This is a genomic window from Lentzea waywayandensis (genome assembly GCF_900115955.1).
GTDB classification, from domain to species: Bacteria; Actinomycetota; Actinomycetes; order Mycobacteriales; family Pseudonocardiaceae; genus Lentzea; species Lentzea waywayandensis.
On sequence record NZ_FOYL01000004.1, the window covers coordinates 1 to 227734 of the forward strand.

224 protein-coding genes, 2 tRNA genes, 1 pseudogene and 2 riboswitches (1 of these 229 cut by a window edge) are annotated in these 227734 nt (G+C 68.3%); of the genes and pseudogenes, 105 read left to right on the forward strand and 122 right to left on the reverse strand.

The window, feature by feature from the left end; translation table 11 throughout:
• From BM417_RS15590 to BM417_RS15600, 3 genes are all read right to left on the reverse strand, one after another.
• On the reverse strand, positions 1 to 701 hold a 701-nt coding region (locus BM417_RS15590), incomplete at its 3' end, for an XdhC family protein (RefSeq protein ID WP_281251322.1).
• The gene (locus BM417_RS15595) at positions 694 to 1668 is read right to left on the reverse strand and encodes a vWA domain-containing protein (RefSeq protein ID WP_093593844.1); all 975 of its coding nucleotides are present in this window, start codon (positions 1666 to 1668) and stop codon (positions 694 to 696) included. The genes BM417_RS15590 and BM417_RS15595, both read right to left, overlap by 8 nt.
• Positions 1665 to 2495, reverse strand: coding sequence for an AAA family ATPase (locus tag BM417_RS15600; RefSeq protein ID WP_093593847.1), 831 nt, complete (start codon positions 2493 to 2495; stop codon positions 1665 to 1667). The genes BM417_RS15595 and BM417_RS15600 overlap by 4 nt, the downstream gene beginning before the upstream one ends.
• Before the next feature lie 29 nt (positions 2496 to 2524).
• Between BM417_RS15600 and BM417_RS15605 the strand changes: the two genes are divergently transcribed.
• On the forward strand, positions 2525 to 2908 hold the full coding sequence (locus BM417_RS15605; protein WP_093593850.1) for a VOC family protein: 384 nt from the start codon (positions 2525 to 2527) through the stop codon (positions 2906 to 2908).
• Between the two features lie 84 nt (positions 2909 to 2992).
• On the forward strand, positions 2993 to 3223 hold the full coding sequence (locus BM417_RS15610; protein ID WP_093593853.1) for a PspC domain-containing protein: 231 nt from the start codon (positions 2993 to 2995) through the stop codon (positions 3221 to 3223).
• Positions 3224 to 3229: 6 nt separating this feature from the next.
• Here BM417_RS15610 and BM417_RS15615 read toward each other — a convergent pair whose 3' ends face one another.
• From BM417_RS15615 to BM417_RS15635, 5 genes are all read right to left on the reverse strand, one after another.
• Positions 3230 to 4597, reverse strand: a complete 1368-nt coding sequence (locus BM417_RS15615) for a beta-N-acetylhexosaminidase (protein ID WP_093593856.1) — start codon at positions 4595 to 4597, stop codon at positions 3230 to 3232.
• The gene (locus BM417_RS15620; protein ID WP_245821940.1) at positions 4594 to 5427 is read right to left on the reverse strand and encodes a carbohydrate ABC transporter permease; all 834 of its coding nucleotides are present in this window, start codon (positions 5425 to 5427) and stop codon (positions 4594 to 4596) included. The genes BM417_RS15615 and BM417_RS15620 overlap by 4 nt, the downstream gene beginning before the upstream one ends.
• A complete protein-coding gene (locus BM417_RS15625; RefSeq protein WP_093593859.1) occupies positions 5424 to 6308 on the reverse strand; it encodes a carbohydrate ABC transporter permease in 885 nt (294 codons plus the stop codon). The genes BM417_RS15620 and BM417_RS15625 overlap by 4 nt, the downstream gene beginning before the upstream one ends.
• 2 nt (positions 6309 to 6310) lie before the next feature.
• Entirely contained in the window at positions 6311 to 7588 is a 1278-nt protein-coding gene (locus tag BM417_RS15630) for an extracellular solute-binding protein (protein ID WP_093593862.1), read from the reverse strand.
• A 79-nt stretch (positions 7589 to 7667) separates the two neighbouring features.
• On the reverse strand, positions 7668 to 8327 hold the full coding sequence (locus tag BM417_RS15635) for a copper homeostasis protein CutC (RefSeq protein WP_093593865.1): 660 nt from the start codon (positions 8325 to 8327) through the stop codon (positions 7668 to 7670).
• A 356-nt stretch (positions 8328 to 8683) separates the two neighbouring features.
• On the opposite strand from BM417_RS15635, the gene BM417_RS15640 reads away from it, so the two are divergent.
• Both BM417_RS15640 and BM417_RS15645 read left to right on the forward strand, forming a co-directional pair.
• A complete protein-coding gene (locus tag BM417_RS15640) occupies positions 8684 to 9289 on the forward strand; it encodes an RNA polymerase sigma factor (RefSeq protein ID WP_093593868.1) in 606 nt (201 codons plus the stop codon).
• Between the two features lie 5 nt (positions 9290 to 9294).
• Complete coding sequence (locus tag BM417_RS15645; protein ID WP_169746023.1) at positions 9295 to 9771, forward strand: carboxypeptidase regulatory-like domain-containing protein; 477 nt, start codon at positions 9295 to 9297, stop codon at positions 9769 to 9771.
• A 687-nt stretch (positions 9772 to 10458) separates the two neighbouring features.
• On the opposite strand, the gene groL is transcribed toward BM417_RS15645, so the two are convergent.
• From groL to BM417_RS15665, 4 genes are all read right to left on the reverse strand, one after another.
• The gene (gene groL, locus BM417_RS15650; protein ID WP_093593871.1) at positions 10459 to 12078 is read right to left on the reverse strand and encodes a chaperonin GroEL; all 1620 of its coding nucleotides are present in this window, start codon (positions 12076 to 12078) and stop codon (positions 10459 to 10461) included.
• 215 nt (positions 12079 to 12293) lie between these two features.
• Complete coding sequence (locus tag BM417_RS15655) at positions 12294 to 13517, reverse strand: serine/threonine-protein kinase (RefSeq protein WP_093593874.1); 1224 nt, start codon at positions 13515 to 13517, stop codon at positions 12294 to 12296.
• Between the two features lie 78 nt (positions 13518 to 13595).
• The gene (locus tag BM417_RS15660) at positions 13596 to 13802 is read right to left on the reverse strand and encodes a cold-shock protein (RefSeq protein WP_030470913.1); all 207 of its coding nucleotides are present in this window, start codon (positions 13800 to 13802) and stop codon (positions 13596 to 13598) included.
• Between the two features lie 88 nt (positions 13803 to 13890).
• The gene (locus tag BM417_RS15665) at positions 13891 to 14532 is read right to left on the reverse strand and encodes an AIM24 family protein (protein WP_093595985.1); all 642 of its coding nucleotides are present in this window, start codon (positions 14530 to 14532) and stop codon (positions 13891 to 13893) included.
• A gap of 72 nt (positions 14533 to 14604) precedes the next feature.
• On the opposite strand from BM417_RS15665, the gene moeA reads away from it, so the two are divergent.
• The 5 genes from moeA (at position 14605) to BM417_RS15690 (ending at position 21353) form a co-directional block, all read left to right on the forward strand.
• On the forward strand, positions 14605 to 15801 hold the full coding sequence (gene moeA / locus BM417_RS15670; protein WP_281251323.1) for a molybdopterin molybdotransferase MoeA: 1197 nt from the start codon (positions 14605 to 14607) through the stop codon (positions 15799 to 15801).
• Between the two features lie 27 nt (positions 15802 to 15828).
• Entirely contained in the window at positions 15829 to 17253 is a 1425-nt protein-coding gene (locus BM417_RS15675) for a M48 family metalloprotease (protein WP_093593877.1), read from the forward strand.
• Positions 17254 to 17456: 203 nt separating this feature from the next.
• Complete coding sequence (locus tag BM417_RS15680; protein ID WP_093593880.1) at positions 17457 to 18152, forward strand: phosphatidylserine decarboxylase; 696 nt, start codon at positions 17457 to 17459, stop codon at positions 18150 to 18152.
• Positions 18152 to 19120: a CDP-diacylglycerol--serine O-phosphatidyltransferase gene (gene pssA, locus BM417_RS15685; RefSeq protein WP_093593883.1), complete on the forward strand. Its 969-nt coding sequence runs from the start codon at positions 18152 to 18154 to the stop codon at positions 19118 to 19120. Before BM417_RS15680 ends, pssA begins: the two co-directional genes overlap by 1 nt.
• Before the next feature lie 79 nt (positions 19121 to 19199).
• Positions 19200 to 21353 (forward strand): AAA family ATPase, encoded by a 2154-nt coding sequence (locus BM417_RS15690; protein WP_093593886.1) that lies wholly within the window; start codon positions 19200 to 19202, stop codon positions 21351 to 21353.
• Between the two features lie 403 nt (positions 21354 to 21756).
• Here the strand turns inward: BM417_RS15690 and BM417_RS15695 are convergent, their stop codons facing one another.
• Complete coding sequence (locus BM417_RS15695; protein ID WP_093593889.1) at positions 21757 to 22353, reverse strand: LytR C-terminal domain-containing protein; 597 nt, start codon at positions 22351 to 22353, stop codon at positions 21757 to 21759.
• The gene (locus BM417_RS15700; protein WP_089910320.1) at positions 22353 to 22631 is read right to left on the reverse strand and encodes a DUF3263 domain-containing protein; all 279 of its coding nucleotides are present in this window, start codon (positions 22629 to 22631) and stop codon (positions 22353 to 22355) included. The genes BM417_RS15695 and BM417_RS15700 overlap by 1 nt, the downstream gene beginning before the upstream one ends.
• A gap of 108 nt (positions 22632 to 22739) precedes the next feature.
• Between BM417_RS15700 and BM417_RS15705 the strand changes: the two genes are divergently transcribed.
• Positions 22740 to 23321 (forward strand): peptide deformylase, encoded by a 582-nt coding sequence (locus tag BM417_RS15705; RefSeq protein WP_093593892.1) that lies wholly within the window; start codon positions 22740 to 22742, stop codon positions 23319 to 23321.
• 33 nt (positions 23322 to 23354) lie between these two features.
• Here the strand turns inward: BM417_RS15705 and BM417_RS15710 are convergent, their stop codons facing one another.
• Positions 23355 to 24293 carry an aldo/keto reductase gene (locus tag BM417_RS15710; protein WP_218164486.1) on the reverse strand — a complete coding sequence of 313 codons (939 nt, stop codon included), beginning with the start codon at positions 24291 to 24293 and terminating at the stop codon, positions 23355 to 23357.
• A 71-nt stretch (positions 24294 to 24364) separates the two neighbouring features.
• Between BM417_RS15710 and BM417_RS15715 the strand changes: the two genes are divergently transcribed.
• The 3 genes from BM417_RS15715 to thiD all read left to right on the forward strand — a co-directional run bounded on the left by BM417_RS15715 (position 24365) and on the right by thiD (position 28258).
• Complete coding sequence (locus tag BM417_RS15715) at positions 24365 to 24967, forward strand: LysE family translocator (RefSeq protein WP_093593897.1); 603 nt, start codon at positions 24365 to 24367, stop codon at positions 24965 to 24967.
• A gap of 709 nt (positions 24968 to 25676) precedes the next feature.
• Positions 25677 to 25801: riboswitch (TPP riboswitch) on the forward strand.
• On the forward strand, positions 25791 to 27446 hold the full coding sequence (gene thiC / locus BM417_RS15725) for a phosphomethylpyrimidine synthase ThiC (RefSeq protein WP_093593903.1): 1656 nt from the start codon (positions 25791 to 25793) through the stop codon (positions 27444 to 27446). Its footprint overlaps the riboswitch before it by 11 nt.
• A complete protein-coding gene (thiD, locus tag BM417_RS15730) occupies positions 27443 to 28258 on the forward strand; it encodes a bifunctional hydroxymethylpyrimidine kinase/phosphomethylpyrimidine kinase (protein ID WP_093593906.1) in 816 nt (271 codons plus the stop codon). Before thiC ends, thiD begins: the two co-directional genes overlap by 4 nt.
• On the opposite strand, the gene BM417_RS49860 is transcribed toward thiD, so the two are convergent.
• Positions 28201 to 28791, reverse strand: a complete 591-nt coding sequence (locus BM417_RS49860; RefSeq protein ID WP_177320456.1) for a TetR/AcrR family transcriptional regulator — start codon at positions 28789 to 28791, stop codon at positions 28201 to 28203. The two genes, thiD and BM417_RS49860, sit on opposite strands and share 58 nt — an antisense overlap.
• A gap of 14 nt (positions 28792 to 28805) precedes the next feature.
• Here BM417_RS49860 and BM417_RS15740 point away from each other — a divergent pair, with 14 nt between their 5' ends.
• Positions 28806 to 29225 carry an SRPBCC domain-containing protein gene (locus BM417_RS15740; RefSeq protein ID WP_093593909.1) on the forward strand — a complete coding sequence of 140 codons (420 nt, stop codon included), beginning with the start codon at positions 28806 to 28808 and terminating at the stop codon, positions 29223 to 29225.
• A 76-nt stretch (positions 29226 to 29301) separates the two neighbouring features.
• Here the strand turns inward: BM417_RS15740 and BM417_RS15745 are convergent, their stop codons facing one another.
• The 4 genes from BM417_RS15745 to BM417_RS15760 form a co-directional block, all read right to left on the reverse strand.
• Complete coding sequence (locus BM417_RS15745; protein ID WP_245821941.1) at positions 29302 to 29745, reverse strand: MarR family winged helix-turn-helix transcriptional regulator; 444 nt, start codon at positions 29743 to 29745, stop codon at positions 29302 to 29304.
• 76 nt (positions 29746 to 29821) lie between these two features.
• The gene (gene thiG, locus BM417_RS15750) at positions 29822 to 30577 is read right to left on the reverse strand and encodes a thiazole synthase (protein ID WP_093593912.1); all 756 of its coding nucleotides are present in this window, start codon (positions 30575 to 30577) and stop codon (positions 29822 to 29824) included.
• Position 30578: 1 nt separating this feature from the next.
• Positions 30579 to 30779, reverse strand: a complete 201-nt coding sequence (gene thiS, locus BM417_RS15755; RefSeq protein WP_093593915.1) for a sulfur carrier protein ThiS — start codon at positions 30777 to 30779, stop codon at positions 30579 to 30581.
• The gene (locus BM417_RS15760; RefSeq protein ID WP_093595995.1) at positions 30776 to 31729 is read right to left on the reverse strand and encodes an FAD-dependent oxidoreductase; all 954 of its coding nucleotides are present in this window, start codon (positions 31727 to 31729) and stop codon (positions 30776 to 30778) included. The genes thiS and BM417_RS15760 overlap by 4 nt, the downstream gene beginning before the upstream one ends.
• A riboswitch (TPP riboswitch) is annotated at positions 31724 to 31835 on the reverse strand. Its footprint overlaps the gene before it by 6 nt.
• Before the next feature lie 26 nt (positions 31836 to 31861).
• Here BM417_RS15760 and thiE point away from each other — a divergent pair.
• Together thiE and BM417_RS15770 are read left to right on the forward strand one after the other, a co-directional pair.
• The gene (gene thiE, locus BM417_RS15765) at positions 31862 to 32500 is read left to right on the forward strand and encodes a thiamine phosphate synthase (RefSeq protein ID WP_093593918.1); all 639 of its coding nucleotides are present in this window, start codon (positions 31862 to 31864) and stop codon (positions 32498 to 32500) included.
• Between the two features lie 31 nt (positions 32501 to 32531).
• The gene (locus BM417_RS15770) at positions 32532 to 33293 is read left to right on the forward strand and encodes a dioxygenase family protein (protein WP_093593921.1); all 762 of its coding nucleotides are present in this window, start codon (positions 32532 to 32534) and stop codon (positions 33291 to 33293) included.
• Here the strand turns inward: BM417_RS15770 and BM417_RS15775 are convergent.
• A complete protein-coding gene (locus tag BM417_RS15775) occupies positions 33286 to 33843 on the reverse strand; it encodes a TetR/AcrR family transcriptional regulator (RefSeq protein ID WP_245821942.1) in 558 nt (185 codons plus the stop codon). The genes BM417_RS15770 and BM417_RS15775 overlap by 8 nt on opposite strands.
• 49 nt (positions 33844 to 33892) lie before the next feature.
• Here BM417_RS15775 and BM417_RS15780 point away from each other — a divergent pair, with 49 nt between their 5' ends.
• On the forward strand, positions 33893 to 34795 hold the full coding sequence (locus BM417_RS15780; RefSeq protein ID WP_093593927.1) for an NADP-dependent oxidoreductase: 903 nt from the start codon (positions 33893 to 33895) through the stop codon (positions 34793 to 34795).
• Between the two features lie 53 nt (positions 34796 to 34848).
• Here the strand turns inward: BM417_RS15780 and BM417_RS15785 are convergent, their stop codons facing one another.
• Positions 34849 to 35685, reverse strand: coding sequence for a S1 family peptidase (locus tag BM417_RS15785; protein WP_322788963.1), 837 nt, complete (start codon positions 35683 to 35685; stop codon positions 34849 to 34851).
• A gap of 693 nt (positions 35686 to 36378) precedes the next feature.
• Positions 36379 to 36867 (reverse strand): hypothetical protein, encoded by a 489-nt coding sequence (locus BM417_RS15790; protein ID WP_093593932.1) that lies wholly within the window; start codon positions 36865 to 36867, stop codon positions 36379 to 36381.
• 63 nt (positions 36868 to 36930) lie between these two features.
• Here BM417_RS15790 and BM417_RS15795 point away from each other — a divergent pair, with 63 nt between their 5' ends.
• Together BM417_RS15795 and BM417_RS15800 are read left to right on the forward strand one after the other, a co-directional pair.
• The gene (locus BM417_RS15795) at positions 36931 to 37860 is read left to right on the forward strand and encodes a threonine ammonia-lyase (RefSeq protein WP_093593935.1); all 930 of its coding nucleotides are present in this window, start codon (positions 36931 to 36933) and stop codon (positions 37858 to 37860) included.
• Positions 37857 to 38765 carry a threonine ammonia-lyase gene (locus BM417_RS15800; protein ID WP_093593937.1) on the forward strand — a complete coding sequence of 303 codons (909 nt, stop codon included), beginning with the start codon at positions 37857 to 37859 and terminating at the stop codon, positions 38763 to 38765. Before BM417_RS15795 ends, BM417_RS15800 begins: the two co-directional genes overlap by 4 nt.
• Positions 38766 to 38768: 3 nt before the next feature.
• On the opposite strand, the gene BM417_RS15805 is transcribed toward BM417_RS15800, so the two are convergent.
• Both BM417_RS15805 and BM417_RS15810 read right to left on the reverse strand, forming a co-directional pair.
• The gene (locus BM417_RS15805) at positions 38769 to 40196 is read right to left on the reverse strand and encodes an MFS transporter (protein WP_281251324.1); all 1428 of its coding nucleotides are present in this window, start codon (positions 40194 to 40196) and stop codon (positions 38769 to 38771) included.
• 29 nt (positions 40197 to 40225) lie between these two features.
• Entirely contained in the window at positions 40226 to 40981 is a 756-nt protein-coding gene (locus tag BM417_RS15810) for a GntR family transcriptional regulator (RefSeq protein ID WP_030480591.1), read from the reverse strand.
• Between the two features lie 223 nt (positions 40982 to 41204).
• Between BM417_RS15810 and BM417_RS15815 the strand changes: the two genes are divergently transcribed.
• From BM417_RS15815 to BM417_RS15835, 5 genes are read left to right on the forward strand one after another with little or no spacing between them, the layout of a single operon-like run.
• Entirely contained in the window at positions 41205 to 42479 is a 1275-nt protein-coding gene (locus tag BM417_RS15815; RefSeq protein WP_093593940.1) for an extracellular solute-binding protein, read from the forward strand.
• Between the two features lie 10 nt (positions 42480 to 42489).
• Positions 42490 to 43488 (forward strand): carbohydrate ABC transporter permease, encoded by a 999-nt coding sequence (locus BM417_RS15820; protein WP_093593943.1) that lies wholly within the window; start codon positions 42490 to 42492, stop codon positions 43486 to 43488.
• Positions 43488 to 44306, forward strand: coding sequence for a carbohydrate ABC transporter permease (locus BM417_RS15825; RefSeq protein ID WP_093593946.1), 819 nt, complete (start codon positions 43488 to 43490; stop codon positions 44304 to 44306). The genes BM417_RS15820 and BM417_RS15825 overlap by 1 nt, the downstream gene beginning before the upstream one ends.
• Positions 44307 to 44309: 3 nt before the next feature.
• Complete coding sequence (locus BM417_RS15830) at positions 44310 to 45728, forward strand: glycoside hydrolase family 3 protein (RefSeq protein ID WP_093593949.1); 1419 nt, start codon at positions 44310 to 44312, stop codon at positions 45726 to 45728.
• Positions 45725 to 46768 (forward strand): SIS domain-containing protein, encoded by a 1044-nt coding sequence (locus BM417_RS15835; protein ID WP_093593951.1) that lies wholly within the window; start codon positions 45725 to 45727, stop codon positions 46766 to 46768. Before BM417_RS15830 ends, BM417_RS15835 begins: the two co-directional genes overlap by 4 nt.
• 55 nt (positions 46769 to 46823) lie before the next feature.
• On the opposite strand, the gene nagA is transcribed toward BM417_RS15835, so the two are convergent.
• On the reverse strand, positions 46824 to 48023 hold the full coding sequence (nagA, locus tag BM417_RS15840) for an N-acetylglucosamine-6-phosphate deacetylase (RefSeq protein ID WP_093596001.1): 1200 nt from the start codon (positions 48021 to 48023) through the stop codon (positions 46824 to 46826).
• 189 nt (positions 48024 to 48212) lie between these two features.
• Between nagA and BM417_RS15845 the strand changes: the two genes are divergently transcribed.
• Entirely contained in the window at positions 48213 to 48887 is a 675-nt protein-coding gene (locus BM417_RS15845; RefSeq protein WP_093593954.1) for a FadR/GntR family transcriptional regulator, read from the forward strand.
• Here the strand turns inward: BM417_RS15845 and BM417_RS15850 are convergent.
• Complete coding sequence (locus BM417_RS15850; RefSeq protein WP_093593957.1) at positions 48873 to 49751, reverse strand: LysR family transcriptional regulator; 879 nt, start codon at positions 49749 to 49751, stop codon at positions 48873 to 48875. The two genes, BM417_RS15845 and BM417_RS15850, sit on opposite strands and share 15 nt — an antisense overlap.
• A 71-nt stretch (positions 49752 to 49822) precedes the next feature.
• On the opposite strand from BM417_RS15850, the gene dapA reads away from it, so the two are divergent.
• Complete coding sequence (gene dapA / locus BM417_RS15855; RefSeq protein WP_093593960.1) at positions 49823 to 50680, forward strand: 4-hydroxy-tetrahydrodipicolinate synthase; 858 nt, start codon at positions 49823 to 49825, stop codon at positions 50678 to 50680.
• Here the strand turns inward: dapA and BM417_RS15860 are convergent.
• Genes BM417_RS15860 through BM417_RS15900 form a run of 9 tightly spaced genes read right to left on the reverse strand, consistent with a single transcriptional unit; the run spans position 50677 to position 59218 of the window.
• On the reverse strand, positions 50677 to 51507 hold the full coding sequence (locus BM417_RS15860; RefSeq protein ID WP_093593963.1) for an amidohydrolase family protein: 831 nt from the start codon (positions 51505 to 51507) through the stop codon (positions 50677 to 50679). The two genes, dapA and BM417_RS15860, sit on opposite strands and share 4 nt — an antisense overlap.
• Positions 51504 to 52460 (reverse strand): aldo/keto reductase, encoded by a 957-nt coding sequence (locus tag BM417_RS15865; protein WP_218164487.1) that lies wholly within the window; start codon positions 52458 to 52460, stop codon positions 51504 to 51506. The genes BM417_RS15860 and BM417_RS15865 overlap by 4 nt, the downstream gene beginning before the upstream one ends.
• Positions 52457 to 52768 carry an L-rhamnose mutarotase gene (locus BM417_RS15870; protein ID WP_093593969.1) on the reverse strand — a complete coding sequence of 104 codons (312 nt, stop codon included), beginning with the start codon at positions 52766 to 52768 and terminating at the stop codon, positions 52457 to 52459. The genes BM417_RS15865 and BM417_RS15870 overlap by 4 nt, the downstream gene beginning before the upstream one ends.
• A 3-nt stretch (positions 52769 to 52771) precedes the next feature.
• Positions 52772 to 53788, reverse strand: coding sequence for an ABC transporter permease (locus tag BM417_RS15875; protein ID WP_093593972.1), 1017 nt, complete (start codon positions 53786 to 53788; stop codon positions 52772 to 52774).
• Positions 53785 to 55260 carry a sugar ABC transporter ATP-binding protein gene (locus tag BM417_RS15880; protein WP_093593975.1) on the reverse strand — a complete coding sequence of 492 codons (1476 nt, stop codon included), beginning with the start codon at positions 55258 to 55260 and terminating at the stop codon, positions 53785 to 53787. Before BM417_RS15880 ends, BM417_RS15875 begins: the two co-directional genes overlap by 4 nt.
• Positions 55260 to 56294 carry a sugar ABC transporter substrate-binding protein gene (locus BM417_RS15885; protein WP_093593978.1) on the reverse strand — a complete coding sequence of 345 codons (1035 nt, stop codon included), beginning with the start codon at positions 56292 to 56294 and terminating at the stop codon, positions 55260 to 55262. The genes BM417_RS15880 and BM417_RS15885 overlap by 1 nt, the downstream gene beginning before the upstream one ends.
• Before the next feature lie 14 nt (positions 56295 to 56308).
• The gene (locus BM417_RS15890) at positions 56309 to 57061 is read right to left on the reverse strand and encodes an SDR family NAD(P)-dependent oxidoreductase (protein WP_093593981.1); all 753 of its coding nucleotides are present in this window, start codon (positions 57059 to 57061) and stop codon (positions 56309 to 56311) included.
• Positions 57054 to 58364: an enolase C-terminal domain-like protein gene (locus BM417_RS15895; protein ID WP_093596004.1), complete on the reverse strand. Its 1311-nt coding sequence runs from the start codon at positions 58362 to 58364 to the stop codon at positions 57054 to 57056. The genes BM417_RS15890 and BM417_RS15895 overlap by 8 nt, the downstream gene beginning before the upstream one ends.
• Complete coding sequence (locus tag BM417_RS15900; protein WP_093593984.1) at positions 58364 to 59218, reverse strand: fumarylacetoacetate hydrolase family protein; 855 nt, start codon at positions 59216 to 59218, stop codon at positions 58364 to 58366. Before BM417_RS15900 ends, BM417_RS15895 begins: the two co-directional genes overlap by 1 nt.
• A 114-nt stretch (positions 59219 to 59332) precedes the next feature.
• Here BM417_RS15900 and BM417_RS15905 point away from each other — a divergent pair, with 114 nt between their 5' ends.
• The 3 genes from BM417_RS15905 to BM417_RS15915 are packed head-to-tail and all read left to right on the forward strand — an operon-like array spanning position 59333 to position 63447.
• Entirely contained in the window at positions 59333 to 62149 is a 2817-nt protein-coding gene (locus BM417_RS15905) for a S8 family peptidase (RefSeq protein WP_143138662.1), read from the forward strand.
• A 51-nt stretch (positions 62150 to 62200) separates the two neighbouring features.
• On the forward strand, positions 62201 to 63118 hold the full coding sequence (locus BM417_RS15910; protein ID WP_093593989.1) for an N-acetylglucosamine kinase: 918 nt from the start codon (positions 62201 to 62203) through the stop codon (positions 63116 to 63118).
• A gap of 20 nt (positions 63119 to 63138) precedes the next feature.
• Entirely contained in the window at positions 63139 to 63447 is a 309-nt protein-coding gene (locus BM417_RS15915) for a hypothetical protein (RefSeq protein WP_177320458.1), read from the forward strand.
• Here the strand turns inward: BM417_RS15915 and BM417_RS15920 are convergent.
• Positions 63442 to 64356, reverse strand: coding sequence for a LysR family transcriptional regulator (locus BM417_RS15920; protein ID WP_093593995.1), 915 nt, complete (start codon positions 64354 to 64356; stop codon positions 63442 to 63444). The two genes, BM417_RS15915 and BM417_RS15920, sit on opposite strands and share 6 nt — an antisense overlap.
• Before the next feature lie 200 nt (positions 64357 to 64556).
• Here BM417_RS15920 and BM417_RS15925 point away from each other — a divergent pair, with 200 nt between their 5' ends.
• Genes BM417_RS15925 through BM417_RS15945 form a run of 5 tightly spaced genes read left to right on the forward strand, consistent with a single transcriptional unit; the run spans position 64557 to position 68815 of the window.
• A complete protein-coding gene (locus tag BM417_RS15925) occupies positions 64557 to 65345 on the forward strand; it encodes a 2-amino-3,7-dideoxy-D-threo-hept-6-ulosonate synthase (RefSeq protein WP_093593998.1) in 789 nt (262 codons plus the stop codon).
• Complete coding sequence (locus BM417_RS15930; protein ID WP_093594001.1) at positions 65342 to 66415, forward strand: 3-dehydroquinate synthase II family protein; 1074 nt, start codon at positions 65342 to 65344, stop codon at positions 66413 to 66415. The genes BM417_RS15925 and BM417_RS15930 overlap by 4 nt, the downstream gene beginning before the upstream one ends.
• A complete protein-coding gene (locus BM417_RS15935) occupies positions 66412 to 67806 on the forward strand; it encodes a class I adenylate-forming enzyme family protein (protein WP_245821943.1) in 1395 nt (464 codons plus the stop codon). Before BM417_RS15930 ends, BM417_RS15935 begins: the two co-directional genes overlap by 4 nt.
• A gap of 23 nt (positions 67807 to 67829) precedes the next feature.
• The gene (locus BM417_RS15940) at positions 67830 to 68663 is read left to right on the forward strand and encodes a helix-turn-helix domain-containing protein (protein ID WP_143138664.1); all 834 of its coding nucleotides are present in this window, start codon (positions 67830 to 67832) and stop codon (positions 68661 to 68663) included.
• Positions 68663 to 68815, forward strand: coding sequence for a DUF397 domain-containing protein (locus BM417_RS15945; RefSeq protein WP_093594010.1), 153 nt, complete (start codon positions 68663 to 68665; stop codon positions 68813 to 68815). The genes BM417_RS15940 and BM417_RS15945 overlap by 1 nt, the downstream gene beginning before the upstream one ends.
• On the opposite strand, the gene BM417_RS15950 is transcribed toward BM417_RS15945, so the two are convergent.
• Positions 68761 to 69438: a DUF3159 domain-containing protein gene (locus BM417_RS15950; protein ID WP_093594013.1), complete on the reverse strand. Its 678-nt coding sequence runs from the start codon at positions 69436 to 69438 to the stop codon at positions 68761 to 68763. The genes BM417_RS15945 and BM417_RS15950 overlap by 55 nt on opposite strands.
• Before the next feature lie 126 nt (positions 69439 to 69564).
• Between BM417_RS15950 and BM417_RS15955 the strand changes: the two genes are divergently transcribed.
• The 7 genes from BM417_RS15955 to BM417_RS15985 all read left to right on the forward strand — a co-directional run bounded on the left by BM417_RS15955 (position 69565) and on the right by BM417_RS15985 (position 77747).
• On the forward strand, positions 69565 to 70776 hold the full coding sequence (locus BM417_RS15955; RefSeq protein ID WP_093594016.1) for an ROK family transcriptional regulator: 1212 nt from the start codon (positions 69565 to 69567) through the stop codon (positions 70774 to 70776).
• A gap of 16 nt (positions 70777 to 70792) precedes the next feature.
• Positions 70793 to 72118 (forward strand): ABC transporter substrate-binding protein, encoded by a 1326-nt coding sequence (locus BM417_RS15960; protein ID WP_093594019.1) that lies wholly within the window; start codon positions 70793 to 70795, stop codon positions 72116 to 72118.
• Between the two features lie 12 nt (positions 72119 to 72130).
• Positions 72131 to 73105, forward strand: coding sequence for a carbohydrate ABC transporter permease (locus BM417_RS15965; protein ID WP_093594022.1), 975 nt, complete (start codon positions 72131 to 72133; stop codon positions 73103 to 73105).
• Positions 73102 to 73995, forward strand: a complete 894-nt coding sequence (locus BM417_RS15970) for a carbohydrate ABC transporter permease (RefSeq protein WP_093594025.1) — start codon at positions 73102 to 73104, stop codon at positions 73993 to 73995. Before BM417_RS15965 ends, BM417_RS15970 begins: the two co-directional genes overlap by 4 nt.
• Positions 73992 to 75260, forward strand: coding sequence for a 6-phospho-beta-glucosidase (locus tag BM417_RS15975; RefSeq protein ID WP_093594028.1), 1269 nt, complete (start codon positions 73992 to 73994; stop codon positions 75258 to 75260). The genes BM417_RS15970 and BM417_RS15975 overlap by 4 nt, the downstream gene beginning before the upstream one ends.
• Positions 75261 to 75265: 5 nt before the next feature.
• Positions 75266 to 76279, forward strand: a complete 1014-nt coding sequence (locus BM417_RS15980; RefSeq protein ID WP_093594031.1) for an N-acetylglucosamine kinase — start codon at positions 75266 to 75268, stop codon at positions 76277 to 76279.
• A gap of 679 nt (positions 76280 to 76958) precedes the next feature.
• On the forward strand, positions 76959 to 77747 hold the full coding sequence (locus BM417_RS15985) for an SGNH/GDSL hydrolase family protein (protein WP_322788964.1): 789 nt from the start codon (positions 76959 to 76961) through the stop codon (positions 77745 to 77747).
• Between the two features lie 142 nt (positions 77748 to 77889).
• Here BM417_RS15985 and BM417_RS15990 read toward each other — a convergent pair whose 3' ends face one another.
• Positions 77890 to 80655, reverse strand: coding sequence for an AfsR/SARP family transcriptional regulator (locus tag BM417_RS15990; protein ID WP_093594037.1), 2766 nt, complete (start codon positions 80653 to 80655; stop codon positions 77890 to 77892).
• 122 nt (positions 80656 to 80777) lie between these two features.
• On the opposite strand from BM417_RS15990, the gene BM417_RS15995 reads away from it, so the two are divergent.
• Together BM417_RS15995 and BM417_RS16000 are read left to right on the forward strand one after the other, a co-directional pair.
• Positions 80778 to 81791, forward strand: coding sequence for an ADP-ribosylglycohydrolase family protein (locus BM417_RS15995; RefSeq protein ID WP_245821944.1), 1014 nt, complete (start codon positions 80778 to 80780; stop codon positions 81789 to 81791).
• 247 nt (positions 81792 to 82038) lie between these two features.
• Complete coding sequence (locus BM417_RS16000; RefSeq protein ID WP_093594042.1) at positions 82039 to 83598, forward strand: purine-cytosine permease family protein; 1560 nt, start codon at positions 82039 to 82041, stop codon at positions 83596 to 83598.
• 102 nt (positions 83599 to 83700) lie between these two features.
• Here BM417_RS16000 and BM417_RS16005 read toward each other — a convergent pair whose 3' ends face one another.
• From BM417_RS16005 to BM417_RS16015, 3 genes are read right to left on the reverse strand one after another with little or no spacing between them, the layout of a single operon-like run.
• On the reverse strand, positions 83701 to 84441 hold the full coding sequence (locus tag BM417_RS16005) for an FAD:protein FMN transferase (RefSeq protein WP_245821945.1): 741 nt from the start codon (positions 84439 to 84441) through the stop codon (positions 83701 to 83703).
• A 2-nt stretch (positions 84442 to 84443) separates the two neighbouring features.
• A complete protein-coding gene (locus BM417_RS16010) occupies positions 84444 to 84947 on the reverse strand; it encodes an FMN-binding protein (RefSeq protein WP_093594045.1) in 504 nt (167 codons plus the stop codon).
• Positions 84948 to 84961: 14 nt separating this feature from the next.
• Positions 84962 to 86320: a ferredoxin reductase family protein gene (locus tag BM417_RS16015; protein WP_245821946.1), complete on the reverse strand. Its 1359-nt coding sequence runs from the start codon at positions 86318 to 86320 to the stop codon at positions 84962 to 84964.
• 146 nt (positions 86321 to 86466) lie between these two features.
• Between BM417_RS16015 and BM417_RS16020 the strand changes: the two genes are divergently transcribed.
• Entirely contained in the window at positions 86467 to 87165 is a 699-nt protein-coding gene (locus BM417_RS16020) for a response regulator transcription factor (RefSeq protein ID WP_211335635.1), read from the forward strand.
• 8 nt (positions 87166 to 87173) lie between these two features.
• A complete protein-coding gene (locus BM417_RS16025; RefSeq protein ID WP_093594048.1) occupies positions 87174 to 88580 on the forward strand; it encodes a sensor histidine kinase in 1407 nt (468 codons plus the stop codon).
• A gap of 1 nt (position 88581) precedes the next feature.
• Here BM417_RS16025 and mgrA read toward each other — a convergent pair whose 3' ends face one another.
• From mgrA to BM417_RS16040, 3 genes are all read right to left on the reverse strand, one after another.
• Positions 88582 to 89610: an L-glyceraldehyde 3-phosphate reductase gene (gene mgrA, locus BM417_RS16030; protein WP_093594051.1), complete on the reverse strand. Its 1029-nt coding sequence runs from the start codon at positions 89608 to 89610 to the stop codon at positions 88582 to 88584.
• 131 nt (positions 89611 to 89741) lie between these two features.
• The gene (locus BM417_RS16035; RefSeq protein WP_177320459.1) at positions 89742 to 90119 is read right to left on the reverse strand and encodes an RICIN domain-containing protein; all 378 of its coding nucleotides are present in this window, start codon (positions 90117 to 90119) and stop codon (positions 89742 to 89744) included.
• Between the two features lie 508 nt (positions 90120 to 90627).
• Positions 90628 to 90700: transfer RNA gene (locus tag BM417_RS16040), tRNA-Thr, on the reverse strand.
• A 259-nt stretch (positions 90701 to 90959) separates the two neighbouring features.
• Between BM417_RS16040 and BM417_RS16045 the strand changes: the two genes are divergently transcribed.
• The 3 genes from BM417_RS16045 to otsB all read left to right on the forward strand — a co-directional run bounded on the left by BM417_RS16045 (position 90960) and on the right by otsB (position 96386).
• The gene (locus BM417_RS16045; RefSeq protein ID WP_245821947.1) at positions 90960 to 92303 is read left to right on the forward strand and encodes a threonine/serine exporter family protein; all 1344 of its coding nucleotides are present in this window, start codon (positions 90960 to 90962) and stop codon (positions 92301 to 92303) included.
• Between the two features lie 69 nt (positions 92304 to 92372).
• Entirely contained in the window at positions 92373 to 93806 is a 1434-nt protein-coding gene (locus BM417_RS16050; protein WP_093594057.1) for an alpha,alpha-trehalose-phosphate synthase (UDP-forming), read from the forward strand.
• Positions 93807 to 93854: 48 nt separating this feature from the next.
• A complete protein-coding gene (otsB, locus tag BM417_RS16055) occupies positions 93855 to 96386 on the forward strand; it encodes a trehalose-phosphatase (RefSeq protein WP_093594060.1) in 2532 nt (843 codons plus the stop codon).
• Positions 96387 to 96766: 380 nt separating this feature from the next.
• On the opposite strand, the gene BM417_RS16060 is transcribed toward otsB, so the two are convergent.
• From BM417_RS16060 to radA, 3 genes are read right to left on the reverse strand one after another with little or no spacing between them, the layout of a single operon-like run.
• Positions 96767 to 97231, reverse strand: a complete 465-nt coding sequence (locus BM417_RS16060) for a hypothetical protein (protein ID WP_177320460.1) — start codon at positions 97229 to 97231, stop codon at positions 96767 to 96769.
• Positions 97232 to 97268: 37 nt separating this feature from the next.
• On the reverse strand, positions 97269 to 97817 hold the full coding sequence (locus BM417_RS16065) for a hypothetical protein (protein WP_093594066.1): 549 nt from the start codon (positions 97815 to 97817) through the stop codon (positions 97269 to 97271).
• The gene (gene radA / locus BM417_RS16070) at positions 97810 to 99204 is read right to left on the reverse strand and encodes a DNA repair protein RadA (protein WP_093594069.1); all 1395 of its coding nucleotides are present in this window, start codon (positions 99202 to 99204) and stop codon (positions 97810 to 97812) included. The genes BM417_RS16065 and radA overlap by 8 nt, the downstream gene beginning before the upstream one ends.
• Before the next feature lie 154 nt (positions 99205 to 99358).
• Here radA and BM417_RS16075 point away from each other — a divergent pair, with 154 nt between their 5' ends.
• A complete protein-coding gene (locus BM417_RS16075) occupies positions 99359 to 99793 on the forward strand; it encodes a hypothetical protein (RefSeq protein WP_093596016.1) in 435 nt (144 codons plus the stop codon).
• A gap of 58 nt (positions 99794 to 99851) precedes the next feature.
• Here BM417_RS16075 and BM417_RS16080 read toward each other — a convergent pair whose 3' ends face one another.
• The gene (locus tag BM417_RS16080; protein ID WP_093594071.1) at positions 99852 to 100604 is read right to left on the reverse strand and encodes a copper chaperone PCu(A)C; all 753 of its coding nucleotides are present in this window, start codon (positions 100602 to 100604) and stop codon (positions 99852 to 99854) included.
• Positions 100605 to 100858: 254 nt separating this feature from the next.
• Here BM417_RS16080 and BM417_RS16085 point away from each other — a divergent pair, with 254 nt between their 5' ends.
• Genes BM417_RS16085 through BM417_RS16100 form a run of 4 tightly spaced genes read left to right on the forward strand, consistent with a single transcriptional unit; the run spans position 100859 to position 102947 of the window.
• The gene (locus tag BM417_RS16085) at positions 100859 to 101347 is read left to right on the forward strand and encodes a CarD family transcriptional regulator (protein ID WP_012782996.1); all 489 of its coding nucleotides are present in this window, start codon (positions 100859 to 100861) and stop codon (positions 101345 to 101347) included.
• Between the two features lie 45 nt (positions 101348 to 101392).
• Positions 101393 to 102085, forward strand: coding sequence for a 2-C-methyl-D-erythritol 4-phosphate cytidylyltransferase (gene ispD / locus BM417_RS16090; RefSeq protein ID WP_093594073.1), 693 nt, complete (start codon positions 101393 to 101395; stop codon positions 102083 to 102085).
• The gene (gene ispF / locus BM417_RS16095; protein WP_093594076.1) at positions 102082 to 102549 is read left to right on the forward strand and encodes a 2-C-methyl-D-erythritol 2,4-cyclodiphosphate synthase; all 468 of its coding nucleotides are present in this window, start codon (positions 102082 to 102084) and stop codon (positions 102547 to 102549) included. The genes ispD and ispF overlap by 4 nt, the downstream gene beginning before the upstream one ends.
• Positions 102550 to 102554: 5 nt before the next feature.
• Positions 102555 to 102947 carry a PPOX class F420-dependent oxidoreductase gene (locus tag BM417_RS16100; protein ID WP_093594079.1) on the forward strand — a complete coding sequence of 131 codons (393 nt, stop codon included), beginning with the start codon at positions 102555 to 102557 and terminating at the stop codon, positions 102945 to 102947.
• Here BM417_RS16100 and BM417_RS16105 read toward each other — a convergent pair.
• Positions 102944 to 103240 carry a DUF6191 domain-containing protein gene (locus BM417_RS16105; protein WP_093594082.1) on the reverse strand — a complete coding sequence of 99 codons (297 nt, stop codon included), beginning with the start codon at positions 103238 to 103240 and terminating at the stop codon, positions 102944 to 102946. The two genes, BM417_RS16100 and BM417_RS16105, sit on opposite strands and share 4 nt — an antisense overlap.
• Before the next feature lie 53 nt (positions 103241 to 103293).
• On the opposite strand from BM417_RS16105, the gene BM417_RS16110 reads away from it, so the two are divergent.
• The 6 genes from BM417_RS16110 to BM417_RS16135 all read left to right on the forward strand — a co-directional run bounded on the left by BM417_RS16110 (position 103294) and on the right by BM417_RS16135 (position 110753).
• Positions 103294 to 104241, forward strand: coding sequence for a toll/interleukin-1 receptor domain-containing protein (locus BM417_RS16110; protein ID WP_177320461.1), 948 nt, complete (start codon positions 103294 to 103296; stop codon positions 104239 to 104241).
• 25 nt (positions 104242 to 104266) lie between these two features.
• Positions 104267 to 104890 carry an HAD family hydrolase gene (locus tag BM417_RS16115; RefSeq protein ID WP_093594088.1) on the forward strand — a complete coding sequence of 208 codons (624 nt, stop codon included), beginning with the start codon at positions 104267 to 104269 and terminating at the stop codon, positions 104888 to 104890.
• The gene (gene cysS / locus BM417_RS16120) at positions 104887 to 106281 is read left to right on the forward strand and encodes a cysteine--tRNA ligase (RefSeq protein ID WP_093594090.1); all 1395 of its coding nucleotides are present in this window, start codon (positions 104887 to 104889) and stop codon (positions 106279 to 106281) included. The genes BM417_RS16115 and cysS overlap by 4 nt, the downstream gene beginning before the upstream one ends.
• A 5-nt stretch (positions 106282 to 106286) precedes the next feature.
• Entirely contained in the window at positions 106287 to 107258 is a 972-nt protein-coding gene (gene rlmB / locus BM417_RS16125; protein ID WP_093594093.1) for a 23S rRNA (guanosine(2251)-2'-O)-methyltransferase RlmB, read from the forward strand.
• A gap of 591 nt (positions 107259 to 107849) precedes the next feature.
• On the forward strand, positions 107850 to 109076 hold the full coding sequence (locus tag BM417_RS16130) for an MFS transporter (protein ID WP_093594095.1): 1227 nt from the start codon (positions 107850 to 107852) through the stop codon (positions 109074 to 109076).
• Between the two features lie 318 nt (positions 109077 to 109394).
• Positions 109395 to 110753, forward strand: a complete 1359-nt coding sequence (locus BM417_RS16135) for a GGDEF domain-containing protein (protein ID WP_245821948.1) — start codon at positions 109395 to 109397, stop codon at positions 110751 to 110753.
• Positions 110754 to 111295: 542 nt separating this feature from the next.
• On the opposite strand, the gene BM417_RS16140 is transcribed toward BM417_RS16135, so the two are convergent.
• The 4 genes from BM417_RS16140 to BM417_RS16155 form a co-directional block, all read right to left on the reverse strand.
• Entirely contained in the window at positions 111296 to 112111 is an 816-nt protein-coding gene (locus BM417_RS16140; RefSeq protein WP_093594098.1) for a metal ABC transporter permease, read from the reverse strand.
• A complete protein-coding gene (locus tag BM417_RS16145) occupies positions 112108 to 112899 on the reverse strand; it encodes a metal ABC transporter ATP-binding protein (protein WP_093594101.1) in 792 nt (263 codons plus the stop codon). Before BM417_RS16145 ends, BM417_RS16140 begins: the two co-directional genes overlap by 4 nt.
• Positions 112896 to 113807 carry a metal ABC transporter solute-binding protein, Zn/Mn family gene (locus BM417_RS16150; RefSeq protein ID WP_093594103.1) on the reverse strand — a complete coding sequence of 304 codons (912 nt, stop codon included), beginning with the start codon at positions 113805 to 113807 and terminating at the stop codon, positions 112896 to 112898. The genes BM417_RS16145 and BM417_RS16150 overlap by 4 nt, the downstream gene beginning before the upstream one ends.
• A gap of 100 nt (positions 113808 to 113907) precedes the next feature.
• Complete coding sequence (locus tag BM417_RS16155) at positions 113908 to 115002, reverse strand: ABC transporter ATP-binding protein (RefSeq protein ID WP_093594106.1); 1095 nt, start codon at positions 115000 to 115002, stop codon at positions 113908 to 113910.
• A gap of 118 nt (positions 115003 to 115120) precedes the next feature.
• On the opposite strand from BM417_RS16155, the gene BM417_RS16160 reads away from it, so the two are divergent.
• Complete coding sequence (locus tag BM417_RS16160) at positions 115121 to 115813, forward strand: phosphotransferase (RefSeq protein WP_093594109.1); 693 nt, start codon at positions 115121 to 115123, stop codon at positions 115811 to 115813.
• An 18-nt stretch (positions 115814 to 115831) separates the two neighbouring features.
• Here the strand turns inward: BM417_RS16160 and BM417_RS16165 are convergent, their stop codons facing one another.
• Genes BM417_RS16165 through BM417_RS16175 form a run of 3 tightly spaced genes read right to left on the reverse strand, consistent with a single transcriptional unit; the run spans position 115832 to position 118961 of the window.
• Positions 115832 to 116725, reverse strand: coding sequence for a sugar ABC transporter permease (locus tag BM417_RS16165; protein WP_093596025.1), 894 nt, complete (start codon positions 116723 to 116725; stop codon positions 115832 to 115834).
• Complete coding sequence (locus BM417_RS16170) at positions 116725 to 117642, reverse strand: carbohydrate ABC transporter permease (protein WP_407656151.1); 918 nt, start codon at positions 117640 to 117642, stop codon at positions 116725 to 116727. The genes BM417_RS16165 and BM417_RS16170 overlap by 1 nt, the downstream gene beginning before the upstream one ends.
• Before the next feature lie 59 nt (positions 117643 to 117701).
• A complete protein-coding gene (locus BM417_RS16175) occupies positions 117702 to 118961 on the reverse strand; it encodes an extracellular solute-binding protein (RefSeq protein ID WP_093594112.1) in 1260 nt (419 codons plus the stop codon).
• A 222-nt stretch (positions 118962 to 119183) separates the two neighbouring features.
• On the opposite strand from BM417_RS16175, the gene BM417_RS16180 reads away from it, so the two are divergent.
• Positions 119184 to 120221: a LacI family DNA-binding transcriptional regulator gene (locus tag BM417_RS16180; protein WP_093594115.1), complete on the forward strand. Its 1038-nt coding sequence runs from the start codon at positions 119184 to 119186 to the stop codon at positions 120219 to 120221.
• 134 nt (positions 120222 to 120355) lie between these two features.
• On the forward strand, positions 120356 to 121459 hold the full coding sequence (locus BM417_RS16185) for a LacI family DNA-binding transcriptional regulator (protein WP_093596028.1): 1104 nt from the start codon (positions 120356 to 120358) through the stop codon (positions 121457 to 121459).
• A 3-nt stretch (positions 121460 to 121462) separates the two neighbouring features.
• Here BM417_RS16185 and BM417_RS46805 read toward each other — a convergent pair whose 3' ends face one another.
• Positions 121463 to 122134, reverse strand: coding sequence for a hypothetical protein (locus BM417_RS46805; protein ID WP_143138666.1), 672 nt, complete (start codon positions 122132 to 122134; stop codon positions 121463 to 121465).
• A 154-nt stretch (positions 122135 to 122288) separates the two neighbouring features.
• On the opposite strand from BM417_RS46805, the gene BM417_RS16200 reads away from it, so the two are divergent.
• From BM417_RS16200 to BM417_RS16210, 3 genes are read left to right on the forward strand one after another with little or no spacing between them, the layout of a single operon-like run.
• Positions 122289 to 122801, forward strand: a complete 513-nt coding sequence (locus BM417_RS16200; protein WP_093594123.1) for a beta-class carbonic anhydrase — start codon at positions 122289 to 122291, stop codon at positions 122799 to 122801.
• Between the two features lie 58 nt (positions 122802 to 122859).
• Positions 122860 to 123783 (forward strand): HhH-GPD family protein, encoded by a 924-nt coding sequence (locus BM417_RS16205; RefSeq protein WP_093594126.1) that lies wholly within the window; start codon positions 122860 to 122862, stop codon positions 123781 to 123783.
• Positions 123783 to 124292 (forward strand): 2'-5' RNA ligase family protein, encoded by a 510-nt coding sequence (locus BM417_RS16210; protein ID WP_093594128.1) that lies wholly within the window; start codon positions 123783 to 123785, stop codon positions 124290 to 124292. Before BM417_RS16205 ends, BM417_RS16210 begins: the two co-directional genes overlap by 1 nt.
• Here the strand turns inward: BM417_RS16210 and BM417_RS16215 are convergent.
• Positions 124241 to 124987, reverse strand: a complete 747-nt coding sequence (locus BM417_RS16215) for an alpha/beta fold hydrolase (RefSeq protein ID WP_407656152.1) — start codon at positions 124985 to 124987, stop codon at positions 124241 to 124243. The genes BM417_RS16210 and BM417_RS16215 overlap by 52 nt on opposite strands.
• 16 nt (positions 124988 to 125003) lie before the next feature.
• Between BM417_RS16215 and BM417_RS16220 the strand changes: the two genes are divergently transcribed.
• Genes BM417_RS16220 through BM417_RS16230 form a run of 3 tightly spaced genes read left to right on the forward strand, consistent with a single transcriptional unit; the run spans position 125004 to position 127568 of the window.
• Positions 125004 to 126452 carry a M1 family metallopeptidase gene (locus tag BM417_RS16220; RefSeq protein ID WP_093594134.1) on the forward strand — a complete coding sequence of 483 codons (1449 nt, stop codon included), beginning with the start codon at positions 125004 to 125006 and terminating at the stop codon, positions 126450 to 126452.
• Positions 126453 to 126462: 10 nt separating this feature from the next.
• Entirely contained in the window at positions 126463 to 126774 is a 312-nt protein-coding gene (locus BM417_RS16225; RefSeq protein WP_030480510.1) for an antibiotic biosynthesis monooxygenase family protein, read from the forward strand.
• Positions 126774 to 127568: an SIR2 family NAD-dependent protein deacylase gene (locus tag BM417_RS16230; protein ID WP_245822018.1), complete on the forward strand. Its 795-nt coding sequence runs from the start codon at positions 126774 to 126776 to the stop codon at positions 127566 to 127568. Before BM417_RS16225 ends, BM417_RS16230 begins: the two co-directional genes overlap by 1 nt.
• Here the strand turns inward: BM417_RS16230 and BM417_RS16235 are convergent.
• The gene (locus BM417_RS16235; RefSeq protein ID WP_245821949.1) at positions 127540 to 128562 is read right to left on the reverse strand and encodes an endonuclease/exonuclease/phosphatase family protein; all 1023 of its coding nucleotides are present in this window, start codon (positions 128560 to 128562) and stop codon (positions 127540 to 127542) included. The genes BM417_RS16230 and BM417_RS16235 overlap by 29 nt on opposite strands.
• A 95-nt stretch (positions 128563 to 128657) precedes the next feature.
• On the opposite strand from BM417_RS16235, the gene BM417_RS16240 reads away from it, so the two are divergent.
• Complete coding sequence (locus BM417_RS16240) at positions 128658 to 129290, forward strand: DUF6928 family protein (protein ID WP_093594137.1); 633 nt, start codon at positions 128658 to 128660, stop codon at positions 129288 to 129290.
• Here BM417_RS16240 and BM417_RS16245 read toward each other — a convergent pair.
• The 7 genes from BM417_RS16245 to BM417_RS16275 all read right to left on the reverse strand — a co-directional run bounded on the left by BM417_RS16245 (position 129269) and on the right by BM417_RS16275 (position 135873).
• Positions 129269 to 129565 (reverse strand): hypothetical protein, encoded by a 297-nt coding sequence (locus tag BM417_RS16245; protein ID WP_093594140.1) that lies wholly within the window; start codon positions 129563 to 129565, stop codon positions 129269 to 129271. The genes BM417_RS16240 and BM417_RS16245 overlap by 22 nt on opposite strands.
• 2 nt (positions 129566 to 129567) lie before the next feature.
• Entirely contained in the window at positions 129568 to 130407 is an 840-nt protein-coding gene (locus tag BM417_RS16250) for a hypothetical protein (protein WP_093594143.1), read from the reverse strand.
• Between the two features lie 2 nt (positions 130408 to 130409).
• Complete coding sequence (locus tag BM417_RS16255) at positions 130410 to 131537, reverse strand: WXG100 family type VII secretion target (RefSeq protein ID WP_093594146.1); 1128 nt, start codon at positions 131535 to 131537, stop codon at positions 130410 to 130412.
• 7 nt (positions 131538 to 131544) lie between these two features.
• On the reverse strand, positions 131545 to 131859 hold the full coding sequence (locus BM417_RS16260; protein WP_093594149.1) for a WXG100 family type VII secretion target: 315 nt from the start codon (positions 131857 to 131859) through the stop codon (positions 131545 to 131547).
• Positions 131856 to 132521, reverse strand: a complete 666-nt coding sequence (locus BM417_RS16265) for a YbaB/EbfC family nucleoid-associated protein (protein ID WP_322788967.1) — start codon at positions 132519 to 132521, stop codon at positions 131856 to 131858. The genes BM417_RS16260 and BM417_RS16265 overlap by 4 nt, the downstream gene beginning before the upstream one ends.
• Before the next feature lie 128 nt (positions 132522 to 132649).
• Positions 132650 to 133183: a hypothetical protein gene (locus BM417_RS16270; protein ID WP_093594152.1), complete on the reverse strand. Its 534-nt coding sequence runs from the start codon at positions 133181 to 133183 to the stop codon at positions 132650 to 132652.
• A 125-nt stretch (positions 133184 to 133308) separates the two neighbouring features.
• The gene (locus BM417_RS16275; protein WP_093594155.1) at positions 133309 to 135873 is read right to left on the reverse strand and encodes an ATP-dependent Clp protease ATP-binding subunit; all 2565 of its coding nucleotides are present in this window, start codon (positions 135871 to 135873) and stop codon (positions 133309 to 133311) included.
• A gap of 318 nt (positions 135874 to 136191) precedes the next feature.
• Between BM417_RS16275 and BM417_RS16280 the strand changes: the two genes are divergently transcribed.
• Positions 136192 to 137001 carry a (2Fe-2S)-binding protein gene (locus BM417_RS16280; protein WP_093594158.1) on the forward strand — a complete coding sequence of 270 codons (810 nt, stop codon included), beginning with the start codon at positions 136192 to 136194 and terminating at the stop codon, positions 136999 to 137001.
• A gap of 364 nt (positions 137002 to 137365) precedes the next feature.
• Here the strand turns inward: BM417_RS16280 and BM417_RS16285 are convergent, their stop codons facing one another.
• The 5 genes from BM417_RS16285 to lysS all read right to left on the reverse strand — a co-directional run bounded on the left by BM417_RS16285 (position 137366) and on the right by lysS (position 142465).
• Entirely contained in the window at positions 137366 to 138163 is a 798-nt protein-coding gene (locus tag BM417_RS16285) for an ABC transporter ATP-binding protein (RefSeq protein ID WP_093594161.1), read from the reverse strand.
• Positions 138160 to 139227 carry a FecCD family ABC transporter permease gene (locus BM417_RS16290; RefSeq protein WP_218164488.1) on the reverse strand — a complete coding sequence of 356 codons (1068 nt, stop codon included), beginning with the start codon at positions 139225 to 139227 and terminating at the stop codon, positions 138160 to 138162. The genes BM417_RS16285 and BM417_RS16290 overlap by 4 nt, the downstream gene beginning before the upstream one ends.
• Before the next feature lie 11 nt (positions 139228 to 139238).
• A complete protein-coding gene (locus BM417_RS16295; RefSeq protein WP_093594167.1) occupies positions 139239 to 140231 on the reverse strand; it encodes a FecCD family ABC transporter permease in 993 nt (330 codons plus the stop codon).
• A 314-nt stretch (positions 140232 to 140545) separates the two neighbouring features.
• Complete coding sequence (locus BM417_RS16300) at positions 140546 to 140896, reverse strand: histone-like nucleoid-structuring protein Lsr2 (RefSeq protein ID WP_030477509.1); 351 nt, start codon at positions 140894 to 140896, stop codon at positions 140546 to 140548.
• 114 nt (positions 140897 to 141010) lie between these two features.
• Entirely contained in the window at positions 141011 to 142465 is a 1455-nt protein-coding gene (gene lysS / locus BM417_RS16305) for a lysine--tRNA ligase (RefSeq protein WP_093596040.1), read from the reverse strand.
• 136 nt (positions 142466 to 142601) lie between these two features.
• Here lysS and BM417_RS16310 point away from each other — a divergent pair, with 136 nt between their 5' ends.
• The gene (locus BM417_RS16310) at positions 142602 to 143357 is read left to right on the forward strand and encodes a class I SAM-dependent methyltransferase (protein ID WP_093594169.1); all 756 of its coding nucleotides are present in this window, start codon (positions 142602 to 142604) and stop codon (positions 143355 to 143357) included.
• Here BM417_RS16310 and BM417_RS16315 read toward each other — a convergent pair.
• The 5 genes from BM417_RS16315 to BM417_RS16335 all read right to left on the reverse strand — a co-directional run bounded on the left by BM417_RS16315 (position 143347) and on the right by BM417_RS16335 (position 147668).
• Positions 143347 to 144141, reverse strand: a complete 795-nt coding sequence (locus BM417_RS16315) for a type III pantothenate kinase (RefSeq protein ID WP_093594172.1) — start codon at positions 144139 to 144141, stop codon at positions 143347 to 143349. The two genes, BM417_RS16310 and BM417_RS16315, sit on opposite strands and share 11 nt — an antisense overlap.
• A gap of 14 nt (positions 144142 to 144155) precedes the next feature.
• Positions 144156 to 144626, reverse strand: coding sequence for an aspartate 1-decarboxylase (panD, locus tag BM417_RS16320; RefSeq protein WP_093594175.1), 471 nt, complete (start codon positions 144624 to 144626; stop codon positions 144156 to 144158).
• A gap of 1 nt (position 144627) precedes the next feature.
• Positions 144628 to 145527: a pantoate--beta-alanine ligase gene (gene panC / locus BM417_RS16325; protein WP_093594178.1), complete on the reverse strand. Its 900-nt coding sequence runs from the start codon at positions 145525 to 145527 to the stop codon at positions 144628 to 144630.
• A 1-nt stretch (position 145528) separates the two neighbouring features.
• Positions 145529 to 146419, reverse strand: coding sequence for a Rossmann-like and DUF2520 domain-containing protein (locus BM417_RS16330; protein ID WP_093594181.1), 891 nt, complete (start codon positions 146417 to 146419; stop codon positions 145529 to 145531).
• A gap of 103 nt (positions 146420 to 146522) precedes the next feature.
• Positions 146523 to 147668: a PrsW family intramembrane metalloprotease gene (locus tag BM417_RS16335; protein WP_093594184.1), complete on the reverse strand. Its 1146-nt coding sequence runs from the start codon at positions 147666 to 147668 to the stop codon at positions 146523 to 146525.
• Between the two features lie 30 nt (positions 147669 to 147698).
• On the opposite strand from BM417_RS16335, the gene BM417_RS16340 reads away from it, so the two are divergent.
• From BM417_RS16340 to BM417_RS16350, 3 genes are read left to right on the forward strand one after another with little or no spacing between them, the layout of a single operon-like run.
• Positions 147699 to 148613, forward strand: a complete 915-nt coding sequence (locus BM417_RS16340) for an SAM-dependent methyltransferase (RefSeq protein ID WP_093594187.1) — start codon at positions 147699 to 147701, stop codon at positions 148611 to 148613.
• A 17-nt stretch (positions 148614 to 148630) separates the two neighbouring features.
• Complete coding sequence (locus tag BM417_RS16345; protein ID WP_093594190.1) at positions 148631 to 149053, forward strand: DUF1203 domain-containing protein; 423 nt, start codon at positions 148631 to 148633, stop codon at positions 149051 to 149053.
• A 43-nt stretch (positions 149054 to 149096) separates the two neighbouring features.
• A complete protein-coding gene (locus tag BM417_RS16350) occupies positions 149097 to 150182 on the forward strand; it encodes an NADH-quinone oxidoreductase subunit D (RefSeq protein ID WP_093594193.1) in 1086 nt (361 codons plus the stop codon).
• A 145-nt stretch (positions 150183 to 150327) separates the two neighbouring features.
• Here the strand turns inward: BM417_RS16350 and BM417_RS16355 are convergent, their stop codons facing one another.
• The 7 genes from BM417_RS16355 to ftsH are packed head-to-tail and all read right to left on the reverse strand — an operon-like array spanning position 150328 to position 156884.
• Positions 150328 to 151848 carry a DUF6779 domain-containing protein gene (locus BM417_RS16355; protein WP_143138667.1) on the reverse strand — a complete coding sequence of 507 codons (1521 nt, stop codon included), beginning with the start codon at positions 151846 to 151848 and terminating at the stop codon, positions 150328 to 150330.
• A 50-nt stretch (positions 151849 to 151898) separates the two neighbouring features.
• Positions 151899 to 152351 carry a DUF3180 domain-containing protein gene (locus tag BM417_RS16360; RefSeq protein ID WP_093594199.1) on the reverse strand — a complete coding sequence of 151 codons (453 nt, stop codon included), beginning with the start codon at positions 152349 to 152351 and terminating at the stop codon, positions 151899 to 151901.
• Complete coding sequence (gene folK / locus BM417_RS16365; RefSeq protein WP_093594202.1) at positions 152348 to 152842, reverse strand: 2-amino-4-hydroxy-6-hydroxymethyldihydropteridine diphosphokinase; 495 nt, start codon at positions 152840 to 152842, stop codon at positions 152348 to 152350. The genes BM417_RS16360 and folK overlap by 4 nt, the downstream gene beginning before the upstream one ends.
• Positions 152839 to 153234, reverse strand: coding sequence for a dihydroneopterin aldolase (folB, locus tag BM417_RS16370; RefSeq protein ID WP_093594205.1), 396 nt, complete (start codon positions 153232 to 153234; stop codon positions 152839 to 152841). Before folB ends, folK begins: the two co-directional genes overlap by 4 nt.
• Positions 153227 to 154012: a dihydropteroate synthase gene (gene folP, locus BM417_RS16375; RefSeq protein ID WP_093596042.1), complete on the reverse strand. Its 786-nt coding sequence runs from the start codon at positions 154010 to 154012 to the stop codon at positions 153227 to 153229. The genes folB and folP overlap by 8 nt, the downstream gene beginning before the upstream one ends.
• Before the next feature lie 32 nt (positions 154013 to 154044).
• Positions 154045 to 154692, reverse strand: coding sequence for a GTP cyclohydrolase I FolE (gene folE / locus BM417_RS16380; RefSeq protein ID WP_093594208.1), 648 nt, complete (start codon positions 154690 to 154692; stop codon positions 154045 to 154047).
• A complete protein-coding gene (ftsH, locus tag BM417_RS16385) occupies positions 154689 to 156884 on the reverse strand; it encodes an ATP-dependent zinc metalloprotease FtsH (RefSeq protein WP_093594211.1) in 2196 nt (731 codons plus the stop codon). The genes folE and ftsH overlap by 4 nt, the downstream gene beginning before the upstream one ends.
• 365 nt (positions 156885 to 157249) lie before the next feature.
• On the opposite strand from ftsH, the gene BM417_RS16390 reads away from it, so the two are divergent.
• Positions 157250 to 158908 (forward strand): substrate-binding domain-containing protein, encoded by a 1659-nt coding sequence (locus tag BM417_RS16390; protein WP_245821950.1) that lies wholly within the window; start codon positions 157250 to 157252, stop codon positions 158906 to 158908.
• A 500-nt stretch (positions 158909 to 159408) separates the two neighbouring features.
• Here BM417_RS16390 and hpt read toward each other — a convergent pair whose 3' ends face one another.
• Genes hpt through dacB form a run of 4 tightly spaced genes read right to left on the reverse strand, consistent with a single transcriptional unit; the run spans position 159409 to position 164021 of the window.
• Complete coding sequence (gene hpt, locus BM417_RS16395) at positions 159409 to 159957, reverse strand: hypoxanthine phosphoribosyltransferase (RefSeq protein WP_093594218.1); 549 nt, start codon at positions 159955 to 159957, stop codon at positions 159409 to 159411.
• Positions 159958 to 159974: 17 nt separating this feature from the next.
• The gene (tilS, locus tag BM417_RS16400; RefSeq protein ID WP_093594221.1) at positions 159975 to 160886 is read right to left on the reverse strand and encodes a tRNA lysidine(34) synthetase TilS; all 912 of its coding nucleotides are present in this window, start codon (positions 160884 to 160886) and stop codon (positions 159975 to 159977) included.
• On the reverse strand, positions 160883 to 161926 hold the full coding sequence (locus BM417_RS16405; RefSeq protein ID WP_093594224.1) for a zinc-dependent metalloprotease: 1044 nt from the start codon (positions 161924 to 161926) through the stop codon (positions 160883 to 160885). Before BM417_RS16405 ends, tilS begins: the two co-directional genes overlap by 4 nt.
• A gap of 28 nt (positions 161927 to 161954) precedes the next feature.
• Positions 161955 to 164021: a D-alanyl-D-alanine carboxypeptidase/D-alanyl-D-alanine endopeptidase gene (gene dacB, locus BM417_RS46810; RefSeq protein ID WP_143138668.1), complete on the reverse strand. Its 2067-nt coding sequence runs from the start codon at positions 164019 to 164021 to the stop codon at positions 161955 to 161957.
• A 124-nt stretch (positions 164022 to 164145) separates the two neighbouring features.
• On the opposite strand from dacB, the gene BM417_RS16420 reads away from it, so the two are divergent.
• The gene (locus BM417_RS16420) at positions 164146 to 164652 is read left to right on the forward strand and encodes an inorganic diphosphatase (protein WP_090070060.1); all 507 of its coding nucleotides are present in this window, start codon (positions 164146 to 164148) and stop codon (positions 164650 to 164652) included.
• 69 nt (positions 164653 to 164721) lie between these two features.
• Here BM417_RS16420 and BM417_RS16425 read toward each other — a convergent pair whose 3' ends face one another.
• On the reverse strand, positions 164722 to 166362 hold the full coding sequence (locus BM417_RS16425; RefSeq protein ID WP_093594233.1) for an MDR family MFS transporter: 1641 nt from the start codon (positions 166360 to 166362) through the stop codon (positions 164722 to 164724).
• Positions 166363 to 166364: 2 nt separating this feature from the next.
• Positions 166365 to 166886 (reverse strand): MarR family winged helix-turn-helix transcriptional regulator, encoded by a 522-nt coding sequence (locus BM417_RS16430; protein WP_093594236.1) that lies wholly within the window; start codon positions 166884 to 166886, stop codon positions 166365 to 166367.
• A gap of 174 nt (positions 166887 to 167060) precedes the next feature.
• On the opposite strand from BM417_RS16430, the gene BM417_RS16435 reads away from it, so the two are divergent.
• The 3 genes from BM417_RS16435 (at position 167061) to BM417_RS16445 (ending at position 169335) form a co-directional block, all read left to right on the forward strand.
• Positions 167061 to 167513, forward strand: a complete 453-nt coding sequence (locus tag BM417_RS16435) for a DUF4442 domain-containing protein (protein ID WP_093594239.1) — start codon at positions 167061 to 167063, stop codon at positions 167511 to 167513.
• A 118-nt stretch (positions 167514 to 167631) separates the two neighbouring features.
• Positions 167632 to 168339 carry an excalibur calcium-binding domain-containing protein gene (locus BM417_RS16440; RefSeq protein ID WP_218164489.1) on the forward strand — a complete coding sequence of 236 codons (708 nt, stop codon included), beginning with the start codon at positions 167632 to 167634 and terminating at the stop codon, positions 168337 to 168339.
• Between the two features lie 18 nt (positions 168340 to 168357).
• On the forward strand, positions 168358 to 169335 hold the full coding sequence (locus BM417_RS16445; protein ID WP_093594242.1) for a TIGR03617 family F420-dependent LLM class oxidoreductase: 978 nt from the start codon (positions 168358 to 168360) through the stop codon (positions 169333 to 169335).
• On the opposite strand, the gene BM417_RS47785 is transcribed toward BM417_RS16445, so the two are convergent.
• Positions 169317 to 169490, reverse strand: a complete 174-nt coding sequence (locus BM417_RS47785; protein WP_177320462.1) for a hypothetical protein — start codon at positions 169488 to 169490, stop codon at positions 169317 to 169319. The genes BM417_RS16445 and BM417_RS47785 overlap by 19 nt on opposite strands.
• 144 nt (positions 169491 to 169634) lie before the next feature.
• On the opposite strand from BM417_RS47785, the gene BM417_RS16450 reads away from it, so the two are divergent.
• Entirely contained in the window at positions 169635 to 170240 is a 606-nt protein-coding gene (locus BM417_RS16450; protein WP_177320463.1) for an ArsR/SmtB family transcription factor, read from the forward strand.
• Positions 170237 to 170977, forward strand: coding sequence for an SRPBCC family protein (locus tag BM417_RS16455; RefSeq protein WP_093594245.1), 741 nt, complete (start codon positions 170237 to 170239; stop codon positions 170975 to 170977). Before BM417_RS16450 ends, BM417_RS16455 begins: the two co-directional genes overlap by 4 nt.
• Here the strand turns inward: BM417_RS16455 and BM417_RS16460 are convergent.
• Entirely contained in the window at positions 170950 to 171768 is an 819-nt protein-coding gene (locus BM417_RS16460; protein ID WP_093594248.1) for an endo alpha-1,4 polygalactosaminidase, read from the reverse strand. The genes BM417_RS16455 and BM417_RS16460 overlap by 28 nt on opposite strands.
• A gap of 85 nt (positions 171769 to 171853) precedes the next feature.
• On the opposite strand from BM417_RS16460, the gene dctA reads away from it, so the two are divergent.
• The 4 genes from dctA (at position 171854) to BM417_RS47790 (ending at position 174544) form a co-directional block, all read left to right on the forward strand.
• Positions 171854 to 173131 (forward strand): C4-dicarboxylate transporter DctA, encoded by a 1278-nt coding sequence (dctA, locus tag BM417_RS16465; RefSeq protein ID WP_281251329.1) that lies wholly within the window; start codon positions 171854 to 171856, stop codon positions 173129 to 173131.
• Between the two features lie 50 nt (positions 173132 to 173181).
• The gene (locus BM417_RS16470; RefSeq protein WP_093594254.1) at positions 173182 to 173838 is read left to right on the forward strand and encodes an HNH endonuclease family protein; all 657 of its coding nucleotides are present in this window, start codon (positions 173182 to 173184) and stop codon (positions 173836 to 173838) included.
• Between the two features lie 21 nt (positions 173839 to 173859).
• On the forward strand, positions 173860 to 174141 hold the full coding sequence (locus BM417_RS16475; RefSeq protein ID WP_093594257.1) for an NUDIX domain-containing protein: 282 nt from the start codon (positions 173860 to 173862) through the stop codon (positions 174139 to 174141).
• Positions 174142 to 174376: 235 nt separating this feature from the next.
• A complete protein-coding gene (locus tag BM417_RS47790; protein ID WP_177320464.1) occupies positions 174377 to 174544 on the forward strand; it encodes a hypothetical protein in 168 nt (55 codons plus the stop codon).
• Between the two features lie 206 nt (positions 174545 to 174750).
• Here BM417_RS47790 and BM417_RS16480 read toward each other — a convergent pair whose 3' ends face one another.
• From BM417_RS16480 to BM417_RS16485, 3 genes are all read right to left on the reverse strand, one after another.
• Entirely contained in the window at positions 174751 to 175524 is a 774-nt protein-coding gene (locus BM417_RS16480; RefSeq protein ID WP_093594260.1) for a Ppx/GppA phosphatase family protein, read from the reverse strand.
• 122 nt (positions 175525 to 175646) lie between these two features.
• Positions 175647 to 176690: a hypothetical protein gene (locus BM417_RS46815; protein WP_143138671.1), complete on the reverse strand. Its 1044-nt coding sequence runs from the start codon at positions 176688 to 176690 to the stop codon at positions 175647 to 175649.
• Positions 176687 to 178786 (reverse strand): AAA family ATPase, encoded by a 2100-nt coding sequence (locus BM417_RS16485; RefSeq protein WP_093594263.1) that lies wholly within the window; start codon positions 178784 to 178786, stop codon positions 176687 to 176689. The genes BM417_RS46815 and BM417_RS16485 overlap by 4 nt, the downstream gene beginning before the upstream one ends.
• A gap of 846 nt (positions 178787 to 179632) precedes the next feature.
• Between BM417_RS16485 and BM417_RS16495 the strand changes: the two are divergent.
• Positions 179633 to 180811, forward strand: a pseudogene (locus BM417_RS16495) (IS3 family transposase).
• A gap of 84 nt (positions 180812 to 180895) precedes the next feature.
• Here BM417_RS16495 and BM417_RS16500 read toward each other — a convergent pair.
• Together BM417_RS16500 and BM417_RS16505 are read right to left on the reverse strand one after the other, a co-directional pair.
• On the reverse strand, positions 180896 to 181375 hold the full coding sequence (locus tag BM417_RS16500) for a helix-turn-helix domain-containing protein (RefSeq protein ID WP_093594269.1): 480 nt from the start codon (positions 181373 to 181375) through the stop codon (positions 180896 to 180898).
• A gap of 239 nt (positions 181376 to 181614) precedes the next feature.
• Positions 181615 to 181688 (reverse strand) — tRNA-Thr (locus tag BM417_RS16505).
• A gap of 112 nt (positions 181689 to 181800) precedes the next feature.
• On the opposite strand from BM417_RS16505, the gene BM417_RS16510 reads away from it, so the two are divergent.
• The 4 genes from BM417_RS16510 to BM417_RS16525 all read left to right on the forward strand — a co-directional run bounded on the left by BM417_RS16510 (position 181801) and on the right by BM417_RS16525 (position 185076).
• Positions 181801 to 183147 (forward strand): hypothetical protein, encoded by a 1347-nt coding sequence (locus BM417_RS16510; RefSeq protein ID WP_093594272.1) that lies wholly within the window; start codon positions 181801 to 181803, stop codon positions 183145 to 183147.
• 314 nt (positions 183148 to 183461) lie between these two features.
• Positions 183462 to 183620, forward strand: a complete 159-nt coding sequence (locus BM417_RS16515) for a 5-deoxy-glucuronate isomerase (protein WP_218164490.1) — start codon at positions 183462 to 183464, stop codon at positions 183618 to 183620.
• Positions 183617 to 184342 (forward strand): SDR family oxidoreductase, encoded by a 726-nt coding sequence (locus BM417_RS16520; RefSeq protein WP_093594275.1) that lies wholly within the window; start codon positions 183617 to 183619, stop codon positions 184340 to 184342. Before BM417_RS16515 ends, BM417_RS16520 begins: the two co-directional genes overlap by 4 nt.
• A complete protein-coding gene (locus BM417_RS16525; RefSeq protein WP_093594278.1) occupies positions 184339 to 185076 on the forward strand; it encodes an IclR family transcriptional regulator in 738 nt (245 codons plus the stop codon). Before BM417_RS16520 ends, BM417_RS16525 begins: the two co-directional genes overlap by 4 nt.
• Here the strand turns inward: BM417_RS16525 and BM417_RS16530 are convergent.
• The 12 genes from BM417_RS16530 to BM417_RS16585 form a co-directional block, all read right to left on the reverse strand.
• Positions 185053 to 185454 carry a hypothetical protein gene (locus BM417_RS16530; RefSeq protein ID WP_143138672.1) on the reverse strand — a complete coding sequence of 134 codons (402 nt, stop codon included), beginning with the start codon at positions 185452 to 185454 and terminating at the stop codon, positions 185053 to 185055. The two genes, BM417_RS16525 and BM417_RS16530, sit on opposite strands and share 24 nt — an antisense overlap.
• A 4-nt stretch (positions 185455 to 185458) precedes the next feature.
• On the reverse strand, positions 185459 to 186655 hold the full coding sequence (locus tag BM417_RS16535; RefSeq protein WP_093594284.1) for a DNA polymerase III subunit delta': 1197 nt from the start codon (positions 186653 to 186655) through the stop codon (positions 185459 to 185461).
• Between the two features lie 23 nt (positions 186656 to 186678).
• The gene (locus BM417_RS16540) at positions 186679 to 188715 is read right to left on the reverse strand and encodes a bifunctional MFS transporter/dTMP kinase (RefSeq protein ID WP_093594287.1); all 2037 of its coding nucleotides are present in this window, start codon (positions 188713 to 188715) and stop codon (positions 186679 to 186681) included.
• A 72-nt stretch (positions 188716 to 188787) separates the two neighbouring features.
• Positions 188788 to 189222, reverse strand: coding sequence for a hypothetical protein (locus tag BM417_RS16545; RefSeq protein WP_143138673.1), 435 nt, complete (start codon positions 189220 to 189222; stop codon positions 188788 to 188790).
• A 13-nt stretch (positions 189223 to 189235) separates the two neighbouring features.
• Complete coding sequence (topA, locus tag BM417_RS16550; protein WP_093594293.1) at positions 189236 to 192001, reverse strand: type I DNA topoisomerase; 2766 nt, start codon at positions 191999 to 192001, stop codon at positions 189236 to 189238.
• A gap of 140 nt (positions 192002 to 192141) precedes the next feature.
• Positions 192142 to 192714 (reverse strand): hypothetical protein, encoded by a 573-nt coding sequence (locus tag BM417_RS16555; protein WP_093594296.1) that lies wholly within the window; start codon positions 192712 to 192714, stop codon positions 192142 to 192144.
• A 48-nt stretch (positions 192715 to 192762) separates the two neighbouring features.
• Positions 192763 to 193317 (reverse strand): hypothetical protein, encoded by a 555-nt coding sequence (locus tag BM417_RS16560; RefSeq protein WP_093594299.1) that lies wholly within the window; start codon positions 193315 to 193317, stop codon positions 192763 to 192765.
• 5 nt (positions 193318 to 193322) lie between these two features.
• Complete coding sequence (locus BM417_RS16565) at positions 193323 to 193913, reverse strand: hypothetical protein (RefSeq protein ID WP_093594302.1); 591 nt, start codon at positions 193911 to 193913, stop codon at positions 193323 to 193325.
• On the reverse strand, positions 193910 to 194512 hold the full coding sequence (locus tag BM417_RS16570) for a hypothetical protein (protein ID WP_143138674.1): 603 nt from the start codon (positions 194510 to 194512) through the stop codon (positions 193910 to 193912). The genes BM417_RS16565 and BM417_RS16570 overlap by 4 nt, the downstream gene beginning before the upstream one ends.
• A gap of 82 nt (positions 194513 to 194594) precedes the next feature.
• Entirely contained in the window at positions 194595 to 195155 is a 561-nt protein-coding gene (locus tag BM417_RS16575; protein WP_093594308.1) for a hypothetical protein, read from the reverse strand.
• Between the two features lie 29 nt (positions 195156 to 195184).
• Positions 195185 to 195757 (reverse strand): hypothetical protein, encoded by a 573-nt coding sequence (locus BM417_RS16580; protein WP_093594311.1) that lies wholly within the window; start codon positions 195755 to 195757, stop codon positions 195185 to 195187.
• Positions 195758 to 195820: 63 nt separating this feature from the next.
• Positions 195821 to 198130, reverse strand: coding sequence for a sodium-translocating pyrophosphatase (locus BM417_RS16585; RefSeq protein ID WP_093594314.1), 2310 nt, complete (start codon positions 198128 to 198130; stop codon positions 195821 to 195823).
• Positions 198131 to 198322: 192 nt separating this feature from the next.
• Between BM417_RS16585 and BM417_RS16590 the strand changes: the two genes are divergently transcribed.
• On the forward strand, positions 198323 to 200644 hold the full coding sequence (locus BM417_RS16590) for a DEAD/DEAH box helicase (protein ID WP_245821952.1): 2322 nt from the start codon (positions 198323 to 198325) through the stop codon (positions 200642 to 200644).
• 207 nt (positions 200645 to 200851) lie between these two features.
• Positions 200852 to 201622: an aminoglycoside adenylyltransferase domain-containing protein gene (locus BM417_RS16595; RefSeq protein WP_093594320.1), complete on the forward strand. Its 771-nt coding sequence runs from the start codon at positions 200852 to 200854 to the stop codon at positions 201620 to 201622.
• Positions 201623 to 202180: 558 nt separating this feature from the next.
• Here BM417_RS16595 and BM417_RS16600 read toward each other — a convergent pair.
• The 8 genes from BM417_RS16600 to ssd form a co-directional block, all read right to left on the reverse strand.
• Entirely contained in the window at positions 202181 to 202801 is a 621-nt protein-coding gene (locus BM417_RS16600; protein WP_093594323.1) for a bifunctional DNA primase/polymerase, read from the reverse strand.
• Between the two features lie 196 nt (positions 202802 to 202997).
• Positions 202998 to 203423 carry an Rv3654c family TadE-like protein gene (locus BM417_RS16605; RefSeq protein ID WP_093594326.1) on the reverse strand — a complete coding sequence of 142 codons (426 nt, stop codon included), beginning with the start codon at positions 203421 to 203423 and terminating at the stop codon, positions 202998 to 203000.
• Complete coding sequence (locus tag BM417_RS16610; RefSeq protein WP_093594329.1) at positions 203420 to 203719, reverse strand: TadE family type IV pilus minor pilin; 300 nt, start codon at positions 203717 to 203719, stop codon at positions 203420 to 203422. Before BM417_RS16610 ends, BM417_RS16605 begins: the two co-directional genes overlap by 4 nt.
• A 10-nt stretch (positions 203720 to 203729) precedes the next feature.
• Positions 203730 to 203891, reverse strand: coding sequence for a DUF4244 domain-containing protein (locus BM417_RS16615; protein WP_093594332.1), 162 nt, complete (start codon positions 203889 to 203891; stop codon positions 203730 to 203732).
• A 9-nt stretch (positions 203892 to 203900) separates the two neighbouring features.
• A complete protein-coding gene (locus tag BM417_RS16620) occupies positions 203901 to 204428 on the reverse strand; it encodes a type II secretion system F family protein (protein WP_093594335.1) in 528 nt (175 codons plus the stop codon).
• The gene (locus BM417_RS16625; protein ID WP_093596051.1) at positions 204425 to 205192 is read right to left on the reverse strand and encodes a type II secretion system F family protein; all 768 of its coding nucleotides are present in this window, start codon (positions 205190 to 205192) and stop codon (positions 204425 to 204427) included. The genes BM417_RS16620 and BM417_RS16625 overlap by 4 nt, the downstream gene beginning before the upstream one ends.
• Positions 205189 to 206298 carry a TadA family conjugal transfer-associated ATPase gene (locus BM417_RS16630; protein WP_093594338.1) on the reverse strand — a complete coding sequence of 370 codons (1110 nt, stop codon included), beginning with the start codon at positions 206296 to 206298 and terminating at the stop codon, positions 205189 to 205191. Before BM417_RS16630 ends, BM417_RS16625 begins: the two co-directional genes overlap by 4 nt.
• Before the next feature lie 837 nt (positions 206299 to 207135).
• The gene (ssd, locus tag BM417_RS16635) at positions 207136 to 208170 is read right to left on the reverse strand and encodes a septum site-determining protein Ssd (protein WP_093594341.1); all 1035 of its coding nucleotides are present in this window, start codon (positions 208168 to 208170) and stop codon (positions 207136 to 207138) included.
• A gap of 448 nt (positions 208171 to 208618) precedes the next feature.
• Between ssd and BM417_RS16640 the strand changes: the two genes are divergently transcribed.
• From BM417_RS16640 to BM417_RS16655, 4 genes are all read left to right on the forward strand, one after another.
• A complete protein-coding gene (locus BM417_RS16640; protein ID WP_093594344.1) occupies positions 208619 to 209413 on the forward strand; it encodes an HAD-IB family hydrolase in 795 nt (264 codons plus the stop codon).
• Between the two features lie 630 nt (positions 209414 to 210043).
• Positions 210044 to 211699, forward strand: coding sequence for a glycoside hydrolase family 3 protein (locus BM417_RS16645; RefSeq protein ID WP_093596054.1), 1656 nt, complete (start codon positions 210044 to 210046; stop codon positions 211697 to 211699).
• Positions 211696 to 212901, forward strand: coding sequence for an exo-beta-N-acetylmuramidase NamZ family protein (locus tag BM417_RS16650; protein ID WP_093594347.1), 1206 nt, complete (start codon positions 211696 to 211698; stop codon positions 212899 to 212901). Before BM417_RS16645 ends, BM417_RS16650 begins: the two co-directional genes overlap by 4 nt.
• A 7-nt stretch (positions 212902 to 212908) precedes the next feature.
• Positions 212909 to 214432, forward strand: a complete 1524-nt coding sequence (locus tag BM417_RS16655; protein WP_093594350.1) for a serine hydrolase domain-containing protein — start codon at positions 212909 to 212911, stop codon at positions 214430 to 214432.
• On the opposite strand, the gene pdxR is transcribed toward BM417_RS16655, so the two are convergent.
• Complete coding sequence (pdxR, locus tag BM417_RS16660; RefSeq protein WP_245821953.1) at positions 214415 to 215752, reverse strand: MocR-like pyridoxine biosynthesis transcription factor PdxR; 1338 nt, start codon at positions 215750 to 215752, stop codon at positions 214415 to 214417. The two genes, BM417_RS16655 and pdxR, sit on opposite strands and share 18 nt — an antisense overlap.
• Positions 215753 to 215802: 50 nt before the next feature.
• On the opposite strand from pdxR, the gene BM417_RS16665 reads away from it, so the two are divergent.
• The 3 genes from BM417_RS16665 (at position 215803) to BM417_RS16675 (ending at position 218149) form a co-directional block, all read left to right on the forward strand.
• Positions 215803 to 216249, forward strand: coding sequence for a carboxymuconolactone decarboxylase family protein (locus tag BM417_RS16665; protein ID WP_093594356.1), 447 nt, complete (start codon positions 215803 to 215805; stop codon positions 216247 to 216249).
• 71 nt (positions 216250 to 216320) lie between these two features.
• Positions 216321 to 217241: a MurR/RpiR family transcriptional regulator gene (locus tag BM417_RS16670; RefSeq protein ID WP_245821954.1), complete on the forward strand. Its 921-nt coding sequence runs from the start codon at positions 216321 to 216323 to the stop codon at positions 217239 to 217241.
• Positions 217238 to 218149 (forward strand): N-acetylmuramic acid 6-phosphate etherase, encoded by a 912-nt coding sequence (locus BM417_RS16675; RefSeq protein WP_093594362.1) that lies wholly within the window; start codon positions 217238 to 217240, stop codon positions 218147 to 218149. Before BM417_RS16670 ends, BM417_RS16675 begins: the two co-directional genes overlap by 4 nt.
• Here BM417_RS16675 and BM417_RS16680 read toward each other — a convergent pair.
• Both BM417_RS16680 and BM417_RS16685 read right to left on the reverse strand, forming a co-directional pair.
• Complete coding sequence (locus BM417_RS16680; protein WP_093594365.1) at positions 218138 to 219262, reverse strand: globin domain-containing protein; 1125 nt, start codon at positions 219260 to 219262, stop codon at positions 218138 to 218140. The genes BM417_RS16675 and BM417_RS16680 overlap by 12 nt on opposite strands.
• A gap of 120 nt (positions 219263 to 219382) precedes the next feature.
• Positions 219383 to 219823, reverse strand: a complete 441-nt coding sequence (locus tag BM417_RS16685) for an Lrp/AsnC family transcriptional regulator (RefSeq protein ID WP_218164492.1) — start codon at positions 219821 to 219823, stop codon at positions 219383 to 219385.
• 106 nt (positions 219824 to 219929) lie between these two features.
• Between BM417_RS16685 and BM417_RS16690 the strand changes: the two genes are divergently transcribed.
• A complete protein-coding gene (locus BM417_RS16690) occupies positions 219930 to 220745 on the forward strand; it encodes a tryptophan 2,3-dioxygenase (RefSeq protein WP_093594369.1) in 816 nt (271 codons plus the stop codon).
• Positions 220745 to 221848 carry a kynureninase gene (locus tag BM417_RS16695; RefSeq protein WP_245821955.1) on the forward strand — a complete coding sequence of 368 codons (1104 nt, stop codon included), beginning with the start codon at positions 220745 to 220747 and terminating at the stop codon, positions 221846 to 221848. Before BM417_RS16690 ends, BM417_RS16695 begins: the two co-directional genes overlap by 1 nt.
• On the opposite strand, the gene BM417_RS16700 is transcribed toward BM417_RS16695, so the two are convergent.
• On the reverse strand, positions 221841 to 222569 hold the full coding sequence (locus BM417_RS16700; RefSeq protein WP_093594375.1) for an oxidoreductase: 729 nt from the start codon (positions 222567 to 222569) through the stop codon (positions 221841 to 221843). The two genes, BM417_RS16695 and BM417_RS16700, sit on opposite strands and share 8 nt — an antisense overlap.
• 259 nt (positions 222570 to 222828) lie before the next feature.
• Here BM417_RS16700 and acs point away from each other — a divergent pair, with 259 nt between their 5' ends.
• From acs to BM417_RS16720, 4 genes are all read left to right on the forward strand, one after another.
• Positions 222829 to 224811, forward strand: coding sequence for an acetate--CoA ligase (gene acs, locus BM417_RS16705; protein WP_093594378.1), 1983 nt, complete (start codon positions 222829 to 222831; stop codon positions 224809 to 224811).
• Between the two features lie 125 nt (positions 224812 to 224936).
• On the forward strand, positions 224937 to 226094 hold the full coding sequence (gene nhaA / locus BM417_RS16710; RefSeq protein WP_093594381.1) for a Na+/H+ antiporter NhaA: 1158 nt from the start codon (positions 224937 to 224939) through the stop codon (positions 226092 to 226094).
• Positions 226091 to 226531, forward strand: coding sequence for a phage holin family protein (locus tag BM417_RS16715; protein ID WP_218164493.1), 441 nt, complete (start codon positions 226091 to 226093; stop codon positions 226529 to 226531). The genes nhaA and BM417_RS16715 overlap by 4 nt, the downstream gene beginning before the upstream one ends.
• On the forward strand, positions 226528 to 227445 hold the full coding sequence (locus BM417_RS16720) for an alpha/beta fold hydrolase (protein ID WP_093596060.1): 918 nt from the start codon (positions 226528 to 226530) through the stop codon (positions 227443 to 227445). The genes BM417_RS16715 and BM417_RS16720 overlap by 4 nt, the downstream gene beginning before the upstream one ends.
• On the opposite strand, the gene BM417_RS16725 is transcribed toward BM417_RS16720, so the two are convergent.
• A protein-coding gene (locus BM417_RS16725; protein WP_093594384.1) for an FAD-dependent oxidoreductase crosses the window boundary here: on the reverse strand, positions 227417 to 227734 show its end. 1167 nt of this gene lie beyond the right edge of the window; the window shows 318 of its 1485 coding nt (coding positions 1168-1485); its start codon lies beyond the right edge, outside the window; it ends in the stop codon at positions 227417 to 227419. The two genes, BM417_RS16720 and BM417_RS16725, sit on opposite strands and share 29 nt — an antisense overlap.

Genomic DNA, 227734 nt, shown 5'->3' on the forward strand with positions numbered 1-227734 from the left:
CTGCGGGTCGCGAAGACCGGTCGCGCGTCGCAGACGGTGACCCGGTAGCCGAGGAACGCGCCGAGCCGGGCCATCGCGGCGGCGAAGTCGATCGCGCCGAACACGAGCATGCGCGGCGGCGGTTCGAACGAGTTCACGAACACGCTCATGCCCTCGCCGCGCCGCTGGCCGTCCGGTCCGTACTGGAGCACGCCGGTCCGGCCCGAGGCCAGCATGCCGCGCGCGTCGTCCGTGACGGCGTCGTCGATCCGTGCGCTTCCCAGGCTGCCGTCACGGCGGTCCGGCCAGATGACCATGCGCCGGCCGATGCCGTCCGGGTGCTCGATGACCGTCGCGACCGCCACCGGTTCCTCGGCACGCACCGTCTCCACGACCTCGGCGAGCTGCGGAAACGTGTCGGCGCTGATCTTCTCGACGTAGATGTCGATGATCCCGCCGCAGGTCAGCCCCACTGCGAACGCGTCGTCGTCGCTCACGCCGTAGCGCTGCAGGACCGGGTCGCCCGTCTCCTGCGCCAGGTCGTAAACGGCACCCTCGACGCACCCGCCGGACACGCTGCCGACCGCCTCGCCGTCCTGCGTCACGAGCATCGCCGCGCCCGCCGGCCGGGGCGCCGAACTGAAGGTCGCGACCACCGTGCCGACGCCGACCGTCTCGCCGTTCGCCACCCGTTCGGCGAGGTCGTAGAGGACATCACGCACGGCGCACCTCCTTCAGCAGTTCTTCCAAAGCGTGCACGCTGTGGCCCGCGACCATCGTGTCGACGTGCGGCAGTGCCGCCACCACACCGCTCTGCAACGGCCGGTAGCCCGGTTTGCCCGCGTGCGGGTTGGCCCAGATGACCTTGTGGCTCACGCGTCGCAGCCTCGCCATCTCCGTCGCCAGCAGGCTCGGGTCGCCGCGTTCCCAGCCGTCGCTGAACAGCACGACCACCGCGCCTCGTTGCCGCCACTGCTGGTTGAACCGGCGCAGCGCGTCGCCGAGCCGGGTGCCGCCCTCGTAGTCCGGGATCGCCCGTCCAGCGGCCTTCAACGCACGTTCGGGATCGCGTTCGCGCAGCTGACGGGTCAGGCGGGTGAGCCTGGTGCCGATCGTGCGGACCTCGACGGGCATGGCGTGGGCGATGACGTGCGCGAACCGCAGCAGCGCGTCCGAGTAGGCGGCCATCGAGCCGGAGACGTCGATCAACAGCACGAGCCGGCGCGCCTTCACGCCGCGGCGGCGGTGGCGCGGCAGGGCGATCTCACCGCCGGTCTCGATCATCGCGCGCACCGTCCGGGCCAGGTCCATCCGGCCGCGCCGGGCCTTGCGGAGCCGGCGCGACCGTCTGCGCGGCGGGAGCGGAGTCAGCCTGGCGATCAGCGGTGCCGCGTCGAACTCGGAGATGTCCTTGTGCTTCAGCACTTCCACCTCGGACGCGGCCACGCCGACGGTGACCGAGTCGAGTTCGATCGTCGTACGTGGACGGGGCGGGGTGCCGCCGAAGTACGCCCGGTACGCGGCGTCGTAGCGCGGCAGGTCGTCCGGGTCGGCGCACAGCGTGAGGCGCCCGGCCCAGTAGAGGTCGACGTGTTCGGTGGCCCGCAGGAACGCCTGGACGCGGTCCGGCCCGCACGGGAGTCCGGCGCCCCGCAGGACGCGCGTGAACCCGACGCAGGCTTCCGTCACCCCACGATTGTGCTCCCGATCACGCGCTCCGCGTCCTCCCGGTACTTCAGGACCGCCCCGAGCGTCGTCGCGTCCGGTTCGGTGCGGCCCAGCGCCTGGAGCGCCCGCGCCCAGTCCAGCGACTCCGCGACGCCCGGCGGCTTCAGCAGATCGAGGCCGCGCATCTTCTGGACGGCCTCCGCGACCTTCCGCGCGAGCCGTTCGTCCAGGCCAGGAAGGGTGCGCCGCAGGATCGCGACCTCGCGGTCGAGCGTGGGGTGCTCCAGCCAGTGGTAGAGGCAGCGGCGCTTCAGCGCGTCGTGCACCTCGCGGGTCCGGTTCGAGGTCAGCACGGTCAGCGGCGGCGTCGTGGCCCTGATCTCGCCGAACTCGGGGATGCTGACCGCGTTCTCGGACAGCACCTCGAGCAGGAACGCCTCGAACTCGTCGTCCGCCCGGTCGATCTCGTCCACGAGCAGCACGCACGGCGCGCTCTCCAGTGCCTGCAGCAGTGGCCGGGCCAGCAGGAACCGTCGCGTGTAGAGGGACGCCTCGTCCACCTCGCCGCGGGTCTCCAGGACGCGCAGGTGCATGAGCTGACGCGGGTAGTCCCAGTCGTACAGGGCCTGCGTGGCGTCGATGCCCTCGTGGCACTGCAACCTGATCAGCGGGACGTCCATCGACTTGGCCAGCGCCAGCGCGAGCGAGGTCTTGCCGGTGCCGGGCTCGCCTTCGAGGAACAGCGGCCGTCCCATCGCGACCGCGAGGAACGCCGCCGTGGCGATCCCGCCGTCCGGCAGGTACCCCGCGCGGTCGAGCCCTGACGCGAGCTCCTCAGGGGACTCCATGAGCCTCAGAGTACGACTACGGTGGGGAAATGGGTTCGATCAAGCAGATCCAGGTCACGTTCGACTGCGCGGAACCACAGCGCGTCGCCCAGTTCTGGAGCGAGGTGCTGGGCTACGAGACACAGCCGGAGACCGACGGTTCGTGGTCCGCCTGCAACGACCCGTCCGGCGTGGGCCCGCGACTGTTCTTCCAGCGCGTTCCCGAGAGCAAGACCGTGAAGAACCGGGTCCACCTCGACGTGCGGGCCGGCACCGGAATGGTGGGCCGCGACCGCCTCGCCGCGCTTCAGGCCGAGCGTGCACGGCTGGAGGCGATCGGCGCGGTGTGCGTGCGCGTCATGGTGGCCGACGAGGAGAACGAGTCGTGCATCGTGATGCAGGACGTCGAGGGCAACGAGTTCTGCCTCGACTGAACCCTGGGGTCCGGCCCCGGGATCAGGGTCGGGTTCGGGGTGGTCACCGATGTGCCGAGGCTCGGAAACGACGAATCTTGAGCCATGACGAACAACGTGCTCAACGAAGCCACTGACCAGGTCAAGAAGCTCCGCAGGAGCCGCAGCGACAAGATGATCGCCGGCGTCTGCGGCGGTCTCGCCAAGATGATCGGTGTGGACGCCGCGATCCTGCGGATCATCCTCGTGGCGGCGACGCTGCTCGGGTTCGGCACCGGAGCGATCCTCTACGTCGCCGCCTGGATCCTCATGCCCGAGGAAGACGCGGCCGTGTAAGCGTGATCAGCGTGGAAACCCGGGAATGCCAGGTAGTCGTTGCCAGGGGTGGGGACCGGTGAGGGGCCGGTACTCCACCCCGAGGGCATCGAGCCTCGGGAGATGGTGTTCCTGGAGCCGTCGCACGAACTCAGGATCTTTCTCCGCCGGGGACCACACGACCTCGGCGAACGCGGCCAGCCTCGGGAACGCCGCGTAGTCCACCCGCCGGGCCGAGTCGAGGTGCTCGGTCCAGATGTTCGCCTGCGCGCCCAGCAACCGCCCCGGCTCCTCGCCGGTGAGCCCGGCAGGCACCGGATCCCACGCGTAGACGTCCTCCAGCGTGGTCACCGTCCCCACCGGGATCGGTTCGTCCGGCGACGCCGACTGCCGGTAGTCCAGATAAACGTGCTGCTCAGGGCACATCACCACGTCGTGGCCCTCGCCCAGTGCCGTGATGCCGCCCTCGACCCCGCGCCAGGACGCGACGACCGTGCCCGCCGGCAACGGTCCCGACTCGAGGATCTCGTCCCACCCGTACGGCCGCCGTCCGGCCCGCACGATGTGCTTCGCGATCGCCCTGACCAGTTCGCCGTCGTGGCCGGGAGCCTCGTCGCCGCCGAGTCCGATGATCTCCGCCGGGAAGACGTCCATCAGCTCGTCGAACACGTTCCGATAGAAGTCCACTGTGGACTCCTCGGTGTTGAGCACGCGTTCGTTGACGCCCCAGTCGGTCCAGACGCCACCGCCGTGCACGCCGAGTTCCGGATAGGCCGCGATCGCCGCCTGCGAGTGGCCGGGGATGTCGATCTCCGGGATCACCGTGATGTACCGCTGGCGGGCGTACTCGACGATCTCCCGCAGGTCTTCCTGCGTGTAGAAACCGCCGTGCGGCCTGCCTTTCATGCCCGCGGAGCGCCGGTCGCCGAACCGCGAGTCCTCCCGCCACGACCCGACCTCGGTGAGCTTCGGGTAGCGCTTGCACTCGAAGCGCCAGCCCTGGTCGTCGGTGAGGTGCAGGTGCAGGACGTTGAGCTTGTGCACGGACAGCAGCTCGACGTACCGCAGCACCTCCCGCTTGGGCAGGAAGTGCCGCGACACGTCGAGCATCACGCCACGCCACGGGAACCGCGGGTGGTCCACGATCTCGCACGCGGGGATGACCAGCGGTTTCTCCCCCGCCGCCCGGAACGCCTGAGCGCCCAGCAGCTGCCGCAGGGTCTGCAGCGCGTTCATCTCGCCGGCCGCGTCGTTCGCCTCGATCAGCACGCCGGCGTCGGACGAGAGCAACCGGTAGCCGCCGGGCGGGCCGTCGACGAGGACCGTCTGCCAGCCCTGGTACTCACAGAGCCTCCCGCCGTCCACATAGGACACCGGGCGCGGGAGGAGGTTCATCCCTTCACCGCCCCCGCGAGGCCGGACACCAGCCGGCGCTGCACGAGCACGAAGAAGATGAGCACGGGAATGGTCATCAGGGTGGAGCCCGCCATGATCGCGCCCCAATCGTTCTGGTCGGGTTTGACGAACACCTGAAGAGCCAGAGGCAGGGTCTGGTTCTCCACGGCCGAGATGATGAACGTCTTGGCGAACAGGAAGTCGTTCCAGGCGTGGATGAACGACAGCACCGACGTCGCCACCAGGCCGGGCGCGACGAGCGGGAACAGCACCTGCCACAGGAACCGGAACCGCGAGGCGCCGTCCAGGGTGGCGGCCTCCTCCAGTTCCACCGGCACCGCGGCGACGAAGCCCCGCAGCATCCAGATCGCGAACGGCAGGCTGAAGGCCAGGTGCACCAGCACGAGCGAGCCCAGGTGGTTCAGGCCGAACACCGGGACGCTGTCGCCGACCGACCGCATCAGGAAGAACAGCGGCACGGTCAACGCCTCGACCGGGACCATCTGCACGACCAGCAGCATGATCAGCAACGTCGTGCGGCTGCGGAAGCGGAACCGGGTCAGCGCGGTCGCCGCCAGGAACGAGATCAGGATGCTCAGGAACACCACGATCACCGCGACGATGATGCTGTTCAGGAAGTAGCGCCCGAAGTTCGCGACCGTCAGCGCCCGCGTGAAGCTGTCGAGCGTCGGCCGCGTCGTCCACGGCACCGGGTCGGCCGAGATGATCTCGTCCTCCGGCTTGAACGCGGACAGCACCATCCAGAACAGCGGGAACGCCACCACCGCGGCGATGATGAGGACGAAGCCCTCGGTCAGCCAGCGCCTCACAGGACCTCCCCCGACCGCCGCAGCGCGCGGAGGTAGAACATCGTGATTCCCAGCAGCAGCACGGTCATCACGACACCGATGGCCGCGCCCAGTCCGTACTCCGACGCCGCGAACGCCTGCTGGTAGGCGTAGACGTTGAGCACGAGGTTGCGCCCGGCGATGCCGCCGCCGTTGGTCATCACGTAGATCTGCGTGAAGACCTTGAAGTCCCAGATGATCGACTGGATCGTCACCACGAGGATGATCGGCTTCAGCAACGGGAGCGTGACGCTCCACGCCGTGCGGAACGCCGACGCGCCGTCGAGTGCCGCGGCCTCCAGCACCTCGCCCGGAATCGCCTTGATGCCCGCGAAGAGCGTCACCATGACGAACGGGAACGAGCACCAGATCACCTGCGCGGCAACGAGTCCGAACGCCGTCCACTTGTCGAACGTCCAGGAGAAGCCCTGGATGCCCAGGACCTCGTTCACGAACCCGAAGTTCGCGTCGAACAGGAAGAGCCAGATCGTCGAGCCGGCGACGGCGGGCGTGGACCACGCGCCGAGCGCCGCCAGGAACAACGTCATCCGTACCCAGGTGCGGACCCTCGTGGCGAGGATCGCGAGAAACGCGCCCACAAGCAACGTGCCGACCACGCAGACCGCCGCGAAGGCGACGGTCTGCCCGAAGACACCCCAGAACTGCTGGTCTCCCAGCAGCTTCTGGTAGTTCCCGAGACCGAGGAACTCGAGCGGCGCGCCGCCGCTGACCTGTTCCTGGCCGTAGTCGTAGAGCGAGATGAGCACCAGCTGGTAGATCGGGTAGGCCAGCAGGCCCCCGAGTACCAGCAGCGCTGGAGCCAGGTAGGCGAACGCGGTCCGCCCCTGGCCTTTGGCGGTCATGCTCACGACGTGAAGGCCGCGTTCATCGTCTTGGCGGCGTCCGCGGTGGCCGTGTCGACGTTCTTCGCGCCGGTGACGATCTCCTGGAGCATCGTCGGCACCACGGTCTGCGCCTCGATCTTCGCCCACGCCGGCGTGACGGGGACGAACTTCGTGCCGGACTGCAGGGTCTTCGTGAACGGCTCCAGGAACTTGTCGGAGTCGCTGACCTGCTTCTGCACGTCGCTGAACGTCGGCAGGTTGCCCATCGCCGTGTACATCTTCTGCTGGTACTTCTTCGACGCGAGCAGCTGCGTGAACTCGTTCGCGAGCGTCTTGCGCTGCGTGCCCTTCAGGACGCCGAGCAGGTTGCCACCGGCGAACGCGGGCGCGACCGAGCCCTTCGTCTTGCCCGGCAGCGGCACGACGCCGTACTTGCCCGCGGCGGAAGACGCGTCGACGGACTTGCGGTTGAAGTCGCCACCGATGGTCATCGCGGCCTTGCCCGCGCGGAACGCCTCGACGCTCGCGTCGCCGCCGTTGCCCGCGCAGGTGGCGGGCGGGCAGATGTCGTCCTTGATCAGCTCGGTGTACTTGGCGACCCCGGCCTTGGCCTCGGCGCTGTCGATCGTGGCGGTGAACTTCCCGCCGTCGGACTTGGCGATGTCCCCGCCCTGCGCCCAGATGAACGGCAGCGCGGCGAACAGGTACTTGCCGCCGGCCGAGATGCCGATCAGCTCGGGCTTCTTCTGACGGATCTCACGAGCCGTGGTCGCGATCTCGTCCAACGTCGTCGGCGGCTTCAGGCCGAGCTCGGTGAACACGTCCGTGCGGTAGTACAACGCGCGCACGCCGACGAACCACGGCACGCCGTACGTCTTGCCGTCGACCTTGGCCGTGTCGAGGATCGACGGGACCAGGTCCTTCGACTCGTCCCACTTGCCCAGGTCGAGCTCCGAGAAGCCGCCGGCGGAGACGTAGCCCGCGAGGTCGGTGTTGCCGAACTCGGCGACGTCGGGAGCGCTCTTCGGGTCGCTGAACGCGGCCTTGAAGCGCTCCGCCCGGCTGGACACCTGGATGTACTGGACATCGACGGTGACCCCGCTGTGCTTGCCCTGGAACTCGGAGATCGCCTCCTTCACCACGGCTTCCTTCGGACCTCGGTTGACCTCGTCGAACAACCAGACCCGCAACTGCCCGGTCTGCTCGTCGGTGCCAGAGTTGGTCGGTCCTGACTGCACCGGTGCGCACGCGACCACCGCGCCCACGCCCAGCACGGCCACAAGTGCCTTCAGCCTCATCGCGCCCTCCGCATTGCATATAGTGCAACAGCCATTCCACAGGAAGCAACGTGACTGTAGAACGGACTAGGGCAAGGGTCTAGACCAGACGATTCACCCATTCCCTGACCGATGCGGAATCGACCGGTCCGTCCCAGCCGGACGGACGGACCGCGCTGCCGACGTGAAACCCGTTCACGCCCGCTACCAGCAGTTCCGGGACGTGACGAACCTGGAGACCGCCACCGACGAGCAGAGCGGGCGGAGCCTGGGTGACCAGTTTCTTCAGGTTCTCGATTCCGTCCTCGACGCCCTTGGCGCTGCCGGCGGCGAGCACCGTGTCGCAGCCGAGGGTCTGCACGATCCCCCAGGACCGGAAGACGTCGTTCGAGTTGTCCAGCGCGCGGTGGAAGGTCCACGCGCAACCCTCCAGCTCGGCGATGAGGTTGAGCGTGACGCCCTCGTCGATCTCACCCTCCGCGTCGAGGAAGCCGAGGACGAACTCGGTGGCGCCGGCCTCCCTGAGTTCCCACGCCTGCCGGCGCAGCTGCTTGAGGTTGCCCGGCGCGAACCCCTTGGCGTCCCTGAGCATCACGCGGACGGGGATGTCCACGGCGCTTTGGACCTCTTTGAAGGTGGCGACCGACGGCGTGAGCCCGTCCGAGGCCATGTCGGCGACCAGTTCGAGCCGGTCAGCGCCTCCCGCCTGCGCGGCGACGGCATCCTTCACGTCCAGTGCGATCACTTCGAGAATCGGCATGGTCTAGACCATAACGTTCTTTGTCGTGTGCTTTCGGGAATCACGGAGCCTCTCCGCCGGTTCGTGCGTCGGAGGCTGTATCTGCTCGCCTGAGATCCGCTCTTTTCCCATGAGCGCTTTGTTCAGGCGTGGAGCACGCGTCAGCCGGTTCGAGGGGTGCCGGCCGGCGCGGGCTCCCACCACTGGCGGCCCGTGACTCGGAGGGGGAATCACGGGCCGCTGGCATACCCGGAGGAAGATGAGGGTCATCTTGGCGGTGATACTGCTCCAATCGAGTGAATTTTGTATCTACCGCCCAGTTAGCCCTTCATGAGTTGGCGGACGGCGCTGACAGGGCGGCCGATCGGAGGTGCTGCATGGATGAGCTGCACACGGCGGATGACCGTCCGCCGTGGGACGGGCTTGAAGGCACCGAACGGCACGCGATGTGCGTGGCGGCGGCACGCGAGGGCAACCGCAACGCACTGGACGTCCTGGTGACCGAGCTGACCCCGCTGCTGTGGCACGTCGCCCGCGGCCAGGGCCTCGACAGGGCCGCCGCCGAAGACGTGGTGCAGACCGTGTGGCTCGCGTTCTTGAAGAACATCGAGAACATCAACGAGCCAAAAGCACTGGTCGGCTACCTGGTGGTCACAACCAGGCGTGAAGCACGCCGAACTTGGACACCCAACAAGCGTGAGACGCACCTGTCCGACGAGTACGCCGAACAGCTCGAGTCGGACACCGGCCTACCGGAGGACGTGACGCTGTTGGACGACCGCGACCGCAGGCTCTGGCTCGCGTTCGGCCGCCTGACCACGAGGTGCCAGGAACTGCTCCGACTCACCGTGCTCGCGGGCCGCGCGGAGTACCGAGCAGTCGCCGAGGCACTGGCCATGCCCCACGGCAGCATCGGTCCGACCAGGGGACGGTGTCTGACACTGCTGCGCAACTACCTGGAGACGGAAGGAGGATCGCGGTGAACGAGATCGACCCGCGCGACGACCGCAGGGGCCCTGAGGACACCGCAGTCCTCTCCGAGCTGAACAGGCTCGTCGACGAACTGGACCCGCCACCCGCCGACCTGGTGGACCGAGTGAAGTTCGCGATCGCCCTGGAATCCCTGGACGTGGAGGTCGCGCGCTGGGAGCGGGCCGGGTCGTTCGCCGGGGTCCGGGGCGGACAGACCGGCACGATCACGTTCACGGTCGACAACCTGACGTTGATGGTGAACTTCACCTCGACCGGGTCACGGCACCGGATCGACGGATGGCTGGTGCCGGCCGGGGAGCACGAGGTCGAGGTGCGGGTGGCCGATCATCAGTCGTCCTGCACGCGAGCTGATGACGGAGGACGGTTCGTGTTGCCGGACGTGCCGGCCGGGACCACTCAGATTCTGGTGCATTTGGTGAATTCTCGCGGGGAGCCTGGGCGGACTGTTGTGACGCCCACGATCATGCTTTGAGTTTTGGGGTTTGTTCGGCGGCTTTTACTGGGGTTTCTGGGGTTCACCGGCAGTGCGTTCAGGTCACCTTGCGCAGGTGGCTGGGCGGATCGCGCCGAGCCAGGGCAATTCATCGCCGCTTCGCGACGATTGCGATTGGGGCTTGACTTTGAGCCTCTAGCGAGATGCTTTATCAGCCTTGAAAAGGCCGGGCACAAGTGCCCGGCCGATTTCTTCAACGGTAGCATCTCGCACTCAAAGTCAAGCCCCGATCGCGCGGTGGTCACCTCATGACCGCTTGCCCGGCAGGACTTGGTTCACACGCCTCGGCTTCGCCATTGCCGTTGGTGGAAGGGTGGCTCGCCTTCTGCTTCGCCCGTCGCGTGCGGGGGCGCCATGCCACCCGTCACCGGTCACCCGCGCTCCCGACCGCCGCGCCACCGCCACCGCGCCACGCGCCACCCGTCACGCGCCACCCACCACCGCGCCACCCCACCGGCACCGCGCCACCGTCACCGCGCCCCGCGCGCGTGCCCTCCGCACACCTCGACGCGATCGTCGCGCCCTACGGGTGCCATCGCCGGGCTGTTGCCGCGCCCTCCAGGTGCGTGCCGGGCTGTTGCCCGCAGTCCCGGCCCCCGGAATGCCGAAAGGCCCGGCTCGCCGAAGCGAACCGGGCCTTTCAGAGGTGATGCGAAGCGGACGGACTCAGAAGTCCATGCCGCCGGCGTCCGGCGCGGAGGGCGCGGCGTTCTTCTCCGGCTTGTCCGCGACGACGGCTTCCGTCGTCAGGAACAGGGCGGCGATGGACGCGGCGTTCTGCAGCGCGGAACGGGTGACCTTGGCCGGGTCGATGATGCCGGCCTTGATCAGGTCCTTGTACTCGCCGGTCGCGGCGTCCAGGCCCTCGCCCGCGGGGAGGGACTTGACGCGCTCGACCACGACGCCGCCTTCGAGGCCGGCGTTGATGGCGATCTGCTTCAGCGGAGCCTCGACGGCGACCTTGACGATGTTGGCGCCAGTGGCCTCGTCGCCCGTGAGACGCAGACCCGCGAAGGCGGCCTCGGCGGCCTGGAGCAGCGCGACGCCACCACCGGCGACGATGCCCTCCTCGACGGCGGCCTTGGCGTTGCGGACCGCGTCTTCGATGCGGTGCTTGCGCTCCTTGAGCTCGACCTCGGTGGCCGCGCCCGCCTTGATGACGGCGACGCCGCCGGCGAGCTTGGCGAGGCGCTCCTGGAGCTTCTCGCGGTCGTAGTCGGAGTCCGACTTCTCGATCTCGGCGCGGATCTGGTTGACGCGGCCCTGGATCTGCTCCGCGTCACCGGCACCCTCGACGATGGTCGTCTCGTCCTTGGTGACGACGACCTTGCGGGCCTTGCCCAGCAGCGAGATGTCGGCGTTCTCCAGCTTCAGGCCGACGTCCTCGGTGATGACCTGGCCACCGGTGAGGGTGGCGATGTCCTGGAGGATGGCCTTGCGGCGGTCACCGAAGCCAGGCGCCTTGACGGCGACGGACTTGAAGGTGCCACGGATCTTGTTCACGACCAGGGTCGCCAGGGCCTCGCCCTCGACGTCCTCGGAGATGATCAGCAGCGGCTTGCCGCCCTGCATGACCTTCTCCAGGAGCGGGAGCAGGTCCTTGACCGTGGAGATCTTGGAGCCGAACAGCAGGATGTACGGGTCCTCGAGGGTCGCTTCCTGGCGCTCGGGGTCGGTCACGAAGTAACCGGAGATGTAGCCCTTGTCGAAGCGCATGCCTTCGGTGAGCTCAAGCTCGAGGCCGAGGGTGTTGCTCTCCTCGACCGTGATGACGCCTTCCTTGCCGACCTTGTCCATCGCCTCGGCGATGAGCTCGCCGATCGTGGGGTCAGCGGCGGAGATGGACGCGGTAGCAGCGATCTGCTCCTTCGTCTCGATCTCCTTGGCGGCCTTCAGGAGCTGCTCGGCAATCGCCTCGACGGCCTGCTCGATGCCGCGCTTGAGGCCGAGCGGGTTCGCACCCGCGGCCACGTTGCGCAGGCCCTCGCGGACCAGAGCCTGTGCCAGCACCGTCGCGGTGGTGGTGCCGTCACCAGCGACGTCGTCGGTCTTCTTCGCGACCTCCTTGACGAGCTCGGCCCCGATCTTCTCCCACGGGTCCTCGAGCTCGATCTCCTTCGCGATGGAGACACCATCGTTGGTGATGGTCGGCGCGCCCCACTTCTTCTCGAGCACGACGTTGCGGCCCTTGGGGCCGAGCGTCACCTTGACGGCGTCAGCGAGGATGTTCATCCCGCGCTCGAGACCGCGACGGGCTTCCTCGTCGAACGCAATCATCTTGGCCATTGCGGTGTGTTCCTCCGCCTATGTGGATTCTGGGCCACTGCGAGCGCATGCCCGCAGCGGAACACGATGCGCGTGGCCAGGCTCGGTGCCCGCGACGGACGACCCCGGAGGGCCTCACCGTCCCAGCCTCACTTCTTTTTGGCACTCGATGGAGCCGAGTGCTAGTTCGTGTTTAGCACTCGGGCACGGCGAGTGCAAGCGAACCCAGGCGACTCTCAGCGTGAAGTGCGCACCGGCACAGAGGTCGGCAGCGGCTTGTTCGAGGTCGTCTCGTCGCCGATGTTCAGCGACGGCGCGGAGCTCGTCTTGGGCTGACGTGCGGGCTCGTCACCCGGCGACAGGATCACCACCACGATGATGATCACCACGATCGCCGCCACGGCCGCGATGACCGGCGCGAACCACGTGGGACGTTCCTTCTTGCCGGCCGTGAACGCGCTCACGCCCACCTGGTTCGGCGGGCGCAGCCGGACGGGGTCCGACAGGGGCTGCTGGTAGCCGCCGCCCTGGTACTGACCCTGCTGGACCGGCATCGGCCCGGACATCGGCGACTGAGCCGGGAACGAGCCGGACTGCGGCCCGAGTTGAGCGGGAGCCGAGCCCTGCGCGACTCCGGCGAGAGCGACGCGGGCGGCGTTGATGAGCTCGGCGCAACTCGCGTACCGCTGCGCCGGGTCCTTCGAGGTGCCCTTGCGGATCACGTCGTCGATGGCCGGCGGCAACGCCACGAGCTGCGACAACGCGGGAACGACGTTGCCGAGGTGGCCCTGGATGACCTCCTGCACGCCGCCCTGGAACGGCGGACGGCCGGACAGGCAGGCGAAGAGCATGCAGGCGAGCGCGTACTGGTCGGTGCGGCCGTCGACGGGCTCCCCGCGCAGGTGTTCCGGCGCCGCGTAGGTCGGCGAGCCGAGGAAATCACCCGTTCGGGTGCGGTGGCCGGTGGCGCCGCGGCGGGTGAGGCCGAAGTCGGCGACGTAGACGTGCTCGCGCACGCCTTCCTTCTGGGTCACCAGCACGTTGGCGGGCTTCACGTCGAGGTGCACGAGGCCCTTGCCGTGCAGCATGTCGAGCGCCTCGGCCACCTGGGCGAGCAGCGTCAACGTGCGCGCCGGGGTGAGCGGTCCCTCCTTGACGTGCCCGGCCAGGTCCTGGCCGTCCACGAGCCGCATGGCGATGTAGAGCAGGCCGTCGACCTCGTCGAAGTCGTACAGCGGCACGATGTTCGCGTGGTCGATCGCCGAGGTGTTGCGCGCCTCGTCGACGAACCGCTCGCGGAACTCCGCGTCGGGCGCGAGGTGCTCACCGATGACCTTGAGCGCGACTTTCCGGCCAAGCCTCACGTCCGTGGCCCGATACGTCACGCTCATGCCACCGCGGCCCAGCACACCGTCGATCCGGTAATGCGCGATTCGCCGTCCGCTCAGGTCCTCCGACACGCAAGGCAGCCTAACGTCCGGTCAGATCGGCGTGCCGGGGGTTGGTCAAAGCCGTGATCAGAGTGATCTCGAACCGGGCTAGCCGGCGCGGCGCACGTCCGACGCCTGGCTGCGTCCGTCGCGGCCCGCCTGCACCTCGAACTCCACCCGGTCGCCTTCTGAGAGGGTCCGGAAGCCTTCCATCTGGATCGCCGAGTAGTGCACGAACACGTCGGGCCCGCCATCGGTTGCGATGAAGCCGTATCCCTTTTCGGAGTTGAACCACTTGACGGTACCGAGAGCCAAGACGTCCTCCTTCAGATCACGCATCTCACGCAAAGCGCAGAGAGCAACGCTAAAAGAAGAAATCTCACTCGGATACCTCCTTACGGAGTCATGAACGGGAGCTGACTCCGTTGGCGCGCAACCAGGTGGTGAGCCGGCGAGGTCCGCGCGTCTGCGTCAGCACGGCACCGGGACCGGCGAAGTCGAACACCAGGCCCTCACCGGTCTGAATGGATTGCACGCCATCGGGCACCGAGGGCCGGAGACGGCATTGCACGGTGTCCGCGAACGCCACGACGTGATCGCTGCTGATGGTCACCGCTTCTCCGGCTTCCAGCGTCACGAGGTCGAGCGCGCCGTAACAGGCGAGCACCACCGCGCCCTTGCCGTGCGCGTAGTTCATGAAGCCCTCGGCGCCTCCGAAGATCGCCTGCATCGGCGGGGCCTCGGGGTTCATCGCCACCGTGCTGCTCGACGCGATCCAGCTGTGCCGGGCGAGGCACCAGCCGTACGCCCCGTCGAGCTCGATCTGGTGCAGGTCACCGGGCAGCACGGGGGTCGCGTCGATCCAGCCGCCCTCGGCGCCCGACGTGCACAGCGCGACCGCCTTCGTGCCCGCGCCCTTCACCTCGACCGTGAGGCCGTAGCTCGTGGCCGCGATGGTCAGCGGGTCGGCCAGCACCGCCTCGCCGGGCGCGAGGACGAGTCTCGCCACGCCGAACGTCGGTGTGTGCCTGGTCCGGACCTGCACGAACAACACCTCCGGGGATGAATCGGGGCAAAGCGGCCGTCACGATCACCGCGACGTTGGCAGTATGCAGTCGTGTCCCCCACCACTGTCGCCGAACACCGCAAGCGCGTCGCGGAGCTCGTCGGGTCGATGCCCGTGCTGCAGCTCCCGCTCGACGAGTGCCTCGGGCTCGTGCTCGCCGCCGACGTCATCGCGCCGCTCGACCTGCCGCCGTTCGACAACTCCGCGATGGACGGGTACGCGGTGCGGGCCGCCGACCTGGCCGGGGAGATCCCTGCCCGGTTCACGGTCGCCGACGACATCCCCGCGGGTCGCACGCAACTGAACCCGCTGGTGCCGGGCACCGTGCAGCGGATCATGACCGGCGCCCCGCTGCCGCCCGGCGCGGACGCGGTGGTCCAGGTCGAGTGGACCGACGGCGGCACGGAGACCGTGACGATCGACAAGGCCGTCGCACCCGGCCAGAACATCCGCACCGGCGGCGACGACGTGCGCAAGGGCGACGCGGTGCTGGCCGCGGGCACGGTGCTGCGCCCGTCCACGCTCGGTCTCGCCTCCGCCCTCGGGCTCCCCGAACTACCGGTGCGCCGCCGTCCGCGCGTGCTGGTCCTGTCGACGGGCTCCGAGCTGGTCGAACCGGGCAAGCCGCTCCAGCCGGGTCAGATCTACGAGTCGAACGGCATGATGCTCGCCTCGTCCGTGCGGGACGCGGGCTGCGTCGCCGTGCAGCTGCGGTTCGTGCCGGACGACGTCGAGGAGTTCCACCGCGCGCTGGCGCCGTACCTCGGTTCCGTGGACGTGATCGTGACGTCCGGCGGGGTCAGCGCGGGCGCGTACGAGGTGGTCAAGGACGCTTTCGCGAGCCACGACGTGCAGTTCACCAAGGTCGCGATGCAGCCGGGCGGGCCGCAGGGCTCCGGCCGGTACGAGGGCGTGCCGGTGCTGTCGCTGCCGGGCAACCCGGTGAGCGCGCAGGTGTCGTTCGAGGTGTTCGTGCGTCCGGCGCTGCTCGCGTCCATGGGACACACGCAGCTGGAACGCCGTACCGCACGGGCAACCATCACGACGGGGCTGACGTCTCCGGCTGGGAAGACGCAGTTCCGGCGAGGCCTGCACGACCCGGCGTCCGGCGAGGTCGTGACGCCCGTCGGCGGTCCGGGGTCGCACCTGCTGTCGGCGCTCGCGCTGTCGAACTGCCTGATCGAGGTGCCAGAGGACGTGACCGAACTGGCCGCGGGGGCCGAGGTCACCGTGAGATACCTGCAGTAGTTCTGAGCGATCTGGGGGACGCAACACATGAGAGCGGCGCTGGCCTTGGTGATGCTCGCCGGGTTCTTCGTGCTCGCGGTGGGCCTCACCGTGCTGCTGGGCGTCCTCGCGTACGTCCTGTTCGACAGGGGTGACGTCGAGGGCGGGGCCTTCCTCACCGCGCTGACGCTCATCGTCGGCGGGCCGTCGTTGTACGCGATGGCGAGGGCGTTCTGGGCCCGGCCGCGGCCGACCGGCGTCCCGCTGACCCGCGCGACGCATCCGGAGCTCTGGCGGCACGTCGACGAGCTGGCGGTGCTGGCGGGCACCCGCAGCCCTGACGACATCCGGCTCGTCAACGAGGCGAACGCGGGCGTGTGGGAGCGCCACGGCACGCGCTACCTGGAGCTCGGCCTGCCGTTCGTGGCCGGCATGACGATCGGTGAGCTGCGGTCCGTGGTCGCCCACGAGCTCGGCCACTACGGCGGCGGTCACACCCAGGTGTCGGCGGTGACGTTCCGCGCGAAGCTCGCCCTGGGGATGGTGATCGGGCAGGGCAGCTACCTGTCCGCCGTCCTCTACGCGTGGGCACGGCTGTACGCGCTGGTCGCCGCCTCGGAGAGCCGCAAGCACGAGCGGTTCGCCGACGAGGTGTCCGTGGCGGCGGCCGGGGCGGAGGCGACGGCGCGGTCGTTGCTGCGCGGCGGCCCGCTCGGCGAGGGCTGGAACGACTACCTGCGCTGGTACGTGACGCTGGCCGTGCTGGCCGGGCGCACACCGCCGTTACTGGAGGGCTTCCGCGCCTACCTGGACCACCCGCGGCGGGTGCACCAGCTGCGCGAGATCGAACCGCTGATGGCCGCACAGGAGCCGTCGTCGATCTTCGACAGCCATCCGCCAATCCGCGAGCGGGTGGCGACGATCAGGCAGCTCTCGCCGTTCTCCGGCGGCGTGGTGGAGGCGGTCGACGAACGGCGCGCGTGGTCGTTGCTCGACGGCACCCCGCCCGAGGCCGTGGCGGCGCTGGTCGGGGTGAAGGGGCCGCCGATCACCTGGCAGGAGCTCGCGACGCTGACCGGCCCGGTGCTCGTGCGCCGCTATGGCGACGCACTGCGGCACGCGGGCCGGGTGAGCAAGGTCGGCGAGACGCTGGCCGACGTGCTGGCGGCGTTGTCGCGCGCCGAGCTGCACAAGCTGACGGGGGCTCCTGTGGACGCGTCCCTGACCCCGGAGCAGGTGCACGACGCCGCCGTCGAGGCCGTGACGGAACTCCTCGGTTGCATGGTGTCTGACCTGCTTGTGACGGCTAACCGAGCGACGCTGGAACTCAACTGGGGCGGACTCTTCGTACTGCGAATGCCCGACGGAGCTGCGGTCTATCCGGAAGACCTGGTCGCACCTGCCGTCCGTGACGCTAACCAGGTCGCTGACGTGCGCTTCAGACTGCAAGCCCTGGGCGTCGACGGACTGTGACGGAACGCTCACCCAGCGACGTTGTTCACGCCATGTGACGGGGATTACACTGACCGCAGGTGCCGGTCGGCCCGTGCATTCGTCGGGGGATGCACGGGGCGACCGGCCGCTTGTCTTTCCGGCAGTCCCGATGGGCGGTTTGGCGTGTTGCCGTAGCGTGTTGGCGCCCGACAACTCACGGAAGCTACGGACCCCCAGACACGATGAGCAGCGAGAAGCCCGTCTCCCACTTCCTCGAACTCGCGCGCGGCATGGTGCCGCCGATGCACCCGGCGGGACGCCCGTTCGTCGCCGCCGCGGCGATCGCGACCCTCCTCGTCCGGCTGCGCTTCAAGCGCCTGGGCGTAGTCCTCGCCCTGGTCACGGCGTGGGTGGCGTGGTTCTTCCGCGAGCCGAAGCGCGTGACGCCGACCCGTCCGAACCTCGCCGTGGCCCCGGCCGACGGCACCGTCTCGCACGTGGTCGACGCCGTCCCGCCCGCCGAGCTCGGCCTCGGCACCCAGCCGATGACGCGCGTGAGCGTGTTCCTCTCGGTGTTCGACGTGCACGTGCAGCGCGTGCCCGCGGACGGCGAGATCGTCCAGGTCTCGTACCACCCCGGCAAGTTCCTCTCGGCCGACCTCGACAAGGCCTCCGAGGAGAACGAGCGCAACACCGTGTGGCTGCGGACCAACAGCGGCCACGACCTCGTCGTCGTGCAGATCGCCGGCCTCGTCGCCCGCCGCATCGTGTGCGAGGTCGCCGAGGGCGAGAAGGTCGCCGCCGGCCAGACCTACGGCCTGATCCGCTTCGGTTCGCGCGTGGACCTCTACGTGCCGCGCGGCAGCCGCGTCCTGGTCGAGGCCGGCCAGCGCACCATCGGCGGCGAGACCGTCCTCGCCGAGCTCCCGGAAGCCTGATGGCTCCCAGCGGGCCCGGCGTCCGCCTGCTGCCGAACGCGATCACAGTCCTGGCCATGTGCTCGGGCCTGTCCGCCGTGCACTTCGCGAACGTCGGCATGTGGGGCGCGGCCATCGCCTCGATCGCGGCAGCCGCCGTCTTCGACGGCCTGGACGGCCGCATCGCCCGCCTGCTGGACGCGACGTCGAAGATGGGCGCGGAGCTCGACTCGCTGGCCGACGCCATCTCGTTCGGCGTCGCGCCGGCCCTCGCGATCTACCTGTGGAAGTTCGAGGGCAACCGCGCCGGCTGGGTCATCGCGCTGATCTTCGCGGTCTGCATGGTGGTCCGCCTGGCCCGCTTCAACACGTTGCTGGAGAAGGAACAACCGCCGTTCGCGAAGGAGTTCTTCGTCGGCGTCCCCGCTCCCGCAGGCGGTCTGCTGCTCCTGCTCCCCCTGATCATCGAGGAGCAGGTCCGCACCGACGGCTGGTGGAACAACTCCTACGTCGTGGGCGCGTGGACCGTCCTGGTGGCGATGCTCCTGGTGTCGCGGATTCCCACCCTGTCGGTGAAGACGGTGAAGGTGCCGCCGCGCGCGGTGGCCCCGCTGCTGGTCGCCGTAGGCCTGCTGGCGGCCGCGATCATCACGTACCCGTTGGTGGCGCTGATCATCGCGATGGTCGTGTACCTGGCACACCTGCCTTACTCGGTGCGCCGGTACATGTGGCTTTCCAAGCATCCTGAGGCGTGGACCGTCACGGGCGCCGACCGCCGTGCGATCAAACGCGCGCACGGTGTCGCCGCACGCCGTCTCGGCCTGCGTCAGCCGTTGCACGGCCGCGTCGCTGGTGCGGCCATGCGCGCGGTGCGTCGGCCACGGCGTGACGGTTCTGTCGCTGCCGCAGCGGAAAGCACGGTTCCCGGCACCAACGGACGCCGTCGCTCGTGGCGTCAGCTGGGACTGAGGCGACAGCCGAAGCGCTGACCGCTCGCTCAACTCACTCGGGCCGGACACGTTCGTCGTGTCCGGCCCGAGGTCGTCGTGAGGAACTAGAGTCGGCGTCGTGATCACGCTGACGGCTCGCCTGTCCCCGTCCGCTCTGGACACCCGGCGCGGCGTAGTCCGCCTCCACCCCGAGGTGCTGGACGCCCTGGGCCTGCGCGCCTGGGACGCCGTGAGGCTGACCGGCGCCCGCGTGAGCGCCGCCCTCGCCGCGGCAGGTGAACAACCGCCGGGCGTGGTCCTGGTCGACGACGTCACCCTCACCAACCTCGGCGTGGTCGAGGGCTCCGAGATCGTCGTGGCTCCCGTCCAGGTGACCGCAGCGCGTTCGATCACCGTCGCGGGCTCCCGCCTGGCCACCACCGCCCTGACGCCGGACCACGTGCGCATGGCGTTGACGGGCAAGGTCCTCACCGTCGGCGACAACGTCTCGCTGCTCCCCCAGGACCTGGCGCCGCCGCCCGGCGCCAACGTCTCCGAGACGCGCCGCAAGCTGTCCAACGCCATCGGCATGACGTGGACGAACGAGCTCATCACCATCACCTCGACCGACCCGGCGGGCCCGGTGGCCGTACAGCCGTCGAGCGTCGTGGGCTGGCGTTCGGCCTCGGCCCCGGCCGCCGAGGTGACCCCGGTGGTGGTGCAGGAGAAGCACGAGGCGTTGCCTCTCGCAGACCTGGTGGGCCAGCGCGACCAGGCCCGCCGCCTGACCGAATGGCTGGAACTGATGTTCCGCCAGCCCGACCTGCTCGCCAAGCTGGGCGCCTCCGCCCGCCTGGCCGCGATGGTCAGCGGCCCGGAAGGCGTAGGCAAGGCAACACTCGTCCGCGCGGTGGCAAGGTCGGTCGAGGCGACAGTCGTAGAACTGGCCGCCCCGAGCATCGCCGTCCTGGAGCCGGGCGCGATGGCCAAACAACTGGGCGACGCGATCGCGGGCGTCCCCGAACAGCCCACGGTCCTGCTCCTGACCGACATCGACGCCCTACTACCCACCGCACCCCCACCGGTGGCAACGGTCGTCCTGGACATCCTCCGCACAGCCATCTCCCGCCCGAACCTCGCGCTGGTGGTCACCTCGGCCAGGGCCGAGTCGGTGGACGCCCGCCTGCGCGCCCCCGACCTGGTGGACCGCGAGCTGACCCTCCCCCTCCCCGACACAGCAGGCAGGACCGAACTCCTCCGCGTACTCCTGCGCGACGTCCCAGTGCAGTCCGATGTGGACTTCGGCGAAGTAGCCGCCCGCACACCGGGTTTCGTAGCGGCGGACCTCTGCGCCCTGCGCCGAGAAGCAGCAGTCCGAGCCGCACTCCGCCAACGCGAGGCAGCGGAACCCCGTGTGGGACAAGAGGACCTGATCGGCGCCCTGAACACGGTCCGCCCGATCTCCATGTCCGCCTCCGACACCGTGCAGACCGGCGGCCTCACGCTGGACGACGTGGGCGACATGAAGGAGGTCAAGCAGGCCCTCACAGAAGCGGCCCTCTGGCCCCTCCGCTACCCCGACTCGTTCGCCCGCCTGGGCGTGGCCCCTCCCCGTGGCCTACTGCTCTACGGCCCGCCGGGATGCGGCAAGACCTTCCTGGTCCGCGCACTGGCAGGCACCGGCCAGCTGAACGTCCTGACCGTCAAGGGCGCCGAACTGATGGACAAGTTCGTAGGCGAGTCAGAACGAGCAGTCCGAGAACTCTTCCGCCGAGCAGCAGACGCGGCCCCAGCACTCGTCTTCCTGGACGAGGTGGACGCCCTGGCCCCACGCCGAGGCCAATCCTCGGACTCAGGCGTAGCCGACCGGGTAGTAGCCGCCCTCCTGACCGAACTGGACGGCGTAGAGCCTCTGCGCGACGTGGTGGTGATCGCCGCGACCAACCGCCCAGAACTGATCGACCCAGCGCTCCTCCGCCCAGGCAGGCTGGAACGCATCATCTACGTGCCACCACCAGACGCCGAGGCCCGCACGGAAATCCTCAAGGCCTCGTCCCGCAACACACCACTGTCGGACGACGTGGACCTAGCCGAACTGGCAGCCGACCTGGACATGTACTCGGCGGCAGACTGCGCGGCCCTGATCCGCGAGGCGGCCCTGACCGCAATGCGGGAGTCCCTGGACGCGGCAGAGGTGACACAGGCCCACCTGGCCAAGGCGAGGCAGGTAGTGCGCCCGTCGCTGGACCCGGCACAACTGGCACAGCTGGCGGCCTACGCGGCCGCACGCTGACGCAGGCAATGCCGAAGGCGAGCCGTCCTTACCGTGCGCTAAGGGTGGGGTGGTTTCGTCACGAGTCGTGCCACAGCTCTTGCTGCAGCCAGGAAGGGATGTCAAACGGACACGCTTTTCGTCCGTTTGACATCCCTTCCTGGCTGTGGCCCGCTCTTGGCTCGACTCGTGACGAAACCACCCCACCAACGCGCCCCACTACGCAACGCGCCTCCGCCCAAAGCACCAGGCGTGCCATCAACCCGCAGACGGCGTAGGCCCCGGTTTTGGATCAGATTGGCGGGGTCTGGGGCGGAGCCCCAGGAATCAGCCGCAAGGCGACTCTCGCAAGGTGACCACCTACGGACAACAAACCGCCGCCCGCCAACGAACCAGGGGAACGACCTACGCAACGACCGCGCCCCTACTTGTTCTTAGAAGGCCCCTGAAAATCATTCGTGACAATCAAAATGATCCCGGCAGCAGCAGACTCGATCCCCTCGAACCGAGGCTCGACCCGTGCCCGCAACACCGCAGCCAACTCCTTGGCCGAGGCTTCTTCATCAGTCCCAGGCCGGAAGTAAACGGTAGTGGTGGGGATGTTCCCAGACGAGTAGTTACCAGTCCCGGCAACAGTCCACCCGTTGGCCCGAACCTCATCGGAAGCCTTGGCAGCCAACCCGGTGATGGTCGAGTTGTTGTAAATCCGAACAGGCGCCTTGGCGGCACCGGGCTGTGGAACAGGCGGAGGCGGCACGACAGAACTGGAAGGCGTAGAAGCCGGCGGTGTAGTCGTAGACGCAGCCGGCGCCGAAGACGGAGTCGAGGCCGGAGGCTGCTCGGAAGTACCGGATGCGGGCGGCGCGGTCGACGACCCTTCGGCAACCGGAGGTGTCTCGGACCCCCCGCCACCGAACAGACTCACGACACCGATCACCAACGCGACGGCGGCGACACCGAGCAGGGCGAAGCCGGCGGCCTTGGCCGGACGGGACGGGCTTGCGGACTCGGGGGAGGTCATCAGTCCTCGGTGCTCCTGGCGCGTGCGCGAACCCTTTGGCGGCCTGTCCGCACGCCGCGCAACCGCTTGACCAGCATCGGATCGGCAGCCAGTGCGGCTTCGGATTCAACGAGCGCGTTGAGCAACTGGTAGTAGCGGGTAGCTGACATGTCGAACAGTTCCCTGATGGCCTGTTCCTTGGATCCCGAGTACTTCCACCACTGACGCTCGAACGCGAGCATCGTGCGTTCGCGGCTGGTCAGCCCGTCAGCGGAGGTGAGCGTCTCGGCGTGATCCATCTGGCTCCCCACGGTCGCCACACCATCTCAGGTGCGGGCAATTCAATCACGTGATCGTTCCAACCTACCGCGCGACACCGACAGTTTTGGACCGCATAAAGTTCAGCCATGGCCGTCCATCGCATCCGCATCGCCGGCGACCCCGTGCTCCACAACCCGACGCGCGAGGTCACCGAGTTCGACACCGAGCTGAAGACGCTCGTCGACGACATGTTCGAGACGATGGCAGCTGCTCGTGGTGTCGGGCTCGCGGCCAACCAGATCGGCTTCGACCTGCGGGTCTTCGTCTACGACTGCCCGGATGACGAGGGTGTCCAGCACCGCGGCGTGGTCGTGAACCCCACCCTGGAGACCTCCGAGATCCCGGAGACCATGCCGGATCCGGACGACGACTTCGAGGGCTGTCTGAGCGTTCCCGGCGAGGCGTACCCGACCGGACGCGCCCGATGGGCGAAGGTGACCGGCCAGGGCGTTGACGGGGAGCCGTTCGAGGTCGAGGGCACCGGCTTCTTCGCGCGCTGCCTCCAGCACGAGACCGACCACCTCAACGGCTACCTCTACACCGACCGCCTGATCGGCCGGTACAAGAAGGAGGCCAAGCGGATGCTGCGCGACAACGAGTGGAACGTGCCGGGCCTCTCGTGGGACCCGGCAGATCCCGCGAACTTCGACGAGGACGACGAGGACTAGTGGCGTGACCCGGCACCGTTCCGGACCACACCGCTAGGGCCGGAGCACCGACTCCACCTGGGCCAGTTCGTCCGCCGTCAGAGCACCGAACTCCAGCGCGCCCGCGTTCTCCTCGGCCTGAGCCACCGTCCGGATCCCCGGAATCGGAACCAGCCGGGGAGAACGCGCCCAGAACCAGGCCAGCGCACCCTGCACCAACGTCCTCCCGCCGGACGTCAGCACGTCCCGCACGGCCTCCCGCGCCTGGAAGTACTCCGGCGACGGCCGCCCGTCGACGAAGAACCGCAGCCAGGACGGGTTCGTGACGCGCACGTCGTCGGCGGGCAACTCGGTGAACGTCTCCCGCGCCAGCAGCCCCATGGCCAAAGGCCTCCTGCACAGCACCGCGAAGTCGCCCGCGTACATCTCGGGGTTGTCGAACAGCAGGTTGATGTCGGCCTGAGCAGCGATCCCGTGCTCGCCTTCGCAGAAGAACCGCGCCCGCTCGACGTCGTCCGTGCTCCACCCGTAGGACCGGATCTTGCCTGCGGCCACCAGGGCCTCGCACTCGTCCCGCAGCAGCGCGGCCTCGTCGAGCCCCAGGTCGCCGACGTGCAGCTGGTACAGGTCGATCCGATCGGTCCCCAGCCTCCGCAACGACCCCTCGACGGCGCGGCGCAGGTACTCGACCGACCCCTCGTTGCCGGTCATCCGACGAGACCCGGCGTCGAACCCGCACCCCCACTTCGTGGCGATCAACACCTGGTCACGCACGTCCGCAAGCGCTTGCCCCACCACCGTCTCCGCGTGCCCGCAGCCGTAGACGTCCGCCGTGTCGAACAGCGTCACGCCCAGCTCCACGGCCCGCCGCAGCGCCTTGACCGACTCGCCGTCGTCAGCCGGTCCCCAGCCGACCGGCAACCCGTCCGGGCCCGAGAACGGTCCACCCATGGCCCACGTGCCGAAGCCCAACTTCCCCAGTTCCAAGGTCATGGCTCCACCGAACATCCTGGAGCGCGCTCCAGGTCAAGAAACAAGTTGCGACGATCAGCGACCATCGACGCATGCCCATCGAAAACATCGTCGCCTTCCTCGCGGCCTCGTTCCTCATCGCACTGTCGCCCGGACCTGGCACGGCCATGGTCCTGCGACAGTCGGTGCACGGGCGAAAAGCCGCGCTGGCGACGGTGTTCGGCATGGAGGTCGGTGTGGCCTGCTGGGCGATCGCCGCGGCTCTGGGCCTGAGCGTCCTGCTCACGGCGTCCGAGATCGCCTACCACGCGCTGAGGATCATCGGCGCGGTCTTCCTGATCTATCTGGGCGTCAAGGCCCTGATCAGCAAGAGTCTGCCCGCGGACGAACCGCCACCGGCCAGCCACGCGTTCCGCAGCGGCCTGGTCGTGAACCTGGCCAACCCGAAGCTCGGCGTGTTCGCGATCTCGTTCCTACCGCAGTTCGTGCCTGCCGGGGAGGCCGGCAAGGGGGTTCTGCTCTTCCTCGCCATCGGGTGGGTCCTGATCGACACCGTCTGGTACCTGATCATCGTGTCGATCCTGCACACGATCCGCGGCTGGCTGAGCAGGCCGCGCGTCCGTCCCGCGCTCGAGAAGCTGTCGGGCGGCGTGCTGCTGGCGCTCGGAGTCCGGCTGGTACTCGACCCGCGTTGAGATCGGGTTGCCCCGGCGCCAGAACAGCTCGGGCAACCCGGCCAGCTCGGCGAAGGTGTGGCAGGCGGCCATCGACGCGTAGCCGCCGGCCAGCACGTGCGCGCGGATCCGGTCCAGGCGGCCGAACTCGATCACCTCACCGGCGATCAGGAACGGCAGCACCAGCTGCCAGGCCTGCACGACGGCCGGACGACGCCGGTGAGGTGCGCGCAGGGCGGCTCGGGCGACGCGGAGCAGGTGCTCGTTCGCGCTCATCGTGTACGGGTGTGCCGAGTGGTCCCAGCTCCACCGGCGCTCCTCGGTCACCGCGCACCGCACGCACTCGACCGGTCCGGTACCCAGTTCGGCACCGCAGCGGGAGCACGCCAGCAGCGTCATCGCCCAGTCCACGCACGTCCACGGGTACTGGCCGACGTCCGCGGAGGTGACCAGTTCGGCCAGTTCCCGGTCCGCCAGCTGGGACGACGTTCTCAACGCCTCCCAGTCCGCGAGCCAGAACTGGTCGAGCAGTTCCGCGCAGAAGCCGCAGTCGGGGTAGCCACGACCTGCGAGTTCACCGCAGGAAGGGCATGCCGAGACCACGGCGGGACGCTGGCCGCGTCGCGCGCCGGGCGGGAACGGCTGGTGATCAGCCACGGGGAAGAGATTAGGGGCAAACGACGCCCTTGGCAGCTACGGCGCGCTCTGACTATGGTCGGTTCTCGACAACTCAACACAACGCGGGAGCTCGCGCCTGAGCGGGCTGAGAGGGTGACTGGCTGTAGTGCCGGTGTCACCGACCGCCTGAACCTGACCGGGTAATGCCGGCGTAGGGAGGAATGTCGTGACGGCACTTGACGACCGTTCGGTCAAGCCCAGTGTGACCACCGGCCCGATCTCGGGCTCGCGCAAGGTGTATCGGGAAGTCTCCTCTGACATCCGGGTGCCCTACCGCAGGGTCGAGCTGACCAACGGTGAACATGTCGATCTCTACGACACTTCCGGTCCGTATACCGACGACAACGCGACCATCGACGTCCACAGTGGACTCCCTGACCTGAGGTCGGGGTGGATCGCCGCACGGGAACCGATCAACGGAGCTGTCAGCCAGCTCGCGTACGCGAAGGCCGGGATCATCACCCCGGAGATGCGCTACGTCGCGACGCGGGAGAACCTCGACGCGGAGTTCGTCCGCAGCGAGGTGGCCATCGGGCGTGCGGTGATTCCGTTGAACCGCAAGCACCCCGAGGCCGAGCCGATGATCATCGGCAAGAAGTTCCTCGTCAAGATCAACGCCAACATCGGCAACTCCGCGGTGTCGTCGTCGATCGAGGACGAGGTCGAGAAGATGGTGTGGGCGTCCCGCTGGGGTGCCGACACGATCATGGACCTGTCCACCGGCAAGCGGATTCACGAGACGCGCGAGTGGATCCTGCGCAACTCGCCCGTTCCCATCGGCACCGTGCCGATCTACCAGGCGCTGGAGAAGGTCAACGGCGATCCGGCATCGCTGTCGTGGGAGGTCTACCGCGACACCGTGATCGAGCAGTGCGAGCAGGGCGTCGACTACATGACCGTGCACGCGGGCGTGCTGCTGCGGTACGTGCCGCTGACGGCCAAGCGCGTCACGGGCATCGTCTCGCGCGGCGGTTCGATCATGGCCGCGTGGTGCCTCGCGCACCACAAGGAGAGCTTCCTCTACACGCACTTCGAGGAGCTCTGCGACATCCTGCGCGCCTACGACGTGACGTTCTCGCTGGGTGACGGGCTGCGGCCGGGTTCCATCGCGGACGCCAACGACGCGGCGCAGTTCGCCGAGCTCAAGACGCTGGGCGAGCTCACGCACATCGCGCGCGCCAAGGACGTCCAGGTGATGATCGAGGGCCCCGGCCACGTGCCGATGCACAAGATCGCCGAGAACGTCCGGCTCGAAGAGGAGTGGTGCGGCGAGGCGCCGTTCTACACCCTCGGGCCGCTGGCCACGGACATCGCGCCGGCGTACGACCACATCACGTCCGCGATCGGCGCGGCGCAGATCGGCTGGCTGGGCACCGCGATGCTCTGCTACGTCACGCCGAAGGAGCACCTCGGCCTGCCGAACCGGGACGACGTGAAGACCGGCGTGATCACGTACAAGATCGCGGCGCACTCGGCGGACCTCGCCAAGGGCCATCCGGGCGTCCAGGACTGGGACGACGCGCTGTCCAAGGCGCGCTTCGAGTTCCGCTGGGAGGACCAGTTCAACCTGTCGCTCGACCCGGACACCGCGCGCTCGTTCCACGACGAGACGCTCCCCGCGGAGCCGGCGAAGACGGCGCACTTCTGCTCGATGTGCGGACCGAAGTTCTGCTCCATGAAGATCACGCAGGACGTGCGGCGCTACGCCGAGGAACGCGGACTGTCCACAGTGGAGGCGATCGAGGCGGGCATGGCGGAGAAGTCCGACGAGTTCGCCGACACGGGCAACAAGGTCTACCTCCCGGTCGTGGAGACTTCGTGACCGAGACACCACCCAGGGTCCTCACCATCGCCGGAAGCGATTCCGGCGGTGGTGCGGGTATCCAGGCCGACCTCCGCACGCTCTTCGCGTGCGGAGTGCACGGCTGCGTCGCACTGACGGCCGTGACGGTCCAGAACTCGCTGGGCGTCACGGGAGTCTCCGAGATCCCGGCGGACGTCGTCGCGGCGCAGATCATCTCGGTCGCCGAGGACATCGGCGTGCAGGCCGCGAAGACCGGCATGCTCGCGTCGGCGCGGATCATCGAGGCCATCACCCCGGCCCTGGACCGCGTCGGCATCGGCTCGGGGAAGACCCCGTTCGTCGTCGACCCGGTCTCGGCGTCCATGCACGGCGACCAACTGCTGGCCGACAACGCCCTGGACGCGTTGCGCGGCCTGCTGTTCCCGCGCGCGACGCTGGTGACGCCGAACCTGGACGAGGTGCGGCTGATCACCGGCATCGCGGTGAAGGACCGCGCGGACCAGCGCGTGGCGGCGGAGGCGTTGCACGCCATGGGGCCGGAGTGGGTGCTCGTGAAGGGCGGCCACATGTGGGACGACCCGGAGTGCCTCGACCTGCTCTACAACGGCAGCGAGTTCATCGAACTGCCTGGACCTCGCTATGACACCAAGCACACGCACGGCAGCGGCGACACACTCGCGTCGTCGATCAGTTCTGCTTTGTCGAAGGGTGCATCGGTGCCGGAGGCCGTGCGGTTCGGCAAGGACTTCATCGTGAAGTCGGTGGCCGCGGCCTACCCGCTGGGCGGTGGCGTCGGCCCGGTCTCGCCGTTCTGGAGCCTGGAGAGGTAGCGGGCGTACATCGCCCTCAGGTCTGTCGTCTCGGGGTCGAGCAGCCAGACCGTCAGCGCGCCCTCGAGGAACGCGATCAGCTCTGTCGCGGCCGCTTCGCCCAGTTTCGCGGCGAAGTGGCCGCGCAGCATCCTGTTCCGCGCCCGGAACCGGTGCGTGATCTCGTCGTCGCGCGCCAGGTGCTCGGCCTGCAGCACCGTGTGCAGCGTGGCCAACCCCTTGTGCGCCATCGTGTGTTCGGCGTCGTCGAGCAACGCCTGGACCAGGTCGCTACCGGTGACCCTCGCAGCCGCTCGCGCGTCGAACTCGTCCAGCACCGCCTTGAGCAGATTCTCCTTCGACCCGAAGTGGTGGATCACCGCGGCCGGCGTCACGCCGGCCTTCTTCGCGATGGCCGCGACCCCGGTGCCCGCGTACCCGTTGGCACCGAACAGTTCTATTGCGGCATCAACGATCTCGCGACGTCGCTCGACGCCGCGCTGCTGCACCTGACCCTTGATCCCGACGATGGGAAAAAGACTAGCGGGCGTCATTATGCTGAACAACCATGCAGGAAAATGAGGTCAGGACCGAGCTGGTCATCCCCGCCCCGATCGACGCCGTGTGGCGCGTGCTGGTGGACTTCGCGGGCTACGCGAAGTGGAACCCCGTCATGGAGTACACGCAGGTGGATGGCGTGCACACCAAGGTGAAGGCAGCGAAGGGCACGCCGTTCGAGCGCGACTTCGACGGCGAGATCACGTCAGCCGACAAGTACGTGCTGGCGTCCCAGGGCGGCGATCCGGAGACCTTCTTCGGCCGCCACCGCTGGGAGCTCAGCGAGGTGGCGGGCGGCACGCGGCTGGTGAACGTGGAGACCTTCACCGGCGCGATGGCCGCCGACGTGCTGGCGCAGACCCGCGAGGTGCTGGTCGCGGAGTTCGACGCCTTCAACCAGGCGCTACTCGGCCTCTTCGCCGAGCGCTGACGACGCACCCCAGGGGCTCGCCGGGCTCAACGCGGCAGCCCGGCAGTTCCCACTCCGCGCCCGCTCACGAAAGGCGCTACTTCGACTCTTCGCCGACCAGCGTCTCCAACGCGTCCAGAGCGCCCACCAGCGCCGAGATGTGCTCCGGTGTCAGCTGTTCGATCCGCCGTTGCAGCTCACGCACCCGCGCGGACCGCACGCCGGACACCATCGTCTCGCCCTCGGGCGTGGGTGTGGCGAGCCAGGCGCGGCCGTCCTGCGGGTCGGGTTCGCGCTTCACGTAACCGGCTTCGACCAGCGCGGCGACGATGCGGGACAACGTCGGGGGCGCCACGCCCTCCTTGTTCGCCAGGTCGCCGAGGCGCATGGGGCCGCAGCGGGCGAGGGTGGCCAGGGCGGAGACCGCGCCGGGGCCGAGTCCGGGGGAACCGGTGCGTCGCAGCAACCGGGCCAGCCGGCCGATCGCCAGGTACAGGCGCGCGGTCGCGTCCTCGACCTCGGCGTCAATGGGGGCCGTCACGGCTTGTCGTCCTCCTCGGCGGGATTCAGGTAGTTGTCAATCATCCCCCAACACGTGAGTACCCACGGTAGCGACCTCAGAGTCCCGGCGAAGACGCTTGGGCCCAAAAGCGCTGCGGAATTCGGCCGGCCAGGCGCGCCAGCCGTCCGCCCTCGACCGCACAACGCATGGCGGCGCCCATCCGTTCCGGGTCCTGCGCTCGGGTGACGGCTGTCGCCAGAAGCACCGCTGAACAGCCGAGTTCCATCGCCAGGGCCGCGTCCGAGGCCGTGCCGATGCCCGCGTCGAGCACTACTGGAACAGATGCCCTGGAAGTGATCAGCTCGATGTTGTGCGGGTTGCGGATGCCGAGACCCGTACCGATGGGAGAGCCCAACGGCATGACCGTCGCGCAGCCGATGTCCTGGAGCTTCAGCGCGAGGACCGGGTCGTCGTTGGTGTAGGGCAGGACCACGAAGCCGTCCCGGACCAGGCGCTCGGCCGCGTCGAGCAGCTCGATCGGGTCCGGCAGCAGGGTCTCCTCGTCGTGGACGACCTCGAGCTTGACCCAGTTCGTCTCCAGCGCCTCCCGGGCGAGTTGCGCGGTCAGCACGGCCTCGGCGGACGTGCGGCAGCCCGCGGTGTTCGGCAGGACCTCGATTCCCAGTCGCCGCAACAACTCCAGCACGCCGGTCTGTCCCTGGGCATCCACCCGGCGCATCGCCACGGTGGTCAGCTCGGTGCCGGACGCGACCAACGCCCGTTCCAGCACCGAGAGGTTCGCGGCACCGCCGGTGCCGGTGATGAGCCTGGACCGGAACTCCCGGCCCGCGATGATCAGCGGATCGTCCACGTCACCCTCCCTGGACCGCGGTCAGCACCTCGACCACGCCGCCGTCCGGCACGATCGTCTTGTCCCACAACGCCCTCGGCACCACGGCACCGTCCAGCGCCACCGCCACGCCCTTCTCGGGTGCTCCCACCAGCGTCACGACCGCGGCCACCGACGTGCCCTCGGCCAAGTCACGGGAAGCCCCGTTCACCTGTGCCTTCACGAACTTCCTCCCTGGAGCAGCTCGACCACGAGCCGAGCGGTGTGCGGGGCGAGCAAGAGCCCGTTGCGGTGGTGGCCGGTCGCGGCGATGACGTCGGGCTCCAGCCACCGCACGATCGGGACGTTGTCCGGACTGCCCGCGCGGAACCCGACGGCGGCCTCGGTCAGCGCGTACTCGGCGATGCCCGGCAGCACGGTTTCCGCGTCCCGCAACAGGTCCCGCACGCCCGCGACGGACACGTCGGTGTCGAACCCCGCCTCGTACTGGGTCGCGCCGACGACCAGACCGTCGTCTCGTGGCACCAGGTACACCGGACGACCCGAGACCAGCGCACGGATCGTGTGCCGGGGAGGCGGCAACGCACCGGGACGGTGGGTCAGCCGCAGAATCTCGCCCTTGACCGGCCGGATCGAGCGCAACGCGGGATGCAACGCGCCGCTCCACGCTCCGGCGGCGATCACCGTGACCCGGCCGTCCACTGAGGACACCACTCCGGCGTCCAGACAAGCCTTCCACAGTGCGGAAAGCAGCACGCGGTTGTCGACGGCGAGGTCACCCGGCGCGTACACGCCACCGCGAACCGCCGGGCCGAGAGAAGGTTCGAGAGCGCGGATCTCCCGCGAGGTCAGCAACTCCCCCGCAGGACGCAGATCGGCGAGGTCACCGGGTTGCGTGCCGACCGCCAGGGTCCCCGCCGTGAACAGCGGAACACCGATCGAGTCAGCGAACGACGGCCACAGCGCGAGGGCCTCGACACCCTGCGCCACCACGGCTTCCTCACCCGGCCAGGCCTCCGTCAACGGCGCGAGCATCCCGCCCGCGACCCGCGAACCCGCATGCGGCGAGCCCAGATCGAACACGGAGACCGAGAACCCGGCCCGTGCCGCGGCAAGAGCCACGGACAGCCCGATGACACCGCCACCCCGGACGGCCACTTCCACACTGCTCAAGGCATTCACGCTCCCTGCGCCGGCATGACCCGGATCAGGTTCGACGGTCGGAGCGAACCACGCTCCCTCTCAGCCCGGTGTTCTCCAGGCTCCCGTGCGGACCGACTTCAACATAACGGTTAACGTGCGTACGTGCCAGGACTCGACGGAAACCTGATCAGGCAACGACTCGCCGACGCGACGCTCTACCTCTGCACGCCGAACCGGTCTGATCTGGCCGAGTTCGCGGACGCGGTGCTCGCGGGCGGCGTCGACATCATCCAGTTGCGGGACAAGTCACTGGAGGCGAAGCAGGAGATCGAGGCGATCGAGATCCTCGCCGAGGCCACCGAACGCCACCGCAGGCTGCTCGCCGTCAACGACCGCGCGGACATCGCCCACGCCGTGCGGGCCGACGTCCTGCACCTCGGCCAGGACGACCTGCCCGTGCCGCTCGCCCGCCGGATCATCGGCGACGAGGTGGTGATCGGCCGCTCCACCCACGACGTCGACCAGATGCGCGCAGCCGCCGAAGAACCCGGCGTGGACTACTTCTGCACCGGCCCGTGCTGGCCGACTCCGACCAAGCCGGGCCGTCCGGCACCAGGCCTCGACCTCGTCCGCGCCACCAGGACCGAGCGCGCGTGGTTCGCGATCGGCGGCATCGACCTCACCAACCTCCACGAGGTCAAGGAAGCCGGAGCCACCCGAGTGGTCGTCGTCCGGGCCATCACCGACGCCGAGGACCCGCGCAAGGCCGCCGAGTCGTTCAAATCTGAACTTACTAGTTGAAATTTGAACAAACAGGCGTACTCTCGATGACGTGAGCGCACCTGTGCTGTACCTGAGCCACGGGGCTCCCCCGCTGGCTGACGACGAGACGTGGACCAGAGAGCTCAGGGACTGGTCCGCCACCCTCCCGCGCCCGGAGGCCGTGCTCATGGTCTCCGCGCACTGGGAGGAGGCGCCGACGACCATCGGCGCGACGACGACCGTGCCGCTGGTCTACGACTTCTGGGGCTTCCCGCAGCGGTACTACCAGGTCGAGTACGAGGCGCCGGGTGCACCGGAACTCGCCGACGACGTCCGCAAGCTCCTCGGCGGCCACGTCGAGCAGGACGAGGAACGCGGCCTCGACCACGGCGCCTACGTGCCGCTCAAAGAGATGTTCCCGGACGCCGACGTGCCGGTGCTGCAGATGTCGATGCCCACGCTCGACCCGCGTGAGCTGCACGAGATCGGCCGCAAGCTCGCGCCGTTGCGGGACAAGAACGTCCTGATCGTCGGCAGCGGGTTCATGACCCACAACCTGAGCTGCGTGAACTTCCCCGCCGGGCCGGACTACGAGCCGCCGTCGTGGTCGAAGGAGTTCGACGACTGGGCGCACCAGCAACTCGCGAACGGCGACGTCGACGCGTTGCTCGACTTCCAGCAGAAGGCTCCAGCAGCGGGGATCGCACATCCGAGGACTGAGCACTTCGCGCCGTTGTTCGTGGCGCTCGGCGCGGCCAGCGACGAGAAGGCCCGCACCAGCGTCGACGGCTTCTGGTACGGACTCTCGAAGCGATCCGTGCAGTTCAGCTAGCCGCCCCTTCGAGGAACAGCGTGGCCAGCCGCCGCGCGATCGCGGGCGTCCCGGAGCGGACGCCCCCGCTCGCCATCAGGAGCAGCACCACGTCGTCGACCGAGAAGTCGGCCCGCAGCCGCCCGGTCGCCTTCGCCCGCCCGATGAGTTCAGCGAGCGAGCGGAACGACGTCTCGCGCACCGAAGCGAAGTCGATCGCCCTGGGATAGGCGCTCGTGAACGCCGCCGAGAACCCGCGGTCGAGCACGTGCAGCAGGCACACCTGCTCCACGGTCCGGCAGAACCCCTGCCAGGGATCCGGGTTCGCCAGCCCCTCCTCCACGGCGGCCGTGCAGGCCGCCAGCCGTTCCGAGAACGCCTCCACCAGGAGCGCCTCCTTGGTGGGGAAGCGGCGGTAGAGGGTCGCCGGACCGACGCCGGCACGCCGGGCGATCTCGCGCATCGGCACGTCCAGGCCTTCCGAGGCGAACGCCTCCCGCGCGACCACCAGGATCCGGTCGCGGTTGTCCCGAGCGTCCGAACGCAGGTTGTGAGTCAGATCTACCGTCACCGTCTCAGTTTCAGCTAAGTGGACGCCCTGTTCCACTAATTTCGCCGCCATGCGAGCACTTCAGTTCTCCGAGTACGGCCCGGCCGACGTGCTGCACGTGGCCGAGGTCGCCGAACCGCACGCGGGTCCCGGCCAGATCCGCATCGCCGTGCGCGCCTCCGGAGTCACTCCCGGGGACACGTACCTCCGCTCCGGGATGTTCGGCGAGCGGTTGCCGTTGCCGCACGTGCCCGGTGTGGACGCGGCAGGCGTCGTCGACGAGGTCGGCGAGGGGGTGACCGGTGTGAACCAGGGCGACGAGGTGTTCGGCCTGGTCGACCTGGGCCTGCTCGGCGGAGCCAACGCCGAGTTCGCGGTGCTGGCCGCGTGGGCACCGAAGCCGGCGGCTCTGAGCTGGGAGCAGGCGGGCGGCGCGGCGGCCAACGTGGAGACCGCCACCAGGGCGCTGGACCTGCTCGGGGTGCGCGACGGCACGACGTTGCTGATCGCGGGCGCGGCGGGCGGCGTCGGCACGGTGGCGATCCAGCTGGCGGTCGCGCGGGGCGTGAAGGTGGTCGGCACCGCGGGGCCGGCGACGCAGCACTTCGTCGCCTCGCTAGGCGCGACTCCTGTCGTCTACGGCGAAGGCCTGGCGGACCGGGCGGGCGCGGTCGACGCCGTCCTGCACTGCGCGGGCACGGTGCCCGACCTCATCTCGATCGCGGGCTCACCGGATCGCGTGGTGACGATCGCCGACCTGTCCGGCGACCACGGGATCCGGCTGACCCACACGGCGGGCGGCCCCGGTGCCGATCCCCAGGCGCTGCACGGCCTCGCCATCGCGGCGGCACTCGCCGAGCAGGGCGCGTTCACCGTTCCGCTGGCCGAGGTCTTCCCGCTCACTCGAGGCGCCGACGCCCACAGACTGAGCGAGACCGGGCACGCCCACGGCAAGATCGTGCTCGTCCACTGAAAAAGCGCTGCGGCACCGAGGTGCCACAGCGCTCTTTCAGCAGTAGATCAGGGCTAGCCGCGCGTGAGGGTCAAGCCGTAGCGCGACAGGATCGGGTTCACCGGCTGGAAGTACGTGGTGCCGCCCGACGAGCAGTTGCCAGAACCGCCGGACGTCACGCCCTGGGCCTGGCCGAAGCCGGAGCCCGCCACCCACGAACCACCCGAGTCGCCGCCCTCGGCGCAGGCGTTGGTGCGGGTGAGACCCCGGACCTGGCCCTGCGGGTAGTTCACGGTCTGGTTGAACGCCTGGACGGTGCCGCAGCGCCATCCGGTCGTGGAACCGGAACGGCAGATCTGCGAGCCGACGGCCGCCTGGGTGGAGCCGCGGACGATCACGTTGGAGCCGCTGCGGTTCACCCACGGACGCGGGGTCCAGTTCGCGTTGGTGCGCACCCAGGCGTAGTCGTTGCCGGGGAACACTGAGCCGGCGAACGTGCCCTGTGCGACGCGGTTGGAGCCGGACACGGCAGTGCCCGTCCTGCCGCAGTGGCCGGCGGTGACGTAGCCACCGGTCACGGAGAAGCCGAGCGAGCAACGGCCGCCGCCCATGTAGATGGCCTCACCACCGCGCAGGTCGTACAGCGGGGTCGGGCTCTCGGTCACCTCGGCGACCTGAACCGCACCGCTGACGGACTTCGCGGTCGCGATCCACTTGTCCGCGGCCGCGTCGCGCACGTTCTTGTTGACCTCGACGACGACGCTGTTCGACTTCTCGTCGACGCGCCAGCTCGTGATCGCCGCGGGGGCGCTCATGAGGTCGAGAACCGACTTGGTCCCGTTGAGCTGGGTGAGCGAGTTCTTGACGACCTGGGTCTCCGCGCCGGTCACGGAGAGTCCCGACTTGGTCACCCCGACCGTCAGTCTGCCGCTCGCCTGGTCGATCCAGGCTCCGCCGAACGCGTCTCCCAGAGACGCCTTCGACTGCTCCGCGATTTCGCTCGACCTCTGGTCAGAAGCCAATCGGACGCGTACCTGGTCAGCGTTCAGGCCCAAATCACGCTGGACCGCTTGGAGCAACTCTGCCGAGTAGCTCTCCGTATCGGAACCGGTTGGGGCGACCGGTGCGGCAGGGGCGCCAAACGCCGGTACGCTGAGAGCAGTCACGACTCCGGTGGCGAGAACAACGGCACCGGTTACACGGGCCGCACTCGTGCGGTTCATCAGACGTCTCCCTCACTTTCGGGTGCAGGGGAACCCGAGAGATCGGTTGCAGGGACCTCTCTCGGGGGCTCTAGGGGGACGGGTGGTGGGGCGGCGGCAGGGGTCGCCCCACCCCTCCCATCCCAACTTGCCTCTCGAATCCGGTGCAGGCGCTGCGTCCTCCACCGAAGGCGCCGGGCTCAAGCGGACGTGCCACGAGCCTCATTGCGCCTCCTCCCGGTCTCTTTCGGACCGAATTCCTTCGCCCGTTCGAGTGAAGTTGCGGGCCACTTGGCTATGACGCCCCGCCTCGAACGTGAACGAAGTGTGTCACAGCTCACGACAGATCAACTGCGGCGCGTAGCCTTTGACAGTTAACTGTCGCTCAAAGTAGTGACGTGATCACCGAATGGGGTCAGCGGTGGAGGAGGGCGCCGAGCTGTCCGTCGGCTGTCGGGAATCTGTCGACGTGGTCGTGGGCGCGGTGGTCGTGGTGCTCTCGGACGACGACTGACCGGACGTGCTCGGAGGAGCCGTGACGGTCATCGTTTCGGTCTTCGTCGTCTCGGTGTGGGTCTCGGTGTGGGTGCTTGTGGACGGTTTGACCGGATCGGCCGTGACCGGCTTGCCGGTGACCAGCTGGATGCTGGTCGCAGTGAGCACGGTCACAGCGAAAACAAGCAGGCCGCCGACCGCGATCACCTGCCAGCGCTTCTCGCGTTCCATCGACCGCTGGTAGAACACAGCGCCCAAAGTGGTCACGAGGCTCGCCAGAATCGCACCGACGATGGTGCCGACGAGGTTGAGGCGAAGGCTCAGCACGGCCGCTGTGGCGGCGGCGAGCACACTCGCGATGAGCTTGACGGGGGTGATCTTCTCCTTTTCAGACATGACACTTGTAGGACGTTGGGCACAGTTCACCGGTTGTGCCCCGGTGACGTGCATCATCAACGCATGCGCCTGGTGACCCTCGAGGACGTCCACGCGGCCGCCGCCGCGATCGCCCCGCATGTCGTCCACACCCCGTTGCTGTCCTTCGACTCCGGCCTGTGGATCAAGCCGGAGTCGCTCCAGCCGATCGGCGCCTTCAAACAGCGCGGCGCGGTGAACGCGTTGTCCCGCATACCTTCCGAGGACCGGGCGCGCGGTGTCGTGGCGTACTCGAGTGGTAACCACGCGCAGGCGGTCGCCTACGCCGCCAAGATCCTGGGCATGCCGGCCGCGATCGTCGTGCCGAACAACACGCCCCAGCTGAAGATCGACGCGACGCGTGCGCACGGCGCCGAGGTGTTCGTCGTCGGCATCACCGAACGCGAGTCGCGCGCCTACGAGCTCGTGGAGGAGCGGAAGGCGACGCTGATCCCGCCGTTCGACCACCCCGACGTGATCGCCGGCCAGGGCACCATCGGCCTGGAGATCTGCGCGGATCTTCCCGACGTGGCAACGGTCCTGGTGCCGGTGAGCGGCGGCGGGCTGATCTCCGGCGTCGCGGCGGCGGTGAAGTCGTTGCGCCCCAACGTCCGCGTGATCGGTGTCGAGCCCGAGCTGGCCGGTGACACCGCCGCGTCGTTCGCCGCCGGTGAGCTGGTCCGCTGGGACGCGCACGACCGCGCCCGCACCGTCGCGGACGGTCTGCGCGCCGAGGCCTCCGAGCTGACGTGGGCGCACATCCGCGAGTACGTGGACGACGTCGTGACCGTCTCCGAGGACGAGATCCGGGACGCGGTGAAGCAGATCGCCCGCCGCACGCGGGTCGTGTCCGAGACGAGCGGTGCCGTGGCCGTCGCCGCGTACCTGAACCGCGGTCTGCCGGCCGGTCCGGCCGTCGCGATCGTCTCCGGCGGCAACATCGAGCCCGCGCTGCTCGCGTCGATCCTCGGATGATCGCGCTCCCAGAGATCCGTTCGGCCGCGACGGTCATCGCCCCGCACGTGGTGCGCACGCCGTTGCTGCCGTTCGGTCCTGGCTGGCTCAAGCCGGAGAACCTCCAGCCGATCGGCGCGTTCAAACTCCGGGGCGCGCTGAACGCGTTGGCACGCCTGGAGAACCGCGCCAACGGCGTAGTGGCCTACTCCAGTGGCAACCACGCGCAGGCCGTGGCGTTCGCGGCACGCCTGCACGGCGTTCCGGCCGCGATCGTGATGCCGGACAACACCCCGGCGGTCAAGATCGAGGCCACGAAGGCGTTGGGGGCCGAGGTCTTCATCGTCGGCATCACCGAACGCGTCGAGCGCGCGGAGGCCCTGGTCGCCGAACGCGGCGCGGCGCTGATCCCGCCGTTCGACCACCCCGACGTGATCGCCGGCCAGGGCACGATCGGCCTGGAGATCCTCGACGACCTGCCGGGCGTCGAGGCCGTCGTGGTGCCCATGTCCGGCGGCGGGCTGATCTCCGGCGTGGCCACGGCGGTCAAGTCGCTGCGCCCGGACGTCCGCGTGATCGGCGCGGAACCCGAGCTGGCCGCCGACATCGCGGAATCGCTCAGAACGGGCGAACTGGTGCGCTGGGACCCGCTGAAACGGGCTCAGACGGCCGCTGACGCGTTGAGGGACGAGCCCTCGGAACTCACCTGGGCCCACATCCGCGAGTACGTGGACGACGTGATCACGGTGTCGGAAGACGAGATCCTCGCCGCGGTGGCCGGCCTGGCCCGCCGGGCGCGACTGATCGCGGAGCCGAGCGGTGCCGTCGCGGTGGCGGCCCAGGAGAAGATCGGTGGGACGGGCGTCGCGGTGGTCTCCGGCGGCAACGTGGACCCGGCGCTGCTGGCGAGCCTGCTGGCGCGCTGAGCGCTACCGGTGCGCCTTCTCTCCACCGGACCGGATGTGCGTCGGCGGCCCCTCCACCCCGCAGTGCAGGCAGTCCCCCGGATGCGGGGCCTCCTGCTGCTCCGGAGCCGCGGCCAGCACCCCGTTGTCCACACCGATCGCCAGGACGCCGCCGATGATCGCCGCCGCCGCGCACAGGACCAGCGCCATCTGGAACCCGTCGGTCATGACCACCGGGTTCGTGTAGTCCTCGCCCATCAGGCCGACCGCCGCGGGCAGCACGGCCATCGCGAGCAGGCTGCCGGTGCGGGCCACGGCGTTGTTCACGCCGGACGCGACACCCGCGTGGTGATCGGGCGCCGAGGCCAGCACGGTCGCCGTCACCGGGGCGACCACGATCGCGAGGCCGACGCCGAACAGCACCACCCCGGGCAGCACACCGGTGACGTACGAAGCTCCGGGAACGGCGTTGCGCAGCAGCAACATGCCCAGGCCGACCAGGATCGGGCCGACGATCAACTGCAACCGGGGCCCGTAGCGCTGGGCGATCCGGCCGGACGTCGAGGACGCCAGCAGCATGATGATCGTGAGCGGCACGCTGGCCAGGCCGGACGCCGTCGGCGAATATCCGAGCGAGATCTGCAGTTGCAGCACGAGCAGCACCATCACGCCGCCGAGTGCCGCGTAGACCAGGAACGTCAGCACGTTGGAGACCAGGAACGTCCGGTTGCGGAACAGCTCCGGCGGCACCAACGGGTCCGCGGACCGCTTCTGCACCACACCGAACGCGATCATCGCGGCCACACCCGCGGCCGCCAGCACGTACGACTGCTCGACGAGCCCGCCCGTCAGCAACGCCAGCCCGACGGCGCCGACCAGCGCGGACAGGTAGTTCGGGTGCCCGGCCGACTCGTCGCGCGACTCCGGCACGAACCGCAGCGCGAGGAACACGCAGAGCGCGGCCACCGGCAGGTTCACCAGGAACGCGAGCCGCCACGACCAGGCCTGCACCAGCAACCCGCCGACGAGCGGCCCGACGGCGGTCGCCACACCGGACAGCCCGGACCACGCGCCGATCGCGCGGGAGCGGTCCTCCCGGTTGAACGACGACTGGAGGATCGCCAGCGCGCCCGGCGTCAGCAACGCCGCGCCCACGCCCTGCAACACCCGTGCCGCGACCAGCACCGGAACGCTCCACGCGGCACCGCACAGCAGCGAAGCGATGCCGAACCAGATCACGCCGATCACGTAGACCCGGCGCCGCCCGAACCTGTCGCCCAGGGACCCGGCGATCAGGATCAGCGAGGCCAGCGCGAGCAGGTACCCGTTCAGGATCCACTGGAGATCCGTGACCGACGCGCTGAACTCCGCGCCGATCCGGGGCAACGCCACGTTGACGATGGTCCCGTCGAGCATGGCCATGCCCGAGCCGAGGATCGTCGTCGTCAGCACCCAACGTGCCCGTGGCGTGCCCCAGGCGATCAAGACGGCCTGTTCAGCGTGGCGACGAACTTGTAGCGGTCACCGCGGTAGACCGATCGGACCCACTCGATCGGATTGCCCTCGGTGTCGAACGAGTGCCGCGACAGCAGCAGCATCGGCAGGCCGATGTCGGCGCCGAGCAGCTCTGCCTCTTCAGGCGACGCGAGTGCGGTCTCGATCGTCTCCTCGGCGTGTCCCATCTCGACACCGAACCGCTCGGACAGCACCTGGTACAGCGAGGCGCCGGGCGCCAGGTACCGGCGCAGCCCGCGGAAGCGGCCCAGCGCGAGGTGCGTCGTCTCGATCGCCATCGGCTCGTTGTCGGCGAGCCGCAGGCGGTGCAGACGCAGGACCTTCGCTCCCGGACGCACGCCCAGATACCGGGCGAGCTCCGCCTCGGCCGGCATCTCCGAAGCCTCGATCAGCTTCGACGACGGCACGCGTCCCTGGGCCCGCATGTCCTCTGTGTACGAAGACAGCTGCAACCTCTGGGCGACTTTGGGTTCCGCCGCAAAGGTGCCCTTGCCCTGCACACGGAGCAAGCGGCCTTCCACCGTCAGCTCGGCAAGCGCCTGGCGAACGGTCGTCCTGGAGACGTCGAACTCCGCGGCCAGCGACCGTTCCGTGGGGATCGGCGAACCGGGCGGCAACGCCCTCAACAGGTCGAGCAGGTGCCGCTTGAGACCCCAGTACTTGGGTTCGCGTTGCGCCCGCGTCCTGGCGTCCACGCCTGATGCAGGCGTCGTCTCCAGCATGGCCTCCTCCTCGCACTCCATGTCAAGCATCACAAGGATGCCTTGTCCGTGTCGATTCGTGCGTCCGAACCCCCGACATCCGCCCCGAAATTCGTCCGATGACTTCGCAACGTCTTGGCAACGCGCTTGACAGACGCGGTGACGCAGCACACGCTGTTCCGCATTGGTCTACACCACTTGGACGTTCCGGCCGAGTGCCGGGCTTGGTGAAAGGGCGCGAACTGTGAAGGGCTGGAGAGGACTCGCTGTCGGTGCCGCCGCACTGGCAGTGGCCGTGTCAGGCTGTGGCACGAGCACGAACAGCGGTAGCACCACGGAGACCAAAGAGATCACCGTGTGGCTCATGGACGGCTCCGCGCCGACGACCCTGACCGACGCCTTGAACAAGGAGTTCGAGCAGGCGAACGGGATCAAGGTCAAGTACGAGGTCCAGAAGTGGACCGGCATTCAGGAGAAGCTGACCACGGCGCTGGCCAGCAGCACCCCGCCGGACGTCATCGAGCTCGGCAACACCCAGACGGCGAGCTTCGCCGACCAGGGCACGCTGGCCGACCTGACCGCGGACGCCGGTCAGTTCAACGGCGGTGAGTGGCTGGGCGGTCTCAAGGACTCGCTGACGCTCAACGGCAAGCAGTACGGCGTTCCGTTCTACGCCGCGAACCGCACCGTGATCTACCGCACCGACCTGCTTCAGGCCGCAGGCGTGGCGAAGCCGCCGACGTCGCGTGCCGAGTGGATCGACGCGATCAACAAGCTCAAGGCCGCGAACGCGTCCAACCCGGACTTCCAGGCGCTGTACCTGCCGGGTCAGTCCTGGTACTTCCTCCTGTCGCTGATCTGGGACGAGGGCGGCGACATCGCCAAGCTCGACAACGGCAAGTGGACGGGCACGCTGGACACGCCGCAGGCCAAGGCCGGCTTCGAGGCGTACAAGGCCCTCTACGACGCGTCGGCCGCCAAGAAGGTCCCGGCTGACATCGACGAGGCGAAGCCCCAGCAGATGGAGGTCTTCGGCACGGGCAACGTGGGCATGATGGTCGGCCTCCCGTGGGAGCTCGGCGGCGCCGTGAAGGCGAAGCCGGACCTGGCGGACAAGACCTCGGCGTTCCCGATCCCGTCCAAGAAGGCCGGTTCGGCCGCGCCGGTGTTCCTCGGTGGCTCGAACCTCGCGATCCCGGCGTCCAGCAAGAACGCCGCGGCCGCGAAGAAGTACCTGGCTCTGCTGTCCTCCAAGAACTACCAGGACCAGCTCGCCGCGGGCGGCGCTGTCCCCGGTACCTCGAAGGACACCTCGAAGCTCGCCAGCAACGCGATCGGCAAGGCCATGGCGGACTCGTCCCCCAACGGCAAGGTCACCCCGGTGACGCCGAAGTGGGCGGCCGTCGAGGCGGGCCAGAACCCGCTGAAGGACGCGCTGACCGCGTACCTCACCGGTGCCAAGTCGCTGGACCAGGCAACGAAGGACGCGAGCGACGCCATCACCAAGGCCATGGCCTAGCCAAGCTGAGATGACGGCCGTCAAAACGACCGAAACGGCAGCGCCGGCAGGGGACCTCCCTCCGGCGCTGCCGCCTGCCGCGACGGGTGGGGCGCCCAGGCGCCGCCGCCGGGGCAGTGCCTTCGACCGGGCGCTGCCCTACCTGCTGCTCGCTCCCGCTCTCATCGCGATCCTCTGGCTGATCGGCTGGCCGGTCGTCTCCGTCTTCGTGACGAGCTTCCGCCAGCTGAACCTCGGCGAGCTGGTCCGCGGTGAGATCGTGTGGACGGGCATCGACAACTACGTGACTGTCCTTCAGGACGAACGGTTCTGGGACGTCTCGCTGCGCACCGTCGTGTTCACCATCGCCGTCGTCGGCGCCTCGGTGGGCATGGGCCTCGGGATCGCGCTGCTGATGCGCGTGCTGACGCCGTGGGTGCGGATCGCCCTGCAGATCGCGATGCTCTGCGCCTGGGCGATGCCGATCCTCGCGTCCACCACGGTCTACCAGTGGATGTTCGACCAGAACTACGGCATCTTGAACAAAACGCTGGTGCAGCTGGGTTTCGACTCGTTCGCCGGCTACTCCTGGTTCTCCTCCGGAACGTCGACGCTGTCCGTCGTCGGCCTGCTGATCATCTGGCAGGCGATCCCCTTCCTCGCCTTCTCGCTCTACGCAGGGCTCGTCGGCATCCCCCGTGACCTCTACGAGGCGGCGGGCATCGACGGCGCGACGGGCTGGCAGACGTTCCGCGCGGTGACGTGGCCGGAGATCAAGTCACTGCTGATGATGGTGACGTTCCTGTCGACGTTGTGGGACTTCAAGGTCTTCGCCCAGATCTGGGTGTTCCGCGAGGGCGGTCCCAGCGGTGAGAGCACGACGCTGCCGGTGCTGCAGTACCTGGAAGGCATCGCGAAGAGCCACTTCGGCGTCGCGGCCGCGATCTCCGTGCTGATGATGGTCATCCTCGGCCTGATCACGTTCCAGTACCTGCGCAAGCTGCTGCAGACGGAGGAGGGCAAGATCTGATGCTCAAGAAGTCTGCGGCGAACGTCGCGGGCCTCGTGCTCGCGTTGTTCTTCATCTTCCCGACGTACTGGATGGTCACGTCGGCGATGAAGCCCAAGGGAACGACGATCACGTCGGACTACGACCTGATCCCGTTCTCGGTGACACTCACGAACTTCATCACGGCGTGGACCAAGCCCGGATTCCTGTCCTCGCTCGGCAACAGCCTCCTGGTGACGCTGACGGCGGTCGTCGCCGCGATCGTCATCGGCATCACCGCCGCGGTCGCCATGTCGCGCTTCGCGTTCCGCGGCCGCAAGAGCTTCGTGCTGCTGATGCTGGTCGCGCAGATGGCGCCGTTCGAGGCGTTGCTGATCCCGATGTTCCTGATGATGCGGGACCTCGGGCTCTACGAGCACCTCTCGTCGCTGATCCTCGTGTACTTCGCGGTGACGCTGCCGTTCTGCGCGTGGACGTTGCGCGGGTTCGTCAACGGCATCCCCGCGGAGCTCGAAGAGGCCGCGATGGTCGACGGCTGCGGCCGTTGGGGTGCGTTCCAGAAGGTCACTTTGCCTTTGCTGGGACCGGGTCTCGTCGCGACGTCGGTGTTCGCGTTCATCACCGCGTGGAACGAGTTCCTGTTCGCCAAGGTGCTGATCCGCAGCCAGGACAGCGAGACGCTGCCCGTGTGGCTGTCCGGTTTCCAGACCGCGTTCGGCACCGACTGGGGTGGCGCGATGGCCGCGTCCGTCCTGTTCACCGTGCCCGCGCTGGTGTTCTTCCTGATCGTGCAACGCAAGATGGTCGCCGGCGTCACCGCCGGTGCTGTGAAGGGATGACGCGTGGATCAGTTGGCCGCTGCCGTTCTGCTTCCCGGTTTCCACGGAACGACCGCCCCCGACTGGTTGCTGCGGCGGGTCGCTGACGGTCTCGGCGGCGTTGTGCTCTTCGGGCGCAACGTCGTCGACGACGCCCAGGTGACCGAGCTCTGCGGCGAACTGCGTTCGGTGCGCCCGGACGTGGTGATCGGCATCGACGAGGAGGGCGGCGACGTCACGCGTCTCGACGCGGGCCGCGGCTCCGAGGTGCCGGGCAACCACGCGCTGGGTGCGGCGGACGATCTCGACCTCACGCGCTCGGTGGCCGCGTCCATCGGCGCGCGGCTGGCGAAGTGCGGGATCTCGCTGAACCTCGCGCCGTCCGCGGATCTGGTGCTGACGCTGGACGACCCGATCATCGGCGTCCGCGCGTTCGGCTCGGACCCGGTGCTCGCCGCACGGCACGTCGCCGCGTGGGTCGAGGGTCTTCAGACCATGGGCGTTGCAGCCTGCGCCAAGCACTTCCCCGGCCACGGAGCGTCCACTGAGGACTCTCACGAGCAGCTTCCCGTGCTGCCCCGAACCGAGGAACAGCTGCGCGCCGTCGAGCTCGTGCCGTTCCAGGCGGCCGTGCACGCGGGCGTCCGCTCGATCATGACCGGCCACCTGGTGATCCCCGAGTGGGGCCCGGCGCCGGTGACGCTGAACAAGCACGCCATCGACCTGCTGCGCACCGAGCTCGGGTTCACCGGCGCGGTGATCACCGACGGCCTGGACATGAAGGCGGTCGGCGGCGACCTCGCCGTGGGTGCCGTCCGAGCCCTGGCCGCTGGCGTGGACTCGTTGTGCCTGGGCGGCGTGGCCCTGGACGACGACGACCTCCAGTGGCTGATCGACTCGATCGTCGCGGCGGTCAAGAGCGGTGAGCTGACGGAAGAACGCCTCACCCAGGCCGCGGCGCGGTCGTTGGCCCTGGGCCAGCCCCCGACGACCATCGACGCCCACGACGCCGAGATCGGTCTCATCGCCGCTCGGCGCGCTGTCGAGGTGCGTGGCCGGGTCGAGGTCGGGTCGAACCCGGTCGTCGTGGACCTGGTCGTGGACTCGTCGATCGCGGTCGGCGACGTCCCGTGGGGCCTCGGTCCCTACCTGCGCGAGGTGCTGCCGGGCGCGGAAGTGATCGCCGCCCGCGACATCTCCGCCGACGAAGTTGCGAAAACCGCAGGTGACCGCACGATTGTGGTCGTGACCCGCGACGCTCATCGGCACACCGGCGCTCGACAACTGGTAACAAACTTAACTAATCTGGGCAAGGACGTGGTGCACGTGGAAACCGGCGTGCCTGGTCCAGACCTGGGCAGCGTCGCCCGCATCGACACCCACGGCGGTTCTCGGGTGAGCCTCCGAGCCGCGGCCGAGCTGATCCTGAAAGGCACGACATGACCACGCCCCAGCCAGGCCAGCACATGGCAGCGGAGATCGCCGAGCAACCGTCGATCTTCTCGTCCCTCTACGCGGCCCGGTCGACGATCGCCGAGGTCGCCGCCGTCATCCGCGAACGCGCACCGCGCTTCGTCCTCTTCGCCGCTCGCGGTTCCAGCGACCACGCCGCGATCTACGCGAAGTACCTGACCGAGATCCTGCTGGAACTCCCCGCGGGCCTGGTCTCGGCGTCGACCACGACGTTGTACGGCGCCGAGCCGGACCTCCGCGACGTCCTGCTGGTGACGGTCTCGCAGTCCGGTGGCTCCCCCGACCTGCTGGAGGTCACCGCCTCCTACCGCAGGCGCGGCGCCCTGACTGTGGCCGTGACCAACACCGCGTCCTCACCCCTGAACGCGGCCGCCGAGCTCTCGGTGGACGTCTCCGCAGGCGTGGAGCACGCGGTGGCCGCCACCAAGACCTACTCGGCCACGTTGCTCGCCCTCTACCTGCTGATCGACGCCATCCGGGGCGGCAACGGCGAGGCCGCGGCCAACCTGGGCGAGCTGGCCCAGGTGACGCTGGACCAGTCGGCGCCGACCGTGGACGAGGCCGTCCGCCGCTACCGGTTCGTGGAGCGGGTCCTCACCACCGGCCGCGGCTACTCCTACGCGACGGCGTTGGAAGCCTCGTTGAAGCTGGCGGAGACGTCGTACCTGGCGGCCCGCGCCTACAGCGGCGCCGACCTCCTGCACGGCCCCGTCGCGGCCGTGGACGGCGAAACCGCGGTCCTGGCCATCACCTCGCTGGGCAAGGGCGGCGACTCGCTGCGCGACGCCCTCGACGTGGTGCACCAGCGCGGCGCGGACGTCGTGGCCGTCGGCTCCGCGTCGGAGAAGGTCGGGGCGACCCTGTCCATCGCCATCCCCGAGACGCCGGAGGAAGTGGCGCCGGTGCTGGAGATCCTCCCCGTGCAGCGTCTGGCCTACGGTCTCGCGCTCGCCCGCGGCGGCGACCCGGACAGCCCGCGAGGCCTGAACAAGGTGACCCGCACCCTTTAGTCCCAACGAAAACGGGCCCCTGCTCACGGTGAGCGGGGGCCCGTTTTCGTTGGTGTTACTGCCCTGCGGTGGCGTACCCGGCCACGACCGGCGCGACGGGCACCGCGGCGTCGAACACGACCTGACCGTCGACCCAGACCTTCTTCGGCCGAAGGTCGTCGTCCCACCACACCAGGTCCGCGACGGCACCCGGTGCGAGACGGCCGAGACCGGACTCGCCGATCACCTCGGCCGGCACGATCGTCGCCGAGGCGAGAGCGTCGGCGACCGGCACTCCCACGGAGACGATGTTGCGCACGGCGCGGTCCAGCGTGAGCGCCGAGCCCGCGATCGTGCCTTCCGGCGAACGCGGCACGCCGTCCTCGGTGAGCAGCACGTCCGCGCCACCGAGGTGGTAGCGGCCCGGCGGCATCCCCGCGGCGGCGACGGCATCCGTGACCAGCGCGACTCGCGCCCCGGCGGCGTTGAACACGAGCCGGCACACGTCCGGACCCACGTGGGCGAGGTCCGCGATGAGCCCGAGGGTGAAGCGTTCGTCGACCAGGGCCACACCGGGCACACCGGGTTCGCGGTGGCCGAGCGGACGCTGGGCGTTGAACAGGTGCGTCACCATGCGGGCACCCGCGTCGGCGGCGGCCCTGGTCTGCTCACCCGTGGCGTCGGAGTGCCCGACGGCGACGAGCACTCCTGCCTCGACGAGCCGGCGAACAGCCTCAAGACCTCCAGGCTGTTCCGGCGCCATGGTCACCATGCGCAACGCACGGCGAATCAGTTCGTCGTCCAGAAGCGCCGAGATCTGGGCCGGCCCAGGCTCGACCATGAACGACGGATCGTGCACCCCTGCCCGTTTCGGCGACAGAAACGGCCCTTCCAGGTGCACGCCGAGCGGCCTGGCCCCGACTCCGTCCGGCAACGCTGCCGAAGCGGCCAGAACGGCACGAGCCTGCCTCAGGACCACGTCGACCGGTGCGGTGATCAACGTGGGCAAGAACCGGGTCACACCGGTGGACGGCAGAGCTTCGGCCACGGAACGCATTCCGGCGGCGTCCACCTCGGCGAAGTCGACGCCGACGGCGCCGTTCACCTGCACGTCGACCAGGCCCGGTGTCAGCAGGCCGTCGGACAGGACCTCCGCGCCGGGTGGTGCTTCACCGGTGGTCACCTCGACGATGCGGCCGTCCCTGATCCGCACCGAGGCAGGACCGACGATCGTGCGACCGAGCAATGCGCGCGGTGCTGCGACAACGGCGTCCAAGATCCCTCCTTGAATGGTCCAGACCATTATGGCGACAACAGGGGTTCCCGTCACGTGTCGTTAAGAGATAACCATCTTACATAGAAGCTGGTTAATGAGCGCCGGAAATGCCGGGATGCGCCGAAGATGACCATCTGTGGCGCATACTGGTCCCCAGACATCCGAGGTCTACGACGAGTTGAGGGTGCCGTGGCAGTCACTGACGATGCGATCCTGCGCGTCAAGGAGATGATCGTTTCGGGCGAGCTGAAGCCCGGCGATCGACTCCCGCGTGAGGCTGACCTGGCAGAACGTCTCGGTTTGTCCCGCAACTCGCTGCGCGAGGCCGTGAAGGCACTGTCACTCGTCCGGGTGTTGGACGTCCGTCAGGGCGACGGCACGTACGTCTCATCACTGCGGGCAGACGACCTGCTCGGCGCGCTGTCGTTCGTGCTCGATCTGCACCGGGGCGAAGATTCGGTCCTGGAAGTTCTTCAGGTTCGGCGCATTCTCGAACCCGCGGCCGCCGCCATGGCCGCCCAGCGCATCGACCCGGAAGAGGTCATCAAGCTCCGCGCCCTCTGTGACGCCGCCGAGAGCGCCAAGTCCGTGGAGGAACTGGTCGAGCACGACCTCGACTTCCACCGCGCCATCGCCCACTGCTCCGGTAACGCCTACCTGGCCCAGCTCCTCGACACGCTGGCCGGCCCCACGGTCCGCGTCCGCATCTGGCGCGGCATCACCCAGTCGAACGCCGTCGACCGCACGGTCGCCGAGCACCGCGCCATCGTCGACGCGCTGGCCGCCCACCAGCCGGAACTCGCGCGCAGCTGGTCCACGGTGCACGTGGCCGGCGTCGAGCAGTGGCTGTCAGACCTGGCGTAGCTGCTCCAGCACCGCACGCACCGCGGGCTGCCCATCGGCCCGATTCCGCACCACGGCGGACACGGTCCGAAACACCTCCTGCTTCAACGGCCGCAACGCCACCCCGGGCCGCCGAGCCACAGAGGGCACCAAAGCAACCCCGAGCCCGGCCTCGACCAGCCCGCACATGACCCCGAAGTCGTCGCAGTAGGCCTGCGCCCGCGGCACGAACCCGGCAGCACCACAGGCGCGCTGGGTCAGCTCGTGGCAGGAGGCGTCGGTGCGCGGCATGATCCACGGCCGGTCGGCCAGCACGGCGAGATCCACAGAGTCCTGCTGCACCAACGGATCGCTCAACGGCAGCGCCACGTTCACGGGCTCCACGAACAGCTCGTGCGACTCGCAGGACGTGGGCAAGGACCGCGGCATGATGTTGTAAGAGTGGATCACCGCGATGTCGATGTCCCCTCGCCGCAACGCGGGCAGTGACGCCTCGGGCTCCATCTCGTGCACGAACAAGTCCACATCGGACCCGTGCGCCGACCGCAGCACCTGGATCACGCGCGGCAGCAAGGCGGCGACGGACACGAACGCCCCGACGCGCACCACGCCGGACACGGACGTGCGCAGCGAAGCCAAGTCCGCCTCGGCAGCGGCGAGCTGATCCAGAACGAGCTGCGTGTGGGCCGCCAGCACGTGTCCGGCACGGGTCAGCGCCAGCCGCCGCCCCTCCCGTTCGACCAGCGCCACCCCGGCCTCGCGTTCCAGCGCGGCGAGTTGCTGGGACACGGCGGGAGAGGTCACGTGGAGGGCCTCCGCGGCGGCCGTGACCGTGCCGTGGACCGACAGAGCGTGGAGCAATCGGAGCCTTCGCACATCCAACACAAAGCACAGCTTAACGTTCCGAGCAGAACTTCTAACTGGAACTTTGCGAAGACTAGAGCCACGCTGGAGTCATGTTCGGACGAGTGCTCGTAGCGATGGTCACCCCGTTCACCCCCGACGGTGACCTGGACCTCAAGGGTGCGCAGGAGCTGGCGGCGCACCTCGTCGACAAGGGCGGGGCGGACGGGCTGGTCGTCAACGGCACGACCGGCGAGGCCCCCACCACCACCGATGCCGAGAAGGCGCAGATCATCAGGGCCGTGAAGGAGGCCGTCGGCGACCGGACCCAGATCCTCGCGGGCGTCGGCACCAACTCCACCCGCCACACCATCGAACTCTCCCGCAGCGCCGAGGAGAACGGCGCGGACGGCCTGCTCGTCGTGACGCCGTACTACAGCAAGCCCACGCAGGAAGGCGTCGAGAACCACTTCCGCGCGGTCGCCGACGCGTCCGGGATCCCGGCGCTGCTCTACGACATCCCCGGCCGCACCGGCACCGCGATCGAGACCGAGACGCTGCTGCGGCTCTCCGAGCACCCGCGGATCGTCGGCGTGAAGGACTGCAAGGTCGACCTGCTCGCGACGGCCCGCGTGATCGCCGAGACCGGCCTCGACTTCTACTCCGGCAACGACGAGCTGATCCTGCCGCTGTACTCGATCGGCGGCGTCGGCACGGTCAGCACCGTCGGCCACGTCGTCGGCAACGAGATCAAGGCGATGCTCGACGCCTACGACGAGGGCGACAACAAGGAAGCCCTGCGCCGCCACCAGGCGTTGCTGCCGGTGATCACCGCGATCATGACCCGCGAGCCCGGTGCCGTCGCCGTCAAGGCCGCGCTCAACCTGCTCGGACTCCCGGCCGGCCCGGTCCGCGAACCGCTCGCCGGAGCCACGCCGAAGCTGATCAACGAGCTGAAGGCGCTGTTCTAAAGCCCGTAGACCCGGCGAGCAGTGCCCGAGAAGATCTCGGCCTGCTCGCCGGCCGACAGCTCCGAAACCAGCTCCCGCGCAGCACCAAGCCACTCGTCGTAAGAGGCGGCCAGCAGACACACGGGCCAGTCCGAGCCGAACATCAACCGCTCAGGCCCGAACGCGTCCAGCACGACCTCGAAGTACGGCCGGAGCTGCCCAACGTCCCACGACTTCCAGTCGGCCTCGGTGACCAGCCCGGACAGCTTGCACGTCACGTTCTCGTGCGCCGCCAAAGAGCGCACCAGCTCGGCCCACTCCCCCGGATCCGAGCCGATCGCGGGCTTCGAGCAGTGGTCCACCACGAACTGGACCTGGGGCAACGCCGCCACGGTCCGGCGCGCGGCAGGCATCTGGTGCGGCAACGTCAGCAGTTCGTAGATCAGCCCGGCAGCGCCGACCTGGGCAAGCCCGTGCCACACGTCCTTGCGGCACAACCACTCCGGGTCCGGCTCGCCCTGCACCTGGTGCCGGATCCCGCGCAGCCACGAACCATCGGGCCCGTCCACCAACGCCGCCAGCGCATCGCCGACGGCCGCCGAGGTCAGATCGGTCCATCCGACCACCGCACCGACCACGTCCGAAGACGCCGCGACAGCCAGGAACTCCGGTGTCTCCTCCGGCACGCACACCGTCTGCACCAGCACGGACGTCGACACGTCCGGTGCGGCGGCGACGAAGTCGGGTTCCAGGAACGACCGCCGGATCGCGCCCATCGGCGGATCGGTGATCCAGTCCTGGTCCCGGACCGAGAGATCCCACAGGTGGTGGTGAGCGTCGACGATCACGGCGTCGGAACCTCCGCACCCAGCAGCCCCGACGACTTCAGCTCCTCCCACAGCCCGGCGGGAATCGAGGCCGAGAAGTAAGCCGCGTTCGACGTCATCTGCGAGGCGTTGCGAGAGCCGATCACGACCGACACCACAGCGGGATGACCGAGAGCGAACTGGATCGCCACCTCGGGCAACGTCACCCCGTGCCGTCCACAGACCTCGGCGATCGCCCGAGCCCGCGCCACCAACGAAGCGGGCGCGTCCTCGTAGTTGTACTTCGCGTCGGCGGCCACGACGGGCTTCGACAGCAGCCCGGAGTTGAACACCCCGCACGCCACCACCGAAACACCACGCTCGACACAGGCAGGCAGGAACGACGGCAGCGCAGGCTGTTCCAGCAGCGTGTACCGCCCGGCCAGCATCACCACGTCGATGTCGGTCTCGCGGACGAACCGCTCCGGCATCTCCCACTGGTTCATGCCGACGCCGATAGCACCGACGACACCCTGCGACCGCAGCTCTTCCAACGCCGGATAGGCCTCGCCAAAAGCCACGTCCCAGTAGTCATCGGGATCGTGGATGTAGACGATCTCCACCCGGTCCGTGCCGAGACGCTCCAAAGAGGACTCAAGAGACCGCTTGACCCCGTCGGCCGAGTAGTCCCGAATCCGCCGGAACGTCCGCGGCACCGCGAAACCCTCGTCATCGAGCCCCGAACCGTCGAACGGCTCCAGCACCCGCCCGACCTTCGTGGAGATCACGTACTCGTCGCGCGGACGCCCGGCCAGCCCGAGGCCGAGCCGCCGTTCCGACAGCCCGAGCCCGTAGTGCGGCGCGGTGTCGAAGTACCGGACACCGGTCTGCCAGGCCGCCTCCACCGCACCGAGAGCCTCCTCGTCAGAGATCTCCCGGTACAGGTTGCCGATCGGCGCGGCACCAAAGCCCAGACGAGAAACAGCAACCTTCACGGCAGCTCCCACACGAGTCGCACATCGGGTTCGGCGCCGGAGTAGTCGTCCTCGACCTCCAGCAGTTCGGCCATCTGAGCCTGCCACGGAACGTTGGCCGGGTGCTCAGCGAGAAACGCCCTCATCGCGCGGTAGTCATCGACCTCGACGAGGTGGAACAGCTCGCGCCCAGAACGCCAGATCCGCCACGAACGCACCCCGGCCTCGCGCAACGCCCCATCCAGCTCCAGGGGAATGGACGCGTGGATGCGGTCGTAGTCGGCCTCGCGCCCCTCGCGAAGCCGAGTGTGCAACGCAACGGTCTCCAACGCTCACTCCTGCTTCTGGCCGGTGGCGAACCGCGTCACGATCAACGCGAGGATGATCACCGCACCGTACGAGGCCTTGATGTAGAAGCCGGACACACCCTGCAACCGCAGGATCTGCTCCACAAGCCCCAGCATCAGCACGCCCGACAACGCACCGAACAGCGTGCCCTTGCCGCCCTGCAACGAGATTCCGCCGATCACCGCGGCCGCGAAGACCTGGAAGATCATGCCCTCGCCCTGGGTGGCGGCGACGGATCCCAGCCGCCCGGTCATCAGGATGCCCGCGATCACGGCCAGCACCGAACCGATGATCAGCACGATCCACACCACCCGGTCGACCCGGATGCCCGCGGCCCGCGCGGCCTCCGAGTTGCCGCCGATCGCGTACAGCGAACGGCCGGCGCGCAGGTACTTCAACACGAAGATGCCTGCCGCGTAACAGACGATGCAGATCCACACCGCCGCCGGCAGCCCGAGCCAGGTAGTGGAACCCAGGTACAGGAACGACTCCGGCACGTCGATCAGCGACTTGCCCTCGGTGATCGCGAGCTGAAGGCCGCGCAGCATCGTCAGCATGCCCAGGGTCACCATGAACCCGGACAGCCCGACCTTCAGGATCAGGAACCCGTTCAGGCCACCGATCGCCACACCGATCAGGATGCACAACGGCAACGCCAGCCACGCGGCCAGACCGACGTCCAGCCCACCGGCCGACGACGGAATGATCAACGCGACCGCCAGCGCGGGCGCGAGACCGACCGTCGACTCCAGCGAGAGGTCCATCTTGCCGACGATCAGGATCATCGCCTGGCCCAGCACCAGCAACGACAGCTCGCTCTGCTGGGTCAGCACGGCGATCAGGTTGTTGGGCGTGAGGAAGATCGGCGAGAGAATCGCCCCGATGATCAGCAGGAGGATGATCACCGGGACCAGTGCGAGGTCCTGGTACCGCGCGAGCCGGAACTTCTGCTTCTCCGGAGGTGCAGACGCCGAGACCGGCGGAGTCATGGCCTTGGTCATTCTGAGCTCATTCCTTCAATGGCAGCGATGAGTTCCTGATCGCGCCAGCCGCGTGCGAACTCCCGCACGACCTGGCCGTGGAACAGCACCAGAACACGGTCGCAGACCCGCAGGTCGTCCAGCTCGTCGGAGACGACGATCGCGGCCTTGCCCCGGCGCGCCTGCGCGTCGACGACCCCGAGCAGCGACTCCTTGGACTTCACGTCGACACCCGCGGTCGGGTTGATCAGCACCAGCACGGACGGGTCGCCTGCCAAGGCACGCGCCATCACGACCTTCTGCTGGTTGCCGCCGGACAGGTCCGAGACCGGCTGGTCCGGGCCCGCCGCCTTGACGTCGTACGACGCGATCGCCGTGCTGCCCGCCGACCGTTGAGCCGACGGCCACACGAACGCACCCGCCGTGCTCATCGTCGCGTTCTCCGCGATCGACAGGTCCAGCACGAGCCCCTGGTGATGCCGATCCCGTGGCACACAGCCGATTCCGGCCTTCAAAGCAGCCGGAACGTCGCCGCCGCGCACCGAGGCACCGTCCACCGAGATCGAGCCGGACACAGGCTTGCGCAGCCCGTAGACGGTCTCCGCGAACTCGTGCTTGCCCGACGACGCACTGCCAGCGAGCCCGATGACCTCGCCACGGGTAGCCGCGAGCGAGATGTCCGAGAAGTGGTCCCCGCTCAACGAGGACACGGACAGCACGAGATCGTCAGAAGAAGGCCGGTCGTCGCCGCTGGGCACGTTCAGCCCACCGGCCTCACCGGTCATCGCCTCGATCAGGTCGGGCTTCGACATCTCGGCCACCGGCGCGGTGACGATGTGCCGCGCGTCGCGGTAGACCGTCACCGTCTGGCAGACCTCGTAGACCTCCTGCAGGTGGTGGGAGATGAACAGGAACGTCACTCCCTTGTCCTGCAACGACCTCATCCGGTCGAACAGCCGCTCGATCGCCGGGCCGTCGAGCTGCGCGGTCGGTTCGTCGAGGATCACGAACCGCGAGCCGATCGACAACGCCCGCGCGATCTCGACCAGCTGTCGCTGTTCGACGGTCAGCGTGGACACCAACGAGTCCGGGTCCACCGCCACGTCGTAGGTCTCCAGCAGCGACGAAGCCTCCCGTCGCAGCCTCTTCCAGCTGATCAGCCCGCCGCCGAGGTCCTGCCGGTTGATGAACAGGTTCTCGGCGACCGACAGCTCCGGCACGACCGTCGACTTCTGGTACACGCACGCGACATGCCGGCGCCAGGCCGAACTGTCGGCGACGGGCGGCGCGGGTTCGCCGAAGAAGCTGACCTCGCCCGCGTCCGGCGTCTGCATGCCGGTGAGGATCGAGACCAACGTCGACTTGCCCGCGCCGTTGCGACCGACGAGCGCGTGCGACTCACCGGCCCGGATCTCGATGCCCACGTCGTCCAACGCGAGCGTGCGTCCGAACCGCTTCGTGACGCCACGCGCGACAGCAGCAAAGTCACTCATCAGATCTGGTTGCCCCAGAACGCCTTGTCGTCCACGTTCTCCTTGGTGATCAGCGGCGCGGGCAGCTGGTCCTCGAGACGGCCACCGCCGACGTCGACGATCGTGGAGTCGTGGTCGGTCTTGCCGGGCTGGAACGTCTTGCCCTCAACAGCGGCCTTCGCGTAGAAGAGCGCCCACTGCGCGTAGAGGTCGGCCGGCTGCGACACGGTCGCGTCGATCTCGCCCTTGCGGATGGCTTCGAGCTCCGACGGGATGCCGTCGTTGGAGACGATGAAGACGTGCTTGGGGTCGGTCGGCGGGACCAGCAGGTTCTTCTGCTTGAGCACCTGGAGCGTCGGCGCGAGGAACACGCCACCGGCCTGCATGTAGATGCCGTTGATGTCCGGGTGCTGGTTGAGCCTGGTCTGCAGGGCCGCGGACGCCTTCGCGCCCTCCCAGTCGGTCGGCTCCTCGAACACCGTGATGCCGGGGTAGTTCTGCTTCATGCAGGCGGCGAACGCCTCGGAGCGGTCGCGGCCGTTGACCGACGACAGCGCGCCCTGGAACTCGACGACCTTGCCCTTGCCGCCCAGCTTGTCCCCGAGGAACTTGCAGGCCTTCTCGCCGTACGCCTTGTTGTCCGCGCGCACGACCATGTAGGTCTTGCCCTTGTCCGGACGGGTGTCGACGGTGACGACGGGGATGTTCGCCTTCTCCAACCGGTCCAAAGTGGACGCGATGGCGCCGGTGTCCTGCGGGGCCATCACGATCGCCTTGGCACCCTGCGACTGCAGCGACTGCGCGTTGGCGACCAGGTTCTCGACCTTGTTCTGCGAGTTGGTCGGGTTCAGCAGGTTGATCCCGAGTTCCTTGGCCTTGTCCGGGAAGTACTTGATGTAGGAGTTCCAGAAGTCGGAGTCGGCCCGCGGGTGGTCGGCGCCGATCGGGCCGACGCCGCCGGCACCGGTGCCGGCGGCCCCGCCGCCACACGCGGACAGTGTGAGTGCACCGGCGAGCGCGAGGCACACCGCGACGGTGAGGTTGCGACGCTTCATCGTTGAATTGCCTTTCATGACTGCTGGGGACGCAAACGCAGGCCATACATGCCACCGTCGACGGCGAGGATCGTGCCGGCGGTGGACCCCGACAGCGGGCTCGCCAGGTAGGCGATGGCTCCCGCGACCTCATCAGCGGAGACGAGCCGGCCGTGTGGCTGGCGTGCCTCCAACGCGGCTCGTTCGGCGGCCGGGTCCGGCGCCGAGTCGAGCAGACGGCCCACCCACGGGGTGTCCGCCGTGCCGGGGGCGACCGCGTTGACGCGAATGCCTTCGCGGACGTGGTCGGCGGCCATCGCGAGCGTCAGCGAGTACACCGCGCCCTTGCTGGCCGAGTAGAGAGCACGCTGCGGGAGCCCGGCCCAGGCAGCGATGGAACAGGTGTTGACGATCGCCGCGGACGGCGAGTTCTTCAGGTGCGGCAACGCGGCCCGCGAGACGCGGACCATGCCGAGCACGTTGACGTTCAGGACCTTCGACCACTCCTCGTCGGAGTTGGCCGTGACGTCGCCCTGCGCGCCGATGCCCGCGTTGTTCACCACGACGTCGAGCCGCCCGAACCGCTCGACGACCTCGTCGATGGCGGCCTTCACGCTCTCGTCGTCCGACACGTCCGCGCGGATCCCGACCAGCGGGTCCTTGACGTCCGGGTTGAGGTCCAGCGCGACCGCGGTCGCACCGCGCGAGGCCAGCAGTTCCGCCGTAGCGAGGCCGATTCCGGACGCGCCACCCGTGACGACGGCGACGAGTCCTTCGAAGTCAGTCATTCTCACCCTCCAGCGCCGTCCACACAGGACCCTCGGGGTAGACGTAGTCGGCCAGCGTCTCGTCCTTGAGCTGTGCGGAGAATCCCGGCGCGGCGGGTGCCAGGTAGCGGCCGTTCTCGACGACGGCCGGGTCCAGGAAGTGTTCGTGCAGGTGGTCGACCCACTCGATCACGCGCTCGCCGACCTCGCCGGAGACCGCGACGTAGTCGAAGAACGACAGGTGCCTGACCAGCTCGCACAGGCCGACACCACCGGCGTGCGGGCACACCGGGATGTCGAACTTCCTGGCCAGCAACAGGATCGCGATGTTCTCGTTGACGCCCGCGACCCGGCAGGCGTCGAGCTGAAGCACGTCGATCGCACCGGCCTGCAGCAGTTGCTTGAAGATCACCCGGTTCTGCACGTGCTCGCCGGTGGCGACCCTGATCGGGGCCAGCGCGTCGGCGATCGCGCGGTGCGCCAGCACGTCGTCCGGGGAGGTGGGCTCCTCGATCCAGTACGGGTTGAACGGCGCGAGCTCACGCATCCAGCGGACCGCCGTGTCGACGTCCCAGCGCTGGTTCGCGTCCACTGCCACCCGGACTTCGTCGCCGACGACCTCGCGGGCGAGCTTCATCCTGCGGACGTCGTCGTCGAGGCTGCCGCCGACCTTGAGCTTGATCATGTCGAAGCCGTCGGCGAGGGCCTGGCGGGCGAGACCGGCGAGCTTCTCGTCGGAGTAGCCGAGCCAGCCCGGTGACGTCGTGTAGGCCGGATATCCTTCGCGGGCAATGGTTTCCGCACGCTCGGCCTTGCCGTGCTCGATCTTGCGCAGGATCTGCAACGCCTCGTCGGGCGTCAGCGCGTCGGAGAGGTACCGGAAGTCGACGAGGCTGACGATGTCCTCGGGCGTCATCCGCGCGAGGAACCGCCAGACCGGCAGCCCGGCGCGACGGGCGGCGAGGTCCCAGGCCGCGTTGACGACGGCGCCGATCGCCATGTGCGCGACGCCCTTCTCGGGGCCGAGCCAGCGGATCTGCGAGTCGCCGATGAGCTCGAAGTACAGCTCTGCCAGCGCTTTCGCGTCCTCCGGCACGTCCTTGCCGACGACGTGCGGAGCCAGCGCCCTGATCCCGGCTGCCTGCACGTCGTTGCCGCGGCCGATGGTGAACGCGAGCCCGTGGCCCTCAGGTCCGTCGTCGGTCCGCAGCACCACGTACGCGGCGCTGTAGTCCGGGTCCGGGTTCATCGCGTCGGAGCCGTCGAGCTCGCGCGACGTCGGGAACCGGATGTCGAGGACGTCCAGTGCGATGATCTTCGGCATCACGCCTGCCCGAGGGTCTGCCGCTGCTTGCCGAGGCCTTCGATCTCCAGCTCGACCACGTCACCGGCGCGCAGGTACGGCTTCGGCTCCGGCTGGCCGAGCGCGACACCAGCGGGTGTACCCGTGTTGATGACGTCACCCGGACGAAGGACAAGGAACTGGCTGAGGTAGCGGACGATCTCCGCCACCGGGAAGATCATGTTCTTGGTGGACGAGTTCTGCTTGATCTCGCCGTTCACCCAGAGCCGCATCTCCAGGCTCTGCGGGTCGGCGATCTCGTCGGCGGGCACGAGGAAGGGGCCGAGCGGGTTGAACGTCTCGCAGTTCTTGCCCTTGTCCCACGTCCCGCCGCGCTCGATCTGGAACTCGCGCTCGGAGACGTCGTGCGAGAGCACGTACGCGCCGACGCACGCCAGAGCGTCCTCTTCGGACTCGAGGTAGCGAGCGGTGCGGCCGATGACGACGCCGAGCTCGACCTCCCAGTCGGTCTTCACGGACCGGCGCGGGACGAGCACCTCGTCGTACGGGCCCACGATCGTGTCGGGCGTCTTGAGGAACATCACCGGCTCGCCGGGGATGTCCGCGCCGGTCTCCTCCGCGTGGTCGCGGTAGTTGAGGCCGATGCAGATGACCTTGCCCGGATGCGCGAGCGGCGACCCGATCCGGACGCCCTCGGTGCTCAGGGCCCCCAGTTCGCCGGCTTCGAGGGCGGCCCGAACGCGCGCCACGCCGTCGTTCGCGAGGAACGCCCCGTCGATGTCCGGGGTGATCGGCAGGAGGTCGTATGTGGTCCCGTCGTCGGTCCTGACTGCAGGACGTTCATCGCCGACCGGCCCCAGGCGCAAGAACTGCACGGCCGTTCCTCCTCTGCTCACACCCCTACGAAATACATCGGATGTATAGCCCCGCGAGGCCGCCTTCGTCTAGGGCTCAGGGTGAAGTCGTCCGATGAATAAGAGGAGTTGATCATGAATCTGGTGGCCACGTCACTCCTGGTGGGCGCACTGCTCGCGCCATCCGGCCCAGTCGAGCCTGTAACCGTTTTCGTGGAGCTGACCTCGACCGCAGCCGCCGACACGGGCAACGTCGCACAGGCGCGTTCAGCCCGGAATCGGACATCGGAGCACGTCTCCCGAGTGGTCTCCCGGTCCGGGGGCCGAGAAGTCGCCCGAACGACCAACGCGGTGCCCGGCGTGATGCTGTCGGCGGACAAGTCACGCTTGTCCGCTTTGTCGCGCATGCCCGAGGTGCGCGCGGTGCACCGGATGGTCCCCAAGAAGCTCACGAACGCCCACGCCGTCCGCCTCACCCGGACGTCCGACGTGTGGAAGTCGCTCGGGCGCTTCGGCGACGGCGTGCGCATCGGCGTGATCGACACCGGCATCGACTACCGGCACGCGGACTTCGGCGGCGGCACATTTCCCACTGGCAAGGTCGTCGGCGGCCACGACTTCGCGGGCGACGCCTACACCGGCAAGTCCGGGTCGATCCCGGAGCCGGACGCCGACCCGCTGGACTGCGAGGGCCACGGCACGCACGTCGCCGGGACCGCGGCCGGGTACGGGGTCAACGCCGACGGCACGACCTATCGCGGTTCCTACTCGTCGGTCGATCTCGACTCGTTGAAGATCGGCCCGGGAACGGCACCCAAGGCGTCGCTCTACGCGCTGAAGGTGTTCGGCTGCGAGGGCGGCACGAACCTGACCGCGCAGGCCCTGGACTGGGCGCTCGACCCCAACGGCGACGGCGACTTCTCCGACAAGCTCGACGTGGTGAACCTGTCGCTGGGCAGCGACTTCGGCGCGCCGGACGACCCCGACTCGCTGTTCGTGCGCAAACTCGTCGAACACGGCGTGGTCGTGGTCGCGGCGGCCGGCAACGGTGGCGACTTCTACGACGTCTCCGGGTCTCCCGGCAACTCGCCGGAGGCGATCTCCGTGGCGAACAGCCGTGACTCGTTCTCGATGCTGGACGGGCTGGAGGTCGCGGGCAGGCAGTGGCCGGGCCAGTACAGCCAGAACTTCAAGGACTCCTTCGACCTGACCCTGCCCGTCGTGCGGCTTTCGTCCAATGTGGATGGCTGCAAACCGATCTCCGAACCACTGGCCGGGAAGATCGTCTGGCTGGAGTGGGACGACAGCGACGCCACCCGCGCCTGCGGTTCGGGTGCCCGCACCGACAACGCCTGGAAGGCCGGGGCGGCCGGGGTGCTGCTGCCGACGACGTTGCCGGTGTTCGCGGCCGGAATCGCCGGAAACGCGCACATTCCCGCGTTCCAGCTGACGGCGGCGGCCTCCACCGCGTTGCGTCCGGCCTTGGAGGCCGGAACCCTGACCGTGCACCTGACCTCGGCGTTGAAGGTCGCGGTGCCTTCCGTGGAGCCGGCGATCGCGGACACGATCACGCCGTCGTCGTCGCGCTCTCGTTCGTCGATCGCCGTGGCAGCGCCGGGTGACACGATCTTCTCCGCCGCCTCCGGAACGGCCTCGGACGGCGTGTCGATGGGTGGCACGTCGATGGCGTCGCCGCACGTCGCCGGGATCGCCGCGCTGCTGCGCGAGGTCCATCCGAAGTGGACGGTCGCGGAGATCAAGGCGGCACTGACCAACACCGCCTCCGGCGTGGTCCGGGACGCGGACGGCGTGCGGGAGGCGCCGATGCGGGTCGGCGCGGGCCGGGTGGACGGGCTCGCCGCGCTGTCGTCCGACGTGCTGGCGCTGGGCGACGCGTCGTTCGGCACGGTCGAGGCCGCCGGTCCGGTGCTGACCAGCCGGACGATCCGGTTGGTGAACAAGGGTTCGCAGGCCGTTCGCCTGAACGCGCGCTACGAACCGATCACCGCCGTGCCTGGCGTGTCCTTCCAGGTCATCGTGCCTTACGTCGCGCTGCCGCCGGGCGGTTCGGCGTCGGTGCCCGTGCAGCTGCGGATCTCGAACCCCGCCGCGTTGCGCAAGACCCCCGACCCCACGGTCTCGCTGGACGAGGGCCGTCAGTTCCTGGCGGAGGCGTCCGGCCAGGTGACGTTCACCGGCGACCGGACTCTCCACGTGCCGGTCTACGCGGCGCCGAAGCCGGTGGCGCGCCTGACCGCGTCCGGTGACCGGGTCGCGGGCCGTGGCCTCGACCAGCCCGGCTACCAGTCCCGGATGACCGCGCTGACACTCGGCGCGCGCTCCGACCGCCTCGCCGACTGCGGCCCTGACGTGCAGGACAACTGCGCGATCAACCGCACCGCGCGCGGCGGCGACCTGCGGTACGTGGGCGCGACGGCGACCTCGGACCTGCTGGCGTTCGGCGTCGCGACCTGGAGCACCTGGGCGAACATCGGCAGCAACATCCAGCCGGAGGTGAAGTTCTCGGTGGGCGGCAAGGACTTCGTGACCACCGCCGTGAAGCCGACCAACCCCGACGGCGACATCACCGCCGACATCTGGCTCGCCAGGACCAAGGTCGCGGGTTCGGACGAGGTCGTGGACGAGCAGCCGCTGAACGGACTGGACGGCGCGACCGACACGAACCTGTTCGACAGCGACGTCGTGGTGCTGCCGGTGTCACGGGCGGCTCTGCCATCCGGCCCGGTGACCTACACCGTTGGCGTGCGAAGCCCTTACACCGCGCCCGCCGACTCGGACGACCTGGTCGACGTCACCCCCGCCGCCACGTTCGACTACAGCTTGATCGTTCCCGGACTGTCCACAGTGGTCCGTTCGGGTGATCCAGTTCCGGCCGGCTCGTTGGTGTTCTTCCACCACAACGCAAGCGGTAACCGCGCTTTCGTGAGGTGACACCCGGTTGGGCGTGCCTAAGGTGAGCGGGTCTCGGCATACTCGGTCGGTATGGACCTGGTTGTGGGACTCGACGCCGGCGGCACCTCGACCAGGGCCTTGGTGCTCGATCTGGACGGCGCCCGCTTGGGCCAGGGCCTGGCGGGCGGCGCGAACCCGAACTCGCACCCGCCCACGGTCGCCGCCGCCCACATCGGCGAAGCGCTGGCAGAGGCCCTGGACGGCCTCGACTCGCGCAAGGTCCGCTCCGGCGTGCTCGGCATGGCAGGGGCCTCGAAGCTGGCCGACCCCGCGATCTCCTCGCTGTTCCGCGAGGCCTGGGAACGTGCGGGCCTGCACTGCCCGATGCGCGTGATCACCGACTGCGAGGCCGCCTTCGCCACCGGCACGTCCTCACCCGACGGCACGGTCCTGGTGGCGGGCACGGGTTCCATCGCGGGCCGCATCGCGGGCCACCGCATGATCGCCCAGTCCGGCGGCTACGGCTGGCTGATCGGCGACGACGGCTCGGCGTTCTGGCTGGGCCGCGAGGCCGTCCGGGCCGCCCTGCGGCTGCTGGACGTGGACGCACCACTGGAAGGCCTGGCCACCGCCGTTCTCACCGCCGCCGGCGCGAAGAACCGCGGCCAGCTGATCAACGCCGTCAACGACCAGCCCCCGATCGCGCTGGCGCGGTTCGCCCCGCTGGTCAGCTCGGCCTACCACCACGGTGACCCGGAAGCGCTGACGATCGTCGGCTCCGCCGCCCGGTTGCTCGCCGACACGGCCTCAGCCGTGCGCGAACCGTCCGACACGTCCCCGATCGTGCTGGTCGGCAGCCTGATCAAGACGCCGGTCGGGACTCACCTGAAGCAGGAACTGCTCACGCGCTGCAACGCCCAGGTGATCATGGCGACGGAGGGCGCGGCCGGCGCCGCCTGGCTGGCGGCCGTGGACGTGCTCGGACCCAAAGCCCCGCGCCCGGCCTGAACATGTGCGAAAGTGCAACCATGCTCCACGTTCTTGCTGCTGAACCCAGTGGCGCCAGGATCCTCGGCCGGCTGGTCGGGTACGCCATCATCCCGGTCATCGTCATCGTCGTGATCGTCGCGACCCGCAACAGCAGGAAGAACCGCGAACGGCAGCGCCAGCAGCACCAGCAGTACTGGGCCCAGCAGCAGTACTACGCGCAGCAGCAACAGCAGTACCCGTACCCGCCGCAGCAGCAGCCGTATCCGCAGCAGCAACAGCCGTATCCGCCTCAGCAGTACCCGCCTCAGCAGTACCCGCAGCAGCCACCACAGCCACCGCAGTCATGACGCCAGCAGCCGGCCCGAGTGCGGGGTCCGGTCGCGGTAGGCGCGCAGCAGTCCGGCGTGCACGTCGTCCACGTGTTCGGCGGCGTCGACGTCGGTGTTCCACACCAGCGTGATCCGCCGGTGCAGCGGGTTGCCGATGATCGGTTTGAGCAGCACGCCCGGCACGTCGGGGCCTGGGAAGAAGCCCGCCACGGCGCCGGTGGAGCGCACCAGGTCCGCCGCCGCCACCGGGTCCACGCCGAAGTGGGCGCAGCGCGGGGTGAAACCCGCGGCTTCGCAGGCCAGGTCGAGGTTGAGGCGGCCGCCGTGGTTCTCGTCCGGCGCCACCCACTCCTCGCCGGCCAGTTCGGACAGCAACACCTCGCTGCGGCCGGACAGGCGGTGGCCGACCGGCACGCCGATCAGCATGCGTTCCGTGACCACGCCGCGCAGGCCTACCGCCTTGGGGAAGCGCAACGGGCTGCGCGGGAACTCCACCACCAGCGCGAGGTCCAGGTCGCCGGTGCGGACGAGTTCCAGCACCGCGTCGCCGCCGCGTTCGATGTGAGTGGTCTGCGGCAGGCCGGGGAGCATCTCGCGGACGACGCCGACGAGCAACGCGGTCGGGGAGCCCGCCACCCCGCCCAGGCGGATGCCCGAGTCACCGCGTTCGGCCAGTTTGCGCGAGGAGACCAGCAGGTCGTCGAAGCGTTCGACCAGGTCCTGGGCTCGCAGGACTACGTGGCGACCTAGTTCGGTCAGCTCGACGCCGTCGGTGCGACGCAGGAACAACGGGCCGCCGAGACTCGCCTCGATGCGCCTCACCTGCGCGGTGAGCCCGGCCTGGGCGATCTTCAGCTGGGAGGCGGCCCTGCTGATGCTGCCTGCTCGTGCCACGGTCAGCACCACGTGCAGATGTCTGAGCTCCATTCGCACCGACGAAGCCTAGGGCAGTTACCGATCCACAAACACGGCCACGTGGGTGTCACCAGATGACGCTCCGTCGCCGTTGTAAGCGCGGTTGCGCTATCAGGCCGATAACTCGGGAATTATCGGCACCTCACACCTGCCGCTGCGTACGCGGACTACTACACCCTGTTGACACCAAACGATCGAAGGGTGTGAACGCCATGAGGAAAGCGTTGCGGCTGCGACGCCTTTCCCGTCCGCAGGACGACAGGTATCTCTTCGTGCCGTTGGACCACAGCGTTTCGGACGGTCCGGTGGTACCGCGGGACAGGTGGCAGGAGCTCATCCGTGCCGTCGTGCAGGGCGGCGCCGACGCCGTCATCGTCCACAAAGGACGAGTGCGCACCATCGAACCCGCTGTGCTGGGCGGATGTGCGCTGATCGTCCATCTGAGCGCGGGCACCGTGCACATGGCCGATGCCAACGCCAAGGTGCTCGTCGGCGAGGTCGACGAGGCGCTGCGGCTCGGCGCCGACGCGGTGAGCGTGCACGTCAACATCGGTTCCGACACTGAGTCGCGCCAGCTCACGGACCTCGGCACGGTCGCGGCCGCGTGCGACTCGTGGAACGTCCCGCTGGTCGTGATGGCCTACGCCCGCGGGCCCCGCGTCGCTGATCCGAAAGATCCAGCCCTGCTGGCGCACGTCGTCAACATCGCGGCGGACCTCGGCGCGGACATCGTCAAGACCAACCTCGCCGACGACATGACCGAAGTCGTGGCCAACTGCCCGATTCCGGTGATCGTCGCGGGAGGTCCGGCCTCCACCACCAGTCTCGCCGGCCACGCCCGCGTCGCGATGGCGGCAGGCTGCTCCGGCCTCGCCGTCGGACGGCGGGTCTTCACCTCGCCCGCGCCGATGCAACTGGTCGCGGAACTGGCGTCGATCGTCCACGCGCCCACCGACGCAAGCCTCATGCACGCACTGACCGCAACCTTGGAGAACCGGTGAAGTTCGCCTGGATCGACCTCAGAACCGTCCCGGAACAGCACCGGACCGCCGTGATCGACGCGGCGGTGCACAGCCGGATCGGCGGAGTCGTCTCGGACGACCCCGCACTGCTCGACGACCTGCCGCCGACGATCACCCGCGTGCTGCTGACCGAGAACCACGTCGAGAGCCCCCACCTCGTCACCGTGGTGGTGCACGAGCAGGACCAGCTCGACCGGTTGCCCACGAGTTCCGCTTTCGTGACGGTCAGCGACGACCGCACGCTCAAACTCGCTTGTGCCGCAGCGGAACGGCTCGACCACACCGTCGTCGCGTTCACCGACCCGACGAAGATCCCCCTCGAGATCGTGATCGCCGCCGCGGACGGCGCACCCGGCAAGCTCGTCACCGTCGTGACCGACCTCGTCGAGGCCGCGATCGTCCTCGAATGCCTGGAACACGGCTCGGACGGCGTGCTGATGGCGCCGCAGGACGCGACCGACGTGTTCAAACTGGCCCGGTTGCTGGAAGTCACGTCCCCGCCGCTGACCCTGACCACGCTCACCGTGGAAGCGTTGACCCACAACGGCCTCGGTGACCGCGTCTGCGTCGACACCGCCTCACACTTCCAGGAGGACGAGGGCATCCTCGTCGGCTCGTTCTCGTCGGGCTTCATCCTCTGTTGCAGCGAAACGCATCCGTTGCCGTACATGCCGACGCGGCCGTTCCGGGTCAACGCGGGCGCGCTGCACTCCTACGTGCTGGGCCCGGCGAACCGCACCAACTACCTGTCCGAACTGCGGTCCGGCAGCAAGGTTCTCGCCGTCAACGCCGAGGGCCGCACCCGCGAGATCACCGTCGGCCGGGCCAAGCTCGAGTCACGCCCGATGCTCACCATCTCCGCGCGCTCGCCGGAGGGCGTCGAGGTCCACCTGATGGTGCAGGACGACTGGCACGTCCGCGTGCTCGGCCCCGGCGGCAAGGTCCGCAACGTCACCGAACTCCAGCGCGGCGACGAGCTGCTCGGCCACATCGCGACCGAGCAACGGCACGTGGGCCTCCCGATCGGCGAGTTCTGCAAGGAGTCATGAAAGACATGCGTGAGTTCATCACCGACCTGTTGCACCGGCACGGCGACGAAGTGCCGATCTTCAGTCACCGCAACACAGTCACGCACGGCTTGCTGCGCGCCGACGTCTCCGCCGAAGCCACCCGGTTCGAGGCGGCGGGCATCCGCGACGGCAGCACGGTCGCGGTCCAGGTGCCGCCGAGCTTCAGCCAGCTCGAAGCGGTGCTGGCGTTGTGGAGCATCGGGGCCAGGGTGGTCTCGATCGACCACCGGCTGCGCCCGGCGGAGGTCGCCGTCCTGCACGACCTGACGCGGCCCGAGTTCCTCGTGCACCCCAGCGGCAGTCCGGCGCAGGGTTTCCAGGAGCGGTACGGCCTGGTCGTCGAACGCGCACCCGGCGTCCCCGCCACGACTCCGCACCGGCTGGTCCAGTTCAGCTCCGGCTCGACCGGACGGCAGAAGGTGATCGGCCGCAGCACCGAATCCCTCGCCGACGAGGTGGCCCGGTTCGCCGCGTCCGACGGCGTGGTGCGCGGCGGCGAACGCTTCCTGCTGCTGAACTCCCCCGCCCACAGCTTCGGCCTGATCGGCGGCCTGCTGCACTCACTCGCGGTGGGCGCACACCTCGTGTTCGCCGAAAAGCCTTCTGCAGAAGCAATCCTCCGGCAGGCACGAACGCACGAGGTCGACTTCGTCACCGGCCTGCCGTTCCACTTCGACCTGCTGGCCTCCTCACCCGACCGCGACGCGTTGCGCACGGTCCGCGGCGCGTTCGCCGGCGGCGAGATGATGCCGCAGGACGTGGCCGACAGGTTCGCCGCCGCCTACGGCTTCCCGGTCGGCGAATGCTTCGGCACCACCGAGACCGGCGCGCTGACCATGGCGGTCGACGGCACGGTCCGCCCCTCGGTCGGCAAGCTGATGCCGGGCGTCACGGCACGCGTGCGCAACGGCCTCGTCGAGGTGGCACTGGAAGAAACGCCGTACCTGTCCGAGAACGACCCGGCGCGCTACTCCGGCGGCTGGTTCCGCACCGGCGACCGCGGCGAGTTCTCCAGCAACGGCGAACTCCGGCTGCTCGGTCGTGCGGACTCACTGGTCGTGGTGCGCGGCAACAAGGTCGACCTGACCGAGGTCGAACACGTCCTGCGTGGACACCCGCAGGTGACCGAGGCCGTTGCGGTGGGAAAGCCGGAAATCCGCGCATACGTGGGCACCGCCAGTGACACGCTCACGGCACAAGCGTTGTCGGAGTGGTGCACGGAAAGGCTCGCGGAATTCAAGTTACCCGCCCAAATCCTCGTCATGGACACCCTGCCGAGAACGTCGAGCGGCAAGATCATCCGAAATATGGAGCCGCTCCATGCGTCCTACCTTCAGGCACATTTGACCGGAAACAATGGAGAAGGATGACCCGCCGGGCCTAGCTTTCCCGCATGCCCAAAAGATCCTCCAGCGTGGCGGGACGTGAGTTCGGTGCCGGCGTGCGCGCGGTCATCGCCCGCACCGGGCTCACCCACCGCCAACTGGCCGAACGAATCGGCTGGCAGGAAGCCAAACTCTCGGACATGACCCTGGGCAAGGGCGGCGTGACCGAGATCGAGGTCCAGATCCTGCTCGCCTACTGCCAGGCCGCCGTCGAGGAACGCGAGTACCTCCTCGCCCTGTTCCGCGAATCGGGCAAGGCCTGGCTGCAAATGCCGGAAGACGGCCTCCCGGACCAGGTCCGCACGCTCATCGACCAGGAAAAGGCCGCAGACGAGATCATCTGCTGGTCGATGATCGTCGTTCCCGGCCTGCTGCAAACATACGAATACGCTTACGTCGTCGCCGAACACTCGACGGTGATCAAGGCGGAGGACGTGCACAAGGTCGCCGCCGCAAGGGCGGCACGATCGGACATCCTGGCGCCGGGCAAGAAGTTCACGTTCTTCGTGCACGAGCAGGCCTTGTTGCTACCGGCCGGCGACACCGAGGTGTGGCGCGAGCAGCTGGCCCACCTCCTCAGGATGTCCGTGCGGAAGTACATCAGCCTGCGGATCATTCCTCGCTCCGTCGGAATGCACGCGGGCATCTGCGGCGACTTCAGGGTGATGAAGTTCCCGAAGTACCCGCCGGTCGTCTACATCGACAGCATCAATTCCTGCCTGTTCTTCGACGACACGGACACCGTCGAGGTGTACGAGGACATCCTGACGGCCCTCGCAGCCGTCGCCCTGACTGAGGAAGAATCAAGGGCGGTGATCGACAACATCTTGGAGGGGCTCTGATGACCACTTGGCGGAAGAGCAGTTATAGCGCCAGCAGCGACAACTGCGTCGAGATCGGCCGCGGCGTCGGCATCCGGGACAGCAAGGCGCCGAGCGCTCACATCCCCGTCTCGCCGGCCGCCTGGTCGGCCTTCCTCAAGTCTGTGGCCTGAGGGTGCCGGAATCCGGGGTGGCCGGCTGGTAGCGCCCGCTTCAGCAGCCACCCCGAGACCAGGATGCAGGCGATCTGCAGCGGCCACGACATCGCCACCCGCAACGTCGCCAACCAGAACACCTGCGCATCGAGCCACAACGGCGTGAACACGGCGACCCGCAGCACGTACTGACCGACCCATGCCCACGACGCGACCGAGTAGGCGCGCAAAAGGGCAGGATCTCGGCGCCACCGGGTCTTCTGCCCGAGCAGCGTCCCCACCACCACGCCGAGCAACGGCCAGCGCACCGCGATCGAGCCCGCCCAGGCCAGGGACGAGGCCACGTTGGACAGCAGCTGGATGAGGAAGAAGTCCTCGACGCGTCCGGTGTAGAGCGCCACCAAAGCGGCCGCCACCACCAGCAACACGGACAGGATCACCGCGCGGGGTTTCTCGCCTCGTACGAGGCGCACGACGCCGATCACCACCCCGCACAGCACGGCGGCGATCGCACCTGCGCCGATGGAGTGCCCGAACAGCAGCCAGCCTGCGACGAACGCGAGCGGAGGCAGGGAGGCGTCGAGGGCGCCGCCTCGGCCTCCGAGCAGTGATGCGAGCGACTCCTGGCGCACGTCGGTCATGGTTCCAGGGTGCCTTAGGCGAACCTAACTCAGGTAACGGACCCATATCGGGGATTGACCCCGGTGAACCAGGTCACTACCGTCTGGCGAAATCGTCTGGAAAGTTAACAGACAGGAGCGGACCTAATGCGTGCCGGAAGCCCACGACTGTTGCGGGAGATCAACGACCGCGCAGCCATCGAGGCTTTGCTGCGCAACGGGCCGCTGACCAGGTCGGAGTTGGAAGGTCTGATCGGCCTCTCCAAGCCGGCGACCGCACAGCTGCTCACCCGGCTCGAAGACGCCGACACCGTGGTCCGCAACGGACTGCGTGGCGGCGGACGCGGGCCACGAGCACAGCTGTGGTCGGTCAACGGGGCGCTTGCGCACATCGCCGCTGTCGATCTCACCCCTGAGACGGTCGACATCGCGATCGCGGACATCTCCGGTGCCGTGCTCACCGAGCACAAGGCACCGATGCCCGTGAAGCACGGCGTGCTGGAGGCGTTCGTGAGCGCGGTCGGCAAGGCCTGCGGGCAAGCGGGTCTGAGTGCCGATCAGTTGCTGCACGTCGTGGTGGGCTGTCCGGGAGCGGTGAACCCCGCGAACGGCGAGCTCGCCTACGCACCACATCTGCCCGGCTGGAGCAATTTCGACATGCCCGGCCAGTTGCGGGAGCAGCTCGCGACCTCGGTGAGCGTCGAGAACGACGTCAACCTCGTCGCGCTGGAGGAGATGGTCGCCGGACGGGCCACCAAGGTGCGCGACTTCGTCGTCATCTGGCCCGCGGACCTCGTCGGTGCCGCCGTCGTCGTCAACGGATCGCTGCTGCGCGGCGCTTCCGGTGGCGCGGGCGAGATCGACGGGTTGATGATCCCCGACCGCGCGGCGGCCGACACCGACACGGACCGCTCCGGCGGCACGTTCGGTGAACTGCTCAGCAACACGTCGATCTGCAAGCTCGCACGCGCCCACGGGCTCGCCGCGCGCAACGGCCACGGTGCCGTGCGCAAGGCGTTGGCCGCGGGTCCGGCGGGCCGTGAGTTCATGGCCGATCTCGCCAAGCGCATAGCCACGGGCGTGGCTAGCGTCGTCGCGGTGCTCGACCCGGAACTCATCCTCCTGTCCGGCGACATCGCGCAGGCAGGCGGAACCACGCTGAACGACCTCGTTGCCGCGGAACTGCGGCAACTGGTGGTGCCGAGAACACCTATTCAGCTGGCTTTGGTGACCGGGAAACCAGTGCGCAGCGGCGCACTGCACTCGGCGCTCGCCTTCGCCCGCGAAGAGGTGTTCGGCCTCCCGGCAGCCACCACGGCTCCATTCCGCGGCCCAGTGGTCGCCGGGTCCCCACGTTGATCGAGAAGGAGTGCACATGCGCAAGCACACCCGTGCTGCCTTGCTCTGTGTCGCCGCAGCGCTGACCCTCACCGCATGTGCGGCGGGCAAGGGTGGCGGCGCGAGTTCCGATGCCGCCGCTGCTCCTGGCAAGGACGACAAGCTCACGCTCACGGTCTGGAGCAACTACTCCGACCGCGAGTACGAAGAGGTCACGAAGGCTCTCAAGACCTTCAACAAGAAGTTCCCGAACATCGAGATCAAGCACGAGGGTTCGCAGGACGACGACAAGATCACCGCGGGCATCCGTTCGGGCAACACGCCGGACGTCGCGCTGTCGTTCACCACGGACAACATCGGCCAGTTCTGCTCCTCGGGCGCGTTCCAGCCGCTGAAGTCCTACATCGACCGCGACAAGGTCGACCTGAGCCAGCTCTCCCCGGCTGTTCAGCAGTACACCGAGTACAAGGGCAACCGCTGTGCGATGCCCATGCTCACCGACGTGTACGCCATGTACTACAACAAGGACCTGCTCTCGACGGCCGGCATCACGGCCCCGCCGAAGACGCTGGACGAGCTGTACGACGCGGCCGTGAAGGCGACCAAGAAGGCGCCCAACGGTGACATCGAGGTCGCGGGCTACCTGCCCACGATGGGCTTCTACGCCAACCGCCCGACCATCCTCGCGCCGACGTTCGGCGCGGAGTGGGAGAAGGACGGCAAGTCCGGCCTCGCCAGCTCCCCCGGCTTCACCGAGATGATGACGTTCCAGAAGAAGCTCGTCGACTTCTACGGTTACGACGCGCTGGAGCGGTTCCGCGCCGGTCTCGGCCAGGAGTACTCGGCCGACCACGCGTTCCACCAGGGCAAGATCGCGATCATGATCGACGGCGAGTACCGGACCGCCTTCCTCAAGGCGCAGGCGCCGCAGATCAAGTTCGGCACGGCTCCGTTCCCGACCTGGAAGCCCGCCGACTACGGCACCGCGTTCACCACCGGCACGATCATGGGCATTCCCAAGGGCGCCAAGAACGCCGGCGCCGCGTGGGAGCTGATCAAGCACCTGACGTTCGACACCGACACGATCGTCGACCTGTCCAACGCCATCAAGAACGTCCCGAGCACCAAGGCCGCCATGGAGAGCTCCAAGCTCGAGGTGGACGAGCAGTTCAAGACGTTCATCGACCTGGCCAAGAGCGACAAGCTCAAGGGCAACCCGGTCACCCCCATCGGTGACGCGCACATCAAGGCCGTCACCGACTTCTCGGTCTCCTACCAGTCCGGCAAGGTCCCGGACCTGGCGGCAGGCCTCAAGGAAGTCGACAAGAACATCGACGACCAGATCGCCAAGAGCGGCAAGTAGGGGATTCGCAAGATGACCGCCACGCTCGGCGCGCGGCCCGCCCCCGGCAAGGGGCGGGCGCGTTCCCGCCACCGTCTAGCCGTGCTCGGGTTCATGGCCCCGGCAATCATCGGCTTCGTCCTGTTCTTCGTGTACCCGTTGGTCGCCACGGTCATCTTCAGCTTCACGAAGTACGACCTGATCAACCCACCGGAGTTCAACGGCCTCGCCAACTACGAGTTCATGTTCAAGGATCCCTTGCTGATCAAGGCGATCACGAACACGCTCTGGTTCGTCGTGGTGCTCACGATCGCGCGGACGGTGTTCGCGCTGGGCGTGGCGTCGGTCATCGCTCGTCTGAAGTCGGGCGTCGGTCTGATCCGCACGCTCTGTTACCTGCCTTCACTGGCACCGCCGGTGGCCGCGACACTCGTGTTCTTCATGGTGATGCGGCCCAACGGCGGCCCGCTCGACAAGATCCTCGGCGTCTTCGGGCTCGAGTCCCCGCTGTGGTTCTCGGACCCGGCGTGGGCCAAGCCCGGCATCACCGCGATCATGCTCTGGATCTCCGGCGACCTGATGATCATCATCCTCGCCGCGATCCTGGACGTGCCGCAGGAGCAGTACGAGGCCGCGGAGCTCGACGGCGCCGGCCCGATCCGGCGCTGGTGGCACGTCACGCTTCCGTCGATCTCACCGGTGCTGCTCTTCGGCATCGTGAACTCCGTGATCCTCGCGTTGCAGCTGTTCACACAGGCGGTCGTCGCGGGGTCGGCCGGCTCTGGAGCAGCGGACGCGACGGGATCGACCAAATATCTCGGTTTCCCGGACAACTCGACGCTGACGTTCCCGGTTTACCTGTACACGCAGGGCTTCCGCTACTTCGACATGGGCTACGCGGCCGCCATGGCCACGGTCCTGTTCATCATCTCGTTCGCCGTGACCATCGTGCTGGTCCAGCGGATGCGCAAGAACTCCACCGCTGAGGAAGGGGGTCCGGGAGCATGACCGCCACGCTGACCAAACCACCGGTCGACGTCCCAGCGGAACCGGAGCAGCCGCGCCGCAAGCGCGACGTCGGCGGCATCCTGAACTGGGTCGCGACGCACGCGATCGGGCTCGCGCTCGGCCTGATGTTCGCCACGCCGGTCGTGTTCGTCTTCCTCACCGCGGTGATGTCGGACGACCAGGCGTTCACCTCGAACCTGTGGCCGACCGAATGGCACTGGGAGAACTTCGTCGAGGTCTTCGACAAGGCCCCGCTGTTCCAGTACCTGATCAACAGCCTCACGTACTCGCTGCTCGCGACGCTGGGCATGCTGATCTCGTCGATCCCGGCGGCCTACGCGCTCGCGAAGCTCAAGTGGCGCGGCCGGAACGTGGCGTTCATCCTCGTCATCGGCGCGATGATGCTGCCGCCGCAGGTCGTGGCCGTGCCGCTGTACGACACCTGGTCCTCGCTGAACCTGACGGGCACACTGGTCCCGTTGATCGCGCCGTACTTCCTGTTCGACGCGTTCAGCATCTTCCTGCTGCGCCAGTTCATGCTCACCATCCCGCAGTCCTATGTGGACGCGGCACGGGTGGACGGGTGCTCGGAGTTCCAGACGCTGGTCCGGATCATCATTCCGATGGCGAAGCCCGGCATCGCGGCCACCGCGCTGTTCTGCTTCCTCTTCACCTGGAACGACTACTTCGGCCCGTTGCTCTACACCGGCGAGGTCAAGGACCAGTGGACGTTGTCGCTGGCACTGGCGACGTTCAAGGGCATGCACATCGTCCAGTGGAACTCCTCGATGGCCGTCACGTTCCTGACGATGATCCCGGCCGTCGTCCTCTTCGTCTTCGCCCAGAAGTCGTTCGTCAAGGGAATCACGTTCACGGGAGTCAAGGGATGAAACTCACCGTCGTCGGTGGCGGGTCCACCTACACACCGGAGCTGATCGACGGCATCGCCGGCCGTCGCACCAGCCTGGCGGTGGACGAGATCGTCCTCGTCGACCCGGACGAGCACCGCCTCTCACTGATCGGCCCGTTCAGCCAGCGGCTGCTGGAGCACGCGGGTCACCCGGCGAAGGTGCGCACCACCACGTCGCTCGAAGAAGGCATCGAGGGCGCGTCCGCGGTTCTGCTCCAGCTGCGCGTCGGCGGGCAGAAGGCGCGCGCTTCGGACGAGACGTTCCCGCTCACCTGCGGGTGCGTCGGCCAGGAGACCACCGGCGCGGGAGGCCTCGCCAAGGCCCTGCGGACCGTGCCGGTGGTCCTGGACATCGCGGAGAAGGTGCGCAGGATCGCGGGCCCCGACACGTGGATCGTGAACTTCACGAACCCGGTCGGCATCGTGACGCGCGCACTGCTGCAGGAGGGTCACAAGGCGATCGGCCTGTGCAACGTGGCGATCACGTTCCAGCGCTGGACGTCCGCACTGCTCGGCGTGGATCCGTCCACTGTGGAGCTGGAGCACGTCGGCCTGAACCACCTGACGTGGGAACGCGGCGTGTACGTGGACGGCGTCGACCGGCTGCCTGAGCTGCTCGCCGACCACGTCGAGGGCCTGGCCGAGCACATCGGCATCGACGGCGAGCTGATGCGGCGCCTGAACATGGTGCCGTCGTACTACCTGAACTACTTCTACAACCACGACGCCGTCGTGAAGAAGCAGCTCACCTCACCGCCGCGCGCCGAAGTCGTTGCGGCCGTCGAGAAGGAACTGCTCGACATCTACGGCGACCCGTCGGTCGTGACGAAGCCGGAGCAGCTGTCGCAACGCGGCGGCGCGTACTACTCCGAGGCGGCCGTGCAGCTCGTGCACGCGCTGACCGGTGGCGCAGGCGCTGAGAAGCACGTGGTGAACGTGCAGAACAACGGCTCGCTGCCCTTCCTGCCCGACGACGCCGTGATCGAAGTGTCCTCCACTGTGGACTCGAACGGCGGCAGGGCGCTGCCGGTCCGTCCGGTGGAACCGTCCATCTCCGGCCTGATCTCGCACGTCACCGCGTACGAGTACCTGGCGCTGGAAGCGGCCAAACACGGTGGCCGCGACCGAGTGGCGAACGCGCTGCTCGCCCACCCGCTGATCGGCCAGCACGCCATCGCGGACCAGCTGGCCGACGAGCTGATCGCGCAGAACCGCGACCTGCTGCCGTGGGTGAAGGGAAACTGACAACGATGACCGACCGTGTGCTCGCCATCGACGGCGGGAACAGCAAGACCGCGGTGCTCCTGGTCGACGCGGACGGCAAGGTGCTCGCGCAGGTGCGCGGGCCCGGTGCCCCGCCGCAGACCGTGGGCATGAAGCGCGGACTCGACGTGTTCGAGGGACTGGCACGCGAGGCCGCAGCTCAGGCGGGACTGTCCCCCGACGAGCCGATCGCCGCGCACACGTCCGCTTATCTCGCGGGAGCAGACCTGCCCCGTGAGGAGGAGGACCTGACGCGGGCGATCACCGAGCGAGGCTGGTCGAAGACGACGTTCGTCGGCAACGACACCTTCGCGTTGCTCCGCGCTGGTACCGCGGCGGCCGGTGGTATCGCGGTCGTCTGCGGCGCGGGCATCAACGCCGTGGGTGTGGCGCGCGACGGCCGGACCCACCGCTTCCCCGCTCTGGGCGCGATCTCGGGCGACTGGGGTGGCGGCGGCCAGATCGGCAACGACGCTCTCTGGCACGCCGTGCGCGCCGAGGACGGCCGGGGCAAGCCGACGTTGCTGCGCGACGCCCTGCTGGAGCACTACGGCGAGACGTCGATCTTCAACGTGGTGGAGAAGATCCACTTCGAGGAGATCGAGCTGGACCCGCACGTCCTGTGCCCGTTGGTCTTCGACGTGGCCGCGCAGGGTGACGCCGTGGCACTGGCCCAGGTCGACCGCCTGATCGAGGAGATCGTCCTGCTCGCCACCGTCTCCATGCGCAAGCTCGACCTGATGGACGAGCCCGTGGACGTGGTGCTGGGCGGCGGAGTCCTGACCCACACCGGCGACGTGGTGGTCGGCCCCGTCCGTCAGCAGATCCTGGAAGCCGCCCCACTCGCCCAGGTCCGCCTGGTCGACGTGCCACCCGTGGTGGGCGCGGCTCTCCTCGGCCTCGACCACATCGGGGCCTCGCCGAGCGCAGAGCTGAGGCTGCGCTCGGCCTACAGCGAACACGTTCCGGCCGCCGCGCTGGACGTGGCGGCCAGCGGCTAGACCCACAGACCCCGTCTCAGGGGGTAGATCGGCGGCGGCGCCCCCTGAGACGGTCCCAACCCCACTGCTCGGGGCAGATCGGCGGCGGTGTCCCGAGCAGTGGCCCCAACCCTTTCCGAGGGGGCAGGACCGGCGGCGGCGCCTCCTCGGAAAGGCCCTACGGCCCCCGCAGCGACCTCACGCGCCGAGGTCGCTGCGGGGGTTTTCCGCGTTCGGGGCATCAGACGAAACATCCGTGGGCAACACTGCGGGCGAAACCGAGGACACTGCTCCGGAAGGCACCACGGTCGTCGCGGCGACGCTCTGCCGCGGAGTGACCACCGGATTGGAATGGGGAGGCGGCGTGACCAGCACAGGCCCTCCGGCTCCGGGCGAAGCCGGGCCGGTCAGCGCGACACCGACCAGCACTCCTGCTGTGACAAGCGCTACACCGAACGAAAGGAACGGAAGCGGCAAACCAGAACGCACCCGGCAGAAGGTAGCCATCGAATGAGACGAATCCCCCGGAAAACCCTCAAGTATCGCTCGATCGAGTGGTAAAAGAATCGTCACCCACTGCGACGAAACCTACGATGCCGTAACCGACGGTGGCGTAACCACGGGTTCGTTGTGCATGCTAACTAGTCGCCTGCGGACGGGAGCCCGCGGGCAGGTAAGTCGCACGAGAAAGGGGGATGTTGTGCTGCTGCGTTGGAACAGTCTCGTGTCCCTGGGGGACAGCTTCACCGAGGGCATGGACGACCCGGGCCCCGGAGACAGCTACATGGGCTGGGCAGACCGGCTCGCCGGCATGATCGCCCAGCAGGCGCCTGAGTTCAGGTACGCCAACTTCGCGATCCGCGGCAAGATGCTGCAGGAGATCATCGACGATCAGGTGCCGCTCGCCATCTCGCTCAAGCCGGACCTGGTGACGTTCTGCGGCGGCGGCAACGACATCATGCTGCCGAACAGCGATCCGGACGCGCTGGCCGAGGTCTACGAGGTTGCGGTGGCCGACCTCAGGGCCGCCGGGTGCGACGTCGTGATCTTCACGGGCTTCGACACCAGGGCCACCCCGCTGCTCAGGAGCCTCCGGGGCAAGATCGCCATCTACAACACCCACCTGTGGTCGATCGCCGAGCGCTACCACTGCCGGATGGTCGACCTGTGGTCGATGCACGCGCTGCACGACCGTCGCGCGTGGAGTGCGGACAGGTTGCACCTCTCGCCGGAAGGGCACCAGCGGGTCGCGCTCAAGGCAGCCGAGGTGCTCGGGCTGACGGACGACCACTCCTGGAACGCGCCGTGGCCCGCGCTGGAACAGATCGACTGGGTCACCCAGCGCAAAGCCGACCTGAAGTGGGCGCGAGAGCACGTGGTGCCGTGGATCGGCCGCACGCTCAGGGGTGAGTCGATGGGTGACGGCATGGCGCCGAAGAGGCCGGAACTGCTGCCACTCGCGCGCTGCACCGAAGAGAACTTCCAGTAACAGCGAAAGGCCCGACCGGCATTCTCCCCCGAGTGCCGGTCGGGCCTTCCAGAAGCAGGCGCCTTACCCCCTCGGTAATCCCCCACTCGGCGGCCTGCTAGTCCAACATCCCATGCTTTGGGACCAGACGACTAAACGTCCGCTAAACCTCGGACGACAGTGAGTCCAAAGCGGTCCGCACCTCGACCGCGCGAGCCGAGTTGACCTGCGCGTACAGGCGCAGCGCCTCCGTCAATTCCGCTGCCGCAGCAACCCATTCCGCCCGCCGGAGCAACACTCCGCCGAGCACGTGCCGCCCGAAGCCCTCGAGGTACGTGACCTCGGCCACGGCGGCCTGGTCGACGACCTGGCGGGCCAGCGTCTCGGCCTGGTCCAGGGCTCCGGCCTGGAGGTGGAGCTCGGCGAGGTTCGCGATGCCGCGGATCAGTGCGACGTTGTCGCCTGAGCGCCGGTACACCTCGACGGCGTGAGCCTGGTGCTGCAGCGCGACTTCCACGTGGCCGCGGGCCTGTTCGACCTGCGCCACGTTGTTGAGACCGTGCGCCTCGCCGACGATGTCGCCGGACTGCTGGGCGAGCTGCACGGACTCCCAGAAGTGCAGCAGGGCCTCGTCGTGCTGCTGGAGGCGGAACAGGACGTCGGCGAGTTGGGCGAGCGTCAGCACGAGGTACTGACGCTCGCCCAGCTCGGTCGCGAGCCGGTGCGCGCGGCGAGCGTCCGGCAGCAGGACAGGGCGTCCCAGCCGGGCGTTCGTCGTGTAGGTCGTGTCCAGCATGAGCACCTGGCCGAGGCGGCTTCCCGTCACCTCGGCCGCGGCCAGACCGAACCCGACCAGCGCCACCCACTCGCCGGTGAGTGCGCGCACGGTCGCATAGGGGTGCAGCAGTCTCACGAGCTGCCACACCTGGTCGTGCAGGCCCCTTTCGGCGGACGTGTGCACGAGCGCGACGATGTTGGGCCATTCCTGGTCGAACCAGTCGACGGGGTCGCCGAACGCCGGTAACGCCGTGGAACCGTTGTCCCTGAAGGCGAAGTCCAGACCGTCACGTGCCGGGCGGATGGCACGGCGGACGTGGTCGCACGCGACGAGGTAGTAGTTCACCAAGCGCCGCAACGAGTCCAGGTCCGTCCGGCCCACTCCCCGCACGTACAGGCGCACCAGTTCGTGCATCGTGAAGCCGTCCGGCCACGGTTCGACCAGCAGGTTCACCCCGACGAGCTGGGCCAGCCGGGAGCGGGCCGACTCGACCTGGATGCGGGTCAGCGCGGCGACCGCGTGAGGCGACATCCAGCGGCCGGGCGCGAGGCCGACGGACTGGAAGACCTCACCCAGTTCGGACGGCAGGTCGCGGGTCGACAGGTCCAGCGCCCGCGACACCCCGACGCCCGCCTCGGGCAGGTCGAGGCCGCGCATCCGCTGCCCGTCGTCCGCGAGCTCGCCCACGAGCTCCTCGACCGTCCACTCCGGACTGATCACGAGCTTCGCGGCGGCCACCCGCAGCGCCAGGGGCAGCCCTCCGCACAGTTCGGCGAGCTTGCGGGCCGCCACCGGGTCTTCCGACGACAGCTGCCTGCCCAGCACGTCGTCCACCAGCGCACGCGCCGCCTCGTCGTCCAGCGGGCCGAGCTTGCGCACACGGGCGCTGTTGGTGACGACGAGCCGTTCCATGTGGGACCGCGACGTCACCAGCACCACCGAGCCCGAACCGGGCGGCAGCAGCGGCTGGACCTGGTCGAAGGCCGTCGCGTCGTCCAGCACCACCAGCACGCGGCGGCGGTTGAGCAGCGAGCGGTACAGCCCGACGCGGTCCTCCACGCCGACCGGCACGCCGTCCGCCGGCACGCCCATCGCCACCAGGAACCGGGTCAGCACCTCGCCCGGCTCGGTGTCGCCCAAGGAGGCGAACAGCACGCCGTGCGGGAACATCTCGGAGTTCTCGTGCCCCCACGTGATCGCGAGGGCGCTCTTGCCGACGCCGGGCGCGCCGGTCAGCACGGCCACCGAAGTGGCGAGGAGATTGCGGGTCGCGCACACGTTGTCGAGCCACGACCTGTCTTCGTCGCGGCCGAACAGCCTGGATGCCGACGCGGGCAGCAACGCGGGCGCCACGATCCCGGCGCGCGGGGCGACGGGACGCGACTCGACCGGGCCGACCACGCTCAACGACGGGTCGTCGCGCAGCACCTGCTCGTGCAGCGACCGCAACTGCGGGCCGGGGTCGATGCCCAGCTCGTCGACGGCACGGCGCTGGAACCGTTGGTAGGCCTCGAGAGCGTCGGCGCGCTGACCGGATCGGTAGAGCGCCCGCATGCTGTGGGCGACCAGGCGTTCCCGGAACGGGTACTCGGTGCACAGCCCCCGCAGCTCGCCGACCAGCTCCAGGTGGCGGCCCAGTTCGAGCTCGGCGTCGATGCGTTCTTCCAACGCCGAGAGCCGCAGCTCTTCCAAGTCGGACGTCATCGGGTCACCCGGCACGTCCGCGAGCACCGGCCCGCGCCACAACCCCAGGGCCTCGCGCAACAAGCCCGCCCTGATGGCGGCGGGCTTGCCGCGGGACGACGCCACGAGCTGCCGGGCGCGGTGCAGATCGAGACGCCACGGGTCGACGGCCAGCTGGTACCCCGTCGGCGTGGTGCGGATCGTCGCGGAGCCCGCGGGATCGGACTCCTCCAGCACCTTGCGCAGCCGCGAGACGTAGCCGTGCACGATCGTCCGCGCGGTGGCCGGAGGCGTGTCCGTCCACAGCGCGTCGACGATCTGGTCGATCGAGACGGGTCGGTTCGCCTCGACGACCAGCATGGCCAGCAGTCCCCGCATGCCACGACGGCCCAGCTGGACGAGCCGTCCGTCCGCGAGCACCTGGAGTGGACCGAGCACGCCGAACTCGAGTCCGGTTTTGCTCCGCATGCCCCTCCTCCGGTGCGCTGACCTCGTCACTTCAGAAGGTGCGCAAGCCCGAGTCTCAGATACAAGTACGGCCCAAGTTCGCGGGACGCTACTGTTCACACGTGCCGCGAGATCGAAATACCGTGGTTGACCGCGGCGCCGGGTGTCTCCTCGGCGGCGCCCTCGGCGATGCGCTCGGTGCCCCCGTGCAGTACCTCGGCTGGGCTGACATCCAGCGCGAACACGGCCCCGAGGGCGTGCTGGGGCCGCCGAAGCCCGCGTTGTTCACGGACGACACCCAGCTGACCCTCTTCACCGCCGACGGCTATCTGCGCGCCTGGGTGCGCGGAAAACGGACCGGCGACTGGGAACCGTCGCAGATGGTCTGGCACAGCTATCGGCGCTGGCTCATCACCCAGCAGCAACCGGCCCCCGAACGGGGTGCGGTCGGGCTGCTCGCCGACGAACGGCTGTACGAGAGCCGCTCGCCGGGCCTGACCTGCCTGCGCGCGCTGGCCGCCGAGACACCGTCCACTCCGGAGAACCCGCACAACGAGTCGTCCGGCTGCAACGGCGTCACGCGCACCGCGCCCGCGGGCTTTGCACCGTCCGCCGCGATCGCCTACGACCTCGGCTGCCGGTTCGCCGCTCTCACGCACGGCGGCACGGGCGGCTGGGTGTCCGGCGGCGCGCTGGCGTTGCTGGTCCACCTGCTCGCCGTGAAGGCCAGGCCGTTGCGCGAGGCGATCGACCAGGTCATCGGCCGGGTGCTGCGCGACGACACGTACACGGCCACGGTCCTGACACGCGCCGTGGTGCTGGCCGACGACCACGACGGTTCCTCACCCGTGCGCGTCGACCGGCTAGGCAGCGGCTGGACCGGCCCGGAAGCGCTGGCGATCGCGGTCTACACCGTGCTGACGCACCCGAAGCCGTCGCAGTTCGTGGACGCGATGCGCGCCGCCGCCAACCACTCCGGCGGCAGCGACGCCACGGCGGCGTTGACCGGCAACGTGCTCGGCGCGTTGCACGGCACCGACGCGCTGCCCCGCGACTGGCTGATGGGGCTGGAGATGGTGGACGTGCTGGACGCGATGGGTCGCGACCTGGGCATGTCCGCGGTGAACCTGGACTTCAACGAGGACCGCTACGCGTAGTCGCGAGTTCGTGCCGGTCGTCCGGTCAACCGCTCGTGCCGAAATCGGCGAAGCCCATTTCGGTGCGAGCGATTCGGCCGGACGACCGGCTTCTCGACGAACTCGCCGCCGTCTGCGGAGCAGCGGCCGACAAGCACAGGATGTTTCGTCCAGTTTCACAGGCGAGGTTGGACGAAACATCCAGTATTCGCAGGTCATCGGGGCTTTGTAGCGTCGGCGCACCATCCCGCCGCGTCAGGAGCCCCTCATGGCCGAGCCACCGTCGCTGACCCAGGTAGAGACCAACGGCATCGAGCGGATCCCCGACGCGGAACGCACCGCGACCCCGTTCGACCTGTTCCGGCTCGCGTTCGGCGGCGCCAACACGTTCTCGACCTGCGTGCTGGGCGCGTTCCCGATCCTCTTCGGACTGTCGTTCTGGCAGGGCCTGGCCGCGACGCTGCTCGGCGTGCTCGCCGGGGCGTTGATCCTGTGTCCGATGGCGATCTTCGGGCCGGTCAACGGGACGAACAACGCGGTCTCGTCATCGGCCCACCTGGGCGTGCACGGGCGGATCGTCGGCTCGTTCCTGTCGCTGCTGACGGCGGTGGCGTTCTTCTCGCTCGCCGTCTGGAGCTCCGGTGACGCGCTGGTGGGCGGCGCGAACCGGCTGTTCGGGATGCCGCGCGGCACTCTCTCCTACGCGGTGGCGTACGCGGTGTTCGCCGGGCTCGTGCTCGTCGTGTGCACGTACGGGTTCCGGTTCATGCTCTTCGTCAACAAGATCGCGGTCGTCTCGGCGACGCTGCTGTTCCTGCTGGGTGCGGTGGCCTTCGCGGGCGACTTCGACCCGTCGTACGCGGGCATGGGGATGACGGAGGACATGTTCTGGCCGGCGTTCATCGGCTCGGCGCTGATCGTGCTGTCGAACCCGGTCTCGTTCGGCGCGTTCCTCGGTGACTGGTCGCGCTACATCCCGGCGAGCACCCCGCATCGGCGCGTGGTCGCCGCCGCGTTCCTGTCGCAGGTCGCGACGCTGGTGCCGTTCGTGTTCGGCCTCGCGACGGCCAGCATCATCGCCACCAAGGCACCGTCCTATGTGGATCCGGCGGCCCAGGACTTCGTCGGCGGGCTGCTCGCGATCGCGCCGCAGTGGTTCTTCCTGCCGGTCTGCCTGCTCGCCCTGATCGGCGGGATGTCCACCGGCACGACCGCGCTCTACGGCACAGGGCTGGACTTCTCGAGCGTGTTCCCGCGGCTGTCGCGCGTGCAGGCGACGGTGCTGGTCGGCACGCTCGCGATCGTCTTCATCTTCCTCGGCCGGTTCGGGTTCGACCTGGTGCGCAGCATCTCCACGTTCGCGACGCTGATCATCACCTGCACCGTCCCGTGGATGGTCGTGATGATGCTGGGCCTGTTCACCCGGCGCGCCTGGTACGACCCGGAGGCGTTGCAGGTCTTCAACCGGCGGCAGCGCGGCGGCCGGTACTGGTTCGCGCACGGCTGGAACTGGCGCGGCATGACGGCGTGGTGGGTCGCGGCGGTCGTGGGCGTGCTGTTCACGAACATCCCCGGCCAGTTCGTCGGGCCGCTGGGTGATCTCGCGGGTGGCGTGGACGTCAGTCTGCCGTTGTCGATCGGCGTCGCCGCGGTGCTGTTCCTGGTGCTGCTCTTCGCTTTTCCCGAACCTCGCGCGGTCTACGGTCCCGCCGGCGCGCGGCTCGTTCCCACAGCGGACGTCGAAGTCCCGGAGATCACCGGAAAACAGGAACAGCCCGTGGGGAGCGCTCCCGAATTCGCTCGTCCACAGGCTGGTCCGCACGAGTAGTTGATCAACAGCAGGCCGGGTCTTGCCCCGAGCGCGAGCTCCGATCCAGCTCTTGATCAGCGAAGTCATGCCCCGGAGTCAAGGCTCCGTTGGGCGAGCATGTTAACAGATGTGTACCGGAAGTCCAGGGCTCGAGAAGACGCGACGGTCTTCGTCGACGATGAAGACCTCGCACTCCTCCTGCGCCGCGGCCCACTCGATTCCGTCTCTACCCAGCGCAAACGCCGCTGTGGCAGTGGTATCGGCGATCGCGAGGTCGTCGGAGAAGACCGTGACCGACAGAATTCCCGAGACCGGCTGACCGGTCCGGCCGTCCAGGATGTGCTGGCCGCGTTCGTACAACGCTGACGTGGCAACGGCTCCGTCCCGCACGCCGAGCACGACGCTGAGCTGGTCGGCGAGGTCGGGATGCCGAACGCCCACGCGCCAAGGCTTTCCGGGCTCGGGTTCGCCGGCCGTCACCACGTCGCCGCCCGCGTTCACGCAGAACGTCGTGGCGCCGCCCTCGCGCAGCATGTCCGCCGCCCGTTGCACGGCCCAGCCCTTCACCACCGCGCACGGGTCGAGCCCGCGTCCCGGCACCCGTGCCGTGAACGCGCCACCCGTCGACTCCTCGTACCAGTCGCACAGCGAGAGAACCTCGACCAGGTCCGGGGTGAGCTCTTCCCTGGTGAGCTCACCCCGGTCCAGCCGGGACACCTCGCTGTCGGGCTTGAACGGCGAGAACTGGGCGTCCGCCTCGCGCAGCCAGGCGAACGCCCGTTCGGCCAGCTCGGCGTCGCCGTCACGCAGGTCCACCGAGATCGGCAGCCCCATGATGTGCTCGACGCGCCGCACGGACACGGTTACTGCGCCCCGTCGAGTGCGGCCTGGAGCGACTTCTTGTAGCCATCGGAGGTCGCGGTCGCGCCGGAGACCGTGTCGATGTCCGCGCTCTGCGCCTTGAGCGCCGACTGCTTCAGCAGCGGCAACGCCATCCTGGTCGGCTCGCTGTTGGGCGCCCGCAACGCCTTCACGTCGACGATCTTGGTGCCCTGGAGGGTCACCTGCACCTGCACGGTGCCTTCGGACGTGTTCACCGCGGGCCCGGACACGGTGCGGTTCTGGGCCTGCTGCTGGGTGGTCTGCTGCTGTTGCTGCTGGGTCGTCTTGGGCGCCGCCGACCCCGTCGTCTTCGGTGCGGAGCCGGTGGTCTGCGGGACGGTCTGCTGCTGGGTCTGCTGCTGTTCCTGGGTCGGCGCCGCCGCGACCTCGTTGATCTCGCCCTCGTGCGCGGCACCCGGCGAGTAGATCCAGACCGGAACGAGGCCGGCCACGCTCAGTGCCAGAACGGGAATTGCCCTCTTCACGTCGTCGGACCCTCTCAGTTGGCCAGCGCGAAGCGCTCGGCGTGGATCTGGTTGCTGGGCACTCCCAGTTCGTCGAGGCTCTGGATCACCGCGCCGGTCATGCCGCCGGGGCCGCAGATGAAGATGTCGCGGTCCTGGACGTCCGGCACGAGCGCGGCGATGTTCTCGGGGCCGAGCAACGGACCGTTCGCGGTGATGGTCTTCGAGGAACCGGTGACCAGGCGCAGCACCGCGCCCTTGGCCCTGGCGAGGCCTTCGAGTTCGCGCAGCAGCACTGCTTCGCGAGGGTCGCTGACCCGGTAGAGCACCACGACGTGGCCCTTGATCTCCTCCAGCAGCGCGCGGACCGGCGTGACGCCGACACCACCCGCGACGAGAAGCGCGTTGGGCTTGGTCTGGTGCATCGTCGTGAAGGCGCCGTACGGGCCCTCGGCGAACACGCGGGTGCCGACCTTGATGTTGCGGATGTCCGCGCTGCCGGTGCCCAGGGCCTTCGCGGTGAGCCGCAGGTACTTGCCGTTCGGCGCCGCGGACAGCGAGAACGGGTTGGCCTGCCACCAGCGGTCCTTGGTCAGGAAGCGCCACAGGAAGAACTGGCCGGCCTTGGCGCCGAGCTTGTCGAGGTCCTTGCCCTCGATGTAGACCGAGACGACGTTGTGCGCCTCGGGCACCACGGCGGCGACGTGGAACTGGTGCCGCCAGTTGCGGTAGAAGGGGAGCACCACGCGTCCGATCAGGACGGAGCCGAGCGCGAACGCCCACAGGCCCCACCAGTAGCCGGTCGCGAGCGCGGACTTGCGGAACGTGCTGCCGACCGCGACCTGGTGCGAGAACGCCAGGAAGATCGCGACGTAGGTGTACAGGTGGATGAAGTGCCAGGTCTCGTAGGCCATCCGGCGCCGCGCGAAGCGGGCCGAGACGATGCCGACGACCATGATGATCGCCCACGCCACCAGCGCGCGGAGGATGCCCTCCAGCTCGGTCGCCTGCCGGATGATCTCGGCGATCGGGCCCTTGTCGCCGGCGTTGCCGAGCGCGATGAAGACCAGGTGCCCGATCAGCGTGAAGAAGATCGTGAAGCCGACCCAGCGGTGCCACGAGGTGAGCTTGTCCATGCCCAGCCTGCGGTCGAGCCACGGCAGCCGCGCCACCAGGAGCAGCTGGAACGCCATCGCGAGCGCGCCGTACAGGCCCGCCAGCCGGCCGAAGTTGACCAGCTTGTTCGAGCCGACACCCGCCGCGTTGAACAGGTACGTCACGAACGCCGCGTTGGCCAGGAGGAACACGTACAGGCCGGCTTTGGCCAGCACCTTGTGCGGCGTCGCCCGGCCGGCCGGAGCCGATCGCACAGGAGGCTGCAGGGTGGTCGTCACGGCGGGCTCCTCGGTCAGGGCGGTCTCTGGCTGTCTACTTCGGTCGATCTCGATCCTTGGCGTTCGAGCTGTGGCTCCGCTTTGCACGCGCTGTCGACTTCCTGTCGATCGAGCGAGCAGGCCACAAGGTGACGCACCATGAGCACGTGGACAAGGGGAACTCGGTTCGATTGCTCGTCGTAGATGACGAGCCGCACATCGCTGACCTGGTCGCGACGGTCGCCCGGTACGAGGGCTGGCAGGCCGCGACAGCGCTCAACGGTGAGGAGGCGCTGAGAGAGGCCGCCGAGTTCCAGCCGGACATCGTCGTGCTCGACCTCATGCTGCCTGACCTGGACGGATTCACCGTTCTTGATCGGATGCGGGCGGCCGGCGCGATGGTGCCGGTGGTCTTTCTGACGGCCCGTGACGGCACCGCGGACCGGGTCGCTGGACTCACCCGGGGTGGCGACGACTACCTCGTGAAACCTTTTTCGGTCGAGGAGCTGATGGCCCGGCTCAGGGCCGTGCTGCGCCGCTCGACGGGTCCGTCGTGGAAGCGTTCGGTCCTGAAAGTGTCCGATCTGGTGATGGACGAGGACACGCGCGAGGTCCGTCGCGGCGGCAAGCTCGTCACCCTGACCCCGACCGAGTACGAGCTGCTGCGGTACCTGATGCGGCGCTCGCCGGCCGTGCTGACCAAGGCGCAGATCCTCGACCACGTGTGGGAGTACGACTTCGGCGGCCGCTCGAACGTGGTCGAGCTCGTCATCTCCCACCTGCGCCGCAAGCTCGACGACGGCCGCGAGCCGTTGATCCACACCGTGCGCGGTGTGGGGTACGTGCTCCGCCGAGCAGCGGAGTGAGCCCCGCCATGAAGCTCAAGCCCGTCCGCGACTGGCGGCTCGGCACCCGCCTGGCGCTGGGCCTCGGCGCGCTCGCGCTGACGGTGTTCGTGATCGTCGGCTGGGTCATGGTCACGTCCATGAAGGACTTCCTCGACCGCCGCCTCGACGACCAGATGGTGATCAGCCAGCAGGGCGCGGCCAAGGAGGTCGAGTACTACGGCAAGATCACCAAGATCCCGCCGGACTGGTTCGCCGTCGTCTACAAGATCGAGGACGGTGGCGTCACGCCCCTGCCGGGCGACCAGCAGCCGCAGGACCGCGAGGAGTTCGACGCGCTCGCCAAGCAGGCGCTGACCGCGGACAAGTTCGAGACCGAGTACCTGCGCGACGAGGGCAAGTTCCGGCTGCGCGCCTGCCAGGTCATCAAGGACGAGTACATCGTGGTCAGCGCGGCCCCGATGCAGGACAGGGACGGCACGATCTCCCAGCTCGTCACGGTCGGCGTGATCGCGTTCCTGGCCGCGCTGGTCGCGTTGGTGGTGGGCGGCCAGGCGTTGATCCGCAAGGGCATGCAGCCGCTGTCGGACATGGCCGACACCGCGCACGACATCTCGTCGCACGACCTGACCGACTCGGGTGATCTCACCGTGCGCGTGGACAGTCGTGGCGGCGGCGTCGAGGTCGAGGAGCTGCGTGAGGCGTTCAACAAGATGCTCGCGCACATCGACACGTCGTTGGTCGCGCGCACGGCCGCCGAGCAACGCTTGCGCCGGTTCATCGCCGACGCCTCGCACGAGCTACGCACGCCTCTCACGTCGTTGCGCGGCTACGCGGACCTCTTCCGGTACGCGGCGGCCAACGAACCGGGCGAGCGCGAGAAGCACCTGGAGAAGCTGCGTTCGGAGGCGTCCCGCATGAGCGTGCTGCTCGACGACCTGTTGTTGTTGGCACGCCTGGATTCCGCGGCGACCGAACCACCGTTGCGGCCCGAGGAGCTGGACCTGTCGGTGATCGCGGAGGCGGCGGCGGACGCGTTCCGCGCGGGCAGGCCGTCGCACGCGCTGGACGTCGACGCCGACACGGTCACCATGACCGCCGACCCGACGCGACTGCGTCAGGTGCTCGACAACCTGCTGACCAACGCGGCCGTGCACACGCCCGCCGGCACCGCGGTGTCGTTGAAGGTGACGGCCGAGAACGGCTGGGCGGTGATCCGGGTGAGCGACACCGGTCCCGGAATTCCGGAGGCCGACCAGGCGCGGATCTTCGACAGGTTCTACCGCGTGGACGACTCGCGGACCCGTCAGCGCGGCGGCAGCGGTCTCGGACTCGCCGTGGTGCAGTCGCTGGTGCAGGCGCACGGCGGCACGATCGAGCTGGCCAGCCGGCCGGGGTCGACGGTCTTCACGATCCGTCTCCCCCGGCGGCCGTGACCTAGTCGGCCTGCGAGCTGGTGGCCCACAGGTCGATGCCCGACTCGACGGCGTACTTGTCGATCTCGGCGAGCTCGTCGTCGGTCAGCGGCGGCGCCTGCAGGGCCGCGAGGTTCTGCTCCAGCTGCCCGACCGAGGAAGCGCCGATCAACGCCGACGTGACGCGCGGGTCGCGGATCGTCCAGGTCAGCGCGAGCTGGGCCAGCGACTGGCCGCGCGACTTGGCGATCTCGTTGAGCGACCGGATGCGGCCGAGGTTCTGCTCGGTGAGCAGGTCCGTCGACAGCGACTTGCCCTGCGAGGCGCGCGAGCCCTCGGGGACGCCGTTGAGGTAGCGGTCGGTCAGCATGCCCTGCGCGAGCGGCGAGAAAGCGATGCAGCCGGCGCCGACCTCCTCCAGCGCGTCCAGCAGCTCCGGCTCGATCCAGCGGTTGAGCATCGAGTACGACGGCTGGTGGATCAGCAGCGGCACGCCGGCGGACCGAAGCAGCTCGGCGGCCTCGCGGGTCTTCGCGGGCGAGTACGACGAGATGCCGACGTAGAGCGCCTTGCCCTGCTGGACCGCGGACACGAGCGCGCCCATCGTCTCTTCCAGCGGCGTCTCCGGGTCGAACCGGTGCGAGTAGAAGATGTCGACGTAGTCGAGGCCCATCCGCGTCAGCGACTGGTCGAGCGAGCTGAGCAGGTACTTGCGGCTGCCCCACTCCCCGTACGGCCCGGCCCACATGTCGTAGCCCGCCTTCGTCGAGATGACGAGCTCGTCGCGGTACGGGCGGAGATCGTCCTTCAGGATCTGCCCGAACGTGGTCTCCGCCGAGCCGTAGGGCGGACCGTAGTTGTTGGCGAGGTCGAAGTGCGTGACACCGAGGTCGAACGCCCTCCGCGCGATCCCGCGACCCGACTCGTAGGGCCGGTCGCCGCCGAAGTTGTGCCAAAGGCCGAGCGAGATGGCGGGCAGCTTGAGGCCGCTGCGTCCCGTCCGCCGGTAGGTCATCTGGTCGTAGCGCGCGCTATCCGCGAGGTAGGACATGGCGCCAGAATGTCACGTCCTAACGAGACAGTGCAGGACATGATCCGGGCCACCCGGGAACGGCACGAGGCCGCAGATGATGATCTACGGCCTCGTACGTCGTTCTGCTCAATTGTTCTGATGCGCGGCAATCACGCGTTGCGGATCTTCCACTGCTGATCGCTGTAGGAAGTGACGCAGTCGTGCTGGAACGCCGGCGCCCCGTTGACGTTGTTCGCGGACCTCACCGCGAGGCAACGACCGGTGTAGTTGTTGATCGCGAAGCTGTAGAGGTGGTGACCGACCGAGTCGTAGGCGTCGGTGATGAACCAGCGCTGGTCCGCGTAGCCCAGGCAGTCGAACTGGAACGCGGGCGACCCGTCGCAGCTGCTCGCCCCTCTGACCGCGAGGCACCGGCCGGTGTTGATGTTCGTCCAGGTGCTGAGGTACTGGGCGGTCACCTCGCCGGTGCGCTTGACGCAGGTGATTTTCTCCGCGGCCTGCGCGGGAGTGTTCAGAGTCGCGGCCATGACAACAGCGGCCACCAATACGAATACACGACGAAGAAACGACATTCGCAATCCCCAATTGCTGCGTGGCCGAGGGGCGAACGCAACCACGAACCAGCACCGGTGAGGGCACCTCGATCACCCGTCACTCGACCAGCCCAGTCCGGACGACCGAAGCCGATCGCCGCGACCGGCCCTCGGCGCGACCTCTGGAACCACGACGCCAGATCCGCGCACGACCACGGTTCACATATGAGGTCCGCTCATTCCTGGTCGGCGTGCCGCAAAGCGCGAACGAAGTCGTCTCTCCGTTTCCCAAGTCGCAACGCAACCAAACGACTACACAGCGCACAGGCGACGGTGCGGATAGTGCCGGAAACCTCGCGGCTAACCGATCCGCCGGGCAACCGCCCCCCGTCGACCAGCGCGAAGGGCGCCCACTTCGCCCACGCGAAACAAGACGGCGTTTGACCTGGGAAGCAAGAAGACTCCCCGACCAGCCGTCATGGCTGGTCAGGGAGCCGAATTGAGCCGGCGAGGGGAATCGAACCCCTAACCTTTCGCTTACAAGGCGAGTGCTCTGCCAATTGAGCTACGCCGGCGGGCGCGTGTTCGCGAACATCGTAAGCGCCCGTTGCGGGTGCTACCTGCGGCGAACGGTCTGCTCTCAGTGTGATCGGATTGCTCCGACCGGAGTCAGACCAACCAACTGAGTGGATCAATGCGTCGGGGTGACCGCCTTGACCAGGTCAGGAGGGTAACCAACGGACAGTGATCATGTCCTCCTTTTCGGGTCGCCCGATCGGAGGTGGCAGACGACACAGCAACAGTCGAAGGGCCTGTCACGATCACACGACGGAGGTGCCCAAGATTTCCACGAACAGCCTGCACGGCCCCGCTCTGCCCGATGACACCACGGTTCACCTGGTACTCGATCTCGCCCTGAAGATCGGTGAGGTCCAAATGTCCAGCGGGGCCGGCGCGGCCGATGTGACAGCCACGATTCTCTCAGTCACCGAGAGCTATGGACTGCCGCACACCGAAGTCGACGTGATCTACACCTCTATCAGCGTGTCGTGTCACCGCGGCACGGAGGCGCTGCCGATCACCTCGATCCGGGTCGTCCGGCAGCGCGGTCTCGACTACACGCGACTCGCGGACGTCGAGCACCTCGTGCGCAATCTCGGTCCGATCGAAGAAGCGCACGCACGGCTCGAAGACATCACGAACGCCAAGCACCCGTACCCGCGCTGGGTCGCCACCGCCGCGTGGGGCGGGATGGCCGCCGCGGTGGCGTTCCTCGTGGGCGGCGGGCTGGTGCTCGCGCTCACCGCCGCGGCCATCACCGCCGTGGTCGACCGGGTCGGCCGGTTGCTCAACCGCCGCAACCTGCCCTTCTTCTTCCAGCAACTCGTCGGCGGTGCGCTCGGCACGGGCGCGGCGCTGGCCATCTACTCGACCGGATTGCTGCCCGTGCGGCCGAGTCTGCTCGTCGCCGTCGGGATCGTCGTGCTGCTGTCCGGACTCGCGCTCGTCAGCACCGTGCAGGACGCGATCTCCGGCTACAACGTCACCGCCGCGGGCCGCACGGTCGAGACCGTGCTGCTCAGCGCCGGCCTGATCGCGGGTGTGGCGCTGGCGATCCGCGCGGCCGTCCACTTCGGACTGGACATCCGGCTGAGCGATCCGTTGCCCGCGTTGATCTCCGCGGTGCCGATGCAGTTCGCGGCCGGCGCGGCGACGAGCGCGTTCTTCGCGCTCGCCTGTTACGCCCGGCCCCGCGCGCTCGTCGCCGCCGCCATCTCCGGCGCGATCGGCACGGCCGCCTACGGTCTCGTGACGAGCTTCGGCCTGGACGCGCTGCTCGGCTCCGCCGTGGCCGCCGCGATCACCGGGTTCGGCGGCGCGACGATGACCCGCCGGCTGCGCATCCCGACGCTCGTCGTCGTCCAGGCCGGCGTCGTCCCGCTGCTGCCCGGCTGGACCACCTACCGGGGCCTGTTCCAGCTCACCGCCGAGGGCGATCCGGCCGGTTTGAGCACGCTCGTGTTCGCGAGTGGCATTGCTCTCGCTCTGGCCGGAGGGGTCGTGTTCGGCGAGTACCTGGCCCAGCCCGTGCGTACCGGACTGGGCCGCTTGGAGCGCAAGTTCGCTGGTCCACGCATGTCCGGGCCGCTCAAACCCACCAAGCGTCGTTTGGAGTGAAACTCGCTGTGACGGGGGTTACACGGCACGCCGACAGCACGCGTCCGCACTAGCCTCAGTTTCGTGAGCATGGACATTGGCGAGAACGGGGCGGAATTCGTAGTCGTGGCCAACCGGCTGCCGGTTGACCTGGAGCGCTTGCCTGACGGCACGGAGCGGTGGAAGCACAGCCCTGGCGGGCTCGTGAGCGCGCTCGAACCGTTCCTCCGCTCACACAGCGGCGCCTGGGTCGGCTGGCCCGGCGTCGCGGACACCGAGGTACCGCCGTTCGAGGACGACGGCCTCCTGCTGCACCCGGTCGAGCTGTCCGCGAAAGAGGTCGAGGACTACTACGAGGGCTTCTCCAACGGCACGCTCTGGCCGCTCTACCACGACGTCGTGGCGCAGCCGGCCTTCCACCGGCACTGGTGGAACGCCTACGTGAAGGTCAACCAGCGCTTCGCCGACGCAACGGCGAAGGTCGCCGCCCAGGGCGCGACGGTGTGGGTGCAGGACTACCAGCTGCAACTCGTCCCGGCGATGCTGCGCGAGCAGCGGCCCGACCTCAAGATCGGCTTCTTCCTGCACATCCCGTTCCCGCCGGTCGAGCTGTTCATGCAGCTCCCGTGGCGCACGGAGATCATCCGCGGCCTGCTCGGCGCCGACCTGGTCGGCTTCCACCGGCCCGGCGGCGCGCAGAACTTCCTCTGGCTGGCCCGCCGGCTCGTGGGCCTGGAACCGAGCCGCGGCACCGTGGGTGTCAGGACCCGGCCAGGTGTCGTGCAGGTCGGCGACCGCACCGTGCGCGTCGGCGCGTTCCCCATCTCGATCGACAGCGCGGGGCTCGACGCGGTCGCCCGGCGCAAGGAGACGCAGGCCCGCGCGAAGCAGATTCGAGCGGACCTGGGCAACCCCAAGCGCATCCTTCTGGGTGTGGACCGTCTCGACTACACGAAGGGCATCGACGTCAGGATCCGCGCTCTGTACGAGCTGATCGCGGACGGACGTCTGGACCCAGAGGACGTCGCGATGGTGCAGCTAGCCACGCCGAGCAGGGAGCGCGTCGACCACTACGTGACGATGCGCAAGGACATCGAGCAGTCGGTCGGCCGGATCAACGGCGAGTTCGGACGGGTCGGCAGGCCCGTCGTGCACTACCTGCACCAGTCGGTGAACCGCGAGGAGCTCGTCGCGTTCATGAGCGCGGCGGACGTCATGGTCGTCACGCCCGTTCGGGACGGAATGAACCTCGTGTGCAAGGAGTACGTGGCCTGCCGATATGATCTTGGTGGAGCTCTGGTGCTCAGCGAGTTCGCCGGCGCTGCCGCAGAACTGACCAGTGCGTTCCTGGTGAACCCCCATGATCTGGACGGTGTCAAGAACGCTCTGCAGGCCGCCCTCGACATCGATCCTGCTGAAGGCCGCCGTAGGATGCGCGCGCTGCGCCGCCAAGTCCTCACCCATGACGTTGACCGTTGGGCGAGGTCGTTCCTGGAGGCGTTGGGCACGCAGACCTCGGTCTGAATCCTTTCAGATCCCCGTATTGACCCATCGAGTGCTCCAGGAGGGGCGTTGACCGCCGAGGCCCTCCCCGCCGAACTGCGCCGCGCCATCGTGCAGCTGGCCAGGACCCCACGACTGCTGGTCGCCAGCGACTACGACGGAACACTCGCGCCGATCGTGGCCGACCCGGAGCAGGCTCGCCCGCTTCCGGAGTCGGTGAACGCGCTGCGTTCGCTCGCGAGCCTGCACGAGACCACCTCAGCCGTGATCTCCGGTCGCGCGCTGCGCGACCTGGCCACGCTGTCCCGTCTGCCTGGCGAGGTCCACCTAGTGGGCTCGCACGGCTCCGAGTTCGACGTCGGCTTCGTCCACGCGCTGGACGCGAGCGCCAAGGCGTTGCTGCGGCGCATCGAAGCCGAGCTCGAAGAGATCGCCGACGGCCAAGAAGGCGTCCAGCTCGAGGTCAAGCCCGCCTCCGTCGCGGTGCACGTGCGCCGCGCCGCGAGCGAGGCCATCGGGGAGGCCGTGCTCACCGCCGTCCGCTCCGGCCCGTGCACCTGGGAAGGTGTGCAGGTCACCGAGGGCAAGGCCGTCATCGAGCTCGCCGTCGTCGAGACCAACAAGGGCCAGGCGCTGGACATCCTGCGCCACCAGGTCGGCGCCACCGCGGCGATCTTCCTGGGCGACGACGTGACGGACGAGAAGGCGTTCGCGCGCCTGTCCGGCCCGGACGTCGGCATCCGCGTGGGTGCCGGCGAGTCGCTGGCCGAGCACTACATCGGCGACCCCGCCGACGTGGCGACGGTGCTGGCGTTCCTGCTCGAGGAGCGCCGCGCGTGGCTGCACGGTGACCAGGCCGTGCCGATCGAGCGTCTGACGATGCTCGCGAACGAGCGTTCGGTGGCGTTGGTGACGCCGGACGCCAAGGTCAACTGGCTGTGTCACCCCGAACCGGACTCCGCGGCGATCTTCGCGGATCTTTTGGGTGGCCCTGCCGCGGGCCACTTCTCGATCAAGCCGGAGCACGGGTCGCTGCCGCTGGGCCAGCGCTACCTGCCGGGCACGATGATCGTGGAGACCCGCTGGTCGCGGCTCCTGGTGACGGACTACCTGGAGCACGACCTCGCCTCGCACCGCACGGACCTGGTGCGCCGGATCTCCGGTTCGACCAACGCGGTGATCACGTTCGCGCCGCGCCCGGAGTTCGGGCAGGTGCCGGTGCGGCTGCTGCGCGAGCGCGACGGCCTGCGCGTCGTCGGCACGTCGGATCCGATGGTGCTGCGTTCTCCCGGTGTCGACTGGGAGATCACCTCGGACGGCGTGCAGGAGACCGCACGCGCCGTGGTCCGCCCACGCGAGGGCGCGCCGGTGTTGCTGGAGCTGCGCTGCGGCACCGACGACATCTCCGAGCACGCTCAGGCCGAGTCGGTGCGCCGTGACCGCGCCGCCGGCTACTGGTCGGACTGGGCGGCGGGCCTGCGCCTGCCGACCGTGCAGACCGACCTGGTGCTGCGTTCGGCGTTGACGCTGCGCGGCCTGGTGCACAAAGACTCCGGCTCGATCATGGCCGCGGCCACCACGTCACTGCCCGAAGAGCTCGGCGGCGTCCGCAACTGGGACTACCGCTACTGCTGGCTGCGTGACGGCGCGATGACCGCCGCCGCGCTCGTGTCGGTGGGCTCGTACGCGGAGGCCGACGGCTTCCTGGCGTGGCTGCACGGCGTCCTGGAAACCATCCCAGGCCCCGAGCGGCTGCACCCGCTCTACACGCTGCACGGCACCCAGCTCGGCGCCGAGGCCGTCATCGAGTCGCTGCCCGGCTACGCCGGCTCCCGCCCGGTCCGCGTGGGCAACCTCGCGAACCAGCAGGTACAACTCGACGTGTTCGGCCCGGTCGTGGATTTGGTGGTCCAGCTGGCCACCGCGCGCGGCGCGTTGTCGGACGCCGACTGGTCGATGGCCGAGGCGATGGCCGAAGCCGTCTCACGACGCTGGCACGAACCCGACCACGGCATCTGGGAGGAACGGCACGCACCGCGCCACCACGTGTACTCGAAGGTCATGTGCTGGCTGACCATCGACCGCGCCATCAAGCTCGGCGAACAGTTCGGCCGCGAGCTCGACCCGTCCTGGGTGCCGCTGCGCGACACGATCTCCAACGATGTTCTGAAGAACGGCTGGAACGACGAGGTCCAGTCGTTCACCACGGCCTACGACGGCGACGACCTGGACGCCGCCTCGCTGTTCGTGGGCCTGTCGGGGTTGATCGACCCGGCCGACGAACGCTTCCAGTCGACGGTGACCGCGATCGAGGCGGAGCTGCGGTCCGGCTCCACCGTGTACCGCTACCGCCGCGACGACGGCCTGCCGGGCGACGAAGGCGGCTTCCACCTCTGCGCCGCCTGGATGATCGAGTCGTACCTGCTCACCGGCCGACGCACCGAGGCCGAGGAACTGTTCGGCCAGATCGTCGCGGCCGCGGGCCCCACCGGCCTGCTGCCCGAGGAGTACGACCCGATCGCGGAACGCTCGCTGGGCAACCACCCGCAGGCGTACTCGCACCTGGGCCTGATCCGCTGCGCCCAGCTGCTCTCGCAGTGATCTCGTAGTTCTGCTACCGCCGCGGTCCTTCTGGGGCCGCGGCGGTGTCATTTCCAGGATCTGCGCCGTGGCCCTTCTGTGGCTGCGGCGGTGCCGTTTCCAGGATCTTCGCGGCGGTGCCATTTCCGGGACCTCCGCCGTGGTCCTTCTGTCGCTGCGGCGGTGTCAATTCCAGGACCTCCGCTGTGCCTGGCCGGCGCCACGTGTGCAGCTGACTGCGGCTGTGCCCACCGCTCCCCCGCGCGATTCCTCCTGACGCAACGCGCGAACCCCGGATTTGGTTCCTGCTCTGTCCACAGGCTACCTGGATCCGGATAATGCCAGGTCAGCGCTTCGTCAACCTGTGGATAACTCGGTTCCCCGAAGCCCCGAGGATGAGTTCAGGGGCGTGGCGGCACTCTCTCGATGATTTTCGCGGTCCCCGGCGAGCTGCCGTGCAACGTGATCACGTCGCCCCGGATCAGATGTGCCCAGGCAGGCGGCACGAACGGCCTCAGTCGTGCGGTCGCGCGTTCACCAGGCCCCAGCACCGGCTTGGACTCGATCCACAGGGCGGCCACCCGCTGGTGTTTGCCCGTGACGTCCCACATCGGGCGTTCTCCCCTGGCCTGCAACGGTTCCGCGTCGACCGACAGCACCAGTTCCACGCGCAGCAGGCCTTGGATCGACTCCACGCAGCGCCACTGGAACCAGGCCTCGTCCTGGTCCATCTGGGTTGCCGCCTCGGCGAGCAGGGCCCAGTAGCGCGGGGTCTGCCAGGTGTGGCCGTCGAAGTCGCCCAGCAGGGTGAGGACCAGCTCCCACTCTTCGAGGTCGAGGTAGTCGAGCAGGTCTGAGCTCTGCACCTCCGCGGGCACCAAAGACGCCGCGAACCGCAGTAACTCACCTATCTCGCTGTCGTGTCTCCCCCACACGCACTAATTCGATCACAGTCGCCACGCCCACCATGGGCTGGCTTTCGTGAAGCGCGATCACGGCGCCCACGGAGAGGTGCTGCCACGGTTCCGCAGGCCTGAGCCGGACGACGGCCGTCCGGCCCGGCTCGAGCACCGGCATCGACTCGATTCGCATCGCCGCGAGCCTGAGCACGCCGTCGCCGAGGTCCCAGCGCGTTCCGCGCCTCACTCCGGCAGGGATCGGGTCGGCCTCAGCCGCCAGGTCGAGTTCGGCTCGGAGCAGCCCGTGCCGCGTTTCCTCCTTGCGCCAGGCGATCCACTCCGTGCTCAGCCTCATCTGCTGCGCCGATTCGACCAGCAGGTCCCAGAACTCGTCGGTCTGCCAGGCGATGCCGTCGAAGTCCTCCAGGACGCCGTGCGCGACCTCCGGCTCGTTGTGGTCGAGGTAGTCCAGCACGTCCGCGGATGTGCATCCTGCGTCGCTGCGCGCGTCGCCGGGGATCAGCGCCGCCGCACGACGCAGCAACTCACTCATCTTCTGGCTTGTCCTCGCTCTTGGTGCTGCGCTTGCGGTTCAGGCCGAGCAGCTCCAGCGCGGACACCAGGTCGTTCGCCACCAGCGCCCGCACGCCGTCCGGCAGCGGGCCGTGGTCCGGGGGCACCAGGGCCTTCTTGAACCCGAGCCGCGCGGCCTCGCTCAGGCGCTTGCCGACGCCGTTGACGCGCCTGATCTCGCCGGCCAGGCCTACCTCGCCGAGCACCACCAGGTCGGCGGGCAGGGCGATCTCGCGTTCCGCGGAGGCCACCGCCAGCACCACGGCGAGGTCCGCGGCCGGCTCGACCAGCCGCATGCCGCCGACGGTGGCGGTGAAGACGTCCTTCTGGAACAGGTTGACCTTGCCGCGCTTCTCCAGCACCGCCAGCGCCATCGAGATGCGCGCCGAGTCGAGTCCGCTCACCGCGCGCCGGGGCGCGGGCAGGTTCGTCTTGGCCACCAACGCCTGCACCTCGCCGAGCATCGGCCGCTTGCCCTCGACGATCACCGTGACGCAGGTGCCCTCGACTGCCTTCTCGCGGCGGGTGAGGAACAAGCCGGACGGGTCCGGCACGCACGCGATGCCGTCGTCGCGCAGCTCGAAGCAGCCCACCTCGTCCGCCGCGCCGTAGCGGTTCTTGATGCCGCGCAGCAGCCGCAGACTGGAGTGACGATCGCCCTCGAACTGGAGCACCACGTCGACCAGGTGCTCCAGAACCCTGGGCCCCGCAACGGATCCGTCCTTCGTGACGTGTCCAACCAGGACAACGGGAAGGCCGCGTTCCTTGGCCATCGCGATCAGTCCTGATGCGACAGTCCGCACCTGCGTGACGCCGCCGGGCACGCCCTCGACGCTCACCGTCGACATGGTCTGGATGGAGTCGACGATCAGCATCGACGGCTTCACCTGGTCGACCTGCCCGAGCAACGCGCTGAGCTCGCTCTCGGCCGCCAGGTACATCTCGCCGTGCAGGTTGCCGGTGCGTTCCGCGCGCAGCCGCACCTGCCCCGCGGACTCCTCACCGGTGACGTAGAGGCAACGGCCGTGCGACTCGGCCCAGCGGTGCGCCGTCTCCAGCAGCAACGTCGACTTGCCCACGCCGGGCTCACCGGCCAGCAGCACGACGGCGCCGGGCACCAGGCCGCCGCCCAGCACCCGGTCGAACTCGCTGACGCCAGTGGAAAGCGCCCGCGCCGACTCGATGTCGACCTCGCCGATGGGCCGGGCAGCGGACGTCGGCGCGCCCGCCACCACGCGCGTCACCGACGCGGTGCCTCGTTCCTCGATGCTGCCCCAGGCCTGGCACTCGGGGCAGCGGCCGAACCACTTCGCCACCTCGTGCCCGCACTCGGCACAACGGAAGATCGGCCGCGCTGTCTTCGCCACGAACCGAACGTTAGAGCACAGGTCTGACAGAAACGCGCGCCCCAGGTCAGAGGGCCTTCGACAGAAACTTCAAGATTTTTCGGCGGGTTTGTCGATCCGGCCGCAGGCCCGTTCGACGCATCAGTGGAAGGACACGACGAACCTGGAGGACACAGTGAGCACCGCAACCGTTTCCGCGACGCAGACCCGCAAGTTCGCCCTCGGCCGCTACGCCACCGTCGTCACCCGCGTGCTGACCGGTCTGCTGTTCGCCACGACCGGCCTGAACGGCTTCATCATGTTCATGCCCGCCCCTGACCCCGCCACGATGGCGCCGGAGGGCGTGGCCTTCAGCGCCGCGCTCTACGCGACCGGGTACATGTTGCAGCTGACGTCCGGCGTGCAACTGCTCGCCGGGTTGCTGCTGATCGTCGGCCGGTTCGTGCCGCTGGCGCTGGCCCTGCTCGCCCCGGTGATCGTGAACATCTTCCTGTTCCACGTCTTCCTGGAGCCGAGCGGCATGGTCATGGCGCTGCTCGTGGTCGCCGCCGAGATCGGCCTGGCGTGGGCCTACCGCGACAGGTTCCTGCCGATGCTCAAGGCGTCCTGAACCAACGAGAAACGCCGCCCCCTGAAGCCAGGGGGCGGCGTTTCGACGTCTCAGAGGCTCAGTGGCCCGCGTCGTGGCCCTCGCTCGTGCGCTTGTGCTCGGACGGCGCCACGGGCACCTCCAGCGTCAGCGAGCCGGCCTTCTCGAACAGGAACGTGATCTTGACGGTCTGGGCCGCCACCACGTCGCGGTTCAGCTTCTTGAGGGTGCAGCGGATCTCCAGCACCTCGAGGCTCGGGTCGACCGCGGCCGACGACGAGGTCGGCGCGACGGAGGAACCCGACGGGCGACCGCTCGACGACGCGCCCGAGGACGGCGTCACGTTCGAGGACGACACGCCCGAGGACGGGGCACCGGACGACGGCGTCACCGACGAGGACGGGTTCGACGACGGGGCACCCGAGGTCGGCACGACCGACGAGGACGAGGCAGCGGACGACGAAGGCGCGGACGACTTCACCGGCGCCTTCGAGGCGTCGTACTCGGCCCGCAGCGCGTACTGCGCCGGGATGTCCTTCGAGCCGACGACCTCGGCCTCGGCTTCCGAGGCCTCCGACTTGATCGACAGCAGCTTGTCCGGCGCGGAGCCCGAGTTCGCGATGACGAACGTCAGCGGCGCGTCGTCGCCGTCGTGGTACCGGTTGCCGTCCGGCGGGAAAGCGAGCATGACGTTGCGCACCGCGATCGGGCCCGCGTTGCCGCTCGCACCGTCGACGGCGGCGACCTGGGTGTCGGTCTGGGTGACCTGACCGGCGCTGCAGCCGACCGCCACCAGGCCGAGGCCTGCGGCCAGCGCTGCCGTCACGATCATCCGGCGAGACACTCCTGAGTTCACGGCTCCAGCGTCCTTCCTAGGGAACAACCACCAGGCAAGGAGCCTAACCGGGACCCGAATCGAGGACGCGACGGGATGCCAGTCGATCTTCGATGAGACGTACCTTGCACGCGAACAGGTGGTTTGTCAACCCCCCGCATGGCCCTGACCAGCACTAACGGATCATCGAGCAGCGATCGAAGGGTTGCCGGACGTGTTAGGATGGAGGCATCGAAAGGGGCAGAGGACACATGGTTTTCAAGGTCGGAGAGACCGTCGTCTACCCGCACCACGGTGCCGCTCTCATCGAAGCAATCGAGACCCGCGTGATCAAGGGCGAGGAGAAGAAGTACCTCGTTCTCAAGGTAGCGCAGGGCGACCTCACCGTTCGGGTTCCCGCTGACAACGCCGAAATCGTAGGCGTGCGTGACGTTGTCGGCCAGGAAGGGCTCGACAAGGTTTTCGAGGTCTTGCGTGCTCCCCACACCGAGGAGCCGACCAACTGGTCTCGGCGGTACAAGGCCAATCTTGAGAAGCTCGCCTCCGGCGATGTGAACAAGGTTGCGGAAGTGGTGCGCGACCTCTGGCGGCGCGAGAAGGATCGCGGGCTTTCCGCCGGCGAGAAGCGGATGCTGGCGAAGGCGCGGCAGATACTGGTCAGCGAGCTGGCGCTGGCCGAGGGCACCGACGAGGACAAGGCCGAGGTTCTCCTCGACGAAGTTCTCGCCACCGCCTCGTAGTTTTTCTCAAACAAACAAATCAGAGCATCGGACTTAGTCGCGAACATGAGTGTTGTCGCGCTCGTGCCCGCGGCAGGGCGGGGTGAGCGTCTGGGCTACGGGATGCCCAAGGCGCTCGTGCCGGTCAACGGTGTCCCGCTGTTGACTCGTGCCGTACGAGGTCTGTTCGAGTCAGGCCAGGTTCAGCACGTCGTCATCGCAGCTCCACCGTCCGATGTGGACTTGGTGCACATCGCAACCGCCTCGCTGGCCCCGGCCGGCGGGGCGGTGCACGTGCTTTCAGGGGGTGCCGAACGCACCGACTCGGTGCGGCTCGCCCTCGAACACGCGCTCCGCGTGATTCCGGACACCTCGATCGTGCTGGTCCACGACGCCGCTCGTGCCTTCACCCCTCCCGAGGTCATCGCCGCCGTCGTGGCCGCTGTGCGCGGCGGATTCGACGCCGTCATCCCGGTGCTTCCGGTCGCCGACACGATCAAGCAGGTGGACGAGGTCGGAGTGGTCGTCTCCACACCTGATCGAGCCGGTCTGCGGGTCGTGCAGACCCCGCAGGGTTTCCGCGCCGAGACTCTCAAAGCCGCCTATTGCTCCGGTATTGCCGCGACTGACGACGCTGGTCTCGTAGAGAAAAACGGTGTCGCCGTCCACACGGTTCCCGGACACGCGCACGCCATGAAGATCACCACCCCGTTCGACCTCGCGGTCGCGGAAGCACTGTTCAGCGGAGGCCAGAAGTGAGGATCGGCCAGGGCGTCGACGTCCACCCGATCGAGTCAGGTCGGGAGTGCTGGATCGCCGGTCTGCTGTGGGAGGGCGTCGACGGTTGCGCCGGCCACTCCGACGGCGACGTGGCCTCGCACGCCCTGTGCGACGCGCTGCTGTCCGCGGCGGGCCTGGGTGACCTGGGTGCCGTCTTCGGCACGTCGGATCCGCGCTGGTCGGGCGCGCACGGCGTGGTCCTGCTCACGGAGGTGCGCCGCCTCGTCGAGGAGGCCGGCTTCCGTGTGGGGAACGCCACAGTGCAGGTCATCGGCAACGAGCCGCGCATCGGCAAGCGTCGCGAAGAAGCCCAGAAAACGCTTTCCGACGCAGTGGGCGGCCCCGTCTCGGTCGCCGGCACCACCACGGACGGCCTGGGTCTCACAGGGCGAAACGAGGGCATCGCGGCGATCGCGACAGCCCTGCTGTTCCCCGTAGCCTGACGAACATGGCCACGCTTTCAGAAACGCAGCGCGAACTCCTCGACAGCCCGAACTACGCCACGGTCGCGACGCTGACCAAGGACGGCAGCCCGCAGACCTCGGTCGTCTGGATCAAGCGCGACGGCGACGACGTGCTGTTCTCCACCGTCGTCGGCCGGGCGAAGGAGCGCCACCTGCAGAACGACCCGCGGGTGAGCATCACCGTCATCAACAAGGACAACCCGTACCAGTACAGCGAGTTCCGCGGTGACGCGTCGCTGACCACCGAAGGCGGCGCCGAGCTCATCAACGAGCTGTCGCACAAGTACCTCGGCAAGGACTACCCCGGTGACGCCGGCATGGACAACGTCCGCGTGATCGTCCGTGTGAAGGTCGCCAAGACCACCGGCAACGCCTAGCTCGGCTGCCTCTGCGCCGGCACGTTGAGCACGGCACGGCCGCCGTCGAGGTCCACCCGGCTTCGCGGCGGCGCGCCGTCCCCCTCGTCGTCGCGCAGCAGGCGTTCCTCCTTGCGGAACTCGATCTCCTCGCGCTTGCCGGCCTCGAACGTCGCGCCGAGCTCACCGATCCCGGCCGCGGACATCGGCGTGCCCTTCTTCTTCCCCCGCACGAAGCGCTCGACCACTGCGAGCACGAACAACGCCGCCACCAACGCGGGTAACGACATCGCGAACAGGTACCCCAGGCTCATACCTGGACAACTCCCCGCACAGCGGTGTGGTTCCCGCCACTACGATCCACCGCGTGCCCAAGTACGACGTTTGTCTCTCCTTCGCCGGCGAAGACCGCCCCTACGTCGACGAGGTGGCCCGCCACCTCACCGAACTGGGCGTCTCCCGCTTCTACGACACCGACGAGCAAGCCGATCTCTGGGGCAAGAACCTCGTCGAGCACCTCGACCAGATCTACCGCCACGACTCGCGCTTCTGCGTGATGTTCATTTCGGAGGCCTACGCCAGGAAGATGTGGACCAAGCACGAGCGGCAGTCCGCGTTCGACCGCGCCCTGGTCTCCGACACCGAGTACGTGCTGCCCGTCCGGTTCGACGACACCGAGATCCCCGCGTTGCGCGTGGGCACCGGTTACCTGGACATCCGCAACCGCACGCCGCGCGAGCTGGCCGAGATGATCGCGAAGAAGGTCGGTGCCGCGGTCAGCAGCACACCGAAGGCCGGCTGGGAGTACCAGCTGTTCGCCGACACCGTGGGGCTGCACATGCGCAACCTCAAGGACAAGCGGATCAGCCACGAGATGGGCAGCGTCAAGCCGAAGCGCATGATCACGGCGGACGTGGACGCGCTGGACACCTTCATGGCGCGCAGCCGCACGTTCGACGGCATCATCAACGGCATCGCGGACCTGCTCTCGCCCGGCCGGCTCCAGATGGCGTTCGGCCCGGCCGGACGGCCCGGCGACAGCGACAAGATCAAGTACCTGGCCAACAGCTTCGTGGAGCAGTACGAGAACCTGCTCGACTGGTCGGCTGACCTGCGCGGCACAGCGACGCCGGACCGCTTCACCGCGCTCTACAAGGCCGCCGCACAGCTCGCCGACCAGCCGCTCAAGCAGATCGAGCAGTTCGCCGACGAGTTCGCGGCCGCCAGCGACCGCGGTGCGGGTGACCTTCAGCTGACCCTGTCCTACGACGCCTCGCTGGTCGAGGCCGAGCTCAAAAAGGTCCAGACCACCTAGCCGTTCGGCACGTAGAGTCGGGGGCGTGACGATCCGCGCCGCGCTCTTCGACTTCTCCGGCACGCTGTTCCGGCTCGAACACCCCGAGCTGGAGTCCAACGGTGACCTGATGCGTGCACTCACCGCCCCGGTCGGCATCGCCGACGGCATGGACCCCGAACTGGCCGACGGCTGGCACCGGCGCGACCTCGACCCCGACGTGCACCGCTGGGTGCACGTGAAGGTGCTCGAGGACGCGCTGGTGCCCGACGCCGAGGCCCTCTACGACCAGCTGCTGCACCCGGAGTCCTGGAAGCCCTACCCGGACACCAGGGCGACGCTGGAGCACCTCAAGGACGTCCCCGTCGCGGTCGTCAGCAACATCGGCTGGGACATCCGCAGCGTCTTCGAGCTGCACGGCCTCACGCACCTCGTGGACGAGTTCGTGCTCTCCTACGAAGAAGGCGTCATCAAGCCGGACCCGAAGATCTTCACCACCGCCTGCGAACGGCTGGGCGTCGATCCCCGCAATGCCGTAATGGTCGGCGACAGCGAGGAGGCGGACGGCGGAGCGGAGTCGATCGGTTGCTCCTTCCGGCTCGTCAACCCGGTTCCGACGAGTGACCGCCCGACTGCTCTTTTGGATGTGGCCCGTACCATTCCCGTGTGAGCCTCCACATCTACGACACGGCGAGCCGGTCCATGCGGGAGTTCCACCCGCAGGTCAACGGAACGGCGTCGATCTACGTGTGTGGGGCGACCGTGCAGGGCGTGCCGCACATCGGGCACGTCCGCAGCGGCCTGAACTTCGACGTCCTGCGCCGCTGGCTCGCCCGCGACGGCGCTGACATCACGCTGGTCCGCAACGTCACCGACATCGACGACAAGATCCTCGCCAAGGCCGCCGACCACGGCAGGCCCTGGTGGGAGTGGGCGTACACGCACGAGCGCGCCTTCGAGGACGCCTACGACGCGCTGGGCTGCCTGCCGCCGTCGTACGCGCCGCGCGCCACCGGCCACGTCACGCAGATGGTCGAGCTGATGCAGCGGCTGATCGACAAGGGCCACGCCTACGACGTCGACGGCGACGTCTACTTCGACGTGCGCTCGTTCCCCGAGTACGGCGCGCTGTCAGGGCAACGGCTCGACAGCGTGGAGCAGGGTGAGACGGCGGTACGCGGCAAGCGCGACCCGCGCGACTTCACGCTGTGGAAGGCCGCCAAGCCCGGTGAGCCGTCCTGGCCGACCCCGTGGGGCGACGGCAGGCCCGGCTGGCACCTCGAGTGCTCGGCGATGGCCACGACGTACCTCGGCAGCACGTTCGACATCCACGGCGGCGGGCTCGACCTGATCTTCCCGCACCACGAGAACGAGCAGGCCCAGTCCCGCGCGGCCGGCGACGGCTTCGCGAACTACTGGATGCACAACTACTGGGTGACGCTGTCGGGCGAGAAGATGGCCAAGTCGCTCGGCAACACGGTGTCCATCCCCGCGATGCTGGAACTGGTCCGCGCGCAGGAGCTGCGGTACTACCTGGTCTCGCCGCACTACCGGTCGCACATCGAGTACTCCGAAGAGGCGTTGCAGGAGGCGGTGACGTCCTACGGGCGCATCGAGTCGTTCCTGCGCCGTGTCGCGGACCGCGTCGGCCCGATCGAGCTGCGCGGCGACATGTGCCCGGACTTCGTCGTCGCGATGGACAACGACCTGAACACGCCCCAAGCCGTGGCTGCGCTGCACAACAAGGTGCGCCAGGGCAACACGGCACTCGCCGACGGCGACCACGAGACGGCCAGGGCGGCCGCCGAGTGCGTGCGCCGGATGGCTGACATCCTCGGCGTCGACCCGTTGTCGCCGAAGTGGAACGACGCCTCGTCTGCCGATCTCGGCATGCGACAGGCGTTGACCACCCTGGTGGATCGACTTCTCGTCGAACGCCAAGAAGCCCGCAAGAGCAGGGATTTCGCGCGCTCTGACGCATTGCGCGACCAGCTGCACGACGCGGGCATCGCCGTCGAGGACACCCCCGACGGTCCGCAGTGGACTTTGAAGGACGACTGACTTCCGTGGCTGGCAATTCCAAGCGCAAGGGCGCGATGCGCAATCCGGGCTCGAAGAAGGGCGCGGTCGTCGGCTCCGGCGGGCAGAAGTCCAAGGGGCTGACCGGCAAGGGTCCGACGCCGAAGGCGACCGAGCGCCCGAACCACCCCGCCTACAAGCGGGCCAAGGTGGCGGCGAAGACCGACGCGGCCAAGACCCAGCGCCGGCACACCAAGGAGAAGGCCTCCGCGGAGACCGTGGCGGGCCGCAACCCCGTCGTGGAGTGTCTGCGCGCGGGCACGCCCGCGACGGCGCTGTACGTGGCTCTGGGCATCGACGCGGACGACCGCGTGGCCGAGGCCGTGCGCCTGGCCGCCGACCGCGGCATCACCGTGCTCGAGGTCGCCCGCGGCGAGCTCGACCGGATCACCGCCGGCGCGATGCACCAGGGCCTCGGCCTGCAGGTGCCGCCGTTCGAGTACGCGACCCCGAACGAGCTGCTCGAGCTCGCTCAGCGCGCCACCACGCCGCCGTTGCTGGTGGCACTGGACGGCGTGACGGACCCGCGCAACCTGGGTGCCGTCGTGCGGTCCGCGGCGGCGTTCGGCGCGCAGGGCGTCGTGGTGCCGCAGCGGCGCAGCGCGTCGATGACGGCGGTTGCCTGGCGCACCAGCGCGGGCACGGCCGCCAAGATCCCGATCGCGATGGCCACGAACCTCACCCGGACGCTGCGCGACTGGGCGGAGGCGGGTCTGATGATCGTCGGCCTCGACGCCGACGGTGACGTCGACGTCGACGGTCTGGACCTCGCGACGGGCCCGCTCGTCGTCGTGGTCGGATCGGAAGGCCGCGGCCTCGGCCGTCTGGTCAAGGAGACGTGCGACCAGACCGTGTCGATCCCGATGGCGAAGGGCGTCGAGTCGCTCAACGCGTCCGTCGCGTCCGGTGTCGTGCTGGCCGAGATCGCCCGTCGCCGCCGCCTCGACGCCAAGGGCTGACCTCTCAGCCGGCCTTGTGTGACAGTTGCCTGACGTTATCGGCTAGTTCGCGACACTAAGCGCCTTCATTCGCCGACGTTAGTGATCGTTTTCCTCGCCTGCGAAACCGGTTTCGTTACGCGGGCGAGGAAACGAGATCTCCACACTTGCCAGAACTCCACGACTGATCGGGATGACAAACGGCGTGGCCTATTCCGCGCCACTCCCGAGCGCGGGTACCTTCGTCTCGATCGCAATTCGCCTGTTTCGCCTGGCAGGAGTCGGAGCAGGTTACGCCGCTTGGCGGAGCGCGAGACACCCGTTTGGCACCGGCTGACACACACCGTGACCATTTGGGGTCCAATCAGGCGAGGCCGAGGTCAACTGTGAAGAAGATCAGCTCTACGTTTCGCTATTGTAACTACTTTAGGTAACTGCCCTGCTCCGTTTAGGTACACACTGTGGTAGGACAGACGTTGAACGGTCAGGCAGCTTCTACCGTGATTGTCGATAGGAATTGATTACCACCGGCGGGGGCGACGTGACTCGGCGTAGAGCGAATCGGGACGTGCCGATTCACCGCGCGCGGGGAGCGGCTGCCCGGGACACCGCATGACGACCCGCGGCGCGCTCCGCGAGCTCGTGGGTTTGCGCGAGTTCCGCGCCATGTGGATCGGCTCGACCGCCTCGACCGCCGGTGACCAGCTCGCAGCGGTCGCATTGTCACTGATCGTATTCGAGCGAACACAATCCGCTGCCTGGACCGCGCTCACGTGGTCGCTGACACTGTTCCCGCCGCTGATTTCGGGCCCGTTGCTCGGCTGGGTCGCCGACCGGTTCCCGCGACGCACGGTAATGGTGACTACCGCCTGGATGCAGGCCGTGCTCATGGGCGCGATGGCCATTCCCGGCATGCCGCTGTGGGCCATGATCGTGCTGCTCGTGGTGGTTCTGGCGATCTCCTCGCCGTATCTCGCGGCCCAGGAGGCGAGCCTCCCTCACGTACTCCCGCCGAAACGCTACGACGACGGTGTGGCGCTCTTCGGCACGTCCGTCGACATTGCCCAGATGGCGGGTCTCGCCGCCGCGGGCTTCCTGGTCGCCCACGCCGGCGCCGGCGTCGCGCTCGGGATCAACGCGGCCACGTTCGCCGCGCTGGCGATCCTGGTGCAGACGTCCGTGAAGCACCGCCCGGCAGCCGATCCGCTGGGCCGCAAGAAGAAGGACGACGAAGAACCACGCGGCGTGCTCACGCTGATGGTGTCCGAGCCGCGATTGAGGACCCTGCTGGGCGTCCGTCTGCTCGCGGGCCTCGCGATGGTCCCGGAAGGACTCGCGGTCCCGCTGGCGGCGAGCCTGAACGCGGTGTGGGCGGTCGGTCTGATCCTCGCCATCGAACCCGCCGCGAACGTGCTGGGTGTGGCGCTGCTCTTCCGTCTCGTGCGGGATCCGGCGAAGCGAGAACGGCTGATCGGCCCGCTGGCGATCCTGTCGCTGGCCCCGTTGATCATGTTCGCTTTCCACCCGAACCTGACCTGGACGATCGTTTTGCTCGTGATTGCCGGTATAGGCGGGGCTTATCACACACCCGCTCGTTCGGCGTGGATGCGGCTGCTACCCGACCAGTACCGCGGAAGGGCTTATGGCATTGGGCGTGCGGCGCTGCGCTCGAGCCAGGGCGGCGGAATGGCGCTGGCCGGTGTCGTCGCTCATTCGATCGGATCTGTGACGGCCACGATCGCCGGCGCGGGCGGCATCGGACTGCTGCTGGCGACGCAGGCTACCTTCGCCTGGCGACGTGCTCGGGGTCGCAACGACACGAAGGCGGTGGCAATCTGAAACAGAACGGTCACCAATAGCGATATCCGTCGTAGAGGCACCATGATGATCTGGGTGCGAGATTGAAGCCGGGTAGAGGAAGGTGGCGTTCAGAAGTCTCGGTTGCACATGGAAGGACACCTCCTCGTTGCGACAAGCGGCAGCGTGGTGGTCTACGACCTGGTCAGCGGCGGCTTAGCTCATGACTTGCCATGAGCGTAGGGGGTCGTGGTGAAGAACAGTTTGACTGATCGCAGGCGATCGCGGGCACTCGGCTTGACTCCGATTCGCAACTGGGACCTTTGGACAGTTGCGCCTAGTGCGATCGCATACTTTTTCGTGCTCGAAGCGGCCGTCGCCGTGGCCGCCATCTGGCTGCTGACGAAGCTCACCGCTGTCTCGACCACGGACTGGCTCCGCTTCGCCGCGCTCATCGCCGCGATCACCATCCACCTGACCGTCGTCCGCAGAGCGGAAGAAGCCCGCCGCAACGAGGCCTCAGGCCCCCACATCGACCTGACCTCGGTCTGGACCTTCGCCGCGGCCGTGGCCCTCCCAGGCGGCCTGGCCGTGATCGCCACGATCTGGATGCGCATCCTGATCCAGCCGATTGCCCGCCGCCAGCCCTACCGCTTCGTCTTCGGCACCGCCTCCATGCTCGCGTCCACCCTCCTGTCCTGGGCACTGGTGCACCTGTCGGGCGTCTCGCTGGCCGCAACCGGAAACATCCCGACGGACCTGAGCCTCGTCCTCATCCTCGCGATAGCCGCCGTCGTCTACTGGCTGGTCCAGGTGATGACAGTCGCGGCCGCCTTCAAGATCGTGACCCCGAACTCGAAGGTCCTCGACTTCCTCGGCTCCAAAGTCGACAACATGCTCGAAATGAGCACTCTCGGCGCCGGCGCCATGCTCGGCATGCTCATGACAAGCCACTGGGTGGGCCCCCTGCTGCTGACAGTCCCAGTCATCCTGGTCAACGCCCTGCTGTCACGCGCAGGAGAACGCCGGACCCACCTGGAACGCCTGCTGCGCGAACAGGAACAGCTCCACCAACGCCTCGCCGCGGACGCCCACACCGACTACCGGACGGGCCTGCTCAACACCAACGGCCTCACCGAGTACGCGGGCCGCCTGGCCGAACGCTGCCGCCTGGACGGCGAACCGATGACAGTCCTGGTCATCGACCTCGACCACTTCAAGCGCATCAACGACACCTGGGGCCACCCGGCGGGCAACGCCGTCCTGGCCGAGGTGGGCAGAATCCTCCGCGAAAAGCTCCGCCCGGGCGACGTAGCGGGCCGAGACGGCGGCGAGGAGTTCGTGGTAGCGCTGAAGGACACCCCGGTGGCCCAGGGCGTGACGATCGCCGAACGCATCCGCGAGGCAATCGGCTCGCTGGCCGTCCCGACCACCGACAAGCACCGCAACGTGGTCACGCTCTACGGCCGCGAGATCCAGCCCCCAGAACCGGAAGGCGAGTCGCTGCAGGCGATCTCGGCCTCCATCGGCGTGGCGGTGATCCCCGACAACGGCCCGGACATGGCCACCGCGCAACACTCAGCGGACGCCGCGCTCTACAAGGCCAAGGAGAACGGCCGCAACCAGGTCCGCGTGGCAGGCCTGGACATCCCGCCGCGCCTGATGCCGGCCCCCCGCCAGGACGACGTGACCAAGCCGATCTCGTCCCGCACGGCCTAAGAACACAGGCTCACGCAGCAGCGCAGGCTCGCGCAGGGGTCCCCTTCGAGTCAGGCTCCCCCGCGACCCAACGTACTCAGCGGGTCTGACAGTCCCGCGAAGCCAAAGCCGAGCAGACAGAGCACGCGGTCACGGCAAGCCACAAATCGCAAGCGACGCCGAAGGCAAGCAGTCTGAGCGCGCGGTCATGGCAAGCCCCTGATAGCCCGCGATGCCGCAGGCGAGCCGTCCTTACCGTGCGGTCTGGGTGGGGTGGTTTCGTCACGAGTCGTGCCATAGCTCTTGCTGCATCAGGGAGGGGGTGTCAAACGGACACGCTTTTCGTCCGTTTGACACCCCCTCCCTGATGTGGCCCGCTCTTGGTACGGCTCGTGACGAAACCACCCCACCAACGCGCCCCACTAAGCAACGCGCCTCCGCCCAACGCAACAGGCGTGCCATCTGCCTACGCACGGCGTAGGCCCCGGTTTTGGATCAGATTGGCGGGGTCTGGGGCGGAGCCCCAGGAAGCAGCGCAACCTGAACGCCCACAACGCAACCACTCAAACAGCCCGCCCCCGAACAGCCCCAACCCCACGACAAACCAGATAGATCACAAAGCTGACAGCCGTAACCAGAGCAGAAACCGGCAACCCAGGCTGCAACGACAACAAAATCCCACCAACAGCCGCAACCTCGGCAAAAACCACAGACAGAACCGTGGCCCGCAACGGCGAAGCAGTAACCCGCATGGCAGCAGCAGCCGGCGTGATCATCAACGCCAGCACCAGCAACGCCCCGACAACCTGCACCGACAGCGCCGTAGCAACACCAACCAGCACAGCGAACACAACAGACAACGCCCGCACCGGAACCCCACGCGACACAGCCACATCCGGGTCCACAGAAGCGAAGAACAACGGCCGGTAGATCACCGCAAGCACAGCCAGCACAGCAACAGACGACACCACAAGAAGGTTCAGATCCGTGGAGTCGACCCCGACGATCTGCCCGGTCAACAGCCCGAACTTGTTGGAAGCCCGCCCCTTGTAGAGGGCGAGCATCAAAATCCCCATGCCAAGCCCGAACGCCAGGATCGCCCCGATGACCGAGTCCCGGTCACTCTCCCGCCGCGACAACACCCCCAGCAACACCGCGGCAAGAATCGACCCGGCCAGCGCCCCGTACCCAACGCTGACGCCGAGCAGCAACGCCGCCGCACCACCGGTGAAAGCAAGCTCACTGGTCCCGTGCACGGCGAACGCCATCTTGCGCGTGACAACGAGCGGCCCAAGCACCCCGGCCACCAGCCCCAGCACCGCGGCCGCGATCAACGCGGTCTGCACGAAGTCCAGTTCGAGCAGGTCGAAGAACGTCACGAAACGGCCTCCGCCGACAGGTGGTGCGTCTGCTCCTCGCAAGCGCCGGCACCGACGACCAGGATCTGGTCGCGCACCCGCACGACCTCGACCGGCGTCCGGTACAGCTCGGACAACGTGCGGGAGTTCATGACCTCTTCCGGCGTACCGACGCGGAACCGCCCGCCCACCAGGTACAGCACCCGGTCGACGAGCGGCAGGACGGGATTCAGCTCGTGCGTGACGAACAAGACCGCCGTGTCGGCCTCGCGGCGCCGCTTGTCGATCAGCTCAGACACCACCCGCTGGTTCGCGAGGTCCAGCGACAGCAACGGCTCGTCGCAGAGCATCACGCCAGGATCGCCGACCAGCGCCTGTGCGACGCGCAACCGCTGCTGCTCCCCACCGGACAACAGCCCGACAGGCGAGTCCGCGTACGCCGACCCACCCACCGACTCGATGGCCGCGTCTACGCGCACACGGCGTTCACGACGCCCCCGCAGCCCAAGACCCCACCGATGGCCGTCCAGGCCCAGAGAAACGAGATCGCGGCCCCGCAACGTCATGGACTGGTCGAGCGCTCGCTGCTGCGGGATGTACCCGATGGCGTGGTTGCCGCCGGCGATCGAGACCGTGCCGGACGACAGCGGCTGCAGTCCTAGCAGCACGCGCATCAGGCTGGTCTTGCCGGAGCCGTTCGGCCCCAGGACCGCGAGGAACTCACCGGGCTCGACGTCGAGGTCGAGCCCGTCCCACAGCACTCTGTCCCCGTAGGACAGCCGGGCCCCGCGCAGCGAGATAGCGCTCATGCCTTGAGCGCCTGCGTGAGCGCGTCAACCTGCTTGCTCATCCAGTCAAGGTAGCCGGTCACGCCCTCCGGCAACGTCTCGGTGACCGCGACGACCGGAACACCGGCCGTGCGCGCCTTCTCGACGAGGCCCTTGGTGACCTGGTTCTCGGTCTGGGTGTTGTTGATCAGGGCGTTGACCTGCTTGGACTCGACGAGCTGGTTCATCGACGCGAGGGCGGCGGCCGGCACGTCCGACTCCTCCTCGATCGCCTTGCTGAACGCCTCGGGCGTCACGTCCTCGGCGCCGCTCTCGTCGATCAGGTAGTGCGCGATGGGCTCGGTGGCGACGACCTTGCGGCCCTTGCCGATGCCGGCGACCTTCTTCTCCAGCTCTTCGAGCTTGGCGGTGAAGTCCGCCGTGTTCTTCTCGAACGTCGTCTTCTTCTCCGGCGCGAGGGCACCCAGTTCGTTCGCCGCGGCCTCGGCCACCGCCTGAACGGTGTGCAGGTCGTACCAGACGTGCTCGTTCACGCTGTGGTCGTGACCGTCGGCGTCGGGCGCGCCGGTCTGCGGCTCCGCGTGGTTGTCGCGCATCGGGAACGCCTCGATCTTCCTGGTCGCGTCGCTGGTGATCAGCTTGGCGAAGAAGTCGTCGTAGCCGCCGCCGTTGAACACGACCAGCTTGGCGTCCTTGATCAGCGCCGCGTCCGCGGGCTTGCTCTCGTACGAGTGCGGGTCGGCCGACGGGTCGTCCAGCAGGGCCTTGACCTCGACCTCGTCGCCGCCGACCGCCTTGATGACGCTGCCCCACACGTTGGTGGAGGCGACGACCTGGATCTTGCCGCTGTCGGAAGACGGCGTGGTCGTGCCGCAGGCGGCCAGGCTCACGACGGCGAGAGCGCCGACCAGAGCGTTGCGGAGAGTCATCACGCCGTCCCTCGATCAGGTAATGGAAACCGTTGTCGAGTTCATCTTACGACACGAAAAAACCCCCGGCGTGACTGCCGGGGGCTTGTCGGAGTGTGACTCACGCCTCCAGGCGCTCGCCCGACTCGGGGTGGAACAGGTGGATCTCGGTAGTGTCGCGGACGGCCACCTTGACGTGCTGGCCCAGGGTCGGCGGCGTGCGACCGTCGACGCGGACGACGAAGCGCTGCGACGCGTCGCCGATCTTCACCGCACCGTGCACGAGCGCGTCGGCGCCGAGCTCCTCGACCAGCTCGACCGTCATGTCCATGCCCTCTTCGCTCGACGGCACGATGCCGAGCGCCTCGGGCCGGATGCCGAAGGTGACCTCGTCCAGACCGCCGGCGGCGTCGAGCGCGGAACGGGTCAGCGGCACGATGATGCCGTCGAGCTTGGCGCCCTCCGCCGAGATCGGCACGGTCTTGAGGTTCATGGCCGGCGAGCCGATGAAGCCCGCGACGAACGCGTTGGCCGGGCGGTCGTACAGCGCGCGAGGCGTGTCGCACTGCTGGAGCAGGCCGTCCTTGAGCACCGCGACGCGGTGGCCCATGGTCATGGCCTCGACCTGGTCGTGCGTGACGTAGATCGTGGTGGTGCCGAGGCGCTGCTGGAGAGCGGCGATGTTCGCACGCGTCTCGACGCGCAGCTTGGCGTCCAGGTTGGACAGCGGCTCGTCCATGAGGAACACGGAGGGCTCACGCACGATGGCGCGACCCATGGCGACACGCTGACGCTGACCACCGGAGAGCGCCTTCGGCTTGCGCTCCAGGTACTTCTGCAGGTCGAGCATCTTGGCGGCCTCTTCGACCTTCGCCTTGATCTCGGTCTTCGGCACACCGCGCAGCTTGAGCGCGAAGCCCATGTTCTCCGCGACGGTCATGTGCGGGTACAGCGCGTACGACTGGAACACCATCGCGATGTCCCGGCCCTTCGGCGGCACGTTCGTGACGTCCTTGCCACCGATGTGGATGGCGCCCTCGTCGATGTCCTCCAGGCCCGCGAGCATGCGCAGCGCCGTCGACTTGCCCGAACCGGACGGGCCGACCAGCACCAGGAACTCGCCGTCGCTCACCTCGAGGGAGAGCTCGTCGACCGCCCGCACCGGCGGGTTGCCGGAGAAGATCCGCGAAGCCTTGACGTAGGACACCTCTGCCATGTGACGCACCTTTCACCGCTTGTCTGGGCGCGACGTTAGGCATTGCAAGCGCTTACGGGAACAGACGTAAGCGCTTACGTTTCGTGGCACGGCAACGTAAGCGCTTACGTTCAGAGGCATGAACGAACAGCCGTTGTCAGGTGGTTTCGTCAGCCACGTCGTCCGGATCGGAGACACGGTGCGGCGAGGGACGACAGACCGTTCCGAGTTCGTCCACCGGCTGCTGCACCACTTCGAACAGCACGCGTGGCCAGGCGCTCCGAGGTTCCTCGGCGTGGACGAACAGGGCCGGGAGGTGCTGACGTTCCTGGACGGCCACGTCCCCGCGAAGTCCCAGGACGGCCTGGCCCAGGTCGCCCGGCTCGTGCGGCAGTTCCACGACCTGACCGCGGGAACCCCGCTGGCCGGCGACCAGGAAGTCGTGTGCCACAACGACCTGTCCCCGAAGAACACCGTGTACCGCGACCGGTCACCGGTCGCCTTCGTGGACTGGGACCTCGCCGCACCGGGCGCTCGCGTCCACGACGTGGCGCACATGTGCTGGCAGTACCTGGGCCTCGGCCCGGCGGTCGACGATCTCGCCACGACGTCCGAACGGCTGCGGATGATGTGCGACGCCTACGGTCTGACCGACCGGAGCCAGGTCGTCGAGACGATCCTGTGGTGGCAGGACCGGTGCCGGCGCGGGATCGAGACCGGCACGGACGCGGCGATGACGCGGCTGCGCGACTCAGGCGCCGCCCGGTCCGTGCGTGCCGCCCATGAGTGGGTCACGGCGAACCGAGCCGCGCTGGAGGTGGCGCTGAAGTAGCGCCACCTCCGACGACGATCAGCCCTTCACAGCACCGGACGACAGCCCGGTCACCAGGAACCGCTGCACCAGGTAGAACACGATCACGGCGGGAATCGCGACCAGAATGGACGCGGCCGCGAGATGCCCCCACTCGGTCCTGTTCTGCTGCACGAACACCTGCAACCCCACGGCCAGCGTCTTCGACTCGTCCGCGGCGGACAGGAAGGCGGACGCGAACGCCACCTCGCCCCAGGCCGTCAGGAACGCGTAGAACGACGTCACCGCGAGCCCCGGCTTGGCCAACGGCATGATCAGCCGCCAGAACACGCCGAACGGGGAGAGCCCGTCCACGCGGCCTGCTTCGTCGATGTCCGTGGGGATCGTGTCGAAGTAGCCCTTGAGCATGTACGTGCAGAACGGCACCGCGGTCGTGCAGTACACGAGCACGAGGCCGATCGAACTTCCCTGCAGCCCCAACGCGATGAGGATGTTGTACAGCGGCACGATCAGCACCGCGAACGGGAACATCTGCACCACGAGGAACGACATCATCAGCGATCGCTTGCCGGGGAACCGGAAGCGTGACGCCGCGTAGCCCGTCGTCGCAGACAGGAACACCGCGATGATCGTCGTCAGCAACGCGATCAGCACCGAGTTGCCGAACCAGGTGAGGAACGCGCCCTTCTCGCCGCCCAGGATCCGCGTGTAGTTGTCCAAAGAGGACTCGTTGAACAACTGCGGCGAGGTCTCGACCGCGCGGGCGTCCGGCTTGAAAGACGTGACGAGCACCCAGAAAACGGGGAACACCGCGACCAGCGAGGCGACGATCAGCCCGGCGTGCAGGCCGGCGGACGCCAGCGGGGAGCGGTCGGTGCGCTTGAGCCGGCGCTCCGGTTTCACCATCTGCAAAGAAGAAGCGTCGAGCGTCATCACCACACCTCGCCTTGCTTGCGCAGCGCACGGCGGTAGACCGTGGCGAAGACCAACAGCACGGAGAGGATGAGCACGCCGTAGGTCGACGCGATCGCGTAGTCACGTGAGGCGCCGGAGAAGAAGCGCTCGAACGCGTACGTGACGAGGATGCGCGTGTTCGGGTTCGGCCCGGCGATCAGGTAGATCACCGGGAACATGTTGAACGTCCAGATGATGCCCAGCAGGATCACCGTCGACGACACCGAGCGCAGGCCGGGCAGCGTCACGTTCCGGAAGCGTTGCCACGGCGTCGCGCCGTCCATCTCCGCGGCCTCGTACAGGTCGCCGGGGATCGACTGCAGGCCGCCGAGCAGCGCCACCATCATGAACGGCACGCCGAGCCAGACGTTGACGACGATCACGGCGAACAGCGCCCAGTCGGACTGGCCGAGCCACACCGGGTCGGGCAGGCCGACCGCGCGCAGCAGCTGGTTGATGATCCCGTACTGCGCGTTGAACATGTACTTCCACGCGAACGCACTGATGAACGCGGGCACGGCCCACGGCAGGATCAGCATCACGCGGTAGAGCGTGCGGCCCTTCACCTCGCGGTTGAGCAGCAGCGCGAGGCCCAGGCCGATCGTGTAGTGGAAGAACACGCAGCCGAAGGTCCAGATGAGCGTGCGGACCAGCGTGCTCCAGAACGCCCCGTACGACGAGTCGCCGGACAGGACGTTCAGGTAGTTCTTGAAGCCAACGCCGTCGTACGTCGCCGGCCGGTCGAGCACCGGGTTCGCGATGTTGGCCTCGTTGATGTTGGTGAAGGTGAAGAACACGCCCTGGGCGAGCGGGTAGAGCACCAACACCGCGATGACCACCACGACCGGCAGAACCATCGCGTACGCGTACCAGTGCCGTTCCAAGAACCGGCGCACCGAATCTCTCCCCTCCGACTAAAAGGGTGGCCGGGAGACCCCGGCCACCCGGTCACGAATCAGCCGATGGAGTACTCGGGAACGACGGTGTCCTTGTAGGCCTTGGCGACCTCGTCGAGCGCCGCCTTGGCCTCCTTCTTGCCGGCGAGGACGTCGGCGTAGGCGATCTTCAGCGGGTCGAACAGCTGGCCGCCCTCGGGGATCCACGGACGGGCGTGCGCGGCCTTGGCGACCGGCTCGAACGCGGACACGACGGCGTTGGCCTTCACGTCGGCGTTGCTGTACGCGGACTTGCGGGTCGGCAGCAGGCCGAGCTCCTTCGCGACCTGGGCCTGCGAGTCGGCCGAGCTCATGCACTGGATGAACTTGATCGAGGAGGTCTTGGCCTTGGTGCCCTGACGGATCACGTAGTCGTGGCCACCGACCGGAGCGCTGCCCTTGCCGGCGGAGTCACCGGGGACCGGCGCGATGCCGAGGTTCGCGGCGTCGGTGAACGCGGCACCCTTGAGGTAGTCGGCGACGGCCCACGGACCGTTGACGACCATGGCGGCCTCACCGGACGAGAACGCGGCCTGCATGTTCGCGTACGAGTTCGTCGGGTCGAGGGCGGTGGTCGCGGCCTTGGCGTCGAGCAGGCCCTTCGCGGTCTGCAGCGCCTTCACGTTGTCCGCGGAGTTGACCACGATCTTCTTGGCGGAGGCGTCGACCAGGTCGCCGCCCGCGCCGTAGATGAACGGCAGCGCGTAGTACGCGTCGTTGTTGAGGAAGAACGACTTCTCACCGCCCAGCTTGGCGGCCGCGGCCTTGAGCTCGTCCCACGTCTTCGGCGGCTCGACACCGGCGTCCGCGAGCTTCTTCTTGTTGTACAGCAACGCGAGCGAGTCGGTGACCTGCGGAACGCCGTACGACTTGCCCTCGTACTTCGTGGAGCCCAGCGGGACCTCGAGGAAGTCGCTGGTGTCCTTCGCCAGGTCGGTGTCGCTCAGGTCGGCGACGAGGCCGTTCTTGGCGAGCTGCGGCACCCAGGCGACCTCGGAGCGGAACACGTCGGGACCCTGACCGCCCTGCGCCGCGGTCTTGTAGTTGTTCAGGGCCTGGTCGAACGCGACGGTCTCGGTCTTGACCTTGTAACCGTCCTTGGTGGCGCAGGCCTCCGCGATCTTCTTGAAGACCGGGCTCTCGTTGGGACCACTGGTGTCCCAGAAAGTCACTTCGCCCGAGTCGGTTCCGCTGTTGCTGCTCGATCCACCGCTTCCGCAGGCGGTGAGCACGAGGGCGACACCCGTCGCCATGGCGGTCACGAGGGTTGTCCGTCGCATCGTTGCTGCCGTTCCCTCCAGCTGGGGCCTCGTCTCCGAGTGAGACAAGGGTCTTGCAAGGTTTTGCGAGAATGTTGCGGGCGATTTCACTACCAGAACCATGGTCAGGTCAAGACGTCGACCGTAACCAAGCCGTAACGGCCCTGTCTTGCAAACGCTCGTTGCAAAATTTTTCCGAACACGGCAGGCTTGCGCCAAACCTGATCTGAGCTGGGAGGCAACGTGTCCGGACTGTCCGAGATCGCCAGGGCAGCCGGGGTGTCCATCTCCACCGTCAGTCGAGTCCTTAACAGGCGCGCAGGCGTCAACGAGGAGACCCGGCAGCGGGTGCTGTCGGTGCTCGCGGAGATGCCGTACACCCCGCGCGGACTCGGTGCGTTGCAGCGCACCGGCGTGATCGGCCTGCTGGTGCCCGAGCTCTCGAACCCGGTCTTCCCCGCGTTCGCCGAGGCACTGGAGACGCGGGCCGCGCGCCTGGGCTACTCGTCGCTGCTGTGCAACACCCGCAGCGGCGCCCCGATGGGCGAGGAGGAGTACGTCCGGATGCTCCTGGCCCGCGGGGTCGAGGGCATGGTGTTCGTGTCACCGGAGATCACCAACGTCGAGGTGCCGCTCGGGCAGGCGCCCCGCCCGAGCTACTACGCGAAGCTCCTGGCGGACGGCGTCCACATGGTCTTCCTGAACGGTGCCACGCCCGCGCTGGACGTGCCCGACGTGACCGTGGACGAGCAACTCGCGGGCTACATGGCCACCAAGCACCTGATCGAACTGGGCCACGAACGGATCGGGTTCGTCTCGGGCCCGGCGCGCTCGCTGCCGTCGCGGCTGAAGCGGGCCGGCTGGGCCGCCGCGCTGGAGGAGAACCACCTGCCGGCGGGCTCGGAGTACGTCGCGCACGCGCCGTTCAGCGCGGAGGGCGGCGGTCAGGCCGTGGCGCAGCTGCTGGACACGGTGACGCCCACGGCGGTGATCTGCTCGTCCGACCACATGGCGCTCGGCGTCATGCGCGAGGCACACCAACGAGGGATCTCGGTACCCGGAGAGCTGTCCGTCGTCGGGTTCGACGACATCCCATTGGCTGCCTATTCGTCGCCCGCTTTGACCACGCTCGCCCAGCCGATCGAGGAGATGGCCGCGGCCGCGATCGACGAGCTCGTGCTGCGCCTGGATCCGGATCGTCGCAGGCAGGGGACCGACAACTACACCCGTGTGTTCCGGCCGCGGCTCGTCGCGAGGGAATCGTCTGCGCCCCCGAAGTGAGATGACCGATTGACCTAATTGGTCTGGACCAACTTCTGAACAAGGCAGATGGGTCAACCAGCGCGGATGCGTCATTTGAGGGACGCAGGTCACCCTGACTTCACGAATTGGTTCTGAACCGTTACGGTCCTTTCATGGCGCGGTCGATGCATGTGCGACGTCCGGCAACGTTGGCCTCTCTGGCCGCTGAGCTGGGCGTTTCCCGGACAACGGTGTCCAACGCGTACAACCGGCCCGACCAGCTCTCGCCCGAGCTGCGTCGGCGGGTGTTGGACACGGCCCGAAGGCTGGGTTATCCCGGCCCGGATCCTGTGGCGCGCTCGTTGCGCACGCGCAAAGCCGGGGCGGTGGGCCTGCTGCTCACCGAGAACCTCTCGTATGCGTTCCGCGACCCCGCGGCGATCGGGTTCCTGGAGGGCCTCGCGCTCGCGTGCGAGGACGCCGGAACCGGTCTGCTGCTGGTGCCCGCCAATCCCGAACGCGAGGACGTCGCGTCCGTGCACCGTGCCGGTGTCGACGGCTTCGTCGTCTACTCGGTGCCGGACGACGACCCACACCTCGCCGCCGTGCTGGAGCGCCCGGTGCCCACCGTCGTCTGCGACCAGCCGGACCTCGGCACCGTGGACCGCGTCGGCATCGACGACCGCGGCGCGATGTACGAGCTCGCGAAGCACCTGATCGGGCTGGGCCACCGTCGCATCGGCGTCGTGTGCATGCGTCTCGCGCGTGACCGCAACGACGGCTTCGTGACGCCGGACCGCCAGCACGCCGCGCACTTCCACGTGCAGCGCAACCGGCTGTCGGGCCTGGCCGAGGCGTTCAGCGAGGCCGGCGTCGACTGGTCACAGGTGCCCGTGGTCGAGCGCTTCGACCACAACATGGCCTCCGGCGCGTCCGGCGCGGCCCAGGTCCTCGACCGCGACCCGCAGATCACCGCCCTGATCTGCACCTCGGACGTGCTGGCGCTGGGCGCGATGACCGAGGCCGCCCGCCGTGGCCTGCGCGTGCCCCACGACATCACCGTGACCGGGTTCGACGGCATCCGCGCCGGCGAGGAGGCCGGGCTCACGACGGTCCGTCAGCCGGTGCTGGAGAAGGGCCGGGCGGCGGGCAAGCTGCTGCTCGACACGAACGAGCGCACGCGGCCGCGGTCGGTGAACCTCGCGACCGAGCTGATCATCGGCAACACGTCGGCGGCGCCGCGCGGTGGTGCCGAGGAGCGCTGGTTCGGGCCGTGAGGTCTAGTGCTCCAGCCTGAACACCACGGGTGAGCTGGCCTTTCCGGCCAGCTTCGCCACCAGCAGGTAGTCGCCGGGCCCGACCCGCGTGTGCGCGCCGCAGCCGGGCTGCGAGGTCGAGCCCGCCCACTTCGTGCCGTAGTTGAAGGCTTCCTTCGGCTGCATCACGCGCACTTCGTTGCCCACGGCGGACAAGCAGTGGTTGCTCGACCACAGCACCGTCGCGCCGTCGGCGGTCAGCACGTTCAGTTCGCGGTGCTGGCGTCCGATGTCCCTGATGCACGGCACCGGTCCGGTGTTGACGACGTCCATGGACAGTTCCGGCTGGTCACCGATGGTGTAGAAGGGCTTGTTGGCCTTCGCCACGACCCCGATCACGTCGTCCGGGCAGGGCTGCGGCGGCCCGGGAGGCGGAGGCGGCGGCGTGGTCTGGGTCGGCGAGGGCGGCGGGGTCGTGGAGGAGGACGACGCGGCCGCCGGGCTCTCGGACATGCTCGGCGGCGGGTTCGAGGACGACGCCGCGGCCGCGTTCGTGGGCTGGGCCGTCTCGGCGTCCGAGCCGAACATCCCGACGATCCAGATGACGAGCAGGAGTGTGACCAGCGCTGCCCCGATCGCGGCGAGACGGCGGCGCCAGTACACCGTGGACGGCAGCGGACCTGTGGGCTCGATCACGGCCCGAACGTAGCCCGACCAGGTCTGATCCAGCGGGAGGCGAGCATCGCTCGATCCGGTGAACGTGATATTGAGCGGAAACCCCTTGTGAACGTGCGCTAACTCCGGTTCCAATCGACGTGGGGTCCGCCGGTAGGCCATGGAGGTGTGTCACATGACCGCGATCGACGAACTGCTCAAGCGGAACTACGAGCTCGGGAACGTGGTTCCAGGAGACCGCTCGTCCGCGAAGCCGTCCCTGCAGGTGGCGATTCTGACCTGCATGGACTCGCGCATCAGGGTGTTCGAGATCTTCGGGTTGAAGCAGGGCGAGGCGCACGTGCTGCGCAACGCGGGAGGGGTCGTCACCGACGACGCCATCCGGTCTCTCGCGCTGAGCCAGCGCAAGCTCGGCACGCGCGAGGTGCTGCTCGTGCACCACACGAACTGCGGCCTCGAGATGGTCACCGAGGACGACTTCAAGGACGAGCTGGAGTCCGAGACCGGTCTGCGCCCGACCTGGGCCGTCGAGGCGTTCAAGGTCGTCGAGCAGAGCGTGCGCGGGTCGATGGCCCGGCTTCGCCACAGCGCGTTCATCCCGCACACGGACAAGATCCGCGGGTTCGTCTACGACGTGCACACCGGTGAGCTGCGCGAGGTCGACGCGGCTGCCACCCAGGCCGCCTGAGGTTCGTTGTGAAGGGCCCCCTTCGGGGGGCCTTTTCGTTGCGCGACAATGGCGGGCGATGAATCACGAGTTGCTGTTGGGCTGGTGGGACACCACCGCCCGCGACCTGCCGTGGCGCCGTCCTTCGTGCACCGCCTGGGGCGTGCTGGTCAGCGAGATCATGTTGCAGCAGACGCCGGTCTCCCGCGTCGAGCCGATCTGGCACGAGTGGCTGGCGCGCTGGCCCGTGCCGTCGGCGATGGCCGCGTCCTCGCAGGGCGAGGTGCTGCGGATGTGGGGCAAGCTCGGCTACCCCCGTCGTGCCATGCGGCTGCACGAGGCCGCCACCGCCATCGCGCGCGACCACGGCGACGTGGTGCCGTCGGACATCGAGACGCTGGAGTCGTTGCCCGGCATCGGCAGCTACACGGCTCGTGCGGTGGCCACGTTCGCGTACGGGCAGAAGTGCGCCGTCGTCGACACGAACGTCCGGCGCGTGGTCGCTCGGGCCGTGCACGGTGCCGGTGACGCCGGTCCGCCGTCGACCAAGCGCGATCTCCGCGACGTCGAGGCGATCCTGCCCGAGGCCCAGGACGACGCCGCGGTGTTCTCGGCGGCGTTGATGGAGCTCGGCGCGTTGATCTGCACGGCGAAGAACCAGAAGTGCGCGGACTGCCCGTTGTTCGCCGAGTGCGCGTGGCAGCTGAACGGCCGGCCTGCCTACGCGGGGCCGGAGAAGAAGGTGCAGAAGTTCGCCGGCACCGACCGGCAGGTGCGCGGCAAGCTGCTGGACGTGCTGCGGGGTGCGCCCGGCCCGGTGCCCAAGATCCAGCTCGACATCGTCTGGAACGACGTGACGCAGCGCGAGAAGTGCCTTGTGTCCTTGTTGAGTGATGGACTTGTTGAACAATCCCACGACGGCCTCTTCCACCTGCCGGGTGAGGGGATTGTTGAACAATCCCACGACCGGATTGTTCAACAATCCGACAAGGGGACAAGCTGATGCACGCCCTGGTCGCCTTCTTCGACGCCGAAGCGGACAAGAAGGTCCGTGAGCTGCAACAACGCGTCGGCGCGAAGCACGGGTACCCGCCGCACCTGACCTACGCCGTCGCGAGCACGATCGGCCCCAAGGTCCGCAAGGAGCTGCGCGAGGACCTGGAACGGCTGTGGCTGCCGGACCTGTACCTGCACACGCTCAGCACCTTCTCAACCTCCGAGAACGTGCTGATGCTGGGCGCCGTGGTCGACACCGAGCTGCTCGCGGTCCACTCGGCGATCCACGACGTGCTGGCGAGCAAGGTCAAGAACCCGAGCGCCTACTACCTGCCGGGCAACTGGGTGCCGCACTGCACGCTCGTCCACGACGTCGACGACGAGGCGATGAAGGCCGCGTTCGCCAAGGTGTTCCCGGTCGAGCCGATCCGCGCGAAGGTCCGCGAGGTGTCGATCGTCGACACTCAGACCGGCGAGATCGACGTGCTCAAGAAGGCCTCCACGGCGCCCCGGTAGACCCACGGCGCGGTGGCGTGCACGAGGTGGCCGGCCTCCTCGACGTAGAGGTACCGGCCCCCGGAACGCCGTGCTGCCTCTTCCATCTGGTTCGGCAGCTGACCACCCTTGCCCGCCTCGATGACGAGCGACGGGCACCGCACGGCGTCGATGAGGTCCCAGTACGCGCGCGTGCCCCAGTGGCCCGCGATCTCGTAGAGGTCGTCCATCTCGGCGATCAGGTGCCAGCCGTCCTCGCGTTCCTCGAAGTACTCGGCGAACACGGGCGAGCCGAAGTACGACGTCACGTGCCCGAGCGACTGGAAAGGCACCGGCCAGGCGTCGAAGAGCCACTTCCACTCGTCGATCGTCCTGCCCCTGTTGTCCGGGGCGAAGTCCTCGACCACAATCGCGCGCACCAGGTCCGGACGGGCCGCCGCGAGACACCACGCGTGCAGCCCGCCCATGGAGTGCCCTATCACCACGGCGGGCCCGAGGCCTAGTTCTTCGATGGCGGCAGCGGCGTCGGAGACGAAGTCCTCGGTGCGGAACGGTCCCCGCCGCGGGTTTCGGCCGTGCCCGCGCTGGTCGATCCCGACCACGCGACCGAACGGCTTGAGCCACTGCGCGACCGGCCACCAGGCGGTGGCCCTGCTCATCAGACCGTGCAGGAGCAGTACGCCTTGACCCGTTCCGCCGAACTCCACCACCGACACAGGGATGATTAAACGCATGAAGGCCCGCCCGTACCTGATCGCCCTGGTGTTGATCGTGCTCGTCGCTGGTCTGCTCGTCGTGTTCAGAACGCCGAGCAACGACCCGGCGAAGCAGCAGGAGACGTCACCGGAGGCGGCTGTGGAGGCCGGTGCGGGCGCGGGCGACACGTACTACCCGACGGACGGCAACAGCGGCTACGACGTCACGCTCTACGACCTCGCGATCACCTACGAGCCGGGGTCCAGGCAGCTCGACGGCGTCGCTTCCGTCACCGCGACCGCCACCTCCGACCTGTCGCGCTTCAACCTCGACCTCGAAGGCCTGAAGGTCAGCGAGGTGAAGGTCGGCGGCCAGCCGGCGAAGTTCGCGCAGGAGGGCGACCACGAGCTCGTGATCACGCCTGCCACCCCGCTCGCGAAGGGCAGGCCGTTCACCACCGTCGTCACCTACGGCGGCAAGCCCACGACGATCGACGACGCCTCGCTGGGCCGCAGCGGCTGGCAGGTCTCGTCCACGGGCGGCGCGTTCGCCGCGGGTCAGCCGCACTCGGCGACGACGTGGTTCCCGGCCAACGACACCCCGCGCGACAAGGCGGCGCTGAAGGTCGCGGCCCGCGTTCCGGACGGCTGGACGGCGATCTCGAACGGCCTCGAAGGCCCTGTGACGCGCGAAGGCGGCTGGACGACGTTCACCTGGTCGGAGGAGACGCCGCTCGCGACGTACCTGGCCACGGTGGCCATCGACAAGTTCGAGGTGGTGCGCTCCCAGCTGCCGAACGGCACGCCGGTGCTCGACGCGTACGCCCCCGGCACGTCCGCCGCCAAGAAGCCGATCCAGGCCCAGGGCCCGGCGATCCTCGCGTACCTGGAGACGAAGTTCGGCCCGTACCCGCAGCGCGCGGCGGGCAGCATCTGGGTGGCCGACCAGATCGGGTTCTCGCTGGAGACCCAGACCCGGCCGATCTACGCCGCGTGGGCAGACCTGGAGACGGTCGTGCACGAGAACGCCCACCAGTGGTTCGGCGACTCGGTGTCGATCAAGAACTGGGCGGACATCTGCCTGAACGAGTGCCTCGCCTCCTACGCGCAGTGGCTGTGGCTGGAGAAGGAGGGCACGGACCTCGACCAGCGCTACCGCGAGGGCGTCGAGCAGCGGCGCGAACGGTCGTCGTTCTGGGCGCCGAAGCTCTACGACATGGGCAAGGGCAACGAGTTCCGCGGCGTCTACGACAAGGGCCTCATGGGCATGCACGCGCTGCGCAAGACGGTCGGCGACGACGTGTTCTTCAAGGCCCTGCAGTCGTGGACGGCCAAGCACCGCGACGGCAACGCCACCTGGCCGGAGTTCGAGGAGCACTTCAAGCAGGCCTCCGGGAAACCGCTGGACGGGTTCTTCAAGGCCTGGTTCCGTGACTCGGGCATTCCCGACGATCAGTACCTGCTGCCTGTCGGAGTCCGGCGCTAGAGTCGGTGTCATGGCAGTCGTGAAGATCAACGCGATCAAGGTTCCCGAGGGCAACGGCCCCGAGCTGGAGAAGCGGTTCGCCGCCCGTCTGGGCGCGGTCGACAACCAGCCCGGCTTCCTCGGCTTCGAGCTCCTGCGCCCGGTCGCGGGCGAGGACCGCTACTTCGTCGTCACGCACTGGGAGACCGACGAGGCCTTCACCGCGTGGCGCGACGGCGAGGCCGGTGCGGCCGCACACTCCGGTGAGCGCGCACGGCCCGTGTCGAGCGGTGCCGACCTGCTGGAGTTCGAGGTCGTGCTCGGGAGCAAGCCCAAGCAGTGATCGACCAGTCCTACGATCAAGCCGCCGAGCTGATCGCCGGCGCGGACGCCGTGCTCGTCTGCGCCGGTGCCGGCATGGGGGTCGACTCGGGTCTTCCGGACTTCCGCGGCACCGAGGGCTTCTGGCGGGCGTATCCGCCCTACGAGCGCCTCGGGCTGAAGTTCGAGGAGATCGCCGACCCCGTGCACTTCGCCGACGATCCCGCGCTGGCGTGGGGTTTCTACGGCCACCGGCTCAGCCTGTACCGCGAAACGGTGCCACACGAGGGTTTCGCCGTTCTGCGGTCGTGGGGTGCGCGCGCCTTCACGTCCAATGTGGACGGCCAGTTCCAGAAGGCGGGCTTCACCGACGTCGCCGAGGTCCACGGTTCGATCCACCACGCCCAGTGCGTGGAACCGTGCACCGACGAGATCTGGGAGTGCTCGTCCGACGTCACCGTCGATCCGTCGACGATGCGCGCGGTGGGCTCGTTGCCTTCGTGCCCGAACTGCGGCGGGCTGGCGCGGCCCAACATCCTGATGTTCGGTGACTGGGGCTGGGTGCCGCATCGCAGCCAGCAGCAGCTGGACGCGCTGACGGAGTGGCGTCGTGCGCAGCGCAAGCTGGTCGTGATCGAGATCGGCGCCGGTACCGCCGTGCCGACCGTGCGGCGTCAGGCCGAGCTGGCGAGCGCGGCGTCCGGTTCGCTGATCAGGATCAACACCCGCGAGCCCGCGGTGCGGCACGGCCGAGGCGTGTCGCTGCAGGTGGGCGCCTTGGAGGCCCTCACAGCCTTGGCACGACGAACTGCGTGACGACGGCCCGGTGATCGCTGCCGGGCACGTCGAACACGTCCACCGTGTCCACCAGGACCTTCGAGTCCACCAGCACGTGGTCGATGGTGACCGGCGGCGGCCAGAACCCGCTGTCGGAGGGCCAGGTGTGGATCAGTCCCTTGCCGACCTGGTCGGCGGCGTCGACGTAGCCCTTGTTCAGCAGCCGGGTGAGGCCGACGTGGTCGAGCGTGGCGTTGAAGTCGCCCGCCAGCACCCGGATCGCACCGGTCGAGTCGGGCGACGGCAGCCCGGCGAGCTCACGTTGCCACGCCTCCGGCCCGGCGGTGACGACCGGCGGCAACGGGTGCACCGAGACGACCTCGATGTCCTTGCCCGGCAGGTCCACCAGCGCCCCGGCCTGCTGCAACGTGCCCGGCGGCGTCAGATTCCGCCGCGTGAGCGGGAACTTCGAGGCGAGCCCGCTGCCGGAGCCACCCGGTTCGGCCAGGAAGACCCGGTTGGGCAGCACCTGGTTCAGCCCGGCCCGTTCGAGGTCGCGCACCATCTCCGGCGTCAGCTCCTGCATCGCGAGGATGTCGATGCCGCGCTTCCTGACCTCCTGGACGATGAACGGCGCGTCCGCGATGCCGGTGAGCAGGTTTGCGGTCATCAGCCTGACCTGCTGCCCCACCCCGTTGGCCCGCGCGTCGGGGAACGCCCGCGGCGCCACGTTCGCGACCAGCACGATCCCCACGAGCGTCATCGTCAGCCCGACGACCCACCTCTTGCGGAACAACGCCAGCAACCCGACGAGCAGGCCGACGACGGCGATGTACGGGGTCAGCGACGTCGCGGCGATCATGTACCGCGACCCGTCGATGCCGAGCAGCCTGACCAGCGCCGCCGCGACGAACGCGATCGCGCTCAGGACCAGCAAGAACGTGGCGATCCCGCTCCTGGCCGGCTTCACCTCGGTGGTGGCCACGCCGTGCAGTGTGCCCGAACGCGCGTCGGTCTCCGGTGTGGTGCTCACACCCGAATGGACGGCCGGCGCCCCACTCCCGTTGCCCGCGAAAAATTGTCAGACCCCTCCGCCATGCTGATTCCAACCGACTCAGAGGGGGCCCGATGGGAGCCAAGGACTGGATGCTCTTCTACGCATCCGACGACGTCAGCAAGGTGCTGCGGGCAGCGCCGAAGATCGACCGCGAGGCCACCACGGCCTTCGTGCAACGCCTCTACCCGTCCCACGACATTCGCCCGATCGAGGACGGCAACCTCCACTACGGCAACCCGCCCGAAGGCAAGATCTACGCCGGCGTCTTCGAGGGCCTGTCGATCATCTGCACGTGGGACGCGGCCGGCGACTCCTACACAGACCTGCCAGAACAGTTCGTCAGCGAGGCCGCGGGCCGCACCCTCTACCTGCACGCGATGCACAGCGTCGTCGACTTCTTCTCCTACGCCATCTGGGAACCGGACGGCACAGTGCGCCGCGCGTACAGCCTCTCCCCCGACAGCGGCGTGATCGCCGACGTGGGCACGCCCCTGCCGTTCGAGGAGAAGTACCTGGCAGGCGACCCGGAGTTCCTCGAGTCCCTGGACTCCGACGACGAGTACCCGTTCCGCTTCCACCCGCTCGACCTGGCAGAAGCCGCCCTGCGCGCACTGTTCGGCTTCAACTACGAGGGCGTCTACGAGGACGACGACCCGGAGCTGGAGGACGTCGTGCTGACGGGCTACGCCGTGACGCCGCGCTGACTGCCGGGAACGAGCCTGAGGAGACCTAGGATCGCGTCAACGACGTCGACGGTGAACGCCACGTACGCGTGGTTCACGGACGCCGGCAGCCGCAGTGGCATCCACGGCAGCCGGTCCTCGCCCTCGACGGTGTGCGGCATCTCGCCTTCCGCGAGAAGTCCAGCGTGCAGTCGAACCTCGACCCCGACGCCTGTCCGAGCCACTTGAGCCCGTCCCCTACCGGCACGTCTGTCCGCGACCGCGCCGCCGAGGCTCTCGAGGCCGAAGGAGTCCATCGTCAGACGGTCGCGGCCGGGTGCCGCGGCCGCGCGCCGGGCATGCGGTCGAGCAGACCGACGATGACGTCGACCACGCCCATCAGCTCATCGGGCTGGACTGGGCGGAACACCAACAGGTAGACGAAGCCGGACTCGAAGGTCAGCGACATCCCCTTCGCCCAGAGGGGAAGGCTCTCCTCGTGGTCGAGGAGCCAGTGCAACGCGTCGAAGTTCAACTCCCTGGCCGCCGCCGCGGGGTCGCTGCCGTACGCGGAGAACTCCTGGTCCATCGGCGGCTGCAACGGCACCGGCCGCCACTCGGCGCCGTCGCGTTTCGCGGTCTCCGGCTCGTAGCCGACGATCTGCTTCCACACCGCCTCGAGTTGGCCGGGCGACAACGGCTGTCCGGTGTTGACGCTGTACTTGTTCGGCCGCGTGACCTTCAGCGGAGCCAGGCGAGCGGTGGCGATCTCGATGCGGTGCTCGTGCATCCAGCGCACCCCCAAGCCGCGGTTGTCGTAGCGAACAGACGCCTCGGTCACCCGCACGTGCCACTGGCCGCGCTGGAAGTCCAGCGACAGGTCGAACTGCCGCTTGGATCGGAGTGCGATCGAGAACTCGTTCTCGAACGGCTTCCGCAACTCGGCCGTCCACATGCCTGCCTCGTCAGGACCGAGCACGTTGCCGCCGAGTCGCTGTGCCAGCGGGGTCAGCGCGGCGATCTGCGCGTCGCGGGCCTTCGCGTGGTTGCGGAACTGGAGCCAGCGCCGCACGACCATGAACACGATCATGACGGCGAAGGCGGTCAAGACCAGAGGACTGAGCAGGTAGTCGGTCACCCACAGCTTCAGAAGATCCATGATCAGAGGTCCAGATACCCTTCAATGCGCTGCTTCGAATGATCGGTTCCGGTCTCGCGGGACTCGGCGGCCTGCTCTCGCAGGGACTCGTTTCGCGCGCCCTTCTCGTGGGCGGGGTTCACCTGAGCCAGGACCTCGTTGCCGACGGCGTCGAGCATCGACTTCCCGAATCCCTGTTTCATGCGCTCGCCGACGATGCCCTCGTGGCTGTTCATCCTGGTGAGCGGGTTGCTCCTGAACGTCTCCCACTTCGTCTTGCCGAAGAGCGCGTCGGTCGCTTCCTGGCTCCGGACCTTCTTGTCCGCCATGGCCTTCTTGAAGCCGGTACCGAGGTTCTTCGCCTTGGTCGCCAGGGTGCGCAGGAAGTCCATGATTTTGGTCAGCAGCTGACGCAGCTTCGCGACGATGCGCGACACCCTGCTCGCGGTGGAGGCCACGCGAACGCCGGTCGCGGCACCCGCGGCGGCCGTTGAAGCACCACAACTCGGCACGGCAGCGGCGAGCGCCGGGATCCAGATCATGATCAACCACGTGATCAGCTCGGAGAGGATCGCCTTGATGACGTCCTCGATCACCTGCATGACCATGGACGACATCATCAGCAGCTCGGCGAGCTCACCCGCCTGGCCCGCGACTCCGTCGATGCCGTGAGCGAACTCGCCCAGCTTCGTCGCGGCAGACTCCGAGGCACTGCCACCCCAGGACGTCACGGTGGTCTGCAGATCCTCGGTGAACCTCGTGCTGAGGTCGGAGATGCCCTGGGCGATCGCCCCGAAGTTCTCGCCCGCCTGCTGCAACGCCGGACCGTCACCACTGACGAAGTGGATCGCGTCTTCGAGCGGCTGCACCACGCTGATCAGGAAGTTGAGGCCCTGCCCGACCAGCCAGCCGATCGGGTCCATCACCATGCCCTGGCCGAACTCGACGACCGACGTGACCAGCGCGCTGCCTTCGGAGGTCAGCCCTGCGATGCCTCCGGTGTCGCCCGCTTTGCCCGCGGCCTCCTTGGCCTTGACGAAGTTGCCCCAGATCGGGGCGTTCTCCTCCGCCTTCTGCCCGAGGGTCTTCTCCCCGACGGTGACCTTGACCTGCGTGTCGCCACTTCCGGCCGTGTAGTCCTGTTCCGCCATGCCGGCCCTATCCCCTCTCGACCTGGATGCCGTCGAGGATCTTCTTCAGGGCCTCTTCCTGGTCCGCGTAGCCCTTCGCGGTGTCGCGGAACTTCTCCACACCGGAGTCCAGCCCGTCCGTCATGGCGGTGAGCGTGTCCTGCAGGTCGCTGAGCATCTGCGTGTACTGCTGCTTCACGAAGATGCCGACCACGCCCCACGACTTGTCGCCGACGTCGGACTTGTCGACCAGACCGGTGACCTCACCGGCGAAACCGCGATGGCCCTGGAGCTTGTCGGCGTACTGCCGCAGCTCTTCGGGGTTGACGCTGAACCCGCTCACCGGCCGTCCTCGTCGTCGTAGAGGTTCAGGAACTTGCCGTCCTGTTTGGGCGGAGTGGCGGGCGGCTGCGGTGACCTGTCGTTCCAGGCGTTGCCGCGCATGATGTTCTGGTCGGAGAAGTCGTCCTGCGGCTCCGGTGCGGGCGGGCGCGGCGGAGCGGGCGGCTGCCGGACCGGGCCCGCGTTCTGGGGCGGCGGAGGCATCGGCCGGGCGGGAGGCATCGGCGGGCGAGGCGGTGCCGCGGGGGCGGTCTCCTCGGTCCTCACGGCGCGGAGTTCCTCTTTGGACATTCCGAAGAGCTGCGCCTGGGTTTCGAGAACCTGGTCGGACAGCTTCATGTCGTCGCCGATCGCGCCCTCCACGATGCCGGCCTGGCGGCGAGCAGCCTCGGCGACGGCCTTCTGCAGCGTCGACATCAGTTCGGCGGCGAGGGCGTGCGGTGGCCGGCGCATCGCCTGGTCGGTCAACCGGATGTCCTTGATGCTGCCGGACGGACCCGCCACCACCGTCACGGCGCGGTCGGCCGAGGTGGCGACCGCTTCGAGTTCGGTGAGTTGTTGCCGCATCTCGCCGACCTTCGCGAACTGCTGGTCAACGTGCTGCATCTGAGACTGGAACCGCTCGAACTGAGCGACCAACTGCTCGAACGCCGCCGACGGCACAAGGACCTCCTCCTGGACACTCGCCCGCGCAAGATCACGCGGGCGGAGGACATGGTGGCAGGAGGAGTTTCCGGTTCGCGGCGAAACGGACGAATCGATGTGGGTGGGTGATCCACGCGACAAGATGGTCAGACGACTGCGGAGGGGTCCCTCGGCTCCACGTCACGAATGGCGTCGAGCCTCTCCAGAATCATGTCGACGAGGAAGACGATGTCGTCGGACTGAATGCGGCCCTGGCACTCCACCTGCACGAAACCGTCCTCAAAGGACAGCGTGAAGAACTCCAGCGGAATCTTCCGCGCCGGCACGGGAGTGGTGGCGACCTCGATCCAGTGCTCGTACTCCAGGACGGCCTCGCTGCGCGGTCTCGGGTTGCAGGCTTCCGTCAGGCGGACGTGCCACGGCCCGCGCTGGAAGTCGAGCGTCAGCTCTGCCTCGGACCTCGACCGCTGGAGCCGGGGAGTCCACGCGGAGGCCTGACCAGGGCCGGACACGGAGCCGCCGAGGCTCTTCGCCAGTTCGGTCAGAACCGGGTCCTGCTCGGCGCGTGCCTTCGCGCGGCCGCGGGTGCGCCAGCGGGGCACCACGACGGTGTGCATGACGATGACGATCGCGATCAGCACCACCACGTGCGGCTGCAGCAGGATCAGCAGAAAGTCCATGGCCCCCTCCGGCGACTTGTGCCTTCCTTCTCCACAAGTCGCCCTGAGCGAGGATTGTTGAACAGCCGCAGACGAGAACGGCCCCCAGACCGAAGCCTGGGGGCCGTTCTCACGTACTGCCTAGATCACTCGGTGTCGTTCGCCGGAGCGTCCTGCGGCTCGGCGGCTGCCGCCGGGGCCGCGAGGTCGACGGGCGGGGCGTCCGGCACGCGGTTCGGCTTGGCCTCGCCGCGGAACACGAACTTCGCCTTGTCGTGCTGGTCCGACTCGCCGTCCCAGCCCTCGACGTCGGTGATGATGATCTGGCCCGGCTGGATCTCGCCGAACAGGATCTTCTCCGACAGGGTGTCCTCGATCTCGCGCTGGATCGTCCGGCGCAGCGGACGGGCGCCCAGCACCGGGTCGAAGCCGCGCTTCGCGAGGAGCATCTTGGCGCGATCGGTCAGCTCGATCGCCATGTCCTTGTTCTTCAACTGCGCCTCGACGCGGGCGATCATCAGGTCCACCATCTTGATGATCTCGTCCTGAGTCAGCTGGTGGAAGACGATGATGTCGTCGATGCGGTTGAGGAACTCGGGCCGGAAGTGCTTCTTCAGCTCGTCGTTGACCTTGTTCTTCATGCGCTCGTAGTTGGACGCGGTGTCCTGACCCGAGGTGAAGCCGAGGCCGACGGCCTTGCTGATGTCCGACGTGCCCAGGTTCGACGTGAAGATGATGACGGTGTTCTTGAAGTCCACCGTCCGGCCCTGACCATCGGTCAGGCGGCCGTCCTCCAGCACCTGGAGCAGCGTGTTGTAGACCTCCTGGTGGGCCTTCTCGATCTCGTCGAACAGCACGACGGAGAACGGCTTGCGGCGCACCTTCTCGGTGAGCTGGCCGCCCTCTTCGTAGCCGACGTAACCGGGAGGGGCACCGAAGAGCCGCGACGCGGTGTACCGGTCGTGGAACTCGCCCATGTCGATCTGGATGAGCGCGTCGTCCTCGCCGAACAGGAAGTTCGCGAGCGCCTTCGAGAGCTCGGTCTTACCGACACCGGACGGGCCGGCGAAGATGAACGAGCCGGAGGGGCGCTTCGGGTCCTTCAGACCGGCGCGGGTGCGGCGGATCGCCTGCGACACGGCCTTGACCGCGTCGACCTGGCCGATGATCCGCTTGTGCAGCTCGTCCTCCATGCGGAGCAGACGCGTGGTCTCCTCCTCGGTGAGCTTGAACACCGGGATGCCGGTCCAGTTGGCGAGGACCTCGGCGATCTGCTCGTCGTCGACCTCCGCGACGACGTCCAGGTCACCGTCCTTCCACTGCTTCTCCCGCTCGGCCTTCTGGCCCAGGAGCGTCTTCTCCGCGTCACGCAGCTTCGCCGCGCGCTCGAAGTCCTGCGCGTCGATCGCGGATTCCTTGTCGCGACGGACGTCCGCGATCTTCTCGTCGAACTCGCGCAGGTCTGGCGGCGCGGTCATCCGGCGGATGCGCATGCGCGCACCGGCCTCGTCGATGAGGTCGATCGCCTTGTCGGGCAGGAACCGGTCGTTGATGTACCGGTCGGCCAGCGTGGCGGCGGCGACCAGCGCGGAGTCGGTGATCGAGACGCGGTGGTGCGCCTCGTACCTGTCGCGCAGGCCCTTGAGGATCTCGATGGTGTGCTCGAGCGACGGCTCGCCCACCTGGATCGGCTGGAAGCGGCGCTCCAGCGCGGGGTCCTTCTCGACGTGCTTGCGGTACTCGTCGAGGGTGGTGGCACCGATCGTCTGCAGCTCACCGCGCGCGAGCATCGGCTTCAGGATCGAAGCCGCGTCGATCGCGCCCTCGGCGGCACCCGCACCGACGAGGGTGTGGATCTCGTCGATGAACAGGATGATGTCGCCGCGCGTGCGGATCTCCTTGAGGACCTTCTTCAGGCGCTCTTCGAAGTCACCGCGGTAGCGCGAGCCCGCGACCAGCGAACCGAGGTCGAGGGTGTAGAGCTGCTTGTCCTTGAGCGTCTCGGGCACCTCGCCCTTGACGACCATCTGCGCCAGCCCCTCGACGACGGCGGTCTTGCCGACGCCGGGCTCGCCGATGAGGACGGGGTTGTTCTTGGTGCGGCGGGACAGCACCTGCATGACCCGCTCGATCTCCTTGGCGCGCCCGATGACCGGGTCGAGCTTGCCTTCACGGGCCGAGGCCGTGAGGTTGCGCCCGAACTGGTCGAGGACCAAGGAGGAGGACGGCGTGCCCTCGCCACGACCGGTCGACTCCGACGCGCCCTTCTCCGTCGAGTAACCGGACAGCAGCTGCAGCACCTGCTGACGCACCCTGTTGAGGTCGGCCCCGAGCTTCACGAGGACCTGGGCTGCGACGCCCTCGCCCTCGCGGATCAGGCCGAGCAGGATGTGCTCGGTGCCGATGTAGTTGTGGCCGAGCTGAAGCGCCTCGCGCAGCGAGAGCTCCAGGACCTTCTTCGCACGGGGGGTGAAGGGGATGTGTCCACTCGGAGCCTGTTGGCCCTGGCCGATGATCTCTTCGACCTGCTGGCGGACGCCCTCCAGCGCAATCCCCAACGACTCGAGCGCCTTGGCGGCGACACCTTCACCCTCGTGGATCAGACCCAGGAGGATGTGCTCGGTGCCGATGTAGTTGTGGTTGAGCATCCGTGCCTCTTCTTGGGCAAGGACAACCACCCGCCTCGCGCGGTCGGTGAACCTTTCGAACATTCGCACTCCCTGACTGCTGCGTCGGCGGTCCTCGGCTCCACCGATCTACCCTGGTGAGCGCGGCACCGTGGCTCCACTGTAGTGGGCGGTTCCGAGGCCTGTGGCTCCCATCAGCGGCAAGCCGCGTCCGGAGAACATTGACATCTGCATCAACGCAGGTCGGGAGCAACGGATTCCACAGATCGGGCGATGTCCGCTGAACGCGAACAACCGACCGTTGAGCGATACTCCTGTGACCGGGCCCACGTGAAGAGGCGACCGAAGGAGATCTTGGGTAAGGTTAGGCAAGCCTCATACTTATGAGATTGGACTTGCGCGTTGACCGTACCTGCGAGGGTCTCACAGCAGAACCCGCGTGCGCTCACGCCACTGGCCGAATCAGTCGCCCGCCTGCAGGCCGGCACCGAGATCACCTTCGGCATGCCGTCCCCCGCGCAGGAGTGGACGATCTGCTCGGACCTGCTGGCGGAGCCCACGCGCTTCGACCTGTGGCGCAAGGACCTCGCGGAGTGGATGGTCGAGCAGTACGGCGAGTCCGACGACCGCGCGACGGCCGGCTACGTAATGGGCTGGTACCTGCACCTCCCGGGCTACCTCGCGGGCCTGCTGTTCCACACCGCAAGGCGCGTCCCCACGCTCAAGCCCTCCGACATGGCCTTCCGCCTGAGCACCTCAGGCCGCCCCCACCCGGATGGCACGGCAATCCTGTGCGACGAGTTCGCCTGCCTGCCGGACGACCCGGCCTCGAACCACCCGGCCGCGACAGTCGTGGCCGACGAAGCGGCCCTGGCCGCAATCCTGCGAGCCCGCTACGCCGCCCACGCCGCCCAGTTCGTGGCTTCGTTCGGCCAGGTGGTCCGCTTCGGCCGCCGCCAACTCTGGGCAGCAGCGACCGACATGCTGGAGTACGGCCCGTGGGCAGCAGGCCGCCTGTTCGGCGACGAGAACGCGGGCGTGACAGACGCAGCGATGATCCTGCCGGAAAAGCTGGAGCCGTTCGTCTCCGCCTCCACCCTGCACTTCACCGACGAGGGCTGGAAGCGCAAGCGAAACAGCTGCTGCTTCCACTACGTACTGCCAAACGCAGAACCGTGCACGGCCTGCCCACGCACCTGCAACAACACCTGATCACCCGCGAAGCCGAAGGCGAGCCGTCCTTAGCAAGCGGGCTGGGCGGTGGGGTCCCGTCACGAGTCGCGCCATAGCTCTTGCTGCATGTGAGAGGGGAGGTCAAGTCGACACGCTTTTCGTCGACTTGACCTCCCCTCTCACATGTGGCCCGCTCTTGGTGCGGCTCGTGACGGGACCCCACCGCCAACGCAACCCTCTAAGCAACGCGCAGCCGCCCAAAGCAACAGGCGTGCCATCAACCCGCAGGCGGCGCCACCCCCCGATCAGATTGCCGGGGGTCTGGGGGCAGAGCCCCCAGGGGAAGCACGCAAGGTGACAGGCCGCCCGCAAGCCGGGGAACGCACAGAAACCGGCGCGCCCCCTACGGCAACCGATGCCGAGACCCGACCGGCACCACCAACGGCGTCCCGGAAACCGGATCCTCGACAACCCGAGCATCCAGCCCGAAAACCTCCAGCAACATCTCCTCGGTCAACACCTCACCAGGCGTCCCCTGAGCCACAATCCGCCCACCCCGCATGGCAACGATGTTGTCCGCATACCGAGCGGCAAGGTTCAGATCGTGCAACACCATCACAATCGTCCGCCCCATCGACGCATGCAGCTCCTGCACCAAATCCAGCACGTCGATCTGATGGGCAAGGTCCAAATAGGTGGTCGGCTCGTCCAACAGCAACAGATCCGTCCCCTGGGCCAGAGCCATGGAGATCCAGGCCCGCTGCCGCTGCCCACCGGACAGCTCATCCACAGTCCGCTCGGCCAGATCCAGAATCCCGGTCATCGCCAACGCGGCATCAACAGCCGCGGCATCATCGGACGACCACTGCCGATACCAGGACTGATGCGGATGCCGCCCCCGAGCGACCAGATCCGCCACGGTCAGCCCCTCAGGAGCAGACGGAGCCTGAGGCAACATCCCCAGAACCCGGGCGACGTCCCGAGTGGACATGGAGTCGATCTGCTTCCCGTCCAGCAACACCGCCCCGGACCGGGCAGGCAGCAACCGCCCCAGAGCCTTCAACAGAGTGGACTTGCCACACCCGTTGGGCCCGATCACCGCGGTGACGGTGCCACCGATGATCGACAAATCCAGAGAGTCGACGACCAGCCGCTCCCCGTACCCGACCGACAGCGACGAAGCCTCAAGACGCACACTCATACCCGCGCCTCCCGGCGACTCCGGATCAGCAGGAACATCAAATAGGGCGCACCCAGAACCGCGGTCACAACTCCAACCGGCAGCTCAGTGCGATACACAGTCCGCGCCACCAGGTCGGACAACATCACCAAAGCACCGCCGACAACCACAGAGCCGAACAACGGCGGCTGCGCGGTCCCGGACAGCCGCAAGGCGATCTGCGGCGATGCCAACGCCACGAACGTGATCGGCCCGGCAGCGGCGGTCGCCACGGAGGCCAGCACGATCGCCACGATGATCAGGAACGACCGCGCGACGTTGACCCGCACACCGAGTCCGCGCGAGGTCTGGTCGTCGAACTGCAAGGCCCCAAGCACATGGCCGCCGATCAGAGCCACGGGAACCAGCACGACCAGCGCCAACGCGACCGGCACGACGTGCTCCCAGCCACGACCGTTCAACGACCCGGTGATCCACACCATCGCGCGCCCGGCGTCCTGCACGTCACCAACGGTCAGCAGGTAGTGCGTGAAGTTGCCGGCGACAGCGGTGATACCGATGCCGACGAGCACCATCCGGAAGCCCTCGATCCCCTGCCGCCACGCCAGCGCGTAGACCAGCAGCCCGGCGAGCAGGCCGCCGAAAAGGCCCGCCAGCGGCACACCGATCGAGGCGGCGCTTCCGGTCACCACCCCCAGTGAACCGGCGAAGGTGATCACCGAGACCGCGCCGGCACCGGCTCCCCAGGTCACGCCCAGGATGTCGGGCGAGGCCAGCGGATTGCGCACGATGGCCTGGAAGATCGCCCCGGAGAGCCCCAATGCGCCACCGACCAGCAGCCCAGTCAGAGCTCGGGGCATCCGAAGTTCCATCACCACGAACTGGTCGCGGCGCGTGCCACCGCCCAGCAGCGTGTCGACGACCTGGGTCACGGTCAGCGGGAAGTCGCCGATCATGATGTCGGCGATCAGCGCCGCCGCCAGCACCACCAGCGACGCCGCGACGACCAGCAACGGCCGGCGTCGCAACCGAAACGAGGTGGCACCCAGCCGCAGGGCGGGCGCCTTGGCTGCGGGGGTCTTCACCGCGGTCGGCGTCAAATCTTCACCAGCTTCTTGCGCCGCACCAGGAAGATGAAGAACGGAGCGCCGATCAGGGCCAGCATCACACCGACCTCCACTTCGGACGGACGGGCGACCACCCTGCCGACGATGTCGGCGAACAGGATGAGGATCGCTCCGAGCAGTGCCGAGTACGGCAGGATCCAGCGGTAGTCCGGCCCGGTGAACGCGCGGGCGACGTGCGGCACCACCAGGCCCAGGAACCCGATCGGCCCGCACGCGGCGACGGCCCCGCCCACCAGCAGCGTGATGGCGAAGATGCCCAGCGACCGCGTCCTGCTGGTGTTGACGCCCAGCGACTTCGCCACGTCCTCGCCCAGCGACATGGCGTTGAGGCCGGGCGCGTTGAGCGCCGCGATCACCAGGCCGGCGAACAGGAACGGCGCGACCTGCGTCAGCACCGTCAGATCGCGGCCCGCGATCGCGCCGACCTGCCAGAACCGGAACGCGTCGAGCGACTGCTGGTCGAGCAGCACGATCGCCGACACGAGGCCGTTCATCAGCGCGGAGACCGCGGCCCCGGCCAGCGCCAGCGTCACCGGCGACGGGCCGCCTCGCCCGGCCGAGCCGAGCAGGAACACCAGGACGCTCGCGATCATCGCCCCGGCGAACGCGAACCAGATGTAGCCGACCAGCGAGCTGACGCCGAGCAGGAAGATCGAGAGCACGACCGCCAGCGCCGCGCCGTGCGTGACGCCGAGGATGCCGGGGTCGGCCAGCGGGTTGCGCGTGTGGCCCTGCATGAGAGCGCCACCCACACCCAGAGCGATGCCGACCACGACGCCGAGCAACGTCCGCGGGATCCGCAGCTCGCGGATCACCACGTCGTCCTCGACGCCGGTCGGCGTGAAGAGACCGTGCCAGACCCCGGAGAGCGGGATCTCCTTCGAGCCGATCGCGATGCTCGCCAGGCACACGGCGACCAGCACGACCAGCAGGAAGAGCAGGCCGAACGACCTACGACCCAAGGCCCACCCTCCTCAACCGCGACAGGAGAGGTAAGCCTAACCGAACCACCTGGTCGGCCCGAGGTCCAGGGCACCGGTTCTGGTCACATCATCGGTCCAGGCCAGAAGAAGAACGACCGCGGGAGATCGTGAAAAAACATTCAGCAAACCCGTTGTCGGATCAACTAAAAAGTCGACGGCAAGTGTGTTCACGATCTCGTTTGGATCGCACCGTTCCGCCTTCTGGACGCCTACCGGTAGCTGACCGGTCACTCAAATAGCACGAAGGGGTTCCGAGGAATCTTCCCCGGAACCCCTTCGTGTTTTACCGAATTTCAGCCCTGCTGGTGGTAGGCGTCGAGCACCTCGGCCGGGATGCGACCCCGGTCCGACACCTTCATGCCCTGCTTGCGGGCCCACTCGCGAATGGCCTGGTTCTGCTCACGATCCGCCGAAGCGGGGCGCGCCTTCACGCTGCCGGCCGGACGACCGGGCCCAAGGCGCTTGCGACCACCCGCACGACGTGCACTTCCCACGAAGTCGGCAAGAGCGTCACGCAGTTTGCCCGCATTGCCCGAGGAAAGGTCGATGGTGTAGCTGACACCATCCAGTCCGAACTCGACGGTCTCCTCAGCGGTGGAACCGTCCAGATCGTCGACGAGGGTCACCGTGACCTTCTGCGCCATGCGTATCCTCCTGGACCCCGAATGCGCGGTCACCCGCGTCGCCAACTAAAGCCTTCTGCGACGCAGGTTAGCGCACAGGTGCCGCATTGCACCTATCGACATCCGGAAAGTTACTCATTCAGGGCGAACGAGCGGGAACAAGATGGTCTCCCGGATACCCAGACCCGTGAGGGCCATCAGGAGCCGATCGATACCCATTCCGACGCCACCACTCGGTGGCATTCCGTACTCCAGTGATCGCAGAAAGTCTTCGTCGATCGGCATCGCCTCGTGGTCACCGGCCGCGCCAAGACGTGCCTGCGCTTCCAGGCGTTCCCGCTCGATGACCGGGTCCACCAGTTCGGAGTAACCGGTTCCGAGTTCGAATCCGCGCACGTACAGATCCCACTTTTCGGCGACACCCGGCTTGCTGCGGTGCTGCCTGGTCAGCGGAGACGTCTCCACCGGGTAGTCGCGCACGAACGTCGGCGCGTAGAGCGAGTCGCACACCAGGTGCTCCCACAGCTCCTCGACCAGCTTGCCGTGCCCGAACTTCGGGTTCACCTCGAGTTCGTGGCGGTCACAAAGCTTCCGCAGCGTCTCGGCGGGCGTCTCGGGGGTGATTTCCTCACCGACAGCTCCGGACAACGACTCGTAGATGCTCAGAGTCGTCCATTCACCCGAGAGGTCGTACTCGCTGCCGTCCGCCAGCGTCACGATCTGAGAACCGGTCACGGCTTCCGCCGCTTCCTGGATCAGCTCACGGGTCAGCACGGCGTTCGAGTCGTACGTGGCGTACGCCTCGTAGTACTCCAGCATCGAAAACTCGGGCGAATGCGACGAGTCCACGCCCTCGTTGCGGAAGTTGCGGTTGATCTCGAAGACCTTCTCGATGCCACCGACGACGCAGCGCTTCAAGTACAGCTCCGGCGCGATGCGCAGGAACAGGTCGATGTCGAGCGCGTTCGAGTGCGTGATGAACGGACGCGCGCTGGCACCACCCTGCAGCGACTGCAACATCGGCGTCTCGACTTCGAGGAATCCGCGCCGGTGGAACGAGTCGCGCAGAGAACGAACGACGTTCGCACGGGTCCGAACAGTGTCGCGCGCCATCGGCCTGAGGATCAGGTCGACGTATCGCTGGCGAATACGGGTTTCCTCGCCGAGTTCCTTGTGCGCGACCGGCAACGGACGCAGCGACTTCGACGTCAGCTGCCACCCGTCGGCCATCACGGAAAGCTCGCCACGACGCGAGCTGATGACCTCACCGCTCACGAAAACGTGGTCGCCGAGGTCGACGTCGGTCTTCCACTCGGAAAGCGCTTCTTCACCGACACCGGCGAGGCTCAGCATCGCCTGAAGTTCGGTGCCGTCGCCTTCGCGCAACGTCGCGAAGCACAGCTTTCCGGTGTTGCGCATGAACATCACGCGCCCGGTGACGCCGACGACCTGGCCGGTCTGGGTGTCGGGTTCGAGTTCGGGATGCGCATCGCGAATCTCGCGCAACGTGTGCGTGCGCGCGACTTCGACGGGATACGGCTCCTTGCCGGAAGCGAGCAGCCGCGCACGCTTTTCCCGGCGCACGCGCATCTGCTCTGGCAGGTCTTCTTCGCTGGTCACGAGGTTTTGCTTCGGCTGCTCACTCACGCCGAGAAGGGTACGGAAGAGCTCACGGGCAAAGCGAACCGGATACCCCGCCGGATACCGGACGCCCTAAGTTGGGGTGATGGATCTACACGCGAGGCGAGCGGACTCGTTCGGCGCGCAGGCCGAGGCCTACGCCGAACACCGGCCTGACTATCCCGTGGCGGCGATCCGGTGGGCACTGGAGCCACTGGGCAAGACCGAGCAACTGGACGTGCTCGACCTGGCCGCCGGCACCGGCAAGCTGACCGCGGGCCTGGTCGCGGAAGGCCACCGCGTGACGGCCGTGGAGCCCAACGAGCAGATGCTGTCCGAGCTGGTGCGCCGCGTGCACGGCGTGCGCGCGTTACCTGGTCACGCCGAGCACATCCCCGTCCCGGACCAGACCCTCGACGCCGTGTTCGTCGGCACCGCGTTCCACTGGTTCGACCAGGAGAAGGCACTGCCGGAGATCGCCCGCGTGCTGCGGCCCGGCGGTGTGCTGGCGGCCCTGTGGATCGACACCGTCCCGGACGTCGAGTGGATGGCCGAGCTCGAGAACGTGTCGCGCAGCAGCGTCGAGGACAGGCGCGAGGACCCGACGGGAATCATCACGCACCCGTCGTTCGGGCCGCCCGAGCACGCCACGTTCCCGCACGTGCACCGCAGGGAGTCGCCGGAAGCGCTCGTCGCCACGACCAACACGTACTCGCGCATGATCGTCATCGACGACGAGGAACGAGCTGCGATCAACGAGAAGATGCTCGCGTTCCTGCGCGAACGTCCGGAGACGTCGAACGGTCCGTTCGACGTCCCCTTGCGCTCGGAGGTCTATCGAATGGTGCGCGTCAGCGAGTAGCGGACATGTTGCGCTCGAACACCATGCGCAACCCCAGCAGCGTCAGGTCGGGCACGTGGTGCGCGATCGTCGAGGACTCCGACACGACCAGCGGCGCGAGGCCACCGGTGGCGATCACCGTGACTGGTCCCGGATCGGTCAGCTGGAGCTCGTCGGTGATCTTGCGCACCAGCCCGTCCACCTGGCCGACGAACCCGTAGACGATGCCGGACTGCAGGCACTCGACGGTGTTCTTGCCGATCACGTTGCGAGGCCTGACCAGCTCGACCTTGCGCAGCTGGGCGGCGCGGGAGGCGAGGGCGTCGACCGAGATCTCGATGCCCGGTGCCAGTGCGCCGCCGAGGAACTCGCCACGCGACGAGATCACGTCGAGGTTCGTGGACGTGCCGAAGTCGACGACGATGCACGAGGTCGCGTAGAGGTGGTGCGCGGCCAGCGTGTTGATCACGCGGTCCGAGCCCACCTCCTTCGGGTTGTCGACGAGCAGCGGAACGCCGGTCTTCACGCCCGGCTCGACCAGGATCTTCGGCACCGCGTCGTAGTAGCGGCCGAGCATGACCCGCATTTCGCGCAGCACGGCGGGCACGGTGGACAGCGCGGAGATGCCGGTGATCTTGTCGGCGTACTCGCCGAGCAGGCCGCGCATGGTCAGCGCGAGCTCGTCGGCGGTCATCCTGGCGTCGGTGCGCATCCGCCAGTCGCGCACGAGCGGGGCCGAGTCGCCGACCCCGTCGTACAGACCGAGCACGATGTTGGTGTTGCCGACGTCGATGGCGAGCAGCACGTGGTGTTCCTTCGTCAGTTCTCGGCCTGGATCAACGCGTCCAGCGCGGTCGCTTCAACGGTCTCAGACGACGGCGCGCTCGTGGAGCCGTTCACCAGACCGGACCCCTCGGGGGCGTGCGCGGGGTCCGCGCCGAGGTCGACGACCTTGTTGTCGGCGTCCACGAACACGACGCGCGGCTTGTAGGCACGCGACTCGGCGTCGTCCATCTGCCCGTACGCGATCAGGATCACGATGTCGCCGGGGTGCACGAGGTGCGCCGCGGCGCCGTTGATGCCCAGCACGCCGGTGCCGCGCTCGCCGGGGATGACGTAGGTTTCCAGCCGGGAGCCGTTGGTGACGTCGACGATGGCGACCTGTTCGCCCGCCAGCAGGTCGGCGGCCTCCATCAGGTCCTCGTCCACCGTCACCGAGCCGACGTAGTGCAGGTCGGCCTGCGTCACGGTGGCGCGGTGGATCTTGGACTTCAGCATCGTGCGGAACATGTCATTCCCCCTGCTCGTCGCCGTCGCCGAGCAACACCGCGATGTTGTCGATCAGGCGGGTGGTACCGACGCGGGCCGCGACCAGCAGCCGCGCGTCGCCGCTCTCCGGCGCGGCACCGAGGTCGGTCCCGCGCAGCTCCAGGTAGTCCACTTCGATCTCGGGCGTTTGCGCCAGGACATCGTGCGCGGCCTTGAGCACCGCGTCCGCGCCCTGCGACGACACGTGCGCGCCGGCGGTGAGCGCGGCCGACAGCGTCACGGCGTGATGGCGCTGCTCCGGCGTCAGGTAGGCGTTGCGCGACGACAGCGCGAGGCCGTCGTACTCGCGGACGGTCGGCACGCCGACGACGTCGAGCGGGAAGTTGAGGTCGCGCGCCATCTTGTGGATGAGCTGGAGCTGTTGGTAGTCCTTCTGCCCGAACACCGCGTACGTGGGCTGCACGATGTTGAACAGCTTCGAGACGACCGTCAGCACGCCCTCGAAGTGGCCGGGCCGGACCGCGCCCTCGAGCTCGTCGCCCAGCGGTCCGGGGTGCACGGTCACCTGCGCGCCCGCCGGGTACATGTCCTCGACGGACGGCGCGAAGACGATGCCCACGCGCTCCTGGCGACAGATGTCCACATCGGACTCGAACTGGCGCGGGTACTTCGCGAGGTCCTCGTTCGGCCCGAACTGCAACGGGTTCACGAAGATCGACACGACGATCACCGTGTTCTGCATGACCTGCGCCTCGCGGATCAGCTGCCGGTGGCCCGCGTGCAGGGCGCCCATGGTGGGCACCAGGGCGACGTTGCGCCCGGCGCTGCGCAGCGCCCTGATGACCCGGTTGAGCCGGGCCGGGTCGCGGTGCACCGTGACGTCGTCCGGGCGGTAGTCGTCCTTGGTCAGTGGCTTCGTCACGTCAGTCCTCAAGAGTGGTGCGAACGTCGTTGGCCGCGTCGGGCTTGAGCAGCCCGGAGCGTTCGGCCCGCTCGGCGGTGCGGCGGGCGAGCACGCGGTAGCTGGGCAGGATTTCGGGTGCCTGCTCGGCCAGCACGTCGAGGTGCTTGCGCAAGGTACCCGTGTCGCCGCGGGCGACCGGACCGGTGAGGGCACGGTCACCGTGGCGCAGCGCGTTGTCGAGCGCGGCGGACAGCAGGGGGCCGAGCAGGCGCTCGGCGTTGGCGACGCCGGCGTTCGTGAGCAGGTCTGCGGCGTCGCGGACCAGCGTGATCAGGTGGTTCGCGCCGTGGGCCAGTGCCGCGTGGTAGAGCGGGCGGACGGCCTCGGGGACCCGGACCGGGTCCGCGTCCATCTCGACGACCAGCGCCTCACCGACGCTCCAGGCCACCTCGTCGCCGTCCGCCGCCGTCACGCCGACGCACGCGGCGGTCATCCGCAGCAGGTCCTCCTGGCGGCCGGTGAAGGTCATGACGGGGTGCAGCGCGAGCGTGAGCGCACCGAGTTCGGCAGCGGGTTCGAGGACCTTCACGCCCTGTGCGCCGCTGGTGTGCACGACGATCTGGCCCGCGCGCAGCGACTCGGTGGCGATGAGGCCCTTGACCAGGCCTTCCAGCTCGTCGTCCGGCACGGCCAGCAGCACCAGGTCGGCGCGCTGGGCGACCTCGGTGGGGTCGGCGATCGGGACACCGGGCAGGAGTTCCTCCGCGCGGTTGCGGGAGGCCTGGGAGACGGCGGAAACGCCGGTCACCACGTGGCCCGTCCTGGCCAGCGCGGCGCCCAGCACGGAGCCGACGCGGCCTGCCGAGATGACACCGACGGCGAGCCTCGCCGGACGTGGGGTCGCGTCCATGCGACTAACTCCTTCTGACGTTCCAGTCCCTAGTGCGGGTACCAGACGACGTCGCCGAGGGTAATCCCGCGCTTGTTGGCATGTACCCGGTCGGTGACCGGACTCACCGGCGAGCGGCGGCCCTGGCGGCGTGCAGGCTGTCGAGCAGCACCCCGTGGCGTTGCTCGGCGCTCAGACCGGCCGTTCCCTGCTCGATGCGGTGCCGCAGGAAGGCCAGTTCGGTGACCGCGATCTGGTAGCTCTTCACGGCCTTGACGGACGCGTCACCCGACTTGCGCTTGACCGCCCGCAGCCAGTTCCTGCGGCCGTTGAGGCTGGCCAGCAGGGCCACCTCACTGTTGGCGATCCACCGGTTCTGCGCCATCGCGGCGAGCTGGCCTGCGACGATCCGCTGTTCACGACGACGCTGCCACACCACGATCGAGACGGCACCGGCGAACACCGGCACCATGATCAGGAAGTACAGGTTGATGAACTCCGCGCCGGTGCCGACGGTGGTCGAGAAGTTCCACAGCGAGTGCAGCCCGACGGCCGTGAGGTAGCCGCCGATCGGCGCGAGGATGCGCACCGTGGCGTTGCTGGTGGTGGCCGCGATGCCGACGCCGATGCCCGTCATGGCCGTGAACAGCGGATGCGCGAACGGCGACAGCACCCCGCGCAGGATGAACAGCGCGATCACGCCGCCGCCCATGTTGCCGAGCCCGTCCTCGAGGAAGACCCGGCCGAAGTACCAGATGTTCTCGGTGAACGCGAAGCCCGCGGCCGTGATGCCCGCGTAGACCATGCCGTCCACGACGCCGTCGAACTCGTGCCGGCGCCGCACGAACACGGCGATGAGGAACGCGGCCTTGGTCGCCTCCTCGACGATCGGCGCCCCGACCACGGCGGTGAACGTCGTGCCGTCGTTGGTCAGCAGATCGCCGAGCACGCGGCTCGTCTGGTTGAACGCGAGCGAACTGATCGTCGCGCCGCACGCACCCCAGACGAACGCGAAGAGCAGCATCTTCGCCGGTTCCGGTTCCCACCGGTCGATCCACAGGAACGCGGTCACCACGAAGGCGACGGGGATCAGTGCCGCGGCGGCACCGACCAGCAGCGGTTCGATGCCGATGCTCGACGTGCCCAGAGCGAACAGCACGAGGCCTGCCGCGGCGAGCGCGATCAGCGCCACGACGGGGAACAGGACGGTCCAGCGGCGCTGCTCGATGCGCTTCTTCGTCGGCGTCGGCGTGAGGTCGGCGTCGGTCACGGGAAATGACCTTAGATGCACACTTGTCCGATGTTCGACTGGGAAGCCGCTTGGCACGCCGCGTTGTACGGCCCCGGTGGTTTCTTCGCCCGCGGCGAGAAGCCCTCGTCGCACTTCCGGACGTCTCCGCTGGTCGGTCCGGAACTGGCCGTGGGTCTCCTTGAGCTGCTGTCGCGCGTGGACGCCGCGCTCGGATCTCCCCCGGTCGTGGACTTCGTGGACGTCGGCGCGGGCGGGGGTGAGCTGGCCTTCGCGGTGCGGTCGCTGGCGTCCGGGTCGCTGGGTGAGCGGCTTCGGGTGACCGCGGTCGAGGTCGGTCCGTTCGTGGAGCTGCCCGGGGTTCGGTGGACCACGTCCGTGCCGTCGTGCGTCGGGCTGCTGGTCGGGCACGAGTGGCTCGACGCGATCCCCTGTCCGGTGGTTCGCGGGCCTTCCGCCGATCCGTGGATCACCCGGTGGTGGCCGTCTCTGGAGGACGGGTCGATGGCCGAGGTCGGCGCACCTCGGGATGCGGCGTGGGCCGCGGCGGTGTCTTCGGTGCGCGGGGCGGCGTTGGCGATCGACTACGGGCATCTCGTGTCGTCGCGGCACTTCTCGCTGACCGGGTATCGGGACGGCCGTCAGGTTCCTGTCGTTTTCGACGGGTCGTGTGACATCACCGCGCACGTCGCTCTGGACGCCTGTGCCGCGGCTGCGGGCGGGGACTTCGTGCTCGTGTCGCAGCGGGATGCGTTGGCGGCCTTGGGTTTGACCGGGGACGTTGCCGGGTCCGGGTGGGACTGGTTGGAGTCGGCTGCGCGGGCCGGGCGGATCGCCGAGCTGCGTTCGACTGCCGGGCTGGGGGCGTTCGGGTGGCTGCTGCACGGGCGTGGGGTGGCCGTGTCGGACCTGCTGCCGGCGCTGCCGCCCTGGCGTCCGAATCCCGCCAGCTTTTGCGGTGACTGACGACGATCGTTGGGGGCATGCGAATCCACACCGTGTCGCCGTCCGCCTCGTTCTCCGACCCCGGCCGCGAGTACCGCGCCTCCGAGCCGGGTGTGCCGTTGCGCTGCTGCCTGCGGAAGTCGCTGCCCGACGAGCCGGTCTGGCTGTTCCGCTACTCGCCCTCGTCCGGGAAGGGCCCTTACGAAGAGGTCGGGCCGATCTTCACGCACGTGGAGTGTCCGGACGACGTTTTGCTGGATCGTCTCCCTGTTGAATTGTTGAACAATCCCCGGATCCTACGTTCCTACAACGCCGCAGGTCAGATCCACGACGGCGAGGTCGTCGAGCCTGGCTCGTTCGATCGTGTGATCGAAGGATTGTTGAACAATCCCTCGATCGAGTCGCTCCAGGTCCGCAGCCTGTCGCACGGCTGCTTCTTCTTCGCGATCACGAGGTCGTAAGCCGCGTCCCGGCGGGTTCCCGGCCCCGTGAAACCATGCTCGGGTGAGCGAGCAGATCACCGTCGGCGTGGGCGCGGGCGCCCGGTACCTGGGCGTGGACCGCGTGATCGACCTGGGCCCACTGCACCCGTCGGCCCACGGCGCCTACCGCCTGCGCCTGACCGTCACGCCGGACCTGCTGATCACCGCCGCCGAACCGCTCGTCGGGCATCTCCACCGCGGCGCCGAGAAGCTGTTCGAGGTGCGCGACTACCGCCAGGTCCTGACGCTCGCCAACCGCCACGACTGGCTCTCGGCCTTCTGCAACGAGCTCGCCGTGGCGTTGGCCGTGGAACGCATGACGGGCATGGACGTCCCGGCCCGCGCCCAATGGCTGCGCGCACTCCTGTGCGAACTGAACCGCCTGATGGCACACATGGTCTTCCTGACCCCGTTGTCCCCCAACGCCGCCACGTACCGCGAGGGCGTGCAGGCGTTGATGGAGGAGGCGTCCGGCGGCCGCATCCACTTCATGTTCAACCGGATCGGCGGCCTGCGCGAGGACGTCCCGGCGGGCTGGACGTCGCGGGTCGCCGACTTCCTGTCCACTGTGGACGTCACGCGGCTGCCGATCGACTTCGAGAAGCTGCAAGGCCTCGGCGTCCTGCCACACGAGGACGCGCTGGCGTACGGCGTCACCGGCCCGATCGGCCGGGCCAGCGGAGTGGACTTCGACCTGCGCCGAGACGACCCGCTGCCCGCCTACCGGACGCTCGGCTTCACACCCGTGGTCCGGACCGAGGGCGACGCAGCGGCGCGGGTGCGGTGCCTGCTGGACGAGGTCCAGAAGTCGGTCGAACTGGCCTCGGCGTGCCTCGATCAGTTGCCGCAGGGCGCGGTGAACGTCCGGCTGCCCAAGGCGATCAAGGCTCCCGAGGGCTCGGTCTACACACGGGTCGAGGCGCCGCTCGGCACGTCGGGCGTGCACCTGTCGTCACGCGGCGAGAAGACGCCGTGGCGCCTCAAGCTCCGCACGCCGTCGTTCAACAACGTTCAGGCGCTGTCCGCGCTTCTGCCCGGCACGCATGTGGACGACCTGCCGGCCGTGCTGAGCTCGTTCGCCGTGATCGTCGGAGACATCGACAAGTAGCCCTGCGGCTAGTCCGTGTCCGGTAAGCCCGTTCGATGAGAGTCACGGGCGAGAGACCCGGCGGCGGTGCCGCCGGAACGCCCTCATACCGGGCGGCGGCGCCGCCTCCGGGGCCTCGGCCGCGACTGTCGCGGACGAGAACGGCCTAGTCGTCGCGACGACGCCGGCGACGAGGTGCGTCGCCTCCGCCGAGCGAGGCCAGCAGTTCGCTCACCGACTTGCCGTCCGCGTGCGCGCCCGAAGGGTCTTCCGGTGCGGCGCGGCGGCCGGTCGAGACGGCGGGCAGGCGCGTGGACGAGTCCTCGGCCACGCGACGTCCGGAGACCGGGGGCTCGTCGGCTGCGGAGCGTCGGCCGGGAGAGACCGCCGGGAGCCTGGCGGAGGACTGCTCGGCCGCGGAACGGCGGCCCACCGGCGGGAGTGACACCAGCGAGTCCTCGGAGACGGTGCGGCGGGACGGCGGGTCGTCGGCCCGGCGGCGGCCGGCGGGAGTGGCGCTGGGAGTGTCCGGCTTCAGGGTTTCCCACGAGCCGCTGTCCTGCACGGGGGCCGGGCGGTCGTCGGCTCGGCGGCGGCCGTTGCCGCCGGTGGCCTGCAACGCCTTCGGGTCGATCATCTCGGTGCGCTCGGCCACGCGAGAGCGTGGTTGTTCCGGCTTGCGGGTCTCCACCGACTTCATGACGGCCGCGGGGGCCTTCGGGGGCTGCTCGGGGCGCGACAACGCCTCGGTGCGGGCCGGGGGCTGCGGCGGGCGGGGCACTCGCTCGGTCCGGTGGACCTGTGCCTGCACCGGCTGGGCCTGTACGGGCTGGGCCTTCACGGTCGGCGGCGGCGGGGCCTTCTGCGGCGCAGGCGCGGGCGCGGGGGCGGCGCCGCCCAGCCTGGCCGAGACGGCGGCTGCCGCGGAGGGACGGGGCTGCGGCCGGACCGGTTCCTGTTTCGCGGCCTTCACGGGCTCGCGGCGGACCACGGCGGGCTGCGGACGCGGCGAGTTCCTGGCCGGATCCGGGCGGACGGGCTCGGGGCGCAGGGGCTCGCGGCGAGGGGCCTGCACCTTGGCGTCGTGGACGACGCGCTCGATCAGTTCGGTGCGCTCGGACGGCTTCTCCGCCGAGGACGCGGTGATCGCGGGCTTGGCGTTGATGATGCGGTTCTCGGGAATCCCGGCCAGCCGGGACGCCTCCGAGCCCAGCGAACGCAGGCGGGTCGACTCGGCGCGCAGGGCCACGCGTTCGACGAGGACGTCACCGCCCAGCAACGCCTGGAGGTTGTCGCGCAGCGAGTGGAGATCGGCGCGCAGGGCCTCGATGTCCGCGCGCGACTCCTCCTCGATGCGCTTGCGGGTCTCCGACTCGATCTCGAGCTCGTACTCGCGGCGCGCAGCCACTTCGCGCTCGAGTTCCAGCTCGTAGACGGACTGGAGGTCGGCCACCTCGTCGTCACGTTCCGTGACCTGTTTGCGGTATCTGGCGGCGAGGAACGCACCCACCAGAGCCGCCCACAACGCGGCCACCACGGCCAGACGCAGCATTCGGGCGCTGTCACTCAGCACGAGCACCGCCGCGGCCACCAGGGCGAGCGCCAATGCCGCTACTAACAGCAATCGCCCTGAGCCACGACCGTGATCTTCCTGCTCGTCGTCGATCGACGCGCCTCGCCCGGTCATGGGCACTACGGTACCGCGTAGTTATGCGACTGAGACCTACGGCCAGGTATCTATTCGTTCCCGGAACTCTCGGTCGGGGTCTTGCAGCAGTGCTCCAGCCACAGCGCCGCCGCCGTCAGCGCGACCGCCGCGATCATCCCGACAACCGCCGCGACCAGGTCGTTCGAGGCCGCGGCGAACGAGTCGCGGACGGGGATCACGAAGATCAGCACACCCGCCCAGACGCCGAACATCAAAGCGCCCAAAACGGACGAAGCCTTTGCCAACGCGACGGCGCGGGCGGCGGTCAGCGGCTGCACCGGACGCGCTCCCGCGCGGCGCTGGATCCTGGCCCGCAACGAGAACGCGAACGCGACCTCCACGACCGCGATGACGAACAGCGTCGACCCGGCCAGAACGGGCAACGGCGGCAACGCGTCGTAGGCGAGCCGCAGCAGCAGATGGGCCAGCAACGCGCCGATGAGCGCGACGGCCGTCAGATCTCGGGGACGGGTGAACCTCACGCGTCCATCCAACCCGAAAGCACGAGATCGCCACGCCGCCGCACGCCCTCGGCCGAGAACTCCAGGCCCGCAACGGGTCCGTGGCCCGCCAGCACCGCGTCCGGCTCGACGTCGAGCCACGGAATGAGGACTGTCGCGCGCTCAAACGCCCCAGGATGCGGCAGAAGCAGCTCGGGGTGGTCCGAGGTCACCCCGTCCACCGAAACGACGTCCACGTCCAACGTGCGCGGTCCCCAGCGCGTCTCCCGCACTCGTCCGGCGGCGTTCTCCAACGCCTGACCGCGGCGCAGCCAGCCCCACTCGTCCACGTCGTCCGAAGAGACGATCACGATGGCGTTCAGGAAGTCCGGCTGGTCCTCGACGCCCCACGCCGCCGTCTCGTACACCGGCGACACAGCGACGACGAAGGGCCGCAACCCGTCCACCACGGACTGGAGGAACCGCAACCGGTCGCCGAGGTTCGAGCCGATCGAGAGAACCGCGCGGGTCACCGGGATTCCTTGGGAGGCAACGGCGCGGCCAGCCGGCGCGAGCGGCGGATGGTCACCGACACGTCGTCGAAGGTCAGCGGGATCGGCGCGGACGGCTTGTGCACCGTCACCTCGACCGCGTGCAGCCGTGAGTCCGTCATCGCGGCGTCGGCGATCTTGCCCGCCACCGTCTCGATGAGGTCGTACGGTTCGCCGCCGACGATCGCCGCGGCCATCTCGGCGAGTTCGCCGTAGTGGTACGTCTCCTTGAGGTCGTCCGTGCGGGACGCGGAGCTCAGGTCCAGCCACAGCGTGATGTCCACGACGAACTCCTGCCCGTCGCGCTTCTCGTGCTCGAACACGCCGTGGTTCCCGCGCACCCGCAGGCCCGTCAACGCGATCCGGTCAGCCATGTCCCCGCCTCCACGCACCGGCGACGGCGACCGCGTCCAGCGTCCGGTCGACGTCGTGCACCCGCACACCCCACGCTCCGTTGAACGCGGCCAAAGCGGACACCGCCGCGGTCGCGTCCTCCCTGCCGTCCGGTGGACGGTTGCCGAGCAACGTGCCGAGGAAGCGTTTGCGCGACGCCCCGACCAGCACCGGGAAGCCCAGCTCGACCAGTTCGTCCAGGCGCTGCAACAACTCCCAGTTGTGGTCGCCGAGCTTCGCGAAGCCCAGTCCGGGATCGAGCACGATCGACGACTCCGCGACACCGGCGGCCAGTGCGGCCTCGACGCGCTCCAGCAACTCCGAACGAACGTCCGTCACGACGTCGTCGTACGTCGCCAACGCGTCCATCTCCGTGCTGTGCCCACGCCAGTGCATCAGCACGTACGGCACACCGGCAGCGGCGACGACGGCGGCCATCTCGGGATCGGCCAGGCCACCGGACACGTCGTTCACGATCGACGCGCCCGCCTCCAACGCCGCCGCCGCAACGGAAGCACGCATGGTGTCCACGCTGACCGGCACGCTTTCGGCGACCAGGGCCCGGATCACCGGCACGATCCGGGCGATCTCCTCGGCCGGCTCGACGCGCTCGGCGCCGGGCCGGGTCGACTCGCCGCCCACGTCGATCATGTCCGCACCGCGCTTGAACATGTCGACGCCGTGCGACACCGCGTCCCGCCGGTCCATGTAGCGGCCGCCGTCGGAGAACGAATCGGGCGTCACGTTCAGCACGCCCATCACGACGCACCGGCCGGGACGAGGCAGACCACTCACCGGAGACGGCCCCTGATCAGCTCGATGGCCTCCGCCCTCGAGGAGGCGGACGTGCGCAGCAGCCCGCGCACCGCGGACGTCGTCGTGCGGGAACCGGGCTTGCGCACACCGCGCATGCCCATGCACAGGTGCTCGGCCTCGATCACGACGATCACGCCGCGCGGTTCCAGCCTGCGCACCAACGCGTCCGCGACCTGCGACGTCAGCCGCTCCTGGACCTGTGGCCGCTTGGCGTACAGGTCGACGAGCCTGGCCAGCTTCGACAGCCCCGTCACGCGGCCCTGCTCGTTCGGGATGTACCCGACGTGCGCGACGCCGTGGAACGGCAGCAGGTGGTGCTCGCAGAAGCTGAACATCGGGATGTCGGTGACGAGGACGAGCTCCTCGTGGCTCTCGTCGAACGTCTTCGCGAGGACGCTGTCCGGGTCCGTGTAGAGGCCGGCGAACAACTCCCGGTAGGCACGCGCCACCCGTGCGGGTGTCTCGAGCAGGCCCTCGCGGTCCGGATCCTCACCGCACGCGATCAGCAGCTCGCGCACGGCAGCCTCCGCCCGCGCGTGGTCGAAGACCCGCTGCGCCGAGACGCCGGCCTCCCCGTTGTGGGTGAGACCGGCGTCTGCGTCGAGCTGGTGGTTCTCGGTCACTGCCGCTCGTCCTGGTCTGACTGCGGCTTCTTCGGCTCCCAGACGTTGTGCGGCTTGCCGCCGGGCACGGTCGCCGGGGTCCATCCGGGCGGGGCGCCGTAGTTCGGCGGACCCGACTGGTTCGAAGGCTGACCGGGCTGGTGCGCACCGTTCGACCCGTTGGGCGACGGCAGCGCCTCCGTGACCGGTTCCGCCGCGGCGGGCTCAGCCTGCTGCGTCTCCGGCTCGTCGTCGAGGGTGTCCTCGACGACCGGCGGCCACGGCTCGCCGCGTTCCTTGGCGAGCTCACCGGGGGTCTTGATCGGCGGGATGTCGGACGGCGTGCGGTCACCGAACTCGTTGAACTGGGTGATGCGCGGCCGCTTCTCGACCCTCGCGAAGATCCGCTCCAGTTCCTTCTGGTGCAGGGTCTCCTTCTCGATCAGCTCGAGCGTGAGGTCGTCGAGGACGTCGCGGTAGGTGACGAGCACCTCGTACGCCTCGGTGTGCGCGGCCTCGATGAGCTTGCGCACCTCCTCGTCGATCTCGTGCGCGACCTCCAGCGAGTAGTCCGCCTGGCGACCGGCCGAGCGGCCGAGGAACGGCTCGCCCTGCTCCTGCCCGTACTTGACCGCACCGAGCTTCGCGCTCATGCCGTACTCGGTGACCATCGCGCGGGCGATCTTGGTCGCCTGCTCGATGTCGTTGGACGCGCCCGTCGTGGGCTCGTGGAAGACGAGCTCCTCGGCGGAACGGCCACCCAGTGCGAACACCAGTCGCGCGATCATCTCGGACCTGGTCATCAGGTCCTTGTCCTCTTCCGGCACCGAGAGGGTGTGACCACCCGTGCGGCCGCGGGCGAGGATCGTGACCTTGTAGACCGGGTCGATGTCCGGCATGGCCCACGCGGCCAGGGCGTGCCCGGCCTCGTGGTACGCGGTGATCTTCTTCTCCTTCTCGGAGATGATCCGGCTCTTGCGGGCCGGACCGCCGATCACGCGGTCCACCGACTCCTCGAGCGCGGCACCGTCGATGACGTGGCCGTTGTGGCGCGCGGTGAGCAGCGCGGCCTCGTTGATGACGTTCGCGAGGTCGGCGCCGGAGAACCCGACGGTGCGCTTCGCGAGGCCGTCGAGGTCCGCGTCCGCGGCCAGCGGCTTGCCCTTCGAGTGCACCCGGAGGATCTGCTTGCGGCCCTTCAGGTCCGGTGCGGACACCGGGATCTGACGGTCGAAGCGGCCGGGACGCAGCAGGGCCGGGTCGAGGATGTCGGGACGGTTCGTCGCCGCGATCAGGATGATCCCGCCGCGCGAGTCGAAGCCGTCCATCTCGACGAGCAGCTGGTTGAGGGTCTGCTCGCGCTCGTCGTGCCCGCCGCCGAGACCCGCGCCGCGGTGGCGGCCCACCGCGTCGATCTCGTCGACGAAGATGATGCACGGCGCGTTCTGCTTGGCCTGCTCGAACAGGTCGCGCACACGGGACGCGCCGACACCGACGAACATCTCGACGAAGTCCGAACCGGAGATCGAGTAGAACGGCACGCCCGCCTCGCCGGCGACGGCTCGGGCGAGCAGCGTCTTACCGGTTCCCGGCGGGCCGTACAGCAGCACGCCCTTCGGGATCTTCGCGCCGAGTGCCTGGTAGCGGCCGGGGTTCTGGAGGAAGTCCTTGATCTCTTCCAGTTCCTCGACGGCCTCTTCGGCACCAGCGACGTCGGCGAACGTCGTCTTGGGCATGTCCTTGGACAGCTGTTTGGCCTTGGACTTGCCGAAGTTCAGGACGCGGTTACCGCCGCCCTGAGCGTTGTTCATCATCCACATGAGCAGCAGCAACAGCAGGCCGAGCGGGACGAGGTAGATCAAGATCTGCATCAGGATGGACTCCTGGCTGACCTTGGTCTCCACCGTCGGCTTGTTGCCGGCCTGGTCGAGGACGGTGAAGATCTCGTCCGTCGAGCTGGCCGGGAACTGCGTGATCAGGCGGTTGCTGCCTTCGAACGTCTTGCCGTCGACGAGGGTGAGACGGAGCCGCTGCTCCTTGTCCTCGATCGTGGCTTCCTTGACGTTGCCCTCACGCACTTGCTGGAGTGCTTGGGACGTCTTGACCGGGTGGTACCCCCGTGAGTCGTCGAAGAGCACGGTGAAGACGAAGTAGAGCAGCAACACCGCAGCGATCCACAGCAGCGGGTTGCGAAGCAGGCGCTTGCGGTCCATGCACTTACGGCCGGGGGCGGCCTCGACCCTCCCTGACTTGCGCGTCGGGCAGTGGAAGACCCACATACCGCGTCCGACCAGCCTACCGCTCGCTGGCCGGGTACTGAGCAACCAACGGGCGGGGGCGATCCGTGGTTCCCGCGGGTGACCCCCACCACGCATGTTCACGCAGTTTGGTTCATCCGGAACAAATACCGCCGTCCAGACGAGTGACGCAGGTCACGCTGTCTCATTACGTTTGGGGGTCACATGTCATCCTCATTCATCCCCCGAGCGTTCCCCCGCCACTCGAAAGAGTGAATACGTGACCGAAGGTAAGTAACTGTATGTCAGCACGTCATACGTCCCCCGGATTGTTCCGGCGGGTGGCCATCCCCGTGGGCGCCCTGCTCGGAGTGGTCGCGGCGGCAGGCGTCACGGTCGTGGCACTGCGTGTCACCAGCGGCGCCGACTGCTCCGGCGCGCTGCCGCTGAAGGTCGCCGTCACCCCCGCAGCTTTGGATGTGGTGAACGCGGCAGCGCAGGACTACCAGCGGTCACAGCCGGTCGTGAACGGCCGGTGCGTCCAGGTTCAGGTCGAGTCGCGCAACGCGGCCGACGTGGCGAACGAGCTCCCAACAGCGCAGATCAACCCCCACTCCCTCTGGATCCCCGACTCCTCGATGTGGGCCGCCGAGGCCCAGCGCCAGGCCGCGGAGACGGGCCCGGAGGCTCCCAAGCTGGACATCAAGCCCTCGCTGGCGTCCAGCCCGCTGGTGATGGCGGGCTCCGAACAGGCGATGTCGAAGATCGGCTTCCCGGTCTCGCCCGTCTCCTGGTCCAAGGTCGTCGACCCCAAGGTCCAGATCTCGATGAGCGACCCGACGATGACCTCCGAGGGTCTCGCCGCGTTGTTCGTGATTCGTACTCTGCTGGGCAACCCGGACGGAACGCCCAAGCCCGAGCTCGTCGGCACCCTGCTGCGCGTGGGCCGCAGCGCAGTGCCGTCGGTCCGCGACGCGTTCGGCAAGGTCACCACGGACGCCGACAAGGCACCCCTGTTCGCCGCCACGGAGCAGTCGGTCGTGGCGAACAACCGCTCGGTGAAGGACAACGCCGTCCTGGGCGCCCCGCCCAAGGAGGGCACTCTTTCCTTCGACTACCCGCTGGTCAGGGTCTCCCGCCCGAACGAGCCGGAGGGCATCGGCGAGGCGGCGGCGGAGTTCGAGAAGACGCTCCGCTCCGCTGAGACCTCGAAGCGCTTCGGCGAGGCGGGCTTCCGCACCGTCCAGGGCGCCGCGCCCGCGAAGTGGACGACCGACGTGGAGGGCGTCCAGGCAGGCGACGTCAAGCTGATCGAGACCCCCGGCGCGGACCAGGTGTCCGAACTCCTCCGCACCTGGGGTGCCATCAGCCTGGACATGCGGATGCTCACGGTCATCGACGTCTCCGGCTCGATGATCGAGAAGAGCGGCAACGGCAAGCCCCGGGTGGAGGCAGCCACCGAGGCGTCCATGACGGCGCTCTCCATGCTCCCGGACACCACGGCGATCGGCCTCTGGGCCTTCTCCACCGACAAGAAGCCGCCGAACGACTGGATCGAACTGGTCCCGATCGGCCCGCTGGGCGAACCGCTGGCAGGCGTGACCCGCCGCAAGCGCCTGGAGGCAGGCGCCTCCCAGCTCCCAGGCCTGGTGGGCGGCGGCACGGCCCTGAACGACACGACCCTGGCCGCCTACCGTCACGTCCTTCAGGGCTACGACGCGTCGAAGGTCAACTCGGTCGTCCTCATGACCGACGGCCGCAACGACGACATCTCGTCGATCGACACCGCCGCACTGATCGAGACCCTGAAGCGGGAGTCCGACCCCGCGAAGCCGGTCCCGATCATCATGGTCGGATTGGGCGACGAGGTGGACATGGACGCTCTCCGCGCGATCTCCGCGGCGACCGGAGGCAAGGCGTACCAGGCACCGAACCCGGAGGACATCCGCGGCGTACTGCTGGACGCCGTTTCACAACGACGCTGCCGCCCGAACTGCTGATTTTCCTTCACGACGACAAAGCCGGGTCTCCTACGGGAGGCCCGGCTTTGTCGTTTCTTTCGTCTTTGTCTTTGGACGCGACCAGGCACGGCAACTCGACCCACGCGGTGCCACCAGACGCCAGCCAACGCAAAAGCAACCACGTACGAAGCCTGGCGTGGCGATGCGAAGCGAGCCGTGTGAACCGATGCCGCCTGGGATGCGGTGCACCCCGCTCACGGCGATTGGGGCTTGACCTTGAGTGGCTGGGTGCCACCCCGGCTTGTGAGGCCGTCTACGCGCCCAGCTAGAGGCTCGAGGTCAAGCCCCAATCGCAACCCCGCACTTCGTCACGACCCGCAAGACCACCCTCGCAAGGCGACTGAACGTCCGGAACGCGACCAACCCCGCTGGAACGCGACAATCGCCCGCAACTAGACCCGCACGGCCCCGCCCACCAAATGCAGAAACGGGGGCGCCGCCGCAACCGGCAACGCCCCCGTCCCACCTCAGCCAAACCCTCAGCTGGAGTAGACCTTGGGATCCAACGTCCCGATGTAGGGCAGATCGCGGTACCTCTCCGCATAATCCAGCCCATACCCGACGACGAACTCGTTGGGAATGTCGAAACCGACGTACTTCACCGGCACCTCGACCTTCACCGCATCGGGCTTCCGCAACAACGTACAAACCTGCAAAGACCGGGGCCTCCGCGACTGCAGATTCTTGAGCAGCCACGACAACGTGAGTCCGGAGTCGATGATGTCCTCGACGATCACCACGTTGCGGTCGGCGATGTCGCGATCCAGGTCCTTCAGGATCCGCACCACGCCCGAGGACGAGGTCGAGGATCCGTAGGACGAAACGGCCATGAATTCGAGCTGCACCGGAACGGGCAGCGCGCGTGCGAGGTCGGCCATGAACATCACAGCGCCCTTGAGCACAGTGATCAGCACGAGGTCGGAGTCACCTTCTGGGTGATCAGCCGCGACCTGCTTGGCGAGTTCGGTGACCTTGTCGCTGATCTCCTGCTCTGTGATGAGCACGGATGCGATGTCGCCGTCGTACACGGACAGGTCCCCTCTGCTTAAGACTGTGGTTCCACAACGAGCCTGCCATGCGCGCGCCGCACGACAAAGCCGCCAGGTAGCCAGACACCGCCCTGACCGCGCCATTCACTCACCAGTGCGTCAACACGTCGCAGGTGCGAATCGGACAGTTCGGGCACGCCTTCGTCGATCAGCCACGCCCTGAGCACTCTGCGCCTCAACGCGACCGGCAGCTCGGAGATGTCGTCAACAGCACAGCAGTCGCCGGCGAACGCCTCCGCGAGAGCGTCGAGTGCGTCACAGTCCTCACGCAGCTGGGCCGCCGTGCGCGCCAACGACGACGCGACTCCGCCCTGCAGCACGGACTCCAGCAACGGCAGCACCTCGGAGCGCAACCGGACACGGGTGAACGACGGATCGACGTTGTGCGGGTCCTCCCACACCTCGATCCCCTGCTCCGCACAGGCAGCACGGGTGGCCGCCCGCGACACGCCGAGCAGCGGACGCCCCCACGGCGCGTCGAAGGCCCGCATCCCGGCGATCGAGCGTGGCCCGGACCCGCGCCCCAACCCCAGCAGCACCGTCTCGGCCTGGTCGTCGAGGGTGTGGCCGAGCAGCACGACGCCGACAGAAGGCCTCAGAGCCGCGTAGCGGGCGTTGCGGGCCGCGGCCTCGGGACCACCGGGACCCTCCACCCGAACTGCCTCCACGCGAGCCACAAGCCCGAACGAGGTGCACTGCCGAGCCGCCCGCAGCGCCACGTCGCCCGACCCCGGCTGGAGCTGGTGATCGACGACCACGGCGAACGCGCCGGGCACCAGCCGTCCCACACAGGCGGCCAACGCCAGTGAGTCCGCACCGCCGGACACGGCGACGGTCACCGCCTCCGGGCGCACCTCGTCCAGGAACCGACGGACCGCGACCCGGATCTCGGCGACCGGTCCGTTCACGGCGACACGCGACGCAGCCAGCTCATGGGCTCGGCGATCTCGGCTCGGGTCGGCAGGGTGTCGGCGGAGGTCCAGATCGAGTTGAAGCCGTCCATCCCGACCCGCTCCACCACGTACGAGGTGAACTCCGCGCCCTCCTCGTACTGGCGCACCTTCGCCTCGACGCCGAGCAGCGTGCGCAGGATCCGGTCGAGCAGACCGCCGCCCTTGCGCCGCGCGCTGAAGCGGTGGCGGATCGTCGAGACGGACGGCACCACCGAGGGACCGACCGCGTCCATCACGTGGTCGGCGTGGCCTTCGAGCAAAGTGGACAGTGCGATCAGCCGGTCCAGCACGGCCTTCTGCTGCGGCGACTGGATGAGCTCGATCAGTCCCATCGGGCCGTCGCCCGCGCGCAGCTTGTGGCGGAAGTCGCGGATCACGTCGGACAGCGGCGCGCGCTCTTCGTCCATTGAGGACAGCAACGCGGTGACCTGGTCGGAGAAGTAACTGCGCAGCCACGGCACGCCGGTGAACTGGAGGCGGTGCGTGCACTCGTGCAGGCACACCCACATGCGGAAGTCGTCGTCCGGCACGTCCAGAGCCTGTTGCGCGCCAACGATGTTCGGCGCGACCAGCAGGAGACGTCCGGCAAGCTGGTCGTTCGGGCTGAACGGGTCGTACTGGCCGAGCACCCGTGAGGACAGGAACGCCAGCACGACGCCTGCCTGCACACCGGCCGTGCCCGCGAGGATGCCCGCCATCGGACCTGTCTGACGTGGCATCGCGGGCCCTGTCAGCGCGGCGAGTCCCTGCGCGGCGGCCGCGACCCACGCCGGTCTGTCGACGACCTCGCCCGGCAGCAGCGGCAGTCCCTGACCGAGCCCGGTCAGCTCGCGGACGTGCACCTCCGCCTGCGGCGCGAGCTCGCGAAGCCTGCCGACGACGTGGTCGGCCTCGTCCTTGCCGATCACCGGTCCCGGCCGGACGAGTCGCGTGGCGGTCGAAACCGCCAGCTCCCAGTCCACCGGGCCGAGCTCTGCCTCCGTCGCGCCGTTCACGCTTCCGACGCTACCTGCGCACGGCCCGCTACGAACAGCCACAACCCCGCAACGCAGCGGCCATCACGTCCAGCGCGGGCCGGACCTCCTTCTCCGGGTCGCGGCTGCTCGCGGACATGAACGAGAACACGAGCACCCGTCCGTCCACGTCGACGACCATGCCGGCGAGCGCGTTGACCCCGGTGAGGGTGCCGGTCTTGGCCCGCACCCAGCCCTTGCCCGGTGCCGCGGTCCCGCCGTAGCGACCCGCGAGGGTGCCACTGCCGCCCGCGACCGGCAGCGCCGTCAGCAACGGCCGCAGCTTCGCGGTGCGCGCGTCGTCCAGCGTGGGCTTGGCCGCCGCGGTGAGCACGTCGGTGAGCAGCTTGGCGGGGATCTTGTTCGTCGCGGACAGCCCGCTGCCGTCCACGAAGTTCGCGGTGGCGAGGTCGAACCCGTTCTTGGTCAGCACGTCCCGCACGGCCTTGACGCCGCCCGCGAACGACGCCTCGTTGCCCGTCTTGATCGCGATCTCGCGCGCGATCGCCTCGGTCAGGACGTTGTCCGAGATCTGCATCATGTTGTCGACGAGCTGCTCGATCGGCGCCGACTTGATCTCGCCGAGCACCTGCGCGCCCGCCGGAGCCGCGCCCGCCGTGGCACCGGGAGCCCCGATGCGCTGCGCGAACGCGTCCGCCGCCGCCTGGCCGGGGCTGCCCGTGCGCGCGCCGTTGACGTTGGACTGGTCGACCCGGCCGCCGTCGAGCATGAACGGCACGATCGGCGCGACCGAGCCGCCCGCGATGTCCGCCGTCTCCCACTGCGGCCCGAGCGCCTCGCCCGTGTACCGGCTCAGGTCGAACAGGACCTTGGTGACCGGGCCCTTGGCCTTGACCTGGCCGACCAGGTCGTCGAGCGTCGCGGCGCCGGGGTAGACCGACCTGCCGGGCGCGCCGGAGATCGTCGGGTCGCCGCCGCCGACGATCACCACGGTGCCGGGCTCGGCGCCCTGGACGACCTTGGTGGACAGCTGGTCGGTCTTCTCGAGGCTGAGCAGCGCCGCGGCGGCCGTGAGGATCTTGAGGCTCGACGCCGGGGTCGCGGGCGTGGTGTCGCCCTGCTGCCACAGTGCCGTGCCGCTGGCGGGGTCGATGACGCTGCCGGTGAGCGTGCCCAGAACGCTGTTGCCCGCCGGTCCGGTGAGGGCCTGCTTCACGCCCGCCGGGGTCGGTGCCGGGGCGCCCGCCGTGACGGCCTTGACCAGCGGCTGGACGTTCGCGGGCGCGGCCGGGGGCCTGGTCTCGATCGCCTTGGTGCCGCCGAACTCCTTGACCGCGTAGATGGTGGCGCCGGCCAGCGCCGCGACGACCAGCAGGCTCAGGACCACGACGAGGGACTTGCGGCCCTTCCTGGGCTCGTCGTCGGTGGCGAGGCGGTCCTCCGGTTCCTCCTCGTAGCCGGTGACGGGGAGCTCTTGGCGGACGGGCTGCGGCTCCTGCCGGGCAGGCGGAGGCGAGGGAGGCGGTGCTACCGGACGCTGCTGCTCCTGGCGCGGCTGCTCCCGGCGCTGGAGCTGGTCGACGCGCTTGGTCTGCTCAGGACGCGGCTGTTCGGGACGCGGCCGGCGCTGTTCGGGCGGCTGATCGGGTCTGCCCGTCTGGTCGAACCACGACGGCTCGGAGTTCGGCAGCTGGTCGACGCGCGCCGTCTTGGCGTTCGGCACCGACAGCTCCGTGGTCCTCTGCTCCGGCCTCGGCACGACGCGGGTCTGGTCGTTCTTCGGCTCGATCCGCACCGGCGTGGCCCGAGGTTGGCCGACTTCTGGACCAATCGCCCCGTGAGACTTCCCACCGGCGGATCCACCGGAAGGCCCGCCGGAGCCGGTCGTTGGCACACCTGAAGCGGAATGACCGGCACCCACACCGTTCGGGGTGGAACGGACCGGCGACGAACGCAGAGGCTCCTGAGTGGACGGTGCCGACAGGACCGCGGCGAGCGGGAAGCGCATCGTCGGCTGATCGACGGACGGGCGGTTGACCTGCACCGTCGGCTGTGAGGCGGCAGCAGCCGACCCGGCGTCGTCGTCCTCGGTCGGCCACTGGGGCTCGTCCGGCAAGTGGACCTCCGTCAGCTCGGTACGGGCAATCTCACACCCACCAACCGCCGCTCCGATGAGGGTTGACAAGGCGTCGTGGTCCACACTAGTGGGCGTCACGAATGGGCTACATGAGCGAGGACCAGTGGAGTTCGACGTCCTGATCGAGATCCCCAAGGGCGTGCGCAACAAGTACGAGGTGGACCACAAGAGTGGCCGCATCCGCCTCGACCGCACGTTGTTCACGTCGACGCAGTACCCCGCCGACTACGGGTTCATCGAGAACACCCTGGGTGAGGACGGCGACCCGCTGGACGCCCTCGTCCTCGTCCAGGAACCGACGTTCCCCGGCTGCCTGATCGCGGCCCGCGCGATCGGCATGTTCCGCATGACCGACGAGAAGGGCGGCGACGACAAGGTTCTGTGCGTCCCGGCCTTCGACCCGCGGCACGAGCACCTGCGCGACATCCACCACCTGGCGGAGTTCGACCGCCTGGAGATCCAGCACTTCTTCGAGGTCTACAAGGACCTGGAGCCCGGCAAGAGCGTCGAGGGCGCGAGCTGGGTGGGCCGCACCGAGGCCGAGGCCGAGGTCAAGCGCTCCTACCAGCGTCTCAAGGACGCCGAGGCGCGCGGCGAAACGCTGCACTGATGCTGCACTGAGAACGACGAAAAGAGGGGCCGCTCGGAGCGGCCCCTCTTTTTTGTTGCCCGTGGAAACTCAGACCGCGACGGACTCCGCGTCCGCCACGCGCTCCAGGCCGGACCTGGTCGACAGCGGCTTCTCCCGCAGGAACCACACGAGGACGAACGCCGCGATCATCACGATGCCGCCGGTCAGGAAGACCGTGTCGATCGCGCTGGAGAACCCGTCGAGGAACGGCTTGGCCAGCACCGGGTCGAGGCCGTTGAGGAACTCGGTGTTGTTGATGTCCACACCGGACCCGCCACCGCCCTGGAGCATCTTCGCGAACTCCGGGTTCTGCCCCAGAGCGATCTTGAACGCGTCGGTCTGCGCCGCGGCCTTGAGGCCTTCCGCGATCTTGTCGCCGACCGTGGTGAACAGGATCGACAGGAACACCGCGGTACCGACGGTGCCACCGATCTGGCGGAAGAACGTCGCCGAAGCGGTCGCCACGCCCATGTCCCGCGGCTCGGCGTCGTTCTGGATCGCCAGCAGCAGCGTCTGCATGCACTGGCCCAGACCGGCGCCCATGACGAACATGTAGACCATGACAAGCCAGCTCGGCGTGTCCGTGCCGATGGTGCTGAGCAGGAACAGCGCGACCGCCATCAGACCGGCGCCGATGATCGGGAACACCTTGTAGCGCCCGGTCTTCGACGTCACCTTGCCCGCGATCGCGGTGGCCGACATGATGCCGAACGTCATCGGCAGCAGCATCAGGCCCGACACGGTCGGCGTGACGCCCTTGACGATCTGCAGGTACAGCGGGATGGAGACCATGCCGCCGAACATGCCGATGCCGAGCACGAAGTTGATCGCGTTGCCCAGCGAGAACGTCTGGTTGCGGAACATGCGGATCGGCAGCAGTGCCTCGTCGCCCATGCGGTTCTCGACCCACACGAACGCCAGCAGGCCGATCACGCCGATCACGTACATGGCGATCGAGGTCGCCGACGCCCAGCCCCACTCACGGCCCTGTTCGGCCACGATCAGCAACGGCACCAGGCCGACGGTCAGCGCGATGGCGCCACCGAAGTCGATGCGGTGGTTGACCCGCTGGTGCGGGATGTTCAGCACGCGGGCGACGACGAACAGCGCGAGCAGCGCGATCGGCACGTTCACGAGGAACACCCAGCGCCAGCCCGTGACACCGAGGAACGAGCTCAGACCGGCGAACACACCGCCGATGACCGGCCCGAGCACGCTGGCCGAACCGAACACGGCCATGAAGTAGGCGGAGTACTTGCTGCGCTCACGCGGCGAGATGATGTCCGCCATGATCGCGAACGCGAGCGACATCAGACCGCCGGCGCCCAGGCCCTGCACCGCGCGGAACGCGGCCAGCTCGTACATCGACGTCGCGATGCCCGAGAGCAGCGAGCCGACGAGGAACAGCGAGATCGCCGCGAGGTACATCGGCTTGCGCCCGTAGATGTCCGACAGCTTGCCGTACAACGGGGTCGTGATGGTCGCGGTGATCAGGTAGGCGGTGGTCGCCCACGCCTGCAGCGTCTGTCCGTGCAGCTGGTCCGCGATGGTCTTCATGGCGCTGGCGACGATCATCTGGTCCAGCGCCGCGAGGAACATGCCCAGCAGCAGGCCGGACAGGATCGTCATGATCTGGCGATGCGTCAGGGAGACCCCTGGCGTGGGTGTCGCATCGGTTGTCGTTGACATTTCTAGACTTCCCCTCCTGCGCGGGTCCCCGTCCCGCGTTCGGTCAAAAGCGCCGGAATCGTGCGCTCGTAGTCCTGCACGAAGCGTTCGAACAGGTCCGCGAAGCCCTTGAGGTCCTCATCGGCCCAGTCCGCGAACACCTGCTGAATCGCCTCGTTGCGCTGCCGGCGTCGTTTCAAGATCAGCTCACGGCCCGCTTCGGTGACCGCGAGAACGCTGGCCCGGCCGTCCGCCGGATCAGCACGCCTCTCGACGAGCCCGTCCTTCACCAGCCCGGCGACCTGCCGGCTGACCGTGGACGGGTCGGAGAGCACCGCCTCCGCGAGCGCACTCGAGCGGCACTCTCCGAGACCGGAGAGCGTCGCGAGGAGCACGAAGGCGGACTTGTCCATGCCCTGCTTGGCCATCTGGTGGGCGACCTGGGCGTGCATCTTGTTCATGCGCACCATCGCCATGCCGACTCGGTCCGCGAGCTCGTGCTCGGGATCTATGCCGGCGCCGAGGCACCTGCCCGGATCGACCATCTGACACCTCGTTGCTTGTATCACCCAACTAGTTGCTCGGTACAAGCATCCATCTCGGTCCACCGAAATGCAAGTGAGTTCCGAGTCTCACTCCACAGTGGAGTGGTACGGACGCGGCGAGTAGTGGTTACCGACGGGTAGCCGCCTGGGTTACTCGCCGGTAGCATGCCTCTCATGAGCCAAGACGTGTCGTTCGTCGCCGACGCCCTGAAGCAGGCCGTGCCGTACGTGAAGACCACGGGCATCGAGTTCGAGGAGGTCTCCGCCGACCGCATCGTCGCGTCGCTGCCGGACGATCCGGCGCTGCGCAACCACATCGGCGGCCCGCACGCCGCGATGATGTTCGGCCTCGGCGAGTCCGCGTCCGGCGCCGTCGTGATGGCCGCGTTCGCCGCGCACCTCGGCAAGGCCACGCCGCTCGCCGTCCGTGCCGACATCTCCTACAAGAAGATCGCGATGGGCGTTCTGCGCGCCGAGGCCGTTCTCGGGCGTTCCGCGGACGAGGTTCTGGCCGAGCTGGAGTCCGGTACGCGGCCCGAGTTCCCGGTCACCATCACGATCACCAACGCCGAGGGCGTGATCACCGGCGAGATGACCGTCGTCTGGACGCTGAAGCCCGCACGCTGAACTGGGCATCTCCGTATTTCAGTTCGAAACTGCGGTGAACCGTTCCGGTCGAAATACGTAACCTTGGCCACTCTCCGTTCCGAGGGCACTATCTGGGGTTATGTCGGGGTGGAGAACTGTGGGCGGGGTCTTGCTGGTCGCGCTCACCGCGGGATGCGCCGCGCAGGTGCAGCAGTCGAGGCCTGTCGCCGTGGAGAAACCGGCCGAGGACGTGCCGGTGACCGCGTCGTCGGCCTCGGCCACGGTGCCGCCGGCCCAGCTGGGCATCAGCGTGGTGTCGATCGTGGACGGCCGATCCGTGATGCTCTCCGACGGATCGAAGGCCGAGGTCACGGGCCTCGCCCAGCCGGGACCGTGCTGGGCTGAGGCCGCCGGCAACTTCGCCAAGGCGATGCTCCTCAACCAGCAGGTGCGCTTCGACCGGACCACCGGCGCGCTGACCCTCGCCGACGGCACGGACTACGCGTTGCTCGCGCTGGGCAACGGCGCCGGTCGCAGCGCGGGAACCCCGACGCCCGGGCAGAAGGAAGCCGAGGGCGCCGCGCAGCGCGTTCCGATGGGGCTGTGGGGAACGCCGTGCGGCGGCAAGGACGCCCTGGAGACCTCGTCGGCTCCGCCTCCTCCCCCGCCGCCACCCCCGACGACCACCAAGCCGAAGGTCACGACCACGACGCCCAAGCCGCCGGCCACCGTCTTCTACGCGAGCTGCGACGACGTGCGCAGGGCCGGCAAGGCCCCGCTCTACTGGGGTCAGCCGGGCTACCGCGTCGAGCTCGACGAGAACCGCAACGGCGTCGCCTGCGAGTCCCGGTACGGATACCGGTGACCCAATAGCCTCAGCTCCATGAAGCTGGACAGCAGTGCCGTCGACTACACCCCAGGCGAGGCCGGGGCGATCGCGAAGCGGGCGGAGGACCGGGGCTACGACGGGTTCTGGCTCGCCGAGACCAAGCACGACCCGTTCCTCGCGCTGGCCGGGGCCGCCGCGGCGACCGAGCGGATCGAGCTCGGCACGGCGATCGCGGTGGCGTTCGCGCGCAACCCGATGACCGTCGCGACCACCGCGAACGACCTGCGGCTGCTGTCGGCGGGCCGGTTCAACCTCGGGCTGGGCTCGCAGGTCGAGGCGCACATCACCAAGCGCTTCGCGATGCCGTGGAGCAAGCCGGCCGCGCGCATGCGCGAGTTCGTCCTGGCCATCCGCGCGATCTGGCACGCCTGGGAGACCGGCGAACGGCTGGCGTTCCGCGGCGAGTTCTACAAGCACACGCTGATGACGCCGTTCTTCGATCCCGGCCCGAACCCGCACGGCACCGCGCCGATCTACCTCGCGGGCGTCGGCGGGCTGATGACCGAGGTGGCGGGCGAGGTCGCGGACGGCTTCCTGTGCCACAACTTCACGACCGAGCGGTACCTGCGCGAGGTGACCCTGCCCGCGTTGGAACGCGGCCGGGCGAAGGCGGGAAAGACGCTGGAGGGCTTCGAGATCAGCGGCCCGGTGTTCGCCGCGACGAACGACGAGGAGATCGCGGACGTCAAGCGGCAGATCGCGTTCTACGGGTCGACGCCCGCGTACAAGCCGGTGCTGGACCTGCACGGCTGGGGCGCGCTGCACGAGGAGCTGCACCGCATGTCCCGGCGGCAGCAGTGGGCGGAGATGAGCGAGCTGATCACGGACGAGGTGCTGGCCGAGTTCTGCGTCCTGGGCTCTCCCGAGACCGTCACGGACGCGCTTCTGGCGCGCTACGGCGACGTCGTCACCAGGATCTCGCCGTCGGGAGACGTGCTCCGGAAGGAGCCGGCTCAGCGTCCGGAGAAATGACTGAGCCCCTGTCGTGCCAGCTCGGCGTGGAAACCGTCGAGCTCGGCGCGCACTCTCGCGACGCCCCTCTTCCGCACCCACCTGCGTCTTCCGACGTTGGCGGCGGTCAGGGCGAACGGGAGTGCCAGCAGGGTCAGGGCCAGCATCATCATCATGTCGTCTCCTCAGGGGTTGCGAACAAGCAACGACCAATCGAGACATCGCTTACGGTACCGGCTCGAACGCCACCCAGGTGGAGCAAAGTTACCGACAGCAACTCAGTTCTTGACTAATTTTGTTTTCGGTGTGACGCTTGCGCCATGTTCGAAGTGGCGGTGATCGAGGACCCTTCCGCGGCCGAGGTGTCGCTGGACCCGGTGCGGGCGCGACTGCTCGCGGAGCTGGTGGAGCCCGGATCGGCGACGATGCTCGCCGCGAAGGTCGGGCTGCCCAGGCAGAAGGTGAACTACCACCTGCGCACGCTGGAGCAGCACGGCCTGGTGGAGCTCGTCGAGGAACGGCGCAAGGGCAACGTGAACGAGCGCCTCATGCAGGCCACCGCCGCGTCCTACGTCATCTCCCCGACGGCGCTCGCGGCCGTGCAGCCCGACCCGGCGCGGTCGCCCGACCGGTTGTCCGCGCGGTGGCTGCTGGCGGTCTCGGCCAGGCTGGTGCGCGACGTCGGCACGTTGCTCACGGGCGCGACCAGGGCGAAGAAGCGGCTCGCGACCTTCGCGCTGGACGGTGAGGTCCGGTTCGCCACGGCGGCGGACCGCGCGGCGTTCGCCGAGGAGCTCGCCGGCTTCATGACGCAACTGGTCGCCAAGTACCACGACGAACAGGCAGAAGGAGGGCGGCCGCACCGAGTCGTCGTCGCCCTGCACCCGAGCGTGATCGCCAATGCGTCCAAGGAGGACGAGTCGTGACCCACGAGTTCGAGATCAGCAAGGAGATCGAGGTCGACGGAACCCCGGAGCAGGTCTGGGACGCCATCGCCACCGGGCCGGGCATCGACTCGTGGTTCATGGGCCCGCACACCGTCGACGGACGCGTGGGCGGCCGCATGACGCTCGACCTGGGGTTCTTCCAGGAGTCCTCGACGATCACGTCGTGGGAGCCGGGCAAGCGCCTCGCCTACGAGAGCGACAAGGGCGAGGACGGCACGTTCCACGCGATGGAGTACCTGATCGAGGGCCGTGACCAGGGCACGACGGTGCTGCGGTTCGTGCACACCGGCATCCTCGCCGACGGCTGGGGCGACGAGTTCGTCGACCAGCAGTCGAAGGGCTGGGACATGTACCTGCTCACGCTGGCCGAGTACGTCAAGCACTTCGCGGGCAGGCCGGGCACCTACGTGTTCGCCCAGTGGCCCGAGCAGCCGGAGGGCGCCGACAACTGGCCGGTGCTGCTCGAGGCCCTCGGCGTTCCCGAGGACGCGCAGGTCGGTGACGAGGTCACGCTGAAGCCGTTCGGCATCAACGGGGTCGTGGACTACGTCGTGCGCCACGACCTGCACAACTTCCTCGGTGTGCGCGGCCAGGAGGGCATCTACCGGTTCCACGGCACCAGCGCCTTCGGTCACCACCTCTTCGGCGACGCGACCGGACAGGCCGAGAAGTGGCAGGCCTTCCTGACTCAGACGGTCGGCGGGCAGACCTCGTAGACGTAGTCCTCGTGCCCGTACGGCACCACGTTCCGATCGCGGCGGATCACCGAGACCCGTCCGCCGCGATCGGCGCAGGACTTCTTGAACCCCTCGTCGGTGTACTCGATCTGGAAGAAGTCGTTGCCGAACGCCTCGGCGTAGGTGCCGCACTCGTCGCGCGCCTGGCAGTCCTCGGTGATGGCGAAGTCGAAGCCGATCTCCTTCTTGCCCGCGCTGCCCAGTTCGGCGGTGTTCTTCTGCGCGACGGCAAGGCCCTGCTCATGCGCGTACTTGACGAACGCCTTCATGAACTCCTTGGTGGCGTTGAGATCGAACGCCCCCTCGGCGCGCGTGTACGAGTCGAGGTTGTCCGGCTCGACGCCCTTGAACATGGACGTCTTGCAGTCCTTGATCCACTTCTTCTGGATCTCGAGGATCCTGTTCCGCTTGTCACCGGTGGAGATGTCGAGGATGCCCTCCTGCCACTCCGGGTCGATCGCGACCTCACCGCCCGGCTTCTTCACCAGCAGGTCGTCGTGGTTCTTGCGCCACCAGTCCAGCCCGCCGTCCGCCGAGACCGGCTGCGTCTGCAAGGCGTTGAGGTAGCAGATGTTGTAGCGCCGGCCGTCAATGATCTTGCTGCGGTCCCGTACGACGATCTTGACCGGCACGTCCGGCTGGTAGGCGCCGCCGAGCTGGTAGTCGAGCTGCCCGCCGGCGGGCGGCATCTCCCGCGGCGGCAGATCCGGCTCGTCCGAGCAGGAGGTGACCAGCAGAAGCAGGGCGGCCACCGCCGCCGCGGTTTTCATGCGCGGCAGTCTGTCACTCGCGGGGTAGCGAAGGCGTAACAGCAAAGCACTCCATTGCTCACAAATGAGATTTAGCTTCCGTCAGGTGAAAAGTCGGTCGCTCTTCCTTCAGCTCCTCGTGGCCGTGGTCGCCGGCGTGCTGGTCGGTCACTTCTTCCGGTCGTTCGGCGCCGACCTGAAGCCGATCGGTGACGGCTTCATCAAGCTGATCAAGATGGTGATCGCGCCACTGATCTTCTGCGTGGTGGCGACGGGCATCGCGAAGGTCGGAGACCTGCGCGCGGTCGGCCGGATCGGCCTGAAAGCGCTGATCTACTTCGAGGTCGTGTCGACCGCCGCACTCGCGTTCGGCCTGCTGGTCGGCAACGTCGTGCGACCGGGCGACGGCATGAACGTCGATCCGTCCACATTGGACGCCTCCGCCGTCGAGGCGAAGACGCAGGGCGGCCACCTCCCCGGCGTCGTCCAGTTCCTGCTCGACCTCATCCCTTCCAGTGTGGTGGACGCGCTGGCGCGCAACGCGTTGCTTCAGGTGCTGCTGTTCGCGGTGCTGTTCGGCTGCGCGCTGGCCCAGCTCGGCGAGCGCGGCAAACCCGTGGTGGACCTGCTGGAGCGCGTCAACCTGGCGTTCTTCGCGGTGCTGGGCTACATCATGAAACTGGCGCCGCTCGGAGCGTTCGGCGCGATGGCGTTCCTGGTCGGCCAGTACGGGCTGGGGTCGCTGCGCACGTACCTGTGGCTGATCCTGGCGTCCTACGGCGCGGCCCTGCTGTTCTGCGCGCTGCTCGGCGTGATCGCGTGGGTGTTCGCGCGGGTCAACCTCCTCCACTTCCTGCGCTACACCAAGGAGGAGTTCCTGCTGGCGCTCGGCACAGCGTCGTCGGAAGCCGTGCTGCCGCGGATGATGGCGAAGCTGCAACGCGCGGGCTGCGCCCCCACGTCCGTCGGCCTGGTGCTGCCGACCGGGTACTCGTTCAACCTCGACGGCGCCTCGATCTACCTGTCGCTGGCGACGCTGTTCCTGGCGCAGGCGCTGAACATCCCGCTCGACCTGGGCGACCAGCTGACGATCGTGCTGGTGCTCGTGCTGACGTCCAAGGGCATGGCGGGCGTGCCGGGATCGGCGTTCCTGGCCCTGTCCGCCACCGTCGCCGCGGTCGGCTCGATCCCCGCCGCGGCAGTGGCGTTGCTGCTCGGCGCTGACCGGATCATGGACTCCATGCGGGTCTTCACGAACCTGCTGGGCAACTGCGTGGCGACGTTCGTGGTGTCCCGCTGGGAGGGCATGCTCGACGTCGAACAGATGCGGTCGACGCTCGGTTCGCGCGAGCCTGAACTCGTGGAGGCCGAACACCGCCCGTGATTACGCCGTTGGGCGGCCATCAAGCCCGTCAAGGCGGGTATGCCGTACCCATGCGGTGGCTATTGCTGATCATCCTGCTGACCGGCTGTTCCGCGCTCCCCTTGTCGTCCCCCGGTCCGCAGGTGGACCGGGTACCGACCGGCACCCTCGACGCCGCCACCGCGCGCACGTCACTCGCCGCCCTGCCCGTCGCCGTACCGGGCCGGATGGACGGCTACGTGCGCGACTGCTCGGACGGCAAGGCGTGCGTGTTCGGCCAGCCCTGGTTCGACACCGACGGCGACGGCTGCGACCAGCGCAGCCAGGTCCTGGCCCGCGACCTGACCGAGGTCGAACGCAAACCGGGCCGTTGCGGCGTCCAGTCGGGCAACCTCGACGACCCGTACACGGGCACGCGGATCAGCGGTACCTCGAAGATCCAGATCGACCACGTGGTGCCGCTGGCGGAGATGTGGCGCAGCGGCGCTTCGGCGTGGACTCCGGAGCAACGGCTGGCCGCGGCCAACGACCTGCGCAACCTCGTGGCGGTCTCGGGGAAGGTCAACCAGTCGAAGAGCGACAAGACGCCGGACGAATGGATGCCGCCCAACACCGGGTACACGTGTTCGTACGGGCGGATCTATGTGACGGTGAAGGCCGCCTACGGGCTGAGCGTGGCGGCGGCGGAACGTTCGGCACTGGAGAGCGCACTCACCACCTGCGGTTGAGCCGAGCTGTGAGGACGCCAGATGAGCCAGCCCGAACACCCGGTCTCGATCAAGGGAGTGGTGGTCCGCGACGGCAGGGTGCTGTTGCTGAAGAACGAGCGCGACGAGTGGGAACTGCCCGGTGGTCGCATCGAGGCCGGCGAGACGCCCGAGCAGTGCCTCACCCGTGAGATCACCGAGGAGACCCGGTGGAAGGTGAGCACCGGGCCGATCCTCGACTCGTGGATGTACATGCCTGACGGCTACAAGCGCTCGGTCGCGAACTGGTTCGCCTACCTGCGCGGGACACAAGCCTCGACATAAAGAAAGACCCAGGTCAGAAAGCCTGACCTGGGTCTTATCTCACCGAGCCGCCTATCGGAATCGAACCGATGACCTGCTCATTACGAGCCAGCCGGAAGACGGGGTGGACGGTGATGAGCCGTGCTAGTCCTGACTATTCTCGCAGCTCAGCAAGGACCTGCCGTGTCAGGCGGTGCCGATGTCTGACGCAGCTGCTCCGCACGTCCGTGACAACGCAGTGACAGCAACTGCGCGCTTGAAGGTCCAGTCGGAGCCCGGCCGGTCACCAGCCGCGACAGACGCCGACCGGCTGGAAGCCATGGAACGCCGGGCGCTGCGCGCCATCCAGTGGATCGTCTGTAGCGGCGTGCTGCTGCTGACGATCGGTGCAGGCACCTTGTCCTGGGCACACCTGACGAAGTGATCCTGCAGGTGCTCCGCGAGACGGACTGGCACGTACCAATGGCACTGACAGAGCTCGAAGCCCGCGGCGTGCAGGCTGATCGGTCGTACGTGTACGAGATTAAGAGAGACCAACGTCCGTAGGAAAGCTGGGCCAGTACCTTCCGAGGCGAGGTGGCGTTCGAACCATGGAGTCGCCACCTCGCCCCGTCAGCTATGCACCAAAACCTAGCCGACAGGCATGGCTTCAGCGAGCGCTACTCCACGTTTCTCTGCATCCCGAACGAGCGCCGCCAGCCCTTCGCTGACAGAGGCGTCTGTGCCCACCACTGTGTCCACATTCAAGACGTTGGCGAAGACCGCCGCAGTCAGCATGGCTTTGTCTGCGCCATACATGAATCCAGGGTTTTGCGGAAATACTTCATCAAAGTCATCCGACGGCAGCGACGAGCAGTAACGCCACGCCCGTGACAGCGATTCACTGTCCCACTTCGCCGACACATCTAGCAGGCTCGCAAGCCTCCGCATGAAGGTTCCCATGATGTTCGAACCGACAATCAAGCTCGACACATTCGGCAGGTGTGACTCACGCAGCGTCTTGTCCAATGATGCGGCTGCAACCTCGTATTTCGCCTCATCCGATCCTTGCTTCAGATCAAATTTCTCTTCAATCGCGTACGTCCCAAAGGGCCAAGATTCGATCTTGCAATCCTTCGCCGACGGACCGTGCACCAACTGGACCGAGCCACCCCCGATGTCCAAGAGCGCTGCATCCGCAGCCGCCTGAGGCTCAGCCCATCGCAAGAGCAGTCCCTCTTGAACAGCACTCAGCCACACGTGATCGTCGGCCAACCGCTCGATAAACGGGATCAGCTCCCCCACCCACTCGTGATCACGCAGCAGACTCCCTGCGGTTACGACCACGACATCCGCGTGCTGACGTGCGTCATCAATGAGCTTGGCTAGCGCGGATTGCAAGCCCGCGAAGTCACCTGCCTTCACCAAAGGGCCAGTCTCTTCCGACGACCGCCACAGATGTTCATGAGCCGCCGAGTGCTCACTCCAAGCACTAGCCTTAAACCTTGCTCGACCCAGGTCAATTACACTCACACGATCCGTGACCACTAACGTCGCCCTTCCCGTTCTGTCAGGGGCCATTTGTCTTCATGAACGACCTTGGGGATGCCGAAGTCGCTCCATTCGCGTTTGATCAGGCCGTCGGCGCTTCGCCCCTGCGACTGCCATACAAGCTTGACGATCTCGCAGGTGTACGAATCCGGACGATCGACGCTGACCGATGGCAACAGCCACAGCTCGTCAGCCAAACGCGTGAGAAGTGCCCAACTCGTAATTGGACATGCCAGGGGTCCATCCACTCGGCGATCGACTACAGCTGAACGGATGTCGCCATACTCCACGGCGAGCTGAGGCACGAGCGGAACCCTATGCCCCTTATACGCTGTTGGTCTTAGCCAGTCCATGTACTTTGCATCGAGCGGATCATGTAGTATGTAGGCGATTTTGGGCAGAGCAAGCAACCCGCATCGCAGGTCCTCCAGGATCTCCAAGATCCGCTGCTGATCAGACGTGAGATTGCCTATTAGTTCCGCGAAGGTGCCACGAAACACATGGCTCGCCGCAGACGCGACTCCCTGAAGGGAAGCAATCGACACAAATCGCACTGGCGCGGTGCTGCGATTCTCCGCTTCACAGATATACAGAAAATAGGCCAGTTCAAGCAGAGCGCCTTCAGCCAAGTTCGCGGCTGCGTCTCTAGCGGTCGGCGCAACATCAGTGAAAATCCACAGCTCGTCACAGCGCCCCAGGACTGCTAGATCATCGAGCAGGACGTCGAGTTTCGAGCCATGAGCGTCGACGGAGTCTTTATATCCTATGATACTCTCGGGGTTCGCGGGGACGCGGTGACCTTTCAACACATACTGCCGCATCAGCGACGTAAGACCGAAGTGATCACCGTCAAAGCCGGTGTACACGATACCCGTGTGAAGACTGTTAATATGCGACGCGACGTCAGGCATTCGAACAAAGGCATCTGCGTCAACCGGAGGACGCGAGACTAGGTAGTCACGCACCAACGCGGCATTCAGCAAATCAAGCCAGCGCTCACGCCGACGTATGGATCTCATTGATTTTGTCGCGTTGATCATCTCCGCCTCCGACCTTCCCTTTCGCCCTGCTCCTTCCTGACCTGATCTTTTAGTGCATCGAGAACCTGGTTGAGTGCTGCTTCAGTGAGCGCCTCGGATCCGTGCGACGACTCGATGTTGACACATGTCTTTACTAGCTCCTTCAGATATCCGCGAGTAAAGTCGAGTGCCGACGCTGCAACACCAACGCGGTTAAACAGGTCTCTAACCTCGTCGGATGCTTTGTAGCTATCAAACAAGGATTCAAGCACACCAACACGCTCTTCGCGCGTAGGTACTTTCACGGTGAAGATTTTGTCAATTCGCCCCGGACGACTTGCGGCGGGATCGATCCGATCGGGGTGGTTTGTAGCGAAAACAAATACGACGCGCGCAAGATCCCTGAGTTTGTGGATCCGAGGCAACATCGAAGTGGTTAGGAACCTACCCGATTTCTCGCCGGTATCTCTATCTTCGAACATTTCCTCGATCTCGTCAAACAACACAACGGTGTCGGATAACTCGAACAGCAGACCAAACAACCGTTCTGCTTCTGACTCAATCTGCGCCGTTCCTTGACGAAGGAACGAGGCCTGGTCAATCACGAGCAAGGGCCACCCAAGGTCGTGCGCAACCTTCTTAACGATCGTGGTCTTGCCCGTTCCTGGTGGCCCTCCAAGAATGAACGACATTACCGCAAGGTCTCGCCGCTTCTTCTCACTGATTGGAATAATCACATGATCAGTCAGCTCATCTCGGACCGACTCGGGCAGCACGACTAGCTCGAGTCCTGGATCATGAGTAAAGGGCTCTACACCCAACTGTCGCGCACAGTGCGTGGCAGCTAGATTGTCCACAATATCGTGGTACAAGCGCAGGAAAGTCAGTCCACCGCACGCCGCGAAAGCCTGCCTCCTAAAGGGCGAGGTTGCGGCTTGATGCCCCCATCCCCGCGCGCCGCCGCGTCGCCGGGCGATGTTATTTATAACTGGATCCAACGCCGCGACCTGAAGCGCGTTAAGCTCGCCAACCAAAGCGTGCAGCAGAACTGCCCCGATCTCGGCAGACGATAGAACCAGACTGTATCCACTTTTTGTCGTCAGGGCGGCAGACTTAGGAGCGAAGGAGCCATCTGGCAACACAAAGTGCTCAATAAGAAGATCGAACGAGTGCTCAATCAACGCCCTCGTCAGATCGTCTTTTCTGCCATACTGATTACTTACAAGCGACACAACTGCTAACGTGCACGCCAAGTCGGTCGCGTCATAGAGACTACTGACACCAGAGTGAAGCGCGGCCACGATCCTTGAAAGGTGATCAATGTTGGCATCGACACCGAACTCAATCGCCTCACGAAGCTCGCTCTTGAAGTGATCAATCAGCTTCTCGTCCTGAGCTCCGGACGGCAGAGCCTTCACGAGCTCTTGCCAATCCAGAATACTCCGGAAACACCAGTAAGTCAGGTACGCGTTTGGTGACCTCCATAACGCGCGGGTATTTCGAGAAGGATCGATATCAAAGATCGCACCACGGCCGTCGATGAGCCAACGGGCGATTCTCGTTGCCACAACACAACCCAGTGTGACGTCCGAGTCGTCAACAAGCGTGTTCAGACGAGACCGTCTCGCCGCCGCGAATCCGCTGAGATGGATCGGGGTGTTGTAAGCGTTCGGCAGCTTAGCCGCATCCTTTGACTCAGGGCGCGTAGCCGCTACTTCGTCCCCGTCAGCAGTTGAGTGTTCGTACTGAAATCGGAAGTCCTCGATTATTGTCTGAAGCACATCACGGGTTTTAGTCCCGGCAAAGCGGCGAAATTCAGGCTCTGGCCCGGGCCGCCGATCGGCCGAGTATCGGATGCGACCTATCGGCGCAAGGTGCGCCGCTACGAATGCTGAGCAGGTAAACTGGTCAGTGGGGTCTGCCGGGTCAAAGTCGACTTCGGACGCGATGCTGGCGATAACGGTCCGCTGCCTGTGATCGTTTCCGATATCGCGCACGTAGCCAGCGATACACGCGGCCGCTTCGTCGAAATACACGTCGCGCGCCATTGCTCGCCGTTCTCGAAAGAACGGCAGTTCCGCAGAGGCAAGCTGCGACTCATAGCCTCGGTCTGTCATAGCCACACCTCACGAGTCGCTTCAGACTTTTTCATGAACCCGTCTCCGCAGAGACCGTGCAACCAGGCCGACAGTTGGGACAACAGTCAGCCGACCGGGCTGAGCTGCGGGGCATGGCAGCGACACGAAACTCGGAGCGCGTGACGCGGCGTGGGTGCAGCGCGACGTAACGCGGCACGCACCGGGTGTAAGGAGCGTCACCTTGCTCGCCATGACGGGATGATGACGGCTGAAGCTCCCAGGCACAACTACCGCAGGCGTCGACGTGCCGATGCGAGTTTGTCCACCGGGCTAGCACGCTGATGCGGACGTCTGGCCGGGCTTTGACGCTCGGCTCTCGCCGAGCGGGCGTAGGGCTGAGACGCGAACCTCTCCCCTGTCGGCCCAGCAGCGACGGAGGTCCGTCAGCCGACCATCCGCCTATGTGCGGCGCTGTTATGCCCTGTTGCAAGACGCGACGTCTAGGCGGCTGAGCCCTCTCAAAGGGTGCCAGCGCCACTCGCAAAGAAATAGATCGCGGCCGTCGTGAAGTGGCGATGTCCGTTGCTCTCCGCGATCACGCCTTACAGCTCCAGCGCACCTTCCACGCCGCGGAGCAGCTCATCTCCGAGTGGGATGCGGAAGGTTGGCAGCTTCTTGACGAGCCACTCCTGCTCGAACGCGACCCCACTGCGGAGCTCGATCAGTGCGAGGCAGGCCGCCAGGATCGCCCGCGTCGACGCGCATGGGGTCGAATAAGGCCGTGACCTCGCCGTCGACCACCTCCAGTGGATGGAGGTGAAGTGAGCGTGGTTGGGTCTGCTGCACCGTTAGGTGACATCTGAGTTGGCTTGCTGTGATGGTGAGCTGGGAGGATGCCACTGTGCCCAAGCCGTACCCCAGGAGTTCCGCGACGATGTCGTGCGAGTCGCCCGTGACCGCGAGCCCGGTGTGACGGTCGAGCAGATCGCCAAGGACTTCGGGGGCCACCCGATGACCTTGTTCAAGTGGCTGCGCCATGCCGACGCCAACGAGGGCGGCAAACCCGGTGTGAGCCGTGGTGACTCGGCTGAGCTGCACGAGGCGCGTAAGCGGATCAAGTTGCTGGAGCAGGAGAACGAGGTCCTGCGCCGTGCGACGGCGTATCTGTCGCAGGCGAACCTGCCGGGAAGAGGCTCTACCCGCTCGTGAACGAGCTCGCCGCCGGCGGGATTCCGGTGGCGGTGACGTGCCGGGTACTTGGCATCGCTCGACAGCCGTACTACCGGGGGCGTGCCCGGCCGGTCACCAACGCAGAGTTCGATCAGACATATCGGGCGAACGCGTTGTTCGACGCACACCGTGACGATCCGGAGTTCGGCTACCGGTTCCTGGCCGATGAGGCCCGCGACGCCGGCGTGTCGATGGCGGATCGGACCGCGTGGCGGATCTGCTCGTCCATGGGCTGGTGGAGCGCGTTCGGCAGGAAACGCGGCCGCAACGGGAAGAAGGCCGGTCCGCCGATCCATGACGACCTGGTCCGCCGTGGCTTCTCCGCCACGGCGCCGAACCTGCTGTGGCTGGCCGATATCACCGAACATCGCACCACAGAAGGAAAGTTGTATCTGCGCGGTCAAGGACGCCTGCTCCAACCGGATCGTCGGCTACTCCATCGACTCCCGGATGAAGTCCCGCCTCGCCGTCACCGCGCTCACCAGCGCCATCGCCCGCCGCAATAACGTCGCCGGCTGCGTGGTGCACACCGACCGCGGATCGCAATTTCGATCAAGGAACTTCGGCCGCACGCTCGCGCGCAACGGCCTGACCGGCTCGATGGGCAGGGTGGGCGCGGCGGGTGACAACGCCTCGATGGAAAGCTTCTTCGCGTTGCTGCAGAACAATGTTCTCGACCGGCGTTCCTGGTCTACCCGTGCCGAGCTGCGCATCGCGATCGTCACCTGGATCGAACGCACCTACCACCGCCGCAGACGCCAAACCGCCCTCGGCCGATTGACCCCCATCGAATACGAAGCAATCATGACCACGCCAGCCAGTCAGGCTGCGTGACTACAACTGTCACCTACTCGTGCAGCAGACCCCTAGCGCCGCGCGTCCGCCATGGCCGCGGCGACGTGCTGGCGGGCATCGGGATCAAGGGGCTGGCAGCGCTGACGAGAGAATGCTGAACTTCAGCAGCGAACGTCGGCTGAACGGGCTCATCGCATCCTCTCCAGCAGCCGCTGCAAGCACGTCAGGAAGGACAGGACTTCCTTTCCCTGCATAGGCTCTTGGATCGACAGGCTGCAGTACCTGCCTCCCGTCCAACAGTACGGGAATCATCACCGCACCCTGAGTGGCCTGGGAGACCTCTGGCGACACGACTTCGCCCTCGACCACCACTGCGTCGGCGTCGGCTCGGCGCACAAGCAACGCATCGAGCTGCTCGAGCGACACCTGCAGACAGCGCGCGAGGCTTGGGCCGAATCCACGCTTGAGGGCCTTAACGAAGTCGCCGGTGTCCCACCGGCGCACGGTGCGCACATCGATGTTGAGCAGCTCGGCCAGGGCCTCCTGGGAGAAGCCCATTGTTTGCCGCCGTTTGGCGAACGGACTGAGCTCCTCGTCCATCATCGCCCCTTCTCCTCACGCCGCGCTGCCATTTGCCCAGGTCATCACCCCGGCGCCCGGTCCATGTCCGGAAACCGCCGATCCACACTCCCTGTGTTTGGCCCGTTACGACCGGTTGGTGAGACTACGACCACACCCGGTCGAACGGCAACGGCGGCAGGAGGGCACGTGATCAGGCAAAAGACGGGGGCCAAAAAAACCTGCGGGCCTCCCAAGAGGGGAGGCCCGCAGGTATCTCACCGAGCCGCCTATCGGAATCGAACCGATGACCTGCTCATTACGAGTGAGCTGCTCTGGCCGACTGAGCTAAGGCGGCGAGACGCGATAACTATAACCGACCCGCAAGCGCGTTACTCACGGGGGTCGGCTTCGTTGTACGGACCGTGACTGACGTCACCACCTCCCCACCGTCGAGGAGTGAGTGGTTCATGCGCCGTTCGTTGTCCGTGCCGCTGGCCGGGTTGCTGCTCGCGCTGGTCGCGGCTCCCGCGCTCGCGCAGCCTCCGACCACTCCGGTGCCGGGGCCGCGCGATCCGAACCAGCCGCCGGCGTCGGCGCCCAACGGCCCGCAGCCGCTCGCGCATGCCGTGGGGGATGCCGGGACCGGGCTGAGCGTAGTCCGGCTCGGGCCGCAGGGGGTGCCGACGAACACCATCCTGCCCGGGCTGGGTGAGCAGTTGCCGAAGCAGTCGGTGACCGAGTTCGGGCTGGGGCTCGCGAGCGCGCAGGTCAACACCGAGGCGTTCCTGAGCACCGAGCGGGTGGTGACGCAGGCCAATCCGTTCGGGTTCGCGGTGGCGGGGCGGTCGCCGCAGTCGCCGGGGACGCTGGTGCAGACGGCGATTCCGGACAACCCGCAGCCGACGAACGGTGGGCTGCCGATTCCGGAGACGCCGCTCGCGAAGCTCAAGCTGCTCAACGGCAGCGTGCACGCGCGGTGGGACGAGAAGGTCGGGCCGTGCGTCAGTCCGCTGGCCACCGCCAAGACGTCGCTGGCGGGGCTCGAAGTCCTGAGCGCGTTGCCGGCCGAGGTGCCGTTGCCGGTGAAGACCAGCCTGATCAGCATCCCGGACGCGTTCGAGGCGAGTTCGGTGGTCAAGCTCGTCGACCTGCCGGGCAGCAAGAACAAGGCCGTCGAGTCGACGTCGACGATGCGCGCGGTCAGCGTGGAGCTCGCGGGTGGCATCAAGATCGACGTCGCGACCCCGCCGACGCTCACGGCCACGGCGACCGGGGACGAGAAGACCTCGACGATCACGTACACCGCGCCGGTGCTGAAGGTCAGCCAGAACGGCAAGGAGCTCGGCACGCTGGACGCCGCGCACCCCACCCTCGACATCCCGTTGCTGCTGGACCTGGTCGTGATCAAGCTCCAGATCGCCGGGCTCAACGAGAAGAAGGCGAGCTTCACCGGCAACGGGTTCAGCGGGTTCCAGCTCGGGGCCACCGCGCGGATGCTCGACGTGCAGGTGCTGCCGACGGACAAGCTGAAGCTGCCGAACCTGCCGACGGCGCTCGCGCAGATCTCGCTGGGCGAGCAGATCGTGCGGGCCGCGGCGCCGCAGGGTGGCGTGATCTGCGGGACCTCGCAGCCGCCGCAGACGAACGTGCCGCAGCAGCCCGGCGCGCCGGCGGCGCCGCCCAAGGGGGCACCGCCGCTGGCCTACACCAACGCCGCGTACAACTCGATCCCGCTGTTCTGGACCGGCACGGCACTGCTGCTCGCCGGAGTGGTGATCTTCGCCGCGCTGCCCGCCCGGCGCAGGTCGAGCTAGGGCACCATCCAGCCGAGCTGCTGCTGGCGATGACGCACATCGCCGGCAGCAGCACCAGACTTCAGCCGAAGACCTTGCGGGTCTGGTCTCCCTCACGGCCGACCAGACCTGCGGCGGCCATGCCGATGGCGAGGTTCTGCTGGTACACCAGGGCCGCCTTTCCCATGCCTGAACGCGTCTCCGGCGACATGGAGGCGGTGGGCTTGTTCCGTCCCACGGAACGTAGTTCTATGTCGGGCGGACACCGTGTCACTCCGCCGCCCTCACCGGAAGGCACCTACCGATGCAGATCAGGCGCTCGACCATTCGGCGCAGTGCACCTGTGCGGTGAACCGCAGAACACGCGGAACATCGTGGTGCGCAACGAAGAAGCCGTCATCTCTCCGTCGTGGTCCGTCCACAGTGGAGCGGGAACGCACTCGTACACGTTCGTCTGGGCCATGGACCCGGTCGCCGTGACGGAGCTGCGGTGAACTTCTCCCTCGAAGGCAGGACGGCGCTGGTCACCGGCGCCCGCACGGGCATCGGCCAGGCCATCGCACGCGGCCTGCACGACGCGGGCGCCCAGCTGATCCTCGTCGGTCGCGGCGACCTCTCCGGCGTGGCTCCGTCGCTGGCCACGGTCTCCGTCGACCTGGCCGAACCGGAGTCCGTCGAACCCGCGCTGGCACCGGTCCTGGCCGAGCACCGCGTCGACGTCCTCGTGAACAACGCCGGCACCATCCACCGCGGCGCCGCCGTGGACGTCTCGCTGCCGGACTGGCAGCGGATCATGGCGGTCAACCTCGACTCCGCGTTCGAGATCTCGAAGCTCTGCGGCCGTCAGATGATCGCCAACGGCGGCGGCAAGGTCGTGAACATCGCGTCCCTGCTGTCCTTTCAGGGCGGAATCCTCGTCTCCGCCTACACCGCCTCCAAGCACGCCCTGGTCGGCATGACCAAGCTGCTCGCGAACGAGTGGGCGGCGTCGAACGTGCAGGTCAACGCCATCGCCCCGGGCTACATCGAGACGAACAACACGGCACCCCTGCGCGCGGATCCCAGCCGCGAGCCCGCGATCCGTGACCGGATCCCGGCAGGCCGCTGGGGCACACCGGAAGATCTGGTGGGCCCGGCGGTGTTCCTGTCGTCCAGCGCGTCCGATTATGTGACCGGACACGTACTGGTCGTGGATGGAGGCTGGCTGGCGAGATGACCGATACCGCCGTCGAAAAAACGCTCGCCGTGCTGGAGGCCCTGGCCGACCACTCGCGCATCACGGACATCGCGCGGGTGACCGGCCTGCCGAAGTCGACGGTCCACCGCCTCCTTCAGGCGATGGTGGACCGCGGCTTCGCGACCATCAGTTCGGACGGCTACCTGGCCGGGCCGCGAATCCTCGCCCTGGCGGGCAAGGTCCTCCGCCCGATCGACACGGTGGAGCGGGCACGGCCGTCGTTGCGCGCGTTGCAGGAGTCGACGGGCTGCACCGTGCACCTGGCCGTGCTGTTCGGCGACGAGCTGGTCTACGTGGACAAGATCGAGGCCGACAAGCCGTACCGCATGGCGTCCCGCCTGGGCATGTCGCTCCCGGCCCACGGCACGGCCATCGGCAAGGCGGTGCTGGCCTCGCTCTCCACGTCCGAACTGGACGCCTACCTCTCCCGCACCGGCCTGCCGGGCCGCACACCGCGCACGATCACCTCGTCTCCCCGCCTGAAGTCGCAGCTGACGCGGGTGCGCCGCTCGCGGTTCGCGTTGGACGACGAGGAGAACGAGGTGGGCGTCCGCTGTGTGGGCGCCGCGATCCGGGACCACGCGGGCACGGTGATCGGCGGGCTTTCGGCTTCCACGCTGGCGATGGAGCACTCGTTGCCGGAGCTGATCGCGCTCGGGCCGCGGGTGCTGCGGGCGGCGGACGAGGTGTCAGCCGCGCTGGGGTGGCTCTGAGACCAGGTCAGGTACGAGGTCGAGCAACCGGGCGATGTCGTGGAACCCACGCGGGCACGCCGTCACCACGGCCTCGTGCCCACCGGCGGTCCGCGCGTACTCCAGCAGGAAGGCCGGGTCGATCTGGTCCGGGTAGTAGATCTGCGCCTCCACGACCACGCCGGTGTCGCTCTCGCAGCGGTAGTGCGGGTCGTGCCAGTGGATCCACCACGTCCGGCCACCGACCTCGACCTCCTCCAGGAGGTCGTCGTCCAGGTCGGGGTTCGGCAGCGCGCCGACGAGCATCCGTGCCATCGCGCGGAACTCGGCGATCAGCCGGGTGAGCTCCGGCCGGAGCCTGGCGGCCGTCTCCTCGGTGACCGTCACTCGGAAAGCCAAGACCTCACCCCCGGTGCAGCGTCGTCACCATCGCCTCGATGGCGATCCGCGGCTTCACGTTGACCTCGATGGCCTCCCGGCACGCCAGCACGGCCTCCAGCCGCCGCAGGATCGACTCGCTCGACCACTGGGCGGCGGCGGTCCGCGAGTCTCCCGACCGGTCCGGGTGCATCAGCGCGGCCTCGGACCCGGTCTTGACGACCAGCGCGTCCCGGTAGAACCCGGCCAGGTCGACCAGGGCCATGTCCAGGGAGTCGCGCTGCGTCCGGGTGGCTCGGGACTTCTGCCGCTTCTCCAGGTCCTTCAACGCACCCTTGGCCCCACGGGAAGCAGCAGCGGTGCCCTTGCCGGTGCCGCCGGCGCCCATGGCGGTCTCCAACGCCTCCCGCTCGGTCTCGTTGCGAGACTCGTTGGCGGTGGACGCGTCGTCCTCGGCGGCCTTGATCAGCTCGTCGGCACAGGTGAAGACGTCGGCAGGTTTCCGCAACGCCAACGGGATCCGCAGCACGGCCTCACGCCGGGAACGCGACTGCTCGTCAGCGGCCAGCCGCCGGGCCCTGGCCACGTTCCCGCCGCAGATCGAGGCCGCCCACTGCGCCATCTCCAGCGAGATCCCGTCCACGGCCTCCAAGGCCGAGGCGATGGCGGCGGGCCGAGGCGACCCCAGGGACACCAGCCGGCACCGGGAGCGAATGGTCACCGACACGTCGTCCGGGTGATCGGAAGGCGCGCACAGCAAGAACACCGTCCGCTCCGGCGGTTCTTCGACAGCCTTCAGCAGAGCGTTGGCCGCACCCTCGGTGAGCCGGTCAGCGTCCTCGATGATCACCACCTGCCACCGCCCGGAAGTGGGCCGGCGAGCGGAGATCTGCACCAGCGACCGCATCTCGGCGACGGAGATCGACAGTCCCTCTGGCGCCACGACACGAACGTCGGCGTGCGTGCCGTGCAACGTGGTGCGGCAACCGGAACACTCACCGCATCCAGGCCGGTCGTCCGTCACCAGGCACTGCAGCGCGCCGGCGAAGGCACGCGCGGCGGAGGTGGGGCCGGACCCCGGAGGGCCGGTGAAGAGCCAGGCGTGGGTCATCACGCCGGGCGCGGGGGTGCCGCCCGCGACGATCGTGGCCGCGGCCTCCGCGGACGCCGCCAGGGTCGCCACCGCGTCAGGCTGACCGACCACCTCGTCCCACACGCTCATGGGTGCAGTCTTCCAGCGGGCGGTCAGACCGCGGCTTCGGGGACCACGCGCCTGCGACCGGCCATCAGCGGCACGACGGCGGAACGGACTCGGTCGGCCACCTCGTCGACGTCGCCCTCGGCCTCGACCACCACGTAGCGGTCCGGGTCGGCGGCGGCCATCTCGCTGAGCAGCCTCTGCACGCGCCAGTGGTGTTCCGGGCCGATGCCCTTGCCGTCGGTGACCGGGCGGTCGAGCAGGATGGTCAGGTCCGGGCGCAACCGGCCGGTGGCCCAGTCGACCAGGCCCTCGAGCTCCTGGTGTTCCAGCGAGCTCGTGGCGCTGAAGTGTGCGAGCGGCGAGTCGACGTAGCGTTCCATCACCACCACGGAGCCGCTGTCCAGCGCGGGGCGCACCTGCCGTTCGACGACGTCCGCACGGACGGCGGCGGCTACGAGGGCTTGGGCGCGCACGCCGGCCAGTTCGGCGGACGACAGCATCGTGCGCAGGCGGCGTTCGTCATGTTCGGGGTCCGCGGCCAGGAGCACTTCGAGGCCTTCCGCGCGCAACGCGGCGGCCAGGCGGCGGGCCTGCACCGACGTGTCCTCGCGGGTGTCGCCCTCGACGGCGATCAGCATGCCCTTGGTGGGACGGCGGCCGCGGATCGCCGCGAACAGCGACGACAGCACCGGTTCCTCACGACGGTCGTCCATCTGCCGGTACGCGACGAGGCCCAGGACGATCGCGATCGCGGCGCCGCCGAGCATCACCGGGCGGGTCGCGTCGACCTCCATCGGGTGCCCGAACACGCTGACCTGACGCTTCTGGAGCAACGCGACCAGCAGCGGCGCACCGGCCGACGCACCGAACAGCACGACCTTCAGCAACGACTGGATCAGCGCGACCGTGCGGCCGCGCATGTCGTCGGCGACCTGCGAGCCGACGATCGTGAGGCCCGTCAGGAACGCCACGCCCGCGCACGCGCCGACCAGCGCCACCGTGAGCAGTGCGATCCACAGGTGCGGAGCCAGCGCGACCAGCACCAGCGAGATGCCGGCGAGGACGATCGTGACGCCGAACAGGCGGTTGTAGGTGAGGCGCTGGGCCAGCCTGGGCGCGGTCGCCATGCCCGCCGCGAGCCCGATGAACACGGCCACGAACAGCAGGCCGAACGTCGAGGCGCCGCCCAGCAGCGACTGCGCGTAGAGCTTCGCCGTCGCGATCACGACACCGGCCGCGGCGAACGCGCCGATCATGCCGATGACCAGACCGCGGACCAGCGGCGTCGCGGCGGCGAACTTCAGGCCCTCGCGGAACATCGCGACGAAGCCGGGCTTGTCCTCGTCGTCCTTCTTGCGGGTCGAGGAGACGCGGCCGGAGAGCTCCGGCAGGCGGGTCGCGACCAGGATCGCCGAGGTGAAGTAGAGCAGGCCGTTGATCACCACCGCGATCGTCGCGATGTTGAACTCGAGGTTCCCGCCCTGCAGGTTCAGGTACGCGGGAATGCCCGCGATCAGCGAGTACAGGCCGAAACCGCTGATCGTGGAGATGCCGTAGGTCATCACCAGGCCGAGCTGGTTCGCCGACTCCACCTGGTCGGGGCGGCGCAGCAGGTTCGGGACCGCCGACTCCTTGGCGGGGATCCACAGCATCGCGCAGCAGCCGACCAGGAAGTTCGCCACGAAGAGCCAGATCGGGGAACCGATCAGCGCGATCGAGATGAACAGCGACCCGCGCAGGATGTCGCAGACCACCATCACCTTGCGGCGGTCGAACTTGTCCGCGAGCACGCCACCGATGGGCGCGAACAGGATGCCCGGCAGCAGCTGGGTCAGCACGACCAGCGACAGCGCGAACGACTGCCACTGGTAGCTCTTCATCATCTCGGAGACCAGACCGGTCAACGCGAGCAGTGACAGCCAGTCACCAACGCTGCACAGGTAGGTGACGAGCCACAGCCGCCGGAACGGCCTGATGGCGAGAACTGACCGAAGCCGGTGGACCGTGGACACGCTGGACTGGGCCTGCCCTGCCTGGCCTGCCTCGGTCACCGGTGTGTCCGCGTCCTGAATTTCAGTCACCCCTAAATCGCCACTCCCGTGCGGTCAGCGTAACCGGATGTGGTGAGTCAGCATGCCGGACTCACAACACGGCTAGCTGAAGATCGCTCCGAGAATGCTGACCAGGACCAGGACGAAGAACCCGATGACGACCAGGCAGCCGATGAACGCGGCAACGCCGCTCGTCTGCTTCGCGGGTTGCTGTTGCTGCTGTTGTTGTTGCGGGGCAGACATTTGGTACGTCGGCGCGAACTGCTGGACCGCGTACTGATGCGCCTGGTGCTGCACGGGCGCTCGCTGTGCCCGGCCGCGCGGCCGCCGTTGTTCCTGCTGCATCTGCGACCAGACGGCCTGCCGCGCTTCCTCGGTCGGCTCAGGAGGTGTCGGCACCACCACACGTGAGCTGAACGACGTCCATTGAGGAGCGACAAAACTGTCAGCTGTCACCAGGCCCGCGAGCGGGTCGGGGTACAGCCGGGGAGGCGGCGGGGCCTGAGTCCCGTCCGGACCGAACTCGTTGATCGGCACCGCCACCCCCTGCTCAGCTCTTGGTCTTGGCCGGAGCCTTCTTGGCCGCGGGCTTCTTCGCCGCCGCCGGCTTCTTGGCCGGAGCCTTCTTCTTGACCGGCCCCTTCGCGCGCTTCTCGGCCAGCAACTCGGCCGCGCGCTCGTCGGTGATCGACTCGACGCTGTCGGTCTTGCGCAGCGACGCGTTCGCCTCACCGTCGGTGACGTACGGGCCGAACCGGCCCTCCTTGATCACCATCGGCTTGCCGGACACCGGGTCGTTGCCCATCTCGCGCAACGGCGGAGCGGCGGCGGCGCGGCCGCGCTTCTTCGGCTCGGAGTAGATCTTCAGCGCCTCTTCGAGCGTGACGGTGAAGATCTGGGCCTCGTCGACCAGCGACCGCGAGTCCGTGCCCTTCTTCAGGTACGGGCCGTAGCGACCGTTCTGCGCGGTGATCTCGGCGCCCGTCTCCGGGTCCTTGCCGACCACGCGCGGCAGCGAGAGCAGCTTGAGCGCGTCCTCGATCGTGACGGTGTCCAGCGACATCGACTTGAACAGCGAGCCGGTGCGCGGCTTCGGCGCCTTCTTCGGGGCCGTGCCGTTCTCGGACGGCTCGGGCAGGACCTCGGTCACGTACGGGCCGAAGCGGCCTTCCTTGGCCACGATCTCGTTGCCCGAGACCGGGTCGGTGCCAAGCGAACGGCCCTCCTGCGGCGTCGAGAACAGCTTCTCGGCGATCTCGTTGCTCAGCTCGTCCGGCGCCAGGTCGTCCGGCAGGTTCGCGCGCTGCGCGGTGCCGTCGACGTCGCGTTCCAGGTACGGCCCGAAGCGGCCGACGCGCACGACGACCGTGCGGCCCTCAGCGTCGCTGAACAGCGGGATCGAGTTGACCTCGCGCGGGTCGATGTCCTCGACACCCGTGCCGACCAGCTTCTTCAGGCCGCCGGAACGGCCGATCGAGCCGTCCGGTCCGACGCTGCCGCCGAAGTAGAACCCGGACAGCCACGTCGTGCGCTGCTGCCGGCCGGCGGCGATGCCGTCCAGCTCGTCCTCGAGCGCGGCGGTGAAGTCGTAGTCGACGAGCCGGCCGAAGTGGCCCTCCAGCAACCCGACCACGGCGAACGCCACCCAGGACGGGACCAGCGCGGCACCCTTCTTCCACACGTAGCCGCGGTCCTGGATGGTGCTGATGATCGACGAGTAGGTGGAGGGACGGCCGATGCCGAGCTCCTCCATCGTCTTGATCAGCGACGGCTCGGTGTAGCGCGAGGGCGGCGAGGTGGTGTGACCGTCCGCGGACAGCTCCGCGATCGTCAGGTCCTGGTCCTTCACCAGCAGCGGCAGGCGCGACTCCGCGTCGTCCGACTCGCCACCGGCCTCGGCGTCGACGGTCTCGACGTAGGCCTTGAGGAAGCCGGCGAACGTGATCGTGCGGCCGGACGCGGCGAACGTGACCTCCTGGCCCGTGCCCGCACGGCCCTGGATGCGGATGCTGGTCGTGTTGCCCCGCGCGTCGGCCATCTGGGAGGCGATCGTGCGCTGCCAGATCATCTCGTAGAGCTTGAACTCGTCCGAGTCGAGCTCGGCGGCGACCTGACCGGGCGTGCGGAAGACCTCTCCGGCCGGCCTGATCGCCTCGTGGGCCTCCTGCGCGTTCTTGACCTTGCGCGTGTACTGGCGAGGCTGCGGAGAGACGTACTGCGCGCCGTAGAGGTCCGTGGCCTGCGTGCGGGCCGCGTTGATCGCGGTCTCCGACAGCGTCGTGCTGTCGGTACGCATGTAGGTGATGTAGCCGTTCTCGTACAGCTTCTGCGCCGTGCGCATCGTGCGGTCGGCGGAGAACCGCAGCTTGCGGCCCGCCTCCTGCTGCAACGTCGAGGTCATGAACGGCGCGTACGGCTTGCGCGTGTACGGCTTCTCCTCGACGGAGGCGACCTTGACCGGCGCGTTCTGCAGCCCGGCCGCGATGGCACGGGCCTGAGCCTCGTCCAGCACGACGACGTCGGCCTTGCCGGTGAGCTTGCCGTCCGAACCGAAGTCACGGCCCGTGGCGAGACGAGTGCCGTCGACGGCGACGAGACGCGCGCCGAACTGACGCGGCGTGGCGTCGGCACCGGCGTCCATCTGCGCGGAGATGTCCCAGTAGCTCGCTGAGACGAACTTCATCCGCTCGCGTTCGCGTTCCACGACCAAACGCGTCGCCACGGACTGCACGCGGCCTGCCGAGAGCTTCGGCATGACCTTCTTCCACAGCACCGGGCTGACCTCGTAGCCGTAGAGACGGTCGAGGATGCGGCGGGTCTCCTGCGCGTCGACCAGGTCCTGGTCGAGGTCACGAGGGTTCGCCGCGGCGGCCTGGATCGCGGACTCGGTGATCTCGTGGAACACCATCCGGCGGACCGGCACCTTGGGCTTGAGCGTCTCCAGCAGGTGCCACGCGATGGCTTCACCCTCGCGGTCACCGTCTGTCGCGAGGTAGAGCTCGTCGACGTCCTTCAACGCTTCCTTGAGCTCGGTGACCAGCGACTTCTTGTCCGCGGAGACCACGTAGAGGGGCTCGAAGTCGTGGTCGACGTCCACGCCGAGCCTGGCCCACGCCTGGCCCTTGAACTTCACGGGAACGTCGGCGGCACCGCGCGGCAGGTCCCGGATGTGTCCCCTGGAGGACTCCACGACGAAGTTGCTGCCGAGGTAGGACGCGATCTTGCGCGCCTTGGTGGGCGACTCGACGATCACAAGCCGTCGGATGTTGCCGCCCTCTCCTCCGCTGCTCTTTTTCGTCCGTGTCGATCCAGCCACTCGCCGTCCCGCTCTCTTCCAAACCCGGTTCCCAGGCCCGCCAGTGTTGCCCAGCGTCGGCCGAAAAGCACACCATCCGTCATGTCTCCGCGACGCCCGTACGACGAGACAGAGTGACACAACCATGCCGGACCGCCCGCTCAGGCCGCCGGCCAGGTGCTCATCGCCACTCCCTGAGGAGGGCTTCCGACCAGCTCAGCGAGCCGCGCCAGCCTTCGTCGGCCGGTCACCCGCAACGCCGGTGCCCCTACCAGGGTGCACGGAAGTCCGGATGCGAGCAGCGCATTTTGCAACGGTGCGTGTGTCTGCGGTGCGTTGGGGTCCAAACCGAGCAGGTACGCGGACTCCATCCAGCTGCCGGCGGCCAGCGCCCAGACGCGCAGCACTGCTCCGTTCAGCTCAAAGTCCGGTGGCACGGTTTTGACGGATCCGTCCAGCCAGCGGGCGGCCAGAGGAGTGAGATCGGTGCGGAACGGCGTGCGGACGAAGTGCGTGCCCGCCTCGTTCACGCACAGCTCGGTGGTGACTCCACGCTCGGCGCAGGCCTGCTTGAGAGGGCGCAGTCGCCACTCGTCGCGCAGCTCGGTGTACACGCGGGCGGCTGTACCGCGCGCGAAGCTGACGGCCTGACCCGGCCCGCAGAGGAAGCCGGCGAGGTCCGCCTTGGCCGGGGTTCGTGCCTCGGCCGAGAAGAAGGACAGCTGCCCAACCACGGCCCACAGGGTAGAACAGACGTTCGAGTGTGACCAGTGGGACAGTTGTTACTGTCCGAGTTCCTGGCCCTTCGACCTGATCTCCGAACAGGTCTGCGACTTGCCTATCGCCGCTGCGTACTTCGGCCGTTTCTGGAGTTCCTGGAAGGTCGCGCGAAGGTCTTCCGGACTGGTCACGACGTTGGTGTCGGCCAGCACCTTCTCGGCGCCTTCCAGGAACTGGGCGTTCGGTTCCAGTGCCTGGACCGGCGCCTGCGCGTCGCCGTACGACTTCGCGGACTCCGTGACGAACTTGACCAGCCGGTCGTGCACGCCCTTGAGGTCGTCTTCGGGCGCGCCGAGCTCTTTCAGCGTTTTCTCCGCGCTCGTGAACGCGGTGGCGTTGGACGTGACGAGCCTGACGTACGCGTCCTTGACCGCAGCGACGTTCGCCGGGTCCTGTTTGCGCAGCTCAAGGCCTGCTTCCATCCCCGGCAGGACACCGCCGCAGAACGCGTCCACCCACTGCCGCTGCGCGTCGGTGATCGGCTTGTCCGCCTCCGAACCGCAGGCGGTCAGCACGACGGCACCGGTCAGCAGGGCAGCGAGCAGACGTGTCCTCACCCGGCCTAGTTTCCCCCGGACTGTTTCGCCAGCCCCTGCCAGGCCTTGCAGACCTCGTTCGCACGAAACGCCTCGGTGTACTTCGGGGTCGTGTCCAAGATCTGCTTGAACAACGTCCCCACGCTGTCACCGCTGCTGCCGACCATGATCTGCTTGTACCGCTCGGGGAACTTGTCGTCCGCCGCCTGCGCCCGCAGCCGCGCCGAACTGTCGTCGAAGGTCTTGGCCTCGTTCCGCAGTGCGCTGACCAGCCGTTCGTGCAGGCTGCGCACGTCCGAACCCAACGGGCCGAGTTTCTCGAGTTCATCCGCCATGTGCCGGTTCGACACCGCTGCTCCTGCCGTCCAGGCGACCACGGCCGCCTTGACTGCCTCCATACCCTCCTGAGCCTTGCCTTGGAGCTGGAGTCGCGCGGTCTGCGTAACGCCCATCGGACCGCAGTAGGCGTCGAACCAGGCCGCCGGATCCGCGCCGGGCACGTCCGCCGTCGTGGTGGTCGTCGGTGCGGCCTGCTGGACCGGAGCGGGCGGCGGCGTGCTGCACGCGGCGAGCGCGGCCGCGCCCAGCACGGCCGCGACCAGGCGAAACGTCGTCACTTGCCGAGCATCTTCCCGAGCTTGGTGCGCATCTCGGTGCACTCCGGCGCCTTCGCGATGGCGTCCTTGAACTTCGGGTCCGCGTCGAGCTTCTTGATCTGGTCCGAGAGCTTCGACGGGTCCGCGGCGTCGCCGCCGACCTTCTCGACCTGCGCCATGAAGTCGGGCGCGCTCGCGTCGATCTTGCTGATCTGCTCGCGGACCGACACGTACTCCTTGGCGCCGTCACCGAACATCTTGACCAGGTCGTCGTGCATGGCCTGGTGCTCGGGGCCGGGCGTACCGACCTCCTTGAGCTTCTTCTCGGTGTCGGCCATCGCCTTGGCGCCGGTGTCGAGCAGCTTGAGCATGCCCTCCTTGATCGCGGCCGGGTTCTCGGCGTTGGTCGCGACGACGGTGATGAGCTCGACCGCGCCCGTGAGCACCGGCGTGGTGCCGGCGCAGAACGCGCCCACCCACTTCACCGGGTCGGCGGCGGCCGTGGTGGTCGTGGTCGTGGGCGCGGTGCTCTGCGCGGACGGCGCGGCGCTGGTGCCGCAGCCCGTCACGGCGAGAGTGAGGCCTGCGCAGGCAGCAGCGATCGACAAACGTGCGTTCACGGTGAAATCCCCCAGGAAATGACTGACCGGATCGCCGAACAGTACACGTTCGGGCGATCCGGTCAGCCGGGCTTTCCGCTCGTCAGGAGGTGGGAGGAGACGTCTGGAGACCCTTGCAGTTGCCGGCTTTCTGCGCGGCCGTGGCCAGGCCCGTCTCGTCGAACTTCTTCTGCACGTCGGCGCCCGCCTTCTCCAGTTCGCTCGCCCTGGAGACCATCTCGGTGAAGGCGGTGATGGCCCCGGTGGCGTCGGTCGAGGCGTCGAGCTTCGACCTGGTGTCCGCGAGCAGGGTCCTGATCTGGCCCATGCCGTCCTGCGCGGCGACGGCCAGCTCCTTCGACTTCGGGTGCGGGCCGTTCTCCAGCGCCTTCAGGTCAGAGATCGACTTGTCGACCGCGCCGACCTTCGTGCCGAGCCACTCGGAGAGGCCCGTCTTGAGCTTCGCCGGGTCGCTCATGTCGATCGGCGGCTCGTCGGACATGGCCTTCACGGTGCCGTCGACGGCACCGCAGACCTTGTCCATCCACGCCACGACGTCGGCCTCACTGGCGGTGGGCGTGGTCGACGTGGAGGAACCTCCGCTGCTGCACGCGGTGACCGCGAGCAGACAGCACGTCACAACTGAGAGGACTGTGCGGCGCATGGGCCGGAAGTTACTCCGGACGGCCTCACTCAGCTCGTCGGCGTGACGTTGAGGCGCTGCATCGCCTGGCACTGCGGCGCGGTCTGCGTGGCCTTCTGCAGCTCGGGAACGTCCTTGAGGTCGCGCAGCGGGTCGGCGAGCTCGGAGAGCTTGGCGATGGCCTCTCCGGCGGCCTGGAGGCCTCCGGTGGCGTTGTTGGCGTCCGCCTGCTCGACCTTGGCCTTGGCGTCGGTGAACACGACACCGAGCGAGGTGAACGTCTCGGCCATCTTGTTGACGGCCTCCTCACCGCCCGCGACGGGCGACGGGCCGACGTTCTTCAGGCCCTCGGCCGACTTGGTGAAGGCGTCGGCGAGCTGGCCCATGTACGCGGCCATGTCGGCCTTGAGCTTGGCGGAGTCGCCGGCGTCGAACTTGGGGGCCGTCTTCTCGATCTTGGCGAACTCGGACGCGGCGCCGCACACCTTGTCCATGTAGGCGACGGCCTGGGCGCTGGCCTCGCCGTTGGTGGGCGTCGATGAAGTGCCGGAGTTGCCGCCGTTGGTGCACCCGGCCAGCGCAAGGGCGGCAACAGCGGCAGTGGCGACGAGGCTGCGCCTCATGTCGTAACTCCTCGGTCGGGGTACGTCGGGGGAGCCCCGAACGTACCCCGGCCAGAGGTGGATCTACGCGGCGCCGTTGCTGACGGACTCCGCGGGGGTGTCCGCGATCGCGGTGCCGCGCCGCTTGGACACGACCACCGCGGCCACGATGATCAGGGTCGCGACCACTGCGATCGAGATCCGGATCGGGTCGGACGCGCTGTCACCGATGGTGAAGGTGACGATGGCGGGCGCGATCAGCACGGAGACCAGGTTCATGACCTTGATCAACGGGTTGATGGCCGGACCCGCGGTGTCCTTGAACGGGTCGCCGACGGTGTCGCCGATGACCGTGGCGGCGTGGGCGTCGGAGCCCTTGCCGCCGTGGTTGCCGTCCTCGACCAGCTTCTTGGCGTTGTCCCAGGCACCACCGGAGTTGGCCAGGAAGACCGCCATGAGCGTGCCGGTCGCGATCGCACCGGCGAGGTACCCCGCCAGCGGACCGACGCCGAGGCCGAAGCCGACGGCGACCGGGGCCAGCACCGCCATCAGGCCAGGAGTCGCCAGCTCACGCAGCGAGTCCCTGGTGCAGATGTCGACGACGCGGCCGTACTCCGGCTTCACCGAGTAGTCCATGATGCCCGGGTTCTCGCGGAACTGACGGCGCACCTCGAACACGATGGCACCGGCGGCGCGCGTCACGGCGTTGACCGCGAGGCCCGAGAACATGAAGACGACGGCCGCACCGATGGTGACGCCGACGAGCACGTTCGGGCTGAACACGACGTTGGTGAACGAGATCGGCAGATCACCCGCGAGGTTGCCGACCTTGGCCACGGCCTGGTCGATCGCGTCCTTGTAGGAACCGAACAGCGCCGTCGCGGCGAGCACTGCCGTCGCGATCGCGATGCCCTTGGTGATGGCCTTGGTGGTGTTGCCGACCGCGTCGAGCTCGGTGAGGATCTGCGCGCCCTCGCCGTGCACGTCGCCGGACATCTCGGCGATGCCCTGCGCGTTGTCGGAGACCGGGCCGAAGGTGTCCATCGCGACGATGACGCCGACGGTCGTGAGCAGACCACAACCGGCGAGCGCGATCGCGAACAGCGAGACGACGACCGAACCGGACAGCAGGAACGCGCCGTACACGGCGGCACCGATGACCAGCGCGGTGTACACGGCGGACTCGAAACCGACCGAGATACCGGACAGGATCACCGTGGCCGCACCGGTCAGCGAGGTCTTGCCGACCTCCTGCACCGGCTTGTGCTCGGTGCCGGTGTAGTAGCCGGTCAGCCAGAGGATGACGCCGGCCAGCACGATGCCGATGATCACCGCGACGGACGCGATCAGCGCCGGGTTGCCGCTGGTGGCCTTGACCGTGTCGCTGATGCCGTCGAGGTCCGCGAAGGAGCTCGGCAGGAACGCGAACGCCGCGATCGTGCACAGCACCGCGGAGATGACCGCGGAGATGTAGAAGGCGCGGTTGATGGCCGTGAGGCCGTTCTCGCCCGCCTTCGCCTTGGTCGTGTAGACGCCGATGACCGCGGTCAGCACGCCGATCGCGGGAACGATCAGCGGGAAGAGCAGGCCCTGCGCACCGAACGCGGCGGTGCCGAGGATCAGCGAGGCGACCAGCGTGACGGCGTAGGACTCGAAGAGGTCCGCGGCCATGCCGGCGCAGTCACCGACGTTGTCACCCACGTTGTCCGCGATGGTGGCGGCGTTGCGGGGGTCGTCCTCGGGGATGCCCTGCTCGACCTTGCCGACGAGGTCGGCACCGACGTCGGCGGCCTTGGTGAAGATGCCGCCACCGACACGCATGAACATCGCGAGCAGCGCGGCACCGAAACCGAAGCCCTCCAGGACCTTCGGGGCCTGACCCGCGTACACGAGCACGACCAGAGCGGCACCGAAGAGACCGAGACCGACCGTGGTCATGCCGACCACACCACCGGTGCGGAACGCGATGCGCGTCGCCTTTTCGCGACCGCCTTCTTCGTTCGCGGCGGCGGCGACACGCACGTTGGCGCGCGTGGACAACCACATGCCCAGGTAGCCGATAGTCGCCGAGAACGCGGCACCGACGAGGAAGAACAAAGATCGGCCGATTCGCTCGGCCAAATCATCCGCCGGTAGCGCGAACAGCAGTACGAACACGATCACGACAAAGATGCCGAGCGTGCGGAACTGCCGGTTGAGGTAGGCCGCTGCGCCCTCCTGAACCGCCTTGGCGATGTCCTGCATCTTGGGGGTGCCCTGGCCGGCGGCCAGCACCTCCTTGAGCAGGACGTACCCGACGGCGAGAGCAGCCAGGGCGACCACGGCGACCACGGCTACGACGCCGCGATCACCCCCGGAGAGCTCGAGGCTCTCCGCGAGGAATTGCCGGGACATCCGTCCTCCTGGTGAGTTGCCATGTGCAGCGCCAAGGCAGACCAGCCGCCCAGCGCGACGTGACGCATCCCTCATTGGATGCGATGAGCGGGGAGTCTAGGGGTTGGTTGCAACGAGGCAACGAAACGTCCCGATCCGTGCACACACCGTTATCTGCGCAGGAAGTCGAGTACGGCCCGGCCGGGACTGTCGGTGGTGTATGCGAAGCTCGATCTCGTGGTGGATCAGGGACGCCGGTTGCTGGACCGCGTGCTGGCGGGTGTGCCCGCCGGGGAGTCACCCCTCACGCACGCGCGTGATCTGCCGTTGCGGCAGGCAGATCACGTGCAGTGGCCTGCGTGGACGGCTCCCCCGGTCGTCGAGGCGTTCGTCGAGACCGGTGTGCGCGAGCCGTGGCGGCACCAGGCCGAGGCCGCTTCACTGGCGTGGTCCGGGCAGCACGTGGTCCTCGCGACGGGCACGGCGTCGGGCAAGTCACTTGCCTACCAGTTGCCCGTGCTTTCCACTCTTTTGGCGGACACGAAGGCCACCGCGCTGTACCTGTCACCGACCAAAGCCCTTGGTGCGGACCAGCTCCGGTCGCTCGAGGAGCTGGGGATCAAGGGTGTGCGCGCGTCGGCCTACGACGGTGACACCCCGATGGCCGAACGCGACTGGGTCAAGGCGCACGCGAACTGGGTCTTCACCAACCCGGACATGCTGCACCGCGGAATCCTTCCGCAGCACCCGAAATGGCTGCGGTTCTTCCGCAGGCTGAAGTACGTGGTGATCGACGAGTGCCATTCCTATCGCGGTGTTTTCGGTTCGCACGTGGCGTTGTTGATGCGGCGGCTGCGGAGGGTCGCGCGGAAATACGGCGCGGATCCGATCTTCGTTCTGGCATCGGCCACAGTGGCTGATCCTTCCGGGTCGGCGCAGCGATTGCTCGGCGTTCCCGTTTCCGCTGTCGTGGACGACTTTTCGCCGCGTGCGTCGCGCACGGTCGCGTTGTGGGAACCCCCGCTGACCTCTCTGGAGGGTGAGAACGGCGCTCCCGTCCGGCGTTCGGCGGGCGCGGAGACGTCGCGGATCCTGGCCGATCTCGTGGTCGAGGGCGCACGATCGCTCGCCTTCGTGCGCTCGCGTCGTGGCGCGGAGCTGACGGCGATGGGCACCCAGCGGATCCTGTCCGAAGTGGACGGTGAGCTGCCCGGCCGGGTGGCCGCGTACCGGGGCGGGTTCCTGCCGGAGGAGCGGCGGGCGCTGGAGAAGGCGCTGTCCACGGGCGACCTGCTCGGCGTCGCGACCACGAACGCGCTGGAGCTCGGCGTCGACATCGCCGGGCTGGACGCGGTGGTGGTGGCCGGTTTTCCGGGCACGCTGGCGTCGTTCTGGCAGCAGGCGGGCCGTGCGGGCCGGTCGGGAGACAGTGCTCTGGTCGTGTTCGTGGCACGCGACGACCCGTTGGACACGTACCTTGTGCACAACCCGGCCGCGGTGCTGGACAGGCCGGTCGAGGCCACGGTGCTGGATCCGTTGAACCCGTACGTGCTGGGGCCGCAACTGGCCTGCGCGGCGTCCGAGATGCCGTTGACGCCGGCCTGCCTGGACGACTTCGGCGGACCGCTCGCGGAGGCCGTGCTCGCCGAACTGGTGGCGGACAAGCTGCTGCGCAAGCGGCCTGCCGGGTGGTACTGGGCGTCGCACGACCGGCCGCACGCCGGAGTGGACATCCGCGGTTCCGGCGGTGATCAGGTGGCCGTCGTGGAGTCTGACTCCGGCCGGATGCTCGGCACGGTCGACCCGGGATCCGCCTGCTGGCAGGTCCATCCCGGTGCCGTGTACCTGCATCAGGGGCGGGCGTACGTGGTCGACGAGCTCGATCTGGAGAGCGGGCTCGCGATGGTCCACCGCGAGGACCCGGAGTGGACGACGCAGCCGCGTGACTGCGTGGACATCACCGTGGTGCGCGAGATCGAACGCACCGACTTCGGCGGGGTGTCGGTGTGCCTGGGCGAGGTGGAGGTGACGACGCAGGTCGTCGGCTACCTGCGGCGGCTGCCGTCCGGCGTGGTGCTCGACCAGATCCCGCTGGACCTGCCCGAGCAGACGCTGCAGACCCGCGCGGTCTGGTACACGGTCGACGAGTCGCTGCTGTTCGACGCGGGCGTGGAGGCGAAACGGATCCCCGGCGCCCTGCACGCCGCCGAGCACGCGGCGATCGGTCTGTTACCGCTGTTCGCGACGTGCGACCGGTGGGACATCGGCGGCGTGTCGACGGCCGCACACCCGGACACGGGGATGCCGACCGTGTTCGTGCACGACGGCCATCCCGGCGGCGCGGGCTTCGCTGACCGAGGCCATTCGGCGTTGCGGGCGTGGCTCTCGGCGACGCGGGCGGCGATCAACGCCTGCGCGTGCCCGATGGGCTGCCCGTCGTGCGTGCAGTCGCCCAAGTGCGGCAACGGCAACGATCCGCTGGACAAGGCCGGTGCCGTGCTCGTGCTGGACGTGGTGCTGGGCAAAATCGCCTGACCGAGTGAGTTCCGCCCGGATACCTTGACGGTGTGACCGCAAGCAGCTGCAACGCCACCGACCGGACCCGTCGCGCCCAGCGCGGCTGAGCCCGGACACCTGCCGTGCCCTCGCACGGCCTGATCGCCCCGACGCGCCACGTCGCAGGGGCGTCCAGTGCTCCGCCGCGCCCGTCCCCTACTGGCCGCGGGTTCATTGGAGTCTGCTTTGTTCACGCCCTTTGCTGATCTGAACGCACTTCTCGCCGACCTCGTCTCGTCCGTGCGCGAGATCCTCGGCCCCACCTACGTCGGCGCGTACCTCCAGGGCTCGTTCGCCCTGGGCGCCGGCGACATCCACAGCGACTGCGACTTCATCGTCGCCTGCACCGAGCTGCCGTCCGGCTCCGCACTCGACGGGCTGCGGCGGCTGCACGACGAGATCCCGACCCGCCCCGGCCACTGGTCAACGGAGATCGAAGGCTCGTACGCCGACGTGGAGTCACTGCGCTCGGTGGCGGGCCTCGGGGTTCCGTGGCTGTTCAACGACCACGGCACGCGGACTCTGGTGTGGGACCTGCACTGCAACAGCCCGCACGCCCGCTGGATCCTGCGCCACCACGGCATCGTGCTGGACGGTCCGCCGATCACCACACTGGTGGACGAGGTGCCGGCTTCCGCGCTGCGCTCGTCGATGCGGGCCGAACTTCCGCACGTGCTGGAAGGCATCCGGGAGTGGGCGCCGATGGGCAACGCCTGGTCACAGCGCTACATCGTCTCGGCGTACTGCCGCACGCTCTACACCATCCACACGGGAGAGGTGGAGTCCAAGCGCGGCGCCCTGCTGTGGGCGAAGAAAATGCTCGATCAGCGGTGGCACCCGCTGATCGAGCAGGTCTTGCAGGACCGGGACCTCGGCTGGGACGCCGATGCGGTTCCGCGGCCCGGATCCATGGAGGAGACCTTCGCCTTCGCTTCCTACGCGGAGCAACTGGGTTGACCCGGCTGTCGTGAGGGCGCCCGCGCCCGAACTCGCGGGGGTCTGGGGGTCGCCCCCCAGAAAGAACAACAGCCGACGCAGCGAGCGCTCTGCGCGAGCAGGGTCGGTCAGAGGACGCTGGGCGCGGCGGGGGCTCACGGGTACCCCCGCCGCGCTCTCCACGTGCCGAACACTGTGTTCCCGCCTGCTACCGCTTCGTGACCGGATCCCTTGGAACATCGGTGGAATCTGGTTCGTTCGTCTCGACAGGACACGCGGGAGGCGACGGTGTCGACTGTCTTCTGACGAACTCCGGGGAGGAGCCGGCTTCACCGACCGCGGCAGAGCTGGCGCCCTGCCACTAACGTCCTCGGTCCGGTCACTGTTGCGGGAGGCTGTCCTTCGGGGTGCGTGTTCGGCTTTTCGCCCGGTCCTCTGACCACCCCCGACGTGCGGGGTGCGGAGGCCGATCATCGGATCGGGCTTTGGTGGAACGGCCGTGCAGGGCATCGCCTTCGGGGTTGTCGGGGAGAGTCCACGACGACACCCAACACGGCCGGGCTTGGATTTAGTTGTAGGTCAGACGGTTTCGAGCTGGAAGCGCGCCGGGGCGTGCACGGCCTCGACGAGTGCGTCCTGCACGACGTGCGCGTCCGGCAGGTTCCAGCCGCAGACCTGCGGCTTGACCCGCCAGTGCACGACACCGTGCGCCATGGTGGTGGGGGGCAGCGGGATGTACTCGCCCTTGCCGTAGAGGTGCACGTCCGCGTTGTTGGCCAGCTCGGCGTTGAGCTTCGAGCCGGACTTCACGAGGAACATCCACCGGCCGGACGGGGTCGCGGCGATCGGCACGGGAACACCGATCTGCCGCAGTGCGACGGCCGCGCGGTGACCGAGGCCGGCGCCGACCTCGATCGCGTCCACCACGTGACCGGTGGCGACGAGAAGGCTGTAGGAGCGACCCGCCCACCACGTGGCGACCTGGTCGGGACGGGTCCCGATGCGGTCCACCCAGTCGCGGTGCACGGGGATCGGGCCGTGCAGCTCGAGGCCGCTGCGACCCGCCCACTGCGTGACGCCGTTCTCCGAACCGGCCGGATAGGTGCCGGGCAGTACGGGCCAACCGCGGTACGCGAGGCTCACGGCCTCGGCACGCAGTTCGATGCGGAAGGCCCCGCGCCAGCTATCCGACCAATCCATCTTCCGTCGCCTTCTTTCCAGGCTATGACTCGACATCGACAAGGTGTCGGTTTTCGTAGGACACCGCGTCGGTGCCGCCACTACAACTAACGACACCGGCACCGGCCTCCGTAACCCCCGCTCGACAACTGGTAGCTACGGGACGGCGAACGTCCTTTGCTTGACCGGGCAACTGAACTGTTCGCGTTTGGTTCGATCACCGTTCAGCATGTCCCGGCACCGATGTGAGTCCGCTCACCGCTGTGAGCCGACCGCTCGTCGTGCTCCAAACGCTTCGATCTTCAGCCGGACCTGCCCTGGCGCGTGCGTTCACCGGGCCGAACGGCGTAATCGCCGAGACCTCCACAACCACCTCCCATCCGCTCACCGCGCAGCCCGTCAGCTCGGCCCGATTCTCCGAAGCCACGCGTTTTGCCTGCTCACAAGCACTTTCATCGCTTTCGGCGAGACGGGCGGCAGCCGCGAGCGCCGCCAAATCGGCCGCACCGGTCACCCGATGCCGCGCGACGACCGCCGACCCGACCTGCGCACCGGCCACCGCGACGATGATCAGCAACAACATCGCCACAACACCGCTCACCGCAGCCGAACCTCGATCACAACCGGACCGTTCGCCGTTCATCGCGGCTCCGGCACGGCGAACGCCCGGGCGCTCAGCGGCAAGCCCAGCGGTCCGCGTTTGCTGACGACGACCTTGATCGCGTCGGCTTGGGTGTCGACCACGACGTTGGCGCCAGACACGATCCGCGTGGCCGCCTCAGCACCGCGCTGCTGTTCACCGCGCGCCGTGAGCCGTGCCGCTTCCCTCGCCGCGTCGGCACACCGCATCTGCTCGGTGACCGCCGCCAGCCCGTTCGCCCCCAGCCACATAGCCATCAGCAGCGCGCTGACCGCGATCGCCGCCTCGACCGTGGCCATGCCCCGATCATCAGACCGAAGACAGCGCACGCTGTATCAGCCCTTGCACCTGGTTCTGGATGAAGTCGCTGGTGAGGAGCGCGTACAGGAGTCCGGCGAACGCGGCCGCGGCCAACGTCCCGATCGCGTACTCCACCGTGCTCATGCCGCTGTCGTCGTCGAGCAGTTCCATCTGCTTCTCCTAGTTGAGGAATTGACCAGCCAGGCCCAGCACCACCGGCGCGACGCCGAGGCACAGGAATGCCGGCAGGAAACACAGTGCGAGCGGCGCCGCCACCGCGACCGCGGCCTTCTGCGCCTTCGCCTCCGCTTCGTCGCACGCTTCCGACCTGGTCCGCTCGGCGAGTTCGGCGGTCTGCCGGGCCAGCGCCGCCCCGGACCGCGCGGTCCGTCTGGCGGCCCTGGCGAGCAGCGCGGTGGCGGGCTGGTCGAGCGCGGACGCCCACGCCGTGACCGGATCGGCGCCCAGCTTCAGCAGTTCGGCGACCTGGCTCAGCTCTTTCATCTCGACCGCCTGGATCGCGGTGGGCACCGGCAACCCGGCTTTCAGGCACGCGGCCAGCAGGTCCCAGGCCGCGGCCAGTTCGAACGGACCATCTGGTTTCTTCCTGTCGCGCGGTGGGTCGTGGACCTGGGGCCTCAACCGATCAATCGATCGTCGCGGCGTGGGTGCGAGGAGGACCGCCAGCGCGAGGAGCAGGAACGTCACGGCTCCACCTCCGTGATCCGCTGCGTCCACCACACCCCTGCCGCCACGAACAACGCTCCCAGCGCCAGGAGGAACTGCCCCGCCACCGTGCTCGTGAGCACGTGGAACGGCTTCGCACCACTGAACTCGCCCAGCAGCACGCCGACCACCGGCAACACCGCCAGCACCGCCGCACTCGCCCGCGGCCCCGCCATCCGCGCGTGCACCTGCCGCGCGAACGCCGCCCGCTGATCGAGATCACGCCTCGTGGCGTCCAGAACCTCCGCCAGCGCCACACCGTGCTTCGCCGACACGTGCCACGCCTTGGCCAACTGGTCCACCGCCTTGCCGAGCAACGGCTGCCGCAACTCGCGCAACGTCCGTTCCACGTCACCACCGAGCCTCGACGTGGCCGCCGCCGCTCTCAGCACCTCTTTCGCCGGCGCCGGGGTGTCCTCCGCCGCGCCTTCGGCCGCCTGGGCCGGGTGCGCACCCGCTCGCAGCTCGTCGATCACGCCGCCCAGTCCGCTGCTCAGCGCTTCGGTCGCTCGCCGGAGTGCGGTGTTTCGCTTGTGCTGCTTGAAGATTCTCCGGCCCGTCGCTCCCAGCACGACACCGGCGACCAGTCCGCCGATGCCCGCCACGAGATAGGTGACCGTCGCCGCGGCCGCCACCCAGATGTACGGCGGCACAACGATCTCCCTGTTGCACTGCGGTCTGAGCCTTCGGATCGGTCTGAGTTGCGGCCACACGATCAGCGCCGTCGCCAGCAGCAGAAGGCTCACCACGGCAACTCCTTCTCGTACCACCCGTGCTCACGCGTCCAAACAGGACGGACTGCGAGCCCGTCGTTCCGCTCGAACACACCGATCTCGTTGAGGTACCGGGAGTTGTTGTCCCGCTTCATGTGCAACACGATCCGCACCGCCGCCGCCACCTGACTGTGCAGCGCCTGCGGCGAGAGCCCACCCAAGGCACCGAGAGCTTCCAACCGCGCGGGCACCTCGGCCGGCGAGTTGGCGTGCAACGTCCCAGCGCCACCTTCGTGCCCGGTGTTCAACGAGGTGAGCAACTCCCGCACCTCGGCCCCGCGCACCTCCCCGACCACGATCCGGTCGGGCCGCATCCGCAGCGCCTCCCGCACCAACTCCCGCGTGGTGACCTCGCCCGCACCCTCAACGTTCGCCGGCCGCGCGGTGAGCCGCACGAACTGCGGATGGTCGGGATTCAGCTCGCCGGCGTCCTCCACGCACACGATGCGTTCGGTCGGCGAGACGCAGCCCAGCAACGCCGACAACAACGACGTCTTGCCCGACCCGGTACCACCGATCACGAGAAACGCCATGCGCCTGCGGACGATCGTCCGCAACGTCTCCGCGATCTCGGCGTCGAACGTGCCGAGCTCTTGCAGCGCTTGCAGGTCGTGCGTCGCCGGTCTGAGGATCCGCAAGGAAAGACAGGTGCTGTCCGCGATGGGCGGCAACACGGCGTGCAGCCTGACCCCGCTACCCGGCAACCACCCGTCGACGCACGGCGAGGCATCGTCGAGCCGCCTGCCCGCGGCGACCGCAAGGCGTTGCGCGAGACGCCGGACCGCGTCCTCGTCGGGGAACGTGATCGTGGTGCGGTGCAGGCCCGTAGTGCCGTCGACCCAGACCTGATCGGGCGCGGTGACCAGGACGTCGGTGGTGCCGGGGTCGGCGAGCAGCGGGTCGAGCGGTCCGGCGCCGCTGAACTCCTGGCGGAGAACCTGGAGGGCTTCGAGGACGTCGGAGTCGGCCAGGACGCCACCCGCTTCGGAGCGGACCGCGTGGGCCACGACGGCCGCGGTCATCTCCATGTCGGCGCCGGCCAGGCGATGGCGGACCCGGTCGATCAAGGCGGAGGTCATGTCACGCACCTCGCGGGCTCGGCACGCCGTGTCCCGTGCGAGGGCTGGGCGGCGGTCGGGTCGCAGTTTCGGGAACTGGGCACGACGGTCACGGCTCGCTCCTCGACTGCTCGGGCTGGACAGCTGCCACCTCGGGAGGGCGCGGCGGCGGGCGGGTCGCAGCTTCGGGAACTGGGCACGACGATCACGGCTCGCTCCTCACGCACTCGGAACGCTGCGCCGCGCAGGCTCTGGACATCGGTCACGGCTCGCTCCTCGCCTGCTCGGGCTGGACGGCTGTCACGTCGGGAGCGGGCGCGGCGGCGGTCGAGTCGCAGCTTCGGGAACTGGGCGCGGTGGCGGTCATGTCGCGGCCTCCGGGCGGCGGGCGTGGCGGCCGTAGGTGATCTCGCGGCCGGTCAGGCGGAGCCACGTTTCCTGGCACCAGATGAGGAAGCGGTTCACTTCGGCTGCTCCTTGTCGTCCTTGAAGATGAAGCGGGGTGGGTAGAGGCGGCCGTAGACGACGAGGTTGCGCAGCATCCGGCACAGGATGCGGAGGCGGATCACGGCTGGAGTTCCTTTCGTGCGAAGGGATCTCGTGGCGGAGGAGAGGGGACGTGCCGGGCAGACGCTCCTGCCTGCCGCGGAACTCCTTCCGCGGCAGGGAAGTGACCAGGACGCCGCAGTGGTGAGGCCTCGCCTTGTCCGCCGCGGAAGACCGGAACGCAACCGCAGCCGAGTCGGTCGGTCGACGCGGCTTCCACGTCGCCCGACGAAAGCGCGGCGTACTCGGCCTCGTCTGCCATCGCAGCCTCGGCCGCTCCGGGCTCGGCCACCTCCGCGGCTGGCAGGCCGGTCATGGGCGCAGCTCCTTCAGCACCACGCGGGCCGCCGTGGCGAGCGGGCCCTTGGGGTTGTGGGGGAAGCGGCCCCGTTCCAGCACCTCGGCCAGGCCCGGCTCGGCTCGCATCGAGGTCAGCAGCGGGATGCCGATCACCTCGGCCATCTCGGCGGGCTGGAGGTTGCCGGGGGACGGGCCGCGGACCACCAGGCGGAGGTTGCGGCCGTGCGTCAGCAGGCGGGAGGCGACTCGGCCGGCGGCCGCGGTGGCGCGGACTTCGGCTGGTACCACCAGGATCGTCAGGTCCGTGCGGTCCAGGGCCGCGGAGGCGGAGGCCGTGGGGAAGCGCGGCAGGTCGCAGATGACGGTGCAGCCCGCTCGGCGGCCCGCGTCGAGGACTGCCGCCACGGCTGCCGGTTCCGGATCTGGGGCCGCTCGGTCGCAGGCCAGGACGCTCAGGTTGCCCGAGGTGGGCAGGGCCGCTCGCAGGGCCGACATCGGCACTCTGCCGCCGGTGGCGTGCACGCCCGGCCAGCGGGCGCCCTTGTCGGACTCGGTGCCCAGGGCCAGGTCTATGCCGCCGCCCAGTGGGTCGCAGTCGACGAGCATCGCCTCGCCGCCGGACTCCACCGCCTCGCGGCCGCAGGCTATGGCCAGGGTGGAGGCTCCGGCGCCTCCTCTGCCGCCGATGAACGACACCACCCGGCCGCGGTCCGAGGGCGGGCCCTCGCCCAGGTCGGTCAGGGCCGTCACCAGGGAGCGGCCTTCCACCGGGAGTTCGAGGACGCCGTCCACGCCCAGGGCGACCGCGGGGGCCCAGGGCGGGTCGCCGCCGTGGACGACCAGGACGCCGGTGCGGCGGGGGAAGCCCGCGTCCAGGCAGGCCGAGACCGCGGCGGGATCCAGCAGGACCAGAGGCGCGCTGTGCCATTGCGAGCGCAGCGACGTGACGTCGGGGGCGCAGGAGAGCGGGCAGTCGGCCGCGGCGGCCACCCGGAGGACCTCGTCGAGGAGGTCCTGGTCCGTGAGCAGGGCGATGGGGTGGGTCATGGGATCAACGGTGGTCAGTCGTGAGGAACGACACAACGGGCGTAGATCCACATGTGGACAGATCAGCGGCTGTGGACAAGTCGCGATCTTGGAAGCCCTGCAGGGCTGGAACTGTCGGACCCGTGTGCGACGCTGGAGGGTTGGGCGCACGAGCCTCGGGCAAGGGCCGCAGAGGTCCAGTCACACCCGCACGGAATCGGGGTCCGGATATGGGACGACCCCCGCCAGGGGGGAGGGACGGGGGTCGTCAATGGTTCAGTCCCGGGGGGTCGGACTGAACCCGTCCGTCGAACCGGACTCACCTACTGTATCCCCATGCGCCAGTGCCGCGCGCAACTTCCGCAACAGCTGCGGGCCAAGTTTCGGTAACCGTGCAGCACAACGGTTTCGTACACGAACGAAATGCCGCCCGAACGGCCTACTGACGAGTACACCTAAGCTGAGGTACATGAGCCGGATCGCCGCCTTCTTCGACCTCGACAAGACCGTGATCGCGAAGTCGAGCACGCTGGCGTTCAGCCGCCCCTTCTTCCAGGAGGGGCTGATCAACCGCCGCGCGGTGCTGAAGAGCGCATATGCGCAGTTCGTGTTCATGCTCGCCGGCGCGGACGCGGATCAGATGGACCGCATGCGGGCGCACATCACGGCGCTCGCCGCCGGTTGGGACGTCGAGCAGATCCGCAGCATCGTCAGCGAGACGCTGCACGACATCGTCGATCCACTTGTCTACAAAGAAGCGACGCAGTTGATCGCCGACCACAAGGCGGAGGGTCACGACGTCGTCATCGTCAGCGCCTCCGGGGAGGAACTGGTCGCCCCCATCGCCCAGATGATCGGGGCGGACTACAGCGTCGGCACGAAGATGGTGATCCTCGACGGCCGCTACACCGGCGACGTCGACTTCTACTGCGCCGCCGACAACAAGGCGGTCGCGATCAAGCAGCTGGCCGCCGAGCACGGCTACGACCTCTCGAAGAGCTACGCCTACTCGGACAGCGTCACGGACCTGCCGATGCTGGAGGTCGTCGGCCACCCGACGGTCGTGAACCCGGACCGGGGCCTGCGCCGCATCGCCGTCGAGAAGGACTGGCCGGTGCAGCAGTTCGTCGACCCGGTGAGCCTGCGCTCCCGCATCCCCACCCCGTCGGGCAAGGCGGTCGCGGTCACGGCCATCAGTCTCGGCGCCGTCGCGGCGGCCGGCGCGGCCTGGTACGGCCTGCGCCGCAAGCGGAACCGCGACTGAAGTCAAGCCCGCGCGGAACAAAGTCACCGAAGGTGGCGGGTACTGGCGAGTAGCGGCAACGCCCCGCGCACGTGGTGCCCGCGTGAGTGCACGACAACGCCCTGGCAGCGGTACCCGAATGCGAACAGAACCTCACAAATCCAAGAACGCCAGTACTTTCACTACTGAACGTGGCTTGAACGGTGCACCCGTCCGAGCCCTTGCTGTGACCGGGCCCACGCACTTAAATGGGTGGTGCGGACCTCGGGTCGGCCAGGGACCAGACGAAGAGAAGTCAGGATCCACCCCGGCCAAGCTCCGTGCGCGGACTTCGAGTACCCACGCGCAGCACGCCGCGGGAGGCTTGTCGTCTAGGGCCTGCGTACCGGGACGCCGGACGCCGAGGCCAGGGTTGTACGACTGGAGTTGCACGCTTGGTAACTCGCAAGCCCGCGCTGAAGACGGGGCACCCTTTCGAGGGTGCCCCGTCTGCTTGTTAGGCCAAATTTTGCCGTCGAACGGCAGAATGTCCGCCCGTTGACCCACCACGCAGCCGTGAGTAACTTGCGAAATACGTCAGTTACCTGTGGGAACATCACCGGGAGGCACGGACAAGTGCGGAAGTTCGCCGCGTTGACGCTGGTCACAGCCATGGTCGCCCTCACGCCGGTGGCGAGAGCGGACGCCTCCGTGACCACGCTGCGCGGGATGTCGCTGGAACAGAAGGTCGGCCAGCTCTTCGTCACGTACGTCAACGGCCAGGCCGCCGACGTCCCGCACCCCAAGAACCAGACCGACTTCGGAGTGGCGACGGCCGCGGAGATGGTGCGCAAGTACCAGCCGGGCGGCGTCATCTACTTCAACAACTCGAGCCGCGACAACATCGACACCCCCAAGCAGATCGCGCAGCTCTCCAACGGCCTGCAGAAGGCCAGCCGGATCCCCCTGCTCATCTCGACCGACCAGGAGATGGGTCTCGTCACGCGCATCGGCCCGCCGGCCACCCAGTTGCCGGGCAACATGGCCCTCGGCGCCGGCCGCAGCACGAAGGACGCCGAAGAGGCCGCGCGCATCACCGGCCAAGAGCTCCGCGCGATGGGCATCAACCAGAACTTCGCCCCGGACGCCGACGTCAACTCCAACCCGGCGAACCCGATCATCGGCGTGCGGAGCTTCAGCAGCGACCCGAAGCTCGCAGCTGACATGGTCGGGGCGCAGGTCCAGGGCTACGAGGGGCGCCGCTGGTTCGACCTGAGCTCGGTCACCTCGACCGCCAAGCACTTCCCCGGCCACGGCGACACGTCCGAGGACAGCCACACCGCCCTGCCGGTCTCGAACCGCAGCCTCGACCAGTGGCGCCAGATCGACGCGCCGCCGTTCAAGGCCGCCATCGCCGCCAAGATCGACTCGATCATGACCGCGCACATCCAGGTGCCGCAGATCGACCCGTCCGGCAACCCGGCCACGCTCAGCCCGAAGATCATCACCGGCCTGTTGCGCGACGAGCTGAAGTACGACGGCGTCGTCATCACCGACTCGCTGGAGATGGCGGGCGTCCGCAAGCTCCACTCCGACGCCGAGATCCCGGTGCTGGCCATCAAGGCGGGCGTCGACCAGCTGCTGATGCCGCCGAACCTCGGTCTCGCGATCGACAGCGTCATCAAGGCCGTCCGCAGCGGTGAGATCACCGAGCAGCGCATCGACCAGAGCGTCCTGCGCATCCTGAAGATGAAGCTCCTGCGCGGCGTCATGCTCACCGCCGAGGTCGACGAGAACAAGGTCGACCAGGTCGTCGGCTCCAACACCCAGAGCGCCCAGGCCATCGCCGACCGCACCATCACGGTCGTCCGCAACGACGCTCAGGCGATCCCCCTGAACGCCACCGCTCCCCTGGTCGTCGGCACCAGCGACGGCCCGGCCTCGGCCCTGGCAACGCGACTCAAGGGCACCAAGGTCGTCACCGCGACGAGCCCCACCCCGGCACAGATCCAGCAGGCACTCACAGCAGCGGCGAACGCCGACAAGATCGTCGTGCTGACCAACAACGCGAGCACCAGGCCGGCTCAGGTCGACCTGATCAACCAGCTCGTCGCCACCGGCAAACCGGTCATCGCGGCCGCCACCGGCAACCCGTACGACGTCGCCCACAGCAACGCCAAGACGTGGCTCGCCACCTACTCGACCACGACGGTCTCGATGGAGGCGCTGGCCAGGATCCTGCTCGGCGAGGCCAAGCCGCAGGGCAAGCTCCCGGTCGACGTGCCCGGCCCGACCCCCTACCCGTTCGGACACGGAGTGACCTGGTGAGAAGGCGGAGCTTCCTCGCGGCAAGCGCCCTGTCCGTCCCCCTCGTCAGCACAGCCACCGCCAACGCGACCCCGAAGCTCGCCACCGCCTCCGAACAACTCGCGCAGGACGGCTGGCGCAAGCTCAAGGGCCGCAAGGTCGGCGTGCTCACGAACCCGACAGGCGTCCTCAAGGACCAGACCCACGTCGTCGACTCGATGGTCGCCCACGACGCCAAGCCGACCGCCGTCTTCGGGCCAGAACACGGCTTCCGCGGCACGGCACAGGCGGGTGGCTCCGAAGGCGACTACGCGGACCCGCGCACCGGCATCCCGGTGTACGACACGTACCAAGCCAACCCCGCGAAGATCCAGGCGATGTTCACGAAGGCGGGCATCGACACGGTCGTGTTCGACATCGCGGACGTGGGCGCGCGCTTCTACACCTACATCTGGTCGCTGTACCAGGCGATGGAAGCGGCCAAGGACCTGGACTTCATCGTCCTCGACCGCCCGAACCCCATCGGTGGCGGCGCGAACGGCCCGCAGCTCGACCCGGCTTACGCGACCTTCGTGGGCCTGAAGCCGATCGTCCAGCAACACGGCATGACGGTCGGCGAACTGGCCCGCCTCTTCAAGGGCGAGTTCGACCTCAAGACCAAGCTCGAAGTGGTCAACGTCAGGAACTGGCGCCGCAACCAGCTCGACACCGGTCTGCCGTGGGTCCCGCCGAGCCCGAACATGCCCACCCAGGACACCGCGCTGGTCTACCCCGGCACGTGCCTGTTCGAGGGCACGGTGCTGTCCGAGGGCCGCGGCACCACCCGCCCGTTCGAAACGGTCGGCGCGCCCGGCATCGACTGGCGCTGGGCCGAAGCACTGAACGCCCTGAACCTCAAGGGGATCAGGTTCCGCGAGACCTACTTCTCGCCGACGTTCAACAAGTTCCAGGGCAAGACCTGCGGCGGTGTCACCCTGCACGTCACCGACGCGGCCGAGTTCGACGCCATCAAGGCTGCCGTCGCCATGCTGATCACCGCGAAGTCGTTGTACCCCGCCGTGTTCGCGTGGCGTCCCGACAACTGGATCGACAAGCTCAGCGGCTCCGACCGGCTGCGCAGGATGATCGACGCCCAGGCTCCCCTGGACGAGATCACCGGTGCGTGGCAACAGGAGCTCCAGCAGTTCCGCCGCACCCGCCTGCCCTACCTGCGCTACCGGTGAGGACGCCATGCTCATCCCTGCCTTGGCCGTCGCACTCGTGACGACGGCAGTACCCGGCCACTTCGACCAGCCCCAGGACGGCTTCGCGAACCGCTGGACGACGCTGCGCGAGTCGAACCCGTTCTGGGCGAACCTCGACCCGGAGCCGATCAACGCGGCCCTGCGCCGGCTCCGCGAGTTCCAGAAGCCCCAGGCCAACGGCAAACCGCTGTTCGCCGGTGCCGTCACGATGTACGTGCACGGCGGCAAGATCGTCACGCACGACCGCACCGGCTACGCGGTTCTCTACTCCGACCAGCAAACCCAGCTGCCGGAAGAAGAACGCGTCCCGATGCGCAAGGACACGATCTTCGACTTCGCCTCCATCTCCAAGCTCTTCACCTCGATAGCGGTGATCCAGCAGGTCGAGCAGGGCAGGGTGAGCATCGACGAGAAGGTCGCCACCTATCTGCCCGAGTTCGGCGTGAACGGCAAAGAGAACATCACCGTCAAGCAGCTCCTCACACACACGAGCGGCCTTGAGCCGTTCATCCCGCTGTGGCAGAGGTACCCGGACGTCCCGTCACGCATCAAGGCCGTGATGGACGTGAAGCCGAAGTCCACGCCCGGCACCACGTACGTCTACTCGGACCTGAACCTGATCACGCTCGGCGAGCTGGTCTTCAAGGTCAGCGGCAAGAAGCTCGATCAGGCGGTCAAGGACGGCATCACCAGGCCGCTCGACATGAAGGACACCGGCTACAACCCGAAGGCCAAGGACCGCACGGCCGCAACGGAGTTCCAGTCGGCACCGCCACGCGGCATCGTCCGCGGCGAGGTGCACGACGAGAACGCGTGGTCCCTCGGAGGAGTAGCGGGCCACGCCGGTGTCTTCGGCACGGCAAAGGACCTCGCCGTCCTCGGCCAGACGATCCTCAACGGCGGCACGTACAACGGCCGCCGGATCCTGACCGAGCACTCCGTCGAGCTGATGCTGACGAACTTCAACCAGCAGTTCCCCGACAACGCCCACGGCCTCGGCTTCGAGCTCGACCAACGCTGGTACATGGGCGGGCTGAGCGGTCCGGGAACAGCAGGTCACACCGGCTACACCGGTACGTCGTTCGTGATCGACAAGGCCTCGCGGTCGATCGCGATCCTGCTGTCCAACCGCGTGCACCCGAGCCGTGACTGGGGCAGCGTGAACCCCGCCCGCCGGGTCGTCGCCGACGGTCTGGCCAACGCGCTCGCGGTCCAGTCGCACGGAAAGCAATGGCGTGCGACGACTTCCGGCGGCACGCTCACCACGGACCGTCCGGTCGAGGTCTTCGTGGATGTCGACAAGGGCGACAAGCTGACGATCCAGCACTGGAACGGCACGGACTGGCAGGACGCGCGCACCATCACGACGACCGGACGCCGTTGGGTGCCAACGGAATCCGTGAAGACCAGGTTCGTCTACACCAAGGCGGGCCTGTACAACGGCCGAGGCGTCTACGTGCACGCCCGTGGCGACGTCACGGCCGAGGGTTGGTCAGTGGCACGCCGCTAGCACCTCGGTGAACAGCGGGAGCGCCCGTGGAAACGCGGGCGCTCCGAAGCTCACCACGATCCCCGTCCGGTCGTCGTCGCTCAGCTCGTGCCGGAACCACGAGAGAGGGCTGACCTCGATCCCACGTTCGCGCGCGGTCTGCACGATCGCCGTCTCATGCGGTGTGTCGAGCACGGCGTGCATTCCCGCCGCGATACCGGACACCGACGCGTACGGCGAGACAGCCTCCACCAGCCGATCGCGCCGCCGTTGGTATTTGAGCCGCATCCGCCGCACATGGCTGTCGTAGGCGCCGCTTTCCAGGAAATCGGCCAGGATCAGCTGGTCGAGCATGCTGATGTGCTGCTCACGGTCGGTCTTCAGGGCCAGGATCGGGTCCACGAACCGGTCCGGCAACACCATCCAGGCGATCCGCAACGCCGGTGACAACGCCTTGCTGGACGTGCCCAGATAGACGACGTGCTCCGGATCCAGTCCCTGCACGGCTCCGACCGGCTGCCGGTCATAGCGGAACTCGCCGTCGTAGTCGTCTTCCAGCACAAGGCCGTCCACGCGCCGTGCCCACTCCACGGCCGATGCGCGCCGCCGTGGGTGCAAGGGACCGCCCAACGGGAACTGGTGCGCCGGCGTCAACACACACGCACGCCGGTCATCGGGCAACTGCTCGGTGTTCGCACCGTGGTCGTCCACCGCCAACGGCACTGTCGACTTCCACAGCGAGCGGTGGAAACCCAGCCCGTACTCCTCGACGACGACCGGCGGCTTCAGCAGCCGGTCGAACATCCCCACCGCGCCCCCGAACCCCGAACACACCACGATCCGTTCGGGATCGGCCCGCACCCCGCGCGCCCGCGCCAGGTACTCGGCCAGCGCCGTCCGCAGCTCGATGCGCCCCCGCGGGTCCCCCGGCCCGAACGCCTCCGAGGGCGCCGCCGTCAACGCCCGGCGGGTGGACCGGATCCACTCGGCGCGCGGGAACTCGGTGACGTCGGGCGTGGACACCGTCAGGTCGAACCGCACCTCCGCGCCTGGCTCCGGCCGCTTCACCGGTGGCGGTGGCTCGACCCGTTGCGCGACAACGGTTCCCGATCCCTGACGCGCGGTCAGCCACCCCTCGGCGACGAGCTCCGCGTAGGCCTCGGCGACGGTGTTCCGCGCGATTCCGAGATCAAGAGCGAGTGACCGCGAGGCGGGCAGCCTCGTACCGGGAGGCAACCGCGCCGACCGAACCGCTTCGCGCAGCGACGCCGTCAACCGGTGCCGCAGACCACCCGGACCGGACAGGTCCAGGTGGAAGTCCAGATTGGCCCACGATTCCACGACCAGATTGCACCATGCCCAGGGCCAATCAGCGTCATAAGTTTCTACTCATGACGAACCGAATCGACCTCGCCAAGAAGGCACCGAAGGTCTACCGCGCCATGATCGCCCTCGACGCCGCGGCCCGCGAGGGTCTCGACGAGCAGCTCGCCGAGCTCGTCCGCATCCGGGCCTCCCAGCTCAACCACTGCGCCTACTGCCTCAACATGCACACGGTCGACGCCCGGAAGGGCGGTGAGACCGAGGCCCGCATCTACCTGCTCAACGCGTGGCAGGAAGCCGGTGACCTCTACACCGAGAAGGAGCAGGCCGCGCTGCGGCTGACCGAGGCCATCACGGTCCTGAGCAGCCACGAGTACGTCAGCGACGAGGTCTACGAGCGGGCCGCGAAGCACTTCGGAGAGGAGGAACTGGCCCAGCTCATCGCGCTGATCTTCACCATCAACTCGTGGAACCGGATCGCGGTCTCCACCAGGAAGGTGCCCGACGTCCACTAGGAACCTGCCGAGAGAGTGACTTTCGGACACACTCCGTTGACCCTCGGAGTGGCGGTTAGTAAGTTTCCCACGTGTCCACTGAAAGCAGTGCCGAGTCCAGTCCACTGGTGAAGATCCGGTCGTTGCTGCCGGGTCTCGCGCGCGCCGAGCAGCGCGTCGCGAAGGTGGTTCTGGAGAACCCCGGAACTGTCGCGCACCGCAGCATCACCGAGGTCGCCGAGCAGGCGGGCACCAGTGAGACGACGGTGACGCGGTTCTGCAAGGCCATCGGCGTGGGTGGATATCCGGAGCTGCGCATCGCGCTCGCCGCCGACACCGCCCGCAGCCAGGCCAGGGCCAACCACGACATGGGTGGCGACATCGGACCGGGCGACGACCTCAAGCAGGTCGTCGGCAAGGTCGCGTTCGCCGACGCCCGCGCCGTCGAGGAGACCGCGGAGCAGCTCGACATCGAGTCGCTCGACAAGGTCGTCCAAGCGGTCGCGGGCGCCCGTCGTGTCGACGTCTACGGCTTCGGCGCGTCCGCGTTCGTCGCGTTCGACCTTCAGCAGAAGCTGCACCGCATAGGGCTCACCTGCTTCGCGTGGAACGACACGCACATCGCGCTGACGTCGGCCGCCGTCCTGACCCCCGCGGACGTTGCCGTCGGCATCTCGCACACGGGCTCGACCTCGGAGACCGTCGAGGCTCTCCGCGTCGCCCGCGAGACCGGCGCCACCACCGTCGCCCTGACGAACTTCCCGCGCTCGCCCATCACCGAGGTCGCCGACCACGTGCTGACCACGGCCGCGCGCGAGACCACGTTCCGCTCCGGCGCGATGGCGAGCCGCATCGCCCAGCTCACGGTGATCGACTGCCTGTTCATCGGCGTCGCCCAGCACCACGTGGACTCGGCGAAGACGGCGCTGGAGGCGACCTACGAAGCCGTGTCCGGCCATCGGCTCGGTGCCAGACCAGACGGCCGGCGACGGCCGCGGGAGACGACTAAATGATCTCCCCCCGGAACGGTGTGGTGGTGCGCGTGGAATCTCCGACCGAGCAACGGAACCCGCGGACCACGGACATCGACCGGGTACCCACGATCGACGTGCTGCGCATGATCAACGACGAGGACCGCACGGTCCCGGCCGCGGTCGCGCAGGCTTTGCCGGACCTGGCCCGCGCGGTCGACCTCGGCGTCGCGGCGATCATGTCCGGCGGCCGCGTGCACTACGTCGGCGCGGGCACGTCCGGCCGGTTGGCCACGCTGGACGCCGCTGAACTCGTCCCCACCTTCAACGTTCCCGGCGACTGGTTCATCGCCCACCACGCCGGCGGTCCGGAAGCCCTCGTCCGCGCCGTCGAAGAGGTGGAGGACCACTCCGGCGCCGCCCAGATCCGCCGCCATGCCACCGGAAAAGACCTGGTGGTGGGCGTGACGGCGTCCGGGCGCACACCGTTCGTGATCGGCGCCCTGCAAGAGGCGCAAACGCTTGGCGCCCACACGGTGCTGGTGTCGAACAACGCGTCGGTGCCGTTCACCCCGGACGTCCTCGTCACGCTGAACACCGGTCCCGAGGCCATCGCCGGCTCCACCCGGATGAAGGCGGGATCGGCCCAGAAGCTGGTCCTGACCTCGTTCTCCACCGCGGTGATGATCAAGCTCGGGCGCACCTACTCGAACCTGATGGTCAGCATGCGCGCCACCAACGCGAAGCTGCGCGGCCGGACGATCCGGATCCTGCACGAGGCCACCGGCCAGCCCGAGAACGCGTGCGAGCAGGCGCTGGCGGACGCGTCCGGCGACCTCAAGGTAGCGCTCGTGCACCTGCTTTCCGGCGCACCGACCGAACGTGCGGCCGCCGCGTTGGAGGACACGAAGGGCCACGTCCGCAACGCCCTGGACCGGCTAGCCGGCTGACACGACGTCCGGCCCGAACACCTCGTAGTGGATGTCGGTGACCTTCGCCGCGAGCAACTGGGCCCGAATCTCGCGCAGGAACGGCACCGGCCCGCACAGGTAGGCGGTCGCGTTCTTCGGGATCTCGACGCCGCCGAGGTGGACCAACCCGGTCCGCTCGGCCGGCCACTCCCCGATCGGACGCTCGTAGAAGACGTGCGCCTGCGCGTCTTTCAGCTTGGCCACGAGCTGGGCGAGCTCGGCGCGGAACGGGTGCGAGAGCTGGTCGCGGTCACCGTGCAGCGCGACCACCCGCCGCGGCGAGCCGGTGGCGGCCAGCTCGGCGAGCATCGCGATCATCGGCGTGCAGCCGATCCCCGCGGACGCGAGCAGCACCGGGCCGTCACCGGGTTCGAGCGTCACGTCCCCGCACGGCCGGCTGAGCTTGAGCGTGCTGCCCACCGGCGCGAAGTCGTGCAGGTGGTTCGACACCTCGCCGTCCCGCTTCACCGAGAACTGGAGCGCGTCGTCGGCCCGTCCGGAGAGGCTGTACTGGCGGATCTGCCGGGAGCCGTCGGGAAGCGGGACGTGCACCGACACGTACTGACCGGGCCTGTTCGCGGGCACCGGACCGGTGACCGGCCTGACCACGAACGTCGCCACCTCGTCGGTCTCCTGGAACCGGGCGACCACCCGGTACTCCTGCTGTCCGCGCGGCACGTCGCGCTCCAGTGCCATCAGCGCGTCGGCCATCAGCCAGTAGACCTCGCTCCAGGCCGCCGCGATCTCCGGCGTGACGTTCAGGACCTCGGCGACCGCCGCGAGCAGGTGGTCGTGCACGACCGCGTACTGGCCGGAGGTGACGCCGACCGAGACGTGCTTGTGCGCGACGCGGCGCAGCATCGCGTCCGGCTGCTTCCCGGCGAGCAGTCCGGACGCGAAGGCCGCGATCGACCCCGCCAGAGCCTGGGCCTGGGTGCCGTTGGCCTGGTTGCCGCGGTTGAACATGAACCGCAGCAGGAGCGGGTGCTCGGCGAACATGCGGGCGTAGAACAGCCGGCTGATCTCGCCGATGGTGGCGCCGACCGCGGGCAGGGTGGCCTCGAGAAGTTCGGCGGACTTCGGGGACAGCATCGGGGAACTCCGGTGGGTTGAACGACGAGGTCCCCGACGGACAGCGGATCGAGTGAGGTGCGGAAGCCCCGCAGTCTACGGCGACGGTGAGGCCGGCCTGTTACGCGGCTCACATGCTCGTCATCCCGGCAAAACCGGGCGCCACGGGATCGGCGTCGACAGCACCATCGCGCTCGACGTCTCCCCGTGGCTCGCGAGCCGCACGAGCAGCCGTTCCAGCTCCAGGATCGACGTCGTCACGACCTTCACGACCGAGCAGATGTCGCCGGTGAGCCGCACGACCTCGACCACCTCCGGGCAGTCGTCGAGCAGTTGGGGGTGCACCGTGATGCACCGCGGGCCGTAGCACTTCATGCGCACCAACGCGACGACCGGACGTCCGACCACGGTGGGATCGACCACGGCGCGATAGCCGGTGATCGCGCCCATGTTCTCCAGCCGGCGGACCCGTTGCGCGACCGTCGGCGGCGAGACGTGGACCCGGCGCGCGAGCTCGTTGTACGACAGGCGCGCATCCTCTTGGAGTGCCTCCAACAGGGCCTTGTCGACCTCGTCCAACATGAACACAAAGCTACCCGGTGATCTGTTTTGCGTTTGGAAGAAGTTCGGCGCGAACGCCTTTCATCGCCCATTCAGGTGACAGGCCGTTCCGGCAACGATTGACCCCATGAGCTGCCCCGTGTCCCCCAAGCTGGATTTCGGCGGCACCACGCCGTACGAGGACTACGTGCACGCGTCGGTGTTGCACACCCTTCAACAGCAGTGGTCCAAAGATCCCCGCGAGATGTCGTTCCTGGTCATCACGCAGGTGATGGAGCTGTACTTCGGCCTGCTCTGCTTCGAGTGGCGACAGGCCCAGACCGAACTGCGCGCCGACGACGTGCGGGCTGCCGTGCGCACGCTCCGACGTTCCGACCTGCACCTCCAGGCGCTCTCCGCGGCCTGGCGGCCGATCGCGCGCATGACTCCGACCGAGTTCAACTCGTTCCGCGACGCGCTCGGCGAGGGGTCCGGCTTCCAGTCGGGCATGTACCGCGAGATGGAGTTCCTGCTCGGCGAGAAGTCCGCGTCGATGCTCGTGCCGCACCGGGCCGTTCCCGCGATGCACGAACAGCTGGAGAAGTCGCTGGCCCTGCCGTCGCTCTACGACGACGTGCTGGCCGCGTTGAAGCGCAAGGGTTTCGACGTCCCGCAGAGCGTGCTGGACCGCGACCTGACCAAGGCCTACGAGCCGTCGGCCGAGGTCGAGCAGGTGTGGGCGGCGATCTACCGCGGCAACGACCGCGACCTGCTGGAGCTGGGCGAGGCGCTGACCGACATCGCCGAGGAGTTCGCGCGCTGGCGCTACGACCACCTGCTCGCGACCCGGCGGTCGATGGGCTCCAAGGTCGGCACGGGCGGCTCCGCCGGTGTTGCATGGCTGGAGAAGCGCACCCAACGAGCGGTGTTCCCCGAGCTGTGGACCGCGAGGAGCTACGTCTGATGCGCGAGCAGTTCGACATCCCCGAAGGTGTCATCTACCTCGACGGCAACTCCCTCGGCGCACCACCGAAGCACGTCGCCGAGCGCGTGCAGGAGGTCGTGAAGCACCAGTGGGGCAACCGGTTGATCCGGTCGTGGTCCGAGGGCTGGTGGGAGGCTCCGCAACGGATCGGTGACCGCATCGGCCGGCTGATCGGAGCCGCGCCCGGACAGGTCGTGGTCGGCGACTCGACGTCGGTCAACGTCTACAAGGCGTTGATGGGCGCGGTGAAGGGCACCGAGCGCACCGAGATCGTGTGCGACGAGTCGACGTTCCCGACCGACGGCTACATCGCTCAGTCGGTGGGCGAGCTGACCGGGCTGAAGGTCCGCGCAGCTCGACCGTCCTCTTTGGACTTGACTGAGGACACCGCCGTGGTGCTGCTCAACCACGTCGACTACCGGACCGGCGCGCTGCACGACATGAAGGCGCTCACCGAGCAGGCGCATGATGTTGGGACACAAGTGGTCTGGGACCTCTGCCACAGCGCGGGCGTCTATCCGACCCAGCTCGACGAGATCGGTGTCGACTACGCGGTCGGCTGCACCTACAAGTTCCTGAACGGCGGACCGGGCTCACCCGCGTTCATCTACGTGCCGAAGCACAAGCAGGCGACGTTCGAGAACCCGCTGTCGGGCTGGAACGGCCACCGCGCGCCGTTCGCGATGGAAGCGAGCTACGAACCCGACCCCGGCATCGCGCGCGCACGCGTCGGCACGCCGGACATCCTGTCGATGCTCGCGCTCGACGCGGCCCTGGACGTCTGGGACGGCGTCGACATGAAGGCCCACTGGGCTCGCGGGATGACGCTGACCAGCCTGTTCCGCTCCTACATCGAGCAGATGACGTCGCTCGAGGTCATCACGCCGAACACGTTGCCGCGCGGCCACCAGATCTCGGTGCGGTGCGAGAACCCCGCCGGCGTGATGGCCGAACTGATCGCACGTGGCGTGATCGGCGACCACCGGCCGCCGGACATCCTCAGGTTCGGCATCGCGCCGCTCTACATCGGCGAGCAAGAGGTGAAGCGCGCGGCCGAGATCCTGGCCGAGATCGTCAACTAGCGAGTGCGGCGTCCGCGATGCTCTTGGCCTCGCGGGCGCCCGCCTCCAGCGACGAGCACACGAACAGGATCCACTGGGTCAGGCCTTCCAGAGACCCCGACGCGAACGCCACCGAGGCGGCCTCGTACTCGGCCGAACGGCGCAGGCACGCCACCTCGGGCACACCGAGGCCCTTGGGGTCGAGGCCGGTGGAGATCGACGTCATCCGGGCCGCGGCACGGGCGATCACGCCGTTGGCGACGTCGAACGGCGCCAGCCCGAGCAGTTCGCCGTGCACGACGGCGACGACGATCGGCGCCGGCACGGACGTTCCGCCGGTGACCAGCGTCCCGAGCATGTCGAGCCGCTGCGAGACGACCGCGGAGACGCGCGGCCGTCCGACTTCGGCGGAGAGGTCGGCGGCGGCGAGGACGTGCAGCTTCGCGAGAGCCTGCAACGGCGCGCGCTGCCACGTTCCCACCAGTCCGCCCAGTGCCTCGGCGATCCGCAAGGCCCCTGCCAGCACCGGATCCGAGACCTCGCCGGACTCCGGGATCTCCGTCGGCCCGCCCTCCAGAGCGGCCGACGCACGCGCCGCGCGGACGGACGCCTCCGCCGCCGTCGTGGCCCAGCCACGCAGGTTCACCCGATGGCGGTGCACCTGGAAGACGGCGTCCTTGGCGGCGTTCGCGGCGTCTGCCACGCCGGGCAAGGAAAGCAGCGGAGCGAGAGGATCGGTCACGGTGGCGCAGAGTACCTGACCAGGTGAAACGCGTGACCCAGCTCACTGACCGGACCGCTGAGCGCGCAACTGCGCCCGTTCAACGCGCCACACGTGCCTGGACCAGACAAAACGGGTTACACAATGACAGCCGTGTTACCCACCTCCCCAGATTGGTCTGAACCTTTTGAGGGAGGAGCCTGTTGGAAGTGAGCTGGCTCGCACTACGGTCAGTACCCGCATCCCCAACCGGTCTGGACATTCCAGGAGGTCTCGCACCATGACGCAGTCGCCAGGCCAGGGCAACGCTCTGGACAACCTGCTCACGGAGAGCAGGACGTTCCCGCCTTCCGACGAGTTCGCGGCACAGGCGAACGCACAGCCAGAGCTGTACGAGGAGGCGAAGGCCGACCGCGAGGCGTTCTGGGCGAAGCAGGCGGAACGGCTGCACTGGGACACCAAGTGGGACCAGGTGCTCGACTGGTCGGACGCGCCGTTCGCCAAGTGGTTCGTGGGCGGCAAGCTCAACGTGGCCTACAACTGCGTCGACCGCCACGTCGAGTCCGGCCACGGTGACCAGGTCGCCATCCACTGGGAGGGCGAGCCCGGCGACTCCCGCGCCATCACCTACGCCGAGCTCCAGCGCGAGGTCTCCAAGGCCGCGAACGCGTTGACGTCGCTGGGAATCGGCGCCGAGGACCGCGTCGCGATCTACATGCCGATGGTCCCCGAGGCGATCTTCGCGATGCTCGCGTGCGCCCGCGTCGGCGCGATGCACAGCGTCGTGTTCGGCGGCTTCTCCGCCGAGGCGCTGCGCACCCGCATCGAGGACTCCTCGTGCCGGCTCGTGATCACGACCGACGGCCAGTTCCGCCGCGGCAACCCCTTCCCGCTCAAGCCCGCCGTCGACGAGGCCGTCGCCGCCGCGCCGTCCGTGGAGAAGGTCATCGTCGTCAAGCGCACCGACACCGAGGTCGCGTGGACCGACAAGGACGTGTGGTGGCACGAGCTGGTGGACTCGCAGTCCGACCAGCACACCCCCGAGGCGTTCGACTCGGAGCACCCGCTCTTCATCCTCTACACCTCGGGCACGACGGGTAAGCCGAAGGGCATCCTGCACACGTCCGGCGGCTACCTCACGCAGGCGTCGTACACGCACCACAACGTGTTCGACCTCAAGCCGGACACCGACGTGTACTGGTGCACCGCGGACATCGGCTGGGTCACCGGCCACAGCTACATCGTCTACGGCCCGCTGTCGAACCGCGTGACGCAGGTCGTCTACGAAGGCACGCCGAACACCCCGCACGAGGGCCGCCACTGGGAGATCGTGCAGAAGTACGGCGTCTCGATCTACTACACGGCGCCGACGCTGATCCGCACCTTCATGAAGTGGGGCGCGGACATCCCGGCCAAGTACGACCTCAGCTCGTTGCGCGTGCTGGGTTCGGTCGGCGAGCCGATCAACCCCGAGGCGTGGATCTGGTACCGCGAGAACGTCGGCGGCGGCAAGGCTCCCATCGTGGACACGTGGTGGCAGACCGAGACCGGCGCGATCATGATCTCGCCGCTGCCCGGCGTCATCTCGACCAAGCCCGGTTCGGCGCAGCGCCCGCTGCCCGGCATCGGCGCGAAGGTCGTCAACGACGAGGGCGTCGAGGTCCCGGCCGGTGGCGGTGGCTACCTGGTGCTGGACGAGCCGTGGCCGTCGATGCTGCGCGGCATCTGGGGCGACGAGGAGCGCTACCGCGACACGTACTGGTCGCGCTTCAAGGAGCAGGGCTTCTACTTCGCCGGTGACGGCGCGAAGTACGACGCCGACGGCGACATCTGGCTGCTCGGCCGTGTCGACGACGTGATGAACGTGTCCGGTCACCGCATCTCGACCACCGAGGTCGAGTCGGCGCTCGTGTCGCACCCGACCGTGGCCGAGGCGGCCGTCGTCGGCGCGTCCGACGACACGACCGGCCAGGGCATCGTGGCGTTCGTGATCCTGCGCGGTGGCGCGGGTGCGGACGCCGGCGGCGCGGACGCGATCAAGGCGCTGCGCGACCACGTGGCCAAGGAGATCGGCCCGATCGCGAAGCCGCGTCAGATCATGGTCGTGCCGGAGCTGCCGAAGACGCGCTCGGGCAAGATCATGCGCCGCCTGCTGCGCGACGTGGCCGAGAACCGCGCGGTCGGCGACGTGACGACGCTGGCCGACTCGTCGGTCATGGACCTGATCTCGGCGGGTCTGCAGTCGGGCAAGTCCGAGGACTGATCTGCGTAAACGTGACGGGCGTCCTCACTCGAGGGCGCCCGTTCGCGTTAAGATCGCATCTAGGTGAGCCGGGAAGTCTGGTCGGCACGAGTATTCGTGTACCTGTCGACCGCCCTGGGAGCCCTGTGTCTCGCAAGATCGCTGATTTCGCTCGTTACCTGCGCACGGAGACCGTGGGCGGAACCGTGTTGCTCGGAGCCACGGCCGTCGCCTTGCTGTGGGCCAACTCCCCGCTCGCGCCGAGCTACTTCGCGTTGCGGGACCTCCATCTTGGACCGTTGTCGGTCGGCGACTGGGCCAAGGACGGTCTGCTGGCCATCTTCTTCTTCGTCGCCGGGCTGGAGCTGAAGCGCGAGCTCGTCGTCGGCGAGCTGTCCAACGTGAAGGCCGCCGCCCTGCCGATCATCGCGGCCGTCGGCGGGATGATCGTGCCCGCGCTGATCGCGTTGTCGATCGGCTGGGGGCAACCGGGAATCGAGAAGGCCTGGGCGATTCCGGTCGCGACGGACATCGCGTTCGCGCTGGGTGTGCTGGCGCTGACGGCGTCCGGGCTGCCGTCGAGTCTGCGGGTGTTCCTGCTGTCGCTGGCCGTCGTGGACGACCTGGGGGCGATCATCGTGATCGCGATCCTGTTCACGGCGCAGTTCAACCTGCTCGCGGCCGGGGCGGTCGTGCTGCTGCTGGCGCTGTACTGGTTCCTCCAGCACAAGAGGATCACCAGCGCCTGGATCTACGTGCCGATCGCGCTCGCCACCTGGTGGTTCATGCACGAGTCGGGCGTCCACGCCACGATCGCGGGCGTCGCGCTGGCGTTGCTGACGCGGGTGAAGCGCGACCCGTACGAGCAGGAGGCACCCGCGGTCCGGCTGGAGCACCGGCTTCAGCCGTTCTCGGCCGGGGTGGCGGTGCCGGTGTTCGCGCTGTTCGCGGCGGGTGTGCCGGTGGGCGCCGAGGCGTTCGGGAAGCTCTTCTCGGACAAGATCGCGATCGGTGTGATGGTCGGGCTGGTCGTCGGCAAGGTGATCGGGATCGTCGGGGCCTCCGCGCTCGCGGTGTGGTTCAAGGCGGCGGTGTGGCCGTCCGGCGCGGGGCCGCGGGACATCGTGGCGGTGGCGGTGCTGGGCGGGGTCGGGTTCACCGTCAGCCTGCTGATCGCGGAACTCTCACTCGATGAGGCGGAGACCGCGAAGGCCGCTGTGCTGCTCGCCTCGATGATCGCGTCGCTGCTCGCCGCGGTGTTGCTCATTCGCCGGAGCCGGGCGCATGGCACCATGTCCGAGTGACCACCAGGGAACACATCGCGTCGATTCCGCTGACCGCAGACGACCCGACGGCCGAGGCGTCGCTCGGCGGTCTCGTCCGTGATGCGACCGCCCACGTGTCGACCTTGGTCAGAGCAGAGGTCGAGCTCGCGAAGGGCGAGATCACGGCCGAGATCAAGAAGGGCGTGAAGGGCAGCGTCTTCTTCATCGTCGCGCTGACGATCCTGTGCTTCAGCCTGTTCTTCCTGTTCATGGCTCTCGGATTCGGCTTCGCCGAGTGGTTCGGCTGGGGCTACTGGGCGGGCTTCGGGCTCGTGTTCGGCGTGATGCTGCTCAGCGCCGTCGCCTTCGCCTTCCTCGGCTACCGCAAGGTCAAGAAGATCAGGGCGCCGGAGAAGTCGATCGCGGCCGCGAAGGACACGGTCGCGGCCCTGACTCGCAGGGGCGACGACAACTGAGCCGCAAACCCGACCCGTCCGTCGTGCGGGTCGCGGGTCCGTGGACGCACCGCGACGTCTCGGCCAACGGCATCCGCCTGCACGTCGCCGAACTCGGCGAGGGACCTCTCGTGCTGCTGCTGCACGGGTTCCCCGAGTTCTGGTGGTCGTGGCGGCACCAGCTGACCGCACTGGCCGAGGCCGGTTATCGCGCCGTGGCAGTCGACCTGCGCGGCTACGGCGACTCGGACAAACCCCCGCGCGGCTACGACGGATTCACACTCGCAGGTGACATCGCGGGCCTGGTCAAGGCGCTCGGTGCCCAACGCGCACACCTGGTGGGTCATGCGTGGGGCGGCGCCACGGCGTGGACCGTCGGCGCGATGCATCCACGCGTGGTCTCGTCGATCTCCGTGCTGTCCGCACCACACCCGCTGGTGACGCGCCGGGCGTTCCGCAGGCATCCCCGGACGAACTCCCACGTGCTGCGCTTCCAGCTACCGATCTACCCGGAACGCTGGCTGACCGGCGAGAACGGCCTTCAGGTCGCCAAGCTGCTGTCCGCGTGGACCGGGCCGAAGTGGCGGACGGCGCCCGAGTTCGACGAGGTCATCCGCCGCTGCCGGCAGGCGATGACGATTCCGGGCGTCGCCCACAGCGCGCTGGAGTACTACCGCTGGGCGGTGCGCTCGCAGCTCCGCAGCGACGGCCGCCGGTTCGCCGAGGCCGTCGACAAGCCGATCCAGGTGCCGGTGCTCCAGATCCACGGCGCGCTGGACCCGATCGCACCGGAGGCCTCGGCGCTCGACTCGCGGCCGTGGCTCGGCGCGGGGTCGGAGTTCCGGAGCCTGCCCGAGGTGGGGCACTTCCCGAACCAGGAGGCGTCCCACACCACGAGCAGGTTGATCACCGAGTTCCTGCGGAAGACGAGCTGAACGCGTTCTTCAGAGTGCCGGTCGGGTCGTCCGGCAGATCCGTCGAGCGCCAGGCGACGTAGCCGTCCGGCCGGACCAGCGAAGCGCCCTTCGCGGACAATCCGAACACGTCCAGCTGCTCGACCCGTTCGTACTGGACGCCTGCTTGCCCGGCAGCCTCCTCCCACTGCGGGTGGTCGGCGACGAGCACCCAGCCGCGTTGGAACAAGTCCACAGTGGACTTGCCCGGCTCGATCCACACGTGCGGGGCGCGCGTACCCGGCTGGCCGTTCCACTGCTCGGGGAGCTG

Bases quoted from the DNA above. Each gene is read 5' to 3' on its own strand.
- BM417_RS15600 (WP_093593847.1), bottom strand. From the start codon at position 2,495: ATGGAGTCCCCTGAGGAGCTCGCGTCAGGGCTCGACCGCGCGGGGTAC.
- BM417_RS15605 (WP_093593850.1), top strand. From the start codon at position 2,525: ATGGGTTCGATCAAGCAGATCCAGGTCACGTTCGACTGCGCGGAACCA.
- BM417_RS15610 (WP_093593853.1), top strand. From the start codon at position 2,993: ATGACGAACAACGTGCTCAACGAAGCCACTGACCAGGTCAAGAAGCTC.
- BM417_RS15615 (WP_093593856.1), bottom strand. From the start codon at position 4,597: ATGAACCTCCTCCCGCGCCCGGTGTCCTATGTGGACGGCGGGAGGCTC.
- BM417_RS15625 (WP_093593859.1), bottom strand. From the start codon at position 6,308: ATGACCGCCAAAGGCCAGGGGCGGACCGCGTTCGCCTACCTGGCTCCA.
- BM417_RS15630 (WP_093593862.1), bottom strand. From the start codon at position 7,588: ATGAGGCTGAAGGCACTTGTGGCCGTGCTGGGCGTGGGCGCGGTGGTC.
- BM417_RS15635 (WP_093593865.1), bottom strand. From the start codon at position 8,327: ATGCCGATTCTCGAAGTGATCGCACTGGACGTGAAGGATGCCGTCGCC.
- BM417_RS15640 (WP_093593868.1), top strand. From the start codon at position 8,684: ATGGATGAGCTGCACACGGCGGATGACCGTCCGCCGTGGGACGGGCTT.
- groL (WP_093593871.1), bottom strand. From the start codon at position 12,078: ATGGCCAAGATGATTGCGTTCGACGAGGAAGCCCGTCGCGGTCTCGAG.
- BM417_RS15675 (WP_093593877.1), top strand. From the start codon at position 15,829: ATGAGAGCGGCGCTGGCCTTGGTGATGCTCGCCGGGTTCTTCGTGCTC.
- BM417_RS15680 (WP_093593880.1), top strand. From the start codon at position 17,457: ATGAGCAGCGAGAAGCCCGTCTCCCACTTCCTCGAACTCGCGCGCGGC.
- pssA (WP_093593883.1), top strand. From the start codon at position 18,152: ATGGCTCCCAGCGGGCCCGGCGTCCGCCTGCTGCCGAACGCGATCACA.
- BM417_RS15695 (WP_093593889.1), bottom strand. From the start codon at position 22,353: ATGACCTCCCCCGAGTCCGCAAGCCCGTCCCGTCCGGCCAAGGCCGCC.
- BM417_RS15700 (WP_089910320.1), bottom strand. From the start codon at position 22,631: ATGGATCACGCCGAGACGCTCACCTCCGCTGACGGGCTGACCAGCCGC.
- BM417_RS15705 (WP_093593892.1), top strand. From the start codon at position 22,740: ATGGCCGTCCATCGCATCCGCATCGCCGGCGACCCCGTGCTCCACAAC.
- BM417_RS15710 (WP_218164486.1), bottom strand. From the start codon at position 24,293: ATGACCTTGGAACTGGGGAAGTTGGGCTTCGGCACGTGGGCCATGGGT.
- BM417_RS15715 (WP_093593897.1), top strand. From the start codon at position 24,365: ATGCCCATCGAAAACATCGTCGCCTTCCTCGCGGCCTCGTTCCTCATC.
- BM417_RS49860 (WP_177320456.1), bottom strand. From the start codon at position 28,791: ATGACGCCCGCTAGTCTTTTTCCCATCGTCGGGATCAAGGGTCAGGTG.
- BM417_RS15740 (WP_093593909.1), top strand. From the start codon at position 28,806: ATGCAGGAAAATGAGGTCAGGACCGAGCTGGTCATCCCCGCCCCGATC.
- BM417_RS15780 (WP_093593927.1), top strand. From the start codon at position 33,893: ATGCGAGCACTTCAGTTCTCCGAGTACGGCCCGGCCGACGTGCTGCAC.
- BM417_RS15790 (WP_093593932.1), bottom strand. From the start codon at position 36,867: ATGTCTGAAAAGGAGAAGATCACCCCCGTCAAGCTCATCGCGAGTGTG.
- BM417_RS15795 (WP_093593935.1), top strand. From the start codon at position 36,931: ATGCGCCTGGTGACCCTCGAGGACGTCCACGCGGCCGCCGCCGCGATC.
- BM417_RS15800 (WP_093593937.1), top strand. From the start codon at position 37,857: ATGATCGCGCTCCCAGAGATCCGTTCGGCCGCGACGGTCATCGCCCCG.
- BM417_RS15810 (WP_030480591.1), bottom strand. From the start codon at position 40,981: ATGCTGGAGACGACGCCTGCATCAGGCGTGGACGCCAGGACGCGGGCG.
- BM417_RS15820 (WP_093593943.1), top strand. From the start codon at position 42,490: ATGACGGCCGTCAAAACGACCGAAACGGCAGCGCCGGCAGGGGACCTC.
- BM417_RS15825 (WP_093593946.1), top strand. From the start codon at position 43,488: ATGCTCAAGAAGTCTGCGGCGAACGTCGCGGGCCTCGTGCTCGCGTTG.
- BM417_RS15835 (WP_093593951.1), top strand. From the start codon at position 45,725: ATGACCACGCCCCAGCCAGGCCAGCACATGGCAGCGGAGATCGCCGAG.
- dapA (WP_093593960.1), top strand. From the start codon at position 49,823: ATGTTCGGACGAGTGCTCGTAGCGATGGTCACCCCGTTCACCCCCGAC.
- BM417_RS15875 (WP_093593972.1), bottom strand. From the start codon at position 53,788: ATGACCAAGGCCATGACTCCGCCGGTCTCGGCGTCTGCACCTCCGGAG.
- BM417_RS15880 (WP_093593975.1), bottom strand. From the start codon at position 55,260: ATGAGTGACTTTGCTGCTGTCGCGCGTGGCGTCACGAAGCGGTTCGGA.
- BM417_RS15885 (WP_093593978.1), bottom strand. From the start codon at position 56,294: ATGAAGCGTCGCAACCTCACCGTCGCGGTGTGCCTCGCGCTCGCCGGT.
- BM417_RS15890 (WP_093593981.1), bottom strand. From the start codon at position 57,061: ATGACTGACTTCGAAGGACTCGTCGCCGTCGTCACGGGTGGCGCGTCC.
- BM417_RS15895 (WP_093596004.1), bottom strand. From the start codon at position 58,364: ATGCCGAAGATCATCGCACTGGACGTCCTCGACATCCGGTTCCCGACG.
- BM417_RS15905 (WP_143138662.1), top strand. From the start codon at position 59,333: ATGAATCTGGTGGCCACGTCACTCCTGGTGGGCGCACTGCTCGCGCCA.
- BM417_RS15910 (WP_093593989.1), top strand. From the start codon at position 62,201: ATGGACCTGGTTGTGGGACTCGACGCCGGCGGCACCTCGACCAGGGCC.
- BM417_RS15915 (WP_177320458.1), top strand. From the start codon at position 63,139: ATGCTCCACGTTCTTGCTGCTGAACCCAGTGGCGCCAGGATCCTCGGC.
- BM417_RS15920 (WP_093593995.1), bottom strand. From the start codon at position 64,356: ATGGAGCTCAGACATCTGCACGTGGTGCTGACCGTGGCACGAGCAGGC.
- BM417_RS15925 (WP_093593998.1), top strand. From the start codon at position 64,557: ATGAGGAAAGCGTTGCGGCTGCGACGCCTTTCCCGTCCGCAGGACGAC.
- BM417_RS15935 (WP_245821943.1), top strand. From the start codon at position 66,412: ATGAAAGACATGCGTGAGTTCATCACCGACCTGTTGCACCGGCACGGC.
- BM417_RS15940 (WP_143138664.1), top strand. From the start codon at position 67,830: ATGCCCAAAAGATCCTCCAGCGTGGCGGGACGTGAGTTCGGTGCCGGC.
- BM417_RS15945 (WP_093594010.1), top strand. From the start codon at position 68,663: ATGACCACTTGGCGGAAGAGCAGTTATAGCGCCAGCAGCGACAACTGC.
- BM417_RS15950 (WP_093594013.1), bottom strand. From the start codon at position 69,438: ATGACCGACGTGCGCCAGGAGTCGCTCGCATCACTGCTCGGAGGCCGA.
- BM417_RS15955 (WP_093594016.1), top strand. From the start codon at position 69,565: ATGCGTGCCGGAAGCCCACGACTGTTGCGGGAGATCAACGACCGCGCA.
- BM417_RS15960 (WP_093594019.1), top strand. From the start codon at position 70,793: ATGCGCAAGCACACCCGTGCTGCCTTGCTCTGTGTCGCCGCAGCGCTG.
- BM417_RS15965 (WP_093594022.1), top strand. From the start codon at position 72,131: ATGACCGCCACGCTCGGCGCGCGGCCCGCCCCCGGCAAGGGGCGGGCG.
- BM417_RS15970 (WP_093594025.1), top strand. From the start codon at position 73,102: ATGACCGCCACGCTGACCAAACCACCGGTCGACGTCCCAGCGGAACCG.
- BM417_RS15975 (WP_093594028.1), top strand. From the start codon at position 73,992: ATGAAACTCACCGTCGTCGGTGGCGGGTCCACCTACACACCGGAGCTG.
- BM417_RS15980 (WP_093594031.1), top strand. From the start codon at position 75,266: ATGACCGACCGTGTGCTCGCCATCGACGGCGGGAACAGCAAGACCGCG.
- BM417_RS15990 (WP_093594037.1), bottom strand. From the start codon at position 80,655: ATGCGGAGCAAAACCGGACTCGAGTTCGGCGTGCTCGGTCCACTCCAG.
- BM417_RS16000 (WP_093594042.1), top strand. From the start codon at position 82,039: ATGGCCGAGCCACCGTCGCTGACCCAGGTAGAGACCAACGGCATCGAG.
- BM417_RS16025 (WP_093594048.1), top strand. From the start codon at position 87,174: ATGAAGCTCAAGCCCGTCCGCGACTGGCGGCTCGGCACCCGCCTGGCG.
- mgrA (WP_093594051.1), bottom strand. From the start codon at position 89,610: ATGTCCTACCTCGCGGATAGCGCGCGCTACGACCAGATGACCTACCGG.
- BM417_RS16035 (WP_177320459.1), bottom strand. From the start codon at position 90,119: ATGGCCGCGACTCTGAACACTCCCGCGCAGGCCGCGGAGAAAATCACC.
- BM417_RS16050 (WP_093594057.1), top strand. From the start codon at position 92,373: ATGGACATTGGCGAGAACGGGGCGGAATTCGTAGTCGTGGCCAACCGG.
- BM417_RS16065 (WP_093594066.1), bottom strand. From the start codon at position 97,817: ATGAGTGAGTTGCTGCGTCGTGCGGCGGCGCTGATCCCCGGCGACGCG.
- BM417_RS16080 (WP_093594071.1), bottom strand. From the start codon at position 100,604: ATGATCGTGACGGCAGCGCTGGCCGCAGGCCTCGGCCTGGTGGCGGTC.
- BM417_RS16085 (WP_012782996.1), top strand. From the start codon at position 100,859: ATGGTTTTCAAGGTCGGAGAGACCGTCGTCTACCCGCACCACGGTGCC.
- ispD (WP_093594073.1), top strand. From the start codon at position 101,393: ATGAGTGTTGTCGCGCTCGTGCCCGCGGCAGGGCGGGGTGAGCGTCTG.
- BM417_RS16100 (WP_093594079.1), top strand. From the start codon at position 102,555: ATGGCCACGCTTTCAGAAACGCAGCGCGAACTCCTCGACAGCCCGAAC.
- BM417_RS16105 (WP_093594082.1), bottom strand. From the start codon at position 103,240: ATGAGCCTGGGGTACCTGTTCGCGATGTCGTTACCCGCGTTGGTGGCG.
- BM417_RS16130 (WP_093594095.1), top strand. From the start codon at position 107,850: ATGACGACCCGCGGCGCGCTCCGCGAGCTCGTGGGTTTGCGCGAGTTC.
- BM417_RS16145 (WP_093594101.1), bottom strand. From the start codon at position 112,899: ATGAGCGCTATCTCGCTGCGCGGGGCCCGGCTGTCCTACGGGGACAGA.
- BM417_RS16150 (WP_093594103.1), bottom strand. From the start codon at position 113,807: ATGACTCTCCGCAACGCTCTGGTCGGCGCTCTCGCCGTCGTGAGCCTG.
- BM417_RS16155 (WP_093594106.1), bottom strand. From the start codon at position 115,002: ATGGCAGAGGTGTCCTACGTCAAGGCTTCGCGGATCTTCTCCGGCAAC.
- BM417_RS16160 (WP_093594109.1), top strand. From the start codon at position 115,121: ATGAACGAACAGCCGTTGTCAGGTGGTTTCGTCAGCCACGTCGTCCGG.
- BM417_RS16165 (WP_093596025.1), bottom strand. From the start codon at position 116,725: ATGACGCTCGACGCTTCTTCTTTGCAGATGGTGAAACCGGAGCGCCGG.
- BM417_RS16175 (WP_093594112.1), bottom strand. From the start codon at position 118,961: ATGCGACGGACAACCCTCGTGACCGCCATGGCGACGGGTGTCGCCCTC.
- BM417_RS16185 (WP_093596028.1), top strand. From the start codon at position 120,356: ATGGCGCGGTCGATGCATGTGCGACGTCCGGCAACGTTGGCCTCTCTG.
- BM417_RS16200 (WP_093594123.1), top strand. From the start codon at position 122,289: ATGACCGCGATCGACGAACTGCTCAAGCGGAACTACGAGCTCGGGAAC.
- BM417_RS16205 (WP_093594126.1), top strand. From the start codon at position 122,860: ATGAATCACGAGTTGCTGTTGGGCTGGTGGGACACCACCGCCCGCGAC.
- BM417_RS16210 (WP_093594128.1), top strand. From the start codon at position 123,783: ATGCACGCCCTGGTCGCCTTCTTCGACGCCGAAGCGGACAAGAAGGTC.
- BM417_RS16220 (WP_093594134.1), top strand. From the start codon at position 125,004: ATGAAGGCCCGCCCGTACCTGATCGCCCTGGTGTTGATCGTGCTCGTC.
- BM417_RS16225 (WP_030480510.1), top strand. From the start codon at position 126,463: ATGGCAGTCGTGAAGATCAACGCGATCAAGGTTCCCGAGGGCAACGGC.
- BM417_RS16240 (WP_093594137.1), top strand. From the start codon at position 128,658: ATGGGAGCCAAGGACTGGATGCTCTTCTACGCATCCGACGACGTCAGC.
- BM417_RS16245 (WP_093594140.1), bottom strand. From the start codon at position 129,565: ATGGACTCCTTCGGCCTCGAGAGCCTCGGCGGCGCGGTCGCGGACAGA.
- BM417_RS16250 (WP_093594143.1), bottom strand. From the start codon at position 130,407: ATGGATCTTCTGAAGCTGTGGGTGACCGACTACCTGCTCAGTCCTCTG.
- BM417_RS16255 (WP_093594146.1), bottom strand. From the start codon at position 131,537: ATGGCGGAACAGGACTACACGGCCGGAAGTGGCGACACGCAGGTCAAG.
- BM417_RS16270 (WP_093594152.1), bottom strand. From the start codon at position 133,183: ATGGACTTTCTGCTGATCCTGCTGCAGCCGCACGTGGTGGTGCTGATC.
- BM417_RS16275 (WP_093594155.1), bottom strand. From the start codon at position 135,873: ATGTTCGAAAGGTTCACCGACCGCGCGAGGCGGGTGGTTGTCCTTGCC.
- BM417_RS16285 (WP_093594161.1), bottom strand. From the start codon at position 138,163: ATGAGTGTGCGTCTTGAGGCTTCGTCGCTGTCGGTCGGGTACGGGGAG.
- BM417_RS16300 (WP_030477509.1), bottom strand. From the start codon at position 140,896: ATGGCGCAGAAGGTCACGGTGACCCTCGTCGACGATCTGGACGGTTCC.
- lysS (WP_093596040.1), bottom strand. From the start codon at position 142,465: ATGCGCGTGCGCCGGGAAAAGCGTGCGCGGCTGCTCGCTTCCGGCAAG.
- BM417_RS16310 (WP_093594169.1), top strand. From the start codon at position 142,602: ATGGATCTACACGCGAGGCGAGCGGACTCGTTCGGCGCGCAGGCCGAG.
- panD (WP_093594175.1), bottom strand. From the start codon at position 144,626: ATGTTCCGCACGATGCTGAAGTCCAAGATCCACCGCGCCACCGTGACG.
- BM417_RS16330 (WP_093594181.1), bottom strand. From the start codon at position 146,419: ATGGACGCGACCCCACGTCCGGCGAGGCTCGCCGTCGGTGTCATCTCG.
- BM417_RS16340 (WP_093594187.1), top strand. From the start codon at position 147,699: ATGTTCGACTGGGAAGCCGCTTGGCACGCCGCGTTGTACGGCCCCGGT.
- BM417_RS16345 (WP_093594190.1), top strand. From the start codon at position 148,631: ATGCGAATCCACACCGTGTCGCCGTCCGCCTCGTTCTCCGACCCCGGC.
- BM417_RS16355 (WP_143138667.1), bottom strand. From the start codon at position 151,848: ATGACCGGGCGAGGCGCGTCGATCGACGACGAGCAGGAAGATCACGGT.
- folB (WP_093594205.1), bottom strand. From the start codon at position 153,234: ATGGCTGACCGGATCGCGTTGACGGGCCTGCGGGTGCGCGGGAACCAC.
- folP (WP_093596042.1), bottom strand. From the start codon at position 154,012: ATGGGCGTGCTGAACGTGACGCCCGATTCGTTCTCCGACGGCGGCCGC.
- ftsH (WP_093594211.1), bottom strand. From the start codon at position 156,884: ATGGACCGCAAGCGCCTGCTTCGCAACCCGCTGCTGTGGATCGCTGCG.
- BM417_RS16425 (WP_093594233.1), bottom strand. From the start codon at position 166,362: ATGTCAACGACAACCGATGCGACACCCACGCCAGGGGTCTCCCTGACG.
- BM417_RS16430 (WP_093594236.1), bottom strand. From the start codon at position 166,886: ATGGTCGATCCGGGCAGGTGCCTCGGCGCCGGCATAGATCCCGAGCAC.
- BM417_RS16435 (WP_093594239.1), top strand. From the start codon at position 167,061: ATGAGCCAAGACGTGTCGTTCGTCGCCGACGCCCTGAAGCAGGCCGTG.
- BM417_RS16445 (WP_093594242.1), top strand. From the start codon at position 168,358: ATGAAGCTGGACAGCAGTGCCGTCGACTACACCCCAGGCGAGGCCGGG.
- BM417_RS47785 (WP_177320462.1), bottom strand. From the start codon at position 169,490: ATGATGATGATGCTGGCCCTGACCCTGCTGGCACTCCCGTTCGCCCTG.
- BM417_RS16450 (WP_177320463.1), top strand. From the start codon at position 169,635: ATGTTCGAAGTGGCGGTGATCGAGGACCCTTCCGCGGCCGAGGTGTCG.
- BM417_RS16460 (WP_093594248.1), bottom strand. From the start codon at position 171,768: ATGAAAACCGCGGCGGCGGTGGCCGCCCTGCTTCTGCTGGTCACCTCC.
- BM417_RS16470 (WP_093594254.1), top strand. From the start codon at position 173,182: ATGCGGTGGCTATTGCTGATCATCCTGCTGACCGGCTGTTCCGCGCTC.
- BM417_RS16475 (WP_093594257.1), top strand. From the start codon at position 173,860: ATGAGCCAGCCCGAACACCCGGTCTCGATCAAGGGAGTGGTGGTCCGC.
- BM417_RS46815 (WP_143138671.1), bottom strand. From the start codon at position 176,690: ATGATCAACGCGACAAAATCAATGAGATCCATACGTCGGCGTGAGCGC.
- BM417_RS16485 (WP_093594263.1), bottom strand. From the start codon at position 178,786: ATGACAGACCGAGGCTATGAGTCGCAGCTTGCCTCTGCGGAACTGCCG.
- BM417_RS16500 (WP_093594269.1), bottom strand. From the start codon at position 181,375: ATGATGGACGAGGAGCTCAGTCCGTTCGCCAAACGGCGGCAAACAATG.
- BM417_RS16510 (WP_093594272.1), top strand. From the start codon at position 181,801: ATGCGCCGTTCGTTGTCCGTGCCGCTGGCCGGGTTGCTGCTCGCGCTG.
- BM417_RS16525 (WP_093594278.1), top strand. From the start codon at position 184,339: ATGACCGATACCGCCGTCGAAAAAACGCTCGCCGTGCTGGAGGCCCTG.
- BM417_RS16535 (WP_093594284.1), bottom strand. From the start codon at position 186,655: ATGAGCGTGTGGGACGAGGTGGTCGGTCAGCCTGACGCGGTGGCGACC.
- BM417_RS16575 (WP_093594308.1), bottom strand. From the start codon at position 195,155: ATGCGCCGCACAGTCCTCTCAGTTGTGACGTGCTGTCTGCTCGCGGTC.
- BM417_RS16580 (WP_093594311.1), bottom strand. From the start codon at position 195,757: ATGAGGCGCAGCCTCGTCGCCACTGCCGCTGTTGCCGCCCTTGCGCTG.
- BM417_RS16585 (WP_093594314.1), bottom strand. From the start codon at position 198,130: ATGTCCCGGCAATTCCTCGCGGAGAGCCTCGAGCTCTCCGGGGGTGAT.
- BM417_RS16600 (WP_093594323.1), bottom strand. From the start codon at position 202,801: ATGGATTGGTCGGATAGCTGGCGCGGGGCCTTCCGCATCGAACTGCGT.
- BM417_RS16605 (WP_093594326.1), bottom strand. From the start codon at position 203,423: ATGAACGGCGAACGGTCCGGTTGTGATCGAGGTTCGGCTGCGGTGAGC.
- BM417_RS16610 (WP_093594329.1), bottom strand. From the start codon at position 203,719: ATGGCCACGGTCGAGGCGGCGATCGCGGTCAGCGCGCTGCTGATGGCT.
- BM417_RS16615 (WP_093594332.1), bottom strand. From the start codon at position 203,891: ATGGAACTGCTCGACGACGACAGCGGCATGAGCACGGTGGAGTACGCG.
- BM417_RS16630 (WP_093594338.1), bottom strand. From the start codon at position 206,298: ATGACCTCCGCCTTGATCGACCGGGTCCGCCATCGCCTGGCCGGCGCC.
- ssd (WP_093594341.1), bottom strand. From the start codon at position 208,170: ATGACCCACCCCATCGCCCTGCTCACGGACCAGGACCTCCTCGACGAG.
- BM417_RS16640 (WP_093594344.1), top strand. From the start codon at position 208,619: ATGAGCCGGATCGCCGCCTTCTTCGACCTCGACAAGACCGTGATCGCG.
- BM417_RS16645 (WP_093596054.1), top strand. From the start codon at position 210,044: ATGGTCGCCCTCACGCCGGTGGCGAGAGCGGACGCCTCCGTGACCACG.
- BM417_RS16655 (WP_093594350.1), top strand. From the start codon at position 212,909: ATGCTCATCCCTGCCTTGGCCGTCGCACTCGTGACGACGGCAGTACCC.
- BM417_RS16665 (WP_093594356.1), top strand. From the start codon at position 215,803: ATGACGAACCGAATCGACCTCGCCAAGAAGGCACCGAAGGTCTACCGC.
- BM417_RS16675 (WP_093594362.1), top strand. From the start codon at position 217,238: ATGATCTCCCCCCGGAACGGTGTGGTGGTGCGCGTGGAATCTCCGACC.
- BM417_RS16680 (WP_093594365.1), bottom strand. From the start codon at position 219,262: ATGCTGTCCCCGAAGTCCGCCGAACTTCTCGAGGCCACCCTGCCCGCG.
- BM417_RS16685 (WP_218164492.1), bottom strand. From the start codon at position 219,823: ATGTTGGACGAGGTCGACAAGGCCCTGTTGGAGGCACTCCAAGAGGAT.
- BM417_RS16690 (WP_093594369.1), top strand. From the start codon at position 219,930: ATGAGCTGCCCCGTGTCCCCCAAGCTGGATTTCGGCGGCACCACGCCG.
- BM417_RS16695 (WP_245821955.1), top strand. From the start codon at position 220,745: ATGCGCGAGCAGTTCGACATCCCCGAAGGTGTCATCTACCTCGACGGC.
- acs (WP_093594378.1), top strand. From the start codon at position 222,829: ATGACGCAGTCGCCAGGCCAGGGCAACGCTCTGGACAACCTGCTCACG.